Annotated in this window: 203 protein-coding genes, 17 pseudogenes and 1 other annotated feature (2 of these 221 running past the window's edge); of the genes and pseudogenes, 82 read left to right on the top strand and 138 right to left on the bottom strand. The window is 60.3% G+C overall.

Annotation, left to right across the window (positions count from 1 at the left end; genetic code table 11):
* Together FXB38_RS09365 and FXB38_RS09370 are read left to right on the top strand one after the other, a co-directional pair.
* Positions 1–96 carry the 3' end of a hypothetical protein gene (locus FXB38_RS09365; protein ID WP_148750584.1) on the top strand. It extends 249 nt beyond the left edge of the window, so only the last 96 of its 345 coding nucleotides appear in the window; its start codon lies beyond the left edge, outside the window; it ends in the stop codon at positions 94–96.
* Positions 97–172: 76 nt separating this feature from the next.
* Positions 173–775 carry an MSMEG_1061 family FMN-dependent PPOX-type flavoprotein gene (locus FXB38_RS09370; RefSeq protein ID WP_148750585.1) on the top strand — a complete coding sequence of 201 codons (603 nt, stop codon included), beginning with the start codon at positions 173–175 and terminating at the stop codon, positions 773–775.
* Between the two features lie 61 nt (positions 776–836).
* On the opposite strand, the gene bfr is transcribed toward FXB38_RS09370, so the two are convergent.
* From bfr to FXB38_RS09385, 3 genes are all read right to left on the bottom strand, one after another.
* Positions 837–1,325, bottom strand: coding sequence for a bacterioferritin (bfr, locus tag FXB38_RS09375; RefSeq protein WP_148750586.1), 489 nt, complete (start codon positions 1,323–1,325; stop codon positions 837–839).
* Positions 1,326–1,457: 132 nt separating this feature from the next.
* The gene (locus FXB38_RS09380; protein ID WP_148750587.1) at positions 1,458–1,730 is read right to left on the bottom strand and encodes a (2Fe-2S)-binding protein; all 273 of its coding nucleotides are present in this window, start codon (positions 1,728–1,730) and stop codon (positions 1,458–1,460) included.
* Between the two features lie 167 nt (positions 1,731–1,897).
* On the bottom strand, positions 1,898–2,191 hold the full coding sequence (locus FXB38_RS09385; protein WP_148750588.1) for a hypothetical protein: 294 nt from the start codon (positions 2,189–2,191) through the stop codon (positions 1,898–1,900).
* A gap of 136 nt (positions 2,192–2,327) precedes the next feature.
* On the opposite strand from FXB38_RS09385, the gene FXB38_RS09390 reads away from it, so the two are divergent.
* Together FXB38_RS09390 and FXB38_RS09395 are read left to right on the top strand one after the other, a co-directional pair.
* On the top strand, positions 2,328–2,666 hold the full coding sequence (locus FXB38_RS09390) for a hypothetical protein (RefSeq protein WP_148750589.1): 339 nt from the start codon (positions 2,328–2,330) through the stop codon (positions 2,664–2,666).
* A 240-nt stretch (positions 2,667–2,906) separates the two neighbouring features.
* A complete protein-coding gene (locus tag FXB38_RS09395) occupies positions 2,907–3,191 on the top strand; it encodes a hypothetical protein (protein WP_148750590.1) in 285 nt (94 codons plus the stop codon).
* 83 nt (positions 3,192–3,274) lie between these two features.
* Here FXB38_RS09395 and FXB38_RS09400 read toward each other — a convergent pair whose 3' ends face one another.
* Genes FXB38_RS09400 through FXB38_RS09410 form a run of 3 tightly spaced genes read right to left on the bottom strand, consistent with a single transcriptional unit; the run spans position 3,275 to position 6,393 of the window.
* Entirely contained in the window at positions 3,275–4,501 is a 1,227-nt protein-coding gene (locus FXB38_RS09400) for a lytic murein transglycosylase (RefSeq protein ID WP_148750591.1), read from the bottom strand.
* A gap of 7 nt (positions 4,502–4,508) precedes the next feature.
* Positions 4,509–6,158 (bottom strand): energy-dependent translational throttle protein EttA, encoded by a 1,650-nt coding sequence (gene ettA, locus FXB38_RS09405; RefSeq protein WP_148750592.1) that lies wholly within the window; start codon positions 6,156–6,158, stop codon positions 4,509–4,511.
* Positions 6,159–6,174: 16 nt separating this feature from the next.
* Positions 6,175–6,393: a hypothetical protein gene (locus FXB38_RS09410; protein ID WP_148750593.1), complete on the bottom strand. Its 219-nt coding sequence runs from the start codon at positions 6,391–6,393 to the stop codon at positions 6,175–6,177.
* On the opposite strand from FXB38_RS09410, the gene FXB38_RS09415 reads away from it, so the two are divergent.
* Both FXB38_RS09415 and FXB38_RS09420 read left to right on the top strand, forming a co-directional pair.
* Positions 6,392–6,607 carry a hypothetical protein gene (locus tag FXB38_RS09415; protein WP_148750594.1) on the top strand — a complete coding sequence of 72 codons (216 nt, stop codon included), beginning with the start codon at positions 6,392–6,394 and terminating at the stop codon, positions 6,605–6,607. The two genes, FXB38_RS09410 and FXB38_RS09415, sit on opposite strands and share 2 nt — an antisense overlap.
* Positions 6,608–6,757: 150 nt before the next feature.
* Entirely contained in the window at positions 6,758–7,720 is a 963-nt protein-coding gene (locus tag FXB38_RS09420; RefSeq protein WP_148750595.1) for a D-2-hydroxyacid dehydrogenase family protein, read from the top strand.
* Positions 7,721–7,793: 73 nt separating this feature from the next.
* On the opposite strand, the gene FXB38_RS09425 is transcribed toward FXB38_RS09420, so the two are convergent.
* Complete coding sequence (locus FXB38_RS09425; RefSeq protein ID WP_187434788.1) at positions 7,794–8,972, bottom strand: L,D-transpeptidase; 1,179 nt, start codon at positions 8,970–8,972, stop codon at positions 7,794–7,796.
* A 363-nt stretch (positions 8,973–9,335) separates the two neighbouring features.
* Here FXB38_RS09425 and FXB38_RS09430 point away from each other — a divergent pair, with 363 nt between their 5' ends.
* Entirely contained in the window at positions 9,336–10,115 is a 780-nt protein-coding gene (locus tag FXB38_RS09430) for a hypothetical protein (protein ID WP_148750597.1), read from the top strand.
* Between the two features lie 2 nt (positions 10,116–10,117).
* Here FXB38_RS09430 and sseA read toward each other — a convergent pair whose 3' ends face one another.
* The 3 genes from sseA to FXB38_RS09450 form a co-directional block, all read right to left on the bottom strand.
* On the bottom strand, positions 10,118–10,969 hold the full coding sequence (sseA, locus tag FXB38_RS09435) for a 3-mercaptopyruvate sulfurtransferase (RefSeq protein ID WP_148750598.1): 852 nt from the start codon (positions 10,967–10,969) through the stop codon (positions 10,118–10,120).
* A gap of 135 nt (positions 10,970–11,104) precedes the next feature.
* Entirely contained in the window at positions 11,105–11,518 is a 414-nt protein-coding gene (locus FXB38_RS09445) for a rhodanese-like domain-containing protein (protein ID WP_148750600.1), read from the bottom strand.
* 32 nt (positions 11,519–11,550) lie between these two features.
* Positions 11,551–12,726, bottom strand: coding sequence for a vWA domain-containing protein (locus FXB38_RS09450; protein ID WP_148750601.1), 1,176 nt, complete (start codon positions 12,724–12,726; stop codon positions 11,551–11,553).
* Positions 12,727–12,849: 123 nt separating this feature from the next.
* On the opposite strand from FXB38_RS09450, the gene FXB38_RS09455 reads away from it, so the two are divergent.
* The 4 genes from FXB38_RS09455 (at position 12,850) to FXB38_RS09475 (ending at position 16,102) form a co-directional block, all read left to right on the top strand.
* Entirely contained in the window at positions 12,850–13,095 is a 246-nt protein-coding gene (locus tag FXB38_RS09455; RefSeq protein ID WP_148750602.1) for a GlsB/YeaQ/YmgE family stress response membrane protein, read from the top strand.
* Between the two features lie 93 nt (positions 13,096–13,188).
* The gene (locus FXB38_RS09460; RefSeq protein ID WP_148750603.1) at positions 13,189–14,031 is read left to right on the top strand and encodes an AAA family ATPase; all 843 of its coding nucleotides are present in this window, start codon (positions 13,189–13,191) and stop codon (positions 14,029–14,031) included.
* Between the two features lie 1,033 nt (positions 14,032–15,064).
* The gene (locus FXB38_RS09470) at positions 15,065–15,217 is read left to right on the top strand and encodes a hypothetical protein (protein WP_246229774.1); all 153 of its coding nucleotides are present in this window, start codon (positions 15,065–15,067) and stop codon (positions 15,215–15,217) included.
* Between the two features lie 588 nt (positions 15,218–15,805).
* Positions 15,806–16,102 carry a hypothetical protein gene (locus FXB38_RS09475; RefSeq protein ID WP_148750605.1) on the top strand — a complete coding sequence of 99 codons (297 nt, stop codon included), beginning with the start codon at positions 15,806–15,808 and terminating at the stop codon, positions 16,100–16,102.
* 555 nt (positions 16,103–16,657) lie between these two features.
* Here FXB38_RS09475 and FXB38_RS09480 read toward each other — a convergent pair.
* The 8 genes from FXB38_RS09480 to FXB38_RS09515 all read right to left on the bottom strand — a co-directional run bounded on the left by FXB38_RS09480 (position 16,658) and on the right by FXB38_RS09515 (position 25,515).
* The gene (locus tag FXB38_RS09480) at positions 16,658–18,214 is read right to left on the bottom strand and encodes a reverse transcriptase domain-containing protein (protein ID WP_187434765.1); all 1,557 of its coding nucleotides are present in this window, start codon (positions 18,212–18,214) and stop codon (positions 16,658–16,660) included.
* A gap of 305 nt (positions 18,215–18,519) precedes the next feature.
* A complete protein-coding gene (locus FXB38_RS09485; protein WP_148750607.1) occupies positions 18,520–19,326 on the bottom strand; it encodes a hypothetical protein in 807 nt (268 codons plus the stop codon).
* A gap of 54 nt (positions 19,327–19,380) precedes the next feature.
* Entirely contained in the window at positions 19,381–20,289 is a 909-nt protein-coding gene (locus FXB38_RS09490; RefSeq protein WP_148750608.1) for an LAPAL motif-containing putative phage structural protein, read from the bottom strand.
* A gap of 861 nt (positions 20,290–21,150) precedes the next feature.
* Positions 21,151–22,482, bottom strand: coding sequence for an LLM class flavin-dependent oxidoreductase (locus FXB38_RS09495; protein WP_148750609.1), 1,332 nt, complete (start codon positions 22,480–22,482; stop codon positions 21,151–21,153).
* A gap of 3 nt (positions 22,483–22,485) precedes the next feature.
* The gene (locus FXB38_RS09500; RefSeq protein WP_246229777.1) at positions 22,486–22,914 is read right to left on the bottom strand and encodes an OsmC family protein; all 429 of its coding nucleotides are present in this window, start codon (positions 22,912–22,914) and stop codon (positions 22,486–22,488) included.
* 32 nt (positions 22,915–22,946) lie between these two features.
* Entirely contained in the window at positions 22,947–24,029 is a 1,083-nt protein-coding gene (locus FXB38_RS09505) for an ABC transporter substrate-binding protein (RefSeq protein ID WP_148750610.1), read from the bottom strand.
* A gap of 20 nt (positions 24,030–24,049) precedes the next feature.
* Positions 24,050–24,778: an ABC transporter ATP-binding protein gene (locus FXB38_RS09510; protein ID WP_148750611.1), complete on the bottom strand. Its 729-nt coding sequence runs from the start codon at positions 24,776–24,778 to the stop codon at positions 24,050–24,052.
* Positions 24,775–25,515: an ABC transporter permease subunit gene (locus FXB38_RS09515; RefSeq protein WP_246229779.1), complete on the bottom strand. Its 741-nt coding sequence runs from the start codon at positions 25,513–25,515 to the stop codon at positions 24,775–24,777. Before FXB38_RS09515 ends, FXB38_RS09510 begins: the two co-directional genes overlap by 4 nt.
* Before the next feature lie 635 nt (positions 25,516–26,150).
* On the opposite strand from FXB38_RS09515, the gene FXB38_RS09520 reads away from it, so the two are divergent.
* The 4 genes from FXB38_RS09520 to FXB38_RS09535 are packed head-to-tail and all read left to right on the top strand — an operon-like array spanning position 26,151 to position 31,400.
* Positions 26,151–27,803, top strand: coding sequence for an ABC transporter substrate-binding protein (locus FXB38_RS09520; RefSeq protein WP_148750612.1), 1,653 nt, complete (start codon positions 26,151–26,153; stop codon positions 27,801–27,803).
* 38 nt (positions 27,804–27,841) lie between these two features.
* Entirely contained in the window at positions 27,842–28,852 is a 1,011-nt protein-coding gene (locus FXB38_RS09525) for an ABC transporter permease (RefSeq protein ID WP_148750613.1), read from the top strand.
* Positions 28,849–29,697, top strand: a complete 849-nt coding sequence (locus FXB38_RS09530) for an ABC transporter permease (RefSeq protein WP_148750614.1) — start codon at positions 28,849–28,851, stop codon at positions 29,695–29,697. Before FXB38_RS09525 ends, FXB38_RS09530 begins: the two co-directional genes overlap by 4 nt.
* Entirely contained in the window at positions 29,676–31,400 is a 1,725-nt protein-coding gene (locus tag FXB38_RS09535; protein WP_148750615.1) for a dipeptide ABC transporter ATP-binding protein, read from the top strand. Before FXB38_RS09530 ends, FXB38_RS09535 begins: the two co-directional genes overlap by 22 nt.
* A gap of 25 nt (positions 31,401–31,425) precedes the next feature.
* Here FXB38_RS09535 and FXB38_RS43725 read toward each other — a convergent pair.
* Positions 31,426–31,584, bottom strand: a pseudogene (locus FXB38_RS43725) (DUF2891 family protein); the annotation flags it as partial.
* 103 nt (positions 31,585–31,687) lie between these two features.
* A complete protein-coding gene (locus tag FXB38_RS09545) occupies positions 31,688–32,074 on the bottom strand; it encodes a hypothetical protein (RefSeq protein ID WP_187434766.1) in 387 nt (128 codons plus the stop codon).
* Between the two features lie 104 nt (positions 32,075–32,178).
* Here FXB38_RS09545 and FXB38_RS09550 point away from each other — a divergent pair, with 104 nt between their 5' ends.
* The gene (locus tag FXB38_RS09550; RefSeq protein WP_187434767.1) at positions 32,179–32,352 is read left to right on the top strand and encodes a type 2 periplasmic-binding domain-containing protein; all 174 of its coding nucleotides are present in this window, start codon (positions 32,179–32,181) and stop codon (positions 32,350–32,352) included.
* 158 nt (positions 32,353–32,510) lie between these two features.
* Positions 32,511–33,863: an FAD/NAD(P)-binding protein gene (locus tag FXB38_RS09555; protein ID WP_148750617.1), complete on the top strand. Its 1,353-nt coding sequence runs from the start codon at positions 32,511–32,513 to the stop codon at positions 33,861–33,863.
* A gap of 40 nt (positions 33,864–33,903) precedes the next feature.
* On the opposite strand, the gene FXB38_RS09560 is transcribed toward FXB38_RS09555, so the two are convergent.
* From FXB38_RS09560 to FXB38_RS09570, 3 genes are all read right to left on the bottom strand, one after another.
* Positions 33,904–34,305, bottom strand: coding sequence for a VOC family protein (locus FXB38_RS09560; RefSeq protein ID WP_148750618.1), 402 nt, complete (start codon positions 34,303–34,305; stop codon positions 33,904–33,906).
* 132 nt (positions 34,306–34,437) lie between these two features.
* The gene (locus FXB38_RS09565) at positions 34,438–35,220 is read right to left on the bottom strand and encodes a class II aldolase/adducin family protein (protein WP_187434768.1); all 783 of its coding nucleotides are present in this window, start codon (positions 35,218–35,220) and stop codon (positions 34,438–34,440) included.
* Positions 35,221–35,236: 16 nt separating this feature from the next.
* Entirely contained in the window at positions 35,237–36,217 is a 981-nt protein-coding gene (locus FXB38_RS09570) for an NAD(P)-dependent oxidoreductase (protein WP_148750620.1), read from the bottom strand.
* Between the two features lie 218 nt (positions 36,218–36,435).
* Here FXB38_RS09570 and FXB38_RS09575 point away from each other — a divergent pair, with 218 nt between their 5' ends.
* The gene (locus FXB38_RS09575) at positions 36,436–36,846 is read left to right on the top strand and encodes a VOC family protein (protein ID WP_148750621.1); all 411 of its coding nucleotides are present in this window, start codon (positions 36,436–36,438) and stop codon (positions 36,844–36,846) included.
* Positions 36,847–36,880: 34 nt separating this feature from the next.
* Here FXB38_RS09575 and FXB38_RS09580 read toward each other — a convergent pair whose 3' ends face one another.
* The 4 genes and pseudogenes from FXB38_RS09580 to FXB38_RS09590 all read right to left on the bottom strand — a co-directional run bounded on the left by FXB38_RS09580 (position 36,881) and on the right by FXB38_RS09590 (position 40,209).
* The gene (locus FXB38_RS09580) at positions 36,881–37,219 is read right to left on the bottom strand and encodes a 4Fe-4S dicluster domain-containing protein (protein ID WP_246229781.1); all 339 of its coding nucleotides are present in this window, start codon (positions 37,217–37,219) and stop codon (positions 36,881–36,883) included.
* A 40-nt stretch (positions 37,220–37,259) separates the two neighbouring features.
* Positions 37,260–38,645 carry an FAD-binding protein gene (locus FXB38_RS09585; RefSeq protein WP_283812725.1) on the bottom strand — a complete coding sequence of 462 codons (1,386 nt, stop codon included), beginning with the start codon at positions 38,643–38,645 and terminating at the stop codon, positions 37,260–37,262.
* Positions 38,646–38,713: 68 nt separating this feature from the next.
* A pseudogene (locus FXB38_RS44815) lies at positions 38,714–38,863 on the bottom strand (FAD-dependent oxidoreductase); the annotation flags it as partial.
* Positions 38,864–38,883: 20 nt separating this feature from the next.
* Positions 38,884–40,209, bottom strand: coding sequence for an O-acetylhomoserine aminocarboxypropyltransferase/cysteine synthase family protein (locus tag FXB38_RS09590; protein WP_148750622.1), 1,326 nt, complete (start codon positions 40,207–40,209; stop codon positions 38,884–38,886).
* A gap of 627 nt (positions 40,210–40,836) precedes the next feature.
* On the opposite strand from FXB38_RS09590, the gene FXB38_RS09595 reads away from it, so the two are divergent.
* The gene (locus tag FXB38_RS09595) at positions 40,837–42,177 is read left to right on the top strand and encodes an LLM class flavin-dependent oxidoreductase (protein WP_148750623.1); all 1,341 of its coding nucleotides are present in this window, start codon (positions 40,837–40,839) and stop codon (positions 42,175–42,177) included.
* On the opposite strand, the pseudogene FXB38_RS09600 reads toward FXB38_RS09595, so the two are convergent.
* Positions 42,174–43,260: pseudogene (locus FXB38_RS09600) on the bottom strand (LLM class flavin-dependent oxidoreductase). The gene FXB38_RS09595 and the pseudogene FXB38_RS09600 overlap by 4 nt on opposite strands.
* A gap of 281 nt (positions 43,261–43,541) precedes the next feature.
* Here FXB38_RS09600 and FXB38_RS09605 point away from each other — a divergent pair.
* From FXB38_RS09605 to FXB38_RS09650, 11 genes and pseudogenes are all read left to right on the top strand, one after another.
* Complete coding sequence (locus FXB38_RS09605; protein WP_246229809.1) at positions 43,542–44,357, top strand: ABC transporter permease subunit; 816 nt, start codon at positions 43,542–43,544, stop codon at positions 44,355–44,357.
* A complete protein-coding gene (locus FXB38_RS09610) occupies positions 44,354–45,082 on the top strand; it encodes an ABC transporter ATP-binding protein (RefSeq protein ID WP_148750624.1) in 729 nt (242 codons plus the stop codon). Before FXB38_RS09605 ends, FXB38_RS09610 begins: the two co-directional genes overlap by 4 nt.
* 18 nt (positions 45,083–45,100) lie before the next feature.
* A complete protein-coding gene (locus FXB38_RS09615; protein WP_148750625.1) occupies positions 45,101–46,105 on the top strand; it encodes an NrtA/SsuA/CpmA family ABC transporter substrate-binding protein in 1,005 nt (334 codons plus the stop codon).
* Between the two features lie 23 nt (positions 46,106–46,128).
* On the top strand, positions 46,129–47,361 hold the full coding sequence (locus FXB38_RS09620; protein ID WP_148750626.1) for an acyl-CoA dehydrogenase family protein: 1,233 nt from the start codon (positions 46,129–46,131) through the stop codon (positions 47,359–47,361).
* A 49-nt stretch (positions 47,362–47,410) separates the two neighbouring features.
* Entirely contained in the window at positions 47,411–47,983 is a 573-nt protein-coding gene (locus tag FXB38_RS09625) for a flavin reductase family protein (protein ID WP_148750627.1), read from the top strand.
* A gap of 39 nt (positions 47,984–48,022) precedes the next feature.
* On the top strand, positions 48,023–48,973 hold the full coding sequence (epsC, locus tag FXB38_RS09630; RefSeq protein WP_148750628.1) for a serine O-acetyltransferase EpsC: 951 nt from the start codon (positions 48,023–48,025) through the stop codon (positions 48,971–48,973).
* A 180-nt stretch (positions 48,974–49,153) separates the two neighbouring features.
* Positions 49,154–50,496 (top strand): annotated as a pseudogene (locus FXB38_RS09635) (LLM class flavin-dependent oxidoreductase).
* 45 nt (positions 50,497–50,541) lie between these two features.
* Positions 50,542–51,357, top strand: a complete 816-nt coding sequence (locus FXB38_RS09640; RefSeq protein ID WP_148750629.1) for a MetQ/NlpA family ABC transporter substrate-binding protein — start codon at positions 50,542–50,544, stop codon at positions 51,355–51,357.
* A gap of 37 nt (positions 51,358–51,394) precedes the next feature.
* Entirely contained in the window at positions 51,395–51,721 is a 327-nt protein-coding gene (locus FXB38_RS09645) for a hypothetical protein (protein WP_148750630.1), read from the top strand.
* A 199-nt stretch (positions 51,722–51,920) separates the two neighbouring features.
* Positions 51,921–52,073 carry a hypothetical protein gene (locus FXB38_RS42635; protein WP_187434769.1) on the top strand — a complete coding sequence of 51 codons (153 nt, stop codon included), beginning with the start codon at positions 51,921–51,923 and terminating at the stop codon, positions 52,071–52,073.
* Positions 52,074–52,127: 54 nt separating this feature from the next.
* Positions 52,128–52,637: an Lrp/AsnC family transcriptional regulator gene (locus FXB38_RS09650; RefSeq protein WP_148750631.1), complete on the top strand. Its 510-nt coding sequence runs from the start codon at positions 52,128–52,130 to the stop codon at positions 52,635–52,637.
* Between the two features lie 755 nt (positions 52,638–53,392).
* On the opposite strand, the gene hyoA is transcribed toward FXB38_RS09650, so the two are convergent.
* From hyoA to FXB38_RS09660, 3 genes are all read right to left on the bottom strand, one after another.
* Positions 53,393–57,913, bottom strand: a complete 4,521-nt coding sequence (hyoA, locus tag FXB38_RS09655; protein ID WP_148750632.1) for an NACHT domain-containing antiphage protein HyoA — start codon at positions 57,911–57,913, stop codon at positions 53,393–53,395.
* A gap of 106 nt (positions 57,914–58,019) precedes the next feature.
* Positions 58,020–58,169 (bottom strand): hypothetical protein, encoded by a 150-nt coding sequence (locus FXB38_RS42640; protein WP_187434770.1) that lies wholly within the window; start codon positions 58,167–58,169, stop codon positions 58,020–58,022.
* On the bottom strand, positions 58,169–59,641 hold the full coding sequence (locus FXB38_RS09660) for an ApeA N-terminal domain 1-containing protein (protein WP_148750633.1): 1,473 nt from the start codon (positions 59,639–59,641) through the stop codon (positions 58,169–58,171). Before FXB38_RS09660 ends, FXB38_RS42640 begins: the two co-directional genes overlap by 1 nt.
* A 420-nt stretch (positions 59,642–60,061) precedes the next feature.
* Between FXB38_RS09660 and FXB38_RS09665 the strand changes: the two genes are divergently transcribed.
* The 3 genes from FXB38_RS09665 to FXB38_RS09675 all read left to right on the top strand — a co-directional run bounded on the left by FXB38_RS09665 (position 60,062) and on the right by FXB38_RS09675 (position 63,537).
* Positions 60,062–61,774, top strand: coding sequence for an ATP-dependent nuclease (locus FXB38_RS09665; RefSeq protein ID WP_148750634.1), 1,713 nt, complete (start codon positions 60,062–60,064; stop codon positions 61,772–61,774).
* Complete coding sequence (locus tag FXB38_RS09670; RefSeq protein WP_148750635.1) at positions 61,761–63,182, top strand: UvrD-helicase domain-containing protein; 1,422 nt, start codon at positions 61,761–61,763, stop codon at positions 63,180–63,182. The genes FXB38_RS09665 and FXB38_RS09670 overlap by 14 nt, the downstream gene beginning before the upstream one ends.
* A gap of 103 nt (positions 63,183–63,285) precedes the next feature.
* Complete coding sequence (locus FXB38_RS09675) at positions 63,286–63,537, top strand: hypothetical protein (protein ID WP_187434771.1); 252 nt, start codon at positions 63,286–63,288, stop codon at positions 63,535–63,537.
* 69 nt (positions 63,538–63,606) lie between these two features.
* Here FXB38_RS09675 and FXB38_RS09680 read toward each other — a convergent pair whose 3' ends face one another.
* The 4 genes from FXB38_RS09680 to FXB38_RS09700 form a co-directional block, all read right to left on the bottom strand.
* Entirely contained in the window at positions 63,607–64,434 is an 828-nt protein-coding gene (locus tag FXB38_RS09680; RefSeq protein ID WP_148750636.1) for an alpha/beta fold hydrolase, read from the bottom strand.
* 81 nt (positions 64,435–64,515) lie between these two features.
* Complete coding sequence (locus FXB38_RS09685) at positions 64,516–65,895, bottom strand: LLM class flavin-dependent oxidoreductase (protein ID WP_148750637.1); 1,380 nt, start codon at positions 65,893–65,895, stop codon at positions 64,516–64,518.
* A gap of 639 nt (positions 65,896–66,534) precedes the next feature.
* The gene (locus FXB38_RS09695; protein WP_148750638.1) at positions 66,535–67,311 is read right to left on the bottom strand and encodes an ABC transporter ATP-binding protein; all 777 of its coding nucleotides are present in this window, start codon (positions 67,309–67,311) and stop codon (positions 66,535–66,537) included.
* Entirely contained in the window at positions 67,284–67,757 is a 474-nt protein-coding gene (locus FXB38_RS09700; protein WP_246229787.1) for an ABC transporter permease subunit, read from the bottom strand. Before FXB38_RS09700 ends, FXB38_RS09695 begins: the two co-directional genes overlap by 28 nt.
* Positions 67,758–67,897: 140 nt before the next feature.
* Between FXB38_RS09700 and FXB38_RS09705 the strand changes: the two genes are divergently transcribed.
* Together FXB38_RS09705 and FXB38_RS09710 are read left to right on the top strand one after the other, a co-directional pair.
* On the top strand, positions 67,898–68,632 hold the full coding sequence (locus FXB38_RS09705) for a hypothetical protein (protein WP_148750639.1): 735 nt from the start codon (positions 67,898–67,900) through the stop codon (positions 68,630–68,632).
* Positions 68,633–69,145: 513 nt separating this feature from the next.
* Positions 69,146–69,406: a hypothetical protein gene (locus FXB38_RS09710; protein WP_148750640.1), complete on the top strand. Its 261-nt coding sequence runs from the start codon at positions 69,146–69,148 to the stop codon at positions 69,404–69,406.
* Between the two features lie 1,078 nt (positions 69,407–70,484).
* Here the strand turns inward: FXB38_RS09710 and FXB38_RS09715 are convergent.
* The 13 genes from FXB38_RS09715 to FXB38_RS09775 all read right to left on the bottom strand — a co-directional run bounded on the left by FXB38_RS09715 (position 70,485) and on the right by FXB38_RS09775 (position 83,651).
* A complete protein-coding gene (locus FXB38_RS09715) occupies positions 70,485–70,889 on the bottom strand; it encodes a hypothetical protein (RefSeq protein WP_148750641.1) in 405 nt (134 codons plus the stop codon).
* Between the two features lie 53 nt (positions 70,890–70,942).
* Complete coding sequence (locus tag FXB38_RS09720) at positions 70,943–71,620, bottom strand: NADPH-dependent FMN reductase (RefSeq protein WP_148750642.1); 678 nt, start codon at positions 71,618–71,620, stop codon at positions 70,943–70,945.
* Positions 71,621–71,802: 182 nt separating this feature from the next.
* Positions 71,803–72,831: a type I glyceraldehyde-3-phosphate dehydrogenase gene (gene gap / locus FXB38_RS09725; protein WP_148750643.1), complete on the bottom strand. Its 1,029-nt coding sequence runs from the start codon at positions 72,829–72,831 to the stop codon at positions 71,803–71,805.
* A 59-nt stretch (positions 72,832–72,890) separates the two neighbouring features.
* Positions 72,891–74,156 carry an MFS transporter gene (locus tag FXB38_RS09730; protein ID WP_148750644.1) on the bottom strand — a complete coding sequence of 422 codons (1,266 nt, stop codon included), beginning with the start codon at positions 74,154–74,156 and terminating at the stop codon, positions 72,891–72,893.
* Positions 74,153–75,328, bottom strand: a complete 1,176-nt coding sequence (locus FXB38_RS09735) for an LLM class flavin-dependent oxidoreductase (protein ID WP_148750645.1) — start codon at positions 75,326–75,328, stop codon at positions 74,153–74,155. Before FXB38_RS09735 ends, FXB38_RS09730 begins: the two co-directional genes overlap by 4 nt.
* Positions 75,329–75,347: 19 nt before the next feature.
* Positions 75,348–76,460, bottom strand: a complete 1,113-nt coding sequence (locus tag FXB38_RS09740; protein ID WP_148750646.1) for an acyl-CoA dehydrogenase family protein — start codon at positions 76,458–76,460, stop codon at positions 75,348–75,350.
* Positions 76,461–76,462: 2 nt separating this feature from the next.
* Positions 76,463–77,188 carry a dihydrodipicolinate reductase C-terminal domain-containing protein gene (locus FXB38_RS09745; RefSeq protein ID WP_148750647.1) on the bottom strand — a complete coding sequence of 242 codons (726 nt, stop codon included), beginning with the start codon at positions 77,186–77,188 and terminating at the stop codon, positions 76,463–76,465.
* Complete coding sequence (locus FXB38_RS09750) at positions 77,181–77,441, bottom strand: hypothetical protein (protein WP_148750648.1); 261 nt, start codon at positions 77,439–77,441, stop codon at positions 77,181–77,183. The genes FXB38_RS09745 and FXB38_RS09750 overlap by 8 nt, the downstream gene beginning before the upstream one ends.
* A gap of 44 nt (positions 77,442–77,485) precedes the next feature.
* Positions 77,486–78,931, bottom strand: a complete 1,446-nt coding sequence (locus FXB38_RS09755; RefSeq protein ID WP_148750649.1) for a class I adenylate-forming enzyme family protein — start codon at positions 78,929–78,931, stop codon at positions 77,486–77,488.
* Positions 78,931–80,238, bottom strand: a complete 1,308-nt coding sequence (locus FXB38_RS09760) for a condensation domain-containing protein (RefSeq protein ID WP_347340226.1) — start codon at positions 80,236–80,238, stop codon at positions 78,931–78,933. The genes FXB38_RS09755 and FXB38_RS09760 overlap by 1 nt, the downstream gene beginning before the upstream one ends.
* Positions 80,207–81,052 (bottom strand): nitroreductase family protein, encoded by an 846-nt coding sequence (locus FXB38_RS09765; protein WP_187434773.1) that lies wholly within the window; start codon positions 81,050–81,052, stop codon positions 80,207–80,209. The genes FXB38_RS09760 and FXB38_RS09765 overlap by 32 nt, the downstream gene beginning before the upstream one ends.
* A 414-nt stretch (positions 81,053–81,466) precedes the next feature.
* Positions 81,467–82,201: a class II aldolase/adducin family protein gene (locus FXB38_RS09770; RefSeq protein ID WP_148750652.1), complete on the bottom strand. Its 735-nt coding sequence runs from the start codon at positions 82,199–82,201 to the stop codon at positions 81,467–81,469.
* A gap of 433 nt (positions 82,202–82,634) precedes the next feature.
* Positions 82,635–83,651: an alpha/beta hydrolase family protein gene (locus FXB38_RS09775; protein ID WP_148750653.1), complete on the bottom strand. Its 1,017-nt coding sequence runs from the start codon at positions 83,649–83,651 to the stop codon at positions 82,635–82,637.
* Between the two features lie 228 nt (positions 83,652–83,879).
* Between FXB38_RS09775 and FXB38_RS09780 the strand changes: the two genes are divergently transcribed.
* Entirely contained in the window at positions 83,880–84,818 is a 939-nt protein-coding gene (locus tag FXB38_RS09780) for a GlxA family transcriptional regulator (RefSeq protein ID WP_148750654.1), read from the top strand.
* A gap of 294 nt (positions 84,819–85,112) precedes the next feature.
* Here the strand turns inward: FXB38_RS09780 and FXB38_RS09785 are convergent, their stop codons facing one another.
* A complete protein-coding gene (locus FXB38_RS09785; RefSeq protein ID WP_148750655.1) occupies positions 85,113–85,457 on the bottom strand; it encodes a PilZ domain-containing protein in 345 nt (114 codons plus the stop codon).
* Between the two features lie 868 nt (positions 85,458–86,325).
* Here FXB38_RS09785 and FXB38_RS45040 point away from each other — a divergent pair.
* Positions 86,326–86,751, top strand: coding sequence for a class I SAM-dependent methyltransferase (locus FXB38_RS45040; RefSeq protein WP_430640164.1), 426 nt, complete (start codon positions 86,326–86,328; stop codon positions 86,749–86,751).
* A 981-nt stretch (positions 86,752–87,732) separates the two neighbouring features.
* On the opposite strand, the gene FXB38_RS09795 is transcribed toward FXB38_RS45040, so the two are convergent.
* Together FXB38_RS09795 and FXB38_RS09800 are read right to left on the bottom strand one after the other, a co-directional pair.
* Positions 87,733–88,092 (bottom strand): hypothetical protein, encoded by a 360-nt coding sequence (locus FXB38_RS09795; RefSeq protein ID WP_148750656.1) that lies wholly within the window; start codon positions 88,090–88,092, stop codon positions 87,733–87,735.
* A gap of 285 nt (positions 88,093–88,377) precedes the next feature.
* Positions 88,378–91,317, bottom strand: coding sequence for an EAL domain-containing protein (locus FXB38_RS09800; protein WP_148750657.1), 2,940 nt, complete (start codon positions 91,315–91,317; stop codon positions 88,378–88,380).
* A 202-nt stretch (positions 91,318–91,519) separates the two neighbouring features.
* Between FXB38_RS09800 and FXB38_RS09805 the strand changes: the two genes are divergently transcribed.
* Positions 91,520–91,879: a methylamine utilization protein gene (locus FXB38_RS09805; RefSeq protein WP_148750658.1), complete on the top strand. Its 360-nt coding sequence runs from the start codon at positions 91,520–91,522 to the stop codon at positions 91,877–91,879.
* Between the two features lie 5 nt (positions 91,880–91,884).
* Here FXB38_RS09805 and FXB38_RS09810 read toward each other — a convergent pair whose 3' ends face one another.
* Together FXB38_RS09810 and FXB38_RS09815 are read right to left on the bottom strand one after the other, a co-directional pair.
* Positions 91,885–92,946 (bottom strand): hypothetical protein, encoded by a 1,062-nt coding sequence (locus tag FXB38_RS09810; RefSeq protein WP_148750659.1) that lies wholly within the window; start codon positions 92,944–92,946, stop codon positions 91,885–91,887.
* 421 nt (positions 92,947–93,367) lie between these two features.
* Positions 93,368–94,405, bottom strand: coding sequence for a cytochrome-c peroxidase (locus tag FXB38_RS09815; protein ID WP_148750660.1), 1,038 nt, complete (start codon positions 94,403–94,405; stop codon positions 93,368–93,370).
* Positions 94,406–94,822: 417 nt separating this feature from the next.
* Here FXB38_RS09815 and FXB38_RS44820 point away from each other — a divergent pair, with 417 nt between their 5' ends.
* Positions 94,823–95,065 carry an OB-fold nucleic acid binding domain-containing protein gene (locus FXB38_RS44820; protein WP_347340225.1) on the top strand — a complete coding sequence of 81 codons (243 nt, stop codon included), beginning with the start codon at positions 94,823–94,825 and terminating at the stop codon, positions 95,063–95,065.
* Between the two features lie 142 nt (positions 95,066–95,207).
* Here FXB38_RS44820 and sfnG (FXB38_RS09820) read toward each other — a convergent pair whose 3' ends face one another.
* From sfnG (FXB38_RS09820) to FXB38_RS09850, 7 genes are all read right to left on the bottom strand, one after another.
* The gene (gene sfnG / locus FXB38_RS09820; protein ID WP_148750661.1) at positions 95,208–96,293 is read right to left on the bottom strand and encodes a dimethylsulfone monooxygenase SfnG; all 1,086 of its coding nucleotides are present in this window, start codon (positions 96,291–96,293) and stop codon (positions 95,208–95,210) included.
* Positions 96,294–96,309: 16 nt separating this feature from the next.
* Positions 96,310–97,101: an ABC transporter ATP-binding protein gene (locus FXB38_RS09825; protein ID WP_148750662.1), complete on the bottom strand. Its 792-nt coding sequence runs from the start codon at positions 97,099–97,101 to the stop codon at positions 96,310–96,312.
* Positions 97,102–97,121: 20 nt separating this feature from the next.
* On the bottom strand, positions 97,122–98,471 hold the full coding sequence (locus FXB38_RS09830; RefSeq protein WP_148750663.1) for an ABC transporter substrate-binding protein: 1,350 nt from the start codon (positions 98,469–98,471) through the stop codon (positions 97,122–97,124).
* Positions 98,472–98,554: 83 nt separating this feature from the next.
* Positions 98,555–99,613 (bottom strand): branched-chain amino acid ABC transporter permease, encoded by a 1,059-nt coding sequence (locus FXB38_RS09835; protein WP_148750664.1) that lies wholly within the window; start codon positions 99,611–99,613, stop codon positions 98,555–98,557.
* Between the two features lie 3 nt (positions 99,614–99,616).
* Positions 99,617–100,498, bottom strand: coding sequence for a branched-chain amino acid ABC transporter permease (locus tag FXB38_RS09840; protein ID WP_148750665.1), 882 nt, complete (start codon positions 100,496–100,498; stop codon positions 99,617–99,619).
* Positions 100,499–100,505: 7 nt separating this feature from the next.
* Positions 100,506–101,276 carry an ABC transporter ATP-binding protein gene (locus FXB38_RS09845; protein WP_148750666.1) on the bottom strand — a complete coding sequence of 257 codons (771 nt, stop codon included), beginning with the start codon at positions 101,274–101,276 and terminating at the stop codon, positions 100,506–100,508.
* A 6-nt stretch (positions 101,277–101,282) separates the two neighbouring features.
* Complete coding sequence (locus FXB38_RS09850) at positions 101,283–102,704, bottom strand: LLM class flavin-dependent oxidoreductase (protein ID WP_148750667.1); 1,422 nt, start codon at positions 102,702–102,704, stop codon at positions 101,283–101,285.
* Positions 102,705–103,306: 602 nt separating this feature from the next.
* On the opposite strand from FXB38_RS09850, the gene FXB38_RS09855 reads away from it, so the two are divergent.
* Both FXB38_RS09855 and FXB38_RS09860 read left to right on the top strand, forming a co-directional pair.
* Complete coding sequence (locus FXB38_RS09855) at positions 103,307–104,440, top strand: acyl-CoA dehydrogenase family protein (protein ID WP_210250887.1); 1,134 nt, start codon at positions 103,307–103,309, stop codon at positions 104,438–104,440.
* A 91-nt stretch (positions 104,441–104,531) separates the two neighbouring features.
* Positions 104,532–105,902, top strand: a complete 1,371-nt coding sequence (locus FXB38_RS09860; protein WP_148750669.1) for a styrene monooxygenase/indole monooxygenase family protein — start codon at positions 104,532–104,534, stop codon at positions 105,900–105,902.
* Between the two features lie 117 nt (positions 105,903–106,019).
* Here the strand turns inward: FXB38_RS09860 and FXB38_RS09865 are convergent, their stop codons facing one another.
* From FXB38_RS09865 to sfnG (FXB38_RS09900), 8 genes are all read right to left on the bottom strand, one after another.
* Positions 106,020–107,084: an IS630 family transposase gene (locus FXB38_RS09865; protein WP_148750670.1), complete on the bottom strand. Its 1,065-nt coding sequence runs from the start codon at positions 107,082–107,084 to the stop codon at positions 106,020–106,022.
* A 232-nt stretch (positions 107,085–107,316) separates the two neighbouring features.
* Complete coding sequence (locus FXB38_RS09870; protein WP_148750671.1) at positions 107,317–108,513, bottom strand: acyl-CoA dehydrogenase family protein; 1,197 nt, start codon at positions 108,511–108,513, stop codon at positions 107,317–107,319.
* Between the two features lie 21 nt (positions 108,514–108,534).
* The gene (locus tag FXB38_RS09875) at positions 108,535–109,329 is read right to left on the bottom strand and encodes an ABC transporter ATP-binding protein (protein WP_148750672.1); all 795 of its coding nucleotides are present in this window, start codon (positions 109,327–109,329) and stop codon (positions 108,535–108,537) included.
* Between the two features lie 68 nt (positions 109,330–109,397).
* Positions 109,398–110,729 (bottom strand): ABC transporter substrate-binding protein, encoded by a 1,332-nt coding sequence (locus FXB38_RS09880; RefSeq protein ID WP_148750673.1) that lies wholly within the window; start codon positions 110,727–110,729, stop codon positions 109,398–109,400.
* 27 nt (positions 110,730–110,756) lie between these two features.
* Complete coding sequence (locus FXB38_RS09885; RefSeq protein WP_148750674.1) at positions 110,757–111,803, bottom strand: branched-chain amino acid ABC transporter permease; 1,047 nt, start codon at positions 111,801–111,803, stop codon at positions 110,757–110,759.
* Between the two features lie 3 nt (positions 111,804–111,806).
* Positions 111,807–112,697, bottom strand: a complete 891-nt coding sequence (locus FXB38_RS09890; protein WP_148750675.1) for a branched-chain amino acid ABC transporter permease — start codon at positions 112,695–112,697, stop codon at positions 111,807–111,809.
* Positions 112,697–113,470 carry an ABC transporter ATP-binding protein gene (locus tag FXB38_RS09895; protein WP_246229794.1) on the bottom strand — a complete coding sequence of 258 codons (774 nt, stop codon included), beginning with the start codon at positions 113,468–113,470 and terminating at the stop codon, positions 112,697–112,699. The genes FXB38_RS09890 and FXB38_RS09895 overlap by 1 nt, the downstream gene beginning before the upstream one ends.
* Before the next feature lie 170 nt (positions 113,471–113,640).
* A complete protein-coding gene (gene sfnG / locus FXB38_RS09900) occupies positions 113,641–114,747 on the bottom strand; it encodes a dimethylsulfone monooxygenase SfnG (RefSeq protein ID WP_148750676.1) in 1,107 nt (368 codons plus the stop codon).
* Between the two features lie 1,063 nt (positions 114,748–115,810).
* Between sfnG (FXB38_RS09900) and FXB38_RS09905 the strand changes: the two genes are divergently transcribed.
* The 7 genes from FXB38_RS09905 to FXB38_RS09935 all read left to right on the top strand — a co-directional run bounded on the left by FXB38_RS09905 (position 115,811) and on the right by FXB38_RS09935 (position 121,936).
* Entirely contained in the window at positions 115,811–116,383 is a 573-nt protein-coding gene (locus tag FXB38_RS09905) for a carboxymuconolactone decarboxylase family protein (protein ID WP_148750677.1), read from the top strand.
* On the top strand, positions 116,380–117,486 hold the full coding sequence (locus FXB38_RS09910) for an acyl-CoA dehydrogenase family protein (RefSeq protein ID WP_148750678.1): 1,107 nt from the start codon (positions 116,380–116,382) through the stop codon (positions 117,484–117,486). Before FXB38_RS09905 ends, FXB38_RS09910 begins: the two co-directional genes overlap by 4 nt.
* Positions 117,483–118,277, top strand: coding sequence for an ABC transporter ATP-binding protein (locus FXB38_RS09915; RefSeq protein ID WP_148750679.1), 795 nt, complete (start codon positions 117,483–117,485; stop codon positions 118,275–118,277). Before FXB38_RS09910 ends, FXB38_RS09915 begins: the two co-directional genes overlap by 4 nt.
* A complete protein-coding gene (locus FXB38_RS09920; RefSeq protein WP_148750680.1) occupies positions 118,267–119,457 on the top strand; it encodes an ABC transporter substrate-binding protein in 1,191 nt (396 codons plus the stop codon). The genes FXB38_RS09915 and FXB38_RS09920 overlap by 11 nt, the downstream gene beginning before the upstream one ends.
* Complete coding sequence (locus tag FXB38_RS09925) at positions 119,454–120,287, top strand: ABC transporter permease (RefSeq protein ID WP_148750681.1); 834 nt, start codon at positions 119,454–119,456, stop codon at positions 120,285–120,287. The genes FXB38_RS09920 and FXB38_RS09925 overlap by 4 nt, the downstream gene beginning before the upstream one ends.
* 287 nt (positions 120,288–120,574) lie before the next feature.
* Positions 120,575–120,844: a hypothetical protein gene (locus FXB38_RS09930; protein WP_148750682.1), complete on the top strand. Its 270-nt coding sequence runs from the start codon at positions 120,575–120,577 to the stop codon at positions 120,842–120,844.
* Positions 120,845–121,459: 615 nt separating this feature from the next.
* On the top strand, positions 121,460–121,936 hold the full coding sequence (locus FXB38_RS09935) for an Lrp/AsnC family transcriptional regulator (RefSeq protein ID WP_148750802.1): 477 nt from the start codon (positions 121,460–121,462) through the stop codon (positions 121,934–121,936).
* A gap of 215 nt (positions 121,937–122,151) precedes the next feature.
* Here the strand turns inward: FXB38_RS09935 and FXB38_RS09940 are convergent.
* The 6 genes and pseudogenes from FXB38_RS09940 to FXB38_RS09965 all read right to left on the bottom strand — a co-directional run.
* Positions 122,152–122,889: pseudogene (locus FXB38_RS09940) on the bottom strand (diguanylate cyclase domain-containing protein); the annotation flags it as partial.
* Positions 122,890–123,022: 133 nt separating this feature from the next.
* On the bottom strand, positions 123,023–124,171 hold the full coding sequence (locus FXB38_RS09945; protein WP_148750683.1) for a glycoside hydrolase family 88 protein: 1,149 nt from the start codon (positions 124,169–124,171) through the stop codon (positions 123,023–123,025).
* Positions 124,172–124,239: 68 nt separating this feature from the next.
* Positions 124,240–125,586 carry an MFS transporter gene (locus tag FXB38_RS09950; RefSeq protein ID WP_148750684.1) on the bottom strand — a complete coding sequence of 449 codons (1,347 nt, stop codon included), beginning with the start codon at positions 125,584–125,586 and terminating at the stop codon, positions 124,240–124,242.
* 120 nt (positions 125,587–125,706) lie between these two features.
* Positions 125,707–126,492, bottom strand: coding sequence for an enoyl-CoA hydratase-related protein (locus FXB38_RS09955; protein WP_148750685.1), 786 nt, complete (start codon positions 126,490–126,492; stop codon positions 125,707–125,709).
* Between the two features lie 51 nt (positions 126,493–126,543).
* The gene (locus FXB38_RS09960; RefSeq protein WP_148750686.1) at positions 126,544–127,308 is read right to left on the bottom strand and encodes an enoyl-CoA hydratase/isomerase family protein; all 765 of its coding nucleotides are present in this window, start codon (positions 127,306–127,308) and stop codon (positions 126,544–126,546) included.
* Between the two features lie 14 nt (positions 127,309–127,322).
* Entirely contained in the window at positions 127,323–128,918 is a 1,596-nt protein-coding gene (locus FXB38_RS09965; protein ID WP_148750687.1) for an acyl CoA:acetate/3-ketoacid CoA transferase, read from the bottom strand.
* 299 nt (positions 128,919–129,217) lie between these two features.
* Here FXB38_RS09965 and FXB38_RS09970 point away from each other — a divergent pair, with 299 nt between their 5' ends.
* The 4 genes from FXB38_RS09970 to FXB38_RS09985 all read left to right on the top strand — a co-directional run bounded on the left by FXB38_RS09970 (position 129,218) and on the right by FXB38_RS09985 (position 134,194).
* Positions 129,218–130,267, top strand: a complete 1,050-nt coding sequence (locus FXB38_RS09970; RefSeq protein ID WP_148750688.1) for a LacI family DNA-binding transcriptional regulator — start codon at positions 129,218–129,220, stop codon at positions 130,265–130,267.
* Between the two features lie 354 nt (positions 130,268–130,621).
* A complete protein-coding gene (locus FXB38_RS09975) occupies positions 130,622–131,551 on the top strand; it encodes a dihydrodipicolinate synthase family protein (protein WP_148750689.1) in 930 nt (309 codons plus the stop codon).
* A 91-nt stretch (positions 131,552–131,642) separates the two neighbouring features.
* Entirely contained in the window at positions 131,643–133,091 is a 1,449-nt protein-coding gene (locus FXB38_RS09980; RefSeq protein ID WP_148750690.1) for an aldehyde dehydrogenase family protein, read from the top strand.
* A gap of 83 nt (positions 133,092–133,174) precedes the next feature.
* Positions 133,175–134,194: a LacI family DNA-binding transcriptional regulator gene (locus FXB38_RS09985; protein WP_148750691.1), complete on the top strand. Its 1,020-nt coding sequence runs from the start codon at positions 133,175–133,177 to the stop codon at positions 134,192–134,194.
* A 358-nt stretch (positions 134,195–134,552) separates the two neighbouring features.
* Here FXB38_RS09985 and FXB38_RS09990 read toward each other — a convergent pair whose 3' ends face one another.
* From FXB38_RS09990 to FXB38_RS10010, 5 genes are all read right to left on the bottom strand, one after another.
* On the bottom strand, positions 134,553–135,206 hold the full coding sequence (locus FXB38_RS09990) for a hypothetical protein (RefSeq protein WP_148750692.1): 654 nt from the start codon (positions 135,204–135,206) through the stop codon (positions 134,553–134,555).
* Positions 135,203–135,820, bottom strand: a complete 618-nt coding sequence (locus FXB38_RS09995) for a c-type cytochrome (RefSeq protein WP_148750693.1) — start codon at positions 135,818–135,820, stop codon at positions 135,203–135,205. The genes FXB38_RS09990 and FXB38_RS09995 overlap by 4 nt, the downstream gene beginning before the upstream one ends.
* 78 nt (positions 135,821–135,898) lie before the next feature.
* Positions 135,899–137,617 (bottom strand): PQQ-dependent dehydrogenase, methanol/ethanol family, encoded by a 1,719-nt coding sequence (locus FXB38_RS10000; protein WP_148750694.1) that lies wholly within the window; start codon positions 137,615–137,617, stop codon positions 135,899–135,901.
* A gap of 155 nt (positions 137,618–137,772) precedes the next feature.
* Positions 137,773–140,088: a xanthine dehydrogenase family protein molybdopterin-binding subunit gene (locus FXB38_RS10005; RefSeq protein ID WP_148750695.1), complete on the bottom strand. Its 2,316-nt coding sequence runs from the start codon at positions 140,086–140,088 to the stop codon at positions 137,773–137,775.
* 2 nt (positions 140,089–140,090) lie between these two features.
* Positions 140,091–140,543 carry a (2Fe-2S)-binding protein gene (locus FXB38_RS10010; RefSeq protein WP_148750696.1) on the bottom strand — a complete coding sequence of 151 codons (453 nt, stop codon included), beginning with the start codon at positions 140,541–140,543 and terminating at the stop codon, positions 140,091–140,093.
* A gap of 527 nt (positions 140,544–141,070) precedes the next feature.
* Between FXB38_RS10010 and FXB38_RS43735 the strand changes: the two are divergent.
* A pseudogene (locus tag FXB38_RS43735) lies at positions 141,071–141,533 on the top strand (site-specific integrase); the annotation flags it as partial.
* A 20-nt stretch (positions 141,534–141,553) separates the two neighbouring features.
* On the opposite strand, the gene FXB38_RS10025 reads toward FXB38_RS43735, so the two are convergent.
* Positions 141,554–142,279 (bottom strand): FkbM family methyltransferase, encoded by a 726-nt coding sequence (locus tag FXB38_RS10025; protein ID WP_148750697.1) that lies wholly within the window; start codon positions 142,277–142,279, stop codon positions 141,554–141,556.
* A 1,203-nt stretch (positions 142,280–143,482) separates the two neighbouring features.
* On the opposite strand from FXB38_RS10025, the pseudogene FXB38_RS43740 reads away from it, so the two are divergent.
* Positions 143,483–143,880, top strand: a pseudogene (locus tag FXB38_RS43740) (IS66 family transposase); the annotation flags it as partial.
* Between the two features lie 29 nt (positions 143,881–143,909).
* Here FXB38_RS43740 and FXB38_RS10030 read toward each other — a convergent pair.
* The 4 genes from FXB38_RS10030 to FXB38_RS10045 all read right to left on the bottom strand — a co-directional run bounded on the left by FXB38_RS10030 (position 143,910) and on the right by FXB38_RS10045 (position 147,475).
* Complete coding sequence (locus tag FXB38_RS10030; protein WP_148750698.1) at positions 143,910–144,833, bottom strand: NAD(P)-dependent oxidoreductase; 924 nt, start codon at positions 144,831–144,833, stop codon at positions 143,910–143,912.
* A complete protein-coding gene (locus tag FXB38_RS10035) occupies positions 144,830–145,516 on the bottom strand; it encodes an HAD family hydrolase (protein WP_148750699.1) in 687 nt (228 codons plus the stop codon). The genes FXB38_RS10030 and FXB38_RS10035 overlap by 4 nt, the downstream gene beginning before the upstream one ends.
* Before the next feature lie 9 nt (positions 145,517–145,525).
* Complete coding sequence (locus FXB38_RS10040) at positions 145,526–147,106, bottom strand: amidophosphoribosyltransferase (RefSeq protein ID WP_246229797.1); 1,581 nt, start codon at positions 147,104–147,106, stop codon at positions 145,526–145,528.
* Between the two features lie 123 nt (positions 147,107–147,229).
* A complete protein-coding gene (locus tag FXB38_RS10045; protein WP_148750700.1) occupies positions 147,230–147,475 on the bottom strand; it encodes a hypothetical protein in 246 nt (81 codons plus the stop codon).
* A 356-nt stretch (positions 147,476–147,831) separates the two neighbouring features.
* Here FXB38_RS10045 and FXB38_RS10050 point away from each other — a divergent pair.
* Positions 147,832–148,044, top strand: a pseudogene (locus FXB38_RS10050) (helix-turn-helix domain-containing protein); the annotation flags it as partial.
* A gap of 115 nt (positions 148,045–148,159) precedes the next feature.
* Here FXB38_RS10050 and FXB38_RS10055 read toward each other — a convergent pair.
* Positions 148,160–149,276: pseudogene (locus FXB38_RS10055) on the bottom strand (IS630 family transposase).
* Between the two features lie 38 nt (positions 149,277–149,314).
* Between FXB38_RS10055 and FXB38_RS10060 the strand changes: the two are divergent.
* Complete coding sequence (locus tag FXB38_RS10060) at positions 149,315–149,596, top strand: LexA family protein (protein ID WP_148750701.1); 282 nt, start codon at positions 149,315–149,317, stop codon at positions 149,594–149,596.
* A 612-nt stretch (positions 149,597–150,208) separates the two neighbouring features.
* Here the strand turns inward: FXB38_RS10060 and FXB38_RS10065 are convergent.
* Positions 150,209–150,898 carry an IclR family transcriptional regulator gene (locus FXB38_RS10065; RefSeq protein ID WP_148750702.1) on the bottom strand — a complete coding sequence of 230 codons (690 nt, stop codon included), beginning with the start codon at positions 150,896–150,898 and terminating at the stop codon, positions 150,209–150,211.
* Between the two features lie 160 nt (positions 150,899–151,058).
* Between FXB38_RS10065 and FXB38_RS10070 the strand changes: the two genes are divergently transcribed.
* The 7 genes from FXB38_RS10070 (at position 151,059) to FXB38_RS10100 (ending at position 158,126) form a co-directional block, all read left to right on the top strand.
* The gene (locus FXB38_RS10070; protein ID WP_148750703.1) at positions 151,059–151,850 is read left to right on the top strand and encodes an ABC transporter ATP-binding protein; all 792 of its coding nucleotides are present in this window, start codon (positions 151,059–151,061) and stop codon (positions 151,848–151,850) included.
* Positions 151,834–152,607, top strand: a complete 774-nt coding sequence (locus FXB38_RS10075; RefSeq protein ID WP_148750704.1) for an ABC transporter permease — start codon at positions 151,834–151,836, stop codon at positions 152,605–152,607. The genes FXB38_RS10070 and FXB38_RS10075 overlap by 17 nt, the downstream gene beginning before the upstream one ends.
* 31 nt (positions 152,608–152,638) lie before the next feature.
* A complete protein-coding gene (locus FXB38_RS10080; RefSeq protein WP_148750705.1) occupies positions 152,639–153,661 on the top strand; it encodes an ABC transporter substrate-binding protein in 1,023 nt (340 codons plus the stop codon).
* Between the two features lie 46 nt (positions 153,662–153,707).
* A complete protein-coding gene (locus tag FXB38_RS10085) occupies positions 153,708–154,970 on the top strand; it encodes a CaiB/BaiF CoA transferase family protein (RefSeq protein WP_148750706.1) in 1,263 nt (420 codons plus the stop codon).
* Between the two features lie 63 nt (positions 154,971–155,033).
* Positions 155,034–155,861 carry a citryl-CoA lyase gene (locus tag FXB38_RS10090; protein WP_148750707.1) on the top strand — a complete coding sequence of 276 codons (828 nt, stop codon included), beginning with the start codon at positions 155,034–155,036 and terminating at the stop codon, positions 155,859–155,861.
* On the top strand, positions 155,858–156,781 hold the full coding sequence (locus FXB38_RS10095) for an SMP-30/gluconolactonase/LRE family protein (RefSeq protein ID WP_187434775.1): 924 nt from the start codon (positions 155,858–155,860) through the stop codon (positions 156,779–156,781). Before FXB38_RS10090 ends, FXB38_RS10095 begins: the two co-directional genes overlap by 4 nt.
* Positions 156,782–157,208: 427 nt before the next feature.
* The gene (locus FXB38_RS10100; RefSeq protein WP_148750708.1) at positions 157,209–158,126 is read left to right on the top strand and encodes a LysR family transcriptional regulator; all 918 of its coding nucleotides are present in this window, start codon (positions 157,209–157,211) and stop codon (positions 158,124–158,126) included.
* Here the strand turns inward: FXB38_RS10100 and FXB38_RS10105 are convergent.
* Together FXB38_RS10105 and FXB38_RS10110 are read right to left on the bottom strand one after the other, a co-directional pair.
* Positions 158,090–158,347 (bottom strand): DUF2274 domain-containing protein, encoded by a 258-nt coding sequence (locus FXB38_RS10105; RefSeq protein ID WP_148750709.1) that lies wholly within the window; start codon positions 158,345–158,347, stop codon positions 158,090–158,092. The genes FXB38_RS10100 and FXB38_RS10105 overlap by 37 nt on opposite strands.
* A pseudogene (locus FXB38_RS10110) lies at positions 158,344–158,775 on the bottom strand (TraB/TrbI/VirB10 family type IV secretion system protein); the annotation flags it as partial. The gene FXB38_RS10105 and the pseudogene FXB38_RS10110, both read right to left, overlap by 4 nt.
* Here FXB38_RS10110 and FXB38_RS10115 point away from each other — a divergent pair.
* The 3 pseudogenes from FXB38_RS10115 to FXB38_RS10130 all read left to right on the top strand — a co-directional run.
* Positions 158,775–159,446 (top strand): annotated as a pseudogene (locus tag FXB38_RS10115) (IS701 family transposase); the annotation flags it as partial. The pseudogenes FXB38_RS10110 and FXB38_RS10115 sit on opposite strands and share 1 nt — an antisense overlap.
* Before the next feature lie 124 nt (positions 159,447–159,570).
* Positions 159,571–160,683: pseudogene (locus FXB38_RS10120) on the top strand (IS110 family RNA-guided transposase).
* A gap of 750 nt (positions 160,684–161,433) precedes the next feature.
* Positions 161,434–161,688: pseudogene (locus tag FXB38_RS10130) on the top strand (IS66 family transposase); the annotation flags it as partial.
* A gap of 690 nt (positions 161,689–162,378) precedes the next feature.
* Here FXB38_RS10130 and FXB38_RS10135 read toward each other — a convergent pair.
* The 7 genes and pseudogenes from FXB38_RS10135 to FXB38_RS10165 form a co-directional block, all read right to left on the bottom strand.
* Positions 162,379–163,068, bottom strand: a complete 690-nt coding sequence (locus FXB38_RS10135; protein WP_148750710.1) for an aminotransferase class I/II-fold pyridoxal phosphate-dependent enzyme — start codon at positions 163,066–163,068, stop codon at positions 162,379–162,381.
* A gap of 19 nt (positions 163,069–163,087) precedes the next feature.
* Positions 163,088–164,665 (bottom strand): class I tRNA ligase family protein, encoded by a 1,578-nt coding sequence (locus FXB38_RS10140; RefSeq protein ID WP_148750711.1) that lies wholly within the window; start codon positions 164,663–164,665, stop codon positions 163,088–163,090.
* A gap of 1 nt (position 164,666) precedes the next feature.
* On the bottom strand, positions 164,667–164,996 hold the full coding sequence (locus FXB38_RS10145) for a cupin domain-containing protein (RefSeq protein WP_148750712.1): 330 nt from the start codon (positions 164,994–164,996) through the stop codon (positions 164,667–164,669).
* A 24-nt stretch (positions 164,997–165,020) separates the two neighbouring features.
* Entirely contained in the window at positions 165,021–165,800 is a 780-nt protein-coding gene (locus FXB38_RS10150; RefSeq protein ID WP_148750713.1) for a phytanoyl-CoA dioxygenase family protein, read from the bottom strand.
* Positions 165,790–167,070: an MFS transporter gene (locus FXB38_RS10155; protein WP_148750714.1), complete on the bottom strand. Its 1,281-nt coding sequence runs from the start codon at positions 167,068–167,070 to the stop codon at positions 165,790–165,792. The genes FXB38_RS10150 and FXB38_RS10155 overlap by 11 nt, the downstream gene beginning before the upstream one ends.
* Positions 167,067–168,431 carry a lysine N(6)-hydroxylase/L-ornithine N(5)-oxygenase family protein gene (locus FXB38_RS10160; RefSeq protein ID WP_246229799.1) on the bottom strand — a complete coding sequence of 455 codons (1,365 nt, stop codon included), beginning with the start codon at positions 168,429–168,431 and terminating at the stop codon, positions 167,067–167,069. The genes FXB38_RS10155 and FXB38_RS10160 overlap by 4 nt, the downstream gene beginning before the upstream one ends.
* A 590-nt stretch (positions 168,432–169,021) precedes the next feature.
* A pseudogene (locus FXB38_RS10165) lies at positions 169,022–169,948 on the bottom strand (IS3 family transposase); the annotation flags it as partial.
* Positions 169,862–169,979: a sequence feature (AL1L pseudoknot), on the bottom strand. It overlaps the preceding pseudogene by 87 nt.
* Between FXB38_RS10165 and FXB38_RS10170 the strand changes: the two are divergent.
* The 4 genes and pseudogenes from FXB38_RS10170 to FXB38_RS43750 all read left to right on the top strand — a co-directional run.
* Positions 169,952–170,332, top strand: a pseudogene (locus FXB38_RS10170) (amino acid ABC transporter ATP-binding protein); the annotation flags it as partial. (Overlaps the previous feature by 28 nt.)
* Before the next feature lie 14 nt (positions 170,333–170,346).
* Positions 170,347–171,417 carry a threonine aldolase family protein gene (locus tag FXB38_RS10175; RefSeq protein WP_148750716.1) on the top strand — a complete coding sequence of 357 codons (1,071 nt, stop codon included), beginning with the start codon at positions 170,347–170,349 and terminating at the stop codon, positions 171,415–171,417.
* A gap of 314 nt (positions 171,418–171,731) precedes the next feature.
* Positions 171,732–171,857, top strand: a pseudogene (locus tag FXB38_RS43745) (LysR family transcriptional regulator); the annotation flags it as partial.
* Positions 171,858–172,397 carry a LysR family transcriptional regulator gene (locus tag FXB38_RS43750; RefSeq protein WP_246229811.1) on the top strand — a complete coding sequence of 180 codons (540 nt, stop codon included), beginning with the start codon at positions 171,858–171,860 and terminating at the stop codon, positions 172,395–172,397.
* Positions 172,398–172,607: 210 nt separating this feature from the next.
* Here the strand turns inward: FXB38_RS43750 and FXB38_RS10185 are convergent, their stop codons facing one another.
* The 11 genes from FXB38_RS10185 to trbB are packed head-to-tail and all read right to left on the bottom strand — an operon-like array spanning position 172,608 to position 182,284.
* On the bottom strand, positions 172,608–172,865 hold the full coding sequence (locus FXB38_RS10185) for a DUF2274 domain-containing protein (RefSeq protein ID WP_148750717.1): 258 nt from the start codon (positions 172,863–172,865) through the stop codon (positions 172,608–172,610).
* The gene (locus FXB38_RS10190; RefSeq protein WP_148750718.1) at positions 172,862–174,070 is read right to left on the bottom strand and encodes a TraB/TrbI/VirB10 family type IV secretion system protein; all 1,209 of its coding nucleotides are present in this window, start codon (positions 174,068–174,070) and stop codon (positions 172,862–172,864) included. The genes FXB38_RS10185 and FXB38_RS10190 overlap by 4 nt, the downstream gene beginning before the upstream one ends.
* Positions 174,061–175,140, bottom strand: coding sequence for a P-type conjugative transfer protein TrbG (gene trbG, locus FXB38_RS10195; RefSeq protein ID WP_148750719.1), 1,080 nt, complete (start codon positions 175,138–175,140; stop codon positions 174,061–174,063). Before trbG ends, FXB38_RS10190 begins: the two co-directional genes overlap by 10 nt.
* Positions 175,137–175,826 carry a conjugal transfer protein TrbF gene (gene trbF, locus FXB38_RS10200; RefSeq protein ID WP_148750720.1) on the bottom strand — a complete coding sequence of 230 codons (690 nt, stop codon included), beginning with the start codon at positions 175,824–175,826 and terminating at the stop codon, positions 175,137–175,139. The genes trbG and trbF overlap by 4 nt, the downstream gene beginning before the upstream one ends.
* A gap of 3 nt (positions 175,827–175,829) precedes the next feature.
* Positions 175,830–177,191 carry a P-type conjugative transfer protein TrbL gene (gene trbL, locus FXB38_RS10205; protein ID WP_148750721.1) on the bottom strand — a complete coding sequence of 454 codons (1,362 nt, stop codon included), beginning with the start codon at positions 177,189–177,191 and terminating at the stop codon, positions 175,830–175,832.
* Positions 177,188–177,508: a putative entry exclusion protein TrbK-alt gene (gene trbK-alt / locus FXB38_RS10210; RefSeq protein ID WP_148750722.1), complete on the bottom strand. Its 321-nt coding sequence runs from the start codon at positions 177,506–177,508 to the stop codon at positions 177,188–177,190. Before trbK-alt ends, trbL begins: the two co-directional genes overlap by 4 nt.
* Before the next feature lie 11 nt (positions 177,509–177,519).
* Complete coding sequence (gene trbJ, locus FXB38_RS10215) at positions 177,520–178,278, bottom strand: P-type conjugative transfer protein TrbJ (RefSeq protein ID WP_148750723.1); 759 nt, start codon at positions 178,276–178,278, stop codon at positions 177,520–177,522.
* A 2-nt stretch (positions 178,279–178,280) separates the two neighbouring features.
* Positions 178,281–180,713, bottom strand: a complete 2,433-nt coding sequence (gene trbE / locus FXB38_RS10220) for a conjugal transfer protein TrbE (protein ID WP_148750724.1) — start codon at positions 180,711–180,713, stop codon at positions 178,281–178,283.
* 7 nt (positions 180,714–180,720) lie between these two features.
* Positions 180,721–180,996 carry a VirB3 family type IV secretion system protein gene (locus tag FXB38_RS10225; RefSeq protein WP_187434776.1) on the bottom strand — a complete coding sequence of 92 codons (276 nt, stop codon included), beginning with the start codon at positions 180,994–180,996 and terminating at the stop codon, positions 180,721–180,723.
* On the bottom strand, positions 180,996–181,337 hold the full coding sequence (locus tag FXB38_RS10230) for a TrbC/VirB2 family type IV secretion system protein (RefSeq protein WP_148750725.1): 342 nt from the start codon (positions 181,335–181,337) through the stop codon (positions 180,996–180,998). Before FXB38_RS10230 ends, FXB38_RS10225 begins: the two co-directional genes overlap by 1 nt.
* Positions 181,334–182,284, bottom strand: coding sequence for a P-type conjugative transfer ATPase TrbB (gene trbB, locus FXB38_RS10235; RefSeq protein WP_430640165.1), 951 nt, complete (start codon positions 182,282–182,284; stop codon positions 181,334–181,336). The genes FXB38_RS10230 and trbB overlap by 4 nt, the downstream gene beginning before the upstream one ends.
* Before the next feature lie 503 nt (positions 182,285–182,787).
* Here trbB and FXB38_RS43455 point away from each other — a divergent pair.
* Positions 182,788–183,132 carry a hypothetical protein gene (locus tag FXB38_RS43455; protein ID WP_210250890.1) on the top strand — a complete coding sequence of 115 codons (345 nt, stop codon included), beginning with the start codon at positions 182,788–182,790 and terminating at the stop codon, positions 183,130–183,132.
* On the opposite strand, the gene FXB38_RS10245 is transcribed toward FXB38_RS43455, so the two are convergent.
* Entirely contained in the window at positions 183,129–184,493 is a 1,365-nt protein-coding gene (locus tag FXB38_RS10245) for an O-antigen ligase family protein (RefSeq protein ID WP_187434777.1), read from the bottom strand. The genes FXB38_RS43455 and FXB38_RS10245 overlap by 4 nt on opposite strands.
* Before the next feature lie 891 nt (positions 184,494–185,384).
* On the opposite strand from FXB38_RS10245, the gene tnpA reads away from it, so the two are divergent.
* Genes tnpA through tnpC form a run of 3 tightly spaced genes read left to right on the top strand, consistent with a single transcriptional unit; the run spans position 185,385 to position 187,816 of the window.
* Positions 185,385–185,858, top strand: a complete 474-nt coding sequence (gene tnpA / locus FXB38_RS10250; protein ID WP_187434778.1) for an IS66-like element accessory protein TnpA — start codon at positions 185,385–185,387, stop codon at positions 185,856–185,858.
* Entirely contained in the window at positions 185,839–186,192 is a 354-nt protein-coding gene (gene tnpB, locus FXB38_RS10255) for an IS66 family insertion sequence element accessory protein TnpB (RefSeq protein WP_148750728.1), read from the top strand. The genes tnpA and tnpB overlap by 20 nt, the downstream gene beginning before the upstream one ends.
* A 52-nt stretch (positions 186,193–186,244) precedes the next feature.
* Entirely contained in the window at positions 186,245–187,816 is a 1,572-nt protein-coding gene (tnpC, locus tag FXB38_RS10260; protein WP_148750729.1) for an IS66 family transposase, read from the top strand.
* 197 nt (positions 187,817–188,013) lie between these two features.
* Here tnpC and FXB38_RS10265 read toward each other — a convergent pair whose 3' ends face one another.
* Positions 188,014–188,964, bottom strand: a complete 951-nt coding sequence (locus tag FXB38_RS10265; protein ID WP_148750730.1) for a hypothetical protein — start codon at positions 188,962–188,964, stop codon at positions 188,014–188,016.
* 14 nt (positions 188,965–188,978) lie between these two features.
* Entirely contained in the window at positions 188,979–190,463 is a 1,485-nt protein-coding gene (locus tag FXB38_RS10270; protein WP_148750731.1) for an MBOAT family O-acyltransferase, read from the bottom strand.
* 332 nt (positions 190,464–190,795) lie between these two features.
* Here FXB38_RS10270 and FXB38_RS10275 point away from each other — a divergent pair, with 332 nt between their 5' ends.
* Positions 190,796–190,990, top strand: a complete 195-nt coding sequence (locus FXB38_RS10275) for a hypothetical protein (RefSeq protein ID WP_148750732.1) — start codon at positions 190,796–190,798, stop codon at positions 190,988–190,990.
* 32 nt (positions 190,991–191,022) lie between these two features.
* On the opposite strand, the gene FXB38_RS10280 is transcribed toward FXB38_RS10275, so the two are convergent.
* The 3 genes from FXB38_RS10280 to FXB38_RS10290 form a co-directional block, all read right to left on the bottom strand.
* The gene (locus tag FXB38_RS10280) at positions 191,023–192,441 is read right to left on the bottom strand and encodes an HlyD family type I secretion periplasmic adaptor subunit (protein WP_246229801.1); all 1,419 of its coding nucleotides are present in this window, start codon (positions 192,439–192,441) and stop codon (positions 191,023–191,025) included.
* Positions 192,442–192,474: 33 nt separating this feature from the next.
* A complete protein-coding gene (locus tag FXB38_RS10285) occupies positions 192,475–194,625 on the bottom strand; it encodes a peptidase domain-containing ABC transporter (RefSeq protein ID WP_148750734.1) in 2,151 nt (716 codons plus the stop codon).
* A gap of 248 nt (positions 194,626–194,873) precedes the next feature.
* The gene (locus tag FXB38_RS10290) at positions 194,874–196,748 is read right to left on the bottom strand and encodes an FG-GAP-like repeat-containing protein (RefSeq protein ID WP_148750735.1); all 1,875 of its coding nucleotides are present in this window, start codon (positions 196,746–196,748) and stop codon (positions 194,874–194,876) included.
* Positions 196,749–197,263: 515 nt separating this feature from the next.
* On the opposite strand from FXB38_RS10290, the gene FXB38_RS10295 reads away from it, so the two are divergent.
* A complete protein-coding gene (locus tag FXB38_RS10295) occupies positions 197,264–197,767 on the top strand; it encodes a hypothetical protein (RefSeq protein WP_148750736.1) in 504 nt (167 codons plus the stop codon).
* Positions 197,768–197,892: 125 nt separating this feature from the next.
* Here FXB38_RS10295 and FXB38_RS10300 read toward each other — a convergent pair whose 3' ends face one another.
* From FXB38_RS10300 to FXB38_RS10360, 13 genes and pseudogenes are all read right to left on the bottom strand, one after another.
* Positions 197,893–198,504 carry a LabA-like NYN domain-containing protein gene (locus FXB38_RS10300; protein WP_148750737.1) on the bottom strand — a complete coding sequence of 204 codons (612 nt, stop codon included), beginning with the start codon at positions 198,502–198,504 and terminating at the stop codon, positions 197,893–197,895.
* Between the two features lie 170 nt (positions 198,505–198,674).
* Positions 198,675–199,619: a GDP-L-fucose synthase family protein gene (locus FXB38_RS10305; RefSeq protein WP_148750738.1), complete on the bottom strand. Its 945-nt coding sequence runs from the start codon at positions 199,617–199,619 to the stop codon at positions 198,675–198,677.
* Between the two features lie 4 nt (positions 199,620–199,623).
* Positions 199,624–200,706 carry a GDP-mannose 4,6-dehydratase gene (gene gmd, locus FXB38_RS10310; RefSeq protein WP_148750739.1) on the bottom strand — a complete coding sequence of 361 codons (1,083 nt, stop codon included), beginning with the start codon at positions 200,704–200,706 and terminating at the stop codon, positions 199,624–199,626.
* Positions 200,707–200,781: 75 nt separating this feature from the next.
* Entirely contained in the window at positions 200,782–201,675 is an 894-nt protein-coding gene (locus FXB38_RS10315; protein WP_246229803.1) for a glycosyltransferase family 2 protein, read from the bottom strand.
* Positions 201,676–201,784: 109 nt separating this feature from the next.
* Positions 201,785–202,180: pseudogene (locus FXB38_RS45045) on the bottom strand (GNAT family N-acetyltransferase); the annotation flags it as partial.
* Complete coding sequence (locus tag FXB38_RS10325; protein ID WP_148750741.1) at positions 202,177–203,151, bottom strand: glycosyltransferase family 2 protein; 975 nt, start codon at positions 203,149–203,151, stop codon at positions 202,177–202,179. The pseudogene FXB38_RS45045 and the gene FXB38_RS10325, both read right to left, overlap by 4 nt.
* A 12-nt stretch (positions 203,152–203,163) precedes the next feature.
* On the bottom strand, positions 203,164–204,147 hold the full coding sequence (locus FXB38_RS10330) for a glycosyltransferase (RefSeq protein WP_148750742.1): 984 nt from the start codon (positions 204,145–204,147) through the stop codon (positions 203,164–203,166).
* A gap of 25 nt (positions 204,148–204,172) precedes the next feature.
* Entirely contained in the window at positions 204,173–205,294 is a 1,122-nt protein-coding gene (locus FXB38_RS10335) for a DegT/DnrJ/EryC1/StrS family aminotransferase (RefSeq protein ID WP_148750743.1), read from the bottom strand.
* A gap of 77 nt (positions 205,295–205,371) precedes the next feature.
* Complete coding sequence (locus tag FXB38_RS10340; RefSeq protein ID WP_148750744.1) at positions 205,372–208,236, bottom strand: FkbM family methyltransferase; 2,865 nt, start codon at positions 208,234–208,236, stop codon at positions 205,372–205,374.
* On the bottom strand, positions 208,233–209,693 hold the full coding sequence (locus tag FXB38_RS10345) for an ABC transporter ATP-binding protein (protein ID WP_148750745.1): 1,461 nt from the start codon (positions 209,691–209,693) through the stop codon (positions 208,233–208,235). The genes FXB38_RS10340 and FXB38_RS10345 overlap by 4 nt, the downstream gene beginning before the upstream one ends.
* Entirely contained in the window at positions 209,690–210,571 is an 882-nt protein-coding gene (locus FXB38_RS10350) for an FkbM family methyltransferase (RefSeq protein ID WP_148750746.1), read from the bottom strand. Before FXB38_RS10350 ends, FXB38_RS10345 begins: the two co-directional genes overlap by 4 nt.
* Positions 210,568–211,347 carry an ABC transporter permease gene (locus FXB38_RS10355; RefSeq protein ID WP_148750747.1) on the bottom strand — a complete coding sequence of 260 codons (780 nt, stop codon included), beginning with the start codon at positions 211,345–211,347 and terminating at the stop codon, positions 210,568–210,570. Before FXB38_RS10355 ends, FXB38_RS10350 begins: the two co-directional genes overlap by 4 nt.
* A gap of 4 nt (positions 211,348–211,351) precedes the next feature.
* Positions 211,352–212,041, bottom strand: a complete 690-nt coding sequence (locus FXB38_RS10360; protein ID WP_148750748.1) for a class I SAM-dependent methyltransferase — start codon at positions 212,039–212,041, stop codon at positions 211,352–211,354.
* Here FXB38_RS10360 and FXB38_RS42645 point away from each other — a divergent pair.
* From FXB38_RS42645 to FXB38_RS10370, 3 genes are all read left to right on the top strand, one after another.
* Entirely contained in the window at positions 212,018–212,200 is a 183-nt protein-coding gene (locus tag FXB38_RS42645) for a hypothetical protein (protein WP_187434781.1), read from the top strand. The two genes, FXB38_RS10360 and FXB38_RS42645, sit on opposite strands and share 24 nt — an antisense overlap.
* 298 nt (positions 212,201–212,498) lie before the next feature.
* On the top strand, positions 212,499–213,911 hold the full coding sequence (locus tag FXB38_RS10365) for a mannose-1-phosphate guanylyltransferase/mannose-6-phosphate isomerase (RefSeq protein WP_148750749.1): 1,413 nt from the start codon (positions 212,499–212,501) through the stop codon (positions 213,909–213,911).
* The gene (locus FXB38_RS10370; RefSeq protein ID WP_148750750.1) at positions 213,911–214,711 is read left to right on the top strand and encodes a glycosyltransferase family 2 protein; all 801 of its coding nucleotides are present in this window, start codon (positions 213,911–213,913) and stop codon (positions 214,709–214,711) included. The genes FXB38_RS10365 and FXB38_RS10370 overlap by 1 nt, the downstream gene beginning before the upstream one ends.
* Positions 214,712–214,733: 22 nt before the next feature.
* Here the strand turns inward: FXB38_RS10370 and FXB38_RS10375 are convergent, their stop codons facing one another.
* On the bottom strand, positions 214,734–215,891 hold the full coding sequence (locus FXB38_RS10375; RefSeq protein WP_148750751.1) for a glycosyltransferase: 1,158 nt from the start codon (positions 215,889–215,891) through the stop codon (positions 214,734–214,736).
* A 1,424-nt stretch (positions 215,892–217,315) separates the two neighbouring features.
* On the opposite strand from FXB38_RS10375, the gene FXB38_RS10380 reads away from it, so the two are divergent.
* From FXB38_RS10380 to FXB38_RS42650, 3 genes are all read left to right on the top strand, one after another.
* A complete protein-coding gene (locus FXB38_RS10380) occupies positions 217,316–217,978 on the top strand; it encodes a helix-turn-helix transcriptional regulator (protein WP_148750752.1) in 663 nt (220 codons plus the stop codon).
* 118 nt (positions 217,979–218,096) lie between these two features.
* Positions 218,097–219,596 carry a phosphomannomutase/phosphoglucomutase gene (locus tag FXB38_RS10385; RefSeq protein WP_148750753.1) on the top strand — a complete coding sequence of 500 codons (1,500 nt, stop codon included), beginning with the start codon at positions 218,097–218,099 and terminating at the stop codon, positions 219,594–219,596.
* 1,322 nt (positions 219,597–220,918) lie between these two features.
* Complete coding sequence (locus tag FXB38_RS42650; protein ID WP_187434782.1) at positions 220,919–221,092, top strand: hypothetical protein; 174 nt, start codon at positions 220,919–220,921, stop codon at positions 221,090–221,092.
* Between the two features lie 11 nt (positions 221,093–221,103).
* On the opposite strand, the gene FXB38_RS10390 is transcribed toward FXB38_RS42650, so the two are convergent.
* The 12 genes from FXB38_RS10390 to FXB38_RS10445 form a co-directional block, all read right to left on the bottom strand.
* Complete coding sequence (locus FXB38_RS10390) at positions 221,104–221,535, bottom strand: CopG family transcriptional regulator (protein ID WP_148750754.1); 432 nt, start codon at positions 221,533–221,535, stop codon at positions 221,104–221,106.
* 8 nt (positions 221,536–221,543) lie between these two features.
* Entirely contained in the window at positions 221,544–223,526 is a 1,983-nt protein-coding gene (locus tag FXB38_RS10395) for a conjugal transfer protein TraG (RefSeq protein ID WP_187434783.1), read from the bottom strand.
* A 41-nt stretch (positions 223,527–223,567) separates the two neighbouring features.
* Complete coding sequence (locus FXB38_RS10400; RefSeq protein WP_148750756.1) at positions 223,568–225,307, bottom strand: relaxase/mobilization nuclease domain-containing protein; 1,740 nt, start codon at positions 225,305–225,307, stop codon at positions 223,568–223,570.
* Positions 225,308–225,661: 354 nt separating this feature from the next.
* Entirely contained in the window at positions 225,662–226,570 is a 909-nt protein-coding gene (locus FXB38_RS10405; protein ID WP_148750757.1) for a lytic transglycosylase domain-containing protein, read from the bottom strand.
* Positions 226,571–226,573: 3 nt separating this feature from the next.
* On the bottom strand, positions 226,574–226,909 hold the full coding sequence (locus FXB38_RS10410; RefSeq protein ID WP_148750758.1) for a DUF736 domain-containing protein: 336 nt from the start codon (positions 226,907–226,909) through the stop codon (positions 226,574–226,576).
* 34 nt (positions 226,910–226,943) lie between these two features.
* Positions 226,944–227,489: a S26 family signal peptidase gene (locus FXB38_RS10415; RefSeq protein WP_148750759.1), complete on the bottom strand. Its 546-nt coding sequence runs from the start codon at positions 227,487–227,489 to the stop codon at positions 226,944–226,946.
* On the bottom strand, positions 227,486–228,001 hold the full coding sequence (locus FXB38_RS10420) for a DUF2840 domain-containing protein (protein ID WP_148750760.1): 516 nt from the start codon (positions 227,999–228,001) through the stop codon (positions 227,486–227,488). The genes FXB38_RS10415 and FXB38_RS10420 overlap by 4 nt, the downstream gene beginning before the upstream one ends.
* On the bottom strand, positions 227,998–228,252 hold the full coding sequence (locus FXB38_RS10425; RefSeq protein ID WP_148750761.1) for a ribbon-helix-helix protein: 255 nt from the start codon (positions 228,250–228,252) through the stop codon (positions 227,998–228,000). The genes FXB38_RS10420 and FXB38_RS10425 overlap by 4 nt, the downstream gene beginning before the upstream one ends.
* Positions 228,249–228,887 (bottom strand): ParA family partition ATPase, encoded by a 639-nt coding sequence (parA, locus tag FXB38_RS10430; protein ID WP_148750762.1) that lies wholly within the window; start codon positions 228,885–228,887, stop codon positions 228,249–228,251. Before parA ends, FXB38_RS10425 begins: the two co-directional genes overlap by 4 nt.
* Positions 228,884–229,999 carry a replication initiator protein A gene (locus FXB38_RS10435; protein WP_148750763.1) on the bottom strand — a complete coding sequence of 372 codons (1,116 nt, stop codon included), beginning with the start codon at positions 229,997–229,999 and terminating at the stop codon, positions 228,884–228,886. Before FXB38_RS10435 ends, parA begins: the two co-directional genes overlap by 4 nt.
* Before the next feature lie 14 nt (positions 230,000–230,013).
* On the bottom strand, positions 230,014–230,265 hold the full coding sequence (locus FXB38_RS10440; RefSeq protein WP_148750764.1) for a helix-turn-helix transcriptional regulator: 252 nt from the start codon (positions 230,263–230,265) through the stop codon (positions 230,014–230,016).
* 205 nt (positions 230,266–230,470) lie between these two features.
* On the bottom strand, positions 230,471–230,686 hold the end of the coding sequence (locus tag FXB38_RS10445) for a DUF2285 domain-containing protein (RefSeq protein WP_148750765.1). The gene runs 300 nt beyond the window's last position; only the last 216 of its 516 coding nucleotides appear in the window; its start codon lies beyond the right edge, outside the window; it ends in the stop codon at positions 230,471–230,473.

Here is a 230,686-nt window from a genome sequence, read left to right on the forward strand (position 1 = left end):
GATCGCGGCAATCCGGTCGGCCAGGCCGTGGTGTGGTACGTCCACCACCGCGGCACCATCATCATCAATTGCTTCGTGCCCGCCGACGCAGTTTAACGTCTTAAGATAGATATCGTTGGCGGACATGGCCCGATCGGGTAGTTTGACGCCGAACCGATCTGGAGGCATGCCGTTGACCGACCTTTGCGCCGAAGACCTCGCCACCATCTATGCGAAGCCGACCCCGCGCGTGATCGCAAAGGCGCGTCCCGCGATCGACGTGCATGCGAAGAAGTTCATCGAGATGTCGCCGTTCTGCGTGCTCGCGACATCAGGCACCGACGGCAGCGTCGACGCCTCGCCGCGCGGCGGCAGCATCGGCTTCGTCCACGTCGCCGGCCCCAATCAACTACTGATGCCCGACCGTGCCGGCAACAACCGCATCGACAGTTTCCGCAACGTCGTCGAGGGCTCGGGCTTCGTGCATCTGCTGTTCTTCGTGCCGGGCATCGACGAGACGCTGCGCGTCGGTGGGCGCGGCGCGCTGTCGGCCGACCCGGATTTGCTCGCTTCGATGGTCGAGTTCGGCAAGCCGCCGCGCGCGGTGCTGAGCGTTGCTGTCAACGAAGTTTATTTCCACTGCGGCAAGGCGCTGATGCGCTCAAAGCTCTGGGCGCCGGAGAAGGTGCAGCGCTCGGTGATGCCGAGCATCAGCCAGGTCATCCACGACCAGACCAGCCTCGGCGAGCCGGAGAGCCAGGAGATCGTGGAAGAGCGCTACAAGACGCAGCTCTAGATCACAGCGTCGTCGCGGCCTTCGCCGGGACGACGTTGGAGTGCGCGGCTGCCGCCGGAGCTTAGTGCCCCTCGCCCTCGAGCCCGCCGACGTGCTTCTGGGTGTAGAGCTCGAGGCCGATGCGGCCGATCAGGTCGAGCTGGGTTTCGAGGAAGTCGATGTGATGCTCCTCGTCGCTCATCAGCTTCTCGAACAGGTCGCGCGTGACGTAGTCTTTGACGCTGTGGCAGTAGGTCGCCGCCTCCTGGTAGAGCGCCCGCGCGCTCATCTCGGCGGCGAGATCGCACTCGATGATCTCCTTGACGTTCTGACCGATGCGCAGGGGATCGAGCACCTGCATGTTCGGGAAGCCGTCGAAGAACAAAATCCGCTCAGTGAGCTTGTCGGCGTGCTCCATCTCCTCGATGGACTCTTTGCGCCAGACCTTGGCCATGTCGCGGAGACCCCAATTGTCGAGAAAGCGGTAGTGCAGCCAGTACTGGTTGATCGCAGTCAGTTCGTGACGCAGCGCCTTGTTGAGATAGTCGATAACTTTTGCGTCGCCCTGCATGGTTCACTCCAGCTCTTGCAGTCCAAATCGGTCCTAAACCGAGTTTAGAACGCTTCTAAATGAGTTTACGAGCGAGGGCAACCGGCTACGGAGACGCGGCCGGGGAAAGCTCAGCCAAATTTGCGGAAGTTTTCAGCAGGCCGCGAGGGCGAACTGGGCAGGCTGGGCCGCCTCGTCATTGGCGGCCACGGTGTGGCTGTGCGGACAGCCGGAGCAGCACGACTTGGCACAGGGGCCGAGCGCTTCGTCGATAATGGTCTTGATGGTGCGGGCGCAGCGGCCGCATTCGGCGCTGCAGCCGAGGCATCCATAGATCTGCTTGGCATGACGCACGGCATCGTCGGACTCGGCGACGGCGGCGCGGATGTCGTCATCGCTCAGCACGTTACAGGAACAAACGATCATGGAAGCGGTAGGCCCTTCGGTGATGCGCCATCATCGATATTTAAGGAGCCGTCCGGATGCAAAAGGAAAAACCGGTATTTCAAGCTATTCCAAACTGGCCCGGAAACAGGCCTAGAACGGCTCTAAAATAGAGAGTTGCGCTGGATCAAGATGATGTCTGATCGGGCCTAATCGCTGCTCCCGCCTCCCCCACCATCGCTCCCGCCTCCGCAATCTCCACCCCCGCCGCTATCGCTCGTGGAGCAGCCTCCGCTGTCGGTTGAGCTTCCGGAACTGTCGCTGGAGAACCAGCTTCCGAGCGAGACGCCCTCATTCGTGGTATCCGAATAAGTATCGCTTCCGCCGTCGCCGCCTGCCCGGGCGCGCGGGCGTGGGGCGCGGCTCTGTAAATGGCTCATCAGGGCATAGCCGACCACGCCGACGGCCGCGACGGCGATCAGGGCATTGGTCAGGATGTTCATGTTCGCCTCCCAGGCATGAAATCGGCCATTTCTACCAATTGGTCGCACCCGGCCGATGCGCCGTTCATTGATCGTTCAAACGAAGTATGGAACTTTGGCCGCAAGAGTTCCGCATTCGCTGTGAAAGGTCGCCCAAATGAAGAAGTCGGTTATGGCGGTCGCTGCCGCCGCCACCTTGGTTTTGGCTGCAGGTATGCCGGCCCATGCACAGCGTGGTGTCGCTGCCGGCGTCGCTGCCGGGATCATCGGCGGCGCCATCGTCGGTGGCGCGCTAGCCTCTCCGTATTATTACGGACCAGGTCCCGGCTACGCGTATGGTCCGGGCTACGGCCCCGGCTACTATCCGCCCCGTTATTACGCGCCGGGTCCCGGCTACGTCGCCGACGACTATTACGGCGATGGCTGTGTCTGGCAGAAGCAGCGCTTCTGGGACGGCTACGCCTGGCGCATCCGTCGCGTCCGAGTCTGTGGCTGAGGCGCGTTAGCGCCGGTTCGATTCAGTCGACTGAGTTGAGCCGGTTCACAACGGATGCGCCGTTCATCTCCGGGCCCGAAAAAGACCGCTTTTTCTCGTCACAGCTCTGTGTGCGTTTACCGTGGATTGACCATTTGCGCGCTTCCTAGCTGCAAGGCCAATTCCATCAGCGTGTGCGTGAACCTTTCAAACCCGGACGCTCCTAACGAGATGCGTCCATCTCCCAGGAGAGCCAAGAGCATGAAGAAGACTATTGTTGCCGCCCTCACGGTTGCGACGGTCGCCGGTTCGCTGGTGACCGCCACTCCGTCCGCGCAGGCCCATGACGGCGTCGGTGTCGGCATCGCGGCCGGCCTGCTCGGCGGCGCGATCATCGGCGGCGCCATCGCGTCGAGCCGTCCCGCTTACGGCGGACCGGTGTACGTGGCCGAGCCCGGCCCGCCGCCCCCGCCCTGCTACTGGCAGCGCCAGCGCTATTGGGACGGCTATGGCTGGACCGTTCGTCCGGTTCGCGTCTGCTACTGATCTGATCGCAAGGCGCTCATGAGCGCCGCGATCGAAGCCCGGCCGCGACCATCGGCCGGGCTTTTTCTTTTTTGGCGGCTTTGTTAGCGCGCCGCCTGGATCGAACGCAGCACCTCTTCGCTCGGCCAGCAATCGACCTTGAGCCCGGCCGACTTCTGATAGGCGCCGAGAGCTGCGCGCGTCTGCATGCCGGCCTTGCCGTCGATCTTGTCCTTGTAGAGCCCGGCGCGCGTCAGCCCGCGCTGCATCGTCTCGACGTCCTTGGTGCGCAATTGCTTCGACGCGGACCACGGCGTCGCGAACGGGAGCGGGCTCGTCATGCGGTCGCTCAGATGACCGACGAACAGCACATAGAGATCGGAGAAATTATATTCCTTGATGACGAAGTAGTTCTTCGTGGTCAGGAACGCCGGACCATAGATGCCCTCCGGCTGGAGCAGTGATGCCGGCTGCGCCTGCTCCGCCGCGCTGAGCCGCTCGCCGCGCACCGGCACAAAGCCTTCACGCAACCACTGGCCGATCGGCTTCGTCACCTCGGGCACGCCGGTGGTGCAGTCGACCTTCGCCGGCGCCTTCACCTCATAGGCCCAGCGCACACCGCCCTGCCAGCCCTTGTTGACGAGCTGCTGCGCAGCAGAGGCCAGCGCATCCGGCACCGAGTGCCAGATGTCGATGCGGCCGTCGCCGTCGAAATCGACGCCGTGCTTGTAATATTCGGACGGCAGGAACTGCGTGAGCCCGGTGGCGCCGGCCCAGGACGAGCGCATGTCCTTGCGCGTCACCACGCCCTCGCCGAGGATCTTCAGCGAGAGGATGAACTCGTTGCGATAGGTGTCCTTGCGCCGGCCGACATAGGCCTGCGTCGCCAGCACGCGAACGAGATCGTAGGGCAGCGTGTAGCGGCCGTAGTCGGTCTCGCGGCCCCAGATCGCGAGCATGACGGTGGCCGGCACGCCGGAATTCTTCTCGATCTTCGTCAGCGCGGCATTGTATTTCTGCAGCAACCGCTGCCCCTCGCCCGCGAGATTCGCAATCGAGCCTTCCCTGACATAGTCCGCCGGCACCTGCACGAACTCGGCCTGCGATGGCGCGCCGGTCGCGGGCCGCCCGGGCAGGATCAGATCAGGCAGCTTGTAATCCGGCTCGAGCCCGCGCGTCTGTTGATCGAACGTCGCGCGCGAGACGCCGGCCTCTTGCGCTTCCGGCCAGAGCGAGGCGATGAATTGCGTGAAGGCTGCATCGGCGGCCTGGGCGGACGACCAGCCACAGGTGATCACGATCACCGCAGCGATGAGCGCCCGCCGCATCATCACGCAGTCACCGCGTCAGCTTCTTGTACTTCACGCGGTGCGGAATGACGCTGTCCTGGCCGAGCCGGCGCATCTTGTCCTTTTCGTAATCCTGGAAGTTGCCTTCGAACCACTCGACGTGGCTGTCGCCTTCGAAGGACAGGATGTGGGTGGCGATGCGGTCGAGGAACCAGCGATCATGGCTGATGATGACGGCGCAGCCGGCGAAATCCTCCAGCGCCTCTTCGAGCGCGCGCAGCGTGTCGACGTCGAGGTCGTTGGTCGGTTCGTCGAGCAGCAGCACGTTGGCGCCGGACTTCAGCATCTTGGCGAGATGGACGCGGTTGCGCTCACCACCGGAGAGCGCACCGACCTTCTTCTGCTGGTCGGCGCCCTTGAAGTTGAACGACGAGCAATAGCCGCGCGAGTTGACTTCCTTCTTGCCGAGCAGGATCAGCTCGTTGCCGCCGGAGATCTCCTCCCACACGTTCTTGCTGCCGTCGAGCGCGTCGCGCGACTGGTCGACATAACCGAGATGCACGGTCTCCCCGACCGTGATGGTGCCCTTGTCCGGCTGCTCCTGCTCGGTGATCATCTTGAACAACGTGGTCTTGCCGGCGCCGTTCGCCCCGATCACGCCGACGATGCCGCCGGGCGGCAGCTTGAAGGTGAGATCGTCGATCAGCAGGCGATCGCCATAGCCTTTGCTGAGGGCCTCGAAATCCACGACATTGGCGCCGAGCCGCTCGGCGACGGGAATGATGATCTGCGCGGTCTGGGTCTGCTTCTCGCTCGCCTGCTTGAGCAGATCCTCATAGCGCTGGTAGCGCGCCTTCGACTTGGCCTGACGTGCCTTCGGCGAAGAGGCCACCCACTCCTGCTCGCGTGCAATCGTCTTCTGGTGCGCGGCGTCCTCGCGGCCTTCCTGCTCGAGCCGCTTCTGCTTCTGCACCAGCCAGGAGGAGTAGTTGCCCTCGTAGGGAATGCCCTTGCCGCGATCGAGCTCGAGGATCCAGCTCGTGACGTTGTCGAGGAAGTAGCGATCGTGGGTGACGATCAGGATCGCGCCGGGATAGCTGCGCAGATGGCCTTCGAGCCACGACACCGACTCGGCGTCGAGATGGTTGGTCGGTTCGTCCAGCAGCAGCAGCTCGGGCTGGTCGAGCAACAGCTTGCACAGCGCGACGCGGCGGCGCTCACCGCCGGAGAGTTTCGTGACGTCGGCATCGTCGGGCGGGCAGCGCAGCGCGTCCATGGCCTGGTCGACCTTGCTGTCGAGATCCCAGAGGCCCTGGGCCTCGATCTCGTCCTGCAGCTTGGTCATCTCGTCTGCGGTCTCCTCGGAATAATTCATCGCCAGCTCATTGTAGCGATCGAGGATGGCCTTCTGCTTGGCGACGCCCAGCATGACGTTCTCGCGCACGGACAGCTTCGGATCGAGGTGCGGCTCCTGCTCGAGATAGCCGACGCGCGCGCCCTCGGCGACCCAGGCCTCGCCGGTGTACTCCTTGTCCAGGCCCGCCATGATCTTGAGCAGGGTCGACTTACCGGAGCCGTTGACGCCGAGAACGCCGATCTTGGCGTCCGGGTAAAAGCTCAGGCGGATATTGTCGAGCACCTTGCGGGTCGGGTAGCTCTTGGTCAGGCCGTCCATGAAGTAGACAAATTGGCGCGCCATCGGTCCCGTGAAACCTTCAATTTGAGGATATTTGCTTGCTGCCGATGTAGCGATCCCGCCCCCAAAGGGCAATGTTTTCCCCCCGTTCACCACGGATGAATACTGGGCAGATACCATCCGGAGCCCGATCCGGACAATTGAAACCATTTTTTAATAAAGCAGGCCAAAGCTCGGTTTCGCGCGGCAACAGCGCCACCCGCTCAGAATGAACGGGGAGCACAGCGAGGCCCATCATGGCTCTGATCGAGACCCATTCCCTTCCTGTTCCGGCACAAGCCGGCCGCACCTCTGCGCTCGTCTCGGAGATCAAGGGCTTCTGGAAGCGCTTCTTCGCCACCGCTTTCAACCCCTACCGGCCCGAACTGCACTACATGCGTGGCCCCGGCCCTGCCTGGCGCGCCAAGCACGGCATGGATGCGCCGATCCGGCTGAAGCCCCGCAAGGTCTGAGCCGCCGCTCTCTCTCTCTCGGATTTTGCCTACGGATTTTTGAAGACCCAGACTGCTTGCACGCAAGCATGATTGCGCGCAACCATGGCCCGGTTCCGACGGTGGCGCCCCTCCGACTGACGCGCCACCTCTCGCCATGGATGAACGCTGATGACGCGGCTGCGCTGTGCAATTCTCGACGACTATTTCAACCTCGCCCTCGACGTCGCCGACTGGGCGAAACTATCCGACCGCGTCGATGTCACCGTGTTCGGCCATCCCTTTGCCTCGGAGCAGGCCGCAGCCAGCGCGCTGGCCGATTTCGAGATCGTCTGCGCGATGCGTGAGCGCACCGCGTTCCCTAGGAGCCTGTTCGACAAGTTGCCGAGGCTGAAGCTGCTGCTTACCTCCGGAATGCGCAATGCCGCGATAGACATCGAGGCCGCGAAGGCGCGCGGCGTCGCCATCGGCGGCACGCAATATTCCCGCGATCCGACCGCGCCGCTCACCATGGGCCTGATCCTGGAACTGACCCGCGGCATCGGCCGCGAGAATGCGCGCATGCATGCGGGCGAGCCCTGGCAGACTTTTGCCGGCGTCGAGATCGAGGGCCTCACGCTCGGCATCGTCGGCCTCGGCAAGCTCGGCACCAAGATGGCCGGCATCGCCAAGACATTCGGCATGAACGTGATCGCCTGGAGCCCCAACCTCACGCCGGAGAAGTGCGCGGCGGTCGGCGTCGGCTACGCCACCAAGGAGGAGCTGTTCGCCAAGGCCGATATCGTCACCATCCATGTGGTGCTGAGCGACCGCTCACGCGGCCTCGTCAGCCGCGCGGACCTCGCGCGGATGAAGCCGACCGCCTTCCTCGTCAACACTGCGCGTGGGCCGATCGTGGACGAGCAGGCACTGCTCGAAGCCTTGCAGCAACGGAAGATCGCGGGCGCCGGCATCGACGTGTTCTCGGTCGAGCCGCTGCCGGTCGACCATCCCTTCCGCAAGCTCGACAATCTCGTGCTGACGCCGCATCTCGGCTACGCGACCGAGGACGGCCTGCGTATCCATTACGGCCAGATGGTCGAGGCGATCGACGCCTTCACTGAGGGTAATGAGCTGCCGCGCAAGCTCGCCTGAAGCGACGCAGATCTCGAACGACGAAGGGCGTGCCGATGGCACGCCCTTCTCGATCTCAATTGTCGCTTAGCGCTTAGCGCACGGTGACCGGTGCGGGCAGCGGCGGCACCACCGTCGGCTGCGTGCCGGGGACCGGACCTGCCTGGGCGGCCATCGGAGCGGGACCGGGCGCAGGCGCCGCCGACGCAGTCGCGGTGCCCGGCGGCGGACTACCCTGCATCACCACCACGCGGGTCCCGACCTTGGCGCGGTCGAACAGATCCGAGACGTCCTCATTCAGCATGCCGATACAGCCGGAGGAGACGAACTTGCCGATCGTCGAAGGCTGGTTGGTGCCGTGGATGCGATAGACGGTCGAGCCAAGATACATGGCGCGGGCACCGAGCGGATTGCCTTCGCCGCCGGCCATGAAGCGCGGCAGATAGGGCTGGCGCTCGATCATTTCCACCGGCGGATGCCAATCCGGCCACTCGGCCTTGCGGGTGATCTTCTGCACGCCGGTCCAGGTGAAGCCGTCGCGGCCGACGCGGACGCCGTAGCGGATCGCACGGCCATTGCCGAGGACGTAATAGAGGTAGGTGTTCGGAGTATCGACCACGATGGTGCCAGCCGGCTCCTTGGTCTGGAACGCGACTTCCTGGCGGCGCAGGTTCGCCGCCAGCTGCGCCGGTGCTGCGTCAGGCTGCTCCTCGGGCGGCAGTGACGCCACCGACATCGGCCGGCCACCGGCACCAGGCTGCGGCGACATCGCTCCGGTCGCGGCCGGGCCACCAACGGCTTCCGGCGGACGCATGCCATCACTGGCGGGCGCCTGGCCCGGACGGTCGGCATAGATCACCGCGGGCGGGCCGGCAGGGCGGCCGTAGCGGGGATCATCGGGTGACATCACCGGGCCCTGCGGCGGCGCGGCGGAATAGACGGGCGGAGCGCCAGCCGGACGGCCGTAACGCGGATCATCGGGCGACATCACCGGACCCTGCGGCGGGGCAGCCGAATAGACCGGGGGAGCGCCGGCCGGGCGGCCGTAGCGCGGATCGTCAGCCGGACCCGGCGGCGGCAGCGAGGCCTGCGGCATCGCGTCGTCGTCATCCTCCAGCGCGTCGAAATTCGGGGTGCGGTCGCCGGGCCGATATTCGGCCGGAGCGCCGTAGCTCGGCGCCTGCTGAACCGGATAGCTCTGGGCCTGTGCGAGCGAGGTTCCCGCCGCAGCGACTGTTGCGGCAGCGCATATCGTCAGAAAATGTTTGATCATCATCGCTCTTGTATAGCCCCCGGGCCCCGTCCGAGCCGTTAACGGCCACATGACCGAAGATAGCGGCACATTCAAGACATGGCAGGCTGATTTGTGCCTGATTTAGCGATTTGTGATGCAATCGCACACAGTTGCTCCGTTGCATCACGGGGATGGAAATCGCATCGCGCCGTAGATTGCCGGAGTTATCAGCCCGATTTTTACGGAACGGCGCGGAGACGTTGCGATATGGTCGAATCAGCCTGATTCGCCACCGATTTGAGCTCGGATCCAGCGTGGCGAACGCGGCAATCGGTATCGTCACCGCGTTCAGATGGCTCGTGGGCCCTGGCCAGCCGCCGGGGCGGAATTCGTAACCCGTCAATGCTTCCCGGCTTTCGCTTCCTGCTTGCCGCGATCCTGCTGTCTGCCTCCATCCTGGTGTTCGGCCTGGGAGCCGCCTCACTGCTGCGGGCGAGCCACGAGCAGTATGTCAGCAACCCGTCCTGGCGGAGCGGCCCGCAGGAGCAGGTGTTCGCGCAAGCCTCCGAGCCGGCCCAGCCGGTGCTCGCGGCGCTCCGCGTGGAGCCGGTCGCACCTGATGCCAACGAGGCGGCGCCCGCAATGCAGGACCAGGTCCCGAGCATCGGTCTGCCCGCGGTCCAGACCGCGCCCGAGCAGATGGCCGCAGTGACGCTCGAGGCCAAGGTCCAGCCTGAGCCTCAGATCGCCGTCGCGTCACCCGCAGAGCCGGCTGCGCCCGTCACCGACGTGACAGCCCCCGAGCAAGCCAGGATCCAGGCTGCGGCTCCTGCGCCCGCCGACACACTCACCCTGGCCGACACGAGTGCTTCCATCACCACCACGACGCCGGCCCCGGCGATGAGCGCCACCGACGTGCCGCGAACCGCGACACCGGCGCTGGCATCGCGCGTGAGCGACATTGCAGCAGCCAGGGTGGCTGCGCTGAACGACCTCGCGCCGACGAAGTCCAAAGCCGGCAGCGCGACGCAAGCGAGCAAGCCGCGCGCGCACAAGCCGAAGAAGCGTCACCGCATCGTACGGCGTCCGCCGCCTCAGCAGTTACAACGATCACTCGATCCGTTCGGCCAGCAGCAGCAGCAGCAGCAGACGCTCGCCACGACCGCCACGCGCACGCGCTGACCTTAGGCCGGCCCTGTCGCGATCGGCGGGCCTTTCTCCTGGCCCCATTCCGACCACGAGCCGTCATAGAGTGCGGTGTCGGTAATCCCGAGGCGATAGAGCGCGAGCGTCAGCACGCCGGCCGACACGCCGGAGCCGCAGCTCGTCACGATCGGCGCATCGAGCTTGACACCGGCGCCGGTGAAGGCGGCGCGAAGCTCCTCGAGCGGCTTCATCGTGCCGGCCGCGGCATCGAACAGCTGATTGTAAGGCACGTTGCGCGCACCGGGGATGTGACCGGAGCGGATGCCCGCGCGCGGCTCGGGCGCGCGGCCTTCGAAGCGATCGGCGGCGCGGGCGTCGATCACCTGCTCGGCGCGGCTTTCGACATTGGCGATCAGCTGCTGCATGCTGCGCACGCGCTTCGGATCGTAGCTCGCCTTGAAGCTTGCAGGCTTCGGCTTCACCTCGCCGCTCTCGACCGGACGCCCCTCGGCGCGCCACTTCTTCAGGCCGCCATTGAGGATGCGCACATTGCTGTGGCCGAACGCCAAAAACATCCACCACGCGCGCGGCGCAGCGACCCAGCCGCCGGCATCGTAGAGCACGACGGTATCGGCATTGGAGATGCCGAGATTGCCGACATCGCGGCCGAACTGCTCGGCGCTCGGATACATGTGCGGCAGGGGGTTGGAATGGTCAGACACCGCATCGACGTCGAAGAACACCGCGCCCGGCAGATGCGCGGCGAGATAGTCATCCTTCGGCAGCGGCAGCACGCCCGGCAGCTTGAAGCTGGCGTCGAGCACTTTGACGTTGGCATCGTTGATGTGGGCGGCGAGCCATTCGGTGGAGACGAGGGGGTCGGTGGTCATTGCATGCTCCGGCAGTTGTTCCAGTCGTCATGGCCGGGCTTGTCCCGGCCATCCACGTTCTTCGTCGCAGCAAAGACGTGGATGCCCGGGTCAAGCCCGGGCATGACGGAGTGTGTGGTGAGGGAGGTGTTTTCCTCACCCCTTCTTCTTCGGCTCCCACTGCTCGGTCGGGCCGCCTGCATCGCGCCAGGCCGCGTAGCCGCCGGCGATGTGGGCGACGGGCTTGAGGCCCATGTCCTTTGCGGTCTTGGCCGCGAGCGCGGAGCGCAGGCCGCCGGCGCAGTGGAACACGAATTTCTTGTCTTCCTGGAAGATCGGCTTCGCATACGGGCTCTGCGGATCGATCCAGAATTCGAGCATGCCGCGCGTACAGGAGAACGCGCCGGGGATACGGCCGTCGCGCTCGATCTCGCGGGGGTCGCGGATGTCGACAATGACGACGTCGCCGTTCTTGGATATCTCGATGGCGTCCCTGGCGGTGAGCGTCTCGATTTCGCTATTGGCCTCGTCGATCAGCGCCTGGATGCCGCGGGTGATGTTTTGGGGCATGTAGCTCTCCCTCTTGTCGGCCGCGCGTGCAGCTAGTGCGTCAATTCCTTCATCGCTCCCTCAAGTCCCTCGATCGTGATCGGGAACATGCGGTTGGCGAAGATGCGTTTGATGATGGTGGTCGATTCCGAATAGTCCCAGTGCTTCTGCGCAACCGGGTTGAGCCACACCGAATGCGGATAGGTACGGATGATGCGATCGAGCCAGACCGAGCCGGGCTCCTCGTTGACGTGCTCGACCGAGCCACCGGGCACCATGATCTCGTAAGGCGACATCGAGGCGTCGCCGACGAACACGACCTTGTAGTCGTGTGGATATTTATGCAGCACATCCCAGGTCGGCGTGCGATCGGTGAAGCGGCGCTTGTTCTGCTTCCACACGCCTTCATAGAGGCAGTTGTGGAAGTAGAAATACTCCATGTGCTTGAACTCGCTCTTCGCCGCCGAGAACAGCTCCTCGACCTGCTCGATATGCGAATCCATGGAGCCGCCGATGTCGAAGAACACCAGCAGCTTCACCGCATTGCGCCTTTCAGGGCGCATGTGGACGTCGAGATAGCCGTGATTGGCGGTCTCGCGGATGGTGGTGTCGAGATCGAGCTCATCCGGCGCACCGGTGCGCGCGAACTTGCGCAGGCGGCGCAGCGCCACCTTGATGTTGCGAATGCCGAGCTCGACATTACCGTCGAGGTCTTTGAACTCGCGCTTGTCCCACACCTTCACGGCACGGTTGTTGCGGTTCTTCTCCTGGCCGATACGAACGCCTTCAGGATTGTAACCATGCGCGCCGAACGGCGAAGTGCCGGCGGTGCCGATCCATTTCGAGCCGCCCTGGTGCCGGCCCTTCTGCTCCTCGAGCCGCTTCTTCAAGGTCTCCATGAGCTTGTCCCAGCCCATGGCCTCGATCTGCTTCTTCTCGTCCTCACTGAGGTATTTCTCGGCGAGCTTCTTCAGCCACTCCTGGGGGATCTCCGCCTTCTCCATGGCGTCGAGCAGGCTTTCCAGCCCCTTGAACACCGTGCCGAAGACACGGTCGAACTTGTCGAGGTTGCGCTCGTCCTTCACCAGCGAGGTGCGCGACAGATAATAGAAATTCTCGACCGAATAGTCCGACAGATCAGCGTCGAGCGCCTCCATCAACGTGAGGTATTCGCGCAGCGTCACGGGGACCTGCGCATCGCGCAGAGACGTAAAGAATTGCAGGAACATGGGTGACAGATTGCCCGTCGGGTGGCCGACGTCAAGGGGCGGAGACCGGCGCAGCACGCTGGACCGATGGGCTTTTTGCTCTAGAATTGACCGCCTCTCAGGGTTGTTTTGGGGACGTTTGCAATGGGTATTCTCGCAGCGCTCATCATTGGCGCGATCGCCGGCTGGCTTGCCGGCAAGATTGTCCACGGAGCGGGATTTGGGCTGATCGGCAACATCGTCGTCGGCATCATCGGCGCGCTGGTGGCGGGCTGGGTGCTGCCGCAGCTCGGCATCGCGCTGGCGACCGGCACGCTGGGCGCCATCATTGACGCCACGGTCGGTGCGGTGATTGTGCTCGTCATCCTTTCGCTGATAAAACGGGTCTGAAAGCCTGACCGAACCAGGAACGGCCGCCATGAGCGGCCGTTCCTTTTGTTGGACCACGGCAATGCCGGGGCCGACGACCAACAAGGACGCGCGATGAAATTTACCGGCACCAAGGACTATGTTGCGACCGATGATCTCAAGGTCGCCGTCAATGCCTCGATCGTGCTGGAGCGCCCGCTGCTCATCAAGGGCGAGCCCGGCACCGGCAAGACGGTGCTGGCCGAGGAAGTGGCGAAGGCGCTGAACGCGCCGCTTCTGACCTGGCACATCAAGTCCACCACCAAGGCGCAGCAGGGCCTCTACGAATACGATGCGGTGTCGCGCCTGCGCGACAGCCAGCTCGGCGACGCGCGTGTTTCGGACATCAAGAACTACATCAAGCGCGGCAAGCTGTGGGACGCCTTCGCGGCGAAGCAGCGCCCGGTGCTGCTGATCGACGAGATCGACAAGGCCGACATCGAATTTCCCAACGACCTGCTGCTCGAGCTCGACCGCATGGAATTCCATGTCTACGAGACCGGCGAGACGATCAAGGCGAAGCAGCGCCCGATCATGATGATCACCTCCAACAACGAGAAGGAGCTGCCGGACGCCTTCCTGCGCCGCTGCTTCTTCCACTACATCAAGTTCCCCGACGCCGACACGATGGGCCGCATCGTCGACGTCCACTTCCCCGGCATCAAGAAGCGCCTGGTCGAGGAAGCACTGCGCATCTTCTTCGAGGTCCGCGAGGTGCCCGGCCTGAAGAAGAAGCCCTCGACATCGGAGCTGCTCGACTGGCTCAAGCTGCTGCTCAACGAGGACATGAGCGTCGAGCAGCTGCGCGAACGCGATCCGCGCAAGCTGATTCCGCCGCTGCACGGCGCGCTGCTGAAGAACGAGCAGGACGTGCATCTGTTCGAGCGGCTGGCGTTCTTGAGCCGACGGGAAGTGTAGGGTCACGCGCTGTTTCTCCCGTCCACCTCAGGGTGACGGTGAGAGATTTGAGCTCGCCGCTCTCTCCATTCGTCATTGCGAGCGCAGCGAAGCAATCCAGAGTCTTTCCGCAGTGACAGTCTGGATTGCTTCGCTGCGCTCGCAATGACGGAGTATGAGGCAACTGTTTCGCTCCTCCGGTTGGCACTTTGAATCGCAGACACACGCTCGCATCCTCGCGGCATATTCCGCCCGAGCTATGCTCTCTCCGTTACACCCTCATGAAAGAGGGCGCAGGGAAGGCCGGGTGCTGACCTCGCACCCACGGTCCGCTGTGCGCATGTAGCGCAAAAAGAACTGCACAGCGGCATACAGGTGAAGCCGAACACACGGCCTTCCCTGCGCAGTGGGTTGACGGCTTATGCCGTGCTCTCCCGGGAGCCGAATTCCTTCTGGCCTCCCTCGCCTCGCGAAAGTCGCCGACACCGCGCCGGTTGACGCCAATGCCGCATCCGCCAAGGCTTGACCGTAGCAACGACGGCCAGGACCACACGGTTTTGCCGTACGCACACAGCGCCGCTCGTCCGCACGAAGCCTCGGGTTCACGGAGAGCAATCCGCCCTGCCCTTGACCTCTCGTACACGACGCTGCCGCGTCCACCGCAACCCGGCCCGCGCTTCGAACGACTCGCGAACCGCCCCTCTTCGTGGGCCGGGCTGTTTCGATGTATGCCGCAATTCCGAATTTCGGTAAAGCGGAATATTTTTCCGGAAGCAGGTTGACAGGTTTTGCGGTGTTTTGCCCGCCGGGCAATGTGAGGTCCCGGAACGACAACGGAAAGTGCGGCGGCCATCCAAGCATTCCAGGAACTTTCATTGCCAATCTGCAACGGTTCCCGGCAATCTAAGACTGGACAAAATGAACGCCCATTGCGGCCACGAACCCTGCTCACAACGCCGTGAGACAAGTCAGGGGAACGACGATGCGAGCACAACGCGTTTGGAACGTGAATGGAGCCGCCAGCATCGGGCAGCTTCAGTCCAGATTGGACGATTTGAACAAGCGCCTGAATCAGCTTGAAAGCCAGCATCCCGAGAGCTGGAAGGTCGAAGAGCTGAGATCGAGCGCACTCAGCCTGTCGCGGGAGATCGACGACATCCGCTGCGCCGAGGCGACGGCGGCCTTGCGGGAATTGCTGCGGAAGTAAGACCCCGGTCGGCGCGACGGATCCGTGATCGGCCGCGCGCCCGTCGCCATGGATCAAGGAACCAAGGCGCAGCCCCCGCCATTTCCATGAAGAGCATGGAGCAAAATCATGACCAGGCACCTGACACGAGCCCATCTTGCGCGCGGTGTGGCCGGCGCGGTTTCCACGCTGGTCCTGTGCGCGACGATGGCCTTCACCATCGCGTACCACTTCGCGTTGTGAAGGAGAGTTCACATGATGTCCGCCCCCGAGGAGCCGGTGAGGCTGCAAGGCTTTGGCGCTCGCGCCACTGGAGCGATCGGAGGCCACAATCTTCCGCGTCCGCGACGGCGCGCATTTGGCCGCGCGAGATCGCCGACCTTGCCTCGGAATGGGACATGACGCCGATGGCGAACGACAGGTCTCCAGGACTCGTCGCGCACCCACACTGGCCGGACGTCATTCGCGGCACGCGCTCGCGTCAAGGGATCACGGCGTTCCGCGAAACCCGACGAAACCATTGTTGCTCGCGAAATCGCGACCGCTCCGCTGGGAACGCCTGGAGGCAGCAGGGATTGATGCCTATCCAACCGAGACATGGAGACAACCATGACACGTATGAAACTTCTGAGTGCCGCCGCACTGGTGGCCACCGTTTTGCCGCTCGCGACCGCAAGCCCCAGCCTCGCCGCGGGACGCGGTCCGGGCTGGTGCACTCCGCCGAGCGGAGACGCTGTCGGCGCCGCGGGCCCGGCCATGAACGGCGGCCAGTTGATGGCTGGCGTCGGCCAATGCCGTCGCGTCGGCGGCTGGCATCAGACCAACACCTACGGCTATCGGGGCGCCGGTTATGGATATGATGAGCCCGGCTGGCGCGCACCGGCTTACGCTCCCTACGAGTACTGATGCCCTGATACCGCAAGGTCACAGCGGCGCGGTCTATCTTGACCGCGCCGTTTGCGTTGGATGAACACCTGGTAGAGCGCAGCGAATGTCCTGAAGCGGATTGGTTCGCGCGCGGCGCGGCGGAATCCTGCCGAAATCGGACCATGTGACGGTGATCTTCAGGCAAAGCTCGTTTCCAAGCCATGCCGCGCGCTCGGGCGCCCCTGCAAGGGCCAAATCGGCCGTGGACCCGCCTCGAAAATCGTTGCAAAAAGACGCTCCCGAGGCGCTGGCAGCCGGTCCGCCAAGCCTCTGGAAAACGTCGACTTTTGGAAGAATGGTCGGAGTGGCAGGATTCGAACCTGCGACCCCTGCGTCCCGAACTCAAGACCGCCCCAACAATACATTGATTTTATTGCCATTTTCGTCGTCGCTCGGGTACGTTTTTCTGCTTTTGTTCACGTTCATTCTGTACCCAATCTGTACCCCAAAGATGCAATTCCTTTAAATAGCATCTACATCTTGATACCACCTTGCGTACACGGCGCCAGGATTGATCTGCGGACCGGCAAGTCGTCATTCGTCGGCAAGTTTCAGAAGCTCGGAAACCTCCACCGCCAACTGCTTTCGCTCCTCAATCCCTCCCTTCTTAGCAATGCCGATAACTTGATGCTGATCATTTACGACGGGCCCGCCACTTATGCCGTCGCTTAGGATTGCGGATACCTCCAGCAGTTTCACACCATGTTTTGTGGCGCGCCCATAGATTTGGCCGCCCCTCCTACTCAGCTGATCTCCTGGACCGTAGTCCGGAAAACCAAGAGCGACAATTTTGTCGTCGCGCTGCTCTGGGGACGTAACTACAGGCAAACTCAAGTAGTCAGTCGTCGGGACGTCGTGCTCCAATATCATCAAGTCGCGGATGGGGCAGCTACGTTTCGATGGCGTAGCTTTAAACTTGTTGCCGCCACCACTTGGCCTGTAAAGGTCTGCATGCGCGCCAGGGGGTAGCTTTTCGAGAACGTGATGGGCCGTCACCAGCCCAACGCCTGCGAGGAAGAAAGCTGTGCCTTGAGCGCAATTATCCTCATCAGCGAAAAATTCGACCACCCAAACGGCCCGCTCCGCGGTCTCCTCGTGCGTCGGAAGTATCGGGAGCGGGGAATTAGGAAAGAGGTTGTTAAATCGCTTGGCTAGAGTGCGGTAAGGGTCGAAGCTTCGTCCTCGAACCTGCGCTATCCATTCTAGCCGGCCTCGAAGGACCTGTTCTAGGGTAGCGTTGGTGGTGTACTTTTTTTGGTATGCACTTTGAGCCGCGGCGAGTCCCAATTTCTCCGTCTTATAGAGTGCAGCCCGAACGTTGCGCACAAAACTGCGCTTTAGATTAGTGAATTCGTTTACGACTAGACCAGTGACCTCTTTCCGTGATTTTGGGCCGGCGAACCAGACTTTGTCGGGAGCAATCTCAAAGCCATTCGTTGCAAGCACCGTCGAGAGCTCAACCGAAAGCTGATCCGACTTGACTCTGCCGGGAATTGGCAATCCAGCGTTGAAGAGTGCCAACGGAGGTGCATAGCTTGAGAACGAAATGTCGTCTGCATAGCGCGTGTATTTCAATCGATATGTTTTCGCGAACTTCATGAGATCGCGATCGAGGCGATAAGCGACCAAATTAGAAAGAATCGGAGATGTCGGCGCGCCTTGGGGAAGTTGATTTGCTGTGAGACAGACCGAGCAAACTGCCTCCGCCGCATCGTCCGGAAGCCCCATGCTTATTAACATGCCGAGAACCCGGCGGCGCGATATCACGCCGAAGAAATTGCGAAGGTCAATATTGAAAAGGTACGGCCGTCTTTGATGTTCGTTTGCGTTGCTGATCGCCCCCTTCTGTTTGACAAAGCCATGCACGGGGGTGCGGGGACGATAGAGCTGATTCAAGAGTTGATGCGCTTTGCGCTGTAGGAACTTGAGCCGGCGATCCGGTACCATCAAAACCCGCGTCCCGCCGCGTCGCTTCGGGACAATCACACGCTTGTATCTATGGAAGGCATGCTTTTCGAGAAACTTTCGTTCCCCTGCCCCTACGCCGAGGTAGGCATAGAAGTCATTGGCTGATCCCAGCGCCTTAGGCAATGTCGGCATCGTAAAAGGGGCGCCCCCTCCTTCTCGCCCGATGCAAAGCATTTCGGGCCGTCAATCATGTTACCAACCGTTGAGTCAGACGCCGCAGTTACGACAGCGCGGTATGCGAGGGGGCGCTCCTTCTATTAATCTCAAACGTCCACTCGTAGTCAACCAGAGTCTTTAGTTTAAAGATCTACAACCATCTGATCACCAACCGATCGCGCGCAGGCCTGCCCCAACAACCACAAGCCCGCCGAGGTCATCGCTCGGCATCGACAACTTTTGAGGCTCAGTTCCAAACTGTCGAGTGTTGTCTACGGTGGTGGGTCACCGGTGGTGAAGCCAAACGCACCTGTCCGGGGTACATAGTAAAGTGTGTAGTCCGTCAAAGGCTCGTTGTGATTTAAGCGCGATTTGATCTTCTTTGGCGGATCGTAGCTTCTGATGTGCTGGTCGACGTACTGCCGAATGAAGCTAAACAGATTTGCGCCCTTGCAGAAGAGCGTGTCGAACTCGGCCCAAGAGATGACGCGAGGCTGACCACCATTCCGCTTGCGAATGCGAACTCCATCCGCGGCAAGGATGTAGTCTGCGTGTGCGATGGCATTTCTCAGGTCCGGATCGAACGCCTCCTTGAACACGTCAGACAATTCAAACAGCTGGATGTCATATGCATGACCCATCATGTTCTTCATAATGGCATTCGCGTTGGGGTCGATAGCGCGACCCGTCTTCTCATGCCTCTTTACCAAAGACTGGAAGGGCCAAATATTATTACCCTTGCCTTCAATCGTAAGCATGAGCTTTTTGGGTATCTCATAGAAGCCACTGCATTCTGATAGCATCAAGTAGAACGCAAGAATGATCCGAATGCGGACCACACTGTCTTGGCCAAGTAACTTGATGTGATCCGTAAACTGATCGAACGCTTGTACGGCTTCTTCTCCCGTATTCCACCCGCCGTCTTGCATACCGCGAAACTCGGGCATCAACGCCATGACGAAATGCAGCTCGTTCTTGGCCTTTGCTTTCTCGAACAAGTCTTCGAGCGCACGCTTCGCCTTGTCATAGTATGCTTGGTTGGGGTCTGGCTGTTGTCCCGCTGCTGCCGCCGCCACCATTTTCCTCCCCCTCTAGAGCCTAGCCCTACAGATCGTTCTCGAATTGTAACTAGCTCAAAACCTCTTCTGCACCTCGCGAGGCACGGGTCGGATGACGCGGGAGATCACAAAGGAACCGGGATCGTTCACGTACACGCCAAGAGCCGCATCGAACGTCTGACGATAAGTGATCTCAACGTCTAGAGCGTCACCCGAACCGAGTAGATGCTCGCGTCGATCCAATTGATCGAGAAATTCCTTATCTGCGACGGGCGCAGACAGAGGTACACCGTTCCATTCAAATGACCACTTGCGACGGGCGTGGTTCAGCCACGCCTTTAAGATGACAAGGCGAGCGCGCTCTTTCCTGGTGCGCTCAAGTGGCTGCTCTTCTAATTCCACGATAGGCACCACAACAAATCGAAATTCAGAACGTGGGATCGAGATAAGGGGGCGCGGATCAGAAATGCTGCCGGTGATACCAAAATCTTTAACGTGCGGGTCCGCCGCAAGGCTATCGAAGGTTTTCCTTACTCCTTCTTGGACCGCCGGACTTTTCTTCACGTTCTCGGTCGCGTCATGGACCACTCTTGGGACGATGATCGTGTCGTTCCCATGCTTGATGATGACTTCTGTCGTATTGATGATGATCTGGGGCTTCGGATCAGCGCCCTTCAATGTCGCGTCGTAGATGACGTTCGACACGACGTTCCAAAGGATCGTGCCGGCAATGCCGGACAGCACACCACCAGCAAAACCCTTCTTGAGTTTCCGAAGTACCGTGCGATAGCTGCCGGGACCCGTTGCCTCGACGATGATCTCGATTTCTTGGCCAGGATCGATCGCGGCGTTAACGGCGTACGCCGTGTCAGCGAAGCCGATTAGGGCGTTCGCCAACGTGTATGCATCGATGGTCCCCTCAGGACCACCGAAGTGCAGGACAATGGTGTCATGAGAAAAGGCGTCGAGCCGAATGGTAGCCATCTTTCCCCCGAGAAAAATCCTAGGGGCACAACCAGCGCGTTACAAGACCCTATACTCGTCTAATGCGTGCGGCACTTGAGCGAAGCGAAAGCAAATGGCTTGCTCAAATTCAAGCAAAGGCCAATCGCAATGACGCGCCTTTCAAAATGCGAAGGCGCCTTGTTCGGCATCCATGAGCTAGGTAAGAGCGGCACCTGAGAGCCCTGCGTGCAACACGCACTGCATGCTGCAGACTCGCACCGAATAGATGCGATACATGCCGAATGCTGCGAGAAACACGCCATTCAGCTCTAATTTTTGTTAGTGAGAAGGTCGAGATTTGCTAAATCTGTACGCCAACCTGTACCCTGCGCTCAGGTTGAGCAAACAAACAACAAAAAAATCTAAAGCATTTCAATGCTTTAGAATGGTCGGAGTGGCAGGATTCGAACCTGCGACCCCTGCGTCCCGAACCCGGTTATCGAACCGCATAATATTGAAAAGTCGAGAGTTTTGACTTCATTCGACCCTGGTTATGTCCGTTCGTTCCTGACGTAGCCGGGGTTATTCCGGGGTTGGCACCTAATACAGAAAATCGGCTTCGACCGAAGCTTTTCGGTTGGTTGCGGGGAGGCGCAACACCCGATTCTCGCGATTGATTGAACAAGAGATTCCTGCGCTTGTTGCCTGAGTGGACGCCGGCCAAGCCCCTGATTGAGAGTTATCTGCGCACTGGGCATTATCAATGACTTGCTGGTCGCAGGCCGTGTTTTTTCAGGCCGTAAATGGAGATTCGTCGCACGATCACGATACCTCATTGAGCTGCGTATCGTGGGAGTGGCTGAAGCTAAAGAGCATAGCGTCGGGTGGGCATGGCCGACCTCAGCCCGCTGGCCGGGGCAAGCTGAGCGAATCGCGCAAGGTCGAGCCGTCGTACTCAGTGCGGAACAGCCCTCGATGTTGCAGCTCCGGCACGAGGCCGTGGACCAGCTCCTCCAAGCCGCCTGGCAGATATGGGACCTGCAACATGAAGCCGTCGCAAGCACCCGCCTCGAACCACTCCTGCATGCGATCAGCCACCGTGCTGGGCGTGCCGGCGAAGCCGCTGGTGGTTCTCCCCGCGCCGTAGCGCTGTCCTAGCTCAGCAAGGCTCAAGCCCGAGCGGCGCGTCAGCTCGGCGACCTCACGGTAGTGCCCTTCGACGCCGGGAACGTCGAGATTCTCAGGCAGGACCTCGTCCTGCGGGAAGCGCGAGAGGTCAACGCCGAGATGATAGGACAAAGTCGAAAGACCGGACTCCGGATGCGACAATTCGTGGAGCTGGTCGTGTAGCGCCTTGGCCTGCTTCTCCGTGTCGCCAATGACCGGAACGATGCCGGGCAACACCTTGACTGTATCAGGGTCACGGCCGAAACGGACCGCGCGGGCGCGCAAGTCGTTGCGGAATTCGACGGCGACATCGATGAGGCCCGGCGTCACGAAGATGATCTCGGCCCATCGCGCAGCGAAATCGCGGCCGCGATCGGAGGGGCCCGCTTGGATGAAGACCGGACGTCCTTGCGGGGGCCGGCTGACATTGAGCGGGCCTTGCACGTTGAACCATTTGCCGGAATGGTCGATCCGGTGCACCCGCGCAGGGTCGGCGAACAGCGGCGTCTGGCGATCCCGGACCAGCGCACCATCCTCCCACGAATTCCACAGCTTGGTCACGACCTCGAGAAACTCGTCGGCGCGCTCGTAGCGCCCATCGCGCGAGAGCTGCTCGGTCAAGCCGAAATTGCGCGCCTCCGCCTCCTGAAACGAGGTGACGATGTTCCAGGCAGCACGGCCACCGCTGAGATGATCGAGCGTTGCGAGCGCCCGCGCCAGCACATAGGGCTGGGCGTAGGTCGTCGAAATGGTCGCCCCAAGCCCGAGATGCTTCGTCGCACCCGCGATGATCGAGAGCACCACCAGTGGATCGAGCCGGAGCGCGCCCAGCGCGCCGTAGCGAAGCTGGCTGTCCAGGCTGCCGCCCAAAGTGTCCGGGATCGCGAGGATGTCCGCAATGAGCAGAAGATCGAAGCGCCCCTGCTCCAGCAGCCGGCCGATATTCTGGTAGTAAGCGGCGGACAGCAGGTCGCCATCCGCCTTCGGATGCCGCCAACCGGCGTGGCTGCCGGAAACCGGCCCCGCGGAGACAAAGGCGGCAAGATGCAGTTTCTTGTCGGGCATGGGTCAGCTCACTGTCCATGAGATCTCGACGGGGCCGCCACGCTTCAGCGTGTTGTAGATCGGGCAGTTGGCGGTGAAACCGGCCACCAGCGTTTCAGCCTCGCCCTCCGTCACGCCGGACAGGCGCACGGCGATGCGAATCCATTCGTACTGCGTCGGATCGGTGGCGTGACGCCGGAACGAGACGTCGGATCCGGCCTCGCGCAGAACGATTCCTGATTCTTTCGCCGTCTTCTGGATGAGGCCGAGCGAGCAACTGCCGAGAGACGACAGCAGCAGTTCACCAGCCGTGATCGCCTCACCTGGGCCGCCGACGGCAACACGTTGGTCCGAAATGAAATGGTTCGTCCTCGCGCTGACTAGATAGCGACCGAACTGACCGATTGTGGCAGAGGTGATCGACACCGTCTCGGCGGTCTGAGCGTTCATCATGATTTCTCTGTTGTTGGTTTAGGCGTCGCCGCTTACGCGCCGAGCTCCAGCGCGACGGCCTTCTTCGCGGCGTCGAACTGTGTGCCGAGCAGGAATGATCGGACGTCGACCTTGTTCGGGAGCACGCCGAGCGCGTGGAAATTGTCGGCGAGATCCTGGGTCGACGCTGCTGCTGCTTCGTCGATCGGCTTCAGCGCAACCGCAGTCGACTCGGACAGCCTGGCCTCGCGGACGAGCTTCTCGTAGACGGCCTGCTCGGTCCCGTTCGACGGAAAGCCACCCTGCGAGGCCCAGAGCGCAACGGATTCAGCGGGATGCGCGAAGATATAGGCCTGGGTTTGCCGGATGATCTTCACGAACTTGGCGAAGAGCTGCGGATACTTCACAGCGACGTCACTCCGCGCCACGTAGAAGGCATAGTCATAGGTCTTCACGTCGGGCAGCAGACGCGCCTTGCCACCGAGCCTGGTCAGCGCGAGCGCCGTGGCCGGCTGCCAGTGAATCCAGCCGTCGATGCTGCCTTGCGCGAACGCCGTGAACGCATCCGCCCCGCTCAGGCTGACGGCCGCGACATCAGACAATCTTAGTCCGGCGGTCTCCAGATACTTGATCAGGCTGTAGGTCCCCGTTGTTCCATTCTGATGGGCGATCTTCTTGCCCTTCAGATCTGCCGCGGTCTTGATCGGGGAATTGGCCTGCACCAAGAAATCAACTTCGTCGACGGGCAACGGATAGGCCGCGAGCGGCACGATCGGGACACGCGCCGGAACAGCATTCACGACCGCGGTCGCGGTTGCGAACGTGAAATCGACCGAGCCGGCCTTGATCGCCTCCATCACCGGAAGCGATGCCGTGAAGCCCGGTTGCCAGACGATCTTGGTTCCGAGTTCCTGCTCGAGATTGCGGCCACCCACGCCTGCCTGCAGTGATGCCCAGACGCCGGTACGGCCGTCTCCGATGACCGCGACGGTCAGTTGCGGCGGCACTGCATCGGCAGCATTCGCGCGCGGCAATACGCGGACGCCTGTCGAGGCTACGGCAAGTCCCGCGCCAACCGAGCACAGCGTTCGCCGCGAGATGCCAGCGCGATCGCCCGTCGAGTCAATAAACGTCATGTCTTCATCCTTTCGTCTGTTCATGCAACGGCGGCCAAGTCGCGCTCGGCCGTGAGCAGACCGTCGAGCAGCTCTTCCTTCAGGGTCGCCAGTGCCGGATCGCCGCGATGCCGGGGGCGCGGCTGATCGAAAATCAAGTCGCGCGCGATGCCGCCATCCTTGACCAGGAGCACACGATCGGAGAGCAGCAACGCTTCCTCGACGTCGTGCGTCACCAGCACGACGGTGCGGGGCCGCGCGACGAGCAACTGCTCCAGCAGCAACTGCATCGCGGCTCGGGTGATGGCGTCGAGCGCGCCGAACGGCTCGTCGAGCAGCAACAGGTCCGGCTCGTGGATCAGCGCCCTCGCCAGCGCCACACGCTGGCGCTGGCCGCCCGACAGCCCGATCGGAAACTCGCTTTCGCGTCCCTGCAACCCGACGGCGTCGAGGATGCGCCCCGCGTCCTGCTTCCTGCCCTTGATGCCCAGCAGCACATTGCGGAGGACGCTCCGCCACGGCAGCAGACGATCCTCCTGGAACATCATGCGCACGTCCGCCTTGCGGCCCGTTGCGCGGAGCTCGATGCGACCGCCCGAGGGCGCGTCCAGCCCCGCGACGAGGCGCAGGAGTGTCGACTTGCCGGCTCCGCTGGGTCCGATGATCGAGACGAACTGGCCGGCGGCGATGTCGAGATCGACATCGTCAAGGACCGTGCGGCCGGCGAACGATTTGCCGACCGAGCGCAGGCTGACGCTAGCTCCGCTCATGCCTTCACCCGATCCGCATAGTTCGGATGCCAGCGCAAGAGCCGCCGTTCGATCAAGCGCGTGATGAGATCCGACAGCCAGCCTGCGATGGCGTAAAGAATGATGGCGAGCACGATGATGTCGATGCGTAGTAGCTCACGGGCGTTCTGCACGAGATATCCAACCCCGTCCCGCGACGCGATCGTTTCACCCACGACCAGAGTGAGCCAGGCCACTCCGAGCGCATAGCGCATGCCGACCAGGATCGGCTGCAGCGCCGCCGGCAGAATGATCGACCAGACCAGTTCGGCGCGGCCAAGTCCGTAGGACTTTCCGAGTTCGATCAGTTTGGGATCGACATTGCAGATGCCCCCGACCGTGTTGATGTAGACCGGGAAGAGCGAACCCATCGCGACCAGAATGAGCCGCGGTTCCTCCCCGATTCCGAACCAGAGGATCATCAGCGGCACCAGTGCCAGGTGCGGAATGGTCCGGATCATCTGCAGCGAGCGATCGAAAAGATCGTGCAGTGGCTCGAACAGCCCAACGGCCAATCCGAACAGCAGCCCACCGAGGGCGCCAATGCTGAAGCCGATGGCAACCCGGCGAAGGCTGATGAGGATGTCGTGCTGCAATTCGCCGCGCTCGGCAAGCTGCTGCGCAGCGTCCCAGATATCGGACGGAGCCGGCACGATCGCCGTAGACACAATCCCCGTCGTCGAGAGGAACTGCCAGACGAAAAGCAGGCCGAGCGGCAAGAGCCAGGGCAGAGCGAACGAGCGCCATGACAGGCCACGTGCGCGCGCTCGTGACAGCTCCGACGGACGCGTAACGTCGGCCACCACCGTCACCACGGATTCGCCGGCACGGGGGAATGGTTCCGTGCGACCGGCCGCAGGCGACGCTGTCGCATCGACAGGCCTGGAAAGTAGCGACGCATCCGTCATGAAATCGACCTTGCTCCGTCTCACCTGAGACGGCGCCACCTTCGCAAACTCCGGCGCGCAATTCGATGGTAGCGAAATTCATTTTTCGCCGTTCGGCATCAGTGCCGTTCTACCGCGCGCGGCCATTTGCAGAATGTCTTTTCAATTTGGCGATGCGCCGCGCGACATCACGTACTCGAGAGGATTGTCTCGAAGCTGAATTCGAACTCATGCGCGACCGAGGCAGCAATCGTTGGCGTGTTCGGTCATGTGCCAACGTCGATCGAGCGCGTTTTATGTCGGAGACAAAACGACTATCGCGCTCATTGCCCCTATCCAGACGCATTTGTTGTCCGTCTCAGGCGAAATTTGGAATGGCCACGCCTCTTCATTTCGCTTCTCCTGTGCATCTTCTCAGATACGCAAACTGTGACCCGATCGACGCCGCCGATCATCAGGAGCTATCCATGACTGTACGCTTCTCCTCGTTCTCGCATTCCCGGCGACGGCTGTTAGTCACCCTCTCCGCGGTGACAGCCGCCGCCTTGACGGCAATGGCGGGATTGTCTCCAGCTCGGAGTGCCGGCGCTCAGAAGAATGTCGGTGACATCACCTTCCTCATCGACTCGCTCGGCGGCACCTGGATTCCGAACAACAGCTCCATCTCCAGCTTCCAGGGCCACATCTGGGGCCACGTGACCGACAAGCTCGTCTATGTCGATGCCGAGGGGAAGGTCAGTCCCTGGATCGCCGAGAGCTGGGAGCAGAGCAGCGACGCCACCCACTTCACCCTGCACCTCAAGAAAGGTGTGACGTTCTCCGATGGCAGCGCACTCGACGCATCGGCTGTCGTCGCTAATCTCGACATCTGGTACGCCGGACGGAAGAGCGAGGGCATCAACCCGGTTGGCCTCTTCCCGAAGACCTACGACCGTGCCGAGGCTGTCGACGCAACCACCGTGAAGGTTGTCTTCAAGGCGCCGACACTCGGGTTCATCCCGACGCTCGGCTACCATGGCTCCATCCTCATCTCGCCAAAGAGCATCGCGCAACCCGCCGCCCAGCAGGCTGATCTGGCCAAGACATCCGGCAGCGGCCCGTATCTGGTCGAGTCCTGGAAGGAGGGCGACTTCGTCAAGCTGGTCAAGCGCAAGGACTACAATTGGGGTCCCGCCGCAGTCGGTCACACCGGCCCGGCCTACCTCAATTCGATCACGTACAAGCTTGTATCGGAGCCGTCGCTGCGGGTCGCCGCTGTCCAATCTGGACAAGCTGATGTCGCCTACAGCCCCTCGCCGCAGGAATTGAAGTCCCTCAAGGACGCCGGATTTACGATTGCGACACCGCGCTATCTCGGCTTCGTGAACGGCCTGGCGATCAACACCAGGCTGGAGCCGTACAACGACGCGAAGGTACGGCAGGCCCTTCAGGCCGGCATCAACCGGAAGGAAATCATCGATACCGTCTATACACCTGACTGGAAGCTGGCGACGTCTTTTATCCAGAGCAACGTCCCCGGTGCGACCGACCATAGCGACCTCCTGGCCTACAATCCCGGCAAGGCCGAAAAGCTTCTCGACGAGGCGGGCTGGACCAAGGGCGCTGGCGGCATCCGGACCAGGGACGGCAAGCAGTTGACGCTGACGCTCTACTCCAATCCTTATCTCGCGACGGCGAAATCGATCGACGAGCTCATCGCCCAGCAACTCGGCAAGATCGGCTGGAAGGTCACCATCCGCGCCTACGACGTCGTGACGTTCGGCGAGAAGGTCAGGTTCGGCGGGCCGGCCGTGCCGGCCTACGAGGTGACGCGCAGCTTCATCGACGCCGGCACCGTGGCCAGCATCCTCACCGACGCCAACAACGGCGAGAACTGGTTCAACCTCGGCGACAGCGACAAGCAGCTCAACGAGCTGCGCGACAAGATCGCCGGCGCTGCCTCGACCGAAATCCGTGATCCGCTCCTCGACCAGCTCCAGACCTACGTCCTCGAGCAGGGCTACTTCATTCCACGCACGCAGATCGTCCAGCGTATCTACGTGCAGTCTCCGAAGCTCAAGGGAGAGGTCTACAACGGCATCGCCTACGCCAGCTATTACACGGCGACGATAGGCGAGTAAGGCGCAGTGCAACCATGCAATTTAAGGAGGCAACCGGCATGAGAGGCGCCTACCTGTCCTATGCCGCGAAGCGCTTGACCCAGGCCATCGTCGTCATCCTGCTGACTTACGTCTTCACCTTTGTTGTCGTCAGTATTCTGCCCGGCGACCCCATCACCAACGTGCTGCGCGACCCGCAGAATGGGTTCACCGAGGACGAGATAAAGGCAATCGTCGCCGCCCAGGGCCTGGACCAGCCGATCCCGGTCCAGCTCTGGACATCGCTGTCCCACTTCGTGACAGGCGATCTCGGCCTGTCGATGCGGTCCAACCGACCCGTCACAACCCTGATCGCCGAGGTGCTCCCTTCAACGTTGATCCTCGCGTCCGCGGCCTTCGTTATCGCGCTGCTGCTGGCGGTGACGATTGGCTACGGCACGCAATTTCTTCCGAAACGGTTCGGCCAGGGCTTGCTGCGGGGCCTCCCATCGTTGTTCCTGTCGGTGCCCAACTTCGTGATCGGCCTGGCGCTAATCCACATCTTCGGGTTTCAGCTCGGCCTCTTCCGCGTGATTGCGCCGAACAGCTTTTGGGCCACTCTTTTCGCCGCGGTCGCGCTCGGCATCCCCGTCTCCGCGCGGATCGCCGAGGTGCTCATCGCGAACCTCGACAACGAATCCGAGCAGGAGTACGCCGCAGTCGCGCGCGGTCGCGGGCTCGGGCAGATGCGCCTGTTCGCAAAACACCTGCTCAAGCCGTCTTCGCTCCCGGTGGTCACCGTCATCGCCCTCGCCATCGGGGAACTGCTCGGCGGTTCGCTGATCACCGAGACGGTGTTCGGACGCACCGGTATCGGCAGCCTGGTGCAGCGTTCGGTGAGCACGCAGGATTTGCCTGTCCTGCAGGCGGTCGTCTCGCTCGCGGCGGTAGTGTTCGTGCTCGTCAATTTGATCGCCGACCTCGTCTACCCGCTGCTCGACCCGCGCGTGAAGCTGATCGGCGGTCCCAAGTATCGCCCGACCACCGCTGACGACAGCTCCACTGCCACGTCCCAGGCGGTGACGTCATGACTCTCGCATCCGTCTCCTCCGCGTCGCGCGTCGCGGCGATCAGCCGGCTGACGGGCCTCCGGGTGCCGCCGACCGTCGCGCTCTCGTTCGCGGTCATCGCGCTTGTGATCGCCTGGTCGCTGGCGCCGGGCTTGTTCACGAGTCATAATCCGGTCGTCGGTGTCCCCGCTGACAAGCTGCTTGGCCCCGGCACGACGCACTGGTTCGGCACCGACCATTTGGGCCGCGACCTCTACACGCGGGTCGTCTATGGCACGGCTTCCTCGGTGACGAGCGCGCTCATCGCCGTCGTCATCGCCACTGTTGCCGGCGGCCTCATCGGCCTGCTGGCGGGCTTCCTCGGCGGCTGGGTGGACATCGTGCTCGCCCGCCTGGTCGACGTGCTGCTGGCAATCCCGAACTTCCTGCTGGCGGTGATCGTCGTCACCGCGATCGGTTTCGACACCACGAACGCCGCCATTGCGACCGGCGTCTCGGCGGTGGCGGTGTTCGCGCGGGTGATGCGTTCGGAAGTCATCAAGACCCGGCAAGCGATTTTCGTCGAGGCGGCGTTTCTGATGGGCGGCTCACGCCGGCACATCCTGTTGCGACACGTGTTGCCGAACGCATCGCGCTCGGTGCTCCCGCTCGCGGTGTTGCAATTCGGCCTGTCGATCCTGGTGATCGCGAGCCTTGCTTTCCTCGGTTACGGCGATCCCCCGCCCGCCTCCGACTGGGGCCTGCTGATCTCGATCGGCAAGGACTACCTGAAATGGCCATGGCTGGTGTACGCGCCCGCCTTCGTCACGATCGCGACAGTGCTCTCCGTGAACAGGATCAGCCGATGGCTTCGCACGACAGACTGACCACCAACACACTCACGCGCGCCGAGCTTGTCGCGCCGGTGCCGCTGCGCCCGATTCCGCTTCTCCGCGTCAACGGCTTGTCGGTCTCCTACGGGCCGAATGAGGTCGTGACCAATGCGGAGTTCGAACTGGGCCGCGGCGAGAGCCTCGCCCTCATCGGGGAGTCCGGCTCGGGCAAGTCGACCATCGCCCGCGCAGTACTGCGGCTGCTCCCGAGCAGCGGACACGCAACCGGCCGCGTCGCGTTCGACGGCCAGGAGGTGCTCGGGATATCCGAGCGCGGCTTCCGGCCGCTGCGGGGGCGAGCCATCGGATTCGTCCCGCAGGACCCCGCTCACGCGCTCAACCCGGTGCGCACGATCGGTGCCCAGGCACACGAGGCGGCCGCGCTCCTCGACGAGCCCGACAGGGCGGTCCGCAAGCGGCTCATCCTGGAGACGTTCGCCGAGGTCGGGCTCGACAACGCCCGGCGTGTCTACGACTCCTACCCGCACCAGCTGTCCGGCGGCATGCTCCAGCGCGTGCTGATTGGCCTGGCGATCCTTCCACGGCCGACACTGCTGGTCGCGGACGAGCCGACCTCCGCGCTGGACGTCACGATCCAGAAGCGGATCCTCGACCTGCTCACGCGGCTGCAGCACGACCTCAAGATCAGCCTGCTGCTCATTACTCACGACCTTGCGATCGCCGCCGAGCGAGCGAACGCGCTCGTCGTGCTCAAGGACGGCATCATCCAGGAGGCCGGCCGAACCGCTTCTGTCTTCGCCGCGCCGGCGTCGGCCTACGCAAGGAAGCTGCGCGCGGATGTCCCGGCCCTCAACCCCGACCGCTACGCCGCGCTGCGCGACACCGGCATCCGAGCCCTCAAGACCGGCGCCGGCGCGACACCGAAGATCAAGGTCAGCGCTGTCACCAAGACCTTCACTGTCGATGGCAAGACGCTGACCGCCGTCGACGATTTGTCGTTCACCGTCCCGGCCGGCACCACGCACGCGCTGGTCGGCGAGTCCGGTTCGGGCAAGACCACGGCGGTCCGGCTGCTGCTGGGCCTCGAGCAACCCGACACCGGGACCATCTCGGTCGCAGACGAGCAGATCACCGGTCGCTCGCCCGATGAGCTACGTTCGGTGTGGCGCCACCTTCAGCTGGTCTATCAGAACCCATTCACGTCGCTCGATCCGACCTGGACGGTCGAGCATCTTGTGCGCGAGCCGCTCGATCGATTCGGAATCGGAACCCGCAAGGAGCGCGACGAGCGGGTTCGCGAGGCGCTGGCCGACGTCGGGCTCGGCGAGCACCTGCTCTCCCGCAAGCCGCAAGCCCTGTCAGGCGGCCAGCGCCAGCGCGTCGCCATCGCCCGGTCGCTGGTCCTCAAGCCTGATGTGATCGTGCTCGACGAGCCCACCTCCGCGCTCGACGTCAGCGTCCAGGCAGACATCGTCGAAGTCCTGCTCTCGCTACAGGTCAACCTTGGCCTAACCTATGTGTTCGTCTCTCACGACCTCGCGCTGGTGCGCCAACTCGCCCACACCGTCTCGGTGATCCAGCGCGGGCGCATCGTCGAGCACGGGGCTGTCACCGAGATCTTCGACAATCCCCGGCAGCCCTATACGAGGTCGCTGCTGGCGTCGATCCCGTCAGGTGTCGCCGGCGCCGCACACCTGCCGCACCCGCGCCTTCGGCAGTTGGCGACTGCGGATTGAGTAACTGCAGAGGGCGCCTGCCCGCTTACTTCTCGTCATCCAGCGCAAGCACGGCAAAGCTCGCGAGCCAGTGCTCACCCATATAATGCTCGGCGATATGGGGAAGGCCCGCAGCCAGATGCTCGTGCGCCGCTTCGTGAGCCATGGCGCGACGGGGATCGCCTGCCGGATATTCGCGCCCGACATGGCCGAGCGCGATACGAGCGAAATGGGCGGCGTGTTCGCGGGTGAGACGGGATGTGGTCATGCTCTGGCCCTTCGTTTGTCACGGTCGATCAAGGTCTCGATCAGGCGTGGATGTAGATCGGCAATTGCGTCGCTGCAAAGTATGGGGCCATGCGCGGCGAGGCGGCAGCGCCGAGCGCCGACCAGACCAGGCCGACATTACGATTGCCGAGGATGAGCCCGACGGTCAGTCGCTGGCCAAAATTGCCCGGCAACAGCACGGCACCCGCAGCTTGAAGGGCAACGTTGCAGGCAAAGGCGAGCCCAAGGCAGAGCGTGGCGGCCTGCACATCCGCCGCGATCTGCGCGCGAATGCCAGCCATCGTCGCCACCGCAAAGACGAGGAGCGCGGCAACGATGACCCCGTCGACCACGCCGCCATGGGCCACCAGCACTGGCGCCGCATGCCGGCGGAGCAGAAAAGCGACGCCCTCCGCGCTGCCGATCAACAGCGCCAGTCGAAGCGCGAGCTCGTAAACGGCGCACAGCCATCACCCTCGCTCACGTCGTCGCGGTGCCGTTCGCGGTTGCAGGCACGGATCTCGCGGCGACCATGGCCGAGCGCGTCGCACGCCGCTTCGCTACAGCCACCGGCGTATCCATCGTTCCAGTTCCCTACGATGTGGAGGCATTCACCATCGACCTCCTCCACACGCGCCGCGCCGTGGCCGACCCGGCGTTGCGCTGGTTCATCGAATTGGTCGATCGGGTTTGCAAGGAATTCTGACAAGATCGTTCCAACAAAGGGCTACTCAACAGAGTGTCGCCACTATTGATTTGCCGAAGAAGAGAATATCGCACTTGTCCGACTATCAACGCATTTGAGCCGTAGAACCAATCGCAGTCCTGGGACGTTGACCGAACGATCAAAACGGGGGCGGCACGATGGGTCCGGAGGGGCGGCATGCGATCGTCATCGGCGGGGGCGCCAGCGGCGTCCTTCTCGCTTATCAACTCCTGAAAACCAACACACCCCATGTTCGTGTTACGTTAATCGAGAAACGGCCCGAGATCGGCCGCGGCCTTGCCTTTCATGCAGGCAATCCGGAACATCTGCTCAATGTGCGCGTGACGAATATGAGCGCGCTGCCCGACGATCCCGAACATTTCTGGAACTGGCTGTGTGCACGGCCCGGCGGGCCGCTGTGTCCCGATCCCTACTGCTTCGTACCCCGGCAGACCTACGGGGACTACCTCGCCGATCTGATCGCGCCGCTGATGTCGGCCGACCCGACGCGAGGCTTGACCATCGTGCGCGGCGAGTGCGCAACCATCCGCGAAAATCCGTCCGACGTCGCAGTCACGCTCGCGGACGGAACTTGCATCACCGGCACTACGGCCGTTCTCGCGACCGGCCATGATGCCGCAGCACCGCTGCTCGCTGGCCATGCCGAACCCTGGGCCTCACCCACTGACGCCGGCATCGACACGAACGCGACCGTGTTGATCCTGGGAAGCGGCCTCTCAATGGTCGACTATGTCTTGTCGCTGCTCCGACACGGACATCAGGGGCGGATCGTCGCCGTGTCGCGGCGGGGCCTGCTGCCGAGGGCTCATCGACGCGTCGATCCGATGCGCTTCGCCGAGAGCGAGATTCCGTTCGGCGCCGAAATCGGGCCGCTGTTGCGCTGGTTTCGTCATCGCGTCGAAATGCATGTCGCCGAGGGTGGCGACTGGCGCGGTGCAATCGACGCGATCAGGCCCTTCACCCAGCGGCTCTGGCACGAGCTTCCGTTGAGCTCCAGGCGCCGATTCCTCGAACACGCCCGCGCCTGGTGGGATGTTCATCGCCACCGCACCGCACCGGAGGTCGAAGCTCGCATCGCGGAGGCTCTCGCGACAAGGCGGCTGACGATCATCGCCGGCAAACTCACCATCATCGCACCTAACCCCGGCGGCGCTATCGTTCGCTACCGCAGGCGCGGTCAAAGCGACACGTCCGAGCTGCAAGTCGGAGCCATCGTCGACTGCACCGGCATCGTCCGGGATCCAGGCGCCAGCACCAACCCGGCCGTGCGCAGCCTGCTCGACGACGGCCTTGCCCGCATCGATCCGCTGCGGATCGGCATCGACGTCACGCGCGAGTGTGCGATCGTCAATCGTGACGGGTCTCCCTCTCGCCGCCTCTACGCCGTCGGCCCGCTGACGCGGGCCGCGTTCTGGGAGATCATCGCTGTTCCCGATATCCGGCAGCAATGCGCGGAGCTGGCAGCGCGACTCGGCAACCATTCGCTTTAGGTTCACAGGAGCGGAGAGCCAGATTCGCTGTAAGCGCTCTCTATCTCCCTTTAATCACCTGTGCGATCTCCCAGGCATGGCCTGAAGGATCGGCAAAGGACGCGGTTCGCCGTCCCCAAGGGCGATCGATCGGCCCATTGAGCAGATCGACACCAATCTCCCGAAGGGCCGAGCACACTTGGTCGACGTCACGAACCCTGATTGTCAACAAGACCCGCGCTCCTGCAGAAGACTTCCCAACGGGCAACGGCTCAACGAGAGGAGGCGCCTGAGACACGTCGAGAAGATTGATCAGGAGTCCACCAAATCTAAGCACGGATGAGACCGCATCTTCCCAGACGACTTCAGGTGCGAAGACCCTAGCGTAAAAAGCTTTCGACGACGCAATCTCGTCGACGAACAAGGTAATGACTTCAACCTCGTTTGGCAGACCATTAGCCATGTCGCCGTGCTCCTCACCGTTGTCGCGCCGGCTTGCGCGAACGAGACAAGCCGCTGGCTACAATATCTCACGATGTCACGGCGTGGCGCAATTCGGCGAGCCGGGCAACCGTCTCGCTTAGAAGCCTCGATCCTAGTTGAACAAATCCGGCTCGGCCTCGGTAATCCAGTCCCACAGCGGCTGGAAGCTGAAATAACCGCCCTTGTGCGTACCGACCTGTCGCGAGGTCAGCCTCGCGATCTCATGCGGGATCGGCTTTGGCGTGCCGGCGGCCTCGGCAAGCAGCTGGGCGCGTGCGGCATTGTCCATCGCGATGTACCACCACGCGGCCGCCTCGATGGTCGGTCCCACCGTGAGCAGACCGTGATTCTGCAGGATCGCAGCCTTCTTCGAACCCAACGCCTGCGCGATCTTGCGACCCTCTTCCGCCTCCAGCACGACGCCGGAGAAGGGATCGAACAGCACGTGATCCTCGTAGAAAGCGCAGGAGTCCTGCGTCAGCGGATCGAGCAGGCGGCCGAGTGCCGACCAGGCCTTGCCGTAAGTCGAATGGGTATGAGCGGCCGCGATCACCTCCGGATGCGCGGCGTGGATCGCCGAATGAATGACGAAGCCGGCTTGGTTGATCGGCTTGTCGCCGATCAGGATGTTGCCGTCGTGGTCCACGAGTTGGAGGTCCGAGACCTTGATCTGGCTGAAATGCTTCGACAGCGGATTGATCCAGAACCGCTCGGGAAACTCCGGATCGCGCACGGTGACGTGGCCCGCGAGCCCCTGATCGAAACCGTAGCGCGAAAACAGGCGGAACGTTGCAGCCAGCCGCTGCTTGCGGTGCAGCCGCTCCTCCTCGAACGACGCGGCCGGCGTGCGCTCGACCAGCGAGTATTTCTTGGGCTTCTCGACGACCTTGTTCATTGTTGCGGCTCCTTTTCTAGTATTCGAGATTCGTGTCGAAGACGTCGGCCAGCGGCACGCCATGCGCATAGGCGTCGAGGTTGATCAGCGTCTTGTCGGCCAGCCGCTTGACGTCCTCTCCTCCCGTCCACGAAACGTGCGGGGTCAGGACGACCTTGGGATGGCTATAGATCGGATCGCCCTCCGGCGGTGGCTCGGGATCCGTGACATCGAGCGTCGCGCCGGCAATTTTTCCTTCGTCGAGCGCTTGTAGTAGAGCGCTCTGGTTGATGATCCGGCCGCGCGCCACATTGATCAGATGCAGCGAAGTCTTGGCGTGCGCCAGCACGTCAGCGTTGATCAGACGCGCCGTCTTCGTCGTCGCCGGCAGAGCGAGGACGAGATGATCGGAAACCTCGACCAACTGCTCGATGCTGTCGACGGGCTGGATGCCCGGAAGGACATACGGCCAGGCCGAGCGCCGCAGAACCCGGATGTTGACGCCGAACGGCTTGACGCGCTCGACGACAGCGCGGCCGATCGCGCCGAAGCCCGCGATCCCGATCGTCTTGCCGCTGAGCGAGCCCAGCGGGGTGATCTTCCACTGTTCGCGGCTGCGCGGCCGAATGTCGTGGATGCGCTTTTCGAAGCCAAGGATCGCCGCAAGGACATATTCTGCGATCGGATCGGCCGAGATGCCGCGACCGACCGTGACCACGGGACCTTCGAGTAGCCATGCCGGAAAGAAATCGACGCCCGTCGATGCGGTCTGGATCCAGCGCAGGCCGAACGGCCAGTCCGCAGGCGCCTTGTGCCAGCCCGCGAGCGGCCGCGTCACCAGCACATCCGCCTCCGGGGCAACCTCCCATGGCGCGCGATCGGCAGGATGATCGATGATCAGCGGGCGCGACCAGTGATCGGCAAGTGCGGCACGAATGTCCGGGCCCAGCTGATTGACGATGATCGGCGATCGCACGCTGGTGGAGGCGCGCCCATTTTCAATTCGGGGAGTGTTCATGTCAGGCGGCTCACGATGGCAATAACGCAGACATGCTAGGCGGTTGCGGCAAGATAGTCTTTTCAAAAATGGCTGGCCCCTTGCAACAACAGGACGACACGCCCGAGTGATGCATAAGAATTCGTCTCTACAGCCGGCTCGCAGACGCTACGTCCCGCGCACGCGCTTGACATCGGAGCGAGCGATCCGATCTTGAGTAGCGATCAAGGAGTTCTCCCATGAAAGTACTCAACATCCTGACCCGGCGTTGTCTGCCACTGGATCAACTGGATGCGGCCGTCGCTTTCTATGAGGCTCTGGTCGGTCAAAAGGCGCGCCTTCGCTTCGATTATCCCGAGTACGACCTGAGACTGGCGCAGGTTGCATCAATCCTGTTCATCGCCGGAACCGAGCAGAGCCTGAAGCGGTTCACCGCAACCCACATGACTTTCATGGTCGAGGATATTGACGCATTCGCCGCCCATCTCCCGACGGTCGGCGCGACTGTGCTGGAGGCGCCCAAGCCGGTGCCGACGGGACGAAACATGCTGGTGCGACATCCGGACCATACGATCGTCGAATACGTCGAGCATCGCGACAAACATCCGGCGGACGTACTGCCGTCGATCTCTGTCGATCCGGCCGTGTAGGATGACTTTTCCGAGCGGCCGCAGCCAGAGCGATTTATTTCCTCCCGATGATGCCAGGCGGCTCCGCTCTCACCTGTGCCGCGGCCTCACCGGCGCGACGAAACACCGTTTCCATGAGCCATTGCTCGTTTGGATAGCGATCGGACCATTCGTCCCAGCCGGAATGCTTGCGGTATTGGCCGAGACGGCCCGAGGCCACCACCTCCTCCGCAGTCACAGCGACGTGTCGGTCGCAATCCGGCGCCACGTAGATCGCGTCAGCCTGGCAATAGAGCTCGCACACGAAGCAGGTCTGGCAATCCTCGACACGGGCGAGAATCGGCAGGCCGTCTTGCCCGGAATCGAGCACGTTGGCCGACAGACCGCGATGCATATCCCGCAATCCGTACAGTGGTCCGCGACGATGAGCTCGATCATGATGCCGCCTCGAGTTGACCAGTTTCGGCATTCGCGGACGGACCATCGGCGGCCACCCAGACCTTATCTAATCCGCCGCTGAGCAGTCGGGTTGCAAATCCGGAATCCTGCGAGGGAAAATCCTCGCGGCGGTGCAGACCCCTGCTCTCGTTGCGTGTTGCCGCCGTGGCGACCGACCAGCGCGCCGTTGCCAGCAGAGCCGCCGTCTCGCGCGAGGCGATTGTGCCAGTGTCCGCGTGATCGGCGAGCTCGGCCCACAAGCCCTCGAGCACGCGTATGGATGCCGCAAGTCCTTGTCTCGTCCGGAACAGATTCTTGTCGAACGGATGCATTTCGGCGCGCACACCGTCTCGTAGCGCGGCGAGATCGACGGTCTGCGCGCCACTGCGCGGCTCGCGCCCGACGCGGCCAAGCGGCCGAAGCCGGCTCTTGCTTCTCTTCACGCCGCGCGACAGGCATGCCGCAGTACGTCCGGCGAACACACCGGACGAAAGAGCCCAGGCCGAGTTGACATTGCCGCCGCCAGAGATCGCCCCGGCAACCTTCTCGCGCGAAGCGTTGTCGCCGGCTACGAATAGCCCCGGAACAGATGTCGTGCCATCCACATCGTGCACACGCACCCCGCCGATCCCGCGAATGGTGCCGTCATTGTGCAGCGTGACCTCAAAGCGGTCGCGGTAGGGATCGATGCCCCAGCGATCGAACACCAGCGGCACATTCGGCGAGATCGTGTGCAGCCGCGCCTTAATGTCATCAGGCAGAAGGTGCAGCGAGCAATAGACCGGGCCGCGCTGGAGCGCGCGGGCGAGGCCGATGGTCTGGTCGGGACCAAAGGGAAGATCGAGCTCGTGCCCGTCGGCATCGTAATAGGTCGCGAACGCATAGGCCATGCTTCGCGTCATCGTCGAATGCGCCGGCGCAATCGTGTAGGCCGCGGTGAACTCCACGCCGGACATCTCCGCGCCAGCCTCCGGCGCCATCAGATAGCCATTCCCCGTGTTGGTCCAGGATCCCAGAAGATGGGACAGGAAGCTGGTCCCGCCGGCTGCGAGCACCACCGCTCCCGCCTCGATCCGGTACGCCCGCCCGCCATCCTGCCGGCGCTGGCCGCGGGCGCCGCCGATCGACCCGTCGGATCGCGCCAGAAGCTCGAGAACAGGCGAATGATCGAGGATGGTGACGCCGTGGCTGAGCACCTGCTGCCGCAGCGCGCGCATGTATTCGGGCCCCCGCACGGCGCGGTAGTTTACCCGCCCTTCGTCATCGGCCCCGAACTTGTAGTGGCGCGCCAGCGTCGGCAGCGTGCGCCAGGTCTGGTCGAGGATGCGATACATCCACTCCGCTTCGCCAAGACCAAGGCCGCTCGCAACACGATTGGCCACGGCTGCATCGCGCGCCGCGGGAGGATCCGGCGGGACCCACCAATGGCCGGCCCCGCCGCGGCCGTGACGCCACTGGTCCCGCAATAGCCCTTGTCGACCAGCACGACTTTCGCCCCGGCCTGCGCGGCGGATGTCGCCGCCCAGGCGCCCGCCATCCCGCCGCCGACGATCAGCACGTCGGTCGTTATCAACAGCTCTTCGGGTGGTGCCGACGCCATAATCTCTCAGACGATTCGTTTCACGCTGCTTTGCGCGCACCGGCGCCAGCGTCGGCAGCTGTCAGCGCCTGGCTGAGATCCGCCAGGATGTCGTCGGGGTGCTCGATCCCGACGGACAGGCGCACATAGCCGGGCGTGACACCCGCGGCCAGTTGCTCGGCCGCGGTGAGCTGCTGGTGCGTCGTCGACGCCGGATGGATAGCCAGCGATCGCGCATCGCCGATATTGGCGACGTGATAGAACAGTTTTAGCGCGTCGATGAAACGCCGGCCGGCCTCGACGCCGCCTTTCAGCTCGAAGCCGACGAGGCCGCCATAGCCGCCTTTCAGATAAGCCTCCGCCCTGCGCCGGTTCTCGCCGCTTTGCAGGCCGGGGAAGATCACGTTCGAGACCGAGGCGTGCTTGGCGAGGAAGTTCGCGACCTTGACGGCGTTCTCGTTGTGCTGACGGATGCGCAGCGGCAAGGTTTCGAGACCCTGGATGAACTGGAAGGCATTTTGTGGCGCGATCGACGCGCCGAGGTCGCGCAGCAGCTTGACGCGGGCGCGAAGGATGTAGGCGATCGGGCCGAGCGGCTTCGCGGCTTCCGTCCAGATCGCGCCGTGGTAGGCCTCATCAGGCTTGTTCAGAAGCGGGAAGCGGTCCGCATGTGCCGCCCAGTCGAAATTGCCGCCATCGACGATGGCGCCACCGATCGCGGTGCCATGGCCACCGATATATTTTGTCGTGGAATAGACAACCACCGCAGCGCCGTGCTCGAACGGACGCGCGATCAGGGGCGACGCCGTGTTGTCGAGAATCAGCGGCACGCCCAGCGAGCGGCCGATGTCGGCGACCTCCTTGATTGGAAAGACGTTCAGCTTGGGATTCGGAAGCGTCTCGCCGAAATAGGCCCGCGTCCCGGCGTCCGTTGCGCGGCGGAAGTTCTCGGGATCCGAGGGGTCGACGAACCGGACCTCGATGCCGAACTGCTTCAGCGTTTGTGAAAGCAGCGTCCAGGTCCCACCGTAAAGATCGGTCGACGACACGATGTTGTCGCCGGCTTGCGCGATGTTGAAGATCGCGAACGCGGAAGCCGTTTGTCCGGAGGACACCGCAAGCGCAGCCGCTCCGCCTTCCAACGCGGCAAGCCGCGTTTCAAACGCATCCTGGGTCGGATTGCCGATGCGGGTGTAGATCGGGCCGATCTGCTCGAGCGCGAACAGGCGCGAGGCGTGATCGGTATTCTCGAACTGGAATGACGTGGTCTGGTAGATCGGAACCGCCACCGCGCCGGTGGCCGGATCGGTGCGATACGACCCTCCATGCAGCGCCAGCGTCTCGAAGTTCCGGGTCTCCAAAGCCATCTGCAACTCCTTCGATCTCTAGGGCACGCGCGGCGCTCGGTCCGCATCGCCAGTCGGTCGAAGGATGCGTTTTGATTTTTGCGCTGTCGAGCGGGTGCGAAAAATAGCGATGCGCGTGCTGCCTGATCGCGATTTCGGAATTCGTTTGTTCCCAATCGTTCGCCGAATTGGAAACAAACTCACTCGCGCAAAAGAGTCCTAAAGCGGGCGAGTTGCGCTCCCTCCAAACAAGAATCTGAAAAACAACCCCATGCACAGTAGAACCGCCACCGGCCGGTTGCCGGGTGTGGCGCGGCTTAAGCCGAGGTCAGGTTTGGTTGAATCGACACGCGGGCGCAGAACGCGAAGCAGCTTTCCGTGGCGAGGGCGAGCCACCAAACGAGCTTGATTTCATCAAGCTCAGGTCATTTGACCTGTCGGGCAAAACAGTGGCAAGACAGCATCGTGGTAATCAGGTTAGCGAACGATATTCTCGCCCAACCACAGTCCAGCGCAGCCTTTCCCTACCGAGAGCGATCACCGCGCAGCGAACGTTGCGAATTCGCGCATACGACAGTTTTGCGCTTCATTCGACCGCCACGGCACGATATCTGCGTCTGTATCGTAAAGTCACCGACGGAACGTGCCATGTCGCCACGCCAATTGCACCTGAACGTCAACCTGCTTCACGCCGGCGTCTATCCGTCGGCCTGGCGACTGCCGGACAGCGATCCGCGCGCCTTCTTCGATCTCGGTCATTATGTCCGTGTTGCTCAGATTGCGGAGCGCGGAAAGCTCGATGCGATCTTCCTCGCCGACTCTCCGGCCGTGAACGATCGCATCGATTACCGGTCGTTCACATCGATGGAGCCCACCATTGTGCTCGCAACGGTCGCCGCCGCAACCAGCCACGTCGGCCTGATTGGCACGGTGTCCACGACCTATAACGAGCCCTATAATATCGCGCGCCGTTTCGTGACGCTCGACCATGCCAGCGGCGGACGTTCGGGATGGAACGCGGTCACGACGGCAGACGCCGCTTCAGGCCGGAATTTCGGCCTCTCGTCGGTGACGGAGCACAAGGCCCGCTACGAGCGCGCCAAGGAATTCACCGAAGTCGTCCAAGCGCTTTTCGACAGCTGGGAGGACGACGCCTTCGTCGGCGACAAGGCGAGCGCGCGATTTGTCGATACGTCGAAAGTGCACTCGATCGCGCACCGTGGCCCGCATTATTCGGTGGCCGGACCGCTGAATGTCCCGCGCTCTCCGCAGGGACGACCGGTCACGGTGCAGGCGGGCGGCTCGAACGACGGCCGCGACTTCGCGGCGGCCTATGCAGAAGCCGTGTTCACGCTGGCGCAGAGCATCGAGGAAGGCGTCGCATATGCGCGCGACCTGCGTGCGCGCGCCGCGACTTATGGTCGTTCGGGCGATTCCATCGTCATTCTGCCGGGGCTTGCCACAGTCATCGGTAGCACCGAGGCCGAGGCGCAGCGGCGGCAGGACGAGCTCTGGGAGCTGGTGCCGATCGAATACAGCCTGGCGCGTCTTGCCGGCACGCTCCAGATCGATCCGGCGCTGCTCGATCTCGACAAACCACTGCCGGATCCGCTGCCGTTGCCGGTCAACGCCAATCACACGATGTTCCAAGGCACCGTGAATCTTGCCCGGCGCGGCAATCTGACGGTACGACAACTTATCCGCGCGCTCGGCGGCGGTGTTGGCCATCGCATCATCGTCGGCACGCCGGAGCAGATCGCCGACGATATCGAGGCCTGGTTCAGGGCCGGAGCCGCCGACGGCTTCAATCTGATGCCGGACGTGCTGCCGTCCGGGCTCGAAACCTTTGTCGATACGGTGGTGCCGATCCTCCAAAAGCGCGGATTGTTTCGGACCGAATACACGGGATCGACGCTCCGCGATCATTTCGGCCTGCCGCGGCCGGAGAGCCGCTTCGCGAAGCAGGCGCCGGAGGTGGCATCGGCCTAGTGTGAGGGCTGGACCAGCCTCTCGGCGGCTCCTGCCGATTGCCTTGCCCGCACGCGGGGGATCACCTCGTGTGCAAATCGCCGCATCTCGGCCTCGAACGGCTGGAATTGCAGCATGAAGAGCTCGATGCCCGCGGCATGGAACGCCTCGATGCGCGCCGCAACCTCGTCATAGCTGCCAACCAGCCCCGTGGCCGTGCCACCATTGCTGCCGACGCGCGGCGTCTTCTGCATGGTCTGCATCATCACGACCTTGGGGTCGGTATTCTGCTTCTGGATCACCTTCATCGGCGCATCCTTTGCGGCCAGGCTGAGCAGCCGCTCATGGGCGGCCTGCGCCTGCTCCCGGGTTTCACGCGCGACGACAAAGGCGGACAGGCCGAAGCGCAATGGCGGCACCGCGCGGACGCGCCACGACATCGGCGATCAGGCCGACCACATCTTCCAGGGGCTGACCGTTGATGAACCAGACGTCGCCGTGCCCTGCGACCAGATCACGCGCCGGTTCAGATTCGCCGCCGACATAGATGGCCGGGCGCTTGCGGTAGAGGCTGGTCGGGCGCAGCGCATAATCGGAGACGTTGAAGTGCTGACCGCTGTAGTTGAGGCGCTCGCCCTCCATCAGGCGGGAGACGACCGAGATCCATTCCGTGCCATAGGCATAGCGGGCGTCATGTTCCGGAAAGCCGATCCCCGCCTTCTCCAGTTCCGGGCGATTCCAGGCATTAACCAGATTGATCGCGAACCGGCCACGGCTGATGTTCTCGATCCCGAGTGCCAGCTTTGCCAGCACAACGGGATGATAGAGATACGGCTTGATCGCGGCGATGATCTCGATGCGCTTCGTCAGCGCCGCAATCGCGGCCGCAGCACTCCAGGCCTCGAGCTGATCGAGGTCTTCCTGATGTGGATTGATCGTGTGCTGCGCGATCAGCGTGGAGTCATAGCCGAGCTCTTCGGCCGCCAGCACCAGATCCCGGTTGCGCTCCCAAGAGGCGTCATAGGGTTCTTCGGGGTCCTGGTGCGCGGCACGCGGGCCATGCACCAGCGCCCAGATTCCGAAGCGAAGAGGCGCAGTCGCCATCGTGCTCTCCCGTAACTTTCTCTCGATCAATCCGGCAATTGTCACGCGTTCTCGCCAATGGCCTGTGCGAGATCAAGCACGACCGAGATCAAAAGATTTTCTTTGTCGCGCACCGGCACTGTGACGACAGCAGATCACTCCGGAGCGAACGACAATTGAAATAGCACTCTATTCCTGTCGGCACGATTCCATGGGACATTTTATGCTGAACGAGGTTTCGCGTCTTGAGCAATATCGAGCTGAGCCAAATCAACCGTACCGTGATCGCTACGGATAGCGGACTGCCATCGCAAAGCAGCGACAGATCGCTCGCATCGACAAGCAGACTTGGCGCTCGCGGCCTTCAGCTCCTCTCCTGGCTTGCACCCGTATTGCTGGTCATCATCTGGGAATCGCTTGCGCAAGTGGGATGGGTCTCGCCACAGGTGCTGCCCGCGCCGAGCAAGGTCATTCGGACGGCGTTCAAGCTTGCGACCACCGGAACCTTGCTGAACGATCTCGGCGTAAGCCTGCTGCGTGCCGCCGCGGGCTTTGCGATCGGTACTGCAGTCGGCGCCGGACTCGGCATCCTCGTCGGGTTCTCGCGGATCGCGGAAGCTGCGATCGACCGCAGCGTTCAGATGATCAGGGCCATCCCCTTCCTCGCTGCGCTACCCCTGGTCATCGTCTGGCTCGGCGTCGGCGAAGCGGAGAAGATCTTCCTTGTGGCGCTCGGCGTCACGTTTCCGATCTACATCAACACCGTGCTTGGCATCCGGCAGGTTGACCCCAAGCTGCTCGAACTCGGCCGGGTCCAGGGCCTGGGCTCGCTCCAACTGATCCGCCGGATCATCCTTCCCGGCGCATTGCCGTCGATCTTGACCGGTGTTCGTTATGCTCTTGCCACGGCTTGGCTGGCGCTGGTCGTGGCTGAGACAATCGGCGCGCAATCGGGAATTGGCTTTCTCGCGATGGATGCCCGCGAATTTCTGCGCACCGACGTGATCATCCTGACGATCGTGATCTATGCGCTGATCGGCATCGCGGCCGACGGCATCGCACGCTTGCTCGAACGGCGTCTGCTCGCCTGGCATCCGAACTACGGGGCAGCGCGATGAACGTACATGTCGCTCCATTGTTCCCCGCATCATCCGAGTCAGGGCCGGCCGTCGTTGTCAGCAATCTCGTCCGCAGCTACGGCCGTCGTGTGGTCATCGAAAGGCTGAACCTGCGGATCGAGCGCGGCGAGTTCGTTGCCCTGCTGGGCGAGAGCGGCTGCGGCAAGACCACGCTGCTACGGGCGCTCGCCGGCCTCGATACGATCCAGGGTGGCCGCATCGTGGCGCCCCGGCGGCCGGCAGTGGTGTTTCAGGAACACCGGCTGCTGCCCTGGGACAATCTGTGGCGCAACGTCTCGCTCGGCTTGCAAGCATCCAACGCCCGCGAACGCGCCGCCGAAGCGCTCACCGAGGTCGGCTTGGGCGATCGTCTCGACGACTGGCCGCGCAACCTCTCCGGCGGACAGGCCCAGCGTGTCGCGCTTGCCCGCGCGCTGGTCCAGCAGCCCGAGCTTCTGCTGCTCGACGAGCCGTTTGCCGCGCTCGATGCGCTGACCCGCATCCGCATGCATGAGCTCGTCCGCGAACTGGTCGCCAATCATCAGCCGGGCGTCCTGCTCGTCACCCACGACGTCGACGAGGCGATCGCCCTCGCCGATCGTATCCTCGTGATACGCAATGGCGCGATCGCCTTTGAGCATCGCGCCGCGCGCGACGGCTCGACCTCCATCTCGCGCGCCGAGCTCCTCGGCGAGCTTGGCGTGACCTCTCATTCTCCCAACTAGGTTCTCCGGAAGGCCCACATGTCCGACTCCTCGATCGCCAAACCATCCCGGCGCGGCTTCCTCGGCTCCGCAGCCTTCGGCATTGGCGTGCTCGCCGGCATGGACATCAGTGAGTTCGCGCAGGCCGCGCCCGGCCGCACCACCGACACGGTCCGCCTGACCTGGGGCCTGGGCGGCCTCAACCTGATCGCCAAGGAGCGCGGCGAGTTCGAGAAGCTGCTGGCCAAGGACGGCATCAAGGTCGAATGGCTCGGGCCCTTCCCGAACCATGCACCGACCTTGCAGGCGGTCACCGGCGGCAGTGCCGACTTCAGCTTCGGCGGCAGCACCACGCCGGCACTCGCCGCCATCATTGCCGGTTCGCCGCTGGTGTTCACGCAGTTCGTGGTCTACGAGCCCCGCACCACGGCGATCATTGCCAAGGACGGCTCCGGCATCGACAAGATCGAGGATCTCGTCGGCAAGTCGGTCGCGGTCAACCGCTCGGGCCTCGGCGAATTCCTGCTGGTCGCCGCCCTTGAGAAGCACAAGGTCGACCGCTCCGCGGTCAAGTTCGTCTATCTCAATCCACCCGATGCGGCACCGGCGCTTGCCTCCGGCAAGGTCGACGCCTGGTCGATGTGGAGCCCCGGCGTCGACATCGCCCGGCGCGAATACAAGGCGCACGACATCTTCCTGGAAGGCCGCGATCTCGAGTTCCAGATCGACTACACGTCCTACCTGATCACCCGGAAATTCGCGACCGACAATCCGGCGCTGGTTCGCGCCGTGAACGACGCGTTCCGCGCCGAAGGCAAATGGATCTCGGAGAACGGCAAGGACGCCGAGTACATCGCGCAGAAGGCCGGCAAGTACAGCGACGAGGTCCGCGACCAGTTCATCGCGCTGAAGCGCCAGTATCGCTACTTCGCGGTCAACGACGAGCAATTCATCGGCGAGCTGCAAAAGGCCGCCGACTGGCTCGTCGCTCGCAAGGTTCTGCCCGAGCCGGTCAAGGTGACCGACCATCTCGCCCAGCTCTAGGACCATTCCAACAGGCCAAGACAATGAACAAGACTGTATCCAGCCCCTCCCTGAACACATCCGAGCCGCTCAAGACCGGCTCGCCGGAACTGGAGGCTTTGCTCAACCAGATCAACGAGGGCGCAAGCGATCGCGAGCGCGACCGCGTGCTGCCGTTCGACGTAATTGACCTCATTCGCCGTGCCCGCCTGGGCGCATTGCGGCTCCCCATTGCGGCCGGCGGCGCCGGTAGCACGATCCGCGATCTCTTTGCTTTCGTCATCCGCCTCGGCGAGGCCGACGCCAATGTCGCGCACATCCTGCGCAACCATTTCAGCGTGGTCGAGCGGTTGGTGCGCAATCCCAAGGACGATCAGAGCCGGCAATGGCAGAAGGCGGTCGCTGAGGGTGCCATCATCGGGCTTGCGACGACCGAGCTCGAAAGCCCGCGCGTCGGCAATGTCACGCCGGGCACGACGTTCACACCCGATGGGAACGGCGATTACCTGCTGAACGGCACCAAATATTACAGCACCGGAACATTGTACTCGGACTATGTCCTGGTGCGCGCGGCCGATCCTGATGGCACCAGTGGCGCAACAATCGTCCCGATCAAGCGTGAAGGCATTGAACTGGTCGACGACTGGGACGGCCTCGGGCAACGGCTCACCGCCACCGGCACGACCCATTTCCGCAACGTCAAGGTCAAGCGCCAGGAAGTGGTCTTCGATGCGCCCGATATCGGCTACGGCGTGCCCTACTCCAACACATTCGCCCAGCTGTTTCTGACGGCGATCGTTGCGGGCATTGCGCGCGCGACGCTGCGTGATGCGACCGCGCTGGTCCGCTCACGCAAGCGCACGTTCTATTACGCGCCGACCGAGATCCCGACCGAAGACCCGCTTCTCCAGCAGACGGTCGGCCAGATCGCCAGCGGCGCCTTTGCGGCCGAGACGGTGGTGCTGGCGGCAGCCGAGGCGCTGGACATCGCAACCGACGCCTTCGAGACGGGCGCCCCGAATGCGGCAGATGCGGCCCATACCGCCGCCCTGCTCTCGGCCAAGGCAAAAATCATCGCGGACGATTTCGCCATCCGCGGCGGCAGCCTGCTGTTCGATGTCGGCGGCGCGTCGGCCACCAAGAAGGTCACCAATTTCGACCGCCACTGGCGCAATGCAAGGACGCTGTCCTCGCACAATCCGACCACCTACAAGGCGCGCTCGATCGGCGAATTCGAGATCAACGGCAGTCTGTTGCCCGCCAAAGGGTTCTTCTAGCGGAAGGATCCAAAGCCAGTCCCGGCAGGCGCGACGCGAGGAGAGACAGATGGGAAAGTCGGACATTCATCTGATCAGAGGCGGCAACGAAATCGAGCACCAGTTTCGTGCCGTCATGCGTCGTCTTGCGGGTGGCGTCAGCATCATCACCGCGGGCCGCGACCAGGAGATCACGGGCATGACGGTGACGTCGCTGACGTCACTGAGCGCGAGCCCGCCCCGCGTGCTTGTCAGCGTCAATCGGCAAGCCTCCTCCTTTGCCCCGATCGAGCGTCATCGGATGTTCGGAGTCAACATCCTCGGATCCGATCAGCAGGATTTGGCGAACCGGTTCAGCAACAGCAGGCTCAAAGGTGCGGAGCGCTTCGAAGGACTATCCTGGACCACCGGCACATCGGGCGTCCCTCTGCTCGGCCATTCGCTGGCAACGATCGAATGCCAGGTGGAGGAGATCATCGAGCGATATTCGCACGGGATCATCGTCGGCAGCATTTTGAGCTTCGAGCTGTCACCCCAGGTCTCCGGACTGGTCTACTGGAACGGCCAGTACATCGAGATCAACCACGACGTTGACCTCGATCTGCTCGCCGAGATCAGTATTCCCCTGGCCCATGTCAGGTGACATTATCATCCGACATCACCCCGATGGGACTGAGGCGGCATGAAGCACGAAATCCCTCGCGAACCATCCGACAATGAGGCGCGCACCCCCGACAATCCGGCGCAGAAGCGGTGGCAGCTCGAGCGAGTCGTCGCCGCGCTCCGCGTCTCCCGGGAGGAGACCCACAGCATCCGCCGGGATGGCGAGGCCCGCCGCGCCCCGTCTCGCGAGGCGCTTCAGGCGATCCTCGACGGTCTGACGGAGGCGCTGTTCCCGCGTCACTATGGCCAGTTCGACCTCGACGGCGAGAATATCGACTATTTCGTCGGCAACCGTCTCAGCATTGCGCTCGACGGGCTCTGCGACCAGGTTCATCGTGCCGCGCTCTTCATCGGCGACGAGCTGACGCCCGGCTTCCGGCGCGACGATGCGATCGAGCTGACGCGCAAATTTGCTTCACAGCTTCCCGACGTGCGCGGGCTGATCATCAGCGATCTCCGCGCCGCGTTCGTCGGCGATCCCGCAGCCAGGAACTTTCCGGAAATCCTGATCGGCTATCCCGGAATGACCGCGATCATCCACCACCGCCTCGCCCACATCCTTCACGGGCTGGGGGCCCGGCTTGTCGCTCGCCTGGTCGCTGAGATCGCGCATACCCGCACCGGGATCGACATTCACCCCGGCGCCAGCATCGGCTCGGGCTTCTTCATCGACCACGGCACCGGCGTCGTCATTGGAGAGACCGCCATCATCGGCGACAATGTCCGCATCTATCAAGCCGTGACGCTCGGGGCGCGCCATTTTCCGACCGATGATGAGGGCAATCTGATCAAGGGTGACGCACGCCACCCGATCGTCGAAGACGACGTCGTCATCTATGCCGGCGCGACCATTCTTGGCCGGATCACGATCGGCCGGGGATCGACGATCGGCGGCAATGTCTGGCTGACCCGGAACGTGCCGGCCAACAGTGTGGTGACACAGGCCACGGCCGGAACGCGATCGGCCTAGCCTCTCGACAACTCTCATTGTCTGCTCGCCGCATCATCTCCATTCCACAGCCTTTCCGCTAGATTCATGCTCGCATCGCGCACAACAACGTAAATCCATTTCATCGACAATTCTCTCACTGACGCCATAGAGTTCGCTCCAATCGCGCGGCATTGACGGCCCGCACCTGGACATCGAACCATGAGTAACCAACGGCAGCTTGTTCTCAACCTCTTCATCTATCCCGGCGGCCATCACGAAGCCGCGTGGCGCTACAAGGGATCTGAACCAGATCGCATTCTCGACATCACCCATTATCAGGAGCTGGCGCAGCGCGCCGAGGCGAGCAAGTTCGACGCGATCTTCTTTGCCGACGGGCCGGCGCTGGCCGACAATGTCCGTTACGCCCAGCGTTTTCGTTTCGAGCCGATCACCTGGCTCGCGGCGATCGCCGCGGTGACGAAGCGCATCGGCCTGATCGCAACCGCGTCGACCACCTATACCGAGCCTTACAATCTCGCGCGCCTGTTCGCCTCGCTCGACCACCTGAGCCAGGGCCGCGCCGGCTGGAACATCGTGACGACCAGCGCGCCGCAGGCCGCGCAGAATTTTGGCCTGCCCGAACACCCGCCGCATCACGAACGCTACGAGCGCGCCCGCGAATATCTCGACGTGATCTCGCGGCTCTGGGACAGCTGGGAGGACGACGCCTCGTCAACGATCCCGCCTCCGGCGTTTTCGCCGATACCAGCAAGATCCACACACTCGACCACGTCGGCAAACACTTCCGCGTTCGCGGCCCCCTGAACATCTCGCGCACACCGCAGGGCCGGCCGGTCTATGTGCAGGCCGGCGCTTCCGATGACGGCCGGGCCTTCGCCGCCCGTTTCGCGGAGGCGATCTTCACCGCTCATCAAACCCTGGAGTCGGCCAAGGCCTTTTATGCCGACATCAAGCGCCAGGCCCGCGCCTTCGACCGTGGTCCCGAGGAGATCAAGATCCTGCCCGGCATCAGCCCTTTCATCGGCAGCACGCAAGCTGAAGCGGACCGCCTCCAGGAGGAGTTCAACGAGCTGATTCAGCCGGAATATTCCCTGACCCAGCTGCGCCAGATGATCGGCGTCGATCTCACCGGCTACGATCTCGACGGTCCCGTCCCGCGCCACCTCATCGACACCGCGAGCGCGCGCGGCGCCGCCAGCCGCTTCAAGCTCGTGGTCGACATCGTCGATCGCGAGAAGCCGACCATTCGCCAGCTGGTGCAGCGCCTAGCCGGCGCGCGCGGTCACTGGGTCATTGCCGGCACGCCGGAGAAGATCGCCGACAATATCCAGACCTGGTTCGAGAGCGGCGCGGCGGATGGCTTCAACGTGATGCCGCCCTGGCTGCCCGGCGGCTTCGATGTCTTTGCCGAGCAGGTCGTCCCGATCCTGCGCAAGCGCGGCCTGTTTCGCGAGGACTACACCGGCACGACGCTGCGCGAGCATTACGGCCTCGCCCGTCCCGCCAGCATCTACTCCAACGCGGTCAAGGCGATCGCCTGACACCGCTTCCGCACTCACATCCCAACTCGAGACCAGTAAGAAGACATGAAGACAGCGTTGTTCCTCCTCTCCGGCCTTTTGGCTCTTTCTCCCTTCGCTGCCGGAGGCGCCTTGGCCCAGCAGCCCGCAAAGCCGGAGCTGCGGGTCGGCTTCGTGCCGGGGCCGTATATCGACGAGTTCAAGATTGGCGTCGAGCCCGAGCTGAAGAAGAAAGGTTACAAGATCCGCTATGTCGAGTTCTCGACCGGCCTTGAAGCCAACAACGCGGTGTTCAAGTCCGAGATCGACGCCAATGTGATGCAGCACACGATCTTTCTCGATTCCTACAACGAGCGGCAGAAGACCGATCTCGTCGGTATCGTCCACGTCCCCACCCCGCCGATGGGCCTCTATTCGAAGAAGCATCCGCTCGGCACACCGATCAAGCCCGGCTCGAGCGTCGCGGTGCCGAACGATCCGGTCAATTTGCAGCGCGCGCTGTGGGTGCTGCGCGACCTCGGCCTGATCGAGCTCCGCGACAGCAAGCCGGTCGACGTCAGCGAGCTCGACGTCATCAAGAATCCCGGCGGCGTCAAGCTCGTGCCGCTCGAAGCCGCGCAGGCGCCGCGCGCGCTCGACGACGTCGATTTCGCCGCCGTCCAGGGCAATTTCGCGATCTTCAGCGGGCTGAAGCTGACCAATGCCTTCGCGCTGGAGAAGATGACGACGCCCTACATCAACGTTCTCGCCGTGAAGAAGGCCAACGCGAACGCCGATTGGGCGCAGGACATCGTCGCCGGCTACAAATCGCCGACGTTCAGGACGGCGATCCTGGCCGACCGTTTCTATGACGGCTTCACCTTGCCCGACTACATGAAGTGAAGGGACATGCGGAGCAACCGCAGGAAACGGCGCCGGCATGTTCGAATTCACCCTGGAATGGACCGGCCTTCGTTCTCCCACCGAGCGGGCGATCGAGGCGAGAGCGGTGACGGATCGCATCGGCAGGCATGAGACCTTGATCCTGCCGCTGGTCCTGACGATCGCGTTCCTGTTCGTGCTCGGTCTCATGACGGGAGCACATCTGCATGAGCGCGCCGACCGGAGCCTGCTCTATGCACCGTTCAGCAGCATGGGCATGCCCATGCTTGTCGTGCTGCCGGACTCCTGCCGCAAACCGCTGAACGTCGGTTCCACACCGCGCCTGCGGCACGCCGACGTGCTCGCGCTGCTCGCGAACGACTGATCCAACGCCCCTGCGCCCGGTGATCCCCATGAAAATCGTCCCTTGCGAAACGGCGCCACGGAATTTTTTGCTCGGACCAATGACAGCTTCAGCACGATCCAACCAAACTGATCGTCGCCAACGCCTGGCGATGTTCAACGTCTTGTCACCCGTGATAGCCTTGCCGGGTTCTCGCCCCACAATGTTGTCCGGAGTGAACATGAGCTACGTCGTCTCGCTGCATTCAAGCTTCGCCAGTTGGCTCGAACAGGCACGCGGATGGTTCCGGCGCTCGCTGCGGCCGCAGACAGGCGGTGAGAGCGGCGATCAGGACGACCTTTACGAGATTTTCCTGTTCGGGCCCCACGGCTGACAATTCTGCATAAGTGCCGGCCCCGCGCCTCCCCTGACACAAAGGTAATGAGACATGACCGACGCTGCGTTGCAGCTCGCCGAGACTGGCCGCCGCCTCGATGCCATCGACCGCAAGATCCTGACGGTGCTCCAGGAGGACGCCTCGCTCTCGGTGGCCGAGATCGGCGACCGGGTCGGTCTGTCGTCGACGCCGTGCTGGAAGCGCATCCAGCGGCTGGAGGCCGACGGCGTGATCCTGAAGCGCGTTGCGCTGGTCGACCAGAACAAGATCGGTCTTGGCCTCTCGGTGTTCGTCTCCGTGGAAAGCTCCGATCACTCGGATTCGTGGCTGAAGCGCTTCGCCGCGGCGGTCAGCGCCATGCCCGAGGTGATGGAATTCTACCGAATGGCCGGCGACGTCGACTACATGCTGCGCGTCGTCATTCCGGACATGCAGAGCTACGACGTGTTCTACAAGAAGCTGATCCACGCCGTCCCGCTCAAGAACGTCACCTCCCGCTTCGCGATGGAGAAGATCAAGTCGATTACGGCCCTGCCGGTCCCGGCCGTGATGATAGAGTAAAACACAATGCGGTCTCGCAGGACGGCTGATTGACCACGACGCGACTACGTCCATAGATCCCGCGGCAGCGACCGCTCGGCCCGCGCTGGGCCATGGATCTGCACGGAGCGCTCGACGCCGGAGCGCTACGACCGGGCGCACGACATCGCGGAAAGATCGTGGATTTCCGATGCCGGTGGTGGCGCAGAAGCGAAATGCCCCTCCAACCGAACAATCCCGTTCTGGTTCTGCGGCGAGCGATACCCGGACAGAACAGGCTATCCGTTCTGCCCGCCCTAATATCCCATTCTACGACGAGCACGCAATCGGCCTGTAGCATTGAACATACGTGCTGTATTGCACGGCGCGAAGATACAGGAACCAACGGAAAAGGATAATCGCGCTGCAATCCGACGTACCGTCGTGCGACCACAAAAACATCGCACGCACCATAGCCGTCTTGTTCTCGGCGACCACTCCCGTAAGTTATTGAACAGGAAGAGTTCTTGAGTGGTGGGCGCACCAGGGCTCGAACCTGGGACCCGCTGATTAAGAGTCCCGACGATCATCAATCCTACCAAGGGCATAAAGCCCCGTTGATTGCATTATGGTATTGAGACTGCTGCAAACCGGATTCTTGGCGGAAAATCCACCAAATCCACGTTTCGAACTTCCTACAGCGTTTCCGTGCACTCTGTTTAGCCCCCAACGAGGAGGTGCGGACGCTTTCGAACGCCTCAATCGCGGACTTTAGGCCCTATGGCCGCCTCCAGAGCCTAACGCCGTCTTTTTCTGGGAGGGCGCGAAGGAGACCTGACCGCAGCTTTCTTGCTGACTTTTGCTCTAGTCGAGGTTTTCTTCTTTGCATTTGCCTTTTTCGCTCTTGCCGCGTTCGTTTTCTTCGCTTTCGCAACCGCCCTCTGGACTACCTTGGTCTTGGGCTTCTTGGCGGCTTTCGCGGACTTCTTTCCGGTGGCTTTTGACTTTGCTTTCTTACGAAACTGCGAAACATCGATCGATGCGATCTCAGGTTGTGGGCCGCCAACGGCCGCACCCGATATCCCGACTGCCATCTTCTTAAGGTGGGCGACGACCTCCGTAAATGTCAGAGCGGCCCCCTTCTTCCTCGACCAACCCCGAGGTCTGTGCTTCTGGTGAACCAACAACAGGATGCCGTGCCGTCCGTCATTGGCGCGTAGGTAGCGCCCGCAGAGCTGCATTACGAGCGCGTCTTCAAGCTGCTTCAAGGTCCAGCTTTCCGCAACTTTGACCTCGATGGGCATCGTCGCATCCGTAGGCTTACACCGAAGCCGGATGTCGGGCTCCCTTTCGTCTGCAACATGAACTTCACGATCAACCGAATAGGATCGCCCCTGCTTGAGCGTCATTCGGTCCGCCAGCCACCGTTGCACGCGGCTTTCCTTGGGCAATAGCGCTAGCGTCTCGCCTTGCTGATACTCGTCGTTGACGAGATCGTGCTGCATATCCTCAAGCCGCTGTAAAGCAAGCCGTTGAAGATCGACAGCCGTATGAGGCTGCGTTTCCGCAGTGGTCTCGAATTCCATCGCATCGCGCGCGGCCCATGGAGCCATTTCTGAATCGATCGCGGCGCGTTCGATCTTCAGTTCCTGAAGATAAGCCTTCGGGACGGTAATATCGCGGTCCGATTGCATTCTCACGATTGCGTCGAACGCTGCACGGCCGGGCATCGTGGCGATACGTTTGAAAACCGCGCCTCTGGCATGTTCGGCATCATCGCGATCCGTTGGCGAGTAGACCTCACCGCTAACGTGCCCGATGTCTTCTGCCGTGCGGATCGTTCGATACGCAAGGCGAACCAATCGCTCCAGTTCTTCCAATGGGAAGTTCTCGACAATCACTTCGTCGCGGCTAAATTGGCCGCCAAACACACGCGGAAGCACGCGCTGGACCAGCGCCGCCTGATCATCGATCTCGACTTTATCCAGCCGCTCGATGATCAGCTTCGTGGCAGCACGCGCATCAAGCGCGAATAAAGTCGCGGCATACTGGGTTGAGCTGTCGAGGTCAGTCGAAAGGCGGACTCTTTTGGCGGCGATAGCCTTCAGCCGATCGCGCTCGCCGTCCTTTGCGTGTTGCGCAATGCGAAGCAACAGGGACAGCGGCCGCGACGCCATGCTCTCGTTCCGCTCGATTTCATCGATTGCAACAGGCGCGAGCAGCTCCGTAATATTGTCGTTCCCATTGGCGAGGTTTTGGGCGACGCCAAAGCTTGGCGCATCAGGCGGCCGCGCAAGTTCGGCCTTCAATTCGCGCTCCAAAACCTCACAGACGATATCGGGCTTGTGCGTTGCAAGTTCCGAAAGCCACTTGGGGAACCCCGTAAGCTCCAACGTGCCATACTCAGCCGCACGCCTTGCGTCGCTTTCGCTCAGATCGCGAGCCCAATTCGGATTGCCGTGCGCCTCGATGGTGATCGCGGCAATGCCCATCGAATCGAAGTTTCGACGTTGGCTAAGTTCTTCATTCTTGCGCGCGCTTCTGATCCAAGGCTTCCACGGCCGCCAATGCGCAATTAGCGCGGCACGAAAGGCGTCTGTAGCCTCCCGGCCAATCATCGGCTCTAATGGCGCGACCGTATCGAGCGCGTACTGCCTATCGGACGACGCATCCCGCAAAAGACGCCAGAGGTGATAAACTCGGGAGTCGGCGGTTTTCTCGGTTGTCGGCTGCGCTTTACGGAGCTTGTCCGGATCGTTCCTCATCTCCGCCGCGAAATCAGTCCATGATTTGTCGTGCGCCGCACGCTCCAAGGCATTCCGCTTTTTCAGTGCCTCGTACTCCTTTTCACTCTTAACCAACTCAGGCGGTTTTGGAGCCGGTGTTGTCCAAGCGGCGAACGCTGCTTTCAGATCGGCGTCTTCCCCAACCGCTTGCGCGATCCGGTCGCGCAATGCGTCGGGCCGGCCGAGGTCGCGCCAGACTAACATCGCCGTGTCGATAGCGAGCCGCCGCTCACTACCAAGTGTCCTGCCTTGCGCGTCCGCAAGCAGCCAGTCGATGTCCTCTTCGACCATATCCAGCGGCCAGCCAACCAACGACATGTCGAAGATCGAGGTGATCTCCCGTCCCGCAAGCATACGATGCCCGCGCAGTTTTTCAGCGAACCGCCAGAACGCCAGCCGACGCCGATCCGGCGTCTTCTTCAGTTCCGCGACAAGTTCTGGGCGCGCCTCCCGCGCGCGGTGGGATGACGCTCGAAGGCTGTCCCCAATTCGAGCGACAGCGTCGAGAGCGGGCTCTGGCGCTTGTGTCGATGGAGAAAGTTCAAGAAGCCGCGTCGCGGCGGCGCTGACCATCGGAAAATAGGCAGCCTCTCGCTTGGTTTCTTCGCGGTCGCCCGCTGATGGGCTTCCGCCCAGTTGAGCGAGCGCGCCTCTAAGGAATGTTTCAAGATCAGCGGCAGAAGCAATTTTCGGTACAAGTTTCGGGCCGATATAATCCAAACCGAGACCACCATCGCGGTCGGTCACGTTGATCCGGGACAGAATATCCAGCGCATCATCGATCGTGAGTGCCGAAGGAAAGATCGTCCCTAACGCATCCCACACCACCGTGGCGGGCTGCTTAACCGCGTGCTTTCTTACGCGCGCGGCATAGCTAACAAGGGCTTCATGCTTGCCCGTCGCCATAAGGGCCCGGCCAGCAAGGATGGAGGTATAGCGCTTTCTCGACACGTCGAGAGTCACGTCTTCTGCCAAGTCGGCTAATTCTTCAATCTTGCCCGCCCAGATAATGCGCAGGAGGAGTTGCTCGACCTCGTCGTGTTTCGCGTGCGCTTTGAACAACCGACGGATTTCGGGGGCGAGATCGGCACGGGCAAAACGCCGTAGGCCGTCAAAATCAATGATCGGCACGCGCTCACCGCTCACGACACGTTTGACAACCTCGCGCAGCAAACGTTCACGCGTCGCGAGTGGAAGGGACTGGGGATCGCCTGACGACAGGAGCAAGAACGGGTTCCACTTTGCGACCTCTCCGGCAACAGTATCATCCCACAACGACAACCAAGCCGCCGTCTCCTGCATCGACAGCTTGATGACCGGCACGCCGTACGTATCCGCAAACAACAGATCATGCAGATGACGCTTCGAGAGATTCGCCTTGCTTAGGCGCAAAAGCCAGCGTGCGGCTAGAAACCCGCGAACGACGCCTTCATTATCGTTGTGCAGCCGAGCCCGGCCATAGGTCGCAGGATCGAATACAGCCCGTGTGATAAGGCGTGCGCGATCCTGCGGCGACCAATCAGGCAGCACGTCTGCTAGATCAACTGCGCTTTGATCGGCGGTGAGATCGATTTCGCCGTCGGGAATCGCGATCGTGTCTTTCCGCCCAAAGACAAGTGCCGCAGCGACACGCTCAAGACCGGCTGCGGCGCGTTCTGCGGCCAAGTCATCCCGCCGCGTGCGATCCGTGTTCGATTCTTGCAACCGCTCCGCAATGCAAACCCGCAACATCTCCCCGAGCGAACCGAGGCGACGATTAGCCCTCCAAAATTCGGTGAGCCAATCGAGGTCGAGCGGGCGGCGCGCGAACTGCCACAAGTTTCCGCTTTCGATTTGCTCAAGGAGCCCATTGACGTCATCGATTCCCTTTCCTTCGGCAAACTGGCGCACGCGCGCCTCGTCTAGCCCGGTCATCACGACCACAAGAACGTCCTCGGGAGGCGTCGGCGTGTCAAGGCGCTCACGATGTATCACGCTAATGACAAGCTCATCCGGCGTAGGCGCTGACGGCAATTCTTCATCAGGCGGCATAGCCAGCGCGTCGCGCACGAGACCAAGATCACGGCGGAATTCCCAATCCGTGTAACGGCCCGAGAGGATGATATGCGCACGCCGCTCGCAGCCGGAAATCGCATCCGCGAGGTTTGCAACAACGGTTCGGAGTTTTACGCCGTCGCTTTTAGCCTCATCGACGGAGTCAACGAAGAACCACGCCTCTTGATCGGACTTCCGCCACGCCGCCAAGCGTTTGCGATCCGAAACTCGCAGGGCACCTTCAAGGCCTAAGCGGCCGACATCCTCGACGGTAGCGTAAAACGCTTGGCCTACGCTCTCCGGCACAGCGCGCGACTGCGCGACCATTTCGGTCGACTTGCCGCTACCCGCCTCCGCAAGGAAAACGACGCGGCGGCGCTTCAGGAGATCAGCCCACCCTAAGGTCGAATCTGTCCGGCCGAACCGAGCCACGAGATTGGGATCAGTCGAGCCGTCGTCCTTGCACTCGACAAATCGCCTATTGAGTTCGATCGGCATGGGAAGGTGGGTTCAAGCCAACTCAGGACGGTGATTCGTCCGAGCGTGAGATCAGTCTAATTCGACGCTCCCACCTAAAAAAGGGGCTTTTTCTGCCTTCTCCGGGCTAATAAAGCGCGCCTGGTTGCTTGGCGAAAACCCTCTGCCGAGTGATCGTTTCGAGAAACTGTTCCGGCAAGACACGCTCAACAACAGCGAGGAAAGCCTTCTGCTCAAGTGGAATAGTGGTGAGCGAGAAAGGATCGATTTTGGTCATTATTTACGTCCCTCCCCTATCTGTTTTGGATTGAGCGGTTGCAGCACGGATTTATCAAGCAGCCCAACCTCCACAAAACTATGCTTGATGGGAAACGACCGGAAGCTTTCGTAAATCCAATGCCGCAATATCTTCGCGTCAACTCCGATCTCATGGAGCAGCAACGTATGGTATAGGGTGGCAAGGGCCGTGCTCCTCTTATCTAGATCATCAATAAAGCTGGCGGAAGACGCGACGTTTTGGGGCCTACCGAAGTGGGATATGTCATTACGCAACTTTGCACATATGTTGCAGAATTCGCGCAAGCGGCCCTCTTCGATTCCAATCGGGAGAGTTTTGAATGCGTCGAACATCCGTTGAGCGAGCGCCGGTTCGTGGGCATGGCTCAACCTCTCGCGGAGCCATTTCTGATCCTTTGGCGCTGAGACCTGACCAATGACCCGTTCAATTTTTTTGGCCAGACGATCAGATATCGTCGCAGAATGTTTCGTTCGATGAAATGCTTCAATTCCCCAAATCAGGTTTACGAACCGGTGCTCCTCGTACAACTTTAGTCCGCGTCGAGTGCCGAGATATAAATAGAACCCGGCACCGAACATTCCGTGCTTCTTTTGCCAATTCGACCATATCGAACCAAACTCACTCCTGAGCTGCACGAAATTTGTCCAACATTCGTGCCATTTTGGCGCTATAGCCGACTGCTTGCTACCGTGCCTCAAGAAGTACCATTTGCAATGCCGGTCTTTGTTGAGTGAGACTATCGGCCATTCCAGGCAGTAGTCCGAATCTGTAAGAAGGATAAATAGATCTTCGAGCAGACTATATTTGGTCTTTAGATCTTCCAGGAGTGACGGTCTCTTTGGTTTCCAAACAAGCGAGGCCGACTCTTTCAGCGACAACACACTCGTTCGATGTTTACCCGGAAATGGCTCCCCCGCGATGTGATAATTGATCGAAAGCCTTCCGTCATTCTGGGCGTAGACGGCATCTTTTGGCTTCTTATATTTTGCAGATAACGCCGAGTTTCTTTTTACTGTTTCAATGGAGCCCAGTCGCAACCAATCCTCAAAGCCATCCAGTTGAACTTCTAGTTCTCGTATTTTTGGCACCGCTTCACCGGCTAAAAACGCGCTATTTCCCACAAGGCAATCCATCGCTGAGAAGCGTTCGTAGGATATGCCGTTCGTATTAAATTGCCCCCCGTTTCTGATAAGGTTCAGTAGTAGCACCCGCTGGCTCGTGTCCTTGAGAAGGCCTTGAATGCATCTCTTTTCGGGATGTCGTTCCTGACGCGTGACTATCGCCGCCATGGGGCCATGCTCATTTGCGAGATAGCCGTCCAACTCAAGAGAAATACGGCCTACCTCATCGATCTTAAGTGCACCGAAGACATGAGCATCAGGGGCTAACAGTACATCTGGAACAGGCTCATCATGCCACCAAAATACTCCGCGCGCTTCCAGGACAGCCATTTTCGAAAACCCTAAAGCTTCATTTGTTCAGCTCTGAAGACTGTGTAAGCTCCACACACAAAGAATCAACTGCTGGGTTGCATTTGGGCATGCGGTATGGGGCCTTCCGTCCTGCGACCGTCATCTCGCTTCTGTGCCTCAGTGCAGCCGACTACGAAGGTACAGCCGTTGTCGTGGACGGCGACACGATCGAGCTGCACGTCGGCGATAAGGTTGTCCGGTGCGCCTCTGCGGAATCAATAGTCCAGAAGCACGACACGCGGGCGGCCCCGAATTCGAATGCTCAATGATTGAAAGCCGTGTAAAGGGAGTGCTGCTGCCGACGTGCCGTTTTCCCTGAGTTGCATCGCTTTTCTCTGGCAAGCAATGGCTGTTGGGCTGTACTATAGCACTCATTTCCCATGACCGAGTTGTTCACCCTTGCCCCGCGTTCGCCTCATCGACATCCGAAATTTTCGCTGCCTAAAGACATTCACGTGGAGACCGGCCGAGGGCTTGAACTGCCTCATCGGACCAGGCGATGCGGGAAAATCCTCCGTCCTCAATGCGATCGACCTATGCCTTGGCGCGCGCCGCAACATTTCGTTTTCAGACACGGATTTCCATGGCCTTGATGTGACCGAGCCGGTCTCAATCTCGATCACTATCGGTGAGCTGGATGACGGTCTCAAGAGCATGGAGACTTATGGCAACTACCTGCGATCATTTAATGCCGCGACGGGCGTGATCGACGACGAACCGGAGCACGGCGCGGAGACGGTTCTCACCCTGAACCTGACCGTCAAGAGCGATCTTGAGCCGGTATGGACACTGGTGTCCGGGCGTTCCGAGGCGCAGGGCCAAACTCGCTACCTCACATGGAGTGATCGCATCAGGCTTTGCGCGACGCGGATCGGCGCTTACGCCGAGAACGATTTGGCGTGGCGGCGTGGCTCGGTGCTGACCAAGCTTTCCGATGAAAAGGCTGAGACCTCTGGCGCGATGGCCGAGGCTGCACGGCAAGCCCGAGCCACCTTCGGCGACATGGCCGAAAAGCAGTTATCGGTAACGCTCGGGATAGTTGGCGACACGGCCCGCGACCTCGGGATTGATATTGGCGCGCATCCCAAGGCATTGCTTGATGCGCATTCCGTGTCATTCAGTGGCGGCACTATTGCCCTTCACAACGAAGACGGTATTCCGCTTCGTGGGCTCGGTACGGGCTCGGCACGATTGCTGGTTGCCGGCCTGCAACGCAAAGCCGCCAAAGATGCGACCATCATCCTGATTGACGAGGTGGAACATGGGTTGGAGCCACACCGGCTTATCCGACTCCTTCATTCCATTGGCTCAAAGGAAGAGCCACCACCGCTGCAAGCGTTCTTGACGACGCATTCGCCCGTAACCGTCCGCGAATTGTCGGCGAACCAGCTGACGGTACTTCGGCATGGCAAAGATGGGCACAAAGCCGTACTCGTCGGATCGAAACCCACCATCCAAGGCACGGTTCGGATGTGCCCGGAGGCATTCTTGAGCTCGTCGGTCTTGGTGTGCGAAGGCGCAAGCGAAGTTGGCCTTGTGCGCGGCATCGATCAGTTCCGGGCGTCGCAAGGCACAATCACCATGGAGGCCCTTGGCCTCGCACTTGTCGACGCCAAGGGCAGCGACAACATTTATTCGCGCGCCAAAGCGTTCCGCAGCCTGGGCTACCGCACAAACGTCTTGCGTGATGATGACGTGCAGCCCGATAAAGCAGCAGAAGGTATCTTCGTTAAGGTCGTCGGAGCGATATTCAAATGGCGCGCGGGACGCGCGCTCGAAGATGAATTATTCGACGCCCTGCCCTTCGATGCCGTGACGAAGCTGCTGGAATATGCCGTCACACTGCACGGCGAGGAACTGGTCGGCGAACACATCAAATCGATCTCTGCCGGGAAATTGACCCTCAAGGATTGCCGGGCAAGCATCACCAAGGATATCCGCGCCTGCCTGACGAAGGCATGCGCGACAAAAAGCGCTGCGTGGTTCAAAAATGTGACGGCGATGGAGCATTGCGGCCGGGAAATCGTCGGGCCAGCTTTGGCGAAATGCGATGCCGAGTTCCGCGCGATCGTTGAGGGCGTGTTCGCGTGGATCGAAGATGGCCGGTCCTGAAATCGATTTGCTCAGCGTCGAGAAAGGCGCAATCACCGCTCCCGCAGGGAGCGGCAAGACCCAGCTGATCGCTAGTGCTTTGTCGCGGCACGAGCGGTCAAAGCCAATCCTTGTTCTGACGCATACCAATGCCGGCGTGGCCGCGCTCAGGGGCCGGCTTGATCGTGCGGGCATTGCTCCATCTAAGTATCGCTTGGCCACGCTCGATGGCTTCGCCATGCGGTTGATCTCGATGTTTCCAAAGCGCAGCGGCCACGATCCAGCGATACTTGAGCTAGCTTCGCCAGGGACGAACTATCCGGCCATCCGCAAGGCCGCGGCGGCGCTGCTCAATGAAGAACATCTCGATGAAATCCTCGCAGCAACGTATGACCGCCTCTTTGTCGATGAATATCAGGACTGCTCGCAAGTCCAGCATGAGATGGTAGTGTTCCTTTCTGATCCGCTGCACTGCTGCGTGCTGGGCGATCCCATGCAAGCTATCTTCGGCTTCAAGGGTAACGCGCTCGTCGATTGGGATGCTGATGTCCTTGCCAGTTTCGGTGATGCAGGCGAATTGAAGACGCCTTGGCGGTGGATCAACGCGGGTGAGAAAGCGTTCGGTGAATGGCTGCTCGGCGTTCGCAAAACGCTTCTGGCCGGTGGCAGCATCGATCTTGCTTCAGCGCCAAGGAATGTAGTTCACATCGCGCTCGACGGATCGGATGATCACGCGCTGCGCCTCAAGGCGTGTTTGACGAAGGCGCCGACTGCCGATGGATCGGTTCTCATTATCGCCGATTCTACCAAGCCGACGGAACAACGGCGTTTCGCTAGGCAAACGCCCGGCGCTGTCGTCGCAGAAAGCGTGGACCTGCGCGATCTTGTGGATTTTGCGCGCGCATTCGATCTGAGCGCCAGCAACGCACTCTATCGCCTTGTCCAATTCGCGTCTCAGGTAATGGTGAACGTGGGACCCGAAGACTTGCTCGCCCGCGTCGACAGTCTTCAATCCGGCAAAGCTAGGAAGGGCCCGACCGAGACCGAACAGGCGGCCTTGGCATTCGCGGACAAACCCAGTTATGCCGGAGCGTCTGCGTTGCTGGCTGCCATCAACAAGGACGGAGGCGTGCGTGCCCATCGCCCGCCGGTTCTGCGGGGATGTCACAAGATGTTTCAGCTATGCGGTTCGGCGGATGGACCATCCATTTATGACGCCGCGGTTCAGGTCCGAGAACAATCGCGCCTCATTGGCAGACCCTTGGCAAAACGCACCGTTGGCAGCACGCTCCTGCTTAAGGGTCTGGAAGCGGATGTCGCGGTGATCCTAAATCCAGAAGTCATGGACCATAACCACCTATACGTCGCGATGACGCGCGGGAGCCGTACACTCGTTACCTGTTCTGACACCAACGTCCTTAACCCGTAGGACGAGCCAGCGCAGTTTTCTTCGGACGATAAGCCAGGCGAGCACGCTTTCGGCGCCGCTGCTAGGACCCAGCACGCACGGCGCCGATCCGTAACAATATCCCTTGACCTGTTACACTCATTTGTGGAACACATCAACGGTCGATGAGCTGTTCCGGCAGGCCAGCACCGAGCGCGATGAAGCCCGACGCGCCGATCAATTCCGCCAGATTCAGAGGATCACCAGCGAGGACCTGCCGGCATTGCCGCTGGTGGCGCTGAACACGACCATCGTCAGCAACGCTCGTGTCCGGGATCTGTACAATAGCGTCGATCTCACCGCGGGCGACTTTTCCGACGCCTGGCTCGGCGGCTGACCAGAGCGGCTGGGACTAGCCAGGACTGCGCGCGAGAAACGGACGGACAGCATCGAGCACGGCTTCAGGCTACTCTTCCGGCTGAAGATGACCGCCGGGAATGGCCCAGCCGTCAACTTCATTCGCCCAGCTCTTCCAGATGTGAAGCGGCGTATTCGTATCGCTGAACGGTCCCTCTTCCCACAGCACAAGCACCGGGCAATCGAGAACCTTTCCGGCAGCGCGATCAGCGAGATCATGCTCATGGTCTATGCTCGCACCGGCCCGATAGTCCTGCATCATCGCGTGCCGCACCTCGGGTCGACGAAATGCCTCCCGATAGGCAGCACGGGCGTCGTCTGACAAGGCGCCGGCATCCTTGGCCATTTTCCGCAGCGTCCAGTCCAGGAAGAAGTCGGGATCGCCGCTCAACAGACGTTCCGGCAAGTCATAGGGTTGCGCAAACAACAGCCAGTGATAAGCCCCGAGCGCGAAATCCTTGCCGGCGCATGCCCACACCTCGCTGGTCGGAATGACGGTCAGGGATACGAAAGCCCGTACGGAGTCCCGGTGATCCAATGCCATGCGGTACCCGACCCGAGCACCGCGGTCGTGCCCGATGACGGCAAAACGATCGAACCCAAACCGCTTCATCACGGCGACCTGATCGCTCGCCATCGTGCGCTTGGAATAAGCCGATGCGTTGGCCTGCTGCGGTCCGCGGCTGTCGCCATATCCCCGCAGGTCCGTGGCGACGACGGTGTAGTCGCGCGCCAGAAAGGGAGCGACGTGACGCCAAGCGACGTGGGTCTGCGGATGTCCGTGGAGCAGTAGCAGTGGAGGACCGTTCCCACCTATGAACGTGGCGATCGTCGCACCTTCGGTCTGGACATCATAGCGCTGGAACCCGTCGAGCATGGCAGCCTGTCCCGTGATCCTTCGAAGGACGCGTACTGGCAGTCATTGCCATCCTCGCGACCTGATGGCCTATCCTCTCCCTCACTCCGCAGCGCTCTGACGCGCCCGCGGCTGGAAAGCCCCGGCGGCATGCCGGACGGGCAGCCGGTCGCCTTCACCGAACAGCTTATGGCGCAAGGAGCCATCTGAATAGGCGGTCTTGTAGCGGCCGCGGTTCTGAAGTTCGGGGATCACGATATCGATGAAGTCCTCATAACTCTCCGGCACAACGATCCGGCTGAGATTGAACCCATCGACATCCGTTTCGTCAATCCAGCCCTGAAGCTCGTCGGCAATCGCGGGTCCATCGCCAGTGATCGCCGCATGGCGTCCACCGAGGGCGAGTTCCTTCAGGAGATCGCGCTTGGTAAGGCCCCTTTGCGCGGCGGCGGCCGTCGCCGACTGGATCGCGTTACCGGGTGCGTAAGGGATGGCATCGTCGAGGCTGTACTGGGCGAAATCGATGCCGGTCGAGGCGGAGAAATGCGCCAGACCCGCCTCCGGGCTGGCATAGCGCAGATACTCGTCGCGTTTCGCCTCAGCTTCGGCCGTGGTCCGGCCCGGCACCACAGCGATGCCGACGAAGATCTTGATGTCACCGGGACGGCGGCCAGCGCGTTCGGCCTCCGCCCGGATCGCACGGACCGCATTCCGGGCTGTCGGCTTGTCGCGGGCAGAGATGAAGACGCATTCGGCGTGCTGGCCTGCGAAAGTGCGACCTCGTAGCGAGGTGCCAGCTTGGTACAGCACCGGCGTACGCTGTATCGACGGCTCTGCGAGATGATAGCCCTCGACGTCGAAAAACTCGCCATGATGTGAGACCGGCCTGACCTTGCCGGGATCAGTGAAAACACGTGCCGCCCGATTTCGGCGGACGGCATCGTCATCCCAGCTTCCCTCCCAAAGCTTGTAGAGCACCTCGAGATATTCGCTGGCATAGTCGTGGCGCCGGTCATGCTCGGGGAGATGTCCGTCGCCCTTGCCGCGATGCGCGCTCTCCAGATAGCCGGCGACGATGTTCCAGCCGATGCGCCCTCGCGTCAGATGATCGAGGGTCGAAAAGCGCCGAGCCAGGGTATAGGGCGCTTCGTTGTGCACGTTCACGGTGATTCCGAAACCCAAATTCGTCGTCACCGCCGCCATGGCGGAGACGAGCAGGATCGGATCGTTCACGGGGAGCTGCACTGCTTCTCGCGCCGTCAGATCGATCCCGCCGCCATAGACATCATAGACACCGATGATATCAGCGATGAATATCCCGTCGAAAAGCCCGCGCTCGAGCAGCTTCGCCTGATCCGTCCAGTAGGCGAGCGTATTGTAGTCGGACGAGCGATCGCGCGGATGCGTCCAGGCTCCTTGGTTGATATGGCCGACACAGTTCATGTTGAAGGCGTTGAGCAGAATTTGTTTCTTCGCGGCCATCGGGGCGCTCCTTATTACGAGAAATTCCAGTCACCCGGCAGCTCTGATCCGCGTCAGCGTGTCACGCTGTTCAAGGGCTTCCGCGCCTCTGCGCAACGCTATGCAATGGTCTCGGATTTCTTCGGCTGCAACCGCCGTCGGATCGCCTTCTCTGCATCCTGGGGCGACCGAAACGACCGTCCGTTCAAGCGGCTGAGGTCATGGAGCGCCGATTGAAACCGGTTGCGCTTTCCGTCACGAACGACGAAGCCGACGGAACGGGATTGAAGCTCAATGGCAAAGGCAAGAGACGTAATTGCGTGCTCGCCAATTTTCAATGATTGGCGTCTCCGATTGTGAGGATTGATGCCGAAAGTGCGCTCCGTGCGGCCTATCCTGCCGCCGTCGTCACACGGGGAGCTGCCCACGGCTCGCGGCCGATCCCTACTCATCGAAACATCAATGCGACGAATATCCGCCCTGTCATCCGGCGAAGTCAATGTGTCCGAGAATATAGCATGCTACGTGTTCTCTGACGGCCACGTCGCAGGCGCGATATGCCAAAGCCCGCCGCAAAATCGGAAAATTGATTGCTGCGACATGAGCATTGCCATGCGCTGAAATCGCGCACTCCGCTTTCCAGACAGCGGCTCCGTGGCCCTACTCGCCGCCATCGTGGACGGCCGTATCGCGGAGATTTACGCCAAGCCACGTCAAGAGCTGGCGGTGCAATACGCCGAATCGTTCGCGACTGATGTCGCGCGGTCGCGGCAGGTCGACGACCAGTTCATGAGCGATACCCCTCGCTTCCATCACGAGCACCCGATCGGCGAGCAGCAGTGCTTCCTCGACGTCATGCGTCACCAGCAGTACGGCATAGCCGTGCCGGCGCCAGAGGTCTGCAACGAGCGTCTGCGCATTCAAGCGTGTCAGCGCATCGAGTGCTCCGAAGGGCTCATCGAGCAGGAGCAAGTCTGGGTCGCGCACAAGCGTCCTCGCCAACGACGCCCGCTGGGCTTCCCCGCCCGAGAGTACCTTGGGCCACACCTCCGCCCGGTGTCCAAGGCCGACCTCCGCCAGCGCCGCCTCTGCGCGTCCGCGATTGGGCAGTCCGGGAAGGCCCAGCACGACATTCCTCCAGACCGATTTCCATGGGATGAGCCGAGGCTCCTGGAACGCGACTGCCCGCCGGGCAGGTACGGCGACTTCGCCCTCGATATCCGCATCGAGATCCGCAAGCACGCGCAAGAACGTCGACTTGCCGCATCCACTCGCTCCGATCAGCGCGACGAACTCGCCCGGGGCAATGTCGAGGTCGAGATTGTCAATGACGGCACGGGCGCCGAACCGGCGTGTCAAACCGCGTACGCGCACCACGGAGGGACGAGGCGTCTCATCCCCGGCAGGGCTCAAGTTCCGGTGAAGGACGGCCGCCATGACAGCAGGACCCTTTCGAGAAAACGAACGAAGGCGTCGACGATCAGCCCGAGCAGCGCATACACGACGAGACAGACGACGATGACATCAGTCTGGAATAGCTCCCGCCCGGTGTTCATCAGATATCCGATCCCGGCGCTGGCATTGATCTGCTCGCCGAAGACCAGGGCCAGCCAGGCAACTCCCAATGAATGGCGCAAGCCGATCAACGCGTTCGGGAGTGCCCCCGGAAGGACCATGTTCCACACCAGAGCGGCGCGGCTGAGCCCCAGCGTCAGGCCTACCTCGATCAGCTTCTGATCGACGTTCCGGATGCCCGCATAGACGTTGAGGTAAAGCGGGAATGCGGTCGCAAGCGCGATCAGCGCGATCTTGGGCTGCTCGCCGGTACCGAACCAGATGATGAGCAGCGGGATGAGAGCGACGATCGGCAACGTGCGCAGCATCTGCAGATCGTCACAATATTCGCGTCGAAGGTCTGGTCTTGCTTTGCCGTTTTCTGTCGGAGCGATGGTCGGACTGGAATCGGAACGGCCGCCCCCTAATCGCCGACGCATATAAGGATACGCTCGGCAAGAGCGTACAAATGGCCCGACAGCTCGACGGAATGACGTTTGAAGAGGTGCGTGACCGGGTAGGCAACTCGGGCGGGCGGTTCAAGCCGATCCTCGACGTGATTTGGCCGAGTTGGACCGAACAGGAGAAAGATCGCCTTTGCCTCACGCTGAAAGCGTCCATCACGAATAAAAACATCGAGGGCTTGAGCGAGGCTGATATCCAGGCATTTGCGGGCTTTCTCGCCGACGAAGGACTCTCGGCCTTCTTCTGGCGGTTAAAATCGTTCGAGGATCACGTCTTTCGCGGCAATGAATTCGCATTGGAAGGCATGCGAAGCGACTTACAGGGCATGGCAGTCGCGGTCGAACATGTCGTGGCGGCGCTGGGTGGCACCGAAACTCAGCTTTACGAGAAGTACAAGCAAGTCTGGAAAGATCCCGAGGTTCTGGGAATACTGAAGCGCGGCAATGTATCGCCACTAGCGCGGCAAGAGCGGCTTGCGCAACACTGGCCAGCGCTCAAAGCGCAGATCGACGCGCTTCGCAAAGAAACCGGTGGCGCGGTAGCCGCTGATTTAGTGATCGCACATCGCATACGCGGCGGTGTCCATACGATTCTGCCTGAAGATGATCAATTTGAGCTTGAAGCCCTATTTTTAACTTTGATGCGTGCCGCCGTATTCACCTTTGTCGAAGTCCGCAGAATCGAAAACCTCAAAAAACCAAGCCGACCTATTGAGACAATCACGAGCAATGACTCCTAACGTTCCTTATCCATCGAAGCTCTATCAGCCGCTGAACCGGTGCGCGTATTGCCTATCGACCGAAGGACTATCCACGGAACATATCTTCCTTACGGACTTGGAAGCGATCTGGTTCTTCCCAAATCAAGCTGTGAGCCCTGCCGTAGAGCCACGTCCAAAATCGACGATTTCGTGCTTCGCCGATACCTGTGTCCGCTGCGCTCGTATCCAGGCCAGGTACCTCCGATCATGCGATCATGCGTATGACCTCGTCGGGGTCGATGTCTTGTTCGCCATCTCCGCGGCCTGGCGAAATTGACGGGCTGCCGATGATCAATCCGCTCGCGGTATCGCGGTACACAGTGCTCTGGCCGGCGCAGCGGGGCCCATGCGCAGTTCAGCGCAAACGGACAGACTTCGTCCCGCACCTAGGATGCGTTTATAGAAAGATTTTGGGCCAAAGAAGACAAAAGCCCCATACGAAGGGGGAGTTTCGCATATATAATCGATTCGACGACGCGGACTCAGGACAACATGACCACCGAGATTGATTTCAATGCACCTGCAACGTTGCGAAAATGGCCTTCATTAAAGAAGGAGCGGATCCCCACAACATGGGGTGCGGTGCCTTACTCTGTTGTCGAAGGAACGCTCGACGTCTGCATTCGGGCCTTTATGTCAAAGGAAGAACGCCACCTGTATGAAATCCACACCAAGGCCCAGCTACCCTTGGTAACTGAGGTCCTTCAGCATGAGCACATCGTTGAACTTGCGCGGCTGAGGGACTTTCTCTGATGGATGACCCACTGAATGAATTCTCGGGGGCATGTTTTGAGGATAGCCAAGTGTGTTGAAGCCTGGATGAGGCATTTTGCGTTTTCTTTGCTTCTACCCCATCGTATTCGACTGCCTGTAGGTGCACTCGACGGGCCTGACAGCTAGACCTAAGAGCTACCCTTCACTATCGGTGACATACTTTGCGTCAAGCAAACAGCTTGCGTCGTGAACACCTGAAAGGACACGATCTTAGTCAACAAAATCGTACTTCCTGGGGGAATAGTTCTAGCCCATTTGAACCCGTGCACGGTTGTAAAGCCATTTCTACAAGAAATCGCGCTGCGATGGAATAAACTCGTCATCGAAAGTGCGAACGAATCTAAGACGTCCATCGCTGAAGCTCAGCTCCATCTCAGCACGGAGTTTGCGAAGCTGAAACCTGGCCTCAAAACAATGTACTCCCAAGAAGGGATCGAAAAATTCAGAAGCGTTTGCGAAAGGTATTCGACCAGACTCTTCGGAGAGGCCGGGAATATAGAGAAACGCTATCCCGAGCATGTGGAGACAATACGAAAGGTAAAGCTTTATTAGAGATCAGCTTCGCTCGGTGGAGAAACCCAAAAGACTACTGCGATAAACGCGCGCTTCCACCACGCAGGTTGAACGTTTGACAACTTCCAAGTTGCGTTCCAATTCAGGGCTTTTTCTTTTAGCATCATCGAGTTTCTCCTTTTACGGATTGCACAGAGTTGAACTGCTGAGCACGCGGATGGCTATGGCATTCGCCGCCTCCGACGTTTAAGTTGTGGCAAGAATAAACCTCGCGCTTCCTGCGCTTCACGCCCTATCAGCTTCTGCTCGCGGTCGGCCGGCAGACCGGGGCGCGCGACTACAAGCGCAATCGCCTTGGACGGCGCCAAGTATTCTGGGTAGTTCAGAGTGCTAGCTGGCTAACCGGCATTCGACCGGCAGAAGCTGCCGACGTCCCCGCCCCTTCCAGAATCTACGCCACGTGATGGTCTATCGCGAATTACACCATTGAGCGTAGGTCGCAGGCGGCAGGCCCGTCGATCTCGCCGATTAACTTTTCCGTGCTTTAATATTGCCAGTCCGGCCCCTTCTTACTCAGTTGAAGTTTAGGGACGCCAACTTCAATCCTGGCTAAGCTTTGCCGCGAAAGGACACGCTCGATCTTTCCCTTGAGATCCAGGATTCTACTCCAGAGAGGCTCGAAACCAACGCCTCCTAGATTGCCTTTCGTGCTGCCGAATGAGAAGAAAACGAACGCTATTCTCTTCGAGGCCCTAATGCAGAGTATTATTTTGAATTCCTCGTCGATCTCATACGCGGCACAATTGTAAACGTTACTCACCGACTTAAACGAGCCTCGCAGGGCATCCTTGATTTCTTCAAGTCCGAGCGCGGTTTTGAGATCGGCCTCAATAGCAACACACGGCAATCGTTCGTCGGTTACAATCCAAGCATCGTCTCGGTTCAGCATGCTATACTCCACCGTTGGCGCGACGCCGAGCTAACGAACCCCGGCTGGTCTATTCAACCGCTGTTCGGTCGATATTTGACCCATCGATCTATCGGCGAGCGCATCATGTGTTGGTGTTGGCGGCGCCGCGCAAACTCAACGACCTGTTCGGTCATTTTCCTGAGCTGCAGGCCCACGTGATCCTGGCCGCTTGCTTCACCGGCAATGGCCTTCCACTCAGTGGTATCGATGGTCACGCCCAGCGGCGTAGGCCATCCGCGCAACGCATGCACGATTGCTCGCAAGCCGGCCAAGGCGGACGCTGCACCTTGCATACCGCTCGCACAGACCAGGCATCCGACAGGAATGCCGTCAAAGTAGATGCGATCATCGCAACGTAGATCTTCGGCATAGTCGATAGCGTTCTTTAAAAGGCCGGACACCCCGCCGTGATAGCTAGGTGAGGCGACTATTAAGCCATCAGCAGCTCGGAACAAGGTAACCAAGCGCGCCTCACGCTCGGTACGGTGCTGCGCAGATGGATCGTACGGTGAAATGCAAAGATCTGCCGGTCCAAGTAGCACAACCCGCGCCCCGGCGGCTTCGGCAAACGAGAGACCAAGCCGCAGCGCTCGTTCAGTGCTCGAGCCAGGACGTACCGTGCCTCCAATGCCGACAATCAGCGGACTCGCGTCGGAAATGGCTACCTCCGGCTGCGAAGCGACGGGAGCCTCAAACTTACGATCTGACATGATCATCGTTCTCCAACGGATTGAGTTTCGGCAGACGTCTGTGATCGAAACGACAAACTCCATCGACATTGCCACAATTGAACGGCGCATTTGGCATCGCGCATCCGTTGCGGGATGCCAACTCCGTACATCGGCCAACATCGCACGATGCCCACCAACCGCAGTTCTGGCGGCTCCCAAACTCAGGCCCTCAACTGGCGTCCGATCAGCAAGGAGAGGTCAACGAGACGGTTTGAATAGCCCCATTCGTTGTCATACCACCCAACGACTTTCACCTGATTTCCGCTGCTCATTGTCAAAGCGGAATCGAAGGTGCAACTCGGTGGGGTCCCCACGATATCGGACGACACGATTTCGTCTTCGGTGTAGGCAAGAATTCCTCGCATCGCTGACTGTGAAGCGCTCCGGAATGCTGAATTGATCTCGTCCTTGCTTGCTTCGCGGTCAAGCGTGACGACTAAGTCAGTGACGGAGCCTGTGGGAACCGGCACGCGGAATGCGATGCCGTCAAGCCTGCCCTTGAGTTCGGGTATCACGAGGCTGGTGGCTCTTGCGGCTCCCGTTGTGCTTGGGACGATATTGATCGCTGCTGCGCGCATGCGCCTCAGATTTGCCTGCCCAGATCTGCTCATGGCGATCTGATCGAGCAATTGCTGCTCCGTCGTATAGGCGTGTACGGTCGTCATATAGCCTCGAACGAATCCAAAGTTGTCCAGGAGCACCTTCGCCATAGGTGCCACGCAATTGGTGGTGCATGACGCGTTCGAGATAATCGTATGCCGAGCCGGATCGTACGCTTGCTCATTCACCCCCAACACAATGGTGATGTCCTCTTCAGTGGCGGGGGCCGAAATAATTACTTTTCTTGCGCCGGCGTCAATGTGCTTTCGCGCATCGGAAGCTTTTGTGAAGCGCCCGGTCGATTCAATGACGACATCAACGTCCAATTCGTGCCAAGGGAGCGCGGCTGGATCAGTCTCCGATGTCGCGTTTATCGCGGCGCCATTCACTCGCAGAGTCGCATCATCATACGTGATGTCTCCAGGAAATGTACCGAGTATCGAGTCGTACTTAACCATGTGGGCAAGCACCGCAGTGTTGGCCAGATCGTTAATGCAAACGATCTCAAGATCGACTTTTGAGGCGAACGCGGCTCGAAGAAAGTTTCGGCCCATGCGGCCAAATCCATTGATAGCTACTCGAAGAGTCATCAGGGTCTCCTGATTTGATTTTGACGACAATCTCGACGTCTTGGATAGGTTCGGTTCTGTCAGCCCCGCGTTTCTGGCGTAGGCTGGAGCGAGGGTGCAGATGTCGGCTCACTGACCGATATACTCTTCAATCCGCCCGCCAGCACCAAGACAAAAATCAGCACCAGTGAAATGCCCAATACAGGCCAGTTCACGCCTTCCCAACCCAGGAGGACGAAAACGGAGCTCGCGGTGAGAGATGCGAGCACGCCCGTCGATTGACCGAGCCCTTCGGCGACAGCCTGGATTCGTCCGCCACGACCCGGTGGATAACTGCGGACAAGGAATGTCGTGCCTGCAAGATAGAGGAAATTCCAACCGATGCCGTTCAAGGCGAGCGCAATCAGAAAGTTGGTTGCGCTTGTGCCAAGGACCCCACCGACGGCCCCCGCCGCGAATAGACCTGCACCGATCATTCCGGTCCATCCTGGCCCTACTCGCGTCAAGATATTGCCGCTGATGAGTGCCGGTGCAAACATGCCGACAAGGTGCCATTGGATGATGGCGGCCCCGACCGAAGCCGAGTGTCCGCATTCATGGCTGCCCAGTGGACCGATTGCCATGATCATCGTCATCAGGGCGCCAGAGCCCGCGAGAGCGAACAGCCCGCAATAGAAGTCTTTGGAGGCTTTCACAGAGGACAGAGGAACTGGCGTCAGCTTGTCGGTTTGCGTTTTGGGACCAATTCGGCCGGCACGGAGCGACAACATCAAGGGGATGTTGGTCAAGGCAAATACTCCCACCATCGCATAAGCGCCTGCATACTGGGCGCCGAAGAAATCGGATGCCGAGGTTGCGACAAACGGACCGGCAAACGCCGCGACAAGACCGCCATACAGAATGAACGATACAGCCCGCTCCCGCTGTCCGTCCGGCGCGCGATCCGCGGCCATATAGCGAATGTACCCCCCGGTAGATCGATAGGCGCCAACCAGTCCGGTGCCACAGCACAATAGCCAGAACGAGCCCGTTGTTATGGCAAGCACCGACACTGCGGCACCAACTGCGGCTGTTGTCGCCCCAGCGATCATCACGGCGATGTACCCAATTCGACCTACCGCAAGCCCCGTGCCAAATGAGCACAGAGTTCCGACGATTGTGATTGCCGCCAGTGGGAACGTCGCGAGAGCAGGCGTGGGTGCCAGTTTGAGCCCGACAATTGCCGTCAGGGTGAGGTCGATGCTCACACCCATGAAGTAGAACGCTTGGCACGCAGCCAGTATCCAGGTTGACCGCCCGACACCGTATCCCAGGAGTAGTCGCCAGCCGTTGGGAGGCATGCTCATTTCGCTGTCTCCGCCTCACGGACTGGGACCATCGCCGCCGCGCGTCCGCTCGCGTTCGAAGCCACGAACTCTTCACGTCGTTCGGAGACCCAGTTTTGCGATGCTTCGATTCCGACAAGGCCCCCCCTCAAGCGAGGAGCGACATGCCGCGCGAACAGCTCCAAACTGCGTTTCCGGGCCGCCGCAGGCGCCCAATCCTGGAACGAAATGAGTAGGCAACCGAATCCGCCGACATTCTCGGCCAAGCCGGTGACGGCGCGGAAGCAATCGTCTGGTGAACCCAAAATGATCCCACCTTGCGCAACCGTATAGTCGAACGCTTTTTCTTGAGCCACATCCGAACCTGGGATCGGGACTCCGAGCGTTTTCTGATAGAGGTCACCGCGCTGAAACTTCCAACCGTCGAACAGCTCTTTCTTTCCTTGTTCGGCGGATTCGCTGACATGGACCGGAACAACCAACCGCCAACTTTCCTTGTTGACGGCATGACCTGCCGCGCGCTCGAGATGCCCCCATTGATCCGCAAGCCTTCCGACCCCGATATCCTGGCCGGCTCTGATCGCACCCCATGGCGGCGCGACATGGGACATCGCGTTGATTCCTAATCGGCCGGCCAATTCCATGCTGAACGGGGTCGCCGCACTTGCGACCACGATTTCAATCGGCGCACGAAACGGCCTAAGCTGAACGCGGGCGTCGTTCATCACAAACCAATCGGTCTTCGCCGAGAGCTTCTCTCCTCGAAGCAGCGGCTCGATTGCTTCAAGCGATTCACCGAGCCGCTTGCGGGTGCTCGCAGGATCGATCCCTAGAATGTGCATATCGGCCTGATAAGCACCAGACCCAGCTCCGAGAATAAATCGTCCATCGGTCAGATGATCGAGCATCGCGGCGCGCTCCGCGACGAGAAACGGGTGATGATACGGAAGCCCGAGCACTCCAGTGGCGAACTTGATCTGACGCGTCCGTTGCGATGCAGCCGCAATAAACAGCTCAGGACTGCTGAGCGTTGCCCATCCGCCCGAATGGTGCTCACCTATCCAAAATTCGTCAAATCCAAGATCGTCGAGAAATTCCGCAAGCTCCAAGTCTTCGCGAAGCAACAGATACGGATCGACGCCGGGCGTGTGAAGAGGCGACGTGAAGCAGCCAAATCTACTCGGCAGTTGCATGATTACTCTCCTCGTTGAATCAGAGTCTGGAAGCTATCGTGACGCGTTGAATCTGATTGGTGCCTTCGATGATTTGCAGCAACTTGGCCTCGCGCATCCATCTCTCGACGGGCTCGTCACTTGTATATCCGTATGCTCCAAGCACCTGCACGGCATGGGTCGTCACCTTCATTGCGGTGTCTGTCGCAAACAGCTTCGCTTGGGCCGCTAGGACCTCGGTTTTCTGTCCACGCGCATCTCTCTCGCGACAGGCACGGCAAAGAAGCTGACGGGCGGCTTCGATCTCCGTTGACATGTCGGCTAGCAAAAACGAAATTCCCTGAAACTCTATGATCTTTGATCCGAACTGAACGCGGGCCTTGGCATAGCTCGTCGCCCTGTTGAGAGCTGCTTGCGCCAAGCCGACTGCGCATGCCGCGATCCCCAGACGGCCCTGCACGAAGAAGCTCTGTGCAACGATCATGCCCCGATTGATCCGGCCCAGAATGCGAGAACGAGGTACTTCAACCTGTTCGAACACAATCTTCGCCGTTGGCAGGGCACGAACCCCCATCTTCTTTTCACGAGACTGGATTTGGACACCTGGACTGCCCGCATCCACAAGGAAGCAGGTCAGCCCGCCGAGCCCGGCGCCGCCGGTTTTTGCATATACGTTAAGCAAGCCTGACACGCCGGCGTGTCCGACCCACGACTTCACACCGTTCAGAACATAAGCATCGCCCCTTGACGTCGCCGTGGTTTCGATCTGCGAAAGGTCCGACCCGGCCGAAGGCTCTGACAGGCAATTGGAGCCTATCAGCTTGCCGTTCAGCATATCCGGCAGGAACTCGTTCTTGAGTTTGTCGTCGCCATGCTGCGCTAGTCCGCTGGTTGCAAGCGTCTGCAAATGAACCGCTTCTGCGAGAGCCAGCCAATGAACGGCGAGACGTTCGATCGCAACGCAGAACAAGGTGGTTGGATCGGGGGTTTTCGTTTGACCGAGGACCAAACCTGGCAACCCAAGCGAGCATATTTTGCTCACCAGGGCGGACGGAAATGTCTCGTTGCGTTCCGACGTTTCGACGATCGCCAAAACCTCCTCGCTGACCAATCGGTCGATCTCCGCCAGGATGTGGTCAGGTTCGCACGGCATGTTCAGCTCTTCTCGAGTGTTGAACGAACGGGCTCGTATAGTCCGGCATAGACGTCGAACATCGTTGCCAGGCCGGGGGACCTTTCAAAGGCATATCGGGCCGCCGCGAGGAATCCAGAAGCTGCGGCACGGAGGTCGGCGACGCTATGACTGATCGACAGCGACGCTCCAGGCAGGTCAAACGTCACCATGTGATCGCTAACGGGGGCGCCAGCACGTTGCGAGACTATCTCGCCATGCGAATACGTCACTGCCAGCTCAGCCCATGAGCGCGCAAGCGAACCAGCGGATGCGCTTGGACGGTCCCTTTTCGTCACCGGGTGCCGCTCGAGAACCGACATGCGGGGCTGTCTCTCGAACCCGGCGCTCAGCCTTGCGATGGTGCGAACCAGAGAGACTTGTAACCAGTGACCGATTGATAGGTTGTCGGCGATAACGACAGGAACTTGGCGGCTTAATTCGACAAGGGTGCGGTAGGCATCGGAGGGAACGGATGAGACGGCATAGATCAGGGCCGTGCCGGTTTCGCGGCAGTAGCCTATTGTGTCGAGCAATGCGCTCGGCGCGGTGGCGTCAACGAGCACATGAGGCGCGGTGTCGATGCGCCAGCCGCTCGATGATGCGCGTAGTCCGAGGCGAACGCCACAACGGGTACACTCGTCAGCGATCGCCATTCCGAGCCGACCCGTCGAACCAACAATGCCTACGATAAGAGGCGATTCATTCAACGTTCTGCTCCTTCAAAAACCTGACGATTCCACTGACCCTGCCGAGGAACGTGGTATCCTCCTCCAGGTCAATGTAGACGCCGTACGTTGTCTCGATCGAATCAATCAGTTGAAGAAACGACAGGGAAGAAAATCCCTTCTCCAAAAGATTTGACCGTTCATCCAACGCCAATTGTTGGGTCACGAGCCCGCTGGAAGCTTGTTCGATCAGCTTAGCGATACTTTCGCTCAGCGAAGTGTCGACCTGGGTCATTTCGGCTCTCCTCGGCTATGAGTCTGGACTACAGGGGCTGGATATCAGTCTCGATCGCGATAGCTTAGAAGGAGTTGCTCTATTTTGGAGCCCTGAACCTTGCCGGCTCCATTCGTAGGCAGCACATCAACGAAAATGATCCGCTCGGGCACCTTGAAGGAGGCAGCTCTTGCCAAGTAGTGCCGACGCAGCTCCACCGGATCGACCTCGTATTTTCGTACCACGACGGCTCCCAAGAACGGACGGCCTCCATCGGGGCTAACGACGGCGGCAGTCCCCGCTGCCACGGCCGGGTGGGAAGTCAGCAAATTCTCCACTTCCTCCGAGGAAAACTTGCGTCCGCCGAGATTGAACGAGTTGCCGAGACGGCCGGCCAACTGAAGTTCGCCGCTTGGCAACAAGGCTCCTCGATCCGTGGTTCGATAGTAACCGTCCGAGGAAAACCTTCCCTCCAGCTCGCCGGGATAGTTGAGGTATCGCGTACCGGCCGACCTGCTTTTGGCGAGCAGAGTGCCGATCCCATCTTTCACGCCTTCGGTGCGAAGCGAGACACCCGGCAACGGATATCCTTGTCCCCCACCGGGGGTTGGATCGGAATTGAACGTCAGCGGGCCAGTTTCCGCGATGCCATAATAGTCCGCAACGCGTATCGAACGCTGAGCTAGTGTAACGCTGGTTTGCAGGCTGAGGCGCGCCGCTGATGACAGCGCTAAGCGCAGTCGGCTCTGCGCCATCCAGTCGAGTTGGGATGCCGCCAGATGATCGTAGGCGGCCGGGAATGCCACAAGCACGGTCGGCTCAAGCGTCACGAGATGGCGGGCAATATTGCTAGGGCTAGGCAGACCCGCAGGGAAGAGAAGGTCGGCGCCTGCCAGCAATCCCGGGATCAACGACGTATTGAAGGCCAGTCCGTTATAGAGCCCGGCGAAGCATAGGACGCGATCAGCGCTATTGAGCTCACTTGCGCTGCACCACGCCTGCGCGGCCGCCGATACTGCAGAACCCGAGAATTCGATGCACGCCGGTGAACGGGTCGATCCCGAAGTGAGTCGGCACACTTCTGTATCGGGCGCTAACGGTAAACGGGATGAGGCTTGATCGGCGGGCAACCAAAGCGGCGTTCCAGCGCAATCAACCACGCATCTACCTGGCGGAAGCTGCGCAGACCCGTCATGCAATATCCCGTCGAAGCCACAACAGGTGTCAAGAGTTACGATCTCATGTGCCCCTAAGGCCGGATCAATGAGGAACGGAACGCCGCCGACACGGAGAACAGCTAAAAAGTCGGAGACGTAAGCTGGAGCGTTCCGGCGGACGATCCCGACACGGGCGGGCGCCCCCCGTTGCAGGTCGAGCGCCATCGTCAGCGCGCGCGACTTGTCGTCAACCAAATCACATAGTCGCCCGTAGGAGATCTTCTCCGAAAGATTCCCGATCAGGGAGTCGGGATGGTCCGCCAGACCTTTAGATATCCGTTCGTATAAGATCATCAACGGGCCTCCACTGTTGCCATCGCCTCGCTCCGCGACTGCTCAAGCGCGTGCCGCACCAAATATTCTGTTACGCCAGTCGAGAGCAGGTCCGCTCGCGCCGTGAACTCGAGTTCGAGTCCGTCCTCCCATGATCTGGATAAGGCCCTTGCCAATCCATAACCTCTGAGGCCACCGTCCAGTGCGATTGCCCTCGCCGCCTTGCCGCTTACGGTGAGATCCCGGGTTGGCATCAGATGGTTGGCGTAAAGATATCGAGGAGACTGGTGATACGGTCGATTTCGCGCCGCGACCAGGTTGTTTACGCGGATCGCTGTCTCCAGGGCAAAGGGAGTCGGGGGCCGTCGGACCGCGTTAAGCAACCGGCCGTGGACTTTTCTTGCTCTTGTGGCGAGACCGTCTGGTCCGACCGGTACGGACAACATGAACCAAGACGAGAAAGGCCCTACGGATTGATCGTACTCAAGTGAGTTACGCCCCAGGAGAACTCCGATCATCGGATATTCGGTCGTCAGTCCCGGTTGAGTGCCATGGAGCGAGTCTAGCCCGCTAGCCAACAGGGCCGGTCCGATACCCGCGGCACATGTTCTGGCGTCGAAGGAAAAGCCGGTCCAGGGTATCTTGACCTTTGCAGCCTCGAGCTGGTACCGGCCGGCGTTTTCCGAAAGCGAAAGAGGTGCCTGCGCATAGGGGGGGAAGCTTTTGGCCGGTGCACGAGCTTCTTCTTCAAGCGTCTGTCTCAGAACCTCGGGTGATGGTGCCCGCTTGAGGCAGAATCTGAGAAACTTGTCATCGACTTCGCGAACAGTTGGTGGACCATTATCTATGAACCGGCTCCATTCGTCGACAATGACCGTCAAGGACCGAGAATCAATACAAATGTGGTCCACGGTGAAGTGGACTTCGAGGCCGTTAGTCCTGCGCACTAGCGCGACCGAAAAGAGCTGTCCGGTATGCAAACCAACGTGAGCCCGCAGGGTACTTAGCTGCTCTTCTGTCGCTTCTTCAACAACTGTGCACCAAGACTCCACTGCCTCGCACGGGAGCACACGTTGTGTCCAATAGCCTTGCCGATGTTGCGTGAAGGCGACACGAAGAGACGGATGTCTTACTATAACCTCGCGCCAAGCGGCTGCGATATCCTCCAATCGCGTATTGTCGTCGACAAACCAAGCCTTCGCAACCTTGTCTCGTTCCTTGGTCTGCGCCCTTGCGCTGGTGAGCCGCTCGTTCTGATCCCAACTGCACGGGTACTCACAAGACAAATCCGGATAACTAACCATGGCTTCCGCGCGTCCCGGTCGCATCAAACTTTTCACCGACCTGCGAATCACCAAGGGCAACCAGATAGAGAACGTCGTCGCTGGTTTCGCAGAGTTCGGCCCACAACGAAGGATTGATGCCTCCAATTCCGGTCACGCCCAGACCTGCGTGTGTGGCCGTTAGGTAAGCAATTTCACCGGCAATTCCGCACGCAACAATGAGCCGTTGTGTCGAAGGAGTGAGCGTATCCGCAACAGCGTCACGAATTTTCGAGTGGATGACGATGAATGTATTCGCACCGGCGAGATCGCTCTGCCCAATCAAGGCGCGGTCAGTCCAAGTCGGATTTAGTCGCCTCGCACCATTCTCTTGATTTCTGGAGATGCTTAGAATGCCCGGGACTGGCAGTCCGAGCGCCGGGATTAGCCGTTCGCAGAGGTCCACACATCGTTGTGTGGCACGCGCTGCCGGATCGGGTGAGACCAGACCCTGAAGACGGGCGGCGGATCGGCGGTTAGCGATAGCATTCGCCAGGTCGGTCTGGGCACATCCCTTGGCAAGGTACAGCGCGACCGGCTCAGGCGGTGGCGGCAAGAATGAACCAACCACGCCTTCGATGTCGCTGAGCGCAAGCGTTGATGCATCCGTTGTATCATGCATTGTCCAGCCTGTGGGAGAGACCTGGTTGCGTCCCCCCTCGATGATACCGACTCCCAGCAAAGAACCACCACAAGCGCTCGATTGTCGTGCAATCTGTTGTGCAACACGAGATTGCAAAACCCAACGAGAGACCGGAGAGTCCCCCGCCACCAAGGATAAGTTCAACGCCGCATGTCCGATGTCGAGGAGATGGTACAAATAGCCTCTCCGTCCATACTTGCGCATTGAAAGCCACGGTCGTCCAACAAGGAAGTAGACGAAAGAGTCGCTATTCCAGGAACTGCGATCGGCGTACTGAGTAACGATCCGTCGGCGGTGAAAATCAATTGATCCGAACGCCGGGCGGTCCAGTGGTGAGATGAATACTTCGTACGGATAGCACGCTCCTGCAGATGGAGCCGCTCGCTTGCCGGTGTCATCGCGATACCCGATTGCCGCCTCAAGCCGAGCGACCGCGTTCGCCAGGCCGACGGGCAGCCTGGTGGATCGCCCACCATGGGGAATCGGGGGCTGCCTAACGTCAACCCATTTTATGGGAGCGGCCACGCCAACTGATGTCGGCACCGACGAGGACTCCAACGAACTTTCGCTCACAGCAGGATTTCCTAGACGTTACCAGGCTGCGGCTTCCGGAGAGTTTCGCAGCACTCTTCGTTGGGTGTGTTCCCAGTACGAGCGGATCGACAGGTCCGCGAAGATAAAGTCACGCTTCGCAACCACGTCGGTGTCAGACGAACTTGCAAACTCGCGCCCTGTTGCCAGCGCATCGAGTTGAAGCCGACACGCTCTCTCCAGCATTAACGCGTAAACCACGGCGTGCCGGATACTCTTTCCGACAACGACACTACCGTGATTGACGAGAAACACCGCAATGCCCGACCCCAAACACGCAGCGATCGCGCGTCCGACGGACATGTCCAAGACTGTATTGCTCGTTAATTCGAAACGACTCACCAAGCGCTGCAAGCCCGCACCTTCGTGAGTGAGAGGTACGAGTTCCTGATTAAGTGCACCAAACACTAGTCCCGCGGGCGCGTGACTGTGGATGATGCAACTCACGTCGGGGCGCGTTTCGTAAATTGCCTGATGTAATGGCAACTCAGGCGGAGCCATTTTGTCCCGTTCGGCGCCCGGATCCACGCAAGCCACAACAAAATTCGTCGGGGTCGCCTCGTCGAACCCGACAAGCGCGCCCTTGATAGAGAATTTAGAAGAACCCGGACGGCGCCAGGAAATCTGCCCCTGATTAAAATCGTCGTGACCGCCGAGGGAAAGTGCACGCGCTCCGATCGCCGCTTGTACAGACATTGCATCGGCGGCTAACGATTTTCGTTCAGGCTCGCTCATTGACGCTGACTCTCTGAGATTGTAGCACCAGTTACGAACAATTTTAAGGAGACGACCAACAGATACAATCAGAAGATGTCACCAGTGTGATTTTCGTGGATGATAAAAAAATAGACCGCAGGCACGATGCACGAGTACTAGGTGCGCGGCGGCGATTTGATCGAGCATGGTGCAAGCACAAAACGACGATCGCAGCAGAATATTGTTCGGATGGCGAGCTTTGGGGATTGAAGCCGCTGAGAAACGTTCAGAAACGTTGCGATCTAGCGAACATCGGGCGTGCGCAGAAGCTTATATAAAAGGAGGCGCGAACTCGCGCCTGAGCGACAAGGCCAATCGGCTTTCAGCTTTCGCGGAATGGCGTGCTACACTTTTGGTCAGGGTGAGAAAGCGTCCGGTCGAAACAAGATAGGCGAGCTACGTTGCGGCGAGGTTAGAGGCGATCATTTCTCATTGTTGAATGAAAGAATGCAGCGGACGTCTCAACGAGCCGAGCGTGAATGGAGCTTCGACGGATCTTATCGACATCCGTAAAGTATTCTGGTGTCGAACGAAGTCCCAAGCGGGAAGGCTTCGGGAGAAAAATATAATGTCCCACGTTCGGTCGTAGTATTTCGAGCATGCTGTTGCGAAGTCGGTGGTGAAGCCAGTCGGAGCATTCGCTCGCGGGCGCCACCTTGTCGCCGTCGCCAACGACGATCCGCACAGCCGCTCGAATTTCGGCTAGGCTATCCGCGGCGAAACCCAATACAGAGGGCCCTGGAGCAAGAAGCAGGCCGGCCGTGAACCTGGTATCTAGATACGAGGCCGACATCCGCTTCCAGGATTCGCGGAAGACCGCGCTCTCGAGGAATAGTCGCGGAATTCTTGTCGCGATATCTGGAAATTGCCTGGAATTGAGCATCCCACACCTTGCCGCACCAAGACCATAAAATGGCGAGGACGATGTTTGGGCACCCAACAATAGCATTGCTGCGTAAGCTCCCGCGGAGAAACCGGCAACGAACACTTGCCTCGTGTTGATATGGCTGGCGATATCGGCGATCCAGTGCAGGCTATCGAGCATGCAGGTTAGATCACGAGCCCGCTCCCACAGGCAGGCAAAGCCTTCGAGACGGTAGCGCTCAATTGCGGAGTTGCCGTGATGACTGACAGCTAGCGCCACAAATCCCCTTCGAGCCAGCCCATGACCAAGCCACTCCATTGCAGCCGCTGATCCGCCGGTGCCGTGGGATAGCAGGACAAGATTATAGCAGCCTGCTCGGTTATTGAGCGGCGCGCCATGGGCGACAGGACTTGTGACAAACCATGACGCGCCAGACAATTCACTCTCGACTGCGCTTGTGACCGCCGGGTACCACATACACCACGAAATGGGGCGTGGCCCAGTTCCGTCCCAGTTCGACCTGTGACGATCAAACGATACCCCCTCTCTAAACCCGATCACCATTCGAGGCACGCTTTACATTCGATGTTTCGTCGCGAGGTTTCCCCGGCATACGTCGTTTCGTTTCATCGTGCTGACTTCCCAAGATTGGTAAAGGAACGAAAGCTGAGGATATCGAATATGGTTGCATAAACGAATCACTTCGTGTTTACGTCGAGTGGCGACCGTGATGATCAGCTTCTTCAAAGATCGGTCCCATCGGATTTGACCGTCGCTGTTGGATGAGCGCTTGTGATCGGCGTACTGATCTTTCCCAACTTCCAATTGCTTGATGCCGCTGGACCGATTTCCGTGTTCGAGGCCGCAGGGGAGCTTTCCGGCCGCAGGATCGATACTAAGCTGATAGCGCTGGGTAATACCCCCATACGAAGTTCGTCAGGTGTAAAGTTTTACGCGGCGGACGCTAGACGAGTCCGTTCTCTCGACACGCTAATCGTGGCTGGCAGCGAGGATATAGCCGGGTTGATGGGATCGGAGCGGACGATCGCATTCGTGAGATCGATGGCGGCCAAAATACGCAGGATCGCCGGTATAGGCTCCGGGGCTCACGTCCTCGGCCGGGCAGGACTTCTCAACGGCAGGCGCGCGACCACCCACTGGTCTTTGTGCAAAGATCTTCGCGCCCTAGGCTCAGGGGTTCGGTTGCAACCAAGCCAGTTGATTGTCAAAGACGGCAAGGTATGGAGCTGCGCGGGGAATAGTGCCGGCGTAGATCTCGCGTTGGCTATGGTCGCAGAAGATTACGGCTCGGAGATTGCCAAGGAAGTCGCTCGCGATTTTGTCTTATGCTGGCCACGCTCCGGCGGACAGTCGCAGTTTTCCGCAGGGCTCCAATTGAAATCGTCTCAAAATAGATTCGGTGCATTTCTGAAGTGGGTTCATGATCACCTAGATGAACCTCTCACGCTCGATCGTATGTCGGCCCAGTTCCACCTGAGTCCGCGACAATTCACGCGCACGTTCGCTGCTGCGACTGGGATAAGCCCGAGCAAGGCTGTTGAGAGCTTACGGATATCAACGGCGAGAGCCAAGATAGAAACTATGACAGATTCGATGGAGGCGATTGCGCATCAGACAGGATTCCGAGACGCCGCGCACATGCGCCGTGCGTTCATCCGTATTTTTGGACAGCCACCGCAATCGTTTCGACGCACCGCGCGACGAAGCTAGGTAATCGCGTGCGAGGCAGGATAGCAGGCCTGTACCGTTCACCGCTGACCATCAGTTTCCAGGCGATCGGCGCTAGCCGTTTCGATCGGTCGATGAGGCACGCCTTGATGTGCTAGTTGATTGACGTCTCGGATGTTTCGTTCAAAATGATGCGGATGTAGACATTACCCGTCGCAGGCGCCCTGCCCCGAACCACTGCTGGACGCGGTCAGCCCACCCAGGCGGGCGTTCCGGTGAATTCGCTGATGGTTCGCGGTCGACACCGCAGATGAAAGGACAGTGTCGACACGCCGCTTAGATAGTGATTCCTTCGCCTAATCTGAGGCTAGGGTTGGACGTTACCCGGAGCATCGAGCGCGCGCGAATAGTCCGCCTTGTCACAAATTGCACGCCGACCTCCGGCCCGTCTAACCGGACCAACTCGCACCGCCGGAATGCCAGGCCTGTCTTTGAAAGCAACAGGAAAAACAGACGCGATCTCAAGACATCTGTCGATCCATCTATTCGCAGACGTGCGCCCGTTTCAGAAACATCAATGAGTACGCAATCGCGCCACCATGTGCCATCAGACCCCAAGAGAGTGGCTCGGTGCTCATGTTCAAATTGAACGCGCTTCGCTTTTCGCCTGTCCCGGTTCATACATCCACGCTGTTAAATAGCAGCTTCAAGAGCCATCTAGAAATTCAAGATCAAAATTACTCTCCGGGTAGCCGCTCGCATGCGCCCCTGCCGACACAAAGTCGGTAATCAGTCAGGACTATCGCGTCAGCTCGCTACGAGCCGCGATACGCCAGAAACACAGGCCAACTCCTATCTCAAGCCGCGGGTCTACCGGCGCGAACCACGACGAGGGCAGCGGCTCTTAAATGAATGCAAAGGCGAGCAGGCTCGAGCAGAGCAGCGCGAGCCCTGCCGCGGTCAGGACCAGCAGGCTGCCGGAGACAAGATCATGATTGTGCATGAAGCGCCCTTGAGTACAGCGCAAGGAGAGCGCTAATTGCTGCCTGCGACGTAGGTGTCAATCCATAAATTATCGTTCAAATTGACTGCACAATTTCTGCTGTTGCTATCAAAGAACGCATTTTTTCAGCGTGATCGCCGGACCGCTCGCCGTCTTACGGCGGAAACAACGAATATTACGTTTGAGACTGCCGGCCGGGAAAGAGAGAGGCGCAGCTCTTCGTTTTCCTGGCCTTACGAACGAGATCCGGTAAAGGGTCAAGACGTTTGCGCCAATCTGTCGGAGCACACTCCGAGGCCCCGCGGTGAGCCATTTCACAATTACGGTAGATTCTTCGGAGTAGCTTTTTGGAATGCGTGGACTTCTGATCATCCTTGTCGCTTTTTCAATGATCTTGGCGGCACGCGGCCGGCACCAGGATGGGTTCATGCCGCGCCCAACCGCGTCCATGCCACCGGTCAATGTGCCATAGTCAAAGGATTTGGCTCGATCAGCGCGGGAATCGCGTTTAAAAGTGGCTTGTCTCTCATCGGCATGGAGAGCGGCATGGCGCGGAACATTTACGACAATCCCGATTTTTTCGCCGGTTACAGCCAGTCGCCCCGACAGCTGCATGGGCTGGACGGCGCTCCTGAATGGCCCGAGATCAAAACCACGCTGCCCGATCTTGTCGGCATGCATGTCGTCGATCTGGGGTGTGGTTTCGGCTGGGCATCACGCTGGATGCGCGAGCAAGGTGCCGCCTCTGACCTTGGCTTGACCTGTCGCAACGATCGGGGAGGTACCCGGCGTGAAGCGGTTCATTACGCGAAAAGGAATCCGGCAATCCGGCATCTCACCAGGTTTCGCGCCTTCGCATGCGCTTTTTCGTCGTGCTCTCGGCCGTACGACGCGAAAAATCTGCGCTGCAAATGCTGTAATCTAAAATTGCAGCGCTCTTCAACGAAGGCGCGAACGGCGTTCATTGAGTGATCCATCTAATCCCACAAATTGTTCAAGTGCGGGAACTGGGCGAAAATCTGAATTCTGTTAGCGAAATTGCGGGCTCGCCTTGGACGAGCCGTTGAATCTTCAACTTCAAGCCCGTCCTGCTGTCGCGGTGCCGTCGAGAGCACTCGAGCTACTCGCCTTCCTCGACGGGATCATTGGAATCGAGCCAGGTCAACGCGGTCTGGCTCTTCGCAAGAACTCGTTCGAGTTCCGCTCGAAGCCGCTGCGCCTGACGCAACACGGGAGCGAGCATATGCGCGCCAGCATCCTCCTCGCCGTTCAGCAGGTGCTACACGTTGATGCCGGTTCGCGGGCATCTAAATGGTACGCGTCGCTCCATGCAATCATGATAGGTCGGAGGTCCAGGGAGCGAAATTGCCGATGATTACTGAGGGACCAGACCGCGCGCATTTCTCTACCCTTGTCGGATCGTTAGCTCGAGGGGCGCTTTCGCTGAGGGTAGCTTTCTCGCCGCTGCGACGGCCGCATGAACACGGGGCGGGGTAAGCCATGGATGCGGTTCGCGGCGAAGGAGAGCTAGAGCTCTGACGCCATTCTGGCAGATACGTCGGGATGCAAAATGGCCGCAGACGAATGGCCTGCGGCCCACCGGCGAAACTATGAACAATGATGAAGTACGAACAGCCCCGGTGCTGCCGCAGTAAAGCACGTCTGGCGTGAACTTTGGATTCCGGGAATCTACGGGTGAGCACCCGCTTTCTCATTCTGGACTCGATCGGCATTGGCGCACGCCTCCGCTGCGCTTGCAGCCTTGGCCTCTGCCGCCTTCTGTGCCGCTGTCAAGAACAGGTGCGAGACCGTCTGCGCCAACCAGATCAATACGCCAGCCTCGATAAGCAGGATGCCGGCGTGGGGAATGACGCGGCCAAAATCGGCACCGCCCCGGATAGACAGCCGCCGGCAGAATGAAATACAGCGTCAGATGATGCAGCGCGACCGCTGCTATGCCGGCGATATGGCTCGATAATCGCAATAAGCGACCAGAGTTGCCAGGGCTGCAAAGAAATACATATGCATGTCGACCTGCCAAGGATGTCCCGCGAACTGGAAGACAAACATTGAGGCGCCCGCCATCAGGGCGACGGCAAACACCAAGCGGGTTGAAAGCCCATTGCCTCCCACACGCCACGACAAGATAGCGGCGAGTGCCATCGCCATCATGAAGGAGGCTGGCACAATCCAATCGGCGCCGAGCGCCAGAGCAATCACGACAGCAATCGGCACGTGGACCCAGAGCAGCGCGAGCAATATCGTGCTGGTGGACTGGCGCAGGCGTCCCAGTTCATGGCCTTCGAAGGTCATTTTCAATCCCCAAATGGTTTGCGTTCAAATCGCCTACTCGCCTACTCTCAATTCATCTGTCTTGATGCAGGCTGCGATTGCCAGCGGGTCAATGGTCAGCCAAGCACGGCATGTCGTAGCCGGGTGAGCCCGTCATTATCGTCGGGGCGGAATGATGCGCCCGGATCCCATTTGGGCAGACTATCGCGACGAAGCTAACCGAGAGTAAAGCTGTAGGTTGACGAGTTGCTTGGCGCTCGAAAAGATTGCGCAAGTTGATCCAATAGTGCACTTGTATTGCCTGACTTAACTGGCTTTCGCACTGCTCCAGTCACGTCTGTTGAGGCTCTTGAGGCCGTTTCTCAACCTCAGGATCGTTGATGCGAGTTCGGTCGCCGGGACCGGGCGACTGAACAAGTATCCTTGCGCCTCATTGCATCCTTCGGCCTTCATCTGGTTCAACTGCTCTATCGTCTCCACACCCTCCGCCGTCGTCGTCATGCCGAGGCTCTTCCCGAGGCTGGTGATGGCCCGGACGATCAATTTCGACCCCTTCGTCGCCGTCGCGTCGCGAACGAACGATTGGTCGATCTTGAGTTTGTCAAATGGGAAACTGCGCAGATAGCTGAGCGACGAGTAGCCGGTACCAAAATCATCCAAAGCTATGCGCAGCCCACGCGCCTTCAGCTCATGCAGCGTCGCGATGGTTTCGGCACTGTTGCCGAGGAGAACCGATTCAGTGATTTCGAGTTCAAGCCGATGTGGCGCCAGCGTCGAAACGTCGAGCGCTTTCGCGATGACGGCCGCGAGCCGTGGATCCCGAAACTGAGTGGCCGAGACATTGACCGCAATCTTGAGTTCGTTCGGCCAACTAGCCGCCTGTTTGCAGGCGCGATTTAGCACCCACTCCCCAAGCGGAGTGATGAGGCCAATTTCTTCGGCGACAGGGATGAACTGATCGGGCGGCACAAACCCTCTTTCCGGATGTCGCCAGCGCAATAATGCCTCAAAACCGCTAATCCGGTCCATGCGCAAGTCATAGATGGGCTGATAGAACAAATCGAATTCGTCCTTGTCCATGGCCGCGCGCAGGTCGGTTTCGAGCGCGCGGCGGCTTTGTAGGCTTGCGTCCATGGCCGGCTCGAAAAACCGCCACGTTCCCCTGCCGTCCATTTTGGACCGGTACAACGCCATGTCGGCATTTTTCAGCAGCGTTTCGCGTGTCGTGCCATCACCCGGCGCCAGGGAAATTCCGACGCTGCAGCCGACGATGACCCGATGTCCGTTCAGCTCATAGGGCGCTCCGACACGCTCGACGATACGCCGGGCCAGATGCGCAGCATCTTCAGCGTTGTGGACTTCAGATTGGACGAGCGCAAACTCATCGCCCCCCAAACGCGCAACCGTATCACCCTCTCGGACGCAGGCACTCAATCGCGCCGCGACAGCGCAAAGCAGCCCATCACCCACCGGATGGCCCAGGGTATCATTGATCTGCTTGAACTTATCCAGATCAATACAGAACACGGCAAAGCCTGCACCTCGACCGGCCTCTGTGACAGCCTGTTCAATCCGCTCGGCGAACAGAGACCGGTTAGGCAATCCGGTCAGAGCATCGTGCCGCGCCATGAAGGCGATTTGAGATTGAGCGCGTTGTTGTTCGGTCACATCTTCACAACTGATGAGCCAGCCGCCATCGGACGTGGCGCGATGAGCGATCGAGACGACGCGTCCGTCGCTGAGCTGCTGGAGGTAGTTGCCGCCCTTGCGGCGAGCCAAAATGTCGTCGGATTCGGTCAAAAGATCGGCGACGGTGTGGCTGCCATGGTTCCCGGCGGCAACACTCAGGCGCAGGACATCTTGGAACGTCATCCCTGGAAGCACAAGCTCCGGCGAAATATCAAAGATCTCGCAGAAGCGCCGGTTGACCACCTGCAGCCGTCCTTCTCCGTCATAGAGGCAGAGTCCTTGCGACATATGCGTGAGCGCCGCATCCAGTCTCAGATTGGTCGCATGCAGCTCGGCTTTCTGCTGTTTCAAACCGCTAATGTCGCTGTAGACGAGAATGACGCCGCCCTCCTGGGTCGGGCTGCGGCTGACCCGCAGCCATCTTCCGTCCGGGAGTTGGGCCTCGCTCTCCACCCCTTCGACCTCGTTAGCGTCCTCTTGCAGGATGAGTTCCCTTGAGTGCTGGGCGCCGGGCGCCCGGGCCGTTCGAAGCGGGTGGACAAGTTGCGGAGAGCAGCGAATGAACTCGCTCGCTCTGGAATTGGCCAACGCGATCTGACCGTTTTGGTCGAGGAGGACGACGCCCTCACGCGAGTGCTCGAGCGCATCGGAAAGCCTTGCCTGCGCTGAACGCCGCTGCGCCACCTCTCGGTCGACCATCGCCCTGATGTTGTCCCGCATTCTGCCCATAGCCGTCAGGAGCGTACCGAGCTCGTCGCCGCTGCCTTCCGGAATGCTTGTGTTCAAATCGCCGTCGGCGATGCTCTTGGCCGCTTTAGACGCGATGGCGACTGGACCAATGATCCGCCGCGCCAACAACCAGGAGAAAAGACCGGACAGAAGAAGGGCGACGGTCAGCCCCGCCACGTTGAGTTGTAGATCCCGGTTGATCGCAGCAATCGCTCGCTGGCGAAATAGAAATCCATCCCCGGCCGTATAGTTTACCAGCAATTCAATCTGCTGATTTACAGTCTTGGAATACGGATCAACACCGTTGATCTCGCCACCGCTCGCTTCAACGTTCCCATCTTCGTGCGCAGACGTCTGAAATTGACGTCGATGAAGCGCGATCCAGGCATTTGCCGCCTCCCGAACCTTGGCGGCTGCTTGTGCGGCGCGCGCGGACTGTGACCGCTCGGCCGCTATGGTAAGGTCTTCCGAAAGCGACTTGGCCAGCTCGTCAATTTCGGCATCGAGCCGCGCATGGACCGTTGGGTCCTGTGTGAGAAGGCGTTGTGCAGACGCCACGCGCATCGCCGCGAAATCGGTGCCGGCCGCTCGCGCATAGTTGATCGACATCAGTGACTCGTCGAAGGTTTTCGCAACCAGGTCGCCGGCGTGCCGAATGCCGAGGCTGGCATACCCTCCCAAGGCAGCCGCAATCGCACTCATTGCAAGGCAGAAGATCAAGATCCCGGTTCTAATCGAACCGCGCGCGACAAGCCGCGACAACCGAGCGATTATCGACCGAATGGTCTCGAGAACCGCTTGCGCAAGGCTACCGACGAAAGGACCCATCACAGTATCTTTCGCTGTAAACAACTAATCGCAAACATACCGCGCGGACCAGCTGCCCCGCCTAAAATTTCCCTAGTAATGGCTGCAAGGGATGCGGAAATCGTTAAGATCAACCGGTGATAAGTATGTGAGTGCTGACGCGGCTTGGTAGATCCGAGCCCGGACGGATGCTTGGTAAAGTTGAAGTTTCAGCGGGGTTGAAATAATGGCGAGGCTTTTCCCTTCGCGTACGGGCGAGCTCGGTTTTCAGATCACGGCCGCGATTGTGGGGGGACTGTTGGCGGGAGCCGCTTTGGCCGCGGCCCCTTACACGATCTCGCAAAAGGATCGAGAATTCAGGCCGAGAGAGATCATCATCAAGCGCGGCGAGACTTTACGGTTCGTTAACGACGATGGCGAGCTCCTGCACCACGCTTATTTGAGCGCGGACGGCTTTGATTTCGACACCGGCGACCAGCAGCCGGGCAGCCAGTTCGAGGTGGTTTTTTCCGTGCCTGGTGACTACACCGTGCTGTGCGGCATTCATCCCAAGATGAAGCTCGGCGTGCACGTGACTAAGTAACAGGCCTAGAGAATCGTCGTGTTGAAGATCGCGGCGTGGCCAACATAATAGGCGAACAGCGTGACCGTCAGCGCAGCGCATAGTCCTGCCGGGGCGAGCCACGGCGTACGATAGTCTGACTCGGACTGCCGGGTATCGGAAACGATCGCGACCAGGACGACGATGATCGCCGAATGCCCGATGACATCAAGCTTGCCGAATTCGAAGCACGCGCTGATAAACATGCCGAGCAACATAGCCGCCGCAATGCGTCGGACCAGCGGCGTCCAAGCCAAGGCGAAAGCGAGGGTGAACTCGACCATTCCCGCGGCTCGCATGTAGAACTCGTTGTTGAATCCAAGCGTGATGCCGGGATGCTCGATCAGGAGCGGAAAACTCCATTCCGGATAGGCCCACTTCTCGATCGACGCCCACATCAACGTGACGGCGGTCGCATAGCGCACCACATCGAGCGGCGAAACGCCGAACAGGTCCTTTTGGAAGCCGGTGAGAGCGAGGTAGGCCGCAAAGCCTAGAAAGATCGGATAGTCGGCCAAATGAAAGGTGCCGTAGTCCCGTACTGCGAGCGCGAACAACACCGCGATCCCGGCCGCGGATAGTGGCATCGTGCGACGCGACAGCAGGCCGGCGGCGATGGCGAGCTGCAAAGGCCCGACCAGCGCGGACGTCGTTTTCAATTCGGGGGTCAGGATGATACCTCCGACCGCCCAGAGCGAGATGAAGAAAAACCCGCAGACGGCGCGCATCATCAGTTCGGTGTGCAACTCCAGCGTCTCCGTGAAGCGGTTCAGTGAGCGGACCACCAGCTCGCCCGGGGAGGTCCGCTCGACCACACACCCGGAAAAGAACCAGAGCAAGGCCACACCCAGGAGGAGCTCAAAATCCTGGCACAGAACGTTCTCGAGGCCCCGCGGCTGGCCCGCAGCGTCATAGGCACAGAACCATTTGACGTGGGCGGCTGCCTCTTCAGTCCCCAAGATCCAGAAGCAGAATCCGGCGATGGACGTGGCAAACAGGTAGATTGCTCGGGATGCCGAAACGGCATCTCGTCCCAGAGACCTGAACATTTCAAAAAACCGCCCGTCCTAAAAGCACAGCCTTAACGATCTATTCACCTTAGCATAGATTTTAAGGTTTGTGGCGCCTGTCGCAGCCGCAGGTTGTTTGGTGGTTAATGGGCCGCGCGGGGCAGGATTAGATGGCCAGGCCACCCGCAAATCCTTTCAAAGTTTAAGCATTTCGAGGACGGGCCTTCAATCCGAGGGGTGTACTGAACGGGGGACAAGCGGATAATTGGAGCAGTCCATGTTCGGAGCGTTAAGTGCGGCAGGTGTGGCGGTGGGCACGGTGCTGGCCCGCGGCGCAAAGCGGTACGCAGTGCGCACAGAATCCCTGGAGGCTGGGACAGGCGCCCTTCTTATCCTCGGCTTTGGCCTGTTGGGGGCGGCATTGCCGCACCTCCAGTGATCCCCCTCTCGGCCGACCCGATCAGGGAGCTCGTGGTCGGGGCACCTTAGGGAAAGGCGGGGTCGGGGACGAGGCTGTAAGCGTTTGAAGAAAGGCGATCAGATCGGTCTTTTCGTCCGCCGTAAGATATAGTGGCCGGATCGAAGGCGATCGACTCGGACGATCAATCCCACCCTTGTCATAGAGTTCGATCACCTCTTCGAGCGTTGCCAGCGATCCATCGTGCATGTAGGGCGCGCGGCGCGCGACATCGCGCAAGGTCGGCGTTTTGAACGCGTATCGCAGCTTTTGCGATGTCGGAAATAGTCGGCCGCGCCCAATATTATCATCTGTTGCGGTGCCGATATCCTGGAACGATCCATCTGTAAAAGACGGCCCACTGTGGCAGCTTGAGCACCGTGCTTTGCCGTTGAAAATGTCGAATCCGCGTTTCGCCGGCGCGCTGATCGCGGCGTCATCCCCCCTGATCCACCGATCGAATGGCGACTCGCCAGCGACAATGGTGCGTTCAAAGGTCGCCAAGGCGGCTTCGATCCTGGGGCGCGTAATCGCACTGTCTCCGAACGCGCTTGCGAATGCATCACCATAGGCCGGTGCGGCTGAGAGACGGTCAATCAACTCCGATTCCGTCAGGTTCATGTTCGCCCGGCCAGTAATCGGACCAAAGGTGACGGACTCGATATCCCTGAACTTCCCGTCCCAGCCCAGCGGTTCACTGAAGGCCACATCGATCAGACTGGGCGAACGCAACGGCAGGCCTTTCGGGTCCTCGCCGATCGCGTGCGAGCGGCCATCACCCCAGGAAAGCGACGGGTCGTGGCAAGTCGCACAGGAAACGGTACGGGACCTCGAGAGCAGCGGATCGAAGAACAACATCTGCCCAAGACCCGCTTTGGCCGCGGAGTAGGGATTGCCGTCCGGAAAAGGAACGGTAGCAGGCCGACGGTAGCTGGCGCGGATCTCCGCAGCCTGGCCAGGTGCCTCAGCGGACTTCCAGGCAAAATGCTGGCCCAGCGGCAAAAACGCCGCAAGCAAAGCCAGGCTGACCCAGACCTTCATCGGCTCCTCGGACGGAAATACCGGCTCTGTATATGAAGTGTTAGTCAACGAAGCTTTAATGAATGCCGACAGATCCGAACGAACGCGCCCCCGGCAGTGGACCGAAGACGATGCCCCCAAAAGCGCTGGAAGAGGCGACTTGATCATGCTCGGCTCAGTCCGCGCGGCATCCCGCACGTAAGCGCACTAGGACGCTGTCAGGTCACGTGGCTGCAGCGCTGCATGGGAGGCGGCCCCCGATGGGTGTTCTCGCGCGGTGATAAAACTGGCGCCTGTTTGAGGGGTGTCACTGCCCGGAGATGTGCACAGCCTCGGATATTGCTGCGATTGTAGGCGTGAGAGCGAAATGTGCGCAAAGCTCCTCCCAAGGGCTGCCGAGATACCTGCCGCTAGTTAAGTTTTGGCCTCCTCTCATCGATGTATGTCACGCTATACGCCCTGCCTCGCACTGCGCGAGGCGTCGGATGGGAGTCGCTTGCGATTGCCGGGCTCGTGCTCGCCCGGCAAATGCCAAGATCGGCCAAGGGCGTCATGTTCATCACGATCGAAGACGAGAGCGCGACCGCCAATCTTATCGTTTGGCGATCCGTGTTCGCCAAATGGCATCGCGCGATCCTCAGCGCGTCTATCTCGGCTGTTGTGTCGGTCGATACGTCATGATAACGCGTCGTCATCTCCAACGTTGTCGAGCAAGTCGCAAAAATAGCGAGGCGCATGCCGCCCATCGCTACTCTTGCGAGCGCCTTGTTTTGGATGCCTGTGCTCTCAGCTCATTCCTTTTCCACACCTTGATACAGCCGGCTCAAGCAGGTTCGCGTTCGTGGGCCCTGTTGGCTTTGGCGGGGTTCAAGAGCGGAATCACCTCGCGGCCGAACGCCGGTAGTTCGTCGGTGAAATTCAGGAAGGCGCAGAGGATCATGTCGACGCCGATGGCCTCATAGGCACGGATGCGTTCCGCGATCAGCTCGGGGGGACCGAACAGACGCGTCTTGAAACCGTCGTTGGGCTGGACAAGATTGGCGTGACTCGAATCCGCCCACATTCCGATCTTGTCCGCAGTCGATGCGCCAGCCTGCTTCACCTGTTCGGCGAAGGCCTGCACGATCTCGGGGTCGGCGCCCGCGATGATCGCTTCGAGTTGCTCGAGCGCTTCCCGCTCGGTCGGCCGCTGGATGATGAAGCCGTTGAGCCCGATCTTGACGGTGCGGCCTTCCGCCTTGGCGAGCGCGCGGACCTCGTCGATCTGCTGCTTGGCACCTTCCACCGTGGTGCCATTGAGAAAATACCAATCCGAATATTTCGCGGCCATCCGTCGCGCGGCCTTGGAGTTTCCGCCCTGGAAGATCTCCGGGTGCGGCCGCGAGATCGGCCTCGGCTTCAGCCAGGCGTCATTGATGCTGTAGAAGTCACCTTTGAAGGTGAAACGGTCCTGCGTCCAGAGCCCCTTGAGCACCTGGATGAACTCTTCTGAACGGCGGTACCGTTCGTCATGTTCCAGCCAGGGCTCGCCAAAGGCACGAAACTCATCCTTGAACCATCCGGTGAGAATGTTGATCGCGAACCGCCCCTTGGAATAGACGTCGATCGTGGATCCCACCTTCGCGATCATGGCCGGATGCCAAAAGCCGGTATGAATTGCGCTGATGAGCTTCAGCCGCTTGGTCTGGGCGGAGAGCACTGCCGTGCAGGTGATAGCCTCCTGCTGCAACTCCCAGCCATGGCTCGCGATGAAGCGCGCCGGCGCCAGGCCATATTCGAAGCCGAGCTCTTCGGCCTCGCGCGCGAGAGAGGCGTTGTAGTCGAGCGTCCAGTCGGTGCGCTGCGGAACGTTGCTGATGACGAAGCCGCCGCTGCCGAGCGGCATCCAATATCCGAAACGAATAGTCATGACGCGCTGCTCCTGCTCATACGATCGGGGTTTGGACTGGTTCAGCAGCCGCCGTTCCGGCCGTCGCGGCACCGAGATAGAATTCGGCAACGTCGTCCCGTTCGGCGAGAACGGCCGCGGTGCCTGATACGGCGACCCTGCCGTTCTCGAGCACGTAGCCGTGATCGGCAAATCGAAGAACGAGATGAGCGTTCTGCTCGGCCAGCAGAAAGCTGACACCCTCGTTCCTGTTGAGATCGCGGATGATGTGGAAGATCTCCTCCACGATGATCGGTGCGAGACCCATCGAGGGCTCGTCGAGCAGCACGAGGGTCGGACGCGTCATCATCGCGCGCCCGATCGCAACCATCTGCTGCTCGCCGCCCGAGGTCAGGCCGCAACGCGCGCTGCGGCGTTGTTTGAGCCGCGGAAACCAGGAATAGACGCGTTCGAGATCGTCGGCGAGCGCACGACGGCTCGGCCGGCGCACAAACCCGCCGGCGAGAAGATTCTCCTCGATCGTGAGTTGGGGAAAGACGTGACGGCCTTCCAGTACCTGTACCACCCCCCTTGCAACAAGATCGGCCGGATCAAGCCTGTTGGTCGCCTCGCCACGCCAGGTGATTGCACCGCGGCTCAAGTGGCCACGCTCGGACCCAAGCAGATTCGAGATTGCCTTCAGTGTGGTGGTCTTCCCGGCGCCATTGGCGCCGAGAAGAGCAACGATTGATCCCTCTTCGACCCTGAGCGATACGCCGCGCAAGGCCAGGATCGCGTGACTGTAGAGGACCTCGATGTTATCGACTTCGAGAAACTGCGACGTGGTCATGGCGATCCTTCAGGGTAACATCAGTTGGTTGCATCGCGCGGCGTGATGCCCCTTTCCCTGGCGTAGGCGGCGGCACGCTCATAGATCAGGGGCAACAGCAATTCCCGGTCGGATTTCACCCAACCGTTGGACACCACGTTCCACTTCTCGCCGTCCCACTGCAGCACCTTGCCGGCGCCACCACCCTCGTGGTCCTTGGCGGAGAGCTTCAGCGGCTGCTGCAGACCAGTGGCGCCAATTTCAGCAAGACGCTTCTCGGAGAGATCGAGATGCTCGAGGCCCCACTGCGCCTCCTCGCCATTGATCGGCCGTACGCCAAAATGCGCCTGTGCAGTCCGGATCGCCTCCACCGCGACGATCGCCTCGTCGACGCCCGAATTGTAGTAGACCGAGCCGAAGCTCTTCGGGTCCTTGAGATCGCTGAGACCCTTGTCGAGAATGTGCTTCTTGAGCTTCTGATGGATCTCGAAATTCGCGCCGGCGGGGAATGGCGTGATCGCCAGGTAGCCCTTGCCCACGGCGCCGGCGGGGCGGACGTCCTCCTCAGAGCCCGACCAGATGCCACCAATGATGTGATCGACCGGAAAGCCCACCTTGGCGGCAGTCTTGATTGCGACGGGCGTCATGACGCCCCAACCACGCAAGAACACCCAGTCGGGCTTGAGCTGGCGGATCTTGGCCCATTGCGCCGATTGCTCATTGCCCGGATGCGGGACCGGAATCTGGATGTCCTCGAAGCCATACGTCTTGGCAAGATGGGCAAGCGGGACCTGGGTCTCCTTGCCATAGGGCGAGTCGTGGTAAACGGTCGCGATCTTGAGGCCCTTCAGCTTGTCCTTGCCGCCTACCTTCTCCGCGATGAAGTTGACCGCCGACGAGGCTTCGCTCCAGAAGCTGAAAACGACGGGGAAGCTATACGGGAACACTCGCCCGTCGATTGCCTCTGTGCGGCCGTAGGCGATCGTGACGAGCGGAATCTTGTCGGCCACCGACTTCTCGGTCAGCGCCTTCGAAATCGGATCGCCATGCGGCAGGAAGATCGGGACCGGCGACCCGTTCTTGCCCGCCTTCACCCGTTCATAGCACTCAATTCCCTTTTCGACTTCCCAATTGGTCTCGCACTCGTCCCAGACCAGCTTGATTCCGTTGATGCCGCCTTCGACCTCGTTGATGTAGCGGAAATAATCAATCTCGCCGGCCCAGACCGGAATGCCGCTCGACGCATAGGCTCCAACGCGAAAGGTCGCGAGCGGGAAGTATTGCGTCTTCGCATCTTCCGCCGAGGCGGTGGCGCCAACGGCGAGTGACAGAACAAGCGCCGCCAGCCCGATCGCCCTACTCGTGATCCGCTTCTGCTTCCGTATAGACATCCTGCTTACCCTCCATTTGATTGCAACGTTCAAGTTCGACCGTGCGTGTGGCGTACGCCCACGTGTGATGAATTCGTTGTTTGCTAGCGCTCGAACCGCGAAGCCAGTTGAGTCCATGCTCGCGACAGCAACGCTGCGAGCCCTCTCGGCTCCTTGATCAGGAACCAGACGATCAGCGCGCCGAACAGCGCCTTCTGAAGATTTTCGAGTTGTCCGGGATCGATCGCGCCTCCGAACACTGCACCCCCGACATGATCGAGCAGGATCGGCAGCAAGATCATGAAGGCAGCGCCCACATAGTTGCCACTGATGCTGCCCATGCCGCCGATGATGATCGCGAACATCACCTGGAACGAACGATCCAGATTGAAGCTCCGCGCATCGACCGTGCCAAGGTAAGCAAAGGCCCAGAGCGCACCTGCGATCCCGATCACCAACGAGCTCACGAAGAACGCCTTCAGCTTTCCGGCCGCCACGGGAATGCCGATGACGGAAGCAGCCGTATCCATGTCGCGGATCGCCATCCAGGTTCGTCCGGTCTGACTGCGCACCAGCCGGATCGCGACCACTGTGACGATCGCAACCGTCGCCAGCGTAAGCAGGTAGCGACCGGTCGGGCTCGACAGATCATGGCCGAGAATCGCAAGCCTCGGCGCCGAGATCGAACTGGATGTCGAGTAGTTCGAGAACCAGCCATATTGATTGAACAGCCACTCCAGTACGAACTGTGCTGCCAATGTCGAGGCGACCAGATAGAAGCCCTTGATGCGCAGGCTCGGCAGACCTGCGATGACACCGACCAACCCGGAAATGACGCCTCCGAGCAGCAGGTTGACCGGCAGCGGCAGTTCGGGCAGCCGCAGCAGGATATTATAGGTTGCGTAAGCGCCGACCGCCATGAAGCCGCCACTGCCCAGCGACGCCTGGCCCGCATAGCCCATCAGCAGGTTCAGCCCCAATGCCGTCAGAGACATGATCAGGAATGGGATGAGGACAGCGTTCAGCCAATAGTCATTCGCCACGAGCGGAACGGCGGCAAGTCCCGCAAGGAGCGCAACCGCAAGGGCGATGCGCAGCCAACTCCGCGCGGTCTCGTCGGTCGAGCCAAACCCTTCGATCGTATCGGTCCCGATCGCGGTCATGCTTCATATCCTTTCGATCGGCGCATCGCCGAACAGGCCGGTCGGGCGCACCAGCAGGAAGCCGACGGCAAGCACATAGGAGAACCAGGTCGACACGCTGCCACCCAGCAGGCTGCCGAGATAGATTTCAGCCAGGCTGTCGCTGGCGCCGACGATCAGGCCGCCGACAATGGCGCCAGTAATCGACGTAAAGCCCCCGATGATCAGCACCGGTAGAGCCTTGAGAACGACAAGGGTGAGCGCAAACTGCACGCCTTGGCGCGCGCCCCAGAGCAGGCCGGCTACCAGCGAGACGAACCCGGCGACACCCCACACGATCTGCCATAAGGTCTGCAGCCGAATTCCGATCGAGCGCGCAGCCAGCGGATCGTCGGCAATCGCCCGCAGCGCAATCCCGACACGGGTCCAGTTGAAGAAGATCGACAGCGCGATGACGAGAACGCCTGCAGTGGCGGCCGCGACCAGGTCGAACTGGCTGACCTGGACCTCGCCGACCGTGATCGGCGTATCGACGATGCCAAGGTCGAGCTCGTGCACGCTCGCGCCCATCGCGATCTGCGCGATGCCTTCGATGACAAAGGAAAGCCCGAGCGTGGCCATGAACAGCGTTATCTGGGGCCGGTTGACGAGCGGCCGCAGGACCACGCGCTCCACCGCGATCGCGATCGCAACCATGATCGTTAGCGTGATCAGCCCAGCCAGCCAGAAATCGATCCCCCTGTCGCGCATGGTCACGAAGGTCAGGCCCGCGCACAGCACCATCGAACCCTGCGCGAAATTGAACACGCCCGAGGCCTTGTAGATCAGGACGAACCCGATCGCGACCAGCGAGTACATCACGCCTGCCAAAAGACCGCCGATGAAGGTTTCGACGAAGAAGCTCATCTCGACCTCAATGCACCGTGCCCAGATAAGCCGCGATCACGTCCGGATTCCTGCGCACCTCTTCCGGGGTGCCGTCGCCGACCTTGCGGCCGTAGTCCAGCACGACGACGTGATGGGAGAGGCCCATCACCACGCTCATATCGTGCTCTATCAGCACAACCGTGGTTCGGAAGGACCGGTTTGCTTCCAGGACAAAGCTGCTCATCTCGCGCTTCTCGTCCTGGTTCATCCCGGCCATGGGTTCGTCGAGCAACAGAAGGCTCGGCCGGCCAACTAGCGCGCGGGCAAGATCAACCCGCTTTTGCACACCGTAAGGAAGCGTCGATACAACCCTGTCGCGATGCCTGGCAAGATCCAGGAAACCAATGATCTCGTCCGCACGTCGGCCGAACGCACGTGTCTCGCTACGGTCGCGACCGAGGCCGAAGGCGTGTTCGATCAGAGTCGTGCGGCTATGCCTGATGAGCCCGGCCAGCACGTTGTCGAGTACGCTAAGATGCCTGAACAGCGCATTGTGCTGGAAAGTCCGACCAATCCCGAGATGCGCGGCGCGCGCGGGGCGGATGCGTACGAATCTTTCACCGTCGAAGCTGACGCTTCCGCTGTCGGCGCGATAGACTCCGTTGATGATATTCAACAGAGAGCTCTTGCCGGCCCCGTTGGGACCGATCAGCGCGCAGATCTCGCCTCGCTCCACATCGAAGCTGAGTGCATTCAGCGCCTTGATCCCCTTGAACGACAGCGAGACGTCACGCAACTGCAGAATGGGCTCTGCCATTGCGCATCACGCTTCGACGGTCTGGCGCGGAGCCGCGACCGCCGCATCGCCCGCGCGGCGCTTCACCGCCTGGATGTCGCGATACGCTGCAGCCGGATGGCTCGACGGCAGATACGACCCTTCTCCGAACAGCTTCTCCCGCAGGGTCCCGGGACGATAGCTGGTCGGATAGACACCGCGCTTCTGCAGCTCCGGAACCAGGAGGTTGACCACGTCTTCGAAGGTCTCCGGCGTCACCGCGTAAGCGAGGTTGAAGCCGTCAACGTCAGTCTCCTCCACCCACTCCTGCAGGATATCGGCCACCGTCGACGCCGAACCGACAAACACTGGACCAAGTCCGCCGATGCCGCCCCAGCGCGCCAGCTCCTCGATGGTCCAGGCCTTGCTGCCACCCGCGAGATGATCGACGACGGAAACGATCGCATTCGTCTCGACCTTTTTGACCAGATCGGTCGGCGCGTACTGTCCAAAATCGATGCCGCTCCAGCCGGACATGAACACCAGAGCGCCGTCATAGGAGGCATATTGCTGATACTCCCTGAACTTCGCCTCTGCTTTCGCGTCGGTTTCATCGACGATCACCGTGACCAGATTGTAGGTCAGAATCTTGCGTGGATCGCGGCCGGCTTCAGCCGCGAGCCGTCGCACCTCCGCCACGTAGGATTTCAGAACCTGCTTGATCGGGGCGGCGACGAACACGCATTCAGCGTGTTCCGCCGCAAAGGCTTTGCCGGCCCCAGACGCTCCGGCCTGGTAGAGGACCGGCGTCCGTTGCGGCGACGGCTCACAGAGATGATAGCCCGGCACCTCAAAGTATTTTCCCTTGTGCTCGATCTCGTGGACCTTCGAAGGATCGGTGAATATCCGCTTCCCGGCATCACGCAGGACGGCCCCCTCCTCCCAGCTGCCCTCCAGCAATTTGTAGAGAACCTCGACATATTCGGTCGCCACCTCGTACCGATTGTCGTGGCGGCGCAACCCACCCTGGCCGATGTTCTTGGCCCCGCTCTCCAGATAGGAGGTCACGATGTTCCAACCGAGGCGTCCCTTGCTGTGGTGATCCGCAGTCGAGAGCCTGCGCGCGAAAGTATAGGGATGCTCGAACGACGTCGATGCGGTGATGCCGATGCCGAGATGCTCGGTTGCGAGCGCGATTGGCGCCACCAGCTGCAACGGATCGTTGACGGGGATTTGTGCCGCCTGCTCAAGCGCGTGGGACAGCGAGTTCTTGTAGACGTCATAATACCCGATGACATCGGCAATAAAGATGCCGTCGAAGACTCCCCGCTCCAGCGTTCGCCCGAGATCCTGCCAATAGTCGAGGTCCTTGTACTTGTAGGAACGGTCGCGCGGGTGCGCCCAGACGCCGGGAGACTGATGGCCGACACAATTCATGTCGAACGCATTGAACCGAATCTGTCGCGCCATTCACACGTCTCCGTCGCGTCGCCCGCGTTCATCCACGCAGCCATCTCGCCACAAGACGCAATCGATCGTCCATCGCTTTTATCGATCGTTTTCGAGATGCATCTTTCGTCGCATCTCGCTGCGGGATGAGAAACCAGCTCTTGGCCCAGTCTCATTCGCTGCCACAGCTCTGGTCATGCAGCACACTCGATGCGATCCAAGGCAACAATTAGCTTCGATCCGACCGCGTCTCGACACGATTCGCCGCATATATCGCACCTCGGAGAACAGTCCTTTCGAGTTGGAAGCGATTGCGAGCATCGCGATCTTCTGCAAGCGGCGTTGACCTCATTTCTCGAAACATCGACCGGCAGGATCGCGCAGCAGATTTTTCTTTGTGCGATGTTTCGCTGCAAACGATCGTGTTCTATCCAAGCAAAAATACAGTCTGGCTCTCGTAGAAGAGCGGACTATTCTTCGAGACAACAAATTCTGTCCATCCGAGGACTCAAAGAACGAGCGGACGCAGTGCGATGACCATTCACCCAGGCAGACCGAGCATCAGCGATGACGAACTCCACAAGCGCTTCGCTCCGACCTTCGAGACGATCGCGGCGGGTGCGGTGGCGCGCGAACGAGGCCGCACGCTGCCGATCGAGGAGATCAGACTGTTGAAGGAGGCCAGCTTCGGAGCGCTGCGTGTGCCGATCGAGTTCGGAGGGCTCGGCGCAACGCTCCGCCAGACGTTCGACCTCCTTATCGAGCTTGCGGCCGCGGATTCCAACCTGCCACAGGCGTTACGGGCGCACTTCAACCTGGTCGAGGACTTGCAGCTGAACAAGGATGAGGCAGTCAAGGCGCGGTGGCTCAGAGCCATCGCGAACGGCGCGCTCGTCGGCGTCGCCGTTACCGAGCCCGGCCTTGGTGCGGTCGATCGCTACCGGACCGCCGTCACATCGGAAGGAGCCGCGCTGCGGCTCGACGGGCTGAAGTATTACACGACTGGCACACTTTACGCCGATCACCTGCTTGTCGCGGCCGACCGGGACGGCAAACGAATTACCGTCCTTGTCGACACCAGCCAGCCTGGCGTCAATGTTGAGGACGACTGGGACGGCTTCGGCCAGCGGCTCACGGCAAGCGGCACGGCGACGTTCAAGAATGTTACGGTCACCCAGGACCGGATCATCGGTCCCGGCTATGGAACGGAAGGCCGGGTGTTTGGAACGGCCCACGTTCAGCTGATCCTGCTCGCCACGCTCGCGGGGATTGCGAAACGTGCCGCGGCGGATACGACCGACTGGATCAAGGCGCGAACCCGCACGTTCACCCATGCTGTCGCTGACCTGCCACGCAATGATCCCCTGGTACAGCAGGTCATCGGTCAGCTCTTCAGCGCGGCCTTTGGTGCACGGGCAACGATCCTCGCCGCGGTCGACGAGCTCGCGCGGACGCTTGATGGTGGCCACCAGGACCCTCAGCGGCTCGATGCCTCCGAACTTGCGGCGGCGCAGGCGCAGGTGACCGTCATCAAGCTCGTGCTCGACGCCGTGACCACGCTTTTCGAAGTAGGCGGCGCCTCTCTCAGCTCGGAGAAGCTCGCCATCGATCGGCACTGGCGTAACGCGCGTACCATCGCTTCCCACAACCCCGCGATCTTCAAGCTCCGCGCAATCGGTGCGTACGAGTTGAATGGCGAGACACTTCCGTATGCCTGGAGTGCTGGCGTTCGTCAGACAGGACAACAGGGCAACTAGCACCCCACTTTCTCGCGAGCTTCACGTGTCGAGACAAGGCACGTCCAGATCCCGCCTTCGGCGCCGAGTCATTCTTCCTCAGGAGAGCCACGTGTCCAACACCAAACGCAAAGTCGCGATCATCGGAGCAGGTATTGCCGGGACAACCGCCGGGCTTGGCCTTGTCAATGCGGGATTTGACGTCATCATTTACAGCGATCGAGACCAGGCGTCGCTGCGCAACGATGTGCCTCCGACGGGGACGGCTGTCTATTTCGGCAAATCCCTCGAATACGATGCCGAGGTCGTCGAGGATCTTTATGACATCGGGACCAGCACCGGGATGAGTGTTCGGATCTTCTCCGGCACCGGCGAAACCCGAACTCCCGTCATCGAATTCGACAGTGCCTTCAACTATCGGGCACAGGCGGTCGATACCCGGCTCCGTGCCGACGATCGCCTCAGTCGTTTCCTGGCGCGAGGCGGCAAATTCGTCGTGCGCGCGGTCACCCCGGAAGACCTGGACGCGATTGCGGGGGACGCCGATCTCACCCTCGTAGCGACAGGCAAGGGCGGCTTGTCGGCCCTGTTCCCGGTTGATCCGGAACGCACTGTCTACGCCGACCCGCAGCGGCACCTGCTGCTCGCAACATTCAAGGAGCTGGATCGTGCCGATCATCAGTTCGCCTATCGCAGCTCGGACGGCGCCAGGCACAACTGGTTCAACATCCATGCCGATTTCGGCGAGACCTTCTTCGGACCTTATCTGCACAAGGATCTCGGCGCCACGCGGGCGTTCATTGGGTTCGCCAAGCCTGGTAGCCCGTGGATCGACATCTTCAACACCGTGACCGATACTCAGAGCGCGCGTGACGCCGTGGTGAAACTGTTCGCCACCTATTTTCCTGAAGATGTGGAGCTGATCGATCAGCTGGAGCCTCTGCACGAGGATCCGCACTCCTGGCTCCTCGGCGCAGTCCCGCCGACTGTTCGACGAGCCGTAGCCCGCACCAAAAGCGGACACGCTGTTGCCGCAATCGGAGATGCCGCAGTCTCCTTTGATCCGCTTGGCGGCCAGGGCGCGCAAAATGCAATCGTCCAATCCGTGCTTCTGATCCGAGCGCTCAGGGAGCACAAGGACAAGATCACCTACGAATGGCTGCAGGATCAATTCAACAAGCATTGGGACCATCGCGCCGAGGCAGCGACTGAAGTTACCAGGCTGTTTCTGGGTGATGAAAAATACAAGACGCATGCTGAGCTGCTATTCCAGGCCGCTGCCGTCAACGCAAAAATCGGAAGCGCGTTCTTCGATTTCCTCTCTGAGCCACAGCCTTTGCTCGGTATCCAGAGCCGAGAGCAGATAGACAACTTCATCGCAAATTTGGCAGGAGAAGCGGCCGAAACCGTCCTGGCGAGGTTCAAGGCACCGAGCCAACTTGCGCGGGCGAATGCGCTCGAGCGTGTGACCGTGTTGTCTTAAGCCACCAGGTTTCGTTCTCGGCTTGGAGCGAAGCCACATGGTGATGATGTCGGTGGGCGGAAGTAGCAGAGGAGCCACTCGCGCACCACCCGAACATCGCGGCTCTAGTACCTGGAATCATAGCTGACTGATACGGCGGCCTTTGATTTTGCGTTGCCGGACTTTTTTCTTGGTCCAGACGAAGGGCTCAGCTTTTTCGTTGTATGTGTCGATGTAGGCATCGATGTGCTGCTGGAGCTGCCTAAGGCTTGTGAAGGAAGCGCCGCTGAGCGACTGCCCCTGCAGGATCGAGAACCAAACCTCGACCTGATTGAGCCAGGACGCGCTTGTCGGCGTGAAATGAAATCCCACATTGGGGTGGGCTTTGAGCCAGTGCTCGTTCTGCTTATGGGTATTGAGATTGTCGAGGATGACGTGAAGCTGGCGGTCCGGAAAAGCCGCGGTGATGCTGTCCATGAAGTCGAGGAACTCGACACGGCGCCGCCGTTTTGAATGCGTCGCGATGATCTTTCCGGTCGCAACCTCGAGCGCTGCAAACAGCGTTGTCGTGCCATGCCGCTTGTGGTCGTGGCTCTGACCGGTCAAGGCGCGGCCATTGGGCAACTTCAGATAGCCTTGCGCGCGCTCCAGGGCCTGAATCGAAGGCTTTTCGTCCACGCATAGCACGATAGCCTTCTGGGGCGGGGCAACGTAGAGGCCGACAACATCGGCGGCTTTGGCCGTAAAGTTCGGGTCGTTGCTCTCGCACCAGGATTTGCGAACCACGAGGTCGATCTTGTGGTTGCGCAGGAACCGCCAGACATATTGGACGTCAACATCGTCCAGCGCCTCGGCCAGCTGCGGTCCGGTCCAGCGTGCAAACCCTTGCGGTGCTGGCTTGTCCAGCAGCTTCAGTATCCGCTTGTCTGTGGCCTTCGTATAGATTGGCTGCTTGCCGGACCGCGGCTTGTCTTGCAGCCCTTCAAGGCCTTGGTCGGCATAGCGATGCCGCCAAAGGCTGACAATCCGCGGCTGGACTCCGACTTCCTTGGCGATCGACCGGGTGCTGCGCCCGTCCGCCGCCAACAGAACGATCCGCGCCCGCTTCAAATCGCGCTGCAATGTCATCGGTGAGCGACAACACGCCTCAAGCACCTTGCGATCTTTCCTCGAAAGGCAGACTTCTCTTGCTTCGGGTATCATCCCGACCTTGAATCACGACTCACCCTCTAAGAAAAGGTGGTACTAGTGTTGTGACCCTAACGCTTGTTTCGCCCGAGCGACTTCTTCGAGGATTAACTCACCCGCCAACCCAACGAAGAGAAAGGCGAAGCAGCGTGATGGGCCGAGCGATTCAGGAAACGAACAGGCGTCCAGTGCGTCTGCCCCCATTCAGAGACTTGGGTCTCCGAGGCTCTGGGGTCGCGGATTCAGACTACTCGCCCCCTTCGTAGAACAGCTCGAGCGGCAGGCCGACCAGCGATTTGCCAATCCAGTCCCGAGCAATCACGTTAGACGGCCCCATTGCGATGGCTGCGCGCGCGTCGCGGAAGGAACGCTCGATCGGCCCGCGATGATAGCCGTAGCCTCCCGTCACGGTCAGTGCCGCTGCTGCGACCTTGTTTGCGACCTCGGCGGCGTGGACCTTGAACTCGGTCAGTGGGATCAGGATTTCGCTCTGCGGCTTGCCAGCCTGCCAGAGCGCGTCGAGCTTTGCTGCCAATTCGAGGCGCCACGGCCGTAACGTTTCGACCAGGACCTTGGCCGCGCCAAGCTCCTGCCGGATCGCCTGATAGTCGGATAGACTCTTGTTCCGATCCTTGTGCACGAAACTCGTGGTGTGCTTGACCGCCGCATTCAAGGCGCCGCGGGCAACCCCTTCCCAGACAGCGCCGAGCCCGATCAGATAGACCGGCGATACGCCATCGTAGATGATCTCCTTCCCCTGCCCTTCTGCGCCGAGCCGATCCCGCTGCGGCACCCGCACGTTGCTGTAGCGGATCGGACCCGAGTGATTGGCGCGCACACCGAGGGCATCCCAGGGCTTGGATTCGATACCTGGAGACTTGCCGTCGACAATGAAGAAGATGATGTCGGCCTGGTCTTTGGCGCCGGGGGTGCGGGTCTGCACCACATAGAAATCGGCCTGACCGGAGCTTGTCGTGAACGATTTCTCGGCGTTGAGCAGATAGTTGTCGCCATCGCGTGATGCTTCGGAGAGGTTATACCACCAATGTCCTCCGGTGGCGCGCTCGCTGGTCGAATATGTGCCAAGCAGACCTCCGTTATTCGCCTTGAGCCAGCGCTCCTTCTGGTCATCGTTACCAAACAGATTGATCGTCTGGGCCGCGCCGACATGCATGACGTAGATGAGGCCGGTTGAGGCATCAGCCTGTCCAATACGGTAAGCGGCTTCCGCAAAATCGACATGAGCAAGGCCAAGGCCGCCAAACCGTGTTTCATTTAAAACACCGGTCCAGCCGGCTTGCGCCAACGCCTTCAGATTCTCTCTCGGAAAGCGGCTGTCCAGATCGTTGCGATCGGCGTTGACCTTGACGGTCGCATCAATCGCGGCATCCAGTCGGGAATAGACGTCTTCATCGATCTTGCGTACCAGATTGGGGGTTACCATGGTTAGTCTCTCCTGTGTCGATCAAAGTCCAGCTACGGCATGGATGCGCGGCTTCTCGCCGACGTCACTTTGCGTCGAGCCGCCGAGGTAAAGCGCCTTGATATCGTCGTGGGTGCGCAACGCGTCAGACGGGCCGGACAGCACGCTGCGGCCGTTCTCAAGGACGACGGCATAATCGGAAAAACGAAGCGCGACCCTCGAATTCTGTTCCGCAACGAGGATCGAGAGATTCTGCTCGCGGTTGAGTTGCTTCAGCGCCCGGAAAATGCCCTGGACCACCAGCGGCGCAAGCCCCATCGACGGCTCGTCGAGCACCAGGAGGCGCGGTCGTGACATCAGGGCGCGGCCGATTGCGGTCATCTGCTGCTCGCCACCCGAGGTGAGCCCGGAGATCGACCCGCGATGATCCTTCAGCCGCGGGAACAGCTCATAGACCTGGTCAAGATCAGAGCGAATCACGCGAGACTTTGCGTCCCGGCCAATAGCACCGGTGATGAGGTTCTCTTCCACTGTCAGCGAGCGGAAGCAATGCCGGCCCTCAAGCACTGGAACGATCCCAGCTCGGACCAGCTTCGCGGGCGATGCGGATGCAATGTCGTGGCCATCGAAGACAATGCGCCCGGCAGCCACTTGACCCCGCCGCGCCGGCAAGAGCGCTGAGACCGCCTGAAGCGTCGTCGACTTGCCCGCGCCGTTTGCGCCGAGCACAGCGACGATCTCACCGCGCCGAACCAAGAGCGAGACGTTGTTCACGGCGCGGATTGCGTGATTGTAGGTTGCGGCCAATCCCTCGACCGAAAGCAGAACGTCACTCATGCCTGATCCATCCCCTCTGAGACCTGCGGGAGCCGACGGCGCCCGCAGGGACCGAGCGTTGCGTTGCGCTATTGGCTCACGGGATCATCGCCGGATGTGCGGATTCTGATGCCATGCTCCTTGGCATAGGCAGCCGACGACTTCTCGATGATCGGTCGGAGGAACGCCCAGTCCGGCGCGATCCAGTCCGAGACGACCTTCCACTTGCTGCCGTCCCACTGTTGGAAGGTGACGCGGCCGTCGCCCTCGTGATTGTCCCAAGTCACATTGATCGAGTGGAACAGGCCTTTCGCGCCCAGAGCCTCCACCCGGGCCGGATCGAGCTGCAGGTGCTCAAAGCCCCAGCGGACTTCGTCGCCGGTCAGGGTGCGCTTGCCGAACTTGGCCTGCGCGATCCGGATCGCTTCGACATTGAGGATACCGTTCACGATTCCGAGGTTGTGATAGACGCTGCCGATTCGCTTCTTGTCATCGAGGTTGCCTTTGTTCGCGCCATAGACGGTCTTGATCACCTCCTGCAGCACCGGATATTCGGCGCCGGAGGCCTGGGTCGTGATCGCGATATAGCCCTTGGCCGCGTCTCCGGCGGGAATGACGTCCTCCTCGGAGTTGGACCAGACGTTGCCGATGATGTGGTCGGCGGGGAAGCCGACCTTCTGCGCGGTCTTCAACGCCACCGGATTCATCACGCCCCAGCCGCGCAGCACCACGTAGTCCGGCTTCGCCCGACGGATCGAGAGCCATTGCGATTGCTGCTCGTTGCCCGGATGCGGGACCTCGATCTGCTCCAGGCTGAAGCCGTACTTGTCCGAAAGCAATTTGTAGATCGGGATCGTCTCCTTGCCGTAGGGCGAGCCGTGATAGAGCACGACGATTTTCTTGCCCTTGAGTTTGTCCGGACCGCCCTCTCTTGACGCAATGTAGTTCACAATGCCGGACGTCTCGCTGTAGGGATTGAGCAGCAGCGGAAAGACGTAGGGGAACACGCGGCCATCAGTCGAGTCGGTGCGGCCATGATTGATCGTGATCAGCGGCACCCTGTCCTTGGTGATGCGGTCGATCATGGCATAGGCAATGCCAACCGACAGCGGGTTCCAGGCCGCGATCCCGGGATGGCTCTTCAGGCGCTCATAGACCTCGACGCCGCGCTCGACCTCGTACTGGGTCTCGCCTTCGTCCCAGGTCAGCTTTACGCCGTTGACACCGCCGTCGCGGATGTTGATCAGATTGAGATAATCGATGAAACCTCCGAAGAACCCGGTGCCGCCGGCGGCATAGGGACCGACGCGATAGCTCTGCAGCGGGAAGAATTGTTCGTCGGCGTGCACCGCAAGCGTTCCGGCAAGGCCGACGGCAAGTGCCGCGCCCATCGTCACCTTCAGACGTCTGAACATGTTCATTGCAAGCTCCATTGGGTTAGGCAAATCTCAAGTCGGTATCGCCGGGCGCCTGGCGGGCCGAAGGGCGGACCAGGCGCGGTCCCACAGGGCGATCAGCCCGCGTGGCTCCGCGATCAGAAAGACGATGATGAGTGCGCCGATCACGATATGCTGGCTCATCTCCAGCACGCCGGAATCGAACACGCGACCGAGCACGGCGGCGCCGATACGCGACAGCAAGAGCGGAAACACCACAATGAACGCCGCGCCGATAAAGGAGCCGCGCAGCGAGGCGAGCCCACCGATGATGATGATGAACAAGATCTGGAACGAGCGATCGAGATTGAAGCCGGCCGGCTCGACAGTGCGCAGGTACGCAAACGCCCAGAGCACCCCGGCCACGCCAATGAGGAAGGAGGATATTCCGAAGGCCAGGAGCTTGGTGCGCAGCAGCGGCACGCCGATCACCTTGGCCGCGATCTCGTGGTCGCGTACCGCAATGAAGTTGCGGCCGGATTGGGAGCGCAGCAACCGTAGCGTCAGCAGGGTCAAAACAACCACGATCGTAAGCGAGAAGACGTAACGTTCTGCGGCGGTCGCAAACGAGACGCTGCCAATCCGAAGGACCGGCGCATCGATGACGCCGGATGGATTGTCGTTGGAGAACCAGCCGAATTTAGTAAGCGCCCACTGCACGAAGAATTGCGCGGCGAGCGTCGACACCGCGAGATAGAACCCGCGCAGCCGCAGACTCGGCAGCCCGAACACGATGCCGATGGCCGCTGCGATGCCGCCGGCCAGCACCACATCGACCAGCAGAGGCAATCCCGGGACGCGGAGATGAAGATTGTACGCGGCGTAGGCGCCGACCGCGAGGAAGGCGGCCGAGCCCAGCGAGACCTGCCCGGCATAGCCGGTGAGAACGTTCAGCCCGACGGCGGCCAGCGCCAGCACCAGAAATGGCGTGAGCACCGCATCCAGCAGATAATCCGAACCTGCGAGTGGAACGACGCCATAGGCGACCACGATGCCGATCCCGATCCACAGCGTCTCGGCGGTGGGCCTATTCGTCTTGGTGCTAGCGAGAAGGGCCATTGGCTACACCCTCTCCACCAGCTTTTGTCCGAACAGACCGGATGGGCGGATTAGCAGGAACCCAAGCGCCACGACATAAGCTGCCCAGACCTCGATGCCGCCGCCGAAGAATGGTCCGACATAGACCTCCGCCAGTTTTTCGATTGCGCCGACCAGAAGTCCGCCGACGATCGCGCCGGCGATTGAATCGAAGCCGCCCAGCACCAGCACCGGCAGCGCCTTCAGCACGACGAGCGACAGCGAGAACTGCACGCCGAGCCGCGCGCCCCATGAGAGCCCACCGACCAGCGCGACGATCCCGGCGACCGCCCAGACCGCGCCCCAAACCCGCGGAAGCCGCAGGCCGACCGCAAGCGCTGCAAATTGATCGTCGGCTACCGCACGAAACGACAGCCCGGTACGGGTGTAGCGGAAAAACAGCGCAAATAGAGCGACCAGACCGCCTGCGACCGCCGCCGCGAACAGATCGAGCCGGCTGATCAGCACGCCCGCGACGTCGAACGGAGTATCGCTGATCCCGATATCGAGGCCATGCACCTGCGTGCCCCACAGGAGCTGAGCAGCACCTTCGATGACGTAGGAGAGCCCGAGGGTTGCCATGAATAACGTGATCGGCGGCTGGTTGACCAGCGGCCGCAGCACCGTCCGCTCGACAGCGATGCCCAGGACGATCATAATCGCCAGCGTTGCCGCCAGAGCCGCGGCAAACGGCGTGCCGCGCTCGACCAGGCTCACGAAAGTCAGCGCGGCGAACAACAGCATCGCGCCTTGCGCGAAGTTGAGCACGCCGGACGTCTTGTAGATCAGCACGAACCCGATCGCGACCAGCGAATACATGACCCCCGAGAGCAGGCCACCGATCAATACCTCAATTAAGAATTGATAGTCGAACATCAGACCGCGAGCTCCGTAGCGTCCTCATGCGCGACGCCGAGATAGGCATCGATCACCGCCGGATCGGCGCGGACCTGGTCTGGCGTGCCGTCGGCGATTTTCCGCCCGTAATCGAGCACGGCCACGCGATCGGATAGCCCCATCACGACGCCGATATCATGCTCGATCAGGACGATGGTGGCGCCAAGGCTGTCGCGGGCGTTGCGCACATGCTGCGACAGCTCCTGTTTCTCGGCGAAGGTTACGCCGGCAAACGGCTCGTCCAGCAGCAGAAGCTTTGGCCGAGCCACCAACGCACGCGCAAGCTCGACCCGCTTCTGCACGCCATAGGGTAGCGTTCCGGCAAAGCGGTCGTGAACGTCGTCGAGATGCAGGAAGCCGATGACCTCTTTCGCCGCCGTGCGGTTCTCCTCCTCGATCCGCCGCGCCAGGGGCGCGCCCATGATCTGCCGCAGAAATCCCGCGCGCATGCGGTGCGCGAGCCCCATCTGCACATTGTCAAGGACGGAAAGTCCCTTGAACAGCGCGAGATTCTGAAACGTCCGTGCCACGCCATGGGCGGCAAGCCTCGCAGTCGGCACCTGATCGAATGAGTGCTCGCCGAACTGCACTTGGCCCCGGGTGGGCCGGTAAAGCCCGCTGACGATGTTGAGCAACGAGCTCTTGCCAGCGCCGTTTGGTCCGATCACTGCCCGGATCTCGCCCTGCGCAACTTCCAGGTCGACATCGCGCAGCGCAGCGACACCGCCAAATGTCAGCGAAATCTTTGCCAATCCAAGCGCTGGATTTGCGAGCGTTTGGGCTGCACGCTCGGTGCGGCGTTCTGTGGCGTTATCGCGTTCTCGGGTCGATCCATGAATCTGTTCGTCTGGAGGCTCCTCCTCCAGACGAAGCACGCCCGCCCCTGTCGCGATCCCGGACACCTGACTGTTTCTCCTTAAATCTATTCGGCAGCCTGAACGCGGACGGGCGCCTTCGCCTCGAGCTCGCGGACCAGCGGGATCACATGCTTGCCGAAATATTCGACCTCTTCCTGGAAATGCAGGAAGCCAAGCAGAATCAGGTCAGCGCCGGCACGCTTGAGCTCGATAATGCGCTCGGCGACCTGTTGCGGCGTGCCGATCAGGTTCGAGCGGAAGCCGTCATTGTACTGAACGAGGTCCTGGAGGGTGGACTTGGCCCAATTGCCCTCGCGCTCGGGGCTGGCGTTGCCCGCATTCTGGACTTCGTGGTGGAAGCCGCGCACCGCGTCCGGGATCGCCTTGTCGAGGACCTCCTGCAGAACGTCCTTGGCTTCCTTCTCCGTCTGGCGAACGATACCGAAGGCATTGATGCCGATCTTGGTTCGCCAGCTCTTGCCGAAGGCTTTTTCCTTGGTCCTGATGTCGTCAACCTGCGCTTTGAGGCCGTCGGGCGTATTGCCATTGGTGAAATACCAGTCGGACACGCGAGCAGCCATGTCGCGGGCTGCCCGCGAGGAGCCGCCCTGGAAGATCTCCGGCAGCGGATCGAGCGGCTTCGGCTTCAGCGAATAGTCGTTGAACCGGTAGAAGTCGCCCTTGAGCGTGAAGCTCTCCTGCGTCCAGATCCCGCGCAACGCATTGATGAACTCCTCCGAGCGGCGATAGCGCTCGTCGTGATCGAGCCAGGGCTCGCCGATGGCATGGAATTCGCCGCGGAACCAGCCCGAGACGATATTGACCGCAACACGCGCATTGGTGAACTGGCTGATGGTCGCAATCTGCTTTGCTGCGAGCGCCGGATTCCAAGGCCCGGGAAGGAGAGCCGCGATAACCTTGAGCTTTTCGGTCGCTGCGAGCAGCGCGTGCGAGAAGCTGACGGATTCGTGCTGTTTGTCAGCTCCGTAGCCCGCCGTGAAGCGAATCTGGCTCAAGGCGTAGTCGAACCCGGCCTTCTCGGCGATCTGGGCAAGCTTGCGATTGTAGTCGATGTCCCAGCTGGTGCGTTGCTCGATCGATGAAATGACGAGGCCACCCGACACGTTCGGCACCCAGTAAGCGAATTTGATCGGATTGTTGATCGCGGTCATCTGTTTACCCCTCAAGAAGTAGGTCTGCGGCGAAATGGACGACGACTTGAGGCAGGCAGCAACATCCACAGACGCGCGCCGCTGCTATTCAAGCCGTCGCTTAGGTGACTGATTTGGGAGAGCTACAGCGATCTGCGGCGCGATCGCGTCGGCGCATCTGGCGCAGCGTCAACAGAAGGACGAACACAAGTCATCGACAAGCTCTGCGCGTAAGCGAACCATTCACCTCGTCGAAGATGTTGTTGCGCATCATGAGCGTCCCTGACCGGCATCATTGCCTGATGATCGATCCTCTCAGAGAATGTGCGAGCCCGCGAGTCTAAGACGCACTATTTTTTGTAGTACGGAGATAATCAGTTTTCGTATTTCGCCGCGAACGCATTGTTTTGTTGCTGCGCGGTGAGAAACAGGGTCTACCGACTCGTCACCTGACGAGTTCGCGTTCGCTGAGCTCGCGATTGCAAGCGCGTGAGCACCGCGCTTGCGGAACAGGCTGTCGCCGAGATCGAGGCCGCAATCCTGCGAGGTGCATCTCTGTCTGACGTCCGATCAACGCACGGGGGGCCGCAGCCGCGGTTTATGCCGCCAAGGTCAACGGCACACGCGTTGCACTGGACGTCAACTCACGCATCTTCGACCTGACGGGCGCGCGATCGAGATCCGCCCGCTACGGCTTCGACCGCTTCTGGCGCAATGTTCGCCCCCACACGCTGCACGATCCGGTCGGCTACAAGGCGCGAGAGGTCGGCAACTTCGTGATCAACGGACGGATCACCTCCGATCCTCTCTACAGCTATAGTCCGTGCGCGGACGCTGACTTGCTGCGCACGCAACCAGCTCCAACCCATAGACTGCGACTGCTCGGCGCTCTCCAAGGAAATCAGCCTCCAAACCGTACCCTCCGCAGAGGAATATTTCCACGCGTGCCTTACGTGCACGACAATTCTTGCATTCTCGCAAGGCGATCTACCAAAGCATCAAATCGTTGCTTAGAAAACACGCAGAGCGCACGACTTTTCGCCAAGCTCAGCACCGAAACCGTTCGCCTTCGTTGGAGATTGCCATGTCGCGCTTGCCGCTTCGCACCATCGATGATGCACCAGCGCTCGCGAGGCCGCGCCTAACCGCGGCTCAGCAGAACAATGGCTATCTGCCAAATCTGCTCGGACTGCTGGCAAATGCACCCGTCGCGCTGGAAGCCTACCAAACGCTTTCCGCGATCAACGCGAAAGCAAGCCTCAGTCCGGCGCAACGTGAGGCGGTTCAGATCACGGCTGCGGCGATCCACGGCTGCGGCTTTTGCGTCGCCGGACATACCGCGATCGCATACAAGAAGATCGACTTGGACAAGACGATCGTCGACGCGCTGCGGGGTCTCGACCAGGGACCCGATCCGAGGCTCAACGCAGTGGCGGAGTTCACGAAGGCCGTCATCCGAAACCGCGGTAATGTGGCCGATCGCGAACTGGCGGACTTCCTGGCTGCAGGTTTTGACGAGGCCGCCGCGCTGGAAGTGGTGCTTGGCGTCAGTCTCGCAACGTTGTGCAACTTCAGTAACAACCTCGGTCGACCGGCGCTCAATCCGGAACTGGCACCGTATGTGTGGCGTGGCGCTGAAGTGGAGGCTGCGGAGTGACCACGGTTGCGATTGGTGGCTCGATCCTGTCGAGCGAGATCCGGGCTTGGCTCGATCATGACGCACTGCTTTTCGACAGAGTCTCCCACGGCGCCTCTGCGATCGTTCCGACACTTGGCAGAGCTGGCCTGTTTGGGATCGGCGTGCCGCGCCACCTTGGTGGCGACGGAGCCACTTTGGCGGATGGAGTTCGCGCGATTGCGGCCGTATCAGCGCGATCGTTGACGGCCGGTTTCGTCTTCTGGGGCCACCGCACCTTCATCGAATATCTGCTGCAAAGCCCGAACGCGCGGTTGCGTGAAAAGCTTCTGCCCGACCTGCTGGCCGGCCGACGAGCCGGCGCGACCGGCCTGTCGAACGCCATGAAGTTCCTGAACGGGCTCGAAGCGCTCCAGGTCACGGCGTCGCGCCGGGATGGCACGCTCTGCCTCGACGGCAAATTACCGTGGGTAACCAATCTGCGGAAGGAAGGCTTCGACGTCGCGGCTGCCGTCCAGGATGACGACAGCAAGCCTGCTTTCATCGTCAGTCTGTCTTCGGACGATGACGGCTTGGTCCGCACGGCCGATCTCGACCTCATGGCGATGCGCGCGTCGAACACGGCCGCGATTGCGATCGATCGCCTCGCAATCAATGAAGACAGGATCATTCATCCGAACGCTGGCAACTGGCTTCCCCGGGTTCGTCCCGCATTCCTGGGCCTGCAATGCGGCATGTCGATCGGGCTCGCCCATCGCTCGCTCTGCGAGGTGGACAGCCTGATCGGCAACGGCGGTGTGCTGGCGGCCGCGGCTACAGGGCTCACGGCAGAACTTGCGGCCCTTGAAGAGCAGCTGCTGTCGCCGCTCGACGGACCTTTCTTTATCGAACAGCCTGTTGCGCTGTTTCAATTGCGCATTCGGCTCGCCGAAATCGTCAACCAGTCGCTTCAACTCGAGCTGGGCGCCACGGGTGGCAAGGCCTATCTCTCGGCGCCCGGCGAAGGCTATCAACGGCGCCTCCGCGAGAGCGCCTTCATTCCGGTGGTGACGCCAAGCCTTGTGCAGCTCGAAACCGTGATCGAGGCGCATCGGCGACGTGCGGCCGAGCGCGAAATTGCATGATAGGCCAAACGATCCTCGAAGCCAACGCGGTCACGCTCCGCTATGACGGCGATCAGGGCAATGTCCTCGATCCCTTCGATTTTGCGCTGAAGCCGGGAGAGACTATCGGCATTCTCGGACCGAGCGGCGTCGGCAAATCCAGCCTGTTGCGGGTGCTCGCCGGCCTGCAACAACCGAGCAGCGGAGCGGTGCACATTCGCGGCCAGGCGCTGTGGGGACCGCATCCGCGGGTCTCAATCGCCTTTCAGGACCCGAGCCTGCTGCCCTGGCTGACACTGGAGCGCAACGTCGCATTCGGGCTCGACTTCAAGCATCAGCCGCAGCTCTCCCGCGCAGAACGTGCGCGCCGGGTCGATGAGGCGATCGCGGAGGTCGGTCTCTCGTCGGCGCGCAATCAATTTCCCGACCAGCTTTCCGGCGGCATGGCGCAGCGCGCAGCCCTCGCTCGCTGCCTCGCCCGCGAGCCCGATATTCTGCTGCTCGACGAACCGTTCGGTGCGCTGGACGAGGTCACGCGGTCGCAGATGCAGCGTCTGCTGCTGAAGATCGTCAGCGACCTGGGAACGGCCGTTGTCCTGATCACGCATGATATCGACGAGGCGCTGCTCGTGTCGGACCGGATTGTGCTGCTGGGCGGATCGCCGGCCCGCCAGATCGGCGAATGGACCGTCGATCTCGCCAAGCCCCGTGACGATGATGTCAGCGAACTCGGCCGCCTGCGCGTCGACATCGTCAGCGCCTTACGGCGCGCCTCCCCTGCCCACCACAAGGACGAAGCCCATGCCGTTTGAAGACGATTTCTCGCGCCGCGACCTGATGAAACTGACCGCGCTCCTGACAGCTGGCGGCGCGCTGCCTTTGCTCCGGACCTATGACGCGCGCGCGCAGGAAGCCGATGCACCCGTGCGGATCGGCTATCTGCCGATCACCGATGCGACGCCACTGCTCGTCGCCCACGGCAAGGGCTATTTCGAGGCTGAAGGCTTGTGGGCCGAGAAGCCGGTGCTGTTGCGGAGCTGGGCACAGCTCCTGGAAACCTTCATCTCAGGCCAGGTGAATGTCGTTCACCTGCTGTCACCGATCACGGTCTGGGCCCGCTTCGGCAGCAAGGTACCCGCCAAGGTGGTCGCGTGGAACCACACGGGCGGGTCCGCTCTCACCGTGCGCCCTGAGATCAGCAGCGTGAAAGAGCTCGGCGGCAAGACCGTTGCCATCCCGTTCTGGTATTCGATCCATAACGTCGTATTGCAGACCCTGTTCCGCGAGAACGGTCTCGTACCCGTAGCCAAACGCGAAGGCCAGCTCGCAGCGAACGAGGTTCAGCTCGTCGTCATGGCACCGTCCGATATGGTACCGGCGCTGGCCTCGAACCAAATCACCGGTTACATCGTGGCCGAGCCGTTCAATGCCGCCGCGGAAAACCTCGGCGTCGGCAAGGTGCTGCGCTTCACCGGCGACGTCTGGAAGGACCACGCCTGCTGCGTCGTCTTCATGCACGAACGTGATCTACGGGAACGGCGCGACTGGTCGCAAAAAGTGGTCAATGCGATGGTAAAGGCGCAGCTCTGGACCCGTGCAAACCGCGCGGAGACGGCGGCACTCCTGTCCAAGGACGGTACGAACCGCTACACGCCGCACGCGACTGCGGTGCTGGAGAAAGTTCTGTCGCCACCCGGGAGCGACAATGCCGAGTACCTGCAGAGCGGCGCCATTCGCAACGCGTCCTGGCTAGAGCGCCGGATCGACTTCCAGCCCTACCCTTACGCGAGCTACACCGAGGAATTGGTCCGTCGTCTGAAGACGACGTTGATCGAGGGCGATCATGCATTCCTCAACGACCTCGATCCCACTACTGCCGCGCGGGAATTGGTCGATGACAGCTTCGTCAAAGCGGCGATCCTTGCCGTGGGCGGCCTCAAAGCGTTTGGCTTGCCTGACGCATTCGAGCGCCAGGAACTGATCGTCGCATGAGCGTGAGCTGGGCCACGGCCGATCCGCCTAAGGCTGTTCCGGCCGGGCGGCCGATTTCGTCCTCGTCTGCCTGGCGCGCCGCGCTGCTGAGGCAGACGATCGGCATCGCCGGACTTGCCGTTCTTCTTGTCCTTTGGTGGGGTGGGACCAAGCTGATCGCTGCACCGGGCAGCTTCCTACGACATTTCTCGCCACTGGAGGCAGTCACAACGCTCGGCCGCCTTGCCACGAATTCCGACCTGCCGATCCATGTGCTGGTCAGCCTGCGCCGCGTTCTGATCGGCCTCGGCCTGGCGCTTGTGATCGGCGTGCCAATCGGACTGGCCGTCGGCAGATCTGCTCTGCTGAACTCCGCGACATCGCCGTCATTTCAATTTCTGCGGATGATCTCGCCCTTGTCCTGGATGCCTCTTGCCGTCATGGTGCTGGGCGTCGGCGATCGGCCGATCTACTTTCTGCTCGCTTTTGCCGCGGTCTGGCCGATCCTTTTGAGCACGGCCGAAGGCGTTCGACAGCTTCAGCCAGCCTGGCTCCGCCTTGCCGCCAGCCTCTCGGCGACACGATGGGAGACTTTGCGCCACGTTGTCCTTCCGGGCGTGCTTGCACACGTGCTGACCGGCTTGCGGCTCGCGATCGGCGTGGTCTGGATCGTGCTGGTGCCTTGCGAGATGCTCGGCGTATCGGCGGGGCTTGGCTATTTCATTCTCGATACCCGCGACCGGCTGGCCTATTCCGAACTGACCGCAATGGTTCTGGTGATCGGCCTCCTTGGCTTCCTGCTCGACGCGGCCGCACGTGGCCTCAATCGCCTCGTGACCCACAGGCACTGACGATCGCATCGATCAAGCGATGGGCCAGGCACACCTGGTCAAATCGGCGTCTGATGGTCGAATGCTCGTGCACACCGATACGGTGTGGCCTCGCTGGGTGCGACAACGGCTCTCACTATGGCGGAGGGGAAGCAGCGGCTCCAGCCGACGCTCCTTCTGCGCCATTTGTGCCGCATCAGGAGTTCCAGAAATGGCCCGCATCTTGCTTCGATGACCCGATGAAACGGGACTCGTGAAGGCGACCACCGAAGCCAAAGCGCATATCTTGCAGCATGGAGACAAAAGGAATGAACGATGCAATGGCCGATCTGCTGTTTTTGGCCGCGTCGAGCGGAGACGAGGTGGCTCACCCGGTTCCGGACAAAAATCTGAATCGTCTTGCTGCCAAGGGGCGCGCGTTGAGGAAAGGCTGGATCGTGCTCAAGCGCAAGGTGAGAGATCCGGCTTGTGGTGGGCAGGTTGAGGTCTTCCGCGTGACCGACGCCGGTAGAGAGCGCCTGGAGGAGCTTGGTGCTAGCAATGGTGCCGTCGAGCGCTTCAAAGTGATGCAAAACTGAGCGCCGCCTGGCGATTGGCCGCGGTAAGCGGAATGCTGATGCTCGCCGACATCGCCTGCCGCCGCATCGACATCGGTGTCGAGCAGCTTTTTCCAGGCGATCGGGCGCAGCTCGACAGCCTTCCCAGAGCCTGCGATGCGTGATCAATCGGAACGCCCGGTCGCGATCGCTCGGTGCGCGCAGCCTGCTATCCGGAGCTCCAAGAAGACAGGGGATCGGCGAACGCCGCGAAGGCCTTGTTGATGCGGGAGGTCAATCGGGCCGCTTCTTCGTGGTGAGGCCGTTCAGCGTGTCCCATTAGCGTCAGTGCTGAGAAGTACCAGCAATCTTCGCCCTAGCACCGATCCGGTAGAATATCTCGGACGCCGGCTCCCAAGTGTCTGGTTCCAAGAGGTTCCGCAACGCTTGCTCGGCCCCTGGAGCGCTGCTCGATCGCCTTCAGGTAGACGATCATCAAGCAGCACTTCGGCGATCTCAAGTAGTTCAGCCAGAATCCGGTCTCTTACGGGATTCACCATTGTTGAAATCACCCTGTGCACTCTGGGATAGTTTGCTGCACGCTTTCTCGCGTGGTGCAGCCATTTCGCGGTGAAATTCACCGAAACTGGAATCGAAATGCCATACGACCGAATCGACGCCCGCATCCTAAAGATCGTGCAAAAGAACAATCGTCTAACTTCCGAGGTAATCGGCGAACTCGCCGGGCTTTCTGCCACGGCGTGTCAACGGCGCCTGAAGAGGCTCCGTTCGGAAGGTATCATCGAGAGCGATGTCTCGATCGTTTCGCCGAAGGCGGTGGGACGGCCTATTCAAATGCTCGTGTTAGTGACTATGGAGCGGGAGCGTTCAGATATCATCGATAGATTCAAGAAGGCCATCAAATCGTCAGTCGAGGTGGTTAACGGATTCTACGTCACGGGAGACGCGGACTTCGTCCTGTACGTTACTGCCAGTAGCATGGAAGAATATGAAGAGTTCACTCAACGATTCTTCTACGTGAACCCGGACATCAAGGGCTTCAAGACGATGGTCGTATTGGATCGCGTAAAAGCGGGCTTTGCTGTTCCAGTTGAGACTCCGTGCAAGGAGTGACCAAACGCTGATGCAGTCGCTTTCTAAGGGTAATCAGATTAGCCCCGCGAAATCGCCGAGACAGTAGGCCGCGAGGCCTAGCACAAGATCCCAAGCTGTCGCAGATTAACCGATTGAAGCAAAATGGCCGACTGCAGCTTTATAGCGCCGCGAAGCTTATGTCTCGAGCGTGAATCCTAACAGTCCCACGGCTCGGATCTACAACTGGCGGGGTTCTAGGCTCGTATCGAGCCTGGCCAGGCGATCACTTGTCCTGACATTACGAGTCGGTCGGGTCCGCTCTCTTTGGCGGCGTAGAGTGCCTTATCTGCGGCCTCAATCAAGGATGTGCAATGCAGCTTGTCGCTGGCGGACAGGAGTGTTGCGCCGCCGAGGCTCAAGGTGATCAGCCTTGAAGGCGGGTTGAGCGCGTGCAGGATGCCGAGGTCGCGAATCGCCTGCTGGATTCGCTCGCCGACCTGCGCGCAGCCCGCTGCGTCGGTGTTCGGTAACAGCAAGGCGAATTCCTCGCCGCCATACCGGGCCGCCACGTCCGCGGGGCGCCTTGCCTGCTCGCTTAAGACTCTGGCGACGGAGCGAAGACAGGCATCGCCGGCTTGGTGTCCGTACTGGTCGTTGAACTTCTTGAAGTGATCGACATCCAAAAGCAGCAGCGACAAGGGCGTCCCCTCGCGCTTGGCTCGTTCCCACTCTGATTCCAGCTGCTCGTCGAAATGTCTGCGGTTAGCTAAGCCCGTCAAGCCATCCGAACTGGCGAGAACCGCGAGCTTGTCTTCCAGGTCCTTGTGCTCTGTCATGTCGTGCGAGATAGCCACCACGCCGTCGATCTCGCCGCTCTTCGGATTACGGGTCACGCGCAAGGCGGTTTCCAACCAGATCTCACCCTTCTCGCGATGCCGATTGCGATAGATGATCCGGGCCCCTTCCGCTTCGCCGCCCCGCAAGGCGGCGACCCCATCGCTTCAATTTGCGGATTGCATCGATTCGAGGCTCGACAGCCCAGCCAGCCCAGACCGCAAAGCGATTGAGCGCAACCGGGAGGCATATACCGAACAAGAGTGGCTCGTCGCGTGTCCATCGGTCCTATTAGATTCGACCCGCAGTCACGAGGCCGGTGAGGATCACAAGAGATTCAAACAGGAAGTAACTACCGAATATCAGCTCTGCGTCCTGCGCTGTGTCGATGTCTCGCGCCACGGCTTTTCGGGTGAAGCATCCTCCGGTGAGCATTCCGATCGGACGCAGGTCGCCTGGGTCAGTGGGCGTCAGGTAGCCCGAGACCAGCTGGGTTACGGTACGTTCCGCGAAGTCTCGATACTTGGCGCCACCATTCGCGCCGAGTGGGGACGCGAGTCTCAAGGATGCTGCGGCGGCAATAGCAGTGGCCGCGGTGTCCCTGCTGGTACTCGGAATTGTTGGATCATCAAAGTCCCAGTACGCAACCAGGTCGGTGGGGACGTGCTCGATCCACCAATCCAGCACGCGCACTGCATATTCGCGCCACAAGGGTTCCTTCGGACGAACCATTGCCGCATGAGCGGTATATAGCATCGCCCAAGCCTGCGCTCGTCCCCAGGTACTCACATCGCTGTATCCCTTGTGCGTGTGCGTCCTCAGCACCTTTCCCGTCTGCGGGTCCAGCGTTGACGACTGGATCACCGAATTATCGGGCCGCACATGGATCTCCAATACCCTCCGCATGTGGGCGTTGGCGACCTCTTCCATGTGCGAGTCACCCAGCTGGTCCGCAGCCCAGTAAAGCAGGCCCGTGGCCTGGAGGGAGTCGATACTGCTTTCAGCTATCCCCACGGCGCTGGCCTCCTCAGCATCCTGGCCTAGTGGGATTAAGCCCAGCTTGGGGTCGAACATCCGCTCCAGCGACCTGGCTGCCGTGAGCGCGGCATCGCGTGCCATTTCATCCCCGAAGAGGATGCTTCCAAGCGCGGCACCGTGGTAGAAACCGAAGCCCTTGAATGCCGTCCGACGCTGGGCGCGAGGCAGCATCCGGGCCAGCCCGGCATGGGCGTCAGATATCGGGAAGCGCTGCGGATCGGCGAGATGCGCGAGCCAGAGTTCGCCGACGAAGGCTCCGCCGGTCCAATCACCATCCGACGTGAACGTCCATTTTCCATCCTCGGCGCGGGCCCAATGTGGCAGGCCAGCTGTGGAAGCATCCCGCGTTTGCGCAATGCGCGTCAGCATGCGCTCGCGCGCGGCGAAGAAGTCGTTGCTCATGTTTTCTCCCAGGAAACCGTTTTGGAGTCCAAGCGAAGCCAGAACTGCGTAGCGACAGGGCTTTAATGTCAGTCGCCGATGTAGACGTGACCGCGCTTCTTTGCGACGTGATAAACGACCACGCTCAGCACTGCGACCACAGATCCATAGACGGGAAAGATCCAGGCCATCTGCGCATGCTGCAACCACACCAGCAAATAGGGTGACGTCCCGCCAAACAGTGATACCCCGAGCGCATACCCGACAGCGATACCCGTCGTACGTACCGCGCGCGGCATCAGGGTGGTTGCGATGAAGTTGTAGAGAGCCATGTTGAAGCCGACGACCGCGCCTCCGAACACCATCACGAAGAAGAACGTGGAAATGCTCTTCTCTGAATAGATCAACGTCAGGAAGAAGCACGCGACGAGCAGCAGCCGCAGCAGCGTGAACGCACGCGAGGGTCGGATCTTGTCTGCGAAGGCGCCCACGAAGGGTGCTGTGACGATCCAGATCAGGCCCATAAGAGTCGTAATCCCGTACACCCAGGTGCTGTTCTCCTTGAACACGCCGTTCGCCAGGTTGGGCAAACCAGCGTTCCACGCGTAGTTCGCGATCTGCACCGCTCCGACGACCAGGATGACGGCGAGCAGCGAAAGCCGTACGCTCCAGAGCGTCTTCCACACGTGGCCTGTGGTCTCCTGAGTTCGCGACAGTTCGTCGCGATGCATGACGTGCTTGATTAAGGTCTCTGGCAGTTTGCTGCGCAAATAGATGATCAGCAGGCCGAGCACTCCGCCGACCGCAAAGGGCAGCCGCCAAGCCCATTCGTGCATTGTCTCGGGAGCCACCGAGGCACTCACGAGGAAGGCAACCAAACTGGATGCGAAGACACCGAGCTGGATAAATGTGCCACTGATCAGACCAAGGTATCGTCCCTCCTTGCCCGGCGGTGCAAGTTCGATCGCAATGGCGTTGGCGACACCTGCTTCAGCGCCGGTGGCAAGGCCTTGGATGAGCCGGACGAGCAGCAATATCACCGCCGCGGCAACGCCAAGCTCCTTATAACCCGGCAGGACGGAAATAAGCAGCGAACACAATGCCATCGCGGTGACGGAGATCATCATCACCCGCTTGTGGCTGATGCGATCGGCGATGGGACCGAGTATCGCTGCTCCTACCGGTCGCGCCAAGAAGCCCGCGCCGTACACGGCGAGTGCTGCGAGCAGCGACGTGGTCGGGTCACTGGAGGGAAAGAAGAGCGGCGACAGAAAAGAAGCCATCATTCCGTAGACGGTCCAGTCGTACCACTCCAGGGCTACGCCACCGCCCAAAGCTATGGTCATGCTCTTGGTGGCAACTTGTTTTCCACGCGGCGTGGCTGGCGCCATGGTTTGCGGCGCGGCGGGAGCCATGGGTTCAACAATGGTGGTCATTCATTTCCTCCGATTTTTTTCTGATGAAAACGTTTACATTTCGGCGCGACAGCACCTCTTTCAGAGTTGCCGCATTGCGGACGATCGCTAGGTCATCGGGTAATCTGAGTTCTGCTCCCGTCAGCGTCCGGAGAATACTGGTTGCCGTTTTTCGACGAAGGCAGCCATGCCCTCCTTTTGATCATCGGTGGTGAAAGCGTACCGGATCGCGCGCCGCTCAATCGCCAAGCCGGCCGACAGTGGGGTTTCGTAAGCTGCCAGAATCGATTCCTTGGCTAACTGAGCAGCGATCGGCGCACGACTCGAGATGACGCGCGCTATCGCGAGCGCGCGTCCTACCAACTCGGAGGCCGGCAGCATTTCGGATGCGAGTCCCGCAGCCACTGCCTGTTCCGCGCTGATTGGCTCGCCGGTCAACACCATCTGCATGGCCAGGGACTTGCCAACAATCCGCGTCAAGCGCTGGGTAGCGCCATCACCCGGCATGATCCCGATCGTGATTTCCGGCTGCGCGAGCACGCTGTCTTCCGCCACCAGCAGGATGTCAGCGAGCATCGCGAGCTCGAGGCCGCCGCCCAGGCACACCCCTCGAACGGCCACAATGAGCGGCTTGGGGAAGCCGGCGATGATATCCCATGCATCCTGCCGTGTGGGATCGCTCAGCGCCTCGAAGCCGTGCTGCTGCATCTCTTTGATGTCAGCACCAGCGGAGAAGGCGCGTTCATCCCCGCTGAGAACTACGCATCGCACAGACTCATCGGAACGAGCCGCACGAAGCGCGTCGGCAAGCTGTCCCAGCAGGGCCGCACTCAATGCATTTCTTTGCCTTGGGCGATTGAGCCTCAGCAAGAGTATAGCTGGGTCAGGCCGCTCGACGACGATGAGGCACTCGGTGACGTGGTTCATGTCAATCCTTGAAAACAACCCGTGTGAAGAGCCTTTTTATGTACCCGGACGTTAGGCGCCGGCGGTCTTCTTCGGAAGGAAGCGTTGCATATTCGCCCGGGCCGTCTCGTGGAGGATGTCCTGAGCAAAGTAGCGGTTCGCCAAGTCATCCATGACTTCTGCCCTCGCGGTTACCGAAGTGGAGAAAAATTGTTTCGTGGTCTGCACGGCGTGAGGCGGCATTGCCGCTAGGCCTTTAGCGTAGCGGAGCGCTGCCTCACGAGCAGTTTCAGTTGGAGGCGAGAGAATGTCAGCCAGTCGCAACCGATGAGCCTCCACGCCATCGATCGCAGTCGGGCTCCAGCTCAAGGAGCGAGCCGCAAACGGCCCAACGCGCGCAGCTAACGTGTCCAGCCCGAAGCCCGGCAACCAGCCTAGAGACACTTCCGGCAAATGCCAGCGCGTTGCTCGAGCCGTCACGACAACATCGCATGAGGCTGCCAGCATAAAGCCTCCGCCCAAGGCAAACCCATCGACAGCGCAGACGACAGGCTTTCTGACAAGAGCGAGAGAGCGCACAAATGCACCCAATCGGCGGTTCAGGTCGAAGGTGTCGTTGATGCCGCCGGCCGAAAAATCCTTGAGATCTGCACCGGCTGAGAAACCGGGGCCGTTTCCAGCGAGCAATATCACATTGACGTCCTTATCGTTGGCCGCCCTGCCCACCGATTCAACCAGATCTTTCAGAATGTCTTCGCCCAGAGCGTTGCGTCGCTCTGGCCTATTCATCGCCAGGATCTCGACCTGGTCCTCGTATTCTCTTGAAACGAACTTCACGTCAGCCGCTCCCTTTATGCCTGTGCTGTGCCATCGTGGAACCGCGCCGCCAAGTTCATCGGCTCATTTTTAAATATCCTCGAATCCATCAGCTTTAGGTCGGGTGACACGAGTACGTCGAATTCAATATTCGGCAGCACGTGCTTTTCGACTGATACGCCAGGCGCTACTTCGGTCAGCATCAGGCCGTTCGCCGTAAGCTTGAATACGGCACGCTCGGTGATGAAGACGACCTCTTGCTGGCGCTCCTGTGAGAAACGGCCACTGAAGGTGATTTGGTAGACGTCCTTCACCCACTTTTTGACCGTTCCCTCATTAGCAATGACGAGAGCCCCACCGTCCGGGACCGCCTTCAATCCGGACGCCGTGAGAGTCCCGGAGAAAACGACTTTTCGGGCGCCCTGGCTGATGTTTATGAAGCCGCCTGGTCCTATGATCTTGTCACCGAAGCGGCTCACATTGACGTTGCCGTATCGATCGACTTCCGCAGAAGACAGGAATGCGATGTCCAACCCGCCCCCATCGTAGAAATCGAACTGATCCGGTTGCGGCGCTATCATGTCGTAGTTCGTACCGGCGCCGGCATCCTGTCCGGGCGCAGGAATGCCGCCGATTACCCCCTGCTCAGCCGTCATTGTGACTGAGCGATATATTCCTTCTTCGGCGGCGACGACCGCAATTCCGTTCGAGATGCCGTAGCCGATGTTGACGGTAGCTCCGGGGGTCAACTCAAGCGCCGCGCGTCGCGCGATTACCTTTCTCACATCGAAGGGCAGCGACGCGATTTTACCATCCGGTACGCGCATTTTTCCGGCATAGGCTGGGCTGTACTCCGTGGCATAGGTCTGTCGCTGATCGGGATCGACGACCAGATAATCGACCAGAACTCCAGGTATTCTTACTTCTCGTTGGTTCAGCGTATTGGAAGCGGCTACCCGCTTGACCTGGACAATGACTATTCCACCCGAGCGGCGCGCGGCAGCCGCGATCGACATGCTTTCGCCGACATAGGCCTCGTCCTCGAGCGAGATATTTCCCTTCTCGTCGGCAATACTGCCTCTCAGGATCGCGACATGGATCGGGAAGGTCTTATAGAGCAGGTGTTCTTCGCCTTCGATATCGACAACAGCAACCATATCCTCTTTGCTGCACTCACTCTGCCTGCAGCCGCCGATGCGAGGATCGGCAAATGTCCGGAGCCCAACTTTCGTAATCACGCCGGGCCGCCCGGCTGCATTTTCGCGAGCGAGCTGCGCCAAGACGCCCTGTGGGATCGTGTACGCTTCAATTTCATTGGCCAGTGCGCGTTGTCCAAGCGCAGGGCAATTGTTCAAACCGCTCGCCACAACTCGACGCACGAGGCCCGCGGCCGCCAATTTATTGAAACCGGTCGTGGCCCAATCGCCAATGGCCACCGTACCGACCAGCATCAAATTCTTAGGAGACCCCTGCTCGGAATGAATGTCGCGGAGCGCGTCGATGATCAGCTCGGGGATCGCAACTCCGGCTGAACCACCGAAATAGACGCAATCACCATCGGAGATCAGCGATACGGCTTGCCTAGCCGTAATAATTGGCACCTCTCCCGTTCGTTTGTTCTTCGCTTGCATGCCTTCTCCACCGTCCAACCGCCGGCTCATTACTTCTCACCACCCAAGCTTTGCCTCGCACCGGGCGCCGTTGCCGCTCGCGAGCACATTTGCTTCGTGGAAACTATGAAAAGGTTTACATAGCCCTGCCCTGTCTCGCAAGAGAAAAGATTCCCGGCAGCGAAAAGTAGCTCGATTTCGCAGTTTCTGATGGCTTTCTGGGTCTTTTATCAGTTCCGTAGTCCAATTTAATATGGTAACGATTTCACCATGGATCTAGCCCGCAGCCTCCCAGGCTGGCGTGAGGAAGAAATAGGCTCATGGCTTTGGAAAAACTGGCCCGTGTGGACCAAAGGCAATCACCGACCGTCGTTGAGATAGCGAAGCGCGCGGGATGTTCTATCGCCACAGTTTCGCGTGTGTTGAATCGACCGGAAACCGTCGCGATCGACTTGAGAGAGCGCATTCTCCGCATCGTGGATGAACTCGGCTACGTTCCCAACGGATCAGCACGCGCGCTGCGATCGTCGCGCTCCCGATTGATTGGCTTGATAGTTCCGACATTAGACAGCGCGATCTTCACTCGAATGCTTGAAGGTCTGGAGAGCCGGCTAGCACCAGCCGGCGCGTCGCTGGTCTACTCTGCAACGGGTTACGATCTGGACCGAGAAATTCGCGTCGTGCGTAATCTTATCGAAAAGGGCGTCGACGGCATTGTTCTCGTGGGCTCTTGCCATCGAAAGGAAACCCTCAAACTGCTGCGTGAACACAGGGTAAGATTTGCTGTAACTTACGCCCTCTCGGAAGATGTTTCGATTCCCAGCATGGGTTTTGACAATCGCAGTGGTGGGGCTTTGGCAGCAAGCTACCTTGCAGACCTCGGTCACAAGAATCTTGCAGTCATTGCTGGGGTAACGCGCGAGAACGACCGTGCATCTGGTCGCCTTGAGGGCTTCCTCGCCATGGCTGAACGTCGCGGAATAGATCGTTCCAGCATTGTCGTCGTGGAATCGCCCTACGAGTTCAGCCGTGGCCGAGCCGCAGCTAAAATCATTCTCAATCAAAATAGAAATGTAACGGCGATATTTTGCGGGAGCGACGTGCTTGCTGTCGGAGCACTGCGCGCCTGCAAAGATGCTGGATTGAGCGTTCCTCAAGACATATCGATGATCGGTTTCGATAACCTCGATATTGCCGAATATCTCACTCCCGGCCTCACGACGGTTGACGTCCCGGCTCGCCTGATGGGCGAACAGGCAGCTAACTACTTTCTGGCAGATCAAAATTCGCTGGATATACACTCCAGGGTCGAGCTCGAAACGCGGTTGATCGTTCGACAATCAACTGCGCCGGCGAGAGATCGGCAATGACAGGAAGCGCATCCCCACGTTGTTGCCCGGCTGACCTCCTCCATTCCAATCGGAATGAACGTGCCACTAAGCTCAGGCGTCGAACGACAGCTGCTAGAGGCGCTTCGCAGGCTCCTGGTCGATGTTCGCGCCCACCTGAGGCCACTTTTTGAATCTCGGCCGAACTGCAGGAGGGCTGACCAGCAATAGTCAAACTATCAGCCGGATAGTGATGCTTCGCAGGTGCAGGTGATCAAGATTGAGGCCAGTTCTCACCTGCTGTTCGAGCCATAGAACATTTGCGATACCGGATCGATACGCCCACGCCAGCTGCTCGTCCCTATGCTCCTCATCACCGAAAAGAGATCCTGACCCATGCAAGCCCCAGAACGCGCACTCTATAATGGCCTGTTTCCCGTCGCGCCAACGCCATTCACGGACTCTGGCGATCTCGACATTGAGGGTCAACGGCGTGTTTTGGATTGCATGATCGATCAGAAGGTCGACGGAATTTGCATCCTGGCCAACTATTCCGAGCAGTTCCTGTTGTCGGACGAGGAACGCAGATTGCTAGTTGACCTCTGCCTATCACATGTGGCTGGTCGCAAGCCGGTCATGGTGACATGCAGCCATTTCAGCACTCGCATCGCGGTGGAGCGTGCACGCTATGCGGCCGAGCGAGGCGCAAGCCTTCTCATGCTGATGCCGCCTTACCACGGCTCAGGTCTTAAGGCGGACGAGGCCCACATGCTCGAGCATTTCGCTCGTGTGGCCGATGCGGCAAGAATCCCGGTCATGGTGCAGGATGCGCCGCTCAGCGGCGTAACGCTCTCGGTACCCTTTCTCGTGCGGCTGGCACGAGAGGTGCCGCTCGTTAGCTATTTTAAGATCGAAGTCCCGTTTGCTGCAGCGAAGCTGCGCAGCCTGATCGAGGCAGGAGATGCTGCCATAGCAGGTCCATTTGACGGAGAGGAAGCCATTACCATGATGGCAGATCTGGAAGCTGGCGCCACCGGGACGATGTCGAGCGCGCTATGTCCCGATTTGTTGCGTCCTGTTTTCGATCATCATATGGCGGGTCGGAGCACGGAAGCGGCCGCGGCGTATGCAAACGTGCTGCCTCTGATCAACTACGAGAACCGACAATGTGGCCTGCGCGCTGCCAAGAGCGTGATGAAGGAAGGCAACGTCATCAGATGTGACGCTGTGCGGCATCCGCTGGAGCAAATTCATCCCAAAACGAAAAGCGGGCTGATTGAGCTTGCGCGCGGGGTCAACCCGCTGGCCCTCCGCTGGGGACGCTGAATGGTTCTGCCTAAAGCGACTTACTCGGCGAACTGACGCGACGCCGAAAGTTTATGCACCTACGAAATTCAATCAAGTTCAGAGCTTATCCATGACAAACAACTATATTGCTGGCGAATGGCTCCCGGTCGCGGGGGCCGCCCCAAATATCAACCCGTCCAATACCAACGATGTTGTGGGCGACTATGCCCACGCCTCGATTGCCGAGACTGAGCGCGCGATTGCCGCTGCTTACGACGCCTTTCCGGCTTGGTCGCGCTCCACCATCCAGACGCGGCATGACATTCTAAAGGCGATCGGCGACGAGATCCACGCTCGCAAGGACGAGCTCGGCCGCCTGCTTTCCCGCGAGGAGGGCAAGACCTTGCCAGAAGGCATCGGCGAGGTCGCGCGTGCCGGACAGATTTTCCAATTCTTCGCTGGCGAGTGCCTTCGGATGGCGGGCGAGAAGCTGCCATCAGTACGGCCGTCCGTCGATGTGGAGATCACCCGCGAGCCGGTCGGCGTCATCGGGCTCATCACTCCCTGGAACTTTCCGATCGCAATTCCAGCCTGGAAGATCGCGCCGGCACTTGCTTACGGCAACGCCGTTGTGTTCAAGCCTGCCGAGCTCGTGCCGGGTTCGGCTCATGCGCTCGCCGAGATTATCGTCCGCGCCGGAGCGCCGGCAGGTGTATTCAACCTGGTCATGGGCCGGGGGTCGGTCGTCGGCGAGGCGATGCTGAGTAGCTCGAAGGTTTCCGCCATCTCCTTTACGGGCTCGGTGCTGACGGGGCGCAAGATCGCCCAGACCTGCATCACTTCTGAACAGATGAAGAAGCTTCAACTCGAGATGGGTGGCAAGAACCCTATGGTGGTCCTTGATGATACCGATCTGAAGCTGGCAGTGGAATGCGCCGTGAACAGCGCCTTCTTCTCCACCGGCCAGCGCTGCACGGCCTCGTCGCGGCTGATTGTGACTGATGGCATCCACGATCGATTCGTGGCCGCGATGCAGAAGCGGATGCAGGGGCTTGTCATTGACAGTGCTTTGAAAGCCGGCACGCATGTCGGCCCGGTCGTAGACCAAAGCCAACTCGACCAGGACCTGAAATATATCAGCATTGGCCAGGCGGAAGGCGCCAAGCTTGTTGCCGGGGGCGAGCTCCTGAAACGCGAGACGCCCGGATTCTATCTCGCCCCCGCGTTGCTCACGGAAGTGAGCAATCAGATGCGTGTGGCGCGCGAGGAGATTTTCGGGCCAGTCGCCACTGTGATCCGGGCGAAGGACTACGACGAGGCACTTGAACTCGCCAACGACACGCCGTTCGGCCTGTCGTCGGGGATCTGCACCACGAGTCTAAAATACGCCAGCCACTTCAAGCGCAATGCAGAGGCCGGCATGGTGATGGTGAATTTGCCGACGGCCGGCGTGGACTACCACGTGCCATTCGGCGGCCGCAAAGGGTCAAGCTATGGTCCGCGCGAGCAGGGCCGTTACGCGCAGGAGTTCTATACGACGGTGAAGACCGCCTACACTTTCGACGGCAACGGTCCTTAGACCCACATGACCAAGTCGAGGGGGTAAGTGCGCCGAAGCGGCGAATCTTCCGTGTTGATCAAAATCACGCCGGAGGCAAGTATTTGAGTGGTCCGACGATCAGGGACATTGCGCGTGAGGCGAATGTCGGTACCGCAACTGTCGAGCGGGTTCTCAACGACCGCGGCGGCGTGCGGACCGAGCTCGCCGAACGAGTCATCAAGGCCGCAAAGAAACTAAAATATGGCGACCGGCGGTTGACGCCTCACCGCGGCATCATTCGGATTGAGGTGCTTCTGGTTCAGCCTGAGGCCGAGGTTTTTTATGCCGACCTCAACGCTACCTTCCAGCGGATCTCGGCCTCCTTAGACCCGACTATTTTAGTGCACCGGACGTTCGTTCGCGAGGACGACATTACCGGCGTCGCCCAACATATTGCAAAGCCCCCTCTTCGCCGAGCCGGCCTCATCGTTCTGGCTCCAGACCATCCTGAGATTACAGAGAGCATCCGCCAAGTCCGCATGTCGGGCGTGGAAGTCGTACAGATACTTACGGGAAGCGCCGGCGAGGATGTGCCCTATATCGGCATCGACAACTACGCGGCGGGAAGGACCGCCGCCTATTACATGTCGCGCATGCTGCGGGGAAGTAGCGGCACTTTCCTCGCCATGTGCCACAGCGGAGCCTACCGGGCGCATAGGGAGCGCATACGCGGCTTCTCCGACTATCTAACGCAGCATACGAATGGCGATCACAATTTCTACCTCGTCATTTTCGGACATGACGACAATTTGCTTTCAGCAGAGAGGCTAGCGGAAGCTTTGCGCGACGACAGTCGCATTATTGGACTGTACAGTGTAGGTGCCGGCAGAGAGGGAATCGCGGCGGCTTTGAACGCTCATCCTGCCAAGGTATTCTGGATCGGGCACGCGCTTACTCGGAGCACTGCAAAATGTCTTCGGTCCGGTTTGATGGACATCTGCATCGACGGCGCGCCGGAAACCCAGGCGCGCCGCTCGCTTGATACGGTGCTTCGCCGTCTCGGATTAATCGATTTCGACGTGAGCAACGCCCCTGTCCAGTTTCTCACCATCACCGCGCAGAATCTCTCGATCAGCCTCTGACAGCTCCAACGATCTGCTCCGCCGCAAAAGGAGAGGCCTTCGTGCAGCTGAAGGCTCGCTCGTCACACGGCACGGCACTGGCGGCTAAAGAAAGAGGCCGCTGCTGGACCTGTCCAACAGCGGCTTAAGTCGAGGGAGGAAGCAGACGACCCCGGTCTGCCAGCGGATCATTTCGATCGGACGCGATACGCTCCAGCACGTCGGCGCCAGATAAGTCCGCCAGTTATTGGCTCACTCATAGCTATGCATGCTGGCTCTTTACCGATGCCGCTCACCATTCCACCGCAACAGTCTTGGTCTGATGGAGGCACCGCAGAGCGTCGGGGACTTTTGTAACCTAGTCCTTCGCAATGCTTGTTCATCGGTCCATCGTCTGTTCGATGATGAAGCGTGTCGCATTGACGAAGTCCGACAGAGGTTGGCCGGCACGGCGGTAGAGTTCCCGATCCAAAATCAAGTGACGGCGCTCTGACCGCTTCTCGCAGTGCTCCTCGATAAGCAAACCGCCCACGCGAGTTTCCCCGTCGTGGGGCTCCGCCTCTCGGCAGGTCCACCCAGCCTCCCCATAACGAGCTCTCACTATGAGTGCCAACAGATATGCTTTCTTACGCCAGAAGGGACGTGCGTTCGGATCTGTGTCGATCCGAATACCTTGCAACGCGCCGCTGCTGTCAACGAGCCCCGTCAGCAGCACGGGATGACCGCCGAGCTTCGTACCTTGATATTTATCGCTCAGCGCCGCCAGCTGATTGAGTTCGTCATTGAAACGAAACGAGATACCGCGCAAACCAACTTCATCAGCCGGGCATGTCCGAAATTCGTTCCAGGCCGCCAGCTTGGCGCCCTCCTTCTCGGCGCAAGCGAGGTTGATGTACTCCTCGGGCGGGATGTTAGCGACGGACATTCCAAGACTCAGGTCGCGTAAATCGATCGCTTCGCCTGCGTTCGCATCGCAGCAAGCGACCAAGAGAAGCAAAAGCGATAACGCCCAGACCCATCGTCGATGTTTCATCGCTTCTCTGCCGTTCCGGTTGCTTGCGAGTGAATCGAGCTGTTCTTGTAGACTTCACAGGCTCTCGAGCCGTCTCCGAAAAAGTCAATACAGTCTTGATAGCTTGTCGCTCCCTTACCTTTGATGTGCTCTAGAACATAATCAACGACCCCCTCAATTTCCTTCGGCCGGAGAAATGTAGCCGCATCCGGAGGCAGGTCCTTGCCCAATTCCTGAGCCGTGACGCCCGAATAGCATCGGTACTCCTTGTACGCGTCGCGATCAAAACGCGGCATTCCCGTTCCCGGCCGCCCGCAATGGACAATCTCAACGATTTGATCGCGAGTGAGCTGCGTAGCTCGCAACGAGAGCGCTGCGCCTCCATAGCCGCCGCCCCCATCGCCATGCCATTTGTGGCAGCCTACGCAATTTGCCTTTTCGTAGATGCGCTGCCCTTCATCCTGCGTGCGGTGCGCGCCTTTAATAACCTGCCCCGGTACGGGCGTGCCACCTTCGCCCCAAGCAGAGTCTCCTGTCGCGAGAAGAGCCAAGCCACCACCCACGATCAAGCAGATCACGCTAACGCGAATCGCGCAGTTTGCCCGTTTGTTCGGGCGCACGATCTTCAATTCCATTCTCCCCTCTTAAACTAGCCTTTTACGAAGTGGGGCAAGCGGCGAGCACACTTCCGCCCCACTTCGCCGCGCTGCGGATCACAGCTTAAAAACGTACAGCATGGATCCCGGGGGGACCTTCTCCAGGCCTTTTGTGGAATCGAGGTTCCACTTGTCCCAGGCGCCGCCCAGTCCCACGAGGATCGCAATATATTGGTTTCCGTCGACCGAGAACGTCATGGGGGGAGCGTTGACGCCGCCACCCGTATTGAATTCCCATACCTTGTTCAGAGTCTTGGCATCGAGAGCGTAGAGTTCTCCGGACGGGTGGCCAGCGAACACCAATTCGGGCGTTGCAAGTAGTCCGCCCAGCATTGGATACTTGGTCTCATACTTGCCCGTGACCTTACCTGTGGTCGCGTCAATGGCGGTTACGCTTCCTGTTATCGACATCTTCACGACTGGACCGCCCCCTGTGAAGAATTCACGAGCCTTCCAATCGCCAGGTTTGGTCTCCTTGTTATCCAACTCATCACAGCTCTCGATGACCGGGATGTACCAGGTCTTCAAGTCTGGATTGTACGCAGTAGGCGGCCAGTTTTTGCCACCGTTATGTCCGGGACAAACGGTGACGTGCGTGTTCTTCCGGTTCAGCGTCGCCTGAGGATCATAGGTCTGTACCGCTTTGCTGGGATCATACTCAATCGGTTTTCCGGTCTCGGGGTTGATGCCCTTGGTCCACGTCACCTTCTTCACGAACGGGGTTGCCCAAAGGAAAGAGCCGTCGGTGCGGTCGAGCGCGTAACCGAAGCCGTTGCGATCGGCTTCAAGGACCACCTTGCGCGCCTTTCCCTTGAACGGGAGGTCGACGAGAACTCTCTCCGCAACACTATCATAATCGAACGGATCATTCGGTGTGTGCTGAAAGTGCCATTTGACCTTCCCGGTGTCTGGATCCAGCGCAAGGGTACTGTCAGTGTAGAGATTGTCGCCCTGACGGTATTCAGTATCAAAATCCGGCCCAGGATTTCCGACGCCCCAGTAGATCAAGTGAGCTTGGGGATCGTACGACCCGGTCACCCAGGTAGATCCCCCACCGGTCTTCCACGAATCGTGTTCATCCTTCCAGGTCTCGTTACCTGGCTCGCCCTTGTCCGGAATCGTATAGGTTCGCCAAACTTCCTTTTGGGACTTCAGGTCAGTGGCAGCAATCCAGCCGCGGATGCCGTACTCGGCACCCGCCACTCCCGTGATAGCCATGTTCTTGACGATCAAAGGCGCGCCAGTGATCACTTCGCCCTTGTCGGGATCGGCTACATTGCGCTCCCAAGCGACTTTGCCGTCCTCCTTATTGGTCGCAACCAACCGCCCATCGAGGGTATGAGAGATCACAAAATTGCCCCATAGCGCAGCGCCTCGATTGTTAACCCCGCAACAAGCAATGGCGCCGGCCCAGTCGTGATCGGTCTTCGGATCCATTTTCCAGACCAGGTTTCCGTTCCCGCCGTGGAGATCGATTTTGTAGACAGATCCCCACCCGTCGGTGACATACATGAATCCATTCTCGACAATCGGAGTCCCCTCGAGACCGCCGTGGCTCCAAATACCGCCACCCTCGACACCGCCCAGAGCCATTGTCCAAGCCACGTGCAGCCCCTTGACCGTGTTGCGATTGATCTGGTTGAGCGGCGAGTAACGCTGTGCCGTGTAGTCGCGGTGGTGATGCAGCCAGTTGCTCGTTTCCTGCGTTGCATTGAGAAGCCGCTTTTCCGTCGTTTCGTCGGAAGCAGCCGCCGCACTCCCGAGGAGGCCTGCCATTAGGGCAATCCCCACGACCGTGCTGACGGTCTCCCAAACTCCAACTCTTGTCCTGCTTATCTTGGACATAGTTTCACTCCTCTAGGCTGATTGTTTTGTTAATTCTGTTCGAGCTCAATCGCGGCTCAAGGCGATCGAGTTTGACGTCCGGTCGTCTAGACGCGGATCTGATCGCCCGCTGGAAGCGAACGGATACGTTTGCCCGTCGCGGCGAAGATCGCGTTGCAGAGCGCCGGCAGAAAAGGCGGCACTCCCGGCTCGCCGACACCGCCCGCTGGCACGTCAGAACCGTTCGGAACGATGTGAACACGCACATTGATCGGTGCATTGTCGATGCGGGCCACCGGATAGTTATCAAAATTGCTCTGCTCGGCGCGGCCATTCTTGAACGAAATCTCGCCAATGAAATTGCTGAGTCCCATGACCGCCGCACCCTCAATCTGGGACCGAATCCGCTCGGGGTTGACAGCAAAGCCGCAGTCGATCGCGGTCTCCACGCGTGGGATGATCAGCTTTCCTTGGCTATCCACGCCAACCTCGACGACTGTCGCCACGTACGAGAGGAAGCTCCGGTGTGCTGCAATTCCGAGCCCGCTTCCCTTGGGAAGAGATCTTCCCCAGTTCGCACGCGAAGCCGCCAAGCTCACCACGTTCGCGAGACGCCCGGTATCGATTGGGTAGGTTGAATACGGATCGCCGTAATTCCAAAGCGGATCCGTCACCCCGAGTTTCTCAAGCTCAAGTTTTCGTGGAGGCCCGATCATTTCGAGCAGGAAGTCTTTGGGGTCCCTCCCCAGGGCCTGCGCGAGCTCCGCAATGAAGGATTGTACGGCAAAAGCATGAGGTATGTTGTTGACGGACCGAAACCAGCCAATTCGCGTCAGGGCCGCCGCTTCGCCGGTCTCGACGCGCACGTTAGGGACGTCCAGTGCGATATCTGCAAGCCCCAGCCCGAGTTCAATAGCTTGCTCGCGCTTTGGATCAGGCTTGAAATTCGCGAACAAGGTCGGCGCGACCGAACGATGCCGCCATGCGATCACTTTTCCCGATGAGTCGAGGCCGGCGTCCAGGCGCGAATAGGTGACCGTATGATAGAAACCATGATGGAGGTCGTCCTCTCGCGTCCAGGCTAGCTTGACAGGCGCGCCATCAAGTGCCTTCGAGAGCAGTACGGCTTCCTGCGCGAAGTCTGATTGACACTTTCGACCAAAGCCGCCGCCTAGAAGAGTGACGTTCACTTTCACCTTCTCGATCGGCAGCTCAAGCAGCTTCGCGAATGCTTCGCGCGCACCAAACGGATACTGCAATGGAGCCCAAACCTCGGCTGCGCCATCTCGAATGGTCGCTGTCGCAACCAGCGGCTCCATCGAGGCTTGAGCGAGGTGCGGCACGTAATACTCTGCGGAGATAACCTTCGACGCAGCCGCGGCCGCCTTATCGAAGTCACCCTGATTTCGCTCGACGCGGCCCGGCCTACTCGCCGCTTCAGCCATCTGCTGTCGATACGCGGCTGAGTCGTAGCCGCCATTTTCACCGTCTTCCCAGTCGAGCTTCAGGGCTTCTCGACCCTTTATGGCCGCCCAGGTGTTCGTGGCCACCACCGCAATGCCTCCAAGAGGCGAGAATGCGGCGGGCGGCGCCCAACTGACTTTGAGCTCCAATACCTTTTCGACGCCTGGAACTTTGAGGGCGTCGGTTGCGTCGAAGGATTTTATCCTCCCGCCGACAACGGGTGGACGGGCGATTACGGCGTATTTCATGCCGGGCAACCGGACATCGTATCCGTACTGCGCCTTCCCGACAGTGATGTCGAACAGGTCATAAATTGGGACGTTGCCGTGGCCGATATACCGGAAAGCATTGTCGGGCTTGAACTTCAAGCTCTCTACTGGCGGGGTCGGCAAGTCCATCGCGGCTTTGGCGAGTTCACCGTAAGCGAGCTTGCGGCTTGTCGGCCGATGTATCACCTCGTGATTGGTCGCTTGGACCTCTGATAACGGAACGCCCCACTGAGTCGCCGCCGCCTGCTCCAGCATCTGGCGCATGGCCGCTCCGACTTGTCTCATCGGCTGGAAGAAGTGACGCATGCTGCGAGAGCCGTCGGTATCTTGATTTCCATACCGCGGCTCATCCGCCAGCGCTTGGACGATGCGAACCTTCGACCAATCCGCTTCCAACTCGTCCGCCACCACCATCGGAAGTGACGTTCGAATCCCCGTGCCCATCTCGGAACGGTGGGCGGTAATTGAAACGATACCAGAGGGGTCGATCGACACGAAGACGTGCGGATCGTTCACGATGCCATGCGGCATCTGACCGCCGCCAGTCTCGTATGCGAAGCCTGGCTCCAGGCCAAAAATCTCGGCAGCTAGAGCAAATGCGGCCACCGCTGCCGTCGAGCGAAGGAATTGACGGCGGCTAACGTTTTCAAGCCTCACGCAGGGACCGGATGAGGTTCTCGGCGCACGCATCGTTAGACCCCCCTTGAGGCTGTGCGCACCGCGGACTGAATCCGTTGGTAGCAGCCGCAGCGGCAAATATTTCCGGACATCGCATCGCTGATTTGCTGATCGGAGGGGTTCTTGGTCTCCGCTAGGAGCGCCGCCGCCTGCATGATTTGCCCGGCCTGGCAATACCCGCATTGCGGGACGCGCTCATCGCGCCATGCACGCTGAACGGGATGATTGCCGTCGGCATCCAATCCTTCGATTGTGGTGACTGGTTTCGCAACGTCACCTACGGCAGTAATGCACGAGCGCACTGCATCGCCGCCAACATGCACCGTGCAGGCGCCGCACTGAGCAATTCCGCACCCATATTTCGTGCCCGTCAGTCCGATCACATCGCGAAGTACCCACAGCAGCGGCGTATCAGGTGCCACGTCAACAATGTAAGATCTCTTATTTATCGTAACCTCAATACTCATATCGGACGTCCTCCAGCTCACCAGCTTTCCGGTCTACGAGCCAAGCGATAGACGATCGGGGCAGCGATACGCCTGGGCAGACGCACAACACCACCCGAGCTCCAAGACACGCAGTCTCTTAGCTGTCGATAGAATTAATCGAGTTCAATAAGGAGCGTGGCTCACCGCTTGGGCATTGATTCACCCCGCACGCAATTCCGCGCCTGTCGTCCTCCTCCCATTTTTGTCTTCAGTTCTTCCGAAGATCAAAATTGTCAGCTGAGTGATACCGAAGCCGTTGCCTGCAATCCCGTTCCGCGTTGATCAAAATCCATCAACTACCGGAGGTAGGCATTTGAAGGGCTGACGATCAGACACATTCCGTGCGAGGCGAATGTCGGCACCGCAACCGTCGAGCGGTTTCTCAACAAGGTCGGTGAGGTGAGGAGCGAGCGTTTGGACAAGGCCACCAAGGCCGCAAAAAAACTAAAATACGGCGACCGGCGATTCAGGCCTCGCCGCGGGCATCATTCAGATCGAGATTTTTCAAGCCGTCCTGGAAGGAGACAAAAAGGCCTCAACAAGATCGCTGACACGCTCGGGCCCAACCGCCTCGCGCGCGACAGTCTGAGGAGATCGTCGAGCTTGTCAGGCCAATCTACGAGCGTGGTCGCCCGCTCGATGGCCGACCACATGCGATGTTACATTCACGCGGCCTATAGTTGGGGCATGAAGTCCGACCACGATCATCGGAACACATCCTGTGCCGCTTCAGCGTTCCTTACAATCCAGCCTCAGAAATTCCGACCGAACCCAAGGTCCAGGGCTCGCGCTGGCTCAACGAGGAAGAGTTCGAGCAACTCTATCGCTGGCTGGAATGCCCGATACGCCGGTTCATCCCTCTTAATCCTCGCGCTGTGCAGCTCATCATCCTTGGCCGGTCATTGCGTCGACGAGATCGTGCGCCTGCATGTCAATCAATGGGATGCGCCGGAGAGACTCATAGACTGGGGTTGATTCTGGTGGCTGCATTAGCTCAATCTCTCGAAGATGACGTTTATGTCAGTAATTGCAGCAAGACGGTACGCTCTGCTCTCCATCAGATTTATAATCCGAGCCGTGTTGCCATCGAGAAAATGCTCACTTGGCTCGCATTGGATCACAGCAGGTTTGATACGCTCGTGGTCAATGGCCTCGACGAGATCGTAATCTAGTCCTTCGCAATCGATCGACAAGAAATCGATTTTGTTTGCATAAGGGATCAATAGTTCGTTGATGCCGACAGCGCTCACCTCGATATGCTCTCGGACACCTCCTACGCCGTCGAAGTCTCCGAAGCTTTTGATATGTGCTTCATCCAAAGAAGACAACTCATGGGCGTTTCCGATGAAGAGGGTGGCAGACGCCTGCGGAGCAGGCAAAACAACGGACGGCACGAGAACGTCTCTCGGGCGCACTGTCCGGATCAGCGCTCCCAATTCAGGATTGGGTTCGACTAGAACACCTTGCGCGCCTCTTTGATACATAAGGTAGGTATTCGAGGTGGAGATGGGGTGATTGGCGCCGATCTCGACATAGAACACACTCTTCCAAGATCTTTGGCTTTTGCAGAGTTTTGCGGCCAAAATTCCTTCCAGAATAACGTCTTCTCCGGCTTGTGCGTAGCTAGCCGGGGCGAAGTGCTTGATCCGAGAGTTGGGAAGATTGAGCCTCTTGACTTCCCGGTTTATGCACTCGTTCTCAAACTCGGAAAACATGAACTTGGCCTCCAATGTAAGCTGTTAAAAATAGCTGTCGCATGGTGGTCATCCCGGGGGCAACTGACGATGCTGATAGTTGACGACTCTTGACGGAGCTGCCTGTGGTTCATGACAAAGCTCTTGCGTCTGAGCAGCCGCCCATAGAACCATGCCGAGGTCCCATCAACTCCAGTTACTTAATAAGCAGGTCGCTCGCCGGCTTCATAGGCAATCTAAAGCTGGGCCACAGCTCACGCCTGGCGGGTGTCACTGTCTGAGCCAACTGATCTCAAGCATGCTTCTAAGGGCAAACAGCTGTCGCAGTGTCACAGTGCTCGATCTCGATTCTGTTTTTTGAGGCCGGAGTAATTCTCCCCAGAAGCGCCGTTCGAAAATTCCCCAGTTGATCGTGCCGCCGGTCCCCTCAGGGCGCGCCCTGGGGACCGGCGGTGAATCGCCACCCAATCCTGCTCTACCAGGACGAGAGGGCGCGGAGCGGTGATCACGCTTCGGACGTTGATGATTCTCAACCTTCATGGACAGCGGCTGTTGTGCTCGGCGATTGCACGCGAATTGGGCCTCGAACGGAAGATGGTTCGCCGAACGATCGCCCGCGGCCTGGAGGCGAAGCGCACAAGCCTTTCGCCACTCATTGACGCGTTCGTCCCGCACTTGCAAGAGAGGGGCACCGCCTACCCCGGCATGACCGGGCAGCGGCTGTGGCGGGACCAGCGCGAGCGCAGTTACGCCGGCGGCTATACCGCCGTCACGAATTTGCTTCATGAACTGCGGCCAATACCATTGCCGGCATTCGAGATTCGCTGCGAGGCACCGGCATGCAGACGGTCCTGCGCTGTCACATGGCGGCCTTCGAGGCGATCGGCGGCGTTCCCAACGGCGCGCGCACGCCACCCAATGCGTGGTCAACGAAGCCTTTGCGGCGGAGAAGCCTCACCTAGGGGGGCCTTACCGATCGCCGCCGCGACGAGCCGATCATGATCGTGCGTACCGGTGGCAGTGTCGCGACCCGACCACTCCTCCCCGGCGGTCTCCCAGCGCATGGCGCATCAGACAGAGCGCCATGAGCTCCTAGAAATTGTCCCCTTAGTGCTCGACCGCATTCGCAAGACCCTGGTCGATCTAAAGATGCCCGGAGCACTGAAGTGCGCTAGCTCGCGCGTGGCCAAACCGCGCTCGAGGTGATCGTTAATTCCAGAAGACCTGACCGATCAGAAGCTCCAGATAGCCAAGCGAAAGCAACAGGTCTACAGCCCGCGTTCGGAACGTTCGGCGCGGCTGATCGAACGTTGGCCTTCTGCACTCCTAGAGTTGGGCGCCGATGCCACCCAACACGAGCTGGCGTCAGAACTGGCCCTCGCCAAGACGGTTACAGTGCGGCAGTGCGTCCGCAATCGCGCTTGAGGGTGAGGATTCCCGAGCATCTGCCCAGTGAGCGCTTGGTGATCGAGCGGCCGGCTACTGCGCGAGTGCTGCGGCGGCAATCGCCTGCGCAAGCGTGGCGAGGATGTGACGCGGTACCGCGCCAGTGGAAGAGGGTCGAGAGCGTGCGGGAAAAGTTCTCTTGCCGTGACTGCGAGAAGACTAGCCACCCACCGGCCAAGCGGTTTGAGCCGACTCTCCAACGCTATCAGCACGCCGAAATCCTCATGGGGCGGGACAGATGAGGTAGTGTGAGCTCGCCTTCGCCCGCAACAACTGAGACATTTAATTTGTGAGCGGCGGCGGCCAACACCGGCACCGAAACTGCACTCTCGCCTGCTAGGCGCACAGCGCACTCAATATCCTTTGCGGAATTCGCAATTGAGATTGCCAGAACATCGGGTTTCTCGCCCAACAAAAAGGCCACGAAGCCTTGAAATATTCCGCTGTTAGTGGAGCCGCGACTAACCAGAGAGCGGAGCGTTACGAGATCGACGTCAACGCCGCACGCAAATTGGCACACCTCCGCGGCTACCGCCGCGATCCCCATCGTCATGCTGTTGTAAACAAGCTTGAGCTTGTGACCTTGTCCGACATCGCCGACATGAAGAACGGTCTCACAAAATGCGGCAAGAATGCCTTCAGCCGCAGGAAACAGCTCTTCATTCGATCCAACGATCGCGTTGAGACGGCCTAACTCTGCTTGTTCGGGGCTCCGCGTTACTGGAGCATCTATAAAGCTTAGGCCGCGTTTTTGGGCTTGCTCAGCCAGCGCAACCGTCGAAGCAGGATAAGACGTCGAGCAGTCAATTATTAGACCTCCTCGCGGCATATGGTCGAACAGCCCGTCTTGCCCGAGGCAGACTGCCTCAACCTCGCGGCTGGAGGGCAAGGATAACAGAACGGCACTTACATGCCGCGCCAACTCAGCGATTGAAGGATGTTCATGGGCGCCCGCACCAGTCAAGCGATCCGCCCCGAAGCGATTCTTGTTGGCTTTGATATGCAACTCGATTTGCTGACGCATCAGGCTGATGCCCATACCGGTTCCCATGCGTCCAACGCCGATAAGGCCTATTCTCTGCCTCGCCGTTTTAGGAGCGACATTGTGTGATGTTTCCTCGCCAATCATGATTTATGCATTCCAAAAAAACCATGGCTTCGTAAGATTGGCAACAGCTCATGATGGTTGTTAATCGTGTAGTCGGGATGCGCCGCCCGCAAGCGCGACTCCGAAACAAATCCTCCGGTAATAGATATACTTATGAGTCCGAGATTCCGTGCAATATCCGTTTCGACCGGCATATCGCCGATAATGAAGGTTGACGCCGGCTTGAAGTTGTTCTTCTGCATGTATAGACGAAGCCGCTCTCCTTTGCTCACCGATTTGTATTGAGTGGTGCGGCTTTCAAAGGCGAGCACATCGTCGATGTAGTCATTGATTCCAAGTCGTCTCAATTGGGAGCGCAGAGGGTCGACTATGTGGTTACTCACGATGACCGACGATGCCCCTTCTTGACGCGCCAACTCCAACACTCTGCGCGCGCCCTCGCGCAAATCGGCTTTATCCGCAAGAGGTTCGTAGGCGTCGTGAAAGATTGCACTCCCATCGCGATCCACCGTCGCAACCTCGTCTTGCGACAGTCCGAGACTGCGATAAAGAAGAGATAGCGGAACGTCGCAGTGTTCTCGAAACGTCTTCATGTCGATCGCTGCGCGACCAAAGCGATCTAGTATGGCATTGGTCGTTTCGAGCAGTGCGTAGGCATCGTCGAGCAGCGTTCCATTCCAATCAAAGACGAGAACAGGTTTCATGATCTGACCTCAAGCAGGGATTGATTCCGAATAGGGAAGATCGGCCACTAATTCGCGCAAGTTCCTATTCGCACGCTTCTGCCCCGCAGGGGTTGGCATCTCGAATGTAAACGGCGACAAATCGACGCCGTCTTGACTGCCGGGCAACAACGACACTAGAAGTGGAAACGGCAGATATGTTATCGTGGCTGCGCTGATAGACGCGGCAGTATTACTTTCGATGATTTTGAGAACTTGCGGCTCCATCTTGTGAAAGCGAAGGCTTTGCGTGCGCTGTTCGGGCGGCAATCGTTTCCATATCTGCCAGAATGCCAACTCTTCTAGTGTGTCGATACCCATGCCGTAGTAGTTCGGCGCCACTATAGGGGGCGAACCGATCGCCCAATGTACGGCTTTGGCCCCAGCGGCAAGCAGCATATTCGTGACAGCCTGACTGGTATCGCCACGAATGAGCGCCTCGTCAACAATTACGATCGTGGTTTTAGCAAGGCTGGTTTCCGACACCCGGTATTTTTGAGCAATGCGAGACTTTCGCTCGCCGGGTGTACCGATGAGAGTTCGGTGAAGAAATTGCGTTGCGACTACTTCCCGACGCAGGGCGAACAGGCCGTGTTCGGCGAGAGATGCAAACAGACCATCAGCGTACGGTCCTCCAGTATGCGGCATCGCGGAAACGATTGTGAACGCGGAGACTGGCTCTCCTTGCAATCGCTGCGCAACAAGGCCACCAAGGGCGACACCGATGTTGTAACGGGTTTCGAAGTGTGATTGTCCTTCGACCGATGTTTTCGGATTTCCTAGGTAAAGAGATTCGTAGGCGCAGAGTTTGGCTTTGTATCGCTTGTTGCTCACGGAACGATCAACACAGTACCCGGTTTTCCCGTCTACATACTTGATGTGGCCTGGTAAGATTTGCTGTGTCTTACCCTCTAGACCGGCAAAGGCACAATTTTCCGAAGCAAAGAGCAAGAACCCATCATCTGTTTGCATAGTTTCCAAGGGTCGCAAACCAGATCGATTACGGTATGCAACTAGATTTCCTTGTCCGTCCAGGAAAAGCGCGCTAATAGCGCCATCGATTCGGTCATCGATGTCGCGAAAGACGTTTTCATAACTGACGGGCAGACCGTGTCGCCAGTAGTCTCTTTCACAAGAGGCTTCAATCCATCTGAGCAAGAGCTCAGCATCTGTGCTGCCGCCCAGCCTATGGCCCTGAGCAAGCAATTCTCCCCTGAGTTCACGGGAATTGACCACAGCTCCATCCAGAGAAATCGCGAAATTGCGGCTGTCGCCGGCACTATAGCGAATTGGCTTAACGTCGCCGGTGCCGCCGCATCGGCTATGAATTTGGGCGATTGCAACATGGGGCCTAAACTTCAGATCTTGTTCAACGTGTTTAATGCGCACTGAACCGCATGAAAAGTGGACCGCTTTCGCATATCGAACACCCTCCGTGTACGTGAAAGCTGCAACGCTGACTCCCGCCTGCCCACGAAGCGCAAGTTTCGGAAGCATGTACTCGAGCTGATCATAAACGGTCGCGCGTGACTCTCTTGAAGAGCATAGAAACGCTGCAGCAACACCGGACACGCTCTTAGCTCCCTTTGCTAAATTACCGACGTCCCGGGTCCATCGCAGGCGAATGTATTCAAAACCGAAGAAGCGAAGACGTAGTTTCGCCTTTCGTTAAGCAAGCGCCGTACCAGCCTTAGATCACTCGGCTCGCGCTCCAAGCGACTGAATTCGAAAAATTTTGACAGTTGGTTTGTGAACGAGGATTTCGCGTAGTTCGATCCCCGACAGGTTGTCGGAAATCTGACGCGTCAGTGACGAAAGAGAGCCAACGTTGAATGCTGGTTCTCTTGTCTTGTGGTCGCCATTGATCCAGCCGACGTCGTGACCGCGATCGTAAGCAGCGCTGCGATGTTTGGGGTCTCCGCGCCGCGCGCCATCGGTCATGCCCGGTCTCGCTGTTCCTGCCCGACGCCGGGCGTCTCCTCTTTCCGTTCGGCGCAAAGCGCGCGACCTCGAACCAGGCATACAAGGAGTATTGCATGCCATCAAAATGGAGAACGTCGCTTGCTTGTCAGATTTTCGGGGCGGATGGCGAGGGGTCGGTTGAGTTCGCTGGTGATCTGAGCCTTGTTCAGCAGAAATGCAGGGGCGGTGATCAATTCATCGGTATAGCGCGACCTTCAGTCAAAGAACGCAGGCTTGTGCGCATCCGCTGAGAACGAAAATGCCGCTTCGATGTCGCTTTCCAGTACCCTAGTATTCACTTTTCTTGGATCGTGAGTCATGATTCAAGATCTGGATTGATACCCGAAGCAAGAGAAGTCCATCTTTCGAGGAAAGTTCGCAAGGTGCTTGAGGCGTGTTGTCGCTCACCGGTGACGTTGCAGCGTGATTTGAAGCGAGCGCTGGCGGCTGACGGGCGCAGCACCCGGTCGATCGCCAAGGAAGTTGGGGTCCAGCCGCGGATTGTGAGCCTTTGGCGGCATCGCTATGCCGACCATGGCCTTGAAGGCTGCAAGACCAGCTGCGGCATTGGCTCGATACGGTCGCTAATCCGCGCGTGCACGCCAGAATGCATGGTCAACGAAGCCTTGGCGACGGAGAAGCCACACCTAGCCTAGTGGTTCATCACAGTAATTTTGACTCTTTGGCGATGGTTGGATATGCGCGGCCTAGTTTGGCGCGGGCTTCGTCGGTTGTGAACATCCATTTGATGCGGTCTCGTGCTTTGTTTCGCTGCCGTTGCTATGCTGCGATCTCTTTTCGGAGCCGTTTGGGGTCGTCGATGCGGCGGCCGAGACACAGGCGGCAGCACGCTGATCTCGCGCTCGACCATGTTGAGCCAACTGGCGTGTTTCGGTGTGTAGTGGAATTCGAGGCGACGCAGGATGCGACGGGCCTGGGCGGGCGCAAATGCTTGATACAGCGCGCCGGCGGAGTGGATCGACAGATTGTCCTGCACGACACGGATACAGGCGGCATCGGGATAATGGACGTCGACGAGTTCACGCATACAGTGGGCGTAGTCCACGGCGGCGCGGCGGCCTGTTATCTTGACGTTGCGCCAGCCGCGATGCGGATCGAAGGTAACGAAGAGATTGACGGTGCCGTTGCGGCGGTATTCATATTCGTAGCGCTCGCGCTGTCCGGGCCTGGCCGGGATCGGCTGACGCACCTCGCCGATGAGCTGGACGGGGGTCTCGTCGAAGCAGACCAGCGGCCGCTCGGAATCCGATGCCTCGGAATAGAGATCGAGCACGTCCTCCATGCGGGCGACGTATTCGCCGTCGACATGGGGAATGCACCACATGTCGCTGCGCCATGGCTTGAGGTCGTTCTCGGCCAGCCAGCGACGCACGGTCTCGCCCGACAGGCTATCGTGATCGGTGAGCTTGACCATCGTTTCGGCCAGCAGCGTCCAGCGTTTGCGGGCGGCTTGGCGCATGTGGTCGCGACCAGCAGGGCCTCTTCCTTGCTCGTCAGCTTGCGTTCCGCGCCCGGATGCGGCTCCTCGCTCAAGGCCCGCTCTAGATTGCCTTCCACGAAGCGGCGCTTGGTCCGGCCGACGGTGGAGAGGCTGACACTCACGGTCCGGGCAATCTCCTCGTCGCGGCGGCCCCTATCGGCCGCCAGCAAAATCTGCGCCCGCTTGAGCTTGCCGGCGGCGTTGTTTGCCGCCGCCGAGCATCGCCGTCAGTTCATCGCGCTCAGCTTGGCTCAATTCGACCCGATAACGTACATTCATGCTTTGCCTCCTTGTCGGAGGCCCGGACGAATCCAACGATGAGTCAAAAATCAGGCGCGCGTTTCACCGAGAAGCAGGGGCACTACCTCGCTTTCATCCATACCTATTCGTACATGCTCGGACAGCCGCCCGCCGAAGCCGACATCCAGCGCCATTTCCGCGTCAGCCCGCCGACTGTCCACCAGATGATCGTTACCCTCGAACGGAACGGCTTCATCCGACGTCAACCCGGCGTCCCCAGAAGCATCGAGATTCTCTTGCCACCGGAAAACTTGCCCATCCTCGAATGGCTCGGTATCAAAACGTCAAAATCACTGTGATGAACCACTAGGCGAAGAAGGCAGCCGGCTGGTAAATCGGCCACCGCCCGATGCTGAACTAGGCGGGTCCAAGCTGCGGCTGGAAGGCAAGCCGCCAAGGGCACGTACCGCTGCTCGGGATTGCGCGCGCAAACCGGATTGGTCTGGGAAGCGGCCTCACGGCTTTAGCGAGATCGAGCGTGGCCGGCGGATAATTCGATATGTACATACGCAGATGCGATGACGTGTTCTGCTCTGGGGAGAACGGAAGATAAGTGCATTCGGCAAATGCGGTGCGCACTTTGGTGGAGATGTCTCGCGGACCGGGCGTGACGCGGGTGGCAAAGGCCTCGCTATCACCCGGAGTTCGGCCAGCCATCCTCGCTGCCGGGAAAACTATCTCGAGTCAAAGCTCACCGAACGGGGCAGCCGAACAGCGAATTGACCGACTTCGGTTGGCCTCCGCCGACGCCCTCGCTAAGCGAGCGGAGCGATCCTGCTTACTGCGGAGCGCATGCATGCATCGGCGCGACAAGACGGAAGCGAACCGCACCGTGCAACGGCCCTGGTTGGCGGCTGACGCACGGTGAGATCATCAACAGTGCCGACGCAAAGCAGACATTCGCGTAGTCGCTAGCTTTCGCTCGCGGGCAATAAGCTCGCCAAGGCCTTTGCTTCCGATTTAAGAGCATCGAGCGCGGCCTTCCGCGCGTCAGCATCGAAACGAGTCCTGATAGCTGAAACCGAAAGCGCCCCGCGCATCTTGCCGTGCACGTCCATCAAGGGCACGGCCGCAGCAGCAACCTCCGGATCCCGCTCGCCGATTGAAACATAGAACCCTCTGTCCCGGATCTTCTTGCCTTCCGCGCTTATCGGCTCGCCGTATGCAGTGAGAACTCGCCCGGCGGCGCCGCGGTCAATCGGCAATCGCTGGCCCTCTTCGAGGTGATGTCGAACTGAACGCGGAGAATTGACGCGGTAAAGGCAGATGCGTTCGTCGCCATCCGCAACATAAAAGGACGCAGTCTCCCCCGTTGCTTCAACCAGGCGACGAAGCGAAGGCCGAATGACTTCGCTAAGGTCAACGCCGCGTTGATAAAGCGCACCAAGGCGCGATAGCTCCGGTCCCGGCCGAAATAGTCTGTCAGCGCCCCGAACCAGGAAGCCGCCAGCCTCCAACGAAGAGGCCAGTCGCAACACCGTACTCTTGTAAAGGTCGGTCGCTTGCGAAATTTCAGTCAGCGTCATCGCGGCGCGTTCCGCGCTGAAGGCTTTCAGGATTGCGAGCGCCCTGCCGACCGCGTCTACCCCTGTCTTGCTCATGCCAGCTCCAGTTCTGCTACGTAGAACTATTGTACGAAATCCGCCCCAAAATCTACCATTGCTGCACAATCCGGTTCTGTTGGCCGGAATGATGTTGACTCATTCCGCGCGCCCGGCTATCGGTGGTTGAATAATAGAACAAGTTCTATGGAGCGAAACTATGGAAGGGCAGCCGGCGCTCGCCGTCGATTTGCACGACGTACTGATCCGCTTCGGCGACTTCACCGCCGTCAAAAGCATGAATCTCCAGGTGGGCGACACGGAATTCGTTGCGGTCGTTGGGCCGACCGGCTGTGGCAAGTCCACCATCCTGAACACTGTCACGGGGCTCTTGAAGCCCGCGTCGGGTGACGTCCGCATCTTCGGGAGGCCGCTCACCGGATTGAACGACCAGTCCGGCTACATGCTCCAGCAGGAAGGGCTGCTCCCGTGGAAGACCGCGCAGGACAATGTCGGCCTTGGCCTCGTGTTCCAGGGCAAGTCGGTCGAACAGGCGCGCGCACAGGCTCGGCCGTGGCTCGCCAAAGTTGGGCTGAAAGGATTTGAAGAGCGATATCCGCATCAGTTGTCTGGCGGGCAGCGCAAGCGCGTCGCGATGGCGCAGACCTTGATCATGGAGCCGAGGATCGTCCTGATGGACGAGCCCTTCTCGGCGCTTGACGTTCACACCCGCCGGTTGATGCACCGCATCCTGCTCGACCTCTGGCAGGCGGAGCGCCGCTCCCTGATCTTCATCACCCACGATCTCGATGAGGCGATCACCCTGGCTGACCGGGTGGTCGTCATGTCGGCGGGCCCTGCGAGCCGGATGGTCGGCGAAGTCAAGATCACCCTGCCACGTCCGCGGGATGTATCAGCGCTGCAGACCACGGACGAGTTCGTCGCCCTCTATCGCGAAATCTGGTCACTGCTCGGCAGTGAGGTGGAGAAAAGCTATGCCACGCAGAACTAAGGTCGTTGTCGCGCAGGTCGCCATCGTCCTTGCGCTTCTCCTGACCTGGGAACTCGGCGTACGTTCGGGCGTCATCGATTCGTTCTTCTTTCCGGCGCCGTCGACCCTCGTCGGCCGAATAAAAGAGTGGATGTCGACCGCCGATTTCTGGACCGATGTCGGCACCACGCTGGTCGAGACGATCCTGTCCTTCATCGTCGGGATTGCGATCGGCACAGCGCTCGGAATCTGGCTCGGCCTGAATCCGTTCACCGCTGACGTTGTTCAGCCATTCATCAAGATTTTCAACGCGATCCCACGGATCCTGCTGGGACCGATCTTTGTCATCTGGTTCGGGTTAGGGCTGACGTCCAAGGTCGCGCTCGGCGTGACTCTGGTGCTGTTTGTTGCATTCTTCAACACCTTCCAGGGGGTGCGCGAGGTCAATCCGGTCGTCCTGGCAAACGCGCGGCTATTGCGCGCTTCAAAATCCTCGTTGTTGCGCCACGTCTATCTGCCATCCGCCACCACCTGGATTCTATCGAGCCTGCGGGTCTCCGTCGGCATGGCAGTTATGGGCGCCGTCGTGGCCGAATATCTCGGCTCATCCGCCGGATTGGGGCACCTGATCGCGCAAGCCGAGGGTGTGCTCGATGCGACCGGCGTGTTCGCTGGAATCATCGTGTTGTCCGCTTTCGTTGTTGCTCTCGACGCCGTCGTCGACCGCGCAGAAAAGCGGCTCCTCGTCTGGCGGCCGCCGGCCGCTCACGAGACCTGACCTTTATGCTTCGTCAATCATGGAGATGCACATGCGCGCGTTGATGCGACTGATCGTGGGTGTGGCCGCGACCGGCCTCTGGCTCAGTTCGGCCAATGCCTCCGAACCGGAGAAGGCGACACTGAAGATCGCCGTCGGTTCTCAAATCCTGAACTACATGCCTCTCGAACTTGGGGTAAAGCTCGGCACCTTCAGGGAGGAAGGTCTCGATGTCACAGTTGAGAATTTCCAGGCCGGCGGCTCCAAGGCGCTGCAGGCCCTGATCGGCGGCTCGGTCGACGGTACCGTTGGCTTCTATGATCACACGATTCAGATGCAGGCGCAGGGCAAGGATATCTCCTGTGTCTTCCTGCTCAATGACATACCCGGGGTTCTTCTCGGGGTGCGTAGCGATCTCGCTGACAAGGTGAAAACCGGCGCTGACCTCAAGGGGCTTAAGCTCGGCATCACGGCTCCCGGTTCGTCGACGGACACGATGGCACGGTACTACATCAAGAAAGCACGGTTAGGACCGCGCGACATCAACATCATCGCGGTTGGAAGCGGCGCGCCGGGCATGGTGGCGCTCGAGGCCAAGAACATCGACGCGCTGGTCTATTTCGACCCGATTGCCACGCTGCTCTCGAGGAAGAATATAGCCAAGCCGCTGTTCGACGCGCGTACGGTCGAAGGCTCCAAGACCGCCTTCGGTGGGATCTATCCGACCGCCTGCCTCTACCTGCAGCAATCATTTATCGACAAAAATCCCGAGACCGTGCAGCGGCTGGTCAACGCCTTGCTGAAGACCCACCGCTGGATCAACTCGGTGGCGACCGAGCAACTCGTCGATGCGATCCCTGCCGGATACAAGACCGATAATCGCGAGGTGAACATCGAGATCTTGAAGGCGTCAAAAGCGTTGTTTTCCCAAACTGGCCTCATGGACGCCGAGGCAGCCAAGATTCCGCTCGCTGTGCTGAGCGATTTCGATCCCAAGATCGCCGCGGCAAACATCGACCTCAGCAAGACCTTTACCAATCGCTTCACTGAGCGCGCGGCGCAACAGCTGAAATAACGACCGCAACGTCGGACGAAAACACCTCAACGGAAGGCTTTGTCAGATGTCCCTGCCGCTCACAGGCATCCGCGTCCTCGACCTGTCGAACGTATTGGCAGGCCCGTTCTGCGGCTATCATCTCGCGCGCCTCGGCGCGGAGGTCATCAAGGTTGAAAACCCGAATGGCGGCGATCTCGCGCGCCGCCTCGGCGGCGATCCACAAAGGGCGGAGCGTCTGCAGGGCCTCTCCTTCGTCGCGGTCAACGCCGGCAAGCAGTCGGTCGCGCTCGACCTGAAATCGCAAGCGGGCAAAGATGCGTTTCTTCGGCTCGCTTCCGAAGCAGACGTCGTTCTCGAAAACTTCCGGCCCAAGGTCATGGAGAGGCTTGGTCTCGGCTTCGACATCTTGAGCAAGTGCAACCAACGGCTCGTCTATTGTGCGATCTCCGGTTTTGGGCAAAACGGCCCCTGGTCCGCCCGACCGGCCTACGATCAGATCGTCCAGGGCCTTTCGGGCGCCATGAGTGTGACGGGTGACGCAGCCTCGGCCCCGCTGCGGACCGGCTTTCCGATTTCTGACACCATCTCCGGGCTGACGGCCGCATTTGCCATCGCCGCAGCGCTTGTCGAGCAGCGACACACGGGCCGTGGCCGTTTCATCGACGTGTCGCTGCTTGAGGCGACCATCGCGGCGATGGGATGGGTCGTCTCCAATCACCTGAACGCCGGAGTGGAGCCGCAGCCGATGGGAAATGAGAACTTCACCGCCGCTCCCTCCGGCACCTTCCGCACAGCAACGGGCCCGCTGAACATAGCTGCCAACGAGCAGAAGCAGTACCGGACCTTTTGCGACCTGATCGGGCGGTCGGATCTGAAGACGGATCCGCGTTTCGCAAAACGCGAGGCGCGCAAGCTGAACCGCACGTCGTTGAATGAGGAATTGAACGCGGCCTTAAGTTCCAGGCCTGCCGAGGAATGGGAGGGTCTGCTGAATGCATCTGGCGTTCCGGCAGGCTGTGTGCTGACCGTTCCGCAAATATTGCAGCAGCCGCAACTGTTGGGCCGCAACTTCGTGGAGACGCTGCCGACTGAGCAGGCTGGCGACTCACCCTTGCGGATCACGCGCCCAGGTTTTCGGCTGGACGAGGAATTTCCGGTCCCTTCGCCGCCGCCAAGCCTCGGTGCCGACACTGAACGATGGCTGGCGCGGCTCGGCTACGCTGACCGGGAGATTGAGCAAATGGTCTCCAGTGGCGCCGCCGGAACGCCACGCCAGGGCGAGGTGCACTTTCCGCTGGTCCGTGCGGCGACGGACGGGGCGGCCTGAGCAGATCAACGAATTGGGCGCACTCGGTAAAGACCGCGCAAGCCGGTCGGATCGGAAAGCAGAATGAGCGAAACAGAGCTACGAGAGCGGGCTGCGCATTGGTGGCGGACCTCGATATGCGACATAGCGCCAGGCCGCATCGCCTACCGCGGATATCCAATCGAGGAATTGATCGGGCGCATTTCGTTTCCCGCGATGATCTGGTTGATGCTGCGCGGCGAATTCCCGGCACCGATCCAGGAAAGGCTCCTGCAGGCTGCGCTGGTCGCTTCCGTCGACCATGGACCGCACGCGCCTTCAATCGCCATTGCGCAGATGGCCGTCAGCTGCGGGTTGCCGCTCAATGGGGCGATGGCGTCTGCGATCAATACGCTCGATGATGTGCATGGCGGCGCCGGAGAGCAGGCGATCGAACTGTACGAGGAGGTCCTGCGACGCAGCGAGGCCGGGCACATCGATGAGGCTGCGGCCGATGCCATCGATCACTTCACCCGCACGCGCAGCAAATATCTCCCTGGCTTCGGTCATCGGTTTCATCCCATTGACCCGCGTGCCGAACCGTTGCTCGCGTTGGTGGATGCCGCGGTAAGCGACGGTGCTGTGAGTGGTCGCTACGCCAACGCTGCGCGCGCGATCGAGCGCGTCATGCAAAAGCGCAAGGGCAAGCTCATTCCCATGAACATCGACGGGGCTACCGCGGTGATTTATGGAGAACTCGGCTTTGCGGCGCCCCTAGCGCGGGGCATCTTCTGCCTGTCGCGCGCGGTCGGCATTCTAGCGCACGCGTGGGAGCAGACCGGACGCAAGGACCGCAACAAAGGACCCATGCCGAAGCTGTTTGCCTACAAATACGAGGGGCAGCCGAAACGAAGCCTGAAAAGCGCGCCATGATGTACCTCGACGGCCCCCCACGGGTCATTGAAACGCGTGTCTTGTCAACCATGCCGGCCGAATTTCGTCGGCCCGGGCTTCGCTCAGACTGGGCGGACGCCAATCGGGGCGGCAAGCCCGTGGACTGCTTCATCGAGGGGCCGTCGTTCGATGCGTCCGGAAATCTCTATCTGGTCGACATTCCCTTCGGCCGCATCTTCAGGATTGCAACCGACGGCAGCTGGTCCTTAGTCATCGAATATGATGGCTGGCCAAACGGCCTGAAGATCGCGCCTGATGGCCGCATCCTGGTTGCCGATTACATGAATGGCCTCATGGAACTGGATGCGCGTCGCGGCACGATCCGCACTCTGCTAGGTCACCGCAATTCCGAATCGTTCAGAGGCTGCAACGACCTGCATATCGCATCGACTGGCGACATCTATTTTACGGACCAGGGCCAGACCGGACTGCACGATCCAAGCGGCCGTGTGTTTCGCCTGCGTCCCGACGGACGACTTGACTGCCTGATCTCCAACGGACCAAGCCCGAATGGTCTTGTTCTCGACCCCAACGAGACTGTCCTGTTCGTGGCGATGACCCGGGACAACTGCGTCTGGCGCGTGCCCCTGACGAAAGATGGGGGCGTCGCAAAGGTCGGCAAGTTCAGCTCATTTTTCGGAACGAGCGGTCCTGATGGATTGGCGATAGATGCCAAGGGACAGCTGTTTGTTGCGCATGCATCACTTGGGCATGTTTTCGTGCTCGCCGCGAATGGTGAGTGCATCGCCCGCATCAGATCCTGCACCGGCTCGACCTGCACGAATATCGCCTTTGGTCCAGACGGCGCATTGTACATTACAGAATCATCGACTGGGTCGGTGCTAATCGCAGATCTTGACAGCCTGTCTAATAGAACTAGGGGAGGCCACAGGACTTGATCGCATGCGCGTCGTGCGGCAGGTGTCGAGATAGTTTTGTGTGTGAGCACGGAAATGATGCCCACGCCCTAACGGATCCGACCATTGATCAGAAAACGGGCAAGGAACGACGTGGTGGCTCAACAAACTTGGTCGACCAGCCTCCTCCGGCGTGAAGGCGCAAGTAAAAGAAATCTCGCACCGAAATTGCTGTCCGAACGCTTTCGAGTGATCGTTGTCGCGCGCTACCGTACGAGGCAGCCCTCCTATGTTCGCTTTGACGCTTTTGGGCTGCACGAGCAGCTCTCATCCGGGTGTCCGGGTTTAGGTGTCAGCATCGCGGACAAAGAAGTGACGGAGAACAACTCGAAGGAAGCAACGCAAGCAAATGGAGTGACGCATTCGCGACAGAATGTGAGCACTGGCAACTAGCCATGGGGTTTCGACCGTGCCTGTGGAATTTCGAGATCTACGCTGGGCGATCGTCGCGTCCCAGCACCGAAGCCTCCGTCAAGCGGCAGAAGCGCTCAACATCAAGCAGTCGACTCTTAGTCGCCGCTTGCGCAATCTCGAATGCAAGTTGGGCAGCACTCTGTTCGAGCGCACAAATGGCGGTACGCGACCGACCATCGAAGGTCAGGAATTCCTCGATGCCGCCCGGCGCGTCGTGGGCGAAACTGATGCAATGACCGCTCGTCTCAAGACCCGCTCGCGTGGCGAGAGCGGTCGGTTGACCATCGGCATCCACACCTCCCTCTCAGCCGGCAATCTCCGGGCCACTCTCCTCGAGCACCGGCACCGCTTCCCCGATGTCGATAGACAACTGGTCGACGGAGCGAGCGACCATCTGATCTCGGATCTCGCCAGCTCCGCCGTTGACGTCGCCTTGGTGGCCGAGCCCAATCCGAAATGGAGTGACAGGTCATTGTTGCTCTGGAGCGAGCGTGTCGTTGCCGCCCTCCCCGCGAACCATCCGTTGACGGGCCGTGAAGTAGTTCACTGGGGCGAACTGAGGAACGAATCGCTTTTAATGTCACAGCGAGGCCCGGGACCGGAATTCCTGAAGCTCCTCATCAGCAAATTGGGATCCTCCGACCCTTGCCTGCTGCTTCGCCATGATGTCGTGCTCGACCGCCTCCTCTCCTTGGTCGGCGTGGGCTGGGGCATTCTACTGATATTGGAAAGTGCGACTGGCGCAGTCTATCCGGGTGTCACCTTCCGCGAGGTGCATGATGCCGAGGGCCCGACGCGGCTGAGCTTCCGCGCCTACTGGCGGCAGGCCAACGGCAATCCATCATTGCGTCCGTTTCTTGACCTGCTTCGTGAACGCTACCCGGATCTCTCAGCCGCTCCAGGATTGGACTGAGCAGCACTTCGCCGTGCTTTCGTAAAGGCGTGATCGGTCGCCATGAAACGCTCGATCATCGGTGCGATCAATTTGGCGGGCTCAATCGGTGTCGTCGCGCCTCCGCTACGCCTCAGAATCTCAGCGTAGCTTTTGAGATCCCTGAAGACCGCCGCCGGCAGCTCGATCGTGAGCTTGACCGGTTTGTCGTCTTCGAGTGGTCCAAGCTTGAGCTTCGTCATCGCGTACCTTTTTGTCCGTAGGGCGCCAGCACCAGGTCGCGCGTGACGATCACGCGGACCGGGAAACCTGGTCGGATGGTCAGGGTCGGCTGGATATTCAGTTGGCGCTGCACGATTTGCCGGCCGGTCTGGCTGATGCTGTTGGACGCGCCGCTGCGGATCGCTTGAACGAGATTGTTCTCGTTCTGACTCGTGCCTGCCTCGGCTCCGACGCTGAGCATGGTCGAGAGAACGGCGGCCTTGAACAGCATGCCCCAATGGTTGTCGACCTCGTCCTCGAGTCCGGCATAACCACCGGTGTCGGCGCCGGGCTGGCGTTCCAGCACGATCGATTTGACGTCCGGCATGATGATGCGTGTCCAGACCAAGAGGATTCGACTCTGGCCAAATGCGACAGAGCTGTCGTACCGGCCGATCAGCTTCGCGCCCGAAACTGATGCGCCGCAACCGTCAGCATCAGCCGGCCGCCGTCAAGGCGCTCGCGATCGGCCTGCCGGCCAAAGCTTGGCGCACCATCACGTGGCGGCAAGGAACGAACGAAAAGCTGACCTCGCGCTTTGCACGCGTGCGGGTCCGTGCCGCGCATCGTGATTATTGGCAAACCACCCGGCGATTGGAGGAATGGTTGCTGATCGAATGGCCAAAAGGCGAGGACCAGCCTACCAAATACTGGCTCTCGACATTGCCGGAGGATGTGGCATTCCGGACTCTCGTTGAGACGGCTAAATTGCGCTGGCGCATCGAACGCGACTATCAGGAACTCAAGCAAGAGGTCGGGCTCGGCCACTTCGAGGGACGCGGCTGGCGCGGCTTTCATCATCACGCAACAATGTGCATCGCAGCCTACGGATTCCTGATCTCCGAGCGGGAGACGATTCCCCCCTCAGGCGCTCGGCGCGCCCGGCCGATTCCGCTCGATCGCATTCCCGCAGATCACAGACCCCGCGGATCTGCCGCTGCGGACCCAACGTCACATTCCATACTCGATCGCGACGATGCGACGGCGCCTCGAACATGGGCTCGTCCGAACGCTGTCGAGATGCCCTTGTTGTGCGATCAAGTTCGACCACCAGACAGATCATCGTTTGTGACGCAGTAGGATTAGTTAGCTAGACCCTATGTTCGCCCTCTGAGGTGACGGGCGGCCCGCCCCGCGGCAAGCTCCTATCGAGGGTTGCGCCGGATGGTCCGGCGCCGAGCCTCAAGCATGGGGAGCGGGCCTGATGAACGATAGCATTTTCGTGGGGCTGGATGTGCACAAGGCGACGATTTCGGTTGCGGTGGCCGAAGGGATGCGCGGTGGGGAAGTTCGTAACTTGGGAATCATCCCCAATCGCGTCGATCAGATCGAGAAGCTGGCGAAGAAGCTTGGCAAGGGTGACCGGCAGGTAAGTTTTTTCTACGAGGCCGGTCCCTGCGGATATGGCCTGCATCGACAACTGAAGGGACTGGGGCACAACTGCATCGTGGTGGCTCCGTCGCTGATCCCGATGAAGGCCGGGGATCGGGTAAAAACCGACCGGCGCGATGCGGCGATGCTGGCCAAGCTGCACCGGAGCGGCGAGCTGACAGCGGTGTGGGTTCCGGATGCGGCGCATGAGGCCATGCGCGACTTGGTGAGAGCCCGCGCCACGGCGATGCGTGTGCTCGGCAAGGCACGGCAACATCTCTAAGGCTTCCTGCTGCGACATGGGCGCATCTATGCCGGGAAGAAGGGATGGACTCTGGCTTATCGTCGCTGGCTCACCACGGTGCGCTTCGATCACCCGGCGAGCCAAATCGTTCTGCAGGACTACATTCATGCCGTGACCGACGCCGAGGCCCGTGTGGACTGCTTGACCAAGCGGATCGAGGAGCTGGCGCCACAATGGTCGATGACGCCATTCGTTGAGGCCGTGCAGGCCATGCGCGGCGTCGCCTTCATCGCTGCCGTGACCGTGGTTGCTGAGGTCAGCGACTTCTCCCGTTTCGACAATCCCCGCCAGTTGATGGGCTTTCTCGGCCTCGTGCCGTCGGAGCATTCGAGCGGCGCCATCATCCGACGCGGCGGTATCACTAAGGCCGGCAACGCTCTGGCCAGGCGCGCTCTGATCGAGGGGGCATGGACCTATCGCATGCAAGCTCGCGTCAGTCGCAAGCTCCATGACCGTAACGAACGCCTACCTCAAGCTATCCGCGATATCGCCTGGAAGGCTCAGGTCAGGCTGTGCGCCCGCTATCGCCGCTTGTCGGCGGCCGGCAAACCGAAGGTGATCGTCACCACCGCCATTGCACGCGAGATGGTCGGCTTCCTGTGGGCGATCACCCGTCAAGTGCAACTCGGGCCGGCCGTCTGAAGAAGAGCGCTGCTCAACCATATCGGTGCCCACGGCAGGAGGCAGGGCGCGGTGGGGAATCCTCGTGAGCCGCTTTCGCGCCGAATGCCTCAATGGCCACTGGTTCCTGTCCCTTGCGGATGCCCAGGACAGAAGAGACATGGGCACATCGTTAGCGAGGGCCACCGCGTGGGCGGTCGGCAGTCGAACGCCGATTTTGCCGCACAACCACGTCCGCGCAACCAGCCCGCCATCGTGATCACGGGACAAAGCTCTACTCTTGGGTGGTCTAAAGTTCGGTCTCACTGAAAATCCCGAGATGTAACTGCTGCCGCATGAAAGTTCAGTGGCAGGTCAGGTGCAGGATAATTCTCGGGCGTATCCACCGTATCGGTGACCTGTGAGGGATCTAGCGCTGGTGGTGCGCTCGTAGACTCCTGGTCATCGCCCGCGCTTCCGCCGCGACGCCGTCCTGTGAGGACGTCAGATCTGCACTAAGCGTTGGCCGTAAGGGATATCAGCCGATTTGCCGAGCCCCTGTCCCTCGACTGCTAGGCATGGCGACGATCCGAGCTCTCTCAGCTTCCGTACGTACGCGGCGCCCCGATGGTCCTTCAAGAACCTCCAGCCGGCTCACCGACCCCGTCGTTGAGCCGTCCAAATGGACGTCCTTTTTGTTGTCCAATCCCATCCCAAACCTCCGTCCAAGCCGGAGGCTTCTTTCGCACAGCTATACCGATCCCCGAAGCAAGGGTCCCGGCTAAGCGCTTACGCTCCTCCGAGGTCCTGAAGCCTATGAATTACAAGCTCAGGCGCTGGGACGACTCGTCCGCTTCCTCGACGATGGCAAGATCTGCTTGACCAAAGCGCTGAGCGCGCATTGAGAGGCATTGCCTTGGAAGGCGCAACTTGACCTTCGCTGGTAGCCAGCGTGGCGCCGACCGTGCCGCCATCATGCTGCCGATGATCACGACCTGTCGCCTCAACGACGTTGATCCCAAGGCCTGGCTCGCCGAGGTTCTGGCGTTGGCGACTCTGGCAGAGTGCGCTGGCGCAAGTCAGCATCGTCGCGCAACTCCGACGGCGTTAGCGCATTCAGGTCAACCAAAGACTCACGAGCAGCGTAGGTGTCTGAGCGAGCTCTGGCAGGATGCGCCGGCCAAAGTGAGCATCGTCGCGGTTCAGACGGCGCGGGCGTATTCAGATCAACAAAAGGCTCAAGACCGCCGCCGGTGCGTGACAGGGGCCCTGCAGTCGATGGTGATGCTCGTTCTTGCATCGGCTGGCCAACGAGCCCAAGCTCCCGCGCTCGGGGTAGCCAGGCGTCGGGGGAAGCTCCCGCGCCGAGCCGGACTGCCGAGCGGACTGCACGGCCGGCGAACCCGGCTGCTCACGAGCTTGCAGCCCAGCTCGCGGTTCACGGCGATGAGCTTTAAGTAGCTTGCAAAGATGCGGCAAATCGGGACCGTATACTCTGCCACCAGTGCGTGGGAACGAAGCCCCCCTTATACAGCTCGAACATTTCTTCGAGCTTCGGACGAGTGATGGGCAGGTGCGTTAGAGCGCACCAAGGCGACCTTGCCGGCGGGCAACAAAGCAGGACAGCGACTTCGTGTGTCCGCGTAAGCTGGCTCTCTTCAGAAGTGTCGGCGCTGGGAGCTGGACCTGCGACCCCGCGTCAGATGGGAAAACTCTGCTGAAACATACCACGCGCGTCTAGAGTTTAGCATGCAAATTATCTAAGCGCTCCAGCCCCTGCTCAATGAGAGATATTGGAAGATAGCTGAAACACAGCCGCACGTGACGGCCACTTCGTGGGCCATAGTTCCGACCATTTATAAGGTGCACGTCGTGCTCGCGGCTCGCAGCTTCAATAAACCTCTCCGGATCCGTACCCGCGGTAAGCTGTACCCAGAACGAGAAGCCCCCGCTTGGCACACTATATTCCGGCTCGCAAATCCGGCTGTGCTGCAATAACCTATGTACGCCGTCTCGCTTCGCTCGGTAGTGCTCGCGCAAGCGTGTTATGTGCGAGTCAAGAGCGCGCGATTGCAAGTAGGAGGGGTCCTCCGTCAGGACCACGTCCCCGGGGTCAATCCAGCCATCGGCAAGTAATTGTAAGGCCTGCGAAGCTCCACCCGTAAGCATAACTTGGTCATGCCGCACACCGTACCTCAGTGCGAGCTTGGTACGAAGTTCGGGCAAACCCGCGGCATCCGTATACTGCGGCAGATCGGCGGGAGCCACACCCGTACGTCCGTCAAACGCGTCTGGCCACGGCAGTTCTGCAAACATGACCTGGTCGGCCAGCGCGTGGCCGAAATTGATCCCATGCGTCGCACTTGAGGAGTTGAACGGCGCAAAACCCTGAGCGACAGCGCTGCGTTTTGAGATGCGCGTATTCATGGCTTCGTCATTCGGATCTTCATGATTGCCAAATCTGTTCTCTGCCAAAGCGCTTATTGTACTCCGAGGCAAAGCTTGCAGGTATTGGCGTGCTGAAACGGGGAAAGTCCACCGACCCCTTTGGCTGGGCTGCTACGGCTGATGGCTCGAGGGACGGCCGCCACGCACCGCCAAAGTAGTGCTGGCCGTAGCCCATCGCTAGCTCAGGTACTACGGGATAGAGTAGGCTCAGGAACAGCGAGATCTGCGCAGCATTCCATGTCCAACCCTTTGCATGTGCGAAGCCAGCTAGCTCGAAGTACCTGTCGATGATATCAAGCGCATCCCAGAAACGCAGTGTGGTGACCGCATCGGCGTAATCTTCAGCGAAGCGGCGGAAATTCGGGGGGAGTTCGGTGCTCTCTACCGTGAGTGCGCTTTCTGCACACCGCCGTAACGCATCTTCCCAGACCAGAATGCGTGAGGCTGCCGAGATGAGTCCGTCGAGATCAAAATCGTTTGAGTCGGCTCCAAACGGCTTGGCCACTCGCGCCAGTGCATAACGGAGTACGTTTGGCCCCACCTCGCGCGCCACTTCATCAGCCCAAAGAGCATGATCACGACTGGTGGAAAACTTCTCGCCTTCCAGCTTGTAGAAATCCTGGACGGAGTGATTTTTTGGAATTGGGTAGCCGCGCGCGAGCAGAGCGCCGGCCACACCTAGCGTGTAATAGAAGCGATTATCTTGCCCCATGAAGAAGAGAAGCTCGCTGTTCTGGTCGTGCAACGTCGCGCTTGCGTCCAGACCTAAGCGGGCGCATTGCTCGCGAATTCCGGTGTCGAAGCACCAGAGGCCCTCAAACCATGTAAGCAGCGTTTGGCCGATCAGAGAGTCAGGCTGTTTTACCTCAACTCCGTGCCAAAAATGGCGGGTCATCGGCAAGCCGCGCACCTCCCGGCGTAGCCAAGCGCGCGCCTTGGCGCGTATCGGCTCGGGCCACGCGCTTTCTCCAATGGCTTCGTGCAGTTGGCGAGCGAGACGTGGCATGTCGAACACGGCCTGCTTGATGGCTCTTAGCACAAGATTGCGGCCGCAGGTGACGTGCCGTGCGTCACGGATTGTGTCGTGCTGAACAGCCAGCCCGCAGTTCTCACACAGGTTGCTGTCGCAAGACGATGAGCAGGCCGGGCAATGGCCAGTTGCGAGCGAGTCCGTAACGAGTTCATCGCAATGTTCGCAATACAGTTGGACGCCCTGCCGTACGTCGACGTAACCGGCCACTTGCAGCTCGCGGAATATCGCTAGCGCATTTTCCTTGTGAATCTCGCTAGATGTGCGCACGAACACATCAGGCGTAATTTGCACGGCACGCAAACACTCTAAGATCTGGTGAACGTATTGTTCTGCGACATCGCTAAAGGATCGGCCGATCTTTCGTGCCGTTTCGAGCGTATGTGTGCCGTGCTCGTCTGAGCCGGTGATGTAGTAGGCCCGATGGCCGGTCATGCGTTGAAAGCGGACGAAGATATCAGCGAGTAAATACACGCCGCCGATGTGGCCGAGATGTAGTTTGCCGTTAGGGCAAGGCGGCGCGGGACAAACAAAATAAGTGCGCACGTCAATCCCACCAGATCGAGATAAACTTGAGAGTGCTGTCTTGGCTGATATTGCGGATAGTGTGCGTCTGATGTGGCGACATGTAACACAACGTCGTTTCGCCAACATCACGGACCTGACCGTCGACTTCGCACTCTCCACGACCAGAGATCAGCAGCCACAGCTCGTGCTCCTGATGATCGTGCGGGTCGACCGCATCGCCTGGAGCAAGCTCCACGACTGAAGCGCCAAATGTTGGGCTGAGACCCTCCGGCAGATGCTCCAAAAGGCGCCAGACCAGAACGCCGTATTCGGTCCTCATCAGAGAATGATCGAGCTGCGTCGTGTACATGTTGGTCTTCCTCAGACGGGGCTATCAATCGCGATAGAATATGCCATTGGGAAGCTTTAGGTTTTCAAGATCGGCCACCGCTTCCTCTGGAGGGTTGTAGGCGCGCTTCATGCAGTTGTATTCGGTGCGTGTCGGACCCCCAGTGGATGCGCGCTGGAATACCAAGTGAATCGCACGACGCGACCGATCGCTCTTGTTTGGCAAGGAGTAATGGGGCGCATAATCGTCGAAAATGAAAACATCACCAGCTTTCAATTGCACCGGCTCCCATGTGAAGGTCTCGGCGATCTCCGGGTGAATCACGCCGCCGGCATCCATCGGAAACATTCCTTCCTTATGGCGAGCTGGCGTGAAGAAGAGCCCACCGTTACCCGGGTCGGAGTCGTCCACGGCGATGGATGCAATTGCGTGCACCATGCGGTCGGGTATCTTGTGCGGCACATGGTAGATGTCCTGATGAGGGCGGTATCCGCCGCTGTCCGGATACTTGAAGATCAGAAGTTCCTTCAACATCCGTGTCTTCTCATTCAAGAGTGTCTCGACCGCTATACGAATGCGTCCATCGGCCAGGAGCGCCTCCCGTAGAGGGGCATGGTAGTCTAAGAGGTTCTCGGCCTTCGAGATAATCTTCCGGCTGTCACTCGTCTTCTCGAACCACAACATCCACTTATCGGAGCTTACATCCCAACGTGCAACTTCCTCAACGTAACGAGAAATCTTATTGCGCGTGGCTGGATCGAAGAACCTTTCCAATCGAAGGTATCCATCCTTATGCCATTTCGATTGTTGTGCCTCAGTCAGCATGTGTGAGCTCCTTCCTAAGATGAGGCGGATCAGTTGTGCTTTGCCCGAGGCGGGTTGCTAGCACCGCATTAAGAGCGGTCGCGCTCAATAGGCTCAGCAACATCACGTCAAGGCCGAATCCACGGACCAATTGCCCTCCAACCATGGGAAAGCCGAAGAGCCCGAGGAAGTATGCGAGGGTAAAGATCTGCGAGGTAGTGGGCACGGAGACGCCGTGCTCGCCGGCGAGATTGACGGCTATCGTGTTCAAGGTTGAATAACTTAACCCATAGCCGGCGGCAAAGAGGACTGTGGCCGCAATATAGAGTGAGGTGCTGCCACCGTTGAGAAGGAACAGCACCAGAGACGCAGCGATCAGTAGGATGAGCGTGAGCGCCAGTCGGCGTAACGGCAGGCTGCCCATGAGGTGAGCGACTGAGAAGCGTAGTACCACGCTCGTAGCAGTAAAAACGAGAAAGAACAGATCGGAATTCAAGTGACGTGATGCGGAATACGCGCTCTGATATGTGGACAGCCCCGCGAACGTGCAGGCTGAAATCGCAATCATGGCGATAGGGAGCGCTGTGCACTTCTGAAGCAGTGTCGTAGTCGCGGCAAGTGTAATCGCGATATCCGGCATAGCCAGTGCCGATAGCCTCGACATCGCGCGTCTTGTAAGGTCTACGCAGGCGGCGGCGGTCACGCACGCAATCGCAAGCACCGCATAAATCGTGGCCAGCGAACCCGTGTATTTTGCGAGCAAGTGACCAAGTGGAGCCGCTAGGCCGAGCCCAGCCATTTGTGATCCGGATAAGACCGTCAAATACTGAATACGTGCTGAGGGCCGTAGATGCCGAATGATCTGCAGCGGTGCCAGAATGTAGAACACTGACCAAGCAGCGCCCACCATTAGTCCTCCAACGTACGCCGCTCGCGTATCGAGGGCAGCGCCGGCAAAGGCCAGCATGGCTACCGCCATAAACAGCGATGCGGCAGTCAACGTGGGTAATAGGCCTATCCGCTTTGCCAGCCACCCAGCCAAGCAACAGGAAACGAGAGTAGTAGCCAGGCCGCTGGAAATAATAAGACCCGCGACTCGACTATCCGTTTCGAGCGCATGCATGTAGTCCGGCAATAGAAAGCTAGTGCCGTAAGCTGCTGCAATGACAATGGAGGCAATCAAAAATGGTACAAAGGCGCGGTAGTCGAGCGTGCCTGAAAGCTGGTCGGCGGCGTTGGCCGTTCCATCCGCAATCCGGCCCCGCAGCGGTGAGGTCGAGCCGCCGTTCATGTGCTACCCAACATCTGTCGGGTTGATCGCAACGCAACCACACCGGCGTCTCGTTCAGACGTGTCTGAACAAACCTGAATCATCTGCCTGTCGGATGTATTCAAATAGAACGGTCGGCCGAGGAGGCTGTTAATAATTTGGCTGTTGCGGTACGCCACCAAAGATAGATTGGCACTCTGCAATCCATGCTGCACGCGGCTTTGATTTTGTAGATAAATTGGTCCTGGCATGTGCCGACTGAAGCGGACTGCGTAGTCCGGGCCGAGTACGGGCAGGCCATCTTCCATACACGCACCCTCGAGGAGGGCCTCCAAGAAGGGCGGCGTACGTGGCTGGAAACCTGTAGCAAGCACTATACGATCAACGAGGATGCAGCTATTTCGCTGCGTTGCGATCTCATCTAGATCGACTCGCCAGCGCTTTTTGTGGGACGCGATGCCTTTCACGACTACGCTGGACAACACACGAAAACGGTCGGCCAGCGTGCCATCCACGCTGCGCTCGTACAGCATTTCATATAGGCGATTGCACAAATTGACAGAAATACCATCGCTCGTAAGCATCTCGCCCTTGACTATGTCCCGGCGCTGCTGAAGCGGTAGAGCGTGAAAGCGACGGCTATAGGAGGGTGTGTAAGCCTCATTCACAAAGCTGTTGTCGTCGATGGAAAACAAGTTTGAACGCGACGTTGCCCACGTGATTTGGGTGGGCACGGAACGAGTAAGCATGTCCTCAATAATCTCAGCCCCGCTCTGACCACCTCCCACAACGAGCACATGCTCGGCTGCATGCGGAAGCTGCCGCTCGAGATAGTCGGCTGCATGGTAGACAGTGTCACATAGCAAAGATCTGGCGCAGGGAGGGATCTTGGGCTCTACGCCAACGCCCACAACAACAGCGCGCGCCAAGTATGTGGTTGTATTCGTGCTGATGCGGTAGCCGTCCCTAAACGGAACGACATCCGTGACGTCCTCCGAGAAGCGGAGCGTATTGAGTCGCCCTGCGACCCACCGGTAATACTCAATGAACTCCTGCCGGGACGTTGAAGCATTTCGCCTGTTGACAAAGCTGTAGAGCCGACCATGCAGTGCCAAATAGTTGAGGAATGAGTATGGGCTAGTAGGATCGACTAGGGTCACGCAATCCTTGAGCGGCGACACCTGAAGTCGACTGTTCGGCAGTGCAAGGCCTGGATGCCAGAAAAGTGCGTCTCGCTTCTCCAGGAAAAGTGCGCGGAGCGGAGTAGGTTCAATAAGTGCTGCAAGACTGAGGTTAAATGGGCCGACCCCAATTCCGATGACATCCAGCATTTCCACAGAAGTCTCTTTTAGCTCGTGTAAGTTCTTGTCCTTGGCGCTCATGTAAATTCTGTCCGGGTCCTTCGCTTCATTACCGAAGCACGTTTGTGTGACTTGGGATGGGGCAGCGGCTTGGCCTGTAGCCGCGGGAGGCATGGTGAATGATGCATCCGCAATAGCCGCGTCTTGCAAGACGTCTGTTGAAACCGGCAACAGTCTCATCCGTGTGAACACTAAAGTCCGCCTGCGACCATCTTCACCCACCTCATCCGGTGATCTCTCTGCTCATTAGCAACCGCCGTGCCACCCGCAAAATCTCGACTGCGCCTTGTTGGACGAGAAGAACATGCCCACGTACAGCGTTTCGCGCGGAGTTGCTCCGGCAGCTCCTGTCGGATTTACGACATTAAGGCGGCAATCTGACATACACATACGGAATACGAAGCGCGCGGATCCATGGCTGAGAAACCAACACACCGTGAATGCTCATCTAGCCGACAATGCTCAAATCACCACGATCTTCCACACATTGTCAGCGTTACAAGAAGGGTCGGACGATCTACATCGAGAGTGAACCCGCGGAATGCGTCTATCATGTCATGAAAGGAGCGGTATGAACCGCCCCGGGTTTGCCGGAGGCCATTTGGTTTAAGTTATGCCGCCATGGCCGGTTGTTCCAGCATGGCGTAGTAGCGTTGCTCGGCTTCGGCCGGCGGTATGTTGCCGATGGGCTCCAGGAGCCGCCGGTTGTTGAACCAGTCGACCCATTCCAGCGTCGCGAACTCGACGGCCTCGAAGCTGCGCCATGGTCCGCGCCGATGGATCACCTCGGCCTTGTAGAGCCCGTTGATGGTTTCGGCGAGAGCGTTGTCATAGGAATCTCCGACGCTGCCGACAGAAGGCTCGACGCCTGCTTCAGCCAGGCGCTCGGTGTATTTGATTGAGACGTATTGGGCGGATTGGCTGCCCCTGTCGCTGTGGTGGACGAGCCCGCCGCAATGGACCGGCCGACGATCATGCAATGCCTTCTCCAGCGCATCGAGCACGAAGCCTGCATGCGCCGTGCGCGAGGCTCGCCAGCCCACGATCCTGCGGGCATAGGCGTCGATCACAAAGGCGACGTAGACAAAGCCCGTCCAGGTCGCGACATAGGTGAAGTCGGAGAGCCAGAGGACGTTCGGCCTTGGCGCCTTGAATTGGCGGTTGACGTGATCCAGCGGGCATGGCGCGGCCTTGTCGCTGATCGTGGTTTTGACCGGCTTGCCGCTGATAACACCTTGCAAACCCATGTCCCTCATTAGTCGCGACACGGTGCAACGGGCAACATCGAAGCCTTCGCGCTTGAGCTGCCGCCAGACCTTGCGCACGCCATAGACGGAGAAGTTCTCATCGAACACGCGCCGGACTTCGATCTTCAACCTGACATCCTGCCTGGCGCGCGCCGACAGCTTGGCCGGATCGCGCCGTTTGGCCACATGGGCATGGTAGGTCGAGGGGGCGATCGGCAAGACCTTGCAGATCGGCTCGACCCCATGCGCCCCACGATGATCGTCAATGAAGGCGATCATGGCTTGGACCGGCGTGCTGCCGAACTACTCCGCCAGGTTGGCTTGCTTGATCATGCGAAGAAATACCCGGCTCAATTGTCCGGCGGCCAGCAGCAGCGGGTTGCCATCGCGCGAGCACTCGCGAACAGGCCGGCGGTTATGCTGTTCGACGAACCGACCTCCGCTCTAGATCCGGAGATGATCAACGAAGTCCTTGACGTGATGACAGCCCTCGCGGAGGGCAAGACAACTATGATCGTCGTGACACATGAGTTGGGATTTGCGCGCCGAGTAGGAGATCGCGTCGTATTCATGGATGCTGGTCGCATTGTCGATGATCTTCCTAAAGACGAGTTTTTCGCCGGAAACACTAGCGATCGTGCTCGTGACTTCCTCTCCAAGGTACTTCAACACTAACGCCCGAGGACTTAATGTCGTTGGTTGACCTACGCAGCGATCTCCTCGCGGGCCCTACGCCGGAGATGATCGAGGCAATGATCGCCACCGCGCGTGTGCCATCGAGTTATGGTCCCCGCGAGGACCAGCATGTGCGAGAATTGGAAGCGCTGACAGCTCAGACGCTCGGAACCGAGGACGCCCTGTTCTTTCCGACTTGCACGATGGCCAATCAGGCGGCGCTCATGGTCCATTGTCGGCCCGGTGACTTTATCATCGCGGAGACTGAGTCACACGTCGCGGAGTTCGAGGCTGCATCGACGGCGGGAGTCTCAAATGTGGCTGTACTTCGAGTTACCGGAGTGCATGGACATCTGTCGCCTGTGCAATTAGCGGAGGTTCTCGACCGCAGTGAGGACGAGGCCATGCGAGTTTCGATGGTCTCCTTAGAAAACACTCACAATCGCGCGGGCGGGACGGTCATGCCCGAGGGTTGGCAACAGCAGATCGAGAGTGCATGTCGGGCACGAGGTATCGCCATCCATCTCGATGGCGCGCGATTGTGGAATGCGGCCGCCTATGCCAAATGTGACCCGCTGGCGCTGGTGCGAGGCGCAGATAGCGTTGCGGTCAGTTTAAACAAGGCTTTGGGCGCTCCGTTGGGAGCGATGCTCTGTGGGAGCAAGGCTTTCATTCGAAATGCAAGCCGCGTTCGGCAAATGTTGGGTGGGAACTGGCGCCCGGCTGGCATAGTGGCAGCGCCGGCTCTTGTTGCGCTAAAGACTATGCAGAAGCGCATCGTCGACGATCATGCGAATGCGCGGCACTTGGGTACGGCGCTCGCCTCCGAGCATCCTTGGTTGTCAATTGATTTTGATTCACTCCAAACAAACATCGTATTGGTGAAACTTCGAACTAAGCAGATGAACGCGGCTCGTCTCACCAAACGCTTGTCGGAAATGGGCGTACTTGTCGTAGCCTATGGCGACCAGTACGTACGCTTAGTCATCTACTCGGGAATAGGCCAAGATCAGATTGGAAAAGTTCTGACGGCGTTTTCGGAGATAAGCCGAACTTTGACGGCTGACTATCTTGCCGGAAGCTGAGGACCACAAGGCAGATGTTAGCAGGCGTCGTAATCCGCGTTGGACTTATGCCAATCAATCAGTGGAACAAATGTGAGGGGCGCCGAAAGTAAGAACCCAGGGCAGGCCGCGCGAGGGGGGCCATTGGGGAGCTAGTGATAGTCGGAGCGGCCTCTTGGAGACGAGGTTAGTCATGGCGCTGAGCGTGAAGCGCGAGCCGCGTGCGGCATTTCACGGCTGGGGAAGGAGGAGCTGAATAAGGCATGCAAATGGAATGACCCATTCAAGAAGACACTTGGTCACCGACAACTCACCCTAGAGCTTCGACCGTGCCCGTGGAATTTCGAGATCTACGCTGGGCGATCGTCGGGTCCCAGCATCGGAGCCTCCGCCAAGCGGCAGAGACGCTCAGAATCAAGCAGCCAACGCTCAGTCGCTGTCTTCGAAGACTCGAACACACGTTGGGCAGCACGCTCTTCGAGCGCACCAATGGCGGCACGCGACCGACCATCGAAGGTCAGGAATTCCTCGATGCCGCCCGGCGCGTCATGGGCGAAACTGATGCAATGACCGCTCGTCTGAAGACCCGCTCGCGTGGCGAGAGCGGTCGGTTGACCATCGGCATCCACACCTTGCTCTCAGCCGGCAATCTCCGGGCCACTCTGCTCGAGCACCGGCACCGCTTCCCCGATGTCGATAGACAACTGGTCGACGGAGCGAGCGACCATCTGATCTCGGATCTCGCCAGCCCCTCCGTTGACGTCGCCTTGGTGGCCGCGCCAAATTCGAAATGGAGTGACAGGTCATTGTTGCTCTGGAGCGAGCGTGTCGTTGCCGCCCTCCCCGCGAACCATCCGTTGGCGGGCCGTGAAGTAGTTCACTGGGGCGAACTGAGGCACGAATCGCTTTTTAATGTCACAGCGAGGCCCGGGACCGAAATTCCTGAAGCTCCTCATCAGCAAATTGGGATCCTCCGACCCTTGCCTGCTGCTTCGCCATGATGTCGTGCTCGACCGCCTCCTCTCCTTGGTCGGCGTGGGCTGGGGCATTCTACTGATATTGGAAAGTGCGACTGGCGCAGTCTATCCGGGTGTCACCTTCCGCGAGGTGCATGATGCCGAAGGGCCAACGCGGCTGAGCTTCCGCGCCTATTTGCGGCACGCCAACGGTAATCCATCGCTGCGTCCGTTCCTTGACCTGCTTCGCGAGCGCTACCCGGATCTTTCGACCAATCCCCCTCCGACTTGACCGGCACCTCGGCGTGCCTTCGCAAAGGCGCGGTCGGTTGCCATGAAACGCTCGATCATCGGTGCGATCAATTTGGCCGGCTCAATCGGTGTCGTCGCGCCTCCGCTACGCCTCAGAATCTCGGCGTAGCTTTTGAGATCCCTGAAGACCGCCGCCGGCAGCTCGATCGTGAGTTTGACCGGTTTGTCGTCTTCGAGTGGTCCAAGCTTGAGCTTCGTCATCGCGTACCTTTTTGTCCGTAGGGCGCCAGCACCAGGTCGCGCGTGACGATGACGCGGACCGGGAAACCTGGTCGGATGGTCAGGGTCGGCTGGATATTCAGTTGGCGCTGCACGATCTGCTGGCCGGTCTGGCTGATGCTGTTGGACGCACCGCTGCGGATTGCTTGAACAAGGTTGTTCTCATTCTGGCTCGTACCCGCCTCGGCTCCGACGCTGAGCATGGTCGAGAGGACGGCGGCCTTGAACAGCATGCCCCAATGGTTGTCGACCTCGTCCTCGAGTCCGGCATAACCACCAGTGTCGGCGCCGGGCTGCCGTTCCAGCACGATCGAGTTGCCGTCGGGCATGATGATGCGGGTCCAGACCAAGAGGATGCGGCTCTGGCCGAACGCGACGGAGCTGTCGTATTGGCCGATCAGCTTGGCACCCTGGGGAATCAGCAGATATTTGCCGGACGGACTGTCATAGACCGCCTCGGTAATCTGCGCGGTTATCTGGCCAGGCAGATCGGAGCGGATGCCCGTGATGAGCGCTGCCGGGATCACGGTACCAGCTTGCACGACATAAGGAGAGACCTTGGCCTCAAGTCGATCCGGACTGACCGTGCGCTTGTCGGTCGACGCGTTGAGGAAGGCCGTCTTGCGGTCCTGCATGTTCTGAGCCGATCCAGCGTCGATAGGCGGGGTCGTGGCCGGCGGCGTCGCGGTTGTGGTCGAGCTATTCGGAATGATTTGGCCGACGCTCTGCGGCTGCTGAACGGTCTGGGCGAACAGCCGGCTGACCCGCGCTGCTTCGATCTCCTGGGCCCTGTGCTGCGCCTCCGGATCGGACGTCGTTCCGGGGACCACGGTGTTCGGTGCAGCACCGGCGTTGAGCATTGGCTTGCCTAGATCGCCGGGCAGCGGCGGCCCAAGCGGCGGCGCCTGACGTGGCAGACCGGTATAGTCCTTCGGCAGCCCGGCGAGGCCCTCGGCCGAGGGGCTATTCTGGGTGCTGAGCAACTCCTGGCCAGACTGCGGCTTATTGCGGGTCTGGAGGGCATAGCCGAGCGCTCCGGCAACCGCGAGAGCGGACACCGCGCCGAGGCCGATCAGTATCTTGCGCGAGAGGCGTGTAACAGTTGGCCCCTCGCCTCGGAGCCGAAGATCCGGTGGCGGAACGGGTGGGATGTCGCTTTGATGTTCGTCTTCACCGCCTATCGCCATGAGCGCGGCCTTCCGTCGGTACGGACAATGCGTACGCGCCGCTCGCTGTCCTTGTCGCCAAGACGCAGTTCGGCCGCGGCGAACAGGCGGTCGACGATGTAGTAGTTGCGGTTCGCCCGATAGTTGACCAGCTCGGAGCCACCGGCCGGCCCGATGACGAACAGCGGCGGCATTTCGCCCTGGACGATACCGCTGGGGAATTCGATGTAGACCCTGTTCCCGTCGTCGAAGGCGCGCAGCGGACGCCAGGCCGGATCATCGCCCTCGATCGCGTAGCGGAAGTTGATCGAACCGAGATCGACGCCGGCCGCGATCGGAGCGGCGGCCTCAGCTGTCGCATTCTGCTGCCGAAGCGCGATGAGTTGGTCCTCGGGATACTGCCAGGAGACCGAGGCCATATAGGTCTTCTCCGTCGAACGCAGTTCGAGAAGATAGGTCCGCCGGTCGGTGTTGATGACGAGATTGGTAAGCAACTCCGGCCGCGTGGGCTTGACCAGGATGTGGATCTTCTTGGTCGCGCCCGCGCCGCTCTCGGTATCGCCGATGATCCAGCGCACTGTGTCGCCGGCGGCGACCGGTCCGGAGCCTGTGAGTTGCTCGCCCTCCTGGAGGGCGACATCGGTGATCTGGCCGGGCGCCGTATAGACCTGGTAGAGGGCTCCGCCGGAGAATGGATAGACCTGGACCGCGTTGATGAAGCCAGTGCGGACCGGCTGCACCCGTGCTGCGGCGTTCGCCTGTTTGACGCGAACCTTTGGATCGGCGGCTTCGGGGACGCGTTTGCCGGCGGTGAGCGGTTTCAACTGCCCGGGCAGCGGCAGGGGCTTGGGCAATTCCACGATCTTGACGGGCGGCGGCGGATCAGTGGTGAGGGTTGCCGGCTCCGCGGTGTCGTAGTTGATGTCGGGCGGGATGAAATTGTGCGCGCAGGCGCCAAGGGCTGAGACGGACATCAGCAAAGCCGCCAAGGCGGATTTACGGAAGCACGTATCGCTGTCTTTCCGGTTTTGGTGAACGATGGAGAGACGCGAAGCCGGACGGACGGCGCTTACGGAAATCGGCGGGGTCATTGTCCCAGCTCCTTCGACCAGTTGATGGCGTTGACGTAGATGCCGAGTGGATTCTTGCGCAGCCGGTCGGCGTCGGTGGGTGGCTGAATCGCGATGGTGAGGATCGCTGTCCAACGTGTGGTGCCGGCGAGCGCGCCGTCTTGATAGCGGTGCTCGACCCAGGCGACGCGGAAGCTGTCGGGCGAGGCGCGGATGACGCTGGAGACGTCGATCGCGACCTGCTGCTTGCCGAGATTGGCGAAGGGGTCATTGGCGCGGGCGTAGTCGTTGAGCGCCACCGAGCCCGCCGTGGTCGTGAAATCGTAGGCTTGCAGCCAGTTCTGCCGCACGATGATCGGGTCGGCTGGAAGCGAGCGCACCATCGCGACGAAATGGGCGAGATACCAGGCGATCTGCGGATCGCTCGGCCTGTAGTCAGCCACAGCGGGCGCTATCGCTTGCGCCTCGCCGAGCTTGTCGACCTGCACCACCCAGGGAACGACGGTGCCGTGCGTGGATTGCCAGATAAGCCCGCCGGCAAGGCCGCAGCTAAGGATCAGCGAGCCGAAGGCCATCAGGCGCCAGTTCTTCGCCTGCACACGGGCGGAGCCGATGCGTTCGTCCCAAACCTGGGCCGCGCGCTGATACGGGGTTGCGGGTTCGGGCGTGCGGCCGTAGCGGACCGACGATCGCCGAAAGACTGACATTCGTTATTCTCCTCCCGAGAGGTCGACGGAGTGGCCGCCGCCATGGCTATCGCCGGATTTGAGGGCTTGCGCGGCGGTCTGCGCGCCGTGAATGACTGCCTGATTGCGCTTGACGCGTTGGGCCCAGGCGGGCGGACTTCTCTCGGCCGACGCTTGAGAGGCGGCTCCATCGTTTGAGGCCTCGCCACTCTCAATGGTCCCCATGGTCGAGGAGCCACCGGTATTTGCGACCCCGGACCGGGCGCCGGAGGCGAAGCTTTCCGTCATTGACCCGACTGCTTCCGCAGACGCGCGTCTGACGGGAGCTGTCGCCGCACTGACCGCCGCGCGGCCGGCGCCGCCGAGCCCGGAGGCGACGCCGCCAGCGCCGGACCGGCCGCCAGATGCGAGGCTGTAGGCGGAGGACATTCCGCCCGCCATCGCCGCACCACCACGTGCAGCCGCAGCAGCGCCGGAGCTTGCTGCCATCGCTCCCCTTCCCGCCAGCCCAAGCGCTGCGCCCCCCGCCATCGCCGTGCCGGCGACGGCGAGGCCAGTTCCGACCACAGCGCCCGCGCCAAGCTGGGGCGCCCCTGACACCAGACCGGTTGCGATGCCGGGCCCGAAGATGCCAAGGCCGAGCATGGCGAGCGCTGCGAGCACGACCGAGAGCGCCTGCTCGATCGTCGGCTGGCCGCCGCCATAGGCGGTGGTGAACTGGGAGAACAGCCCGGTGCCAATGCCGACGATGACAGCGAGCACCATCACCTTCACGCCGGAGGCGACGACGTTGCCCAGCACCTTCTCCGCAAGGAAAGCGGTCTTGTTGAACAGCGCGAATGGAATGAGGATGAAGCCCGCGAGCGTGGTCAGCTTGAATTCGATCAGCGTGACGAACAGCTGCACCGCCAGAATGAAGAAGGCGATCAGCACCAGGAGCCAGGATACCATCAGCACCGCAATCTGGACGAAGTTCGCAAAGAAGCTGGTGAAGCCCATCATCTGGCTTGCCGCGTCCAGCAGCGGCTGCCCGGCGTCGAGACCGACCTGCGCGAGCCGCCCCGGCCGCAAAAAGTCCGCTGTCGAGATCGACGAGCCGCCGGCCTTCAGACCGAGGCCTGCGAAGCTGTTGAAGATGACGCCTGAGAGCTTGTTGAAGTTGGTGATGATGAAGGCGAAGAAACCGATATAGAGCGTCTTCTTCACCAGCCGCTGGACAATGTCTTCGTCTGCACCCCAAGCCCAGAATGCGCCGGCCAAGGTGATGTCGATGACGATCAGCGTCGAGGCGAGATAGGTGACTTCGCCTTTGACCAGGCCGAAGCCTGAATCGATGTAGGTGGTGTAGGTATTGAGGAAGGTGTCGATAACGCCGACGTTGTTCATGGCGTGTCTCCTTCCTTAGCGTTCGTCGTCGAAGGCGTGGCCGGCGCGGCCTGTGGCAGCAAGGGCCGCGCCGGCCTGCCGAAGAAGCGCGCGCGGTTCTCCTCCCAGACCGCCCGGCAGTGCGGATCTTCGGCATCCTCTGGGCCAAGCGCGCGGCAGCGGCGCAGCTCGGCCGAGAGATCGTCAGGTGCAGAGATGGCGGGAGCCTCGGATACCGGCTGCGGCGCCGGACGCCGATGGATGTAGGACAGCGTGGCCATGAAGACCGCCAACAGGGCAATCATCGCGACTAAGCGCCAGAAATCCGAGCGATCCATCTTCCGCGCCCTTAGTTGCCGCTGAACATGGTGACGTCGCCGGGCTGGTAGCCGCTGCGCGTCGAGAAGATCTTGTACTGCTGCTGGCCCTGCGACTCCGTCGCCGTCACACGCGCCTGCTCCAGCGCGTCCGCTCGTCCCTTCGCGGCGAGAACCGCGACAACATCGGACAGCTGCTGGGATTGCACGGCAAGGAGCTGATTGCCGGCCTGGGCGGCCTGCAGGGCGCCACTTGCGGACTGGCTGGCTGACACCAGCGACGTCATCGCACTGGAGTTGGTCGGTATATTGCCGACGACGCCAGCCTGCACCTTCAGCGAGTCTTCGAACGCGCCGACCGAGTTCTGCCAACGGATTTGAGCAGCGGCAAACAGCGCGGCGTTGGACCCCGTGGTCGGCGCAGTGCCGTAGCTGCCGGAATACGCGGTTTGAATTTGCTGGACGTTGAATGAAATATTCTGCGCCTGGCTCAGCAGCGATTGGGTCCGCGCGATCGTCGACTGCAGCTGGGCGAGCGTCGACATCGGCAGGCTCGCGAGGTTCTTCGCTTGATTAACCAGGCTCTGGGACTGGTTGGTCAGCATCTGGATCTGATTATTGATCTGCTGCAGCTCCCGCGCCGCCGTCAGCACGTTCTGACTGAAGTTGCTGGGGTCGTAGACGATCCACTGCGCGGAGGCTGGCGTGATCAAAAGCGGCTGAAGCGACAGGGCAAGCGAGAGAACGGTCGCAGCGATCAGGTCTGCGCGCCGCGTCTTACGGACGGTCATGATTACACCTCGAGGTTGGTCAGATCAGGGATGAGATCGGCAGCCCAGAGCAGCTCGTGATCCGCGAGCCAGGCCGGCGTAAAATCCTCGCGGCCGTGCTCGGCGAGCAGACGTTCGATGGCGGCATGGTCGGCCTTTGAGGATGCGGCGCAGAAGGCGAGCGCGATCGGCCCGAGGCCGAGCTCGAATAGCCGACTGCCGCGTCGCGATTGGCAGTAGTAGTCCCGCTTCGGCGTCGCTCGCGCGATGATCTCGATCTGGCGATCATTCAGACCGAACCGCCGATAGATCGCGGTGATCTGCGGTTCGATCGCGCGCTCGTTCGGCAGGAAAACGCGTGTCGGGCAGCTTTCGACGATCGCGGGTGCGATGCTGCTGCCATCGATGTCGGAGAGCGATTGCGTGGCGAAGACGACGGACGCGTTCTTCTTCCGCAGTGTCTTCAGCCATTCCCGCAGCTGCTGGGCGAAGGCCGGATCGTCGAGGACGAGCCAACCCTCGTCGATGATGAGGAGCGTCGGCCGGCCGTCGAGCCGTCCCTCGATGCGATGGAAGAGGTAGGTGAGCACGGCAGGCGCCGCGCCGGCGCCGATCAGGCCCTCGGTCTCGAATGCCTGGACCGACGCGAAGCCGAGCTGCTCAGCCTCAGCGTCAAGTAGCCGGCCGGAGGGACCGCCGACGCAATAGGGTTGCAGCGCCTGCTTGAGCGCGGTCGATTGCAACAGGACCGTCAGGCCGGTGATAGTCCGTTCCTCGACGGGCGAGGAAGCCAGTGAGGTCAGCGCCGACCAGACATGCTCTTTCGCAGTCGGATCGATGGTGACGCCTTCCTTGGCGAGGATTGCGGTCGCCCATTCGGCGGCCCAGGCACGCTCCGCCGCATCGCCGATACGTGCGAGCGGTTGAAGAGACACGGAGTCCTCAGCGCTATTCGACAGGCTGCCGCCGAGGTCGTGCCAGTCGCCGCCCATGGCAAGCGCGGCGGTACGGATCGAACCGCCGAAATCGAAGGCAAAGATCTGGCTGTTCCGATAGCGCCGGAACTGGATCGCCATCAGCGCCAGCAGCACGGACTTGCCGGCACCGGTCGGGCCGACGATCAGGGTGTGTCCGACGTCGCCGACATGCAGCGAGAACCGAAACGGCGTCGAGCCTTCGGTCTTGCCGAAGAAGAGCGGGGAGCTGCGGAAATGTTCGTCGCGCGCTGGCCCCGCCCAGACCGCCGAAAGCGGAATCATGTGGGCCAGGTTCAATGTCGAGAGCGGCGGCTGGCGAACGTTGGCGTAGGCGTGTCCCGGCAGCGAGCCTAGCCAGGCTTCGAGCGCGTTCACCCCTTCCACCATGCAGGTGAAGTCGCGACCCTGGATCACCTTCTCGACGAGGCGAAGCTTCTCGGTGGCGCGGCCGGGGTCGTCATCCCAGACGGTGACGGTCGCGGTGACGTAGGCCTGGCCGACATCATCGGTGCCCAGTTCCTGCAAGGCGAGATCGGCATCGGCGGCCTTGTTGGCCGCGTCGCTGTCGACCAATGTCGAGGCCTCGTTCGTCATCACCTCCTTGACGATGGCGGCAATCGACTTTCGCTTGGCGAACCACTGTCGGCGGATCCTGGTCAGCAGCTTCACGGCCTCGGTCTTGTCGAGCAGGATCGCGCGCGTTGACCAGCGGTAGGGGAAGGCAAGCCGGTTCAGCTCGTCGAGGATGCCGGGATGGGTCGCGGTCGGAAAACCGACCACGCTGAGCGTGCGAAGATGGTGGCTGCCGAGGCGCGGCTCGAGGCCGCCGGCGAGCGGCTCGTCCGCGAGCAGCGCATCGAGATGCATCGGCGTCTCCGGGACACGGACGCGCTGTTGCCGGGTCGAGATGGTCGAATGCAGGTAAGTGAGCGTGTCGCCGTCATCGAGCCACGCCACCTCGGGCATGAACCCTTCGACCAGTTGCAGGACGCGGTTGGTCCGATCGACGAAGCCGCGCAGCAGCTCGTAGGGATCGACGCCGTTCTGCGCACGACCCTCATAGAGCCAGCCCTCAATGCGCGAGGCGTCCTCGGCCGGCGGCAGCCAGACGAACGTCAGGAAGTAGCGGCTCTCGAAATGCGCGCCGGCCTCCTCAAAAGCATTCCGCCGCTCCAGATCGACCAGCGCCGATGCGGGATCGGGAAAGGCGCTGTACGGATAGGTCTGCGCGGCGCTGCGCTGAGCTTCGACGAAGATCGCCCAGCCCGAGCCGAGACGGCGCAGGGCGTTGTTGAGGCGGGCCGTCACGCCGACCAGCTCCGCAGGCGTGGCGCTGTCGAGATCCGGACCACGGAAGCGCGCCGTCCGCTGGAATGATCCGTCCTTGTTGAGGATCACGCCTCGTTCGACCAACGCAGCCCAAGGCAGGAAGTCGGGAAGGCTGGTGGGCCGATTGCGATATTCGGCGAGGTTCAGCATGGAAGCCTCATGTTGCGAGATAGGACGGATAGCGGAGGTGACGGCGAACGACGTCCACGAACTGAGGATCGCGCTTGGCCGCCCAGACGGCCGCGACGTGGCCCACGGCCCAGATCAGCGCGCCGGGAATCCAGAGCCGCAGTCCGAGCGCGATGGCAGCCGCCAACGTGCCGTTGGCGATCGCCACCGCGCGCGGCGCGCCGCCCATCAGGATGGGCTCGGTGAGCGCGCGGTGGACCGGCGCGAAGAAGCCCGGCACCTCTGGATCGACAATCGCCGCCATCAGACCAAGGCTCCGCCGGAGAAGCTGAAGAAGGTCAGAAAAAAGCTCGACGCGGCGAAGGCGATGGACAGTCCGAAGACAATCTGGATCAGCCTGCGGAAGCCGCCCGAGGTATCGCCGAAAGCGAGCGTCAGGCCGGTCACGGTGATGATGATGACCGACATGATCTTGGCGACCGGACCTTGCACCGACTCCAGGATCTGATTGAGCGGCGTCTCCCACGGCATCGAGGAGCCGGAGGCGTAGGCCGCGGGCGCGACAGCGATGGAGATGAAGGCTATCGCCGCGAGTTTGGTGAAGCGGCGGCGAACGCGACGGATCGCGGGAGGGAACTGGATCATGATGGGTCCTTGGGAAACGAGGATTGGCCGCCCGCCCCGGCGGACTGGACGCGGTAATCGCCGGTGGCGGGATCGAGGCCGGCGACGAGAGCAAGTTCGGCGAGGCGGCGTTCGCTGCCGCGGCCGCGCAGCACCGCGACGACATCAATCGTCTCGGCGATCAGCGCCTTGGGCACGGTGAGGACAGCTTCCTGGATGAGCTGTTCGAGGCGGCGGAGTGCGCCCAGCGCCGTGCCCGCGTGAATCGTTCCAATCCCACCGGGATGGCCGGTGCCCCAGGCTTTGAGGAGCTCCAGGGCCTCGCTGCCCCGCACCTCGCCGACTGGAATGCGGTCGGGACGCAACCGCAGAGAGGACCGAACCAGATCGGACAAAGACGCGACGCCGTCCTTGGTGCGCAGGGCGACCAGATTCGGCGCGCGGCACTGCAATTCACGCGTATCCTCGATCAGCACCACACGATCGGTGGTGCCGGCGATCTCGGCCAACAGCGCGTTGGTGAGGGTGGTCTTGCCGGTCGAGGTGCCGCCAGCGACCAGGATATTCTTCCGGCCGGCGACGGCTTCGCGGAGCACGCCCGCCTGGCTGGCCGTCATGATGCCGGCCGCCGCGTAGTCGTTGAGGGTGAAGACCGCGACGGCGGGCTTGCGGATCGCAAAGGCCGGCGCCGCAACGACGGGCGGGAGAAGTCCCTCGAACCTCTCCCCCGTCTCGGGAAGCTCGGCCGAGACGCGCGGCTTCTCGGCATGGACCTCAGCGCCGACATGGTGGGCGACCAGGCGCACGATCCGCTCGCCATCGGCGGCGGTCATCGTTCGTCCGCTATCCTCCAGGCCGCCCGACAGCCGGTCGATCCACAGCCGACCATCGGGGTTGAGCATCACCTCGACGATCGAAGGATCTTCGAGGAAGGTCGCTATCGCAGGGCCCAGCGCGGTACGCAGCATGCGTGCGCCACGCGAGAATGCTTCCGAATGGAGTGAAGTGACCGCCACGATTGCCCCCCGTCGAGCGCCACTCGCAGCATGCGATCGGCGACGGGGATGAATAGAAGAGGCAGGAAGGGGGGCAGTTCAACAAGTATTCAGTCGTCGTAGGGAGCCAGCGTAGAGCAGAGAAAAAATGCTTGCTGTATCGAAGACGCTCCCTAGCCGGGATGCGGTGCCAGCAGATTTGGAATGGGCTAATGTAACTCTGCATTTCGAGCCGATTTTGTAGGCCAGCCTTGGGCTGTTGGGAGCGAGAAGCTACTGACGCGCGAGCGTAACGCGCCGGAATCGCGCCTTCCAGTTCGGCTGGGCGCGTGAGAGCATTGTCGTCATCGACGACGATCACGGCGGTCTGGCGCGAGCATCGAAGGGCGCTTAGGCTTTCAACGACTTGTGGCCGAAGTTGGCTTGGGCCATGTCGGACTGGTGCTGGGCGTGGAGATGTCGCGCTTGGCGCGTTTGTGCCGACTGGCATCAGTTGCTGGAGATCTGCGCTGTTCGACACGCTGATCGCTGATGCCGACGGCGTGCCGCCACTCGCCCACGCTGATCCTCCCCGTCATCGACGACACCGCTCCAATTCGGAGCACTGGATCAAGAGCTGGCACAGCACCAACACGTTGCTGCCGCTGACTATGCCGGTCGCCAATCTCGTGAAGAAGGAAGTTCGCGCCGAAGATCCCGTCATGTTGACGAGACCGTGTTCCAGAATGCGCTGGACGCTGCGCTCGCAAAGCTTTAATCGCGGCTGGAGTGAGCAAAACAGAACCAACAGGGCACGCTCCGCCGGCTCAGGCGTCAGCTAGCTCTGGCTATCCTCCGTGCAGCGCCTCTTTGCCTGCAGTTGTCCGCCGACGATCGCGACCACGAACAAGTAGAGCCACCCCTGGTAGAAATCGAACAAATGCGAGTTGAGCAACGAACTTAGAACGTTCTGCGCGACTGCAATTAGGCCGATCCATGCAAGTAGAGTGCCCTTCCGGCCGCTGAGCCCTTCTTGAAACAACAGGAGATGGGCGCCCCACATGCCGTAAAGAACGACGCATCCGAGCATCCCCCACTGGATCGCTACAGCAAGTGTCTGATTGTGGGGATTATCGACGACTTTTGCCTCAATGCCGGTTTGCCCGGCTGCTTCAGCTGCAAACAATTGCTTTGTCGAGCCGGTACCATGACCAAGGACCGGCGCCGAGCGAATGAATCCGATTGACTTGCGCCAGAATTCGAGACGCTCCGCGCCGCCAGTCTCAACACCGTTCACAAACATGGTGTTGGTCTGAAAAGCATCAACCTCGCCCATGAGTCGCACCATCTTGAACTGGAGATTCGGAGACATTTCCCATGCTCCGACCGCGAGCACACAAATGGCAGCCAAGACAGCGAGAGAGTACCACCCGCGGACATAGCGGACCGTGACGAGCGCGAGCATCACCGGCAGATAAATAAATGCGGTCCGCGCAATATTCACAAAAGCGAGGTTCGCGAAGAATGCGGCGGATAGAGCGGCAAGTGAGCTCGCTTGGGGCCGCTGCTGTCGACGGACGGCTTCCGCCGCAAGCGACACAAGGACGATGGCGATGAACGCGAAGGCCTGGCTCTGGTCCAAATAGTTCTTCAGGGGGACGCCCGGAGCCTTCGCTCCGACAACGCTAGTGATGTCTGCCGAGAGGAACACCAGGAATGAGAGCGCAAGCAGCACGAGGTTAGACAGGAGATAGGCTGCGAACACCAATCCTGCGCGGGACGTATTTTGAAAGTGCACGAACAACGGAAGGAAGCAGATGAATTTGGATACCTTCCCAAATGCGTGCAACCGCTCCGGCCAAGGTACGCCATGAGCCCAAAATGTGCCGACGGACGCCAGTCCGAGGAGCAGGAGCGGAAGCGCACAGGCGGGACGCCTTAGACCGTTGATCATCTCTTGCGCGCCATAGGTGATCGCGATCATGATGCAAATGAGAAGCGCGAGACCCGTGGTTGCGGTTGTCGACCATGGAAATACGAGGGCTAGCGCCACAACAAGAAAATCTATCACCCCGATCCGGATCGCTCTTGCGCCCGGCTCATTCCGTGTGCCAGCGATGTAACGGACCAGATTGACGCAGCCATTCGACCGGCCTGAGAAAAAATCCTTCCGCGAGCGAGGAGAAATGACCTCGGGTATCATGTCTGCCATCCTCGCGAACTCCATTGATCGGGCTTGTTGGAAATCCACCTTCAAGAGCCCATCAGGCCTGCTGCGTTCAGGCGGATCTTGCATCCCGCACGCAGCTTCCCGGTCCGGCCGATCGGACATTGGTCTGCCCTGGAACGACATCGACTGGCCCCGCAGGCTCTTGCCAGAAATGCGGACGCGCTACTTAGCAGCCGAGTGGATTTTTCGCCCGTCCCATTTGGGATACGCAGCGTCGGCGGGGTGCCCTTATCCCTGTTACGTGGGATACTGCTATACGTGAATCAGCGACTCAGCGCGAGCCATCAAGAGAGCAGTTGGCCAACTGCCCCGTGTACCGGCAGCTTAGTCAAGCCACGAAGCAGCTTGCCTAGCGATTTCTAGAGATTGGAGACGAAGACGCATGGCCCAGCGCAACATCCCCATCTTTCGACGGGAGCATTATGAGAGAATGCGATCGATGGGTACCAAGCGCTCAGCTCCTCGATACCTTCGAGGAATGGGAGCAGGCGATAGAGCAACAAATTGAGAAATTTCGAGCGCGCGGCGATACCATCATCGAAGTAATCATTGATCCGCAGGAGTTCATCGCCTTTTGCCACGCGTGCGGGCTAGGTCACGATTTCGCAACTCTTGGAGCCTTCACCGTCTTCGCAGGTCGGAGACAATCCGGGGATAACGGATAGAAGCTGCCGCTGAACACATCAGGACTGCAGTGTGAAGAGCGACAAACTGAATGAGGGGCCTCCATCCTGATTGTCGCGCTGCAGCAGTGCTGTGTGGACGATCGGCGCCATTCAAGCGTAAGCGCGAATTTCCCCGCACCTTTTGCGGTTGAGTGCTGTGATGCATGAGGTGTCCACCAAATTAGGTGGACACCTTGTGATGGCAGACGATGATCAGAAACTGCGGGTCAGGCTTGTTGGCCGGAATGGGCGCCGGCGATACGATCCCACGTCGAAGGACCGTCTTGTCGCGGCCTGCCTTGAACCTGGGGTTTCGGTATCGAGGCTTGCGCTCGAACATGGGGTCAATGCGAACCTTCTTCGGAAGTGGATCAAGAAGTGGACGGCGACCAGGTCGCTGCCGCCGTCTTCACCACCGGCGTTCATCCCGGTTCAGCTTGAGAGGACTGCCGATCGGGCCCTGTCGCGGCAGAGCAGCGTGGCGACGGTGGATTTGCCGGCGACTTGCGATGAAGTGCGTGATTCGGAATCCAAAAGAACTGCAGCTTTTTGCTCTCCGGCCAAAGTGAGCGCGTCCCTGCCGAATGGCGTGAAGCTCGCGCTGGAATGCGGCGATGTAGATGCATTGACGGCGATCATCGGAGCACTGAGCCATGTTCAGACTGGGCGGTGACCTGCAAGTCTATCTGCACCTTGAGCCGATCGACTTCCGGGCTGGCATCAACAGCCTTGCGGTTCTGGTCCAGGAGGCGATGGCGCTCGATCCGTTTGCTCCGGCGGTTTTTGCGTTCTGCAATCGCCGTTGCGACCGGATAAAGCTGCTGTTCTTCGATCGGTCCGGCTTCGTGCTGGTCCTGAAGCGGCTGACCGAGGACAAGTTCCGATGGCCGCGCCGCCAAGAGGCGGTCGTCACGCTTACGACCGAGCAATTGCACTGGATCCTCGACGGCATCGATATCGATGCGATGGTCCGCCATCCGTTGCGGCAATATCAGGTTGCCGGCTGAGCTCTCGAGTTGAGCGGTTGACGCGTCGGTACGGTTCAGATTCAAGAATCCGATGAATCGAACCGGCGAACCGAGTGTTGAAGTGCTTTTGGCGCGGATTGCCGCGCTGCAGGCGGAGAACCTTCAGCTCGCCGAACGCGTCGTCAAACTCGAGGAAGAACTGGCGCTGGCACGCCTGCATCGTTTTGCGCCACGCAGCGAAAAGCACGTCGATCGTCTCTTCAATGAAGCTGAGCAGGTCGCGGACGAAGATGACACCGGCAGTGATACGGACAATATCGCCGAACTTCCGGACACAGGTTTGCCACCCGTCGAAAGCACGACAGGAAAAAAGCGCGGGCGCAAACCGCTGCCGGCAAGCCTGCCGCGCGAGCGCGTCGAGTATGACCTGCCCGACGATCAGAAGGCCTGTCCGTGTTGCCGTGGCCAGATGCATCGCATGGGCGAGGCCTTTACCGAGCAACTTCATATCGAGGTGAAGGCGAAGGTCTTACAGAATGTGCGCTTCAAATATGGGTGCCGCCATTGCGATCGCACCGGGATCAACGCACCTGTCGTGACGGCGCCGATGCCGACGCAGCCCTTGCCGGGCAGCGTTGCCACAGCCTCAACGCTGGCGTTCGCGCTGGTTCATAAATATGTCGATGGCACGCCGCTCTACCGCCTGGCGCAGGCATTCGAACGCGCCGGTGTTGCTGTCAGCCGCGGCGCTCTGGGCCACTGGGTGATCGGCTCAAGCGAGAAGCATCTCTCCCGCATCTATGACGCCCTGAAGCTGCGGCTCAGATCGCAGCCCCTCATCCATGGCGACGAGACGACGGTTCAGGTCCTCAAGGAAAAGGACAGAGAGGCCACCAGCACATCGTATATGTGGGCCTATCGCAGCGGCGAGGACAGCGACCAGCCCATCGTGCTTCTCGATTATCAGCCAGGCCGTGGCCAAATCCACCCGCAGGCCTTTCTCGGCGATTACCGTGGCATCGTGATGGGTGACGGCTATACCGCCTGGCGCACGCTGGAAGGGGCAACCCACATTGGATGCATGGCCCACTCCAGGCGACGCTTTGTCGATGCCCTCAAGGCGAGGAAGAAAGGCGGCGGTCCGCCCGAGCAGGCGCTGCGGTTCTTCGAACAGCTTTACCGGGTTGAAAGGCAGGCGCGGGACGAAAAACCAGACAGAGGCGAAACGCCAGATCAATGCATTCGCCGCTTCCGCCAGCAACACAGCATTCCCGTCCTGAACGCCCTCAAGGAATGGCTCGATCAAATCGCCCCGAAGGTCTTGCCGGACAGCAAGCTTGGCGACGCCATATCCTACACCCGAAACCAATGGGAATATCTGACGCGCTACGCCGAGGACGGCAGGATGCCGATCGACAACAATCTCCTGGAGCGTGATATCAGAATCTTTGCCACTGGCAGAAAGAGCTGGCTGTTCAGCGACACCGTCGAGGGCGCCAGGGCCAGCGCCGTCGTCTACAGCCTGATGCTGACCTGCCGCGCCTCACGCGTCGAGCCGTTAGCCTGGTTGCGCCACGTCCTCACCGAATTGCCTCAGCGCGCGGGCGACGCCGATATCACCGACCTGCTGCCCTTCAACTTCCCCAAAACCGCCACTGCCTGAACAGGCCAGACGCCCCCCCGATACGAAGGCCATCCGTCAAAAGCGCCGGCGTCAACGTGCGGGGGAAATCGCGCTTACATTCAAGCGGCGGGGCGACGAGCAAGGTCTCCTCAGCGCGTGAGTTTTGAGTCTTTTTTGGCTTTGCGCTTATCGGTCTTCGTGGTGAGGTTTCGGTGGCACGGTGTTCGATAATCAGCCTAAGGAAGTGTTGCGTCCGCCTGGGGATCCAGAACCCGCGCGAGCTGATGCCCCATCCTGAAGCGGCCTCGCCGATTGGCGTGGTAGAAAGTGTCGAGCAGCTCATCTTCGTCAAGGAAGAAATCCGAAGGCTGACCGAGCACCTGCACGCCTAGGCCTTCGAAAGTACTTCGTATAGCGTCGAACAGCTCAGAGTAGCGCGGATCCGATGCGTAGGCGCGGCGCCTCACCATGGGCGGCCATACATACTTGACCGTAATGCCGTGCGCGCGGGCCCATTGGACGAAAGAGCGGATCGATGGAAGGGGCATATCGCTTCGGAGGCCCAGCGCCGGGATCGGCGGATAAGACCTCGCCGCGGCACGCATTGTCGGCGTGATTTCCCCATTCGAGCCGGCCGTCTCGTCTCCGAGCTCGGTTACAGTTTCAATCCGGTAAAGCGGACTTGTATGAGGGATGGTCCGCTGAACCGTGGCAAAAAGCAGCCGTTGAGGCGAGATACCCCAGACAAATCGAGGTATTTCGACCGCTTTCGCTCCAGCAACGTAGCGAGGGTCGAACATCGGCACGAAGCTTGAAGCGATTTCGGTCGGCGGCGAGGCCTTGAGAAGGTGATATTCGAGGGCGAGGATAGCGGTGTCGCCGCGCTTGAGGGAACGCTCGGCGCGCGCAAGAATATAGTCTGCGCCGAGACCGGCGTGAGTGCCCAGATTGACGACCTGGGTGCCTGTCTCCCGGCTGATCTGCTCGGCCGAAAAGCCGAAATGGGTAGCCGATCCACCTATCAGCACGACTTTTGGCCCCGCGATCCTGGCAGCCGCCCCCTCTTTGCGGTCATAGATGCCTTGGATCCAGGCCGTCTCATATGATGGCCGCGCCCAAGGCAGGGCAATGTCCCACACTGCTGTGAGGACGAACACGACTAATAATGTAATCCAGATTTGACGCATGCTGCGAGCTTCCTTCAAAACTGGAAGTAGAGAAATTCCGAGGGAGCGGATCCGAACACGTTGAAGGCTGATATCCAGAGTAGTATGCCGGTCGTGATTGCGGTCGCAAATGAGCGGCCGGCCGTCCAATCGGACCGAAATTGAGCTTTGTCGTCGAGATTGAACAGGTCTGCGGTGTTCGGCGCGCCCCAGATCAGCGCGAACGCGAAGGCGAGCAGGAGCCAAAGCGTAGCGAAGTCTTTAAACGGAAGTGTCTGTCCCCAGGTGACCCCGGGAAGCTCATCCACCCCTAACAGATAAGCGACCTCGCCGGGCAACGAGAGCGTGGACAGACCGCACATGCCGAGGATGACGTGCTGGGCGGTCGCAAAATTTGGCGCGCGGAAGAAGACCCACGCGATAACCACTGCGAGGAACGTCGCGCCGGCATAGATGGGGCCGAGCGCCGCGTCGAGGCGACCGAGCCTTGGTGAAATCCTCTCGCGCCAGAAATGATTGAGAATCAAGAGGCTGCCATGCAGCCCGCCCCAAAAAACGAAAGTCCAGGCGGCGCCATGCCACAATCCTCCAAGGAGCATGACGATCAGCAAATTGATGAGGCGCCGCACGGGCCCGACCCGACCGCCGCCGAGCGGGATATAGAGATAGTCTCTGAGAAAGCTCGAGAGGGTGATGTGCCATCTCCGCCAAAAGTCGATGATGGATGTTGCCTTGTAGGGGGAACGGAAGTTGACCGGTAGGGTAATTCCGAACATCAGGGCGATCCCGATCGCCATGTCGGAGTAGCCTGAAAAGTCGAAATAGAGCTGCGCCGTGTAGCCGAGCGCGGCCCCCCATGCCGAAAAGAAGTCCGGCAGAGTGGTCGCGCCGCGGGCAAAGATAGACCCGACATAGACGGAGAGGCCGTCCGCGATCGCGACCTTTTTTACCAGGCCGACCGCGAAGATCGGGAGTCCAGCCGAGAGCGTGGCTTGGCTTACGGACAACCGTCTTTTGAATTGCGAGACGATGTCCTGATAGTGAAGCAACGGCCCCGCGATCAGGTGAGGAAAAAAAACGACCGAGCCCGCATATTCTGCGAAGGGAACGCGGTCCATCTTTCGTCCGTAAATGTCGACCATGAAGGCAATCTGCTGAAAGGTATAGAACGAGATGGCCAGCGGCAGCGTCATGGCGATGGCGGCCGGCGTCGCGCCGAACAGAGGCGCGACATTCGCCAGAAAGAAATTCACGTACTTGTAGTATCCAAGCGCCGCGAGATTGCCGGCGATTCCGAGCCACATAAACGCAAGACGGTAGATTGGCTTGCGGCTGCGGGCAACTAGATGCGAGAGCCCGAAATTCCAGGCGATCGAGAACCCGATGATCGCGAGCGAAGCGACTTCCCAATAGCCATAGAAGAAGAGCGACCCGGCGCCGAGGCAGATCAACCCGGCTCGCCGGCCGGCGACCCTGAGGGTGACAGCCGTGCAGATCAGCGTGACCGGCAGGAACGCCAACAAGAATTCCGGCGAATTGAACAGCACGTTGGCGCACCCGTTGAGAAAAGGCCGCGGCACCCTCAATCAAGTGAGGCAACGTCGGAGTCGGCACTCGGCAGCGCCACCGTGGCTCAATTCTAGGCTTTGGCGCTCCCGTGGCAATATCCCATTCGGTACTTGTCGAGCTTTCCGGACTCAAGCCATCATGGGCCGAGAGACATGTGAGCCGATCGCGGCCGAGAGCACGAGCCGTCTGAAAGCGCTTGAGATGCTAGAGCTCGCCTGATGGAATTACGGCTCAGCGAGAACTTGGCGCGTCCACGGTCCGCGTCCGATCAGGAGGGTTATTTTTGGCGGCAAAGTCAAAAGCGAAAGCCGTAGCTGTGGATGATGTCTTACTCTCGTACTTAGTGATCGGAAGTGGAATCGTGTTGGTCTTGATTGGGCTGTTGGGCTTGGTCGTCCTGCGCAGGCGCGACATCAAGACAGAAAAACAGCAAGAACTCTCTCCGTCCGTCGATTTACCGCAAGATCCCGGCCTCTAGGAGACCAGCACGGTTTTCGTCGAGATGATGCATCAGCGTTCTCTAAGCGCTTGAGCGGTTATTTCGACCAGCGGCGAAAACACATATTCGAGCACGCGCCGGCTTCCGGTCTTTATTTCAACCCTGACAGCCATTCCGGGCGAGAGAGGTACGGGCGTGCCGTCCGCAATCACTCTCGTGACCTCGGGACGAAGGGTGGCGGGAAACACGAGGTTCTGTGTACGCTGAGCGCCGGCAAATCCGCGATTTTCGAGTGGCCGGATGGGATTGCCTTCGGCCTGCGTGGCATCCGGTTCAGGGATGGCGTCATCTTGAATGTTCAGGAGTGTCGCATCGATCGTACCGTATCGCGTGAACGGCAGGGACTCGATCTTGACTACGGCGGCCTGTCCTGGATGAACAAAGCCGATGTCACGATTGGGTATATAGCATTCGATTTCCAGACTGGCCGCGTCTGGTACGATCCTCATGATTTCGTCGCCGGTATTCACAACCTGGCCGAGGGTGGTCACGGACATTGCGCTGACCCGCCCGGCTATCGGACTCTTCAGCACCATGCGCTGCTGTCGAACGCGAGCCTTGGCCATTCGTTGCTGAATGCTGTCGATCTCACGCTCGGCTTCCGCGAGTTTTTGCAGGTCATCAGCCGCAAAATCGCTGAAGCTGACCTCGATGCGCTGGCTCAGGACATCCATGGCGGCCTCGCTTTCGTTAAACTGACCGCGCGCGGTCGCAAGCTTCGCTTTCTGATCCTGCAACCGCTCCAATGAATCGATGAGATCGGCCTTCGATCCGGAGCCGGTTCGCGCAAGGCTCGCGCGCATGTCGACCCGCTCCTGAAGGGTGGCAACGAGCGTGTCCAACGCGCTGCTCGTTGCGGCGTAAAGATTTCGTTCCAGTTCCTTTTGATGTTTTTCAGCCTCAAGTTCCGCGGTTTTCGCCTTGAGCTGGTTGAGAACTCCTTCCAGCACGAGAGCTTCGCGCTCCCGCACCTCGCGCGGAATATCGTCGCCCCACTCTATGGCCGGACTCGCAGCAACCCGCCGCGATTCAATAGCGCGCAGGGCGGCCTTTCGCCGGATCGCTTCCCCGCGGAGCGCGTGCAGGTGAGCTCTGTGTTCATTCACATCAGCATCGGCCTCGCCGCTCTCCAGTCCGACCAGCTCCTGACCTTCGGTCACCAGGTGTCCGTTTTGGACGTGAATTGAGACGATCCTTCCGGGCTCGCTCGGCTGGACGACTTTTACCCGTCCGACAGGTTGAATCTTACCCTGGGCGATGGCGATCACGTCGATGCGGCTCACATAAGACCAAATCAACACAGAAAGCGCCAGTCCGCAGATGATCCACATCAATGCGACTCCGACGGGGGATGGCGGCATTTCCAGGATCTCAAGCGCCGCCGGCAGGAACTCCTGATCCGATCGGGTCCGGTGCGGCAGGCGAGGCATGCGGTATCTTGGCAAAGACATGGCGCGCGCTTCCTAAGCGACCGGTTGGTCTTTGGCCGTGTTGTTCTGCAGCGCCCATAGACGCGCATAAAGGCCTTGGGGGCGCCGCACGAGAGCGTCGTGCGTTCCTGTCTCAACGATCCGCCCATCGACCACACCGATAATGCGGTCGCAATGCCGCACCGTTACCAGTCGATGAGCGATAATGATTACAGTCCTTCCCCGAGCGATATGGCGCATGTTGGTCTGAATGATCTGCTCGCTCTCGTAGTCGAGAGCCGACGTGGCCTCGTCGAAAACCAGGATCGGCGGGTCGGTCGCCAAGGCCCTCGCGATAGCGAGGCGTTGGCGTTGACCACCCGAAAGATTGACGCCGCGCTCCTCGAGGATGGTGTCGTAACCTTGGCGGAGCTTCGAGACGAACTCGTCGGCGCCCGAAAGTCGCGCGACGGCTATGACCTGCGATCGAGACATCGCCGGATTCGCGAGCGCAATATTCTCGTGGATCGTACGGTGAAAGAGCGTGCTTTCCTGAAGTATCACGCCAATATGCCGCCGAAGCCAGACAGGATCGATGTGGGCGAGATTTCTGCCATCGAGGAGCACCTCTCCTTCGCTCGGCACATAGAGTCGCTGGGTGAGCTTGGCCAAGGTTGATTTGCCCGAACCTGAGGGACCAACAATCCCGATAACTTCCCCGGGATTGATGGTGAAGGAGACATCCTTGAGAGCGTCCTGCTCTCCGGGCGCGTAGCGGAAGGTCACGTGCTTGAATTCAACCTGCCCTTTTGGGGACGACATTCTCTCGAACACAGCAGGGGCATGCTCGGGCGAAGCGTTCAGAATGTCCCCCAGCCGTTCGACCGAGACTTGCACCTGCTGGAAATCCTGCCAGAACTGCGAAAGTCGCAGGATGGGCTGCGCCACTTGGCCGGCAATCATGTTGAATGCGACGAGCCCGCCAATGGTCAGTTCTTCATTGATGACTGCTTCCGCGCCAAACAGGAGCAGAAGAGCTGAGGAGAGTTTGGAAACATATTGGATTGCGTTCTGTCCGCCGGCGCCGAGCTTGGTGGCTGCGAAGGCAGACCGAACATAGGCAGCCAGCCGCTCTTCCCATTGCGTCCTGATAATCGGCTCGACCGCCGATGACTTTATCGTTTGGATTCCGACGACGGATTCCACGATGAACTGCTGGCTCGCCGCGCCCAAATTGAACTTCTCGTTTATCATCTCCTTGAGCGGTGGCCGGACGACGATCGCAATCAGCAGATAGGCGGGGATCGCTGCGAGAACAGTCCAGGTCAGCTTGACCGAGTACGCCTCGAGCACGGCGATATACACAAACGCAAAGAGCAGGTCGACGAGTGAAAAAAGCCCCTGGCCTGTCAAGAAGCTTCGGATAGTTTCCAACTCGCGAACTCGCGCGATGGTCTGGCCGGCCGAACGGCTTTCGAAGTAGCTGATCGGCAGTCGCAAAAGGTGACCGAAAAGACGATGGCTCAACTCGACGTCTATACGGTTGCTCGTGTGCGCAAGCGCGTAGGTCCGCAGATATTGCAGCACCACATCGAAAAGCCCGATCGCCGCGATCCCGCCGACCAGCACAAGCAACGTCGAATAGGACTTGTGTGGAAGGACCTTGTCGACGACAACTTGGAAGAACAGGGGGGTCACAAGCGCGAACAATTGCACAAACAGAGAGGCCACAACAACGTGTAGCAAGGGACGGCGATAGCGCCATACCGAGGACAGAAACCATTGAAAACCGAAATGCCTTGGATCGACCCCTGAACCGCCGACGCGGCGCTGAATAAGGAGGACGAAATCGTCCATGGCACGGTGGATTTCGTCGATCGGTAATTCACGGGATATCCGGGTGATGGGATCGACGACACGGATGAAACCAGATGGAGTGCGGCCCCCGAGAACGACAAACGTTCCGTCCTGCAAGCGCGTGATAGCCGGAAGTGGCACAGTGGCTACCCGCCTGATGGAGGGCTTCCTCACAAGCCGAGCCCTTAGGCCCGCAATCCTAGCTGCTCGGATCACGTCGCCTGCTTCGGCATTGCTTTTGAGCGCCATCTCGCGTGCGAGGCTCGTTGGATCGGCTGCGATCCTGTAATACGCCGCGATTCCGCAAAGGGCCGCCAAGCCAGTGTCGACGCGAACATTATCGTGCAAGAAACGGCTCCTCGGAAACGCTATAACCACCTACGGCGCGCGCGCCGTGCAGATTCTGAGGAACGGCGCATCTGCCTTCGACGCGGCGGGTGTCCGCAATGAAGTGGAGGATTGCATGTCTGCGGACCCGCCGCTGCGATAAGGGCGGACCCGCGGGCAGCACTGCAAAGAGTTATACCTGGACCATCCCTTGGATCGGGCGGTCCCTTTTTGGTTGCGCCCTGTCCTCGATGACGACGCGGATCATCTCAGGTCCAATTGGTTCCGCCAACGACGCTATACGCGGCAGAGGAGCCACCGAGCGGTTGCCAGGTCGGGATGCCGTTGTTACCGAACAAGGCAGCACCGAAATTGCCAGTGCTGTTCTCACGGAAGAGGACATCGGCGACGCCATCGCCGTTGAAATCACCGACTTCGACAACGCTGTAGGTAGCTGAGGTGGTGCTCAAGACATGCCATGTGCCGCCGCCGGATCCATTGAGCGCCTCATAGCCCCAATCGCCCGTGGTGTTGTTTCGGAAGAGAACGTCCGAGATGCCATCGCCGTTGAAGTCCCCTGTTCCAACAACACTGTATGCGGTCGATGAGCTGCCAAGCGGCTCCCACGTCGCATTGCCATTATGATTGAACAGAGCCGCGCCAAAATCGCCGGTGCCGTTGTTTCGGTAAAGGACGTCTGCGACACCGTCACCATTGAAATCCCCTATTCCGACGACGTTGTACGCAGGCGAGGTCAGGTTCAAGGCATGCCAGGTGCCGCCGCCGGAGCCATTGAGCGCGTCGTAGCCCCAATCACCGCTTGCGTTGTTTCGAAACAGAATATCCGAGACGCCGTCGCCGTTGAAATCGCCCGCCCCGACGACGCTGTACCCTATGGATGAGCCGCCGAGCGGCTCCCAGGTCGCATTGCCACTGCTATTGAACAGAGCCGCGCCAAAGTCGCCAGTGCTGTTGTTTCGATAGAGAACGTCGGCGATGCCGTCGCCATTGAAATCGCTGGCTCCAACCACGCTGTAGGCAGCCGAGGTGAGGCTAAGGGCATGCCAGGTGCCGCCACCGGTTCCGTTGAGCGCCTCGTAACCCCAATCGCCGGTAGAATTGTTCCGGAACAGAACGTCCGAGATGCCGTCGCCGTTTAAGTCTTTCGGCGTGTGCGTTTGCAGTCCCCACCCGAGGGCCTGCATGATCTGGATATCCTCGGGTGACAGGACCCCCGGGCCGCCTACGCCCGGACCGCCCGGCCCAAATGGGTCGTAGTTATTCGAATCCCCGAGGACGCCATCCCAGTCAGCGAGATCGAAGCCGTCGTTGGTGCCGTTCGCATAGGATGCGTGAAACTGCAACTGAGTGTAGACGCTGCGGCCATCGATCGAGAAGAATGTGCTCTTGCCGTCCGAGCCACCCGTATAATCATGCTGCCCGCTCGCCGTGTAGCGAAAGAAATCCATGGGGGCCCAACTATTACCAGACTTTCCGAGCCCGCCGACTCGTCCCATGATCCCTTCCGTCAGCTCGTGAAGGATGACCGCCTTCGCGTCATTCGGATAGTTCTGCAGGGCAGAAGCCGTCCAGTAGACGTTGTTCAGATAGATCGTATCGTCGGTGCCGTTTCCGGCACTGGCCAAGCCGAGAATCCGCGCCTCGCCGATCGAAACGTTAAGTCCCGCCCCGCCGGTGGGATCGGCGGTGTTCATCAAGACAGTAGCTGCCGCTTTACCCGCGGCGGTGTGAGCATGCTGCTGAATGGCGCTCGCGAAGGAAGCATACGACACATGAACAGGGTTGAAGAAATTTTCGCCGGAATAAGCCGGGTTCAGAGATTGAAGATCGAATGTACAATTGACGGTACAGGCATTGGGGAACAGCTGTGAAAGATACTGCTCGGCGCTGATCACGATGTTCTTGAACTGCGTGCTTGCGCCCGCCCCCCAGGTGTTGACAAAAACAAGACCGCTGCCCTGAAACGACATCGTTTCCGTATTTTCGGAGCTGCCCGCCTCGCTGCTCCGAACGGGCGCTTGATTAACAGCTGACGGCTGAAGCGGCGTCGTGGACGTCCCTGTGAAGTCGAGATCTGCGTCTTCGAACGTGTTGTCGAGAGCCAGTGCTTTTCGAGTGGGCATGACACACCAGAGTTGAAAGAATTGCTTTTAAAGTCTTGCGCACAACATAAAGATGACGCGCCCGAACAGGGGACCGATCGGGACGACGCCGCGGTGCCGTTGGTACGGCAGGAGAGAAAATCCTTCGGGAACTTAGGATTGTTCGCGACAGCGAGGCCAGTCCCATTTGAGATAGACATCCATTATCTTTGCGGACGTCGACGCAGGATGCTTCTGCCTGAAGATGAATTCAACAAAGCCCGACCTGACAGCGCCAGCATATGACCAAGAGTCGGCGCTCAAGCCGGCAAGGGCGATTTCTGGTTCGCGTATAGCGGCGATTGACGATCGGGCTCCTTGGGCGCAATGAAGAGTGCGTTGCGCTCGTTCCAATCAGCATAGGTTGGGAAGATCATCGGGCCGGAACGACCTCGCCAGCTGCACTCCAATTTTTGTTCAGTATGCCCCGCCGTCGGCAAATCATTCTATGGCTTTTCATTGCGGCCGCGGTTCCGTCTGGCTCTTTTTTCGGTACCTTGAGCCTGATCGATCGATTCCATCCAGGTTTTGGATATGAGGTCGCCCGCTTCCCGCGCGTGGAGCGTGGCCGGCCGTTGACATTTCAGAACGGCGAAAACAGCGGCGCGCTTGTGCTGGGCTGGTCGTTTTCGGAATCTTGGGGCGTATGGTCGGACGGCGATCGAGTGCAGCTGGGGCTCGTGATTCTGAGCGACCCCGCCGAAACTGCGAAACTTCTCATAGAGTGCAGAGTGTTCATTACCCCGATGACGCCTGAGCAAAAAGTCGAGTTCTGGGCCCGCAACATAAAGCTGACCGAGGTTACGCTAAGAAAGGATGTGAGTGCGATCCCGGTCCCGCTTGGCGGCCTCCGGCTTGGGCCGGGGTATCCGCTCATTCTCGAGCTAAGAATGCCGTTAGCAAAATCGCCGCAACAGCTCGCCCTGTCGCGAGACGGCCGCAAGCTTGCGCTCGGAATAGTGAGCGCCAGGTTCGAGGAAGGAATCGCGGGCCCGCTCTGACGTATCATGCGCTCGCGAACCGCTCCCGCTCCCATAATCATTCTCAAGTTTGCTTGAAAAGGCTCGGCTGGTTGGCCGAGCGCGCTTGGCTCCTCCACCGCCTGTGACGATGGATGCAGGAATTCCTAGATCATCGGCTCTGCGCCGCGGCCGCGCAGCGAGGTAGATTGATCGGTGCCTAGTGCCGCGCGTGGTCGCCCGGTGACAATGCGGCCGATCTTCGGTTTCAGCTCCAGGAGATCGATGAATGCATCAGCCTGGCGCCGCAGCCCGTGGGCGACCATTGCCGGCTGTGTCGCTCCCGTCGAGACCACGGTCACGTGCACACCTCGCCGTTGAACGGCCATCACGAGCCTGCGAAAATTACCGTCGCCCGAAAACAGCACGATCCGGTCTACATGGCCGGCAAGCTCCAGGACATCGACCGCGAGGTCGATATCCATGCTGCATTTCACTACGCGCTGGCCGCTCGTGTCGATGCACGCCCTCGTTGGCTTCGTGATGACGGTAAAGCCATTGTAGTCGAGCCAATCGATGAACGGACGCACAGAAGACACCTCCAGGTCCTCACTCGTTCTCGTATAATAGAAGGCTCGGAGTAGCGTTCCCTGGCTCTCGAACTGCTTCAGCAACAGCCTGTGATCAATGTCGAAGCCGAGCGCCCTGGACGTGGCGTACAGATTTAGTCCATCGATGAATAGAGCGATCCTGTTGACCGGACGATCTGCCACCACCATTCCTCCCATGAGCGAAACCGTGAATTCGCCGAACGAACCGATCGCTCGGCCGACGCCATATCAATCGAGTGATGGTCTTCCGAATGATGGAAGACTGAAGGCACGGCTGGGGCCATCGCCCGAGTTTTGGAGGGCACGGTAGGATTCGCCACGCAGCCATCGCGGGGCGGTCAAATCGTTCCTTCGGGAAAGCGCCCTAGAAAGTCCGCATAAGCTTTGCGGATACCTTCTTTAAGGCTGGTTTTGGCCTGCCAACCCAGTTCGCGCATCCGATCCACATTGAGGAGCTTGCGTGGCGTCCCGTCTGGTTTGGTCGGATCGAAGACAATCGAGCCCTTGAATCCAATAACTTCGTTGACGGTCTGGGCGAGATCGCCGATCGTGCTATCTTCTCCAGTACCGATATTGAACAGCCCGTCGCGGATGTCGTCCCGCTCCATCAGAAACATGCAGGCGTCCGCCATGTCGTCCACGTAGAGAAACTCGCGTCTTGGACGCCCCGATCCCCAGACCGGGTAAGTCGCTTCTTCCCGCTGTTTCGCCTCGTGGGCTTTACGGATGAGAGCTGGCAGAACATGGCTATTGTTCAAGTCGTAACTGTCATTGGAGCCGTAGAGATTCGTTGGCATCGCGGAAACATACTGCGTTCCGTATTGCCGATTGTAGCTCTCGCACAGCTTGATCCCCACAATCTTTGCGATCGCGTAGGGCTCATTCGTGGGCTCCAATGGGCTGCCGAGCAGATACTCTTCCTTGATAGGTTGCGGGCAATCTCGTGGGTAAATGCAACTTGACCCCAGAAATAGGATGCGCCGAACGCCAGCCAGCCAGGCGGCATGGATGATGTTCGCCTCAATCATGATATTCTGATAGATGAATTCCGCCCGATAGCTGCTGTTGGCGAGTATGCCACCGACTTTGGCTGCCGCCAGAAAGATGTAATCGGGCTTTTCTTGCGCGAGAAACTGGGCGACAGCCGCTTGATTGGTCAAATCCAACTGAGCGCGTGAACAGGTTAGTAGATTCTCGTATCCGGCAGCCTGAAGCCGCCGGACAATGGCGGAGCCGACCATGCCGCGATGGCCAGCGACATAGATCTTGCACGATTTCTTCATCGCTCTACTCGTGATAATCGAACGCGCTAAATCCGTGCAGCTTGATCAACTCATCGCGCTGCGCGGCCTTCAAATCCTGGCCGATCATTTCCTTGACGAGCTCCTGGAAGGAGATTTTTGGCTTCCAGCCCAGTTTTCGTTGCGCTTTTGAGGCATCGCCCAGCAAGCTTTCCACTTCGGTGAGCCGGAAATAGCGCGGATCGACAGCAACGACGCACTTGCCGGTGGCGTCGTAGCCCCGCTCGTTCACATCTCTGCCCTTCCAATCGATCGACAAACCGATTTCCTTGGCGGCGAGTTCGACAAATTCGCGCACGCTGTATTGGATTCCGGTCGCGATTACGAAGTCTTCCGGCGCGTCCTGCTGCAGCATCATCCACTGCATTTCGACGTAGTCTTTCGCATGGCCCCAGTCGCGCTTGGCATCGAGGTTGCCCAGGTACAAGCAATCCTGCAGGCCGAGCTTGATGCGAGCCAAGCCGCGCGTGATCTTGCGCGTCACGAATGTTTCGCCCCGGTTCGGGCTCTCATGATTGAACAGGACGCCATTGCAGGCATACATGCCGTACGCCTCGCGATAGTTCACTGTGATCCAGTAGGCATAGAGCTTCGCTACGGCGTAGGGGCTTCGCGGATAGAAGGGGGTCGTTTCCCTCTGCGGGATCTCCTGAACGAGCCCATAGAGCTCGGACGTGCTCGCTTGATAAAAACGCGCCTTCTTCTCAAGACCCAGAATTCGAATCGCTTCAAGAACCCGCAGCGTTCCCAGCGCGTCCGAATTTGCCGTATATTCCGGTTCCTCGAAGCTCACCGCGACATGACTTTGCGCAGCGAGATTGTAGATCTCGTCGGGCTGCACCTGCTGAACAATGCGCAGCAAGGAAGACGAGTCGGTCATATCGCCATGGTGAAGAATAAAGTGACGACGCTTCTCGTGGGGATCCTGGTAGAGATGATCGATACGGTCGGTGTTAAAAAGCGAGGTCCGGCGCTTGATGCCATGGACTTCATAGCCTTTCGAGAGAAGCAGCTCGGCGAGATACGCGCCATCCTGGCCAGTAACGCCCGTGATCAGTGCCTTTTTCATTTTGGAAGTTGTCCTTTTTACTAAACTCGAATATTGCCACCCGCTAGGCTTCTAGCGACGTGACACGGCGGTTCGTCACGAACGCGCGGTTGGTGTTGGCATCAAACGTGAGCGCCACTCCCGGCCGAGATGCCGCATCACGTAAGGAATTACGGCGAGTCGCAGCTCGCCTTCCGATGGGACATAGCCGAGGCAACGCCCGCGAATTCTGTTCATCTCGGCCAGACCCAAATCCTTTTGAGCTATCGTCTTCTGGGCGGAATGCACGCGGAAAGCGCCGATAAACCGCGGAAGGTGACGGAAACGCGCTCCGCACTCGCGGAAACGCACCAGCAGCTCCCAGTCCATCGCAAAGTCAAAGCTGTCGTCCAGACGCGAACCAACACGCTCCCAGAGCCGTCGCCGCCAGAAGACTGTCTCTTGCGGAATGTAATCGACCCACGAGAGAATCCGGTTTGAATGGCTCGGGAGCATCCAACGTCCGATCTCGCGGCTGTCGCGGTCGACGACAATTCGGTCCCCATAGACCACGTCCACATCAGGATGCGCGGTGAAGAACCGGGCGACGAATTCGAGCGCCCCCGGAAGCAAGAAATCGTCGCCGTTAAGCCAGCCGAGAATATCGCCCGATGCGAGGGCGAAGCCCTTGTTGAGCGCGTCCGACTGACCGCTATCTTTTTGGCTTTCGAAATGGCTCAAGTACTTGCGGTAGAGCGCGACAGTATCGGTCGTACCGTCTGTCGACCCTCCATCTATGACGATATATTCGAGAGGTGAAACGCGCTGCATAAGCACGCTCTCGATCGTCTGGGCGACAAAGGCCGCTTGGTTCAGGACGGGGGTCACTATGGAGATGGAGAGCGGACTTATATAGTCCGGCCCCGCTGCGGGGGCGCGGATGGGTCGCGGCGGATAGGCTTGGAACTGACCAAGACGGAAACCGCTTGCGTGACGAAGGATCGTCTTCAACTCTGGTACTATAGACATATGATGAAACTCGCGACCGCGTCTGAGGCGTCGTGTTACAGCTCGAGCGTTCCGACAAGCTGATCCGCTTCAAGCAGNNGTAGCCGAGTGACAGGTATAATTTGTGGGCTGAAAGATTGTCGGGATACACCTTCAGTCGAATTTGCTTGGCCCCCGAAAGCCGAGCGAGTAAATGGAGATGCTCCATCAGCAGCCTCGGCGCCCCGCTCCCTCGGAGTTCGGGGGCGACATAGATGCCGAGGCTCGGAACGGAAAAGCCATCGTCCCAACCTCGCAGGAATCCATAAGCAAAGAACCGCTCGTCAGTTCGAAGCGCCAAGTATCTGTCGTCTCTTCGATAGCCGCAGATATGAGCGGCCTCAAGTGCCGTGAACGGATGGGGATGAAATCGGCGGCTGCCCGGATCGGCAGCGATGACCGCAAACAGTTCAGCCAGCAACGTAGCGTGACCAGGCCGCAGGCTGACGATTTCCAATCTCACAGTCATGTTGCGACCTTCGGCCTGCCGATCGCCTGCCGTAGACCGCGCCAGCAATCACTGATGGTCAGCCTGTCGCCAACAAGCGGGCCTGACTTCGCGATCGTCTCGCGAAACAATCCGCGCAGACAATGAGCCGGCTGGCGTATATTCAGCCATAGCCACACCGTCTTGAAATAAAGCAGGCGATAGACCACGTGGTGCCTGTCGCCATAGTGATTGCCATGCAGTGTTTGGTAGAGATTGTCGCTGATCGCTTGCACGAAATATGGCGAGACCCGTCCGAAATGCCTGACCTGGACAGCCGTGACTTCAGCCAGAAGCTCGAGCGTCTGCCCGGCTGATTTAGTCGTCGCGTACCAGCGATTTCCCGAAATGTCGACGTCGCACGCGGCAAACCGGCACCCCGCGAGCGCGAAGCGCGCCCATAGATCGTAGTCCATGCAGAACCGCAGCGCAGGGTTTATCCCGCCGATGTTCGCGTACGCGGACGTGCGGAAGAATATCGAAGGCTGCGCAAGGTAGCCCTTCTCGAACATTTCGAGCGCGACGTCGACGTCCGGGCCGACCTTAATCGTCGGGTAAGGCCGATGGTTGCTGCCGTCTTCGTCCATATAGTGACCTTGCCCAACCACGACCTCAGCATCGAGGTTGCGCGCCACAACCTCGTTGACGGCCCAGAGCGCGCGATTGCTCTGAACATCGTCTGAATTAAGCCAGGTGATCCATCCCTCACGCGCTCGTGCAAATCCCTTGGCTATCGCATGCGACTGGCCATTATCGCGCTCGCTGACCCAGGTAATACGATCCCCGTAGTGCTTCAGGCGTTCGACCGTGTCATCCGTCGACCCGCCGTCCATGACCAGGATATCCAAAGCGGGATAGTTCTGGTCCAGCAGGCTCGTGATTGTCTCATCGACAAAGCGGCCCTGATTATATGATGGGACAACCACGGTAATCGGGATCTCTGTCTTCGCCATGACCACGTCTCCTTAAGCGGCTATGCGGCGACCCTGAGCCGCCCACGTCCTGAACCTGCGCATGGATCGCGACGCAAGGCGTGGCGACCAGCGCATATTCATGGTCATCCAGTACCAGCGCGCCATCAGCTGAATCTTGCAGCCAGCAGGGGGTGCTTCGCCGCGTGCCCACGCCGCGCCGTGTTCGATGGTGTATGCATATTTGAAAGCCCAACTAAGCGGCACAACGCCGTAATATTGATGGACGGCCTCGCAAACTCCGCTCAAGAGCCTTCGATCCGCGTTGGCGGTGATTGCGTCATCATGCAAGCGCGACAGTGAAAAGTAATCGTCGCAAAAATAGAACGGCACGTTCTCCTGCCAACGCATCCATAGCTCATAATCGAGAATTTTGGAGTTGAGCGCTCCACAGAGCGTTATGGCCATTCGTTTGAAGAACAAGGATGGCTGCGGCACGAGACAAAAATGCATCATGCGCCGACGTTGCTCGGAGATGAGCGGGCTCCAATCGACCGGATAATCGATAAGGGGATTGAGCTCCCGGTCTGCGTACCGATTGCGGCCATACACGACCATCGCCATTTGATTGTAGTGAAAGAAGGTGGCTACTTTCCAGAACGTGTCGGGTAGATAGACATCGTCCGAATTGATCCAGGCAACTATTTCGCCGGTCGTATTTGCGATGCCTTTGTTGACCCCGTGGTGATGTCCTCCGTCCGGCCGGCTGTCGTACCTGACGACTCCGGGTCGGGATCGCGCGTACTCCTCCAGGATATCGACAGATCCATCGGTCGAACCGCCGTCGGCTACAAAGATCTCCATGTTGGGATAGTCCTGTGCGAGCACGGACTCGAGGGTCTCTCGCAGGAAGGTTGCCTGGTTAAAGGATGGAATAACCACCGCAAAGCTTGGCAGCTCTGCGCGCGACAGGCTCCGGACATGCCCGATCTGTTCGGGTTTCGGGGTGAATGCGAGGCTGCGTTCGAGATCATTCATTGTGGTGTTCCGATATCGTACGGCGTCATGCCGAGCTGCGCACCAGGCGGATGATCGCCGCGCAAATCTCGTCAATTTCCTCGTCACGAAGGCCCGTATAGGTCGGAAAATTGATCCCGTGCGCCGCGAGGAATTCCGTGTTGGGGAGCGTCTGCCCGGACGCATACATCGGCAGGTGATGCATGGGCACGAAGAACGGGCGGGTCTCGATGCCGTAGTCTCGCGCGAGTTGACGCATGATGTTCGCCCGGCGCTCTTCGCCGCCGGTAGTCAATACCGCCGAGAACAGCCAGTACGTCCCCTCATAGCCGGCGATCTGCGCCGGCAACTTCAGCAAGCCGTCGGTCTCGAGCGGGCGAAGACGCTCCACGTATCGTTTGGCGATCCGACGGCGTTCGGCCAGATGAAAGTCGAGCATCTCGATCTGCCCAAGGCCGATTGCCCCCGCGATGTTAGTCATGCGGTAGTTGTAGCCCATGATCGGGTGCCAGTACCTGCGCTCGAGATCCATGCCCTGGCCGCGCAACATCTTTGCGTGACGGCGGCGCGCAGGATCACGGACATATAAGGCGCCGCCCTCACCGGTCGAGATGGTCTTGTTTCCATAGAAACTAAATGTTGAAGCGTCGCCGAAATGTCCTGTTGGTTTTCCGAACACCTTAGCGCCTAGGCTTTCGGCGCAATCCTCAAGCAGCCAAGCGCCGCGATCCCGGCACAGTTCTGCGATTTGCGCGACGTCTGTTGGCATTCCATACAAATGAACGGCCAGTACCCCCACGGTGCGCGGTGTCCATGCCTTTTTGATGAACGCGGCCGTCGCGTTCCAGATTGTCGGATCGCAATCAGCGAACACCGGGGTCGCGCCGCAGTACCGAACAGCATTGGCCGAGGCGACATAGGTAAGTGAAGGGATGATGACCTCTTCACCGGCGCGCAGTCCAAGCGCAAGACACGCTAGGTGAAGCGCGGTCGTTCCGTTACTGGCGGAAAGGCACTCGTCAACTTGCAGCGTCCTTGCGATCGCGTGCTCGAACTTCTGAAGGTACGCGCCAGTACTGGATATCCAGCCGGAATCGATTGCGTCGATGACGTAACGCCGTTCGTTTCCGCACAACACCGGCTTAGAGACTTGGTATCGAATGTTCATTCAATTTGCTTCTTAACGTTGTTATTCAACATGAACGGAAAATACGCACTCATATGTTCGAACACGCGGCCACGAGCTCATCCGGGCACCGCTGCCGCGCGACTGTTGCCCCGACCACTTCTGTCCCGGCGGGCATAGTCGTAAGCCTCCGCCAGACCCGTCACGTATTTCTGGATGCCATGATCTTCGCTCGCTTTCGCAAGCGCCCGCTGCGCGTGGGCGCGCCGATCATCTGGATAGTCGAGCCATCGCAGCATCTTTGCCGCGATATCCTCCACATCGAAGGGATCGAAGAGTAGGCCGGCCCCGCCCTGCATCAGTTCGGGCAGTGACGTGACATTAGAGCACATCGCGGGCACGCCGAGCACTTGGGCTTCGATGATCGGATAACTTGAGGCCTCGAACGTCGAGGGCACTACGCAATAGAGAGCGCCCTTATAGATCGCCGCAAGATGATCTACCGGGACATGGTCAAGGCAGATGACGTGCGAGCCGAGCCCTAGCTTTTCGATCGTCGCTCTCACCGCAGGCCAGCCGGAATGCCCACGGTAACCGGTGAAGACCAACTTCAAATCGACGTTCGGGCGTTTGTCGCGCACGATACGCAACGCCTGCACAAGCCTCGCGTGATTTTTGTGCGACCAGAACTGCGCCGGATATACCACGTAAGTAGGCGGCAGCTTGTATCGCGACGCCGCGTCTTGAACGCTGAAGGTGCCAAGGCCGGCGACCACTCTGGGATCCCAGGTGACGGGCACGGTGAACACCTTGGCCGGCGGCACCTGCATTTGGGTGATGAGATCATCCCGAACGAAGTCGGAGGACACGACGATCGCATCCGCCAAAGATGCCGAAAGGCTATACAGCCTGTTGCGGGCTTCAATATCCGTTGGCCGAAAGTTCTCGGGAAAGTGCAGGTGCTGAAGATCGTGAAGGTTCAGGACCGACGGGATGCGGAAATCAAGGAGCGAAAAGATCTGAACTGGACTGTGGAGCACATCTACGCCGATATCCTCTTGAAGGCGCGAGAAGGTTGCCATTGAGGTCGCGGCGCTCAATCGTCGACTGTGACCGAAAAGACGTTTGGGCACATCGATCGCCAACCCGACGGCGAGACTCCTGCGCATGACGAAGTAGCTGACCCTGGCTCCAAACAGCCTGCGCAGGGGCGGCACCTGGTCCGGCAGGCAAATCAACGTCACCCGCCGGCCGCCCTCCAGCAGAGCGCTGGTCAGCATCTTCATGTAGGTCTCGACGCCACCGGAGACGCCAAAGACGATCTCAAGCGCGTCGATCGCCACATGCAAGCCGCCTCCGGATGCTTCGCTGGGGATGTAATCGCCGTAGCCTGGAGGGTTATGCTTTCGGCGTAACTGCAGATCGGCGAAGCCTCTTAGCACCGCCTTTCCCTTGAGCTCCCGAAGAGCCGCCAGCTCGAGCACATGATCCTTGGCGACGAGCTTTTGGGACTGAATTGCGTTCTCGACGGAGGCACGCTCAAGATCGATCTTCAGTCGGTTGATAACCTGCGATTTTTCTGCCCGATCCGCTTCGACGGCGGCTAGATCGGCCTCCAGGCGCTGTGTTGCCTTCAGGGCGTTGTCGCGGGCCTCCACAAGTGCCTGCCGGTCGGTCTTGAGTTCGGCGACCTCGCCAACAAGGCGCTCGATGGTGACTCCCTTTTCGGTCCGGTCAGCGCTAACGGCACGTAGCTCACTTTCCAGACGCGCATTGGCGTTCAGGAGGTTGTCGCGCTCCTCGGTCAGAAGCTGCTGCGCTCCAGCCGATTCGGTAATTTGCCGAGCCAGCCTTGCGATCACATCCGCCTTGCTAGTTTGATCAGCCTCAACTGACCGCAGCTGGTTTTCCAAGCTTTGGTTAATGTTGAGAACGTTTTCGCGCTCATCCAGCAACTGCTGGCGAATTTCTCCAAGCGCCGAGATTTCTGCAGCCAGGGACTCAAGATTGAAGGCCTTTGCAGTCCGGTCTTCATCAACGGCTCGCAATTCGCTCGCCAGCCGTTCATTCACGTCCAAAACGTCTTCACGTTCCTTCGTCAGCGCCAGTTGGCTGCTCTTCAGCTCGACAAGCTCGCGTTCGATACGTTCAAGGACGCGCGCCTTTTCGGCTCGATCGCTTTCGACGGCACGCAGTTCATCTTCAAGGCGCCGGTTGGCGTTCAGTACGTCTTCCCGTTCCTTCAGCAACACCTGGTGAGTGCGCTTGACCTCGTGAACTTCGGCAAGCTCGAACCCGTCGTGAACACATGGAGGGAGGAAAAGGCGCTTTCGGAGATGCGCATCCTCTTTCCTGAGATAGAAGCGGCTCAGGCCGTCATACCCGGCAAGCTCGTAGTCTGCCGCAAGAACAGCGGGCTCCCAGTCGTCCCAGTTGCGAATGCTATCGGCCTCGTCCCAGTCCTCGATTTTGACTGAAGGCAGCGTCGCTTCGATGACAAGCACGCGCGGCCGGCGCCTCTTCAAGTCGACACCGCGCAGCACCGCCGCTTCGAAGCCTTCGACATCAATCTTGAGGAAATCGATGATCCGGTCCCCGCAATCAGCGATCACCTCTTCGAGCGTCACCACAGGCACTTCGTAGTCGACGACGTTGTATCCGGAGCGGCGGAGCTCCTCGGCCTGCGCTTCATTTGCGGTCGACAGGGACGTGAGTTCGTTGCACTCGTAAAACCGCACTCGTCCACCGAAGTCGGCCACAGCAAGGTTGAGGTTTTGGTCGCGCGGCCTTTCATCAACGAACAACTGAAACTGCCGCTGAACCGGTTCGATGTTTACGCCCGCCCAGCCCTGGTCGTAAAAATGTCTCGTCACCGAATGACGTGTCGGATCCCAGGCTCCCACATCGATGTAGAATCCATTCGACTGTCCCTGGAACATCCTGGCGAGAAGCACGTCTTCGAAGTTTTGGCTGTAGGAGATCATCTGCGCGGTTCGGATTCGAGGTGCGCAGCCTGAGGCACGAGGGACAGCTGCTGTTCGCTCGGCAGATCGGCAACGCCATAATGGCTGAACAGGCAAGGATCGCCCTGATGACGATGAATCACCGAAATGGCTGCCAGCCGGCTGACGTGAGACAACAGCTGGATATGAGGCGCTATCTCCGACGGGGCACAGGCCTGACGGCGGCTGAACAGCGCCTTTGGCAACTCGGCAATCCCGGACTCGACCGTATATTCGCCGACATCGATATCGAGCTTCATGTCGTGTACGCAGCGAAGGGTCGTACCCGCATGATGAATCGCCGGCGGAGGAGCCTCGAACTGCAATGAATTGCGGCCGTGCACCAGGACGCTCTTGGCGTTGATCAGCTGCACGCCGACCAGAGGAACCTCAACCGGCTGGTCCACAAGAAACTCGATATAGATTCGCAGCCATTCGCCCTGTTGGAAGACGCGGCGTGCCTTGCCCTCGCGATCCGCAATAAGGGCCTTAACCGCCCTGGCTGACGGAAGGCCGAACTGCTCGATCGCGCTGAGATCGAGTATTTCCCTTGGGTTGGCCTCGAACGGGTCCCACTCTTCCTTCAGACTGGTTGCAGGGTAAGGACCATCCGCAAGGCGTCGCTCGTGTGCCTGAGGCGGCTGCTCCGTCCGTCGGCCAGTGGGCGTTCCAAATTCGTGATGGAAGTAGTACTCAACTGCTTCCTTGCCTCGGCCTTCAAAGACCTTGCGCCCCTGCGAAAGAACCATGCCGCGATTGCAGAACTCGGCGGCGTCGGCCATCGAGTGCGTGACAAGCAGCACCGTCATTCCGCGCTTGCGGAGTTCGTTCAATCGCGCATAGCATTTCTGCTGAAAGAATACGTCGCCGACGGCCAGCGCTTCGTCGACGAGCAAAAGGTCGGGTTCTGCGTGGATCGCGACGCTGAACGCCAAGCGCAAGAACATCCCGCTTGAGTACGTCTTGACCGGCCGATCGATGTAGTCGCCGATCTCGGCAAATTTAATAATGTCGTCGATACGGTCGCGCATCTGACGTTCGGTCAAGCCGAGGATCGCGCCATTGATGAACACATTTTCTCGTCCGGAGAATTCCGGATTGAAACCGCTACCAAGCTCAAGCAATCCGGCGATACGGCCGGACGTCCGCACCGAGCCGCTCGTCGGTTTGAGCACGCCCGCCAAAATCTGCAGAAGCGTGCTCTTCCCGGCCCCATTCCGCCCGATGACAGCCAGCGCATCGCCAGGCCATAGATCGAAACTTACGTCATCGAGCGCCACATAGGCCGGCGGCTCTTTCAGCAAGGAGCCGAACAGCGCCCGCGCCAATAGGTGCCCGGGACCGCGATGCAGGTCATAGCGCTTGCCGATCGAGCGTGCGTGCACGACGGGACCGCCGACGGTGTCCTCCGCGGCATTAACGTCAGCGAGGATGTTCATTCCAGCCTCCCATGCGCGGCCAGCAGGGAGCGAAAGCTCGCGGCAAGCTTAGCGGTCTCGGCTTCTCGGCAGCGCAGCAGGCAAGCCATCGCCATGTCCGAAGCGCCGTAGACAACCTCCGTCGTCCAGGCGAGGCGCGCGAGCTCGCGGTCCGACAGCTGGTCGAGCCGTTGCAAGGACGGGACGAAGACCGCATCTGCCCACAGCGTTTGCGACGGCACACGCCCGACGGCGTATCCGCCGTGGGTCATGCGTCGGCCTTCAAGATTATGGAAATGATGGAACATAAAGTGGCGCTGTCGCAGAAACCGCTCGCATTCGGAGAACAAGGGTTGATCGCGGTAGATCTGGAGAAACTCGGTCTCGGCATGCACCAGGAGTGCCCGCTCAAGCAGCCGCTCGGCATTTTCTAGCGCAAGGAGCGTCCCGCCCTGGATGTCAATTTTCAGAAAGTCGGCTGACGCGACTTCTTCGATGTCGTCGAGACGGACCGTCGAGATCGCGATCTCTTCAGTTACCTCACACATTTCCGCCAGTCCCTCAAAGTGGGCAAGCAGTTCCGCGTTGGGACGCAGCAGGGACGATGTGAGCGGTGCCCGACATGCATAAAATTGCGCTTGAGCGCCATCGGCAATGGCGTATGGGAAGAACCGGCGTTTGCCCGACCATGTCTCATTGAGCCGGGCGCACTCAAGACGATCAGGCTCGAAACCGACGACCATCGCTCCCTTAGCGGCGAGCAGCGGCGCGTAAACATCGGCGTCGCCGGTCCCATGCGCTCCGACGTCCACGACCGTGTAGTTTTCAATGAAAGGTCCGAACAGCGCAGCGAGCGTGACCAGATAGTCCTCTCTCGGATCAGACGCAGCGGTGATCATAGCAGGTCGGCGAATGAGCGTCGGGTACGCTGGAACAAGGCGAAGGTCGCGAGGGCGAAAAGGACGCAACCCGTGGAGTGGCTCACCCACTCGCCCGGCGCCATCACCTCAGCATCCAGGACCACGTTTCTGAACGCCGTCACGAACCACGTTAGTGGATTCAGCTCGAGGACCGTTGCGAACGCCGGTGGAACCGCGGAAGCCGGATAGCAAACGGGTGCGAAGAACATCAGCAGCTGCGCCAAAAGCGGGGCCAGCTGCGACAAGTCCCGAAAGAAAACGCCGAGCGTCGCGAAGAGGAACGCCACGCCGAGGCCGAGCGCCGCCAACGGCATGAATATCAGCGGTAAGATCAGGACAGTTGGAGGCACAACGCCCCAGAGGAGTCCGACGGCTGCAACGAGAATGAGCGCGTTGATTGCGGCCAAGACGAGCGCGCTGTTCACGACAACGATCGGAAGGAGAGAAAGCGGAAATCGCACCTTCTTCACGAAGTTCGCTGCGGAAGTGATGCAGGTCGCAGAGCGCGTCAATACTTCCGCGACAAACAGATAAGGAACCAAGCCGGCAAAGATCATCAGCGCGCCCTCATTCGGACGCCCCTCCGTACCGGCCGACCAGCGCACGTTCAGCACAAGCGAAAAGACGAAGGTAAACATCGACAACAGCAGACCGGAATACAGAAAGGGCCACAGAAGACCCAGTACGGTACCGCGATAGCGCTGCGCCAGGTCCCTTTGGGTCAGCATGAACCCAAGCCACAATGTCTGCGTCACATCCCTATTCCTTCGTCTGGATACTGAGCAGGCGGTCCGCAAGCATTACACTTGTCTGCGGCGTTCGAGATGCAACGAAGATGCATCGATAAAGCTTTGTTGTGTTGGCGGGAGCGCGCTCGAGCCAATTGGTCGGAAATTCATCGTGCCATGGCTGAGTGCGGGGCACGTAAACATAAGGAAAGAGGCGCTTCAACGAGCTGAAGATCAGGGGCCGCGTCGGCCGGCAGCCCAAGCCGTTTGCGGCCTGCGTCGGGTCGTTCACGTCCTCAACAATCCCATTGACCGCCTCCTCAGCACCAAACGAGACGCAGGTTTCGAGCAGAAGCATTTCTTTCGTCCGCGCCGCCATCCGCGTCAGCGCCGAAAGCGGATCTGAAAGGTGGTACAGAACCCCGTATGCATAGACGATATCGTGCGCAGGCAAATCGGCCGGGAAGTCTTGTTCGACATCCACCACGCGCGCTGCCCCCGCCGGAAATCTCGTCCGCAGATGAGCGATGTTCTCTTCCCGCGCATCGGTTGCGGTTACCCTGCAACCGCGATCCAGAAAGAAGCTTGTATGATCGCCTATGCCGGCGCCGAGTTCGAGAACTGTTCTTCCGGTGATCGGCAGCATTAAGCTCGCAAGGTGCTCTTGGCGCCTCCTGTTGTGCCTTTGATAGGCATCATGCGTGAAGAATTCTATGGACATTATAACCGCGCGCGTAACGACCGTGACCAGCAGGTAGCGCTGCCGCCGCCGAAGGTCCTCTTCCCCTACCTAAATAAAATCCGCTCATCCATATCCCAAATGGGACTGTTCCTCTGTTTCGTTGCAGCTAAACGTAAGGAGGCTTTTGTTGTCGACTGATCGGGTGCAGCAGGGGACGGGGGTTCTTCAAGCTACATCACATTTCAAAGAACCGGGTGAGCTCCCGTTTGCGAGAGCGCGCTATTGATGGTGTGTCGGGACGATTTTCTCGGTTCAGGCGCGCGATCCGGGGTTTATGCGCATCGTGAGAAGGCGGAAACGCCACTGAGGTGCGCCTTCGTTCTCCGTGCCTGCCGATCGATCGGTCGTGGACCCCGGATATCAACTCTGGCTGGCGCATCATGGCGACACCTTGAGCGACACGTAGATTGTGTGAACAGAGGCATGGAAGCGGACTATGAGCGGATTGATAATGCCCTTGGTTGTCTGTGGTGGTGCGGGAACACGTCTATGGCCAGCATCGCGTGATGGCCGGCCGAAGCAGTTTCTGAGCCTTTTCGGCTCACACTCCTCCTTTCAAGAGACGATGAAGAGGGTGTCCGATCCGACGCTGTTTGGTAAGCCTATCGTTATCACCAATGCAGCCTATCGTTTCATTGTGCGCGAGCAGCTTGCAGAGATCGGCCTTGAGGCGGACGTGCTGCTGGAGCCTGCGCGACGCGATTCCGGGCCGGCGATACTCGCGGGTGCGGTGTTTGCCGGTTTGCGGAGTGCAGAGTGCGTCGTTTTCGCACTTGCCGCCGATCACGTCGTGCAAGATCTCTCGGCGTTCGCCCTCTCCTGCCGGACCGGGCTTGAAGTTGCACGAGATGGATTCATCGTCACATTTGGTGTCACGCCTGATGGACCCTCGACCGAGTACGGCTACATCCAGCCAGGGGACGCAATCACCGCTGACATCAGAAAAGCCGCCAAGTTCGTGGAGAAGCCGAATCCGGAGCTTGCGGCCAGATACGTTGCTGAAGGGTATCTTTGGAACTCCGGAAACTTCATGTTTCGGGCCGATATGCTGCTCACTGAATACGCCCGGCTCGATCCTGACACGGTGGCCGCAGTCACATCAGCCGTCACAAACGCCACCGGCGATCTCGGCTTCCGACCGCTGGATCCAGCGTCGTTTGAATGCGCGCCGTCCATCTCCATCGATTATGCAGTCATGGAAAAGACCTCGCGCGCGGCCGTTGTTGAGGTCGCCTGGGGGTGGTCGGACGTCGGATCGTGGCGAGCTGTCTGGGAGCTATCGCGCAAGGACCACCACGGCAACGTTGCGAAAGGCGGTGCGGTTTTCGAGGACGCGCAAAACTGCGCGGTTGCCACCGAGAAGGCCCTGGTGGCTCTGGAGGGGGTTGAAGATCTCGTCGTTGTGGCCACAGAGGATGCCATTCTCGTGTCGCGCAATCGTCAGCCGGGTGCGATGAAGCGCCTCGTTGGCACGGTCCGAAAGACTGCACCGCAGCTGGTCGAGAACCACCTCAGGGTGGATCGTCCTTGGGGATCCTATCAGTCGCTGGATCTCGGCGATCGCCATCAGGTCAAGCGCATCGTCGTGAGCCCGGGAGGCCGCCTGTCCAAACAACAGCACCATCATCGCTCGGAGCATTGGGTCGTTGTGCGGGGGATCGCGCTCGTAACGATCAACGATACGGAGACCCTCGTGCACGAGAATGAGTCGATCTATGTACCGATCGGCGCTGTCCACCGCATGGCGAACCCCGGCAAAATCCCGCTTGAGCTGATCGAGGTTCAGACCGGCAGCTATCTTGGCGAGGATGACATCATCCGCATTGAGGACGACTACAAGCGCCCTTGATGACTGTCACCCACGAAAACAATCTCGACGAAGCGCAGGGAAAGCGATCACCTCTAGTGACCGTGGTCGTTCCGTCTTTTAACCAGGGCCGCTACCTTGAAGAGGCATTGCGATCCATCGCTATTCAGAAGATTCCGACTGAAATTATCGTGATGGACGGCGGGTCGACCGACGTGTCTCTTGCGGTCCTCAAACGCTGGAGTGAACAGCTCGCCTATTGGCGTAGTGGGCCCGACGGCGGACAAGCGTCCGCGATCAATGAGGGTATCCAACGCGGAACCGCGCCATATGTGTGTTGGCTGAACAGCGACGACAAACTACAGTCTGGCTGCCTGCGCGTGCTTATCAAGGCGCTGGAGAACAATCCCGCCGCGCCGGCCGCCTATGGCGATGCCCTGAACGAAAACGCGAGGGGCATCACCACCCCTGTGTGGGTGCAGCCATTTAGCGAGCGTGGTTTGAGATTGCGGTGCATCATCTCGCAGCCTGGAACGCTCATCCGGCGGGCGGCCTGGGAAGCACTCGGGGGGCTCGATCCAACTCTCCATTTTGCGCTGGACTACGACTTATGGTGGCGCCTGTACCGCTCTTTCGGTCCACTCGTCCATATACCGCAGGTCTTGGCTGTGAACCGAGTCCACGCGGATACAAAGACCCGCAACAACCGCGCGGCCCATTACGCTGAAGCGATGAGTGTTGTCCGCCGCCACCACGGCAGTCTGCCGCTGAAATGGTGGCTCGCGCAGCCTTATGCGGTGTGGTGGAAGGCGCTTTTGGCCACATTTGGAAGCGACAAGTAGCTCGACGCGCCGCGCCCGCACGTCAGAAGGTGACCGGACCCATGCCTTGGGGTGTCTTTCTCCTAGCACCCCTTTCGGAGAGCACCTCTTCATAAAGATCCAGATATCGTTGCACCATAGTATCCGCCTTAAATAGCTTCTCATATCGCAGACGCGCATTCTGACCCATGCGCCTGGCCATCAGAGGATGCGTACTGAGAAGTATCATCGCCTTTCTTAACGCGTCGGCGTCCGATGGCGGGACCACAAGTCCGGTCTGGCGATCGATATTGATGAACGTCGTTCCGGTGCCGATTTCTGCCGAGATCATCGGCTTGCCATACATAGCTCCTTCCAACAGGGTTATCCCGAACGCTTCTGACCGCAGGTGAGACGGGAATACGACCGCGAAGCACAGCGTCAAAAGAGCGACCTTATCTTCCTCCGGAAGTTCACCGAGCAGCTTGACGTTCAACAGACCGTGTCTTTTGGCTTGCCTTTGCAACTGACGCTCGACGGGACCGCCTCCGGCAATGACGACAGGGATATCAGTCCCGTTGACGGCTTCCAGGAGAATGTGGAGCCCTTTGTAGTATCGCAATCCCCCAATAAAGAGAAAGAATCGATTCCCAACGCGGGCGCGCCACTTATCAAGGGTGTCGACAGAGGGCTCCGGGTAAGTCGATTGGTCGAGCCCGATCGGAATCGCGCAGGTCTTGGATTCGTATCTCTGCAAGGTTTGGCTCGTGGCGCGATAGTTCGGCGAGGTCGCAACGATGCGATCGACGCTATCCAGAAAACGCCTCATCAATGGACGATAAAAAAGAAATGCAACACGCTGGCGAACGACGTCCGAGTGATAAGTGACCACAGACGGTTTGGATGCGCCGGCAGTCAGATGTACGACATCCATGAGCGGCCATGGAAAATGATAGTGTATGACATCCGCAAAATTGGCCAATTCCGCGAATTTCTTGAATACCGATAGCGAAATGCTGGTCGAGGCCAGTTCAAGGTGTAAAGGCACCGGATGGATCGTGTAATTGTCGAAACTTGAAGTGCGCAAAGATTGGCGACTTGGAAAAAGAACGTCGACTGCGTGGCCGTGCCGCGCAACACCTTGCGCGAGCTGGCCAATAAACTGCGGCACTCCGCCATATGTGTCTGGAAGATGCGTCTTATAGAGATGAAGTATCCTCATTCGTTTTTATGCTTGCTCAAATTCGGGTTCGCCATGAAGAGGAGTATTTCGAAAATTGTTGTCGACTTCATTGTGGTGTGCTCGGGCCGTATTGTCCGACGGCCGACGCTCGGGGCTACGGCCGCAGAACTGGGCTAGGCGATGGAAAGCGCCGGCAAGCAAGACGGGAAACGCAATGCGCGCGGCATGAACACCGCGGCAGTTCGTCACTCGCTAAAACCGCGTGGCTTCGGCCTGGTTACAGCCTGAGGGCGACGTTGCTTATTTCTGGTCAAGAACGATCAACGAGCGGCTCCTATGACGACTTGCCTGGGCGACCAATAGCCAACTCGAACGCGCCGCAACGAGTCCCATATGAGATAGGAAAAGCAAAATGTGCTGAACGTCTCCCGTAGCGTTCCCGGACGGGTGTCCAAAAGCCGCATCTCTGGAACGGGCTCGCAAGTGCCGAGGTTCTTCTCAACGTTTGCGATCTATCCGCAGTTCGTCTGCGAGTGATGCAGCTTTCCGACCCTATCGCGCGGCGCCAGCAGGCATCTGGATCCTCAGTCGTTGGCATACAAAGCTTTCATCGGCGGCGAGCGCTTCGCGCCTTAGCTTGAATGGGCGCATTTGCGCGTCTCAACCGCAAGCGCCGAGCGTCTTGAGCTCTTGGCGGAAAGGTCTATCTCTGCAGCGGACCGCGACATCGGGCTTGCCTATATCCGCGTGCGGATCGAGCATGCCGCTCGGTTTCATCGTACATTACGTACGAAAACTGATGCGCTTAGACGCAATTGGTCGTCGAAACGGCATTCGCAGAGTGAACTGCCTCTTAAAGCACCTAATGGCAAGTCTTGAATCTGGTTCCGAATGCGAGTCCCGCCGATGATCAGCGAAAACTTAGCCGTCATGCGCAACCACCGCATCCTTATCCACCGCTATCGCCGCTGCTTGAAACAGAGCTAGCCGGGCTTGATCGCCAATCTATCGAAAGACGCCTGTGCGAGGAACATCGCCCTCGATGCGTTAGTCTCGGCCAACTTTCCTTTAGTTATCGAGATTCCCGAACCGAGTTGGAGGGCTGGGCAGACGCGTCAAATCAGAATACCCGCATTCTAAGCGCCCGCCGCAATGAAATCCGGCGCGAAAGTAGGGAACGTCGCCTGATGTATGCAGGCACAAAATTGTAGGTTGAGCGCCTTTCTTCTGGTGACAAGTCAAGTTTCACTTTTGGGGCAATCGCAATCAAATGTCGCCGAACAAGCGTGCAAATCGAACGAGCAAACGCACCGAAAGCTTGGCTATACGAAACGAACTAGAAATTAAATGAGAACACATATCCCAAATGGGACTGTCGACTTGGATTCGCACAGCTATAAGTTGCCGCAGTGATTGATGGTGTTTTTAGCTTTATTATGGCAAGCACAATTTGAATGTTCCGAATGCTCAAGGGTGAAGAGGAAACGGGGCCCGGTCCGAAGGGAGTTCTATTTTGCCCGAGTGAACTGCGCATCGCTCGCGGGGAACGGCCCAGGATGATTGGTGCGCTTGGACTACTGAAACGGCCTGCGATTGTGATCGATCGTCACGGCTTGGTGCTGGATGTCAACGACGACGCATTAAAGCTTTTCGATGATGATCTCTCGATCAAGGGGAAACGTCTGTTCGCGGCCGACCCCCAATCGCGAATGAAATTGGATCGACTGGTCAACTTGATCCGTCTCGCATCCAGCAAACCAGGCCGTAGCACCCTGCAAACCGTGATCACCAGACGCCAGGGCCGTCCGGTCGTAGTGGATGCCTTTGTGCAAGGATTGGAAAGCGAGAGCGAAGACCCGTTGCCGGATGTGGGCGCCCTTCTTCTCCTTACGGATCTGAACGAAATCCTTCAGGTGTCGCAGAGCTCTGTGATGGAGATATTCGGTTTGACACCCGCTCAGGCTCGTCTCGCATCGCTTCTGGTCGAGGGAAAATCGCTGGAGGAAATTGCTCTCGATATGACGATTTCGCCGGGGACCGCGCGTAACCATCTTAAGGCTGTTTTCCTGCGGACCGGGACGAGACGGCAAGCTGAGTTGGTATCTCTGTTGTCTCGCCTGCGATAATATTCGATTGCGATCCGGATCGCCGGTTCTTAATTTTTGAGTTTTACGCCTGCCCTGCCCTGGCCTGAGCGGTTGGCTGTGGCTGTCGTCAATTTCACCTCTTTGACAGATTGTCTCGATGTTTCCCAAGCCGAAATCCGTGTTGCTGCCCAACACCTACGCCTTCGAATCCGAGCCGATGGTGAAGGCGACCGGCTTTCGCGAATACGACGCGCGCTGGCTGTTCCAAAAAGAAATCAACCTGATGGGAATCCAGGCGCTCGGCATGGGGCTGGGTGCGCTGATCGCGGAGCTTGGCGTCAAGCAAGAGATCGTCACCGGTCATGATTTCCGCGGCTATTCGGCCTCGATCAAATATGCGCTGATCTCCGGCCTGATGGCAGCCGGCTGCAAGGTGCACGACATCGGGCTCGCGGTGACGCCGATGGCCTATTTCGCGCAGTTCGACCTCGACGTACCCTGCTGCGCCATGGTCACGGCCTCGCACAACGACAATGGCTGGACCGGCGTGAAGATGGGCGCCAACCGTCCGCTGACCTTCGGCCCCGACGAGATGACGCGGCTCAAGGAGATCGTGCTGGGCGCCGAGTTCAAGAACAAGGCCGGCGGCTCCTATCAGTTCCACGAGAACTATCCGGCGCGCTACATCGCCGATCTCACCAGCCGTCCGAAGCTTAACCGCAAGCTCAAGGTCGTCGCGGCCTGCGGCAACGGCACCGCCGGCGCGTTCGCGCCGCAGGTGCTGGAGGCGATCGGCTGCGAGGTGATCCCGCTCGACACCGAGCTCGATCACACCTTCCCAAAATACAATCCGAACCCTGAAGACATGGAGATGCTGCACGCAATCCGCGACGCGGTGCTGCAGCACAAGGCCGATGTCGGTCTCGGCTTCGACGGTGACGGCGATCGCTGCGGCGTCGTCGACAACACCGGCGAGGAGATCTTTGCCGACAAGGTCGGCGTGATGCTGGCGCGCGACATGTCGGCGATCCACAAGGACGCGCAGTTCGTCGTCGACGTGAAGTCGACCGGCCTGTTCGTGACCGATCCGGTGCTACAGAAGCAGGGTGCGAAGGTCGCCTACTGGAAGACCGGACATTCCTACATGAAGCGCCGCACCCACGAGATGGGCGCGCTCGCGGGCCTCGAGAAGTCCGGCCACTTCTTCTTCAACAAGCCGTACGGCCGCGGCTATGACGACGGCCTGGTCTCGGCGATCGCGATCTGCGACATGCTCGACCGCGCGCCGGGCAAGTCGATGGCCGACCTGAAGGACGCGCTGCCAAAAACCTGGTCGTCGCCGACGATGTCGCCGCATTGCGCGGACGAGGTCAAATACGGCGTCATCGACGCCGTCGTGAAGCATTTTGAGGGCTTGCAGTCGAAGGGTGCCAAGATCGGCGGTCAGTCGATCCGCGATCTCGTCACCGTCAACGGCGTGCGCGTCACGGTCGAGGATGGCAGCTGGGGCCTGGTGCGCGCCTCCTCCAACAAGCCCGAACTGGTGGTCGTGGTTGAGAGCCCGGTCTCCGAGCAGCGCATGCACGACATGTTCGAGATGGTGAACAGCGTGCTGCGCACGCATCCCGAGGTCGGCGAGTACAATCAGAAGATCTGAAGCGGGCTTGCTAAGGCGACATCTGCGGCAATCATAAGCATCACCATCGGCGGTAGGGATTGACAGCCTACTCGACTAAATTAGCCTTCTCCGAGTTTTTTTAACCTATTGGAGGCTAACCATGACGACCATCACCTCGGGCGCGACCACACTCAATTTAAGCTCGTCCAACAACTACTCTGTTATGGTTCTGGCGAGCTCGCCATCGCGGCCGCTGTCACGGCTTCTGGGACAATCAGTTGCGGGGACGATGCTGCCCCAGTCGCCATATCTATCCGAGGGACGAGCTTGCATTCGGTCGTGAACGCGGGCGCGTCCGAGAGCTTGGCGTACGATGTAATTGTGAATGGCGGCTGGGAAGAGGCGCAGGGAACGACGAACTACAGTAGCATCCTCAATGGAAGCACTGAGCAGATCTTCGGAGGTGTCACCTGTCATACCATTGTCGGATCAGTGGTACTCAGCAGGTGTTCCATGGCGCGCTGCCTCGCAGTCAGATTTGCTTCTACGTACTCAAGACATATTCGACGGATGGAGCTTTGGCGCAGTCGTCCAGAGCGGTGGTTACGCAACGTGCGTAGTGGCGACCAGGCAGGAGGCATTGCTGAATTCAGCACGATTTTTTCCGGCGGCACATTGACGGTTTATGCCGAAGCGGTGAGCGAGTACTCGTCCATCTTTGGTTTCGAAGAGTCAAATCTGGAGGGACATCGTGCAGGCCGGCGGTGCTTTGACCATTGAACAGGGAGACTTCTCGAACGCTGGAGCAATAAACTCCGGCGGGACGCGCAAATATTCGGAACCGACAATGGGAACACAGTCTATTCCGGTGCTACGGAAGTGGTTCAGAGTGGCGGCAATGCTCAGGGCACGATAATCGAGGGAGGATTGCTCGACCTGGCTTTAGGAGCAGCGCTGACATCGACGTCGTTCGTCGGCAGCGAGGCGTGCAAAAGATCGAGGGTAGCCAGATGCCCCTCTGGAACTATCGCGGCATTTTGGCAATGGCGATAAGTTTGATCTTGCGGCCGTGGCTTTCGATCCCTTTGGGCCGAGTGGGTCTGGCCGCACCGCTTTCGTCGGCAACAGCGTCGATGCCTGGGTCGCCTGGGATTCCTTCCCCTCCAACACACTGAAGCAGTCGGAAGTCTGGATCCTGGCGGACGGCCGCAACGGCCTTCGCCAGTTACAAGCGCTACTACCTCACTTCTGCCGCCTACGCGGACGTGCACGGCGACCCGTCAACAAGCTCGCCGAGACTGGCAAATGAAAGACACACTATGCGGAGGCAGGTGAAAGTTGCCCAGGCGTAGGACAGCCCCTTGGTCACCGGGCCGAACGCCGCCGAGGATGCGGTCTCGATCAGCCCCGCGTGCGTTGAAGAGATCGGCTGCGCATTGTCGATTCTCGCACAAGAACTGCTTGCGATGCACAGACTCGACTCGCCGCCGCGGCTGGATTTCCGTCCGCGCGGTGAGCGGTCATCAGACGATTAGGCAGCTACCGCTCACGTCGGCTCGGCCTCGTTAGTATCCTCCGGGATCTCCTGCCGCAGCTTCGGTCCTTGGTTGAGCCGTCGACCGAGTGCCGCGACGAAATTATCATAACGGACTCCGGCCTGTGCTCTTGCGGCCTTGGCGGCCGGTTCGGGGAGTGGCGGCGTCGTTGTGAGCCAGAACCGGACGAACAAGGCTATGGTCTCGACCGAGATCCCCATGTCGCGCTCGAGCCGTGCGATGCGGCGATCGACTTGATCAAGACGCTTGGCAATAGCGGCCTCCCGCCGTTCATCGGCGTCCGGCGACAGAAAGGACGCAATAGCAGCTTCGGCGATGAGCGACAGCGACTGCTCGCGCCGGGCGGCATAGGCCGAGAGCGTCTTCATGACGTCCGGATCGAGATAGACCGACATCTGGGCTTTCTTCTTCGGCGCGACCATGCCTGCCCTCACAATCCGAGATCGTCGCCGGGATCGAGCGATGCCTGTCGCGCGACGCCCTGCATCATGTCGTTCATGCGCCTGATCCGCGGGGCATCTTCGTCGAGTTCGTCGGCAAATTCAGACGCAAACTCGTTGTCGAGGGGTTCCTTCTTCTCGACGGTCTCACGCGTCAGTTCCGGTTGCCGCCGACGGTCCGTGGTCTTCGGATCTTCTACGTCGGTCTGATCGTCGGTCGAGGCCGGCGCTGTTGTTGGGCGCGGCGGCAGAGGCCGTGAACTCCAGTCGTCCGGCCGCCCGTCATTGGGTTTGGTCAGCGTCGGCGGCGCCTGGATGCGCTCCTGGAAGCGTCCGTCCTCGTAATAGCGGGCTTTCATGGCGCGGATCGGATGCAGGCCCGACATCATGACGATCGCGTCCGACGCCGGGAGCTGCATCACCTCGCCCGCCGTCAGCAGCGGACGCGCGGTCTCCGACCGCGACACCATGAGGTGACCGAGCCAAGGCGACAGCCGGCTGCCGGCATAGTTCTTCATCGCCTTCATCTCGGTCGCCATGCCCAATGCGTCGGACACTCGCTTCGCCGTCCTTTCATCATTGGTGGCGAAGCTCACCCTGACATGGCAGTTGTCCAGGATCGAGTTGTTGGGCCCATAGGCCTTCTCGATCTGGTTCAGCGACTGGGCGATCAGGAAGCTCTTGATGCCGTAACCAGCCATGAAGGCCAGCGCGGACTCGAAGAAGTCGAGCCGGCCGAGCGCGGGGAATTCGTCGAGCATCAGGAGGAGCCGGCGCCGTCCGGCCTTGGCCTGCAGATCCTCGGTCAGGCGGCGGCCGATCTGGTTGAGAATCAGACGGATCAGCGGCTTAGTGCGATTGATGTCCGACGGCGGCACCACGAGGTACAGCGTGGTCGCCCGGTTCCCACCGACGATGTCGGTGATCCGCCAGTCACAGCGTCGCGTCACCTCGGCGACAACGGGATCGCGGTAGAGCCCGAGGAACGACATCGCCGTGCTCAGGACACCTGAGCGCTCGTTACCGGACTTGTTCAGCAGCTCACGCGCGGCGGACGCGACGACGGGATGGACGCCGGCCTCGCCGAGATGCGCCGTCCGCATCATCGCGGCAAGCGTCGACTCGATCGGCCGCTTCGGATCTGACAAGAAGGCTGCGACCCCGGCGAGGGTCTTGTCCTCCTCGGCATAGAGGACGTGGAGGATGGCGCCGACCAGCAGTGCGTGGCTGGTTTTCTCCCAGTGGTTGCGCTTTTCGAGACTGCCCTCGGGGTCGACCAGGATGTCGGCGATGTTCTGGACGTCGCGCACCTCCCACTCGCCGCGGCGGACCTCCAGCAACGGGTTGTAGGCTGACGACTTTGCGTTGGTCGGATCGAACAGAAGAACGCGGCTGTGCCGGGTGCGGAAGCCGGCGGTGAGCTGCCAGTTCTCACCTTTGATGTCATGGACGATGGCCGAGCCGGGCCAGGTCAGCAGCGAGGGGATGACGAGGCCGACGCCCTTGCCCGACCTCGTGGGAGCGAAACACAGGACATGCTCCGGTCCATCATGGCGGAGATACGCGCGCTCGAACCGGCCGAGAACCACGCCGTCAGGCCCGAGCAGGCCAGCCTGCTGGATCTCCTTGCCCTCAGCCCATCGCGCCGAGCCGTAGGTCTCGGCATTCTCTGCTTCGCGGGCGCGCCACACGGACATGCCGATCGCGACGGCCGCGGCGATGATGCCGCCGGATGCGGCGATGTACGCGCCCTCGATAAAAATCGACGGCGCATAGGCATCGTAGGCATACCACCACCAGAAGAAGGCGGGCGGAAGGTAGAACGGAAAATGGAGCAGCTCGAACCAGGGCTGCCCGAGCTGCGGCTGGAAGCCCAGCCGCCAGGCCGTCCATTCCGTCGCGGTCCAGATCGTCAGCAGGACGATCGCGAAGACGGTGATGACCTGGCCCCAGAGAATCTTGGTCGCGGACATGGCGGCCGCCCTTTCCTGAAGTCGACGATTGGAGGCATCGTTCACAGGCCGAGCCCCCGATTGCGCCCGAAACCCCAATCGATGCCGCCGTCGTTGCGCGCGACGCCGGAGACGTGCCGGCCGAGCTGCTTTTCGAGCGAGGGCGTCCAGGGCACGAGCTGGAAGCCCAGCCCGTCGTCGATCATGGCGAAGCGGCCGGAGGCCAGTGCGATGCGCTGTCGATAGGTCCCAGTGACATATTCGCCAGCGGCCGACGGATTAAACGGCTGGCCCGTCTCAGCCGCGAGCTGCGCGCCGAGAGCGTCAACCTCCCGGCGGCGCAGCGTGCCGATGAGGTTCTTAGCGAACACCAGTCCACGCGCCTGGCGCTCGGCGAGACCCTGCTCGATGAGCTGCTCGGCCCGTCGTTCCATGGCGTCGCGGACCTCGGCGCCGAAGCCGGCCTGGCCAAGCGCTACCGGGTCGCGTGCAACGGCCTGCCGGTCGAGCCATGTCGCGCCGCTCGCCGTCACCTGCGCTTCGATCGAGAGATCGGAGCGGACGGCGAGTGCCACGCGACGCTGCCCTCGCGCGTCGTCGAATTTGCGTAGCTCGACGATCGAGCCCGGGGCGCTGTCGCCGGCTGCGTCGAGATCGGGGAGCCTGATGTGGTGGGTGCGGCCATCGACGCCGTCGACCACGGCGTAGGCGGTCTCCTTGAGTTCGTCGTCGAGACCGCGATCGACGAGGCGTCCGATGACGGGAACGTCGAGGCTTTCGCCTGCCAGCACGTAGCTCGCGCTCCCGCGCTCGATGCCGCGCTCGGTCAGGCTGCGGTGGATGCGTTTGATGATGTCGCCGCGCTCACCGAGCTCGCGCAACGTGGTCTCGGCGCCCTCGTCCATGGCCCATTGGCCTGGCCCGAGCTGATGCGCGAGGCCGAGGCTCTCCAGGCGTCGCAGCCGGCCGACCTTTAACGCATGGAACTGATCGGGCTGCTGCGTCGGATCGGGCGCGAGGTCGATGACGCCGTGCCTGTCGGCGTCTCGGACGAGCTGGCGGTCGAGCTGGGTCCAGTGTTCGGCTTCGACCTGACGCTCGAGCGAGCGGCGGATATCGAGATCGGAGCGCAGTCCGAGTTCCTGTGTGACCAGGTCCTGGGCCCGGGCGCGCATGCCCTCCTTGATGTAGTCGCGGGAGATGACGAGGTCCTGGCCGTCTTCGGCCACGCCGCGCACGATGATGTGGACGTGCGGATGCTGCGTGTTCCAGTGATCGACGCCCACCCAGTCGAGCTTGGTGCCAAGATCGGTCTCCATCTGACCGACCAAGTCACGGGCGAAACCTTTGAGGTCGGTCATCTCCGGCGCGTCCTCGGGCGAGACGATGAAGCGGAAATGGTGACGGTCATCCTTGCAGCGATCGGCGAAGGCCTTGGGATCGGCCTCGTCGGTCTCCGGGCCGAACAGCCGGGCCTTCTCCCCGTCCCGGGTGACGCCCTCGCGCCGGAGATAGCCGAGGTGGGCTGACAGCGGCGCCGAGCGCGCCGTATGCCGGACGACTCGGGTCTTGATCGTCACCAGACGCGAGCGGCTGGTGAGCAGACGGTTCGCCCTCACGCTGGCGACCCGGCCGCGGCCGAAGCGTGAATGACGATGGTTGGCGAGACGGCCGGCTCGCGAAACGCCGCCGCCGGCGCGCTGAGCAGCGGCAAGCGCCTGGGCGATGAAGGGCTTGGCCCGCTGGCTCCTTGAGGAGCGGATGCGGCCAGGCCGAGGCTGAAAGTCGCTCTCTTCAGCCATGACCAGCCTCGGCAATGTGCGAAAAGTAGAATCCCCGCAATGAGTTGATGGTGAGGCGCACATTGCGTGCCGAAGCCGCACATTGCCGGATCAGTAAAAAAACAAAGCAACAACAACCGACCGACCGAGCCGCACATTGCGGCCTTTTATCTCGCCCTCGTTCGGTCGTTGCCTGCTCGTCTCCCTCGCCTGCTCTTTCTCCTTCGCAGGAACGCGCTAGGACACGCCTGAGCACGAATTCCCAACCGACGGCGATGGCAGGCCACCATCGCGCGACGGATATCCAGATGTCCGCGACATGGGTGCCTGCAGGCGTGCGTCGATCTGGACGTTGACGTTGATGATGCCGTGCAGTCATTGCGATCGCCCCGTTGTCGAGAGCGCGACGAACAGGCCTTCAGACTGCGGCGCAATCGCCGAGAGATCGTGCACCGGAACGGCAGCCCACCTGTCGTGCGCCGGTCGGTCGGATGTCGCTCGCGTGGCAGACGACGGACCGTCAGCGCGCCCGAAAAAGAGCGGCGCCCGCGTCCAGGATGAACGAGAAGAGGCCGCGACGAGGAGAGGCTTTGGCGTCCCCTCCGCATCGACAAAAGGGACGAGGGCTGCGACATAGGCGACGGTCTCGGTGGGCAGCGGACGATGTCTGTCTCGAAAATCCTCGTAGCGGCCGGGACCCGCATTGTAGGCCGCAAGAAAGCCGGGCGAGCCGTAGCGTTCGTGCAGCTCGCGCAGGAAGGCTGCACCAGCGAAGATATTGTCATGTGGATCGAAGGGATCCCGCCCGAGACCATAGCGAGCACGCATGTCCGCCCAGGTCTTGGGCATGAGTTGCATCAGACCGAGCGCGCCTTTGGGTGACACGGCGCGCCGCTCGCCATGGCTCTCGATCCGCATGACGGCTCGAATCCATGCAGTCGGAATGCCAAAGCGCTGCGCGGCTTCCGTCACATGAGTGGCATAGCGGTCGTTCGTCGGCTGACTGCGCGCCGACGCTTTCTCTGCTGACACTGCCGGCATTGACGCGCCAATCACCAGCAGGCCGGTAAGGAGGAGAACGGCAAAACCCGCCGTGGCTCCGCCATCACGGCGGGGGTTCGTGCTGCTCACTAACGGCGCGCGCGGACAGGCGGTTTGACCAACGCTGTGCGCGGGGGCCGGCCGAAGGTTGCGCGGACCGGAGGGCTGAGACGCCTTTGCGGCGAACAGAAGAATGGAGCTTCGATGCGCCTTGTCGGCGGCACGCGTGACGGGGCCCTGCATGCATCAATCCCGATCGGCGCGCTGGGGCAGACGATTCCAGTTCAGCGTCCAGGCCGATTTGTCGTCGCCCGACTGGAAGAGATTGGCGCGGATCGGCCGCGGCAGCGTGGGATCATCGATGATGAGCGAAACGTACTCGCCGGCCTTCTCTCCAGTGCGTTTCCAACCTGCGCCGATCTCCGGTCCGTCGGCATCGCCGAGGCGGATACGGTAGTCCGGCGCGTTCTCGGCATCCGAGGATTCGGCCGGGACGAGGGTGAGAATCCGCTCGAAGAAAAGCGTTTCAACGCGTCCGGTGAAGCCGGACTTATCGCGGGTGAACTGGCCGATTTGCGCCATGGGAAACCTCCTGGTTGGCGGGTTGAGAAGCGGGCTAGTGGGTGGCGGCGCGCCAGACGAAGCGGCCGTCGCCAGCCTCATTTGTCCAAAGCGGGACCGCGCGTGCGACGACCGAACTGACAGGCAGTGAGCCGAAATAGCGGCCGTCCAGGCTGTCCGGGACGGTCGGGTTCATGAGGAAGACCTCACCCGATTGAAGGGTGGTGCAGCCGCTCCAACGCGGCAGCGGACGACCGAGATGGTCGCGATCGTGTGCAGCGCCGACGTCGACGTCGTCGACAGTGATGGCGTCGCCTGACCGGCACACGGTCTGCCCGGGCAGCGCCATCACGTGCTTCAGCAACGACACACCCTTGGGAAGAAAGCCCCCGACGGCGAGTTCATTCGCGATCGGCTCTGGGAGCCGCACCGCGACCAGGTCCAGGGCATGCAGCTTTTCGACTGAATGCAGCGTGTAAAACCCTGTCGGCGTGCTCGCGGTCGCGTTCCAGATCAGCCGGGGCGCGGGATGAACGAATACCAGGCCGCCGGCGGCGAGCATCGCTAGGTACGTCACCATGAGGTAGCCAAATCGGGTCATGGCGTGACGCTCCGGCGCTTGAGCCAGGCGACATGCTGCGCGCGCGTGTAGGCGCGCGGCACGTGGTCGGCGGCGAGGCGGTTGTGGAGATGTCGCCAGTATTCGGGCGCAGCGTCGGCTGGATCGACGGCGAGCGCCTCGATGGCGTCGATCGCCTGCAACACGCGCTCGACCTTCGGCCACCCATCGACGCGCAGCAGGATCTCGCCGCCGGGGCGGACGAATGGCAGCGTCTGATAGCGCTGGCCCGCCTCCACGGCGCGCACGATGTCCATGCGCGAGACCACGGTGCCATAGTCGTTCGAGGCCCAACGTACGAAGCCGAAGATGCTGCCGGGCGCAAAAGCGGAAATGCTGCGGCGGCGGTCGAGGATCTTCTCCTCCGCGCGACGGCCGAAGCGCAGCCAGTGCTCGATCCGCTTCTCGATCCAGGTCAGCTCGACACTGGTGAATGAAACGTCGCGCCGATGCGAGGGCGGCACGGCACGCGGCAACGCCTCATTGTCATTCATGACGGCTCTCCGGTGTCTATCGGGAATTCTCGCGCCAACAGTTCGCGCAGCATGTCGGCGACGGTGACGCCGCGCTGGAACGCAGCGACCTTGATGCGGCCGCGCAGCGCCGGCGTGATGTCGATGGTCAGACGGGCTGTAAATGCGGCCCCGTTATCCACGCGGCGCGGCGGTGCGTCGCTGGCCTTGATCCAGCTTTCGGCATCGCCGGGACGCGAGGCAAAGCCGCGCTTGGTGGAGCGCTCGCTCATGGCGCGAACCTCGCGACTTCAGCGGCGAGCGCGGCGATCTCGCGGGCGGCGGCGTTCTGCTCGGCGAACTCGAAGACGAGCCGACCGGACTGCGCGGCGTCAGCGAAGACGACGCGTTGGCCGATGGTGCTGGCGAGCACCGGCGGATCGTGATCGGCAAGAACCTCAGCCGTCTCGCGCGCGATGATCGTGCGCGCACCACAGCGGTTGAGCACAAAGCGAGCAGCAAGCTGCGGACGTGAGATGCGAGCCTCGCGCAGCAGATTGAGCATCTCGGCCGATGCCCAGCCGTCGAACGGCGATGGCTGCACCGGGATCAGCACCAGATCGGCCGCAAGCAACGCCGAACGCATCAATCCAGCGACGCGCGGCGGTCCGTCAATGACGACATGATCGGCGGCGCGCGCGATCTCCGGCGCTTCGCGGTGGAGCGTATCGCGCGCGAGGCCAACGACGCCGAACAACCGTGCGACATTTTCCCGCGCCCGCTGCTGCGACCAGTCCAATGCCGAGCCCTGAGGGTCGGCATCGATCAGCGTCACCCGCTTTCCGCGCAGCGCCCATTCACCGGCGAGGTGCAGGGCGAGCGTGGTTTTGCCGACACCGCCTTTCTGGTTGAGCACCGCGACAATCATCGCTTGCCTCCCGGCTTGCGGTTGAGAAGCGGCAAGGATTGTCGGCTTTGGTGCTTGGCTGGCGGCTCAGCGCGTGCGTCGGCGTTATCCGCAGAACGCACGGGCCCACTACAACAGTTAGATTCTAAGTTAGACTCTAAGTTAGGGCGAGCGATCGTCGCGTCTCGCCAAAGCGTTAGCTGTGGTTTGCGCTCCCGAAATCCCGATACGGGCACGCCCGAAGTCCCGATAGCGCGAACGCCCGAAGTCCCGAGTTGATTCACAGCGCCATCCACAGGTGCTGTGGATGACTTGCCGGGCAGGATGCGCAGCAGTTCTCGGCGTTCCCTGCGTTCGATGCTCAGGCGGTAGCCTGGCAGCGGTTGACGGGCCGCGATCCGGCGGAGATCAAAGGCGAAGTCAGCGGGCTTGGCGAGGCTGCCGGATTTCTCGTGGAGGTGTGCGACCTCAAACAGCCATCCTCTCGGCTGGCGGCCGGCATGCTTGCGAGCGACGCGGTAGAGCCAGCGCTCGATCCCGCCGGTCAGGCTGAAATAGGCCGGATCAATCGTGAGAACGAGCGAGCGATCGATGACGCCGCGATAGAACCACTCCGGGAGGACAAATTCCATGCCTTCCACGCGGCCGTCGCGCCGCGCGCGCTCCTCCCATTCGTTGATCCAGGAGAATTGGTGGCGCCGCCAATGCTCGCCCTGCCGGATGCTGGTGCGGATGACGGTCGCCTGCAGACGGCCCAGCGCGCCCTTCAACAGCTTGTAGTCCCGCGCCCCGGTCTGTCGGCCGACCGCGACCAGAAGCTGATAGGGCGTAAAGCGCAGGAAGCGTGAGGTTTTCAGACCAAGGTTCTCAGCCTCGACAATCTGGCTCGCCGCCCAAATCAGCACGTCGGCATCCCAAATGGTCGCCATACCGTGCTCAGGGACTGCATAGACTTCGACACGCACTTCGCCAGCCTGATAGAGGATCGGGCGCGTGCGTTTGGCTTTGGCGAGCGAGAAGAATGGCCGCTCCATCAAGTCGCGCTGATCGCGTGGGCTGGCGTCGCCGGTGGCGACAATGAACGGATCGAGCTTGCTTCGTTCGCTGGGCGTGATGAGGCGGCGCGACGACATGGGCGAGCGCTGCCTTAGCGATGCGCGTTGCCGGCGGCGCGCGCCTCGACGTAGCGAGGATCCGAGGTTGAGCTGCAGGCGGCCTGATCGGCCCAGGCTTCGAGATCGCCGATGGCGTACACGACACGGCCGCCGAGCTTGCGGAAAGTCGGACCGTTGCCATGGCAGCGATACTTCTCCAGTGTGCGCGGCGAGAGGCCAAGGAGGCGCGCGGCCTCGGGGGTGCGCACGTAGCGCGTGGTGAGCTGCGCGGTCCGGTCGAGCATGGGAGATCTCCGTCTTGCCTTGAAGCGCCGCAGCCAAGTCGCGGCTTGTCGGTGCCAGAGTGGCGGAGAGTTTTGGCGTTGGGGGTGGACGAAAATTTACGCCGATTTGTGTCCCCCCACAGTCGCATCGAGGCGAAGCCAGGCGCTAACAGCGGGCGCGGGTTAACTCATCAGGGCGGGTGGCCTGGTGAAATCGAGGCGCCGGTCAGAGGCCGCGCAGGAGTTTCAGATAGCCACGCTCGACCAGGGCGATCGAATCATGAATGAGGCGGTTCGCCTTGCGGCGGGCATGCGAATCCTTCCACTCGACCGAACGACGCTGGGCGTGGTCGGAGGCGAGCACCTTCGCTGCCACGTCCCGCGGGCTGCCGCCCAGGTCGTGGACGTCGAAGGCATGGAGGAGCTGAATCAGTCGCCGCTT

Origin of the sequence: Bradyrhizobium cytisi, from assembly GCF_008123515.1 — a bacterium.
Taxonomy (GTDB): Bacteria; Pseudomonadota; Alphaproteobacteria; order Rhizobiales; family Xanthobacteraceae; genus Bradyrhizobium; species Bradyrhizobium cytisi.

Coding starts and splice junctions, on each gene's coding strand:
- FXB38_RS09450 (WP_148750601.1), bottom strand. CDS start 12,726: ATGTTCCTGCAATTCTTTACGTCTCTGCGCGATGCGCAGGTCCCCGTG.
- FXB38_RS10300 (WP_148750737.1), bottom strand. CDS start 198,504: ATGGTGGTGGCAGATCGTCCGGTCAACAGGATCGCTCTATTCATCGAT.
- FXB38_RS10305 (WP_148750738.1), bottom strand. CDS start 199,619: ATGAAGAAATCGTGCAAGATCTATGTCGCTGGCCATCGCGGCATGGTC.
- FXB38_RS10185 (WP_148750717.1), bottom strand. CDS start 172,865: ATGACGAAGCTCAAGCTTGGACCACTCGAAGACGACAAACCGGTCAAA.
- FXB38_RS09395 (WP_148750590.1), top strand. CDS start 2,907: ATGAAGAAGACTATTGTTGCCGCCCTCACGGTTGCGACGGTCGCCGGT.
- trbK-alt (WP_148750722.1), bottom strand. CDS start 177,508: ATGGATCGCTCGGATTTCTGGCGCTTAGTCGCGATGATTGCCCTGTTG.
- trbL (WP_148750721.1), bottom strand. CDS start 177,191: ATGAACAACGTCGGCGTTATCGACACCTTCCTCAATACCTACACCACC.
- FXB38_RS09770 (WP_148750652.1), bottom strand. CDS start 82,201: ATGAGCGAGCCTGAACGAAAATCGTTAGCCGCCGATGCAATGTCTGTA.
- FXB38_RS09485 (WP_148750607.1), bottom strand. CDS start 19,326: ATGGTGGCGGCGGCAGCAGCGGGACAACAGCCAGACCCCAACCAAGCA.
- FXB38_RS09845 (WP_148750666.1), bottom strand. CDS start 101,276: ATGGCAGAGCCCATTCTGCAGTTGCGTGACGTCTCGCTGTCGTTCAAG.
- FXB38_RS10160 (WP_246229799.1), bottom strand. CDS start 168,431: ATGAGCGCCAAGGACAAGAACTTACACGAGCTAAAAGAGACTTCTGTG.
- FXB38_RS09800 (WP_148750657.1), bottom strand. CDS start 91,317: ATGGGTCCTTTCGTCGGTAGCCTTGCGCAAGCGGTTCTCGAGACCATT.
- FXB38_RS09535 (WP_148750615.1), top strand. CDS start 29,676: ATGGCTTCGCACGACAGACTGACCACCAACACACTCACGCGCGCCGAG.
- FXB38_RS10435 (WP_148750763.1), bottom strand. CDS start 229,999: ATGTCGTCGCGCCGCCTCATCACGCCCAGCGAACGAAGCAAGCTCGAT.
- FXB38_RS10005 (WP_148750695.1), bottom strand. CDS start 140,088: ATGCGTGCGCCGAGAACCTCATCCGGTCCCTGCGTGAGGCTTGAAAAC.
- FXB38_RS10375 (WP_148750751.1), bottom strand. CDS start 215,891: ATGAGGATACTTCATCTCTATAAGACGCATCTTCCAGACACATATGGC.
- FXB38_RS10365 (WP_148750749.1), top strand. CDS start 212,499: ATGAGCGGATTGATAATGCCCTTGGTTGTCTGTGGTGGTGCGGGAACA.
- FXB38_RS09595 (WP_148750623.1), top strand. CDS start 40,837: ATGTCGCCACGCCAATTGCACCTGAACGTCAACCTGCTTCACGCCGGC.
- sfnG (WP_148750676.1), bottom strand. CDS start 114,747: ATGACCGCGATCAACAATCCGATCAAATTCGCTTACTGGGTGCCGAAC.
- FXB38_RS09570 (WP_148750620.1), bottom strand. CDS start 36,217: ATGAACACTCCCCGAATTGAAAATGGGCGCGCCTCCACCAGCGTGCGA.
- FXB38_RS09870 (WP_148750671.1), bottom strand. CDS start 108,513: ATGGTAACCCCCAATCTGGTACGCAAGATCGATGAAGACGTCTATTCC.
- FXB38_RS09795 (WP_148750656.1), bottom strand. CDS start 88,092: ATGACCTTCGAAGGCCATGAACTGGGACGCCTGCGCCAGTCCACCAGC.
- FXB38_RS09865 (WP_148750670.1), bottom strand. CDS start 107,084: ATGATACCCGAAGCAAGAGAAGTCTGCCTTTCGAGGAAAGATCGCAAG.
- FXB38_RS09965 (WP_148750687.1), bottom strand. CDS start 128,918: ATGCAAGCGAAGAACAAACGAACGGGAGAGGTGCCAATTATTACGGCT.
- FXB38_RS09560 (WP_148750618.1), bottom strand. CDS start 34,305: ATGGCTAATGGTCTGCCAAACGAGGTTGAAGTCATTACCTTGTTCGTC.
- bfr (WP_148750586.1), bottom strand. CDS start 1,325: ATGCAGGGCGACGCAAAAGTTATCGACTATCTCAACAAGGCGCTGCGT.
- FXB38_RS09880 (WP_148750673.1), bottom strand. CDS start 110,729: ATGAACATGTTCAGACGTCTGAAGGTGACGATGGGCGCGGCACTTGCC.
- FXB38_RS10175 (WP_148750716.1), top strand. CDS start 170,347: ATGTCGTTGGTTGACCTACGCAGCGATCTCCTCGCGGGCCCTACGCCG.
- FXB38_RS09660 (WP_148750633.1), bottom strand. CDS start 59,641: ATGGCTGTCCTGGAAGCGCGCGGAGTATTTTGGTGGCATGATGAGCCT.
- FXB38_RS10145 (WP_148750712.1), bottom strand. CDS start 164,996: ATGTACACGACGCAGCTCGATCATTCTCTGATGAGGACCGAATACGGC.
- FXB38_RS10425 (WP_148750761.1), bottom strand. CDS start 228,252: ATGAGCGAGCGCTCCACCAAGCGCGGCTTTGCCTCGCGTCCCGGCGAT.
- FXB38_RS10335 (WP_148750743.1), bottom strand. CDS start 205,294: ATGAACATTCGATACCAAGTCTCTAAGCCGGTGTTGTGCGGAAACGAA.
- FXB38_RS10090 (WP_148750707.1), top strand. CDS start 155,034: ATGAGCGAAACAGAGCTACGAGAGCGGGCTGCGCATTGGTGGCGGACC.
- FXB38_RS09625 (WP_148750627.1), top strand. CDS start 47,411: ATGGGAAAGTCGGACATTCATCTGATCAGAGGCGGCAACGAAATCGAG.
- FXB38_RS09715 (WP_148750641.1), bottom strand. CDS start 70,889: ATGCTGAACCGAGACGATGCTTGGATTGTAACCGACGAACGATTGCCG.
- FXB38_RS09390 (WP_148750589.1), top strand. CDS start 2,328: ATGAAGAAGTCGGTTATGGCGGTCGCTGCCGCCGCCACCTTGGTTTTG.
- FXB38_RS42640 (WP_187434770.1), bottom strand. CDS start 58,169: ATGACCAAAATCGATCCTTTCTCGCTCACCACTATTCCACTTGAGCAG.
- FXB38_RS09840 (WP_148750665.1), bottom strand. CDS start 100,498: ATGAGCTTCTTCGTCGAAACCTTCATCGGCGGTCTTTTGGCAGGCGTG.
- FXB38_RS10150 (WP_148750713.1), bottom strand. CDS start 165,800: ATGCTGACTGAGGCACAACAATCGAAATGGCATAAGGATGGATACCTT.
- FXB38_RS09415 (WP_148750594.1), top strand. CDS start 6,392: ATGGCTCTGATCGAGACCCATTCCCTTCCTGTTCCGGCACAAGCCGGC.
- FXB38_RS09410 (WP_148750593.1), bottom strand. CDS start 6,393: ATGATGGGCCTCGCTGTGCTCCCCGTTCATTCTGAGCGGGTGGCGCTG.
- FXB38_RS09525 (WP_148750613.1), top strand. CDS start 27,842: ATGAGAGGCGCCTACCTGTCCTATGCCGCGAAGCGCTTGACCCAGGCC.
- FXB38_RS09680 (WP_148750636.1), bottom strand. CDS start 64,434: ATGCTCGACGGGTTCCAGCGCTATGATGTCCAGACCGAAGGTGCGACG.
- FXB38_RS10060 (WP_148750701.1), top strand. CDS start 149,315: ATGAGTCAAAAATCAGGCGCGCGTTTCACCGAGAAGCAGGGGCACTAC.
- FXB38_RS09425 (WP_187434788.1), bottom strand. CDS start 8,972: ATGATCAAACATTTTCTGACGATATGCGCTGCCGCAACAGTCGCTGCG.
- FXB38_RS10030 (WP_148750698.1), bottom strand. CDS start 144,833: ATGATTGGCGAGGAAACATCACACAATGTCGCTCCTAAAACGGCGAGG.
- FXB38_RS09495 (WP_148750609.1), bottom strand. CDS start 22,482: ATGCCCGACAAGAAACTGCATCTTGCCGCCTTTGTCTCCGCGGGGCCG.
- FXB38_RS09475 (WP_148750605.1), top strand. CDS start 15,806: ATGACACGTATGAAACTTCTGAGTGCCGCCGCACTGGTGGCCACCGTT.
- FXB38_RS10225 (WP_187434776.1), bottom strand. CDS start 180,996: ATGGCGGCGATTGTCGATCCAGAGGTGCCGGGCTTCTTCGCGCCGGTC.
- FXB38_RS09905 (WP_148750677.1), top strand. CDS start 115,811: ATGTCGCGCTTGCCGCTTCGCACCATCGATGATGCACCAGCGCTCGCG.
- FXB38_RS09455 (WP_148750602.1), top strand. CDS start 12,850: ATGGGTATTCTCGCAGCGCTCATCATTGGCGCGATCGCCGGCTGGCTT.
- FXB38_RS10105 (WP_148750709.1), bottom strand. CDS start 158,347: ATGACGAAGCTCAAGCTTGGACCACTCGAAGACGACAAACCGGTCAAG.
- FXB38_RS09490 (WP_148750608.1), bottom strand. CDS start 20,289: ATGGCTACCATTCGGCTCGACGCCTTTTCTCATGACACCATTGTCCTG.
- FXB38_RS09695 (WP_148750638.1), bottom strand. CDS start 67,311: ATGGCGGCCGTCCTTCACCGGAACTTGAGCCCTGCCGGGGATGAGACG.
- FXB38_RS09830 (WP_148750663.1), bottom strand. CDS start 98,471: ATGTCTATACGGAAGCAGAAGCGGATCACGAGTAGGGCGATCGGGCTG.
- FXB38_RS09520 (WP_148750612.1), top strand. CDS start 26,151: ATGACTGTACGCTTCTCCTCGTTCTCGCATTCCCGGCGACGGCTGTTA.
- FXB38_RS09920 (WP_148750680.1), top strand. CDS start 118,267: ATGCCGTTTGAAGACGATTTCTCGCGCCGCGACCTGATGAAACTGACC.
- FXB38_RS10350 (WP_148750746.1), bottom strand. CDS start 210,571: ATGATCACCGCTGCGTCTGATCCGAGAGAGGACTATCTGGTCACGCTC.
- FXB38_RS10405 (WP_148750757.1), bottom strand. CDS start 226,570: ATGCAGGGCCCCGTCACGCGTGCCGCCGACAAGGCGCATCGAAGCTCC.
- FXB38_RS09970 (WP_148750688.1), top strand. CDS start 129,218: ATGGCTTTGGAAAAACTGGCCCGTGTGGACCAAAGGCAATCACCGACC.
- FXB38_RS10370 (WP_148750750.1), top strand. CDS start 213,911: ATGACTGTCACCCACGAAAACAATCTCGACGAAGCGCAGGGAAAGCGA.
- FXB38_RS09775 (WP_148750653.1), bottom strand. CDS start 83,651: ATGGTGATCGGGTTTAGAGAGGGGGTATCGTTTGATCGTCACAGGTCG.
- FXB38_RS10135 (WP_148750710.1), bottom strand. CDS start 163,068: ATGAATACGCGCATCTCAAAACGCAGCGCTGTCGCTCAGGGTTTTGCG.
- FXB38_RS09650 (WP_148750631.1), top strand. CDS start 52,128: ATGACCGACGCTGCGTTGCAGCTCGCCGAGACTGGCCGCCGCCTCGAT.
- FXB38_RS09530 (WP_148750614.1), top strand. CDS start 28,849: ATGACTCTCGCATCCGTCTCCTCCGCGTCGCGCGTCGCGGCGATCAGC.
- FXB38_RS09930 (WP_148750682.1), top strand. CDS start 120,575: ATGAACGATGCAATGGCCGATCTGCTGTTTTTGGCCGCGTCGAGCGGA.
- FXB38_RS10035 (WP_148750699.1), bottom strand. CDS start 145,516: ATGAAACCTGTTCTCGTCTTTGATTGGAATGGAACGCTGCTCGACGAT.
- FXB38_RS09885 (WP_148750674.1), bottom strand. CDS start 111,803: ATGGCCCTTCTCGCTAGCACCAAGACGAATAGGCCCACCGCCGAGACG.
- FXB38_RS09550 (WP_187434767.1), top strand. CDS start 32,179: ATGGCCGAGCGCGTCGCACGCCGCTTCGCTACAGCCACCGGCGTATCC.
- FXB38_RS09730 (WP_148750644.1), bottom strand. CDS start 74,156: ATGAGCATGCCTCCCAACGGCTGGCGACTACTCCTGGGATACGGTGTC.
- FXB38_RS09710 (WP_148750640.1), top strand. CDS start 69,146: ATGACCACCGAGATTGATTTCAATGCACCTGCAACGTTGCGAAAATGG.
- FXB38_RS09785 (WP_148750655.1), bottom strand. CDS start 85,457: ATGAACCGGGACAGGCGAAAAGCGAAGCGCGTTCAATTTGAACATGAG.
- FXB38_RS09460 (WP_148750603.1), top strand. CDS start 13,189: ATGAAATTTACCGGCACCAAGGACTATGTTGCGACCGATGATCTCAAG.
- FXB38_RS10330 (WP_148750742.1), bottom strand. CDS start 204,147: ATGAATGATCTCGAACGCAGCCTCGCATTCACCCCGAAACCCGAACAG.
- FXB38_RS09995 (WP_148750693.1), bottom strand. CDS start 135,820: ATGGAATTGAAGATCGTGCGCCCGAACAAACGGGCAAACTGCGCGATT.
- FXB38_RS09615 (WP_148750625.1), top strand. CDS start 45,101: ATGTCCGACTCCTCGATCGCCAAACCATCCCGGCGCGGCTTCCTCGGC.
- FXB38_RS09760 (WP_347340226.1), bottom strand. CDS start 80,238: ATGCGACCGGGACGCGCGGAAGCCATGGTTAGTTATCCGGATTTGTCT.
- FXB38_RS09670 (WP_148750635.1), top strand. CDS start 61,761: ATGGCCGGTCCTGAAATCGATTTGCTCAGCGTCGAGAAAGGCGCAATC.
- FXB38_RS09420 (WP_148750595.1), top strand. CDS start 6,758: ATGACGCGGCTGCGCTGTGCAATTCTCGACGACTATTTCAACCTCGCC.
- hyoA (WP_148750632.1), bottom strand. CDS start 57,913: ATGCCGATCGAACTCAATAGGCGATTTGTCGAGTGCAAGGACGACGGC.
- FXB38_RS10065 (WP_148750702.1), bottom strand. CDS start 150,898: ATGAGCAAGACAGGGGTAGACGCGGTCGGCAGGGCGCTCGCAATCCTG.
- FXB38_RS09400 (WP_148750591.1), bottom strand. CDS start 4,501: ATGATGCGGCGGGCGCTCATCGCTGCGGTGATCGTGATCACCTGTGGC.
- FXB38_RS09975 (WP_148750689.1), top strand. CDS start 130,622: ATGCAAGCCCCAGAACGCGCACTCTATAATGGCCTGTTTCCCGTCGCG.
- FXB38_RS10360 (WP_148750748.1), bottom strand. CDS start 212,041: ATGTCCATAGAATTCTTCACGCATGATGCCTATCAAAGGCACAACAGG.
- trbE (WP_148750724.1), bottom strand. CDS start 180,713: ATGCTGAACCTCGCCGAATATCGCAATCGGCCCACCAGCCTTCCCGAC.
- FXB38_RS10440 (WP_148750764.1), bottom strand. CDS start 230,265: ATGCTCGACCGGACCGCGCAGCTCACCACGCGCTACGTGCGCACCCCC.
- FXB38_RS10325 (WP_148750741.1), bottom strand. CDS start 203,151: ATGGCGAAGACAGAGATCCCGATTACCGTGGTTGTCCCATCATATAAT.
- FXB38_RS09640 (WP_148750629.1), top strand. CDS start 50,542: ATGAAGACAGCGTTGTTCCTCCTCTCCGGCCTTTTGGCTCTTTCTCCC.
- trbB (WP_430640165.1), bottom strand. CDS start 182,284: ATGCTGCGTACCGCGCTGGGCCCTGCGATAGCGACCTTCCTCGAAGAT.
- FXB38_RS10085 (WP_148750706.1), top strand. CDS start 153,708: ATGTCCCTGCCGCTCACAGGCATCCGCGTCCTCGACCTGTCGAACGTA.
- trbF (WP_148750720.1), bottom strand. CDS start 175,826: ATGTCAGTCTTTCGGCGATCGTCGGTCCGCTACGGCCGCACGCCCGAA.
- FXB38_RS10280 (WP_246229801.1), bottom strand. CDS start 192,441: ATGCCTCGCCTGCCGCACCGGACCCGATCGGATCAGGAGTTCCTGCCG.
- trbJ (WP_148750723.1), bottom strand. CDS start 178,278: ATGACCGTCCGTAAGACGCGGCGCGCAGACCTGATCGCTGCGACCGTT.
- FXB38_RS10395 (WP_187434783.1), bottom strand. CDS start 223,526: ATGTCCGCGACCAAGATTCTCTGGGGCCAGGTCATCACCGTCTTCGCG.
- FXB38_RS45040 (WP_430640164.1), top strand. CDS start 86,326: ATGGCGCGGAACATTTACGACAATCCCGATTTTTTCGCCGGTTACAGC.
- FXB38_RS09645 (WP_148750630.1), top strand. CDS start 51,395: ATGTTCGAATTCACCCTGGAATGGACCGGCCTTCGTTCTCCCACCGAG.
- FXB38_RS09875 (WP_148750672.1), bottom strand. CDS start 109,329: ATGAGTGACGTTCTGCTTTCGGTCGAGGGATTGGCCGCAACCTACAAT.
- FXB38_RS09945 (WP_148750683.1), bottom strand. CDS start 124,171: ATGAGCAACGACTTCTTCGCCGCGCGCGAGCGCATGCTGACGCGCATT.
- FXB38_RS09385 (WP_148750588.1), bottom strand. CDS start 2,191: ATGAACATCCTGACCAATGCCCTGATCGCCGTCGCGGCCGTCGGCGTG.
- gmd (WP_148750739.1), bottom strand. CDS start 200,706: ATGAAAAAGGCACTGATCACGGGCGTTACTGGCCAGGATGGCGCGTAT.
- FXB38_RS10095 (WP_187434775.1), top strand. CDS start 155,858: ATGATGTACCTCGACGGCCCCCCACGGGTCATTGAAACGCGTGTCTTG.
- FXB38_RS09735 (WP_148750645.1), bottom strand. CDS start 75,328: ATGCAACTGCCGAGTAGATTTGGCTGCTTCACGTCGCCTCTTCACACG.
- tnpA (WP_187434778.1), top strand. CDS start 185,385: ATGGCAGACGATGATCAGAAACTGCGGGTCAGGCTTGTTGGCCGGAAT.
- FXB38_RS10265 (WP_148750730.1), bottom strand. CDS start 188,964: ATGCGTCAAATCTGGATTACATTATTAGTCGTGTTCGTCCTCACAGCA.
- tnpB (WP_148750728.1), top strand. CDS start 185,839: ATGTTCAGACTGGGCGGTGACCTGCAAGTCTATCTGCACCTTGAGCCG.
- tnpC (WP_148750729.1), top strand. CDS start 186,245: ATGAATCGAACCGGCGAACCGAGTGTTGAAGTGCTTTTGGCGCGGATT.
- FXB38_RS10385 (WP_148750753.1), top strand. CDS start 218,097: ATGTTTCCCAAGCCGAAATCCGTGTTGCTGCCCAACACCTACGCCTTC.
- parA (WP_148750762.1), bottom strand. CDS start 228,887: ATGATTGTCGCGGTGCTCAACCAGAAAGGCGGTGTCGGCAAAACCACG.
- FXB38_RS09705 (WP_148750639.1), top strand. CDS start 67,898: ATGGCCCGACAGCTCGACGGAATGACGTTTGAAGAGGTGCGTGACCGG.
- FXB38_RS09955 (WP_148750685.1), bottom strand. CDS start 126,492: ATGAACCACGTCACCGAGTGCCTCATCGTCGTCGAGCGGCCTGACCCA.
- FXB38_RS09590 (WP_148750622.1), bottom strand. CDS start 40,209: ATGGCTTTGGAGACCCGGAACTTCGAGACGCTGGCGCTGCATGGAGGG.
- FXB38_RS10410 (WP_148750758.1), bottom strand. CDS start 226,909: ATGGCGCAAATCGGCCAGTTCACCCGCGATAAGTCCGGCTTCACCGGA.
- FXB38_RS09430 (WP_148750597.1), top strand. CDS start 9,336: ATGCTTCCCGGCTTTCGCTTCCTGCTTGCCGCGATCCTGCTGTCTGCC.
- FXB38_RS09565 (WP_187434768.1), bottom strand. CDS start 35,220: ATGAACAAGGTCGTCGAGAAGCCCAAGAAATACTCGCTGGTCGAGCGC.
- FXB38_RS09505 (WP_148750610.1), bottom strand. CDS start 24,029: ATGACGTTTATTGACTCGACGGGCGATCGCGCTGGCATCTCGCGGCGA.
- FXB38_RS09700 (WP_246229787.1), bottom strand. CDS start 67,757: ATGCTGCGCACGTTGCCGATCGTCGCTCTCATCCCGCTGCTCATCATC.
- FXB38_RS10380 (WP_148750752.1), top strand. CDS start 217,316: ATGCTCAAGGGTGAAGAGGAAACGGGGCCCGGTCCGAAGGGAGTTCTA.
- FXB38_RS44820 (WP_347340225.1), top strand. CDS start 94,823: ATGTATGTCACGCTATACGCCCTGCCTCGCACTGCGCGAGGCGTCGGA.
- FXB38_RS42635 (WP_187434769.1), top strand. CDS start 51,921: ATGAGCTACGTCGTCTCGCTGCATTCAAGCTTCGCCAGTTGGCTCGAA.
- sfnG (WP_148750661.1), bottom strand. CDS start 96,293: ATGACTATTCGTTTCGGATATTGGATGCCGCTCGGCAGCGGCGGCTTC.
- FXB38_RS10155 (WP_148750714.1), bottom strand. CDS start 167,070: ATGAACGGCGGCTCGACCTCACCGCTGCGGGGCCGGATTGCGGATGGA.
- FXB38_RS10000 (WP_148750694.1), bottom strand. CDS start 137,617: ATGGCAGGCCTCCTCGGGAGTGCGGCGGCTGCTTCCGACGAAACGACG.
- FXB38_RS10080 (WP_148750705.1), top strand. CDS start 152,639: ATGCGCGCGTTGATGCGACTGATCGTGGGTGTGGCCGCGACCGGCCTC.
- FXB38_RS09510 (WP_148750611.1), bottom strand. CDS start 24,778: ATGAGCGGAGCTAGCGTCAGCCTGCGCTCGGTCGGCAAATCGTTCGCC.
- FXB38_RS10340 (WP_148750744.1), bottom strand. CDS start 208,236: ATGATCTCCTACAGCCAAAACTTCGAAGACGTGCTTCTCGCCAGGATG.
- FXB38_RS09610 (WP_148750624.1), top strand. CDS start 44,354: ATGAACGTACATGTCGCTCCATTGTTCCCCGCATCATCCGAGTCAGGG.
- FXB38_RS09835 (WP_148750664.1), bottom strand. CDS start 99,613: ATGACCGCGATCGGGACCGATACGATCGAAGGGTTTGGCTCGACCGAC.
- FXB38_RS09850 (WP_148750667.1), bottom strand. CDS start 102,704: ATGGCGCGACAGATTCGGTTCAATGCGTTCGACATGAATTGTGTCGGC.
- FXB38_RS09555 (WP_148750617.1), top strand. CDS start 32,511: ATGGGTCCGGAGGGGCGGCATGCGATCGTCATCGGCGGGGGCGCCAGC.
- FXB38_RS10230 (WP_148750725.1), bottom strand. CDS start 181,337: ATGATCCAGTTCCCTCCCGCGATCCGTCGCGTTCGCCGCCGCTTCACC.
- FXB38_RS10245 (WP_187434777.1), bottom strand. CDS start 184,493: ATGATACCCGAGGTCATTTCTCCTCGCTCGCGGAAGGATTTTTTCTCA.
- sseA (WP_148750598.1), bottom strand. CDS start 10,969: ATGACCACCGACCCCCTCGTCTCCACCGAATGGCTCGCCGCCCACATC.
- FXB38_RS09980 (WP_148750690.1), top strand. CDS start 131,643: ATGACAAACAACTATATTGCTGGCGAATGGCTCCCGGTCGCGGGGGCC.
- FXB38_RS42645 (WP_187434781.1), top strand. CDS start 212,018: ATGCGTGAAGAATTCTATGGACATTATAACCGCGCGCGTAACGACCGT.
- FXB38_RS10010 (WP_148750696.1), bottom strand. CDS start 140,543: ATGAGTATTGAGGTTACGATAAATAAGAGATCTTACATTGTTGACGTG.
- FXB38_RS09500 (WP_246229777.1), bottom strand. CDS start 22,914: ATGATGAACGCTCAGACCGCCGAGACGGTGTCGATCACCTCTGCCACA.
- trbG (WP_148750719.1), bottom strand. CDS start 175,140: ATGACCCCGCCGATTTCCGTAAGCGCCGTCCGTCCGGCTTCGCGTCTC.
- FXB38_RS09990 (WP_148750692.1), bottom strand. CDS start 135,206: ATGAAACATCGACGATGGGTCTGGGCGTTATCGCTTTTGCTTCTCTTG.
- FXB38_RS10070 (WP_148750703.1), top strand. CDS start 151,059: ATGGAAGGGCAGCCGGCGCTCGCCGTCGATTTGCACGACGTACTGATC.
- gap (WP_148750643.1), bottom strand. CDS start 72,831: ATGACTCTTCGAGTAGCTATCAATGGATTTGGCCGCATGGGCCGAAAC.
- FXB38_RS09445 (WP_148750600.1), bottom strand. CDS start 11,518: ATGCCCCAAAACATCACCCGCGGCATCCAGGCGCTGATCGACGAGGCC.
- FXB38_RS09750 (WP_148750648.1), bottom strand. CDS start 77,441: ATGACCCAGGTCGACACTTCGCTGAGCGAAAGTATCGCTAAGCTGATC.
- FXB38_RS10345 (WP_148750745.1), bottom strand. CDS start 209,693: ATGAACATCCTCGCTGACGTTAATGCCGCGGAGGACACCGTCGGCGGT.
- FXB38_RS09925 (WP_148750681.1), top strand. CDS start 119,454: ATGAGCGTGAGCTGGGCCACGGCCGATCCGCCTAAGGCTGTTCCGGCC.
- FXB38_RS10190 (WP_148750718.1), bottom strand. CDS start 174,070: ATGGCGATAGGCGGTGAAGACGAACATCAAAGCGACATCCCACCCGTT.
- FXB38_RS09575 (WP_148750621.1), top strand. CDS start 36,436: ATGAAAGTACTCAACATCCTGACCCGGCGTTGTCTGCCACTGGATCAA.
- FXB38_RS09890 (WP_148750675.1), bottom strand. CDS start 112,697: ATGTTCGACTATCAATTCTTAATTGAGGTATTGATCGGTGGCCTGCTC.
- FXB38_RS09950 (WP_148750684.1), bottom strand. CDS start 125,586: ATGACCACCATTGTTGAACCCATGGCTCCCGCCGCGCCGCAAACCATG.
- ettA (WP_148750592.1), bottom strand. CDS start 6,158: ATGGCGCGCCAATTTGTCTACTTCATGGACGGCCTGACCAAGAGCTAC.
- FXB38_RS09815 (WP_148750660.1), bottom strand. CDS start 94,405: ATGAAGGTCTGGGTCAGCCTGGCTTTGCTTGCGGCGTTTTTGCCGCTG.
- FXB38_RS09740 (WP_148750646.1), bottom strand. CDS start 76,460: ATGCCGTGCGAACCTGACCACATCCTGGCGGAGATCGACCGATTGGTC.
- FXB38_RS09685 (WP_148750637.1), bottom strand. CDS start 65,895: ATGGCCGCGAAGAAACAAATTCTGCTCAACGCCTTCAACATGAACTGT.
- FXB38_RS10420 (WP_148750760.1), bottom strand. CDS start 228,001: ATGAATGACAATGAGGCGTTGCCGCGTGCCGTGCCGCCCTCGCATCGG.
- FXB38_RS10075 (WP_148750704.1), top strand. CDS start 151,834: ATGCCACGCAGAACTAAGGTCGTTGTCGCGCAGGTCGCCATCGTCCTT.
- FXB38_RS09825 (WP_148750662.1), bottom strand. CDS start 97,101: ATGACCACGTCGCAGTTTCTCGAAGTCGATAACATCGAGGTCCTCTAC.
- FXB38_RS09810 (WP_148750659.1), bottom strand. CDS start 92,946: ATGTTCAGGTCTCTGGGACGAGATGCCGTTTCGGCATCCCGAGCAATC.
- FXB38_RS10415 (WP_148750759.1), bottom strand. CDS start 227,489: ATGACCCGATTTGGCTACCTCATGGTGACGTACCTAGCGATGCTCGCC.
- FXB38_RS10400 (WP_148750756.1), bottom strand. CDS start 225,307: ATGGCTGAAGAGAGCGACTTTCAGCCTCGGCCTGGCCGCATCCGCTCC.
- FXB38_RS09620 (WP_148750626.1), top strand. CDS start 46,129: ATGAACAAGACTGTATCCAGCCCCTCCCTGAACACATCCGAGCCGCTC.
- FXB38_RS09935 (WP_148750802.1), top strand. CDS start 121,460: ATGCCATACGACCGAATCGACGCCCGCATCCTAAAGATCGTGCAAAAG.
- FXB38_RS10045 (WP_148750700.1), bottom strand. CDS start 147,475: ATGACCGATGGCGCGCGGCGCGGAGACCCCAAACATCGCAGCGCTGCT.
- FXB38_RS09720 (WP_148750642.1), bottom strand. CDS start 71,620: ATGTCAGATCGTAAGTTTGAGGCTCCCGTCGCTTCGCAGCCGGAGGTA.
- FXB38_RS10290 (WP_148750735.1), bottom strand. CDS start 196,748: ATGCCCACTCGAAAAGCACTGGCTCTCGACAACACGTTCGAAGACGCA.
- FXB38_RS09755 (WP_148750649.1), bottom strand. CDS start 78,931: ATGATCTTATACGAACGGATATCTAAAGGTCTGGCGGACCATCCCGAC.
- FXB38_RS10025 (WP_148750697.1), bottom strand. CDS start 142,279: ATGTTTTCCGAGTTTGAGAACGAGTGCATAAACCGGGAAGTCAAGAGG.
- FXB38_RS10390 (WP_148750754.1), bottom strand. CDS start 221,535: ATGGTCGCGCCGAAGAAGAAAGCCCAGATGTCGGTCTATCTCGATCCG.
- FXB38_RS09580 (WP_246229781.1), bottom strand. CDS start 37,219: ATGCATCGCGGTCTGTCGGCCAACGTGCTCGATTCCGGGCAAGACGGC.
- epsC (WP_148750628.1), top strand. CDS start 48,023: ATGAAGCACGAAATCCCTCGCGAACCATCCGACAATGAGGCGCGCACC.
- FXB38_RS09380 (WP_148750587.1), bottom strand. CDS start 1,730: ATGATCGTTTGTTCCTGTAACGTGCTGAGCGATGACGACATCCGCGCC.
- FXB38_RS09915 (WP_148750679.1), top strand. CDS start 117,483: ATGATAGGCCAAACGATCCTCGAAGCCAACGCGGTCACGCTCCGCTAT.